Consider the following 230,686-nt stretch of genomic DNA (forward strand, 5'->3'; position numbering starts at 1 on the left):
ATGATAGATGCCTCCTTGATTTGCTGCAAGATGTTCCACGGTGAACAAGATTAAAGTGCTAGTTTCAACAAAAAGCACCTCTGCTGTCAGAGGCGCTGTCATGCTGAGTCAAGCGTTTACTGTTTTTCGACAGGAAGCCGCAGCGTAAAGGTTGTCCCCTCGCCAAGCTTGCTGTACGCGGTAATTTGCCCTTGATGCGACTCGACGATATTTTTAACGATCGCCAGTCCCAATCCCGTTCCCCCGGATTCCCCACGGACACGAGCTTTATCTGCCTTGTAGAAACGTTCGAAAATATAAGGAAGATCCTCCGGTGCAATGCCGACTCCTTCATCCCGGACTTCAATCCCCAGGTAACGCCGGCCTTCCAGAATCACCGTGCTGGTGACAATGGTAATGTGCTTGCCTGCGGGTGTATGGCGGAATGCATTATCCAGCAGATTTGTCAGGACCTGCTCCAGCTTATCTTCGTCAGCAGCCTTAAGGAGCGGTATATCGCCAGACTTGGTCAGCTCCAAATGAATCTCCCGTTCCTTGGCCCGTACGGAAAACTTTCGGTATATGCGTTCCAGCAGCTCATCCATATCCACCTGCGACTTGGCCATATCCGTATGTCCTGCCTCCATGCGGGCAAGATCCAGCAAATCCTTAACCAGCCGTCCCATACGCAGCGATTCATCATGGATAACCTGCACCAGCTCGCTGCTCTCCTCCGGCGAGGAGGCCATTCCATCCAGCAGCGCCTCGCTGTAGCCCTGCATCATCGAGAGTGGTGTGCGGATTTCATGCGATACGTTGGCCACAAAGTCCGTGCGCATTTTCTCCAGGCGCACCTCTTCAGTCACATCACGCAGAACCGCTACAGCGCCGCGGATATTCCCTTCCGAATAAAGCGGAGCCATATGAACCGACCAGACTCCCTGGCGGACATGCACATTAGAACGCTCGTCGCTTCCCTGTCTCAGCGTGCTGAAGAACAGCGGCCGTAGCGGCGGCGGCACATCGCCTGAAGCAACCGCATCAGGATCAAGCTCAGAATCGCTTTCCTGCTCGTGGTCTAAATCCTTCCAGGCTTGAAGCAGTTTTTGGCCGTGCGGGTTGGTCAATATAATCCGGCCTTCGATGTCAAACGTGATGACGGCATCGCTCATGCTGCGCAGAACACTCGACAGATGACCCTTCTCGTGGTTCAAACTGCGGATATTCTCCTCCAGCTCTTCAGCCATATGGTTGAATGAAGTGGCCAATTGACCAATTTCGTCGCTCGTCACAAGTGTCAGCCTTGTCCCGTATTCACCCTTGCGGATATTGTTGGCCGCTTCAATGACCTGCTGCATCGGCTGGGTAATCTTAGTAAATAAAAACAAGGCAAAAAATGTGGTCAACGAGAACCCGATCATACAGGCATACATGAACAAACGTTTAATCGCCCCGGAATTGGCGAAGTTGCTGTCGATATAAGGCAGCAGAGACAGCCCCACCGTAATGAGCACGACAGCAACCAGACAGATGATCGTGATCCACAGCTTGCCGACAAGACTTCTCCAGAAATTCACTTATTTAGGTACCTCGAGCTTGTAGCCTACGCCCCATACTGTGGTGATCATCGCTGCTGATTCCGGTGAAACTTTATTCAGTTTCTCGCGAAGCCGTTTGACATGGGTATCCACTGTACGTAAATCTCCGAAAAACTCGTAATTCCACACATCCTTAAGCAGCTCTTCGCGCGAGAATACCTTGTCCGGCGAGATAGCCAAATAATGCAGCAGCTCGTATTCCTTCGGGGTCAGGCTTACTTCCTGGCCGCCTGCAGTTACACGGTGTGCATCATGCTCAATAATAAGATGCGGGAAAACGATATTGTTGCTGGAATTGCTCTCTTTGGATAAAAAGGCCGTTGCCGAAGAACGGCGCATAATGGCCTTGACCCGATAGATCACTTCCCGCGGGCTGAACGGTTTAACCACATAGTCGTCTGCACCCATTTCAAAGCCCTGGACCCGGTTGATTTCCTCGCCCTTGGCGGTCAGCATCAGAACAGGAGTAGATTTGACCCCTCGGAGTCTCGTCAGCACTTCAATCCCATCGATGCCCGGCAGCATGACATCCAGCAAAATAAGGCCATAATCATTGGCCGTTGCTTTGCGCAGAGCAATTTCGCCGTCTTCCGCTTCGTCGATTTCGTAGCCTTCTTTTTCAAGGTACATCTTTAGCAGGCGGCGAATGCGCTCTTCATCATCCACCACCAGAATTCTATTCAAATGCTCTGCCATTTCACAACAACCCCTTCATCAAATACAGTAGAACGTTATCTTAAAACCAAGTGCTGCGATAGTAAACAAAGTTGCTCAGTCCGTCCCCGCATAAGAATGAAGCCCGGCGATGACCAGATTAACGCCCACCAAGGTGAACATTACGACCAGAAAGCCGAGTACGGCAAGCCACGCGGATTTGCGCCCTTGCCATCCGCGGGCCAGCCGCAAATGGAGATAGGCGCTGTAGAACAGCCAGGTGACGAGAGCCCACACTTCTTTGGGATCCCAGCCCCAGAATCTGCCCCAGGCTACTTGAGCCCAGATCATGGCAAATATCAGTGCACCCAGTGTAAAGATCGGGAATCCAATGGCTATAGCCCTGTACGTAATTTCGTCGAGGTCATTCTCATCGATTCCGTCCAGTACCGGGTGTATGGCCTTGCCTAACGGCTTGCGGGCAATGAGGCGCAGGAGTCCATAGATAAGCGTGCCGGAGATCAGCGACCAGATAACCGTGTTGAATTTCCGTCCCGCATTGACACCATTCATCCATGAAGGCGCTTCGAAGAGAGGCTCCTTCATGCCGAGAAACGACTGGAATTGCTCAATTTCGCTATGATACGGCGCCACAATCGGCGGCATTTTATAGCTCACTCTTTCTATTGTACTATCTTCCTGCCCGGGGCTGTCAATCGTAACGTTAGAACGAACGAAAACAGTTTCGTATCCGGCGCCGCGAAAAGCAAAGACGCTCCCAAGAAACCCTATTATAACAATGATCGAAAAGAGAGTAAATTCGACCAGCCGCTGCTGCTTGCGGTCGCTCCGCTCCGCGCTGTCGAAATTCACTGTGCGCAGCAGATACATCAGACCGGCTGCGAAGCCGACTGCGAAGAAAGATTCGCCCAAGGCGGCCAGGGTAACATGAATGTTCAGGTAGATGGATTTCAAAGAAGGTATCAGCGGCTGAACCTCCTGCGGAAATACTGCCGCATAAGCCATAACGATGATGGAAATCGGTACCGCAAAGACGCCGAGAATGATCTTGCGGTAGATGGCGAAGATTACTGTGAAGGCAACCATCACCATCATGGATAAAAAGGTCATGAACTCATACATATTGCTGACCGGAATATGACCCGATCCCATCCAGCGGGTGATGAAATAAGCCATGTGGCAAATGAGGCCCAAAGAGGAAACTATAAACGCGATTCTGCCCCAGCGCGCGGTATGCTCTTCCGGTTTTCTGCCAGACCACCTGCGCCCCATAATAGCGATTGTGAACAACATAAACGCACCGCTGTATAAGAAAAATGCGATGATAAAGACATCACTGCTGAAATCGAGCAAGCTCATGCCATGCCTCCTCCGTTGTCCAATGATTTTTCATCGACTGTCATGTCTATCTTCTTCAGAATAGAAACGATCTCACGGCGGAAGCCGAACCAATTCTTGTTCGTATGGCCACCCAGTACAAGTTCTCCGTTCTCCAGCGTCAGCCAGATGCGTCTATGCTGCCAGTAGAAGCCGAGCACGAGCCCAAGCATTACGATCCCGGCACCAATCCAGACAAAGGGCATTGCACGGTCCACACGCACATTGAGGAAGGAGGTGGACTCTGCAAAATCAACATCGCTCATGCTCTTCACTTCAAGCTCCAGAAACCGGCTGCCGCCTCCCAGCTTATCGTTGATCGTCTGCTGCTGGAACTGATCCTTGTCAATCGCCTTCGGAAAATAGAAATATTGCTGCCCTTCCCCCGGCAGGTCCGGCCCCGTAATCAGAAAAAGGAATGCAGGCGCATTCGGATAAGGTGACTTGGATACCGGCTGCCCCTCCTCGTTCAGACCGAAATCCATATATTTCTCTTTCAGCTCCAGGGTGTAGGGACCGACCTGAAAGATGCGCTGAGAGTTCTTCATCTCCAGCTTGAACTTGCCGAATGCCTCACCCGTAGCTGAATTCACCAGCTCAGGCTGTACTGAGCGCAGTACAGGGGTCAGATCATAATCAAACTGATACGCTTTCAAACCTTTGTAGCTGAGCGGTGAATTCACACGAATATCATGGGAGATCACCTCCGCGAGCTGCGGCTCCTTCGAAGGATCGGCACAATCGGCGGTGCATTCATAAAGCTTGGCCTTTGTCTCATACAGCTTCGGCAGCACTTTCCTGCCGCGGAATTCCTCAGGCATCTCTGCTTCCGAGTAAAATTCCACTGTAAACTTCTCATTGAGTAAATAATAAGTGGTATCCGGAATCCTAGTCATTTCCCCTTGCGGAAAAGCGAGATGCTGATCCATATTCAGTCCCGGAAGTCCTCTCGCCAGTACGGCGAGCAAAAAAATAATCAGGCCGATATGTATGACATAGGGTCCCCAGCGGCTGAAACGGTGCTTCTCAGCCAGCAGAGCGCCCCCCTCTGTCCTTACACGGTAGCCTTTTTTCTTAAGCGGCTCTACAATTCCGGCCACCCAAGTCTCCGGATCTTCCTGTACACCAGTGACCAGAACAGCCTTTTGGCGGGTCAGAAACTGCCGGTGCTTGCGGATCTTCTGTCGGGTGAGCGCCTTGTACAGCGGAAGTACGCGGTCCAGGCTGCAGATCACCAGTGAAGCTCCGATCATTACCAGCAGGGTTACAAACCACCAGGATTCATAGGTGTGCGAAAGTCCAAGTCTATAATAGATATTCCCGGCTGTTCCGTACGTTTCTTTGTAATACGTTGAGGCATCAATGTTCAGAAAAGTACTCTCCTGCGGGAAAATCGTACCCAGCATGGAGCCCAGCAGCGTCAGCACAATCAGGTAAATCGCTATTTTGACAGAGGAAAAAAAGTTCCACACGCGGTCGATCACTCCGGGATTCACACGCTGTGAACGGCGGGCAACTCCATCGTAGCGCATTTCAAGATTCTCTCCCGAGGAACTTTCCTTCTCCTCCAGCGGTTTGCCGCAGGCTTCGCACAGAACGGTACCTACCGGATTCTGATGCCCGCATTCGCATTTGGTATTGCTGATCAGCGGCGTCCGATTCTTCATTCGTTCACCAGCTTTCCGATCTGGGACTCCAGTGAGTTCAGATCCAGCTGGCCTATATGAATGCTGTCCACTTTGCCCTTCTTATCAATAAAGAAGGTGGTGGGCAATGGGGATACGCCATAGCTGCGGACGGCATCCCGTCCGGTGTCCATGACAATCGGGAAATCAATTTCGACAAGCTTAACAAAATTCTCCACTGTCATCTGATCCTCGCCGACGTTAACCCCCACGACCACTACACCTTGATCTTTCCATTTCTCCCACTGCGCCTGCAGAGCAGGCATTTCCTTCACACAAGGGCCGCACCATGAGCCCCAAAAATTAAGCACAACCGATTTGCCCTTGTACTCTTCGAGCGTATGGGTCAAACCGTCTAGTCCCAACAGTTCAAAGGACGGCGCCCTTCCGCCCTCCCGGGGTTTTCCGTCTCCTCCGAATACGGAGGAACCGATTGCATAACCTCCAAGCAAAAGTATCAAAAACAGAATTACGATTTGAATCGGCTTTCTCGCTTTGCCCACACGCGAAGCCCCCTTCTGTGACGCAACTCATACTTTGTTTGTTAGGTGTGAACATCCTATGAACATTATACCGAATATTGTCACAGTTTTAGGAGGGGGAAATGTGAACTTTATGTGTCCTTGCGTGTCGTATTTGCTTTAAGCGCTCCAGCCTTGGCCATTTGCTGCAAATGATTGATTTCATCTTTGGTCAGGTGGCGGTAAGAGCCGCGTTTGAGATTTTGCAGCAAAATATCTCCGAAGGAAATTCGCTTCAGACGGATTACAGGATGGGAAATCGCTTCAAACATCCGCCGGACCTGACGGTTGCGCCCTTCATGAATCGTAATGCTGATTACAGTTTCTTTGTTGACTTCATCCACATCTTTGTATTCGACTTCCGCCGGAGCGGTCATACCGTCCTCCAGCTTAATGCCTGCCTTCAGCTTGTCCAGTGCAGTGCCATGCGGCACACCCTTGACCGTGGCCAAATACGTCTTCGGTACATGGTGCTTCGGATGCGTGAGCAAGTTGGCAAACTCACCGTCATTCGTCAGCAGCAGTAATCCTTCCGTATCATAGTCCAAGCGGCCTACAGGGTATACGCGCTCGTTAATGCCCTTCAGGTAATCCGTAACCACCTTGCGGCCCTTGGGATCAGATGCGCTTGTAATGACACCCTTGGGCTTGTTAAACATAATGTAAATCTTGTTCTCTCCCCGGATCAAACGCCCGGAAACTTTAATAATATCTTGTTCGGGGTCCACCTTCGTGCCAAGCGTAGTTACGAGTTCCCCGTTGACTTCCACTTTACCGGCCAAAATCATTTCTTCACACTTGCGTCTGGACGCAACACCTGCTTGCGCCAATATTTTCTGTAATCTTTCCATTTTCGACTACTCACCTCAGGTTAATGATAACCATCAGAGGCATAAATCACAAGTTCATTCCATGGAAAAAATGCTCCGGGACAAGAATTGCTGTGTGGTTCCACCAGCAAAGGGGAAATGTGGTAACGGGCAGCCAGCTCCAGAATCAATTTACCTGCCGTAAACAACTGCTCTTTGCGCCCCGCAAGTGGAGGGACATTGTCTTCCGCTCCGAAATCCCCTTCCAGACAAACGTGGATATAATCCGGATCTGTCAGCAGCGGGGCGGCATAAATCCCGCCGTCTGCCCCGACCCAAAAGTCAAAGCCCTTGCCGTTAATAGACGGACAGCGGGAATGATGCAGAATAAAACCTTTATATTCCATCCCATGTCGGCCTCCCTCCGTATTGCTGCAATAGCATATGAAGGGGAGGCGAGCAGGGTGAGGAATTGGTGCTAATTTTCGCGCCGCATAGAAACCGTCCCCTCATAGCGAACAGCACATGCGAACATAACATGATTTGCATGTAAGGAATTAGTCATGTAAATCGATTGTTACGAAGGCTTGGGCACCTTAGGCTTAAAGAGACTGCAATTACACTATATCTAGCAATGGAGGAATACGTATGTTGTTTAAAGGATCATGGAAAACTCGAACGCTCACAGTTGCATCTGTACTTGGGCTGCTGCTTGGAGGGTCCCTAGTGTCTGCCGCACAGCCGGCTCCGAATCCGCTGCCATACGCGCATGAGATTAAATCGCTGACAAGCGAGGATTACAGTGATCTTTCTTTCCTGAAGCCGCTGCTGAAGGACAAAACGGTCGTTAGCCTTGGCGAGAACTTTCACCGGGTAGGAGAATACGCCAGCATGAAGACGAGGCTGGTAAAATATTTGCATGAGGAATTGGGATTTGAGGTCATCGCTTTTGAATCAGGTCTGGCTGAAGCTTCCGTCGTCAACGATGTTGCTGATGAATTAACCGCCGCAGAGATGATGGACAATTCAATATTTGACGTCTGGAAATCCGCAGAAACCCTGGAGCTGTTCAACTACATCAAACAATCGCGCCAGACGGACAAGCCTTTACAGCTGGCCGGATATGATATGCAGTATACCTCCCCATTGTTTGCAGTAGCTACGCGCAGTTTCATTTCTAAGGTGAATAAGGACTATGGCAAAGCCTTTATGGACTTTGATAATGAAGCCATTAAAACCTATTATGGGCTGATCGAACAATACGCTCTGGAGAACAAGAGCAATCCAATTTACCAGCAGCAAATAGCAAAAGTCATTCAAAAGTATGTTCCTAAATATAAAGAATTCATCAGGTACATCCAGGAACGCCGGCAACAGTTCGACGCTATTTATCCCAGTGCCCCCCACACAGCAGATACAATTCTGAAAGGACTGGAAGACAGGGTGCATTTTTTAACGCAAGGGCAGGTAGCCAATGTGCGGGAAGTTTACGAGGCACGGGACAGAATAATGGCTGAGCATGTGGAATGGCTGATGAAGGTCAGATACCCCGGAAAAAAGATCATACTGTGGGCCCACAACGACCATTTGGCTAAAAACACTTCGGACATGCGCATCTTCGAGCAAGGAAAATGGCAGAATAGCTTTACCAGCATGGGCGAGCTGCTGCATCAGAAGCTGAAGGATAAGATGTATGTGGTCGGCTTTTATATGAATAAGGGCAAAGCAGCAAACCTTACAACATTGAAGGAATTCTCTATCGGGCCGATGCCAAAGGGAACCTTAGAAGGAAGAATCATGCAAAGCGGATACTCCAGTACCTTCGTTGACCTCAGCAAGCACAGCAAAGCAAACACAAGCAACAAATGGATATTTCAGCCTCAATATGCTGCTGAGGACGGGCTCACCAGGGTGGTCATTGCTCCGATGGTGATGAAATTCGTTCCGAAGGAGCAGTTCGACGGCCTGATTCTCATTGATAAAGTATCCCCGCCAACACGTGACTATTAAGCAGACTCCGGCGGCACCCGGTTGCCCGCTACCCAAACACCAGCAGGCATACGGCGATGGCAGCGATAAAACCAATGACGTCTGAGAACAAACCGACTTTAAGGGCATAGCGGCCGTTGCGGACACCCACAGCACCGAAGTAGACGGTCAGAACATACAGTGTCGTATCTGTACTGCCCTGGATCGTGGAAGCGATCATCCCGATCAAGGAGTCCGGGCCATGGACACGGATCAGGTCAGTGGTGTAAGCGAGGGAGCCTGTCCCTGTCAGCGGACGCAGCAGGCCGAGCGGCAGCACTTCCGGCGGCACACCCAAGCCTTTGAGGGCCGGGGCGATGAAACCCATGAAGAAATCCAGCGCACCGGAGGCGCGGAACACGCTGATGGCGACAAGCATGCCGACGAGATGCGGGATAATGGCAATCGCCGTGCCGAAGCCGTCTTTGGCCCCTTCCACAAAGGACTCATAGACTGGAATCTTGCGCGAATAGGCGTATAGCGGAATAAAGGTGATCAGGACCGGAATCGCCCAGGCCGAGATAAGGCTGATTAGCTGGAACACGGAAGCTCACCCTTTCATTGAAGAATGCGGAAGCGCTGTGCTTCCTCCGGCTGAATCGCCGGACTTTACCGCCGGCGGTTTCGGCGGCCTGCGCATAAGAGTAAGCCTGCGGAACAGCCTGTCGGCGGCGATGGCTGCAATCGTCGCGACTGCAGTCGCCGCCAGGGTTGTACCGACGATGCCGGCAGGATCGGCTGAGCCGTAGTTGAGCCGGATCGCTATCAGCGTAGCCGGGATCAGCGTAATACTTGCCGTATTTAGCGCCAGCAGGGTGCACATCGCCGGGGTGGCGGTCTCCTTGTCCGGATTCAGCGTTTGCAGCTCTTGCATCGCCTTGATGCCCATAGGCGTTGCGGCATTGCCAAGGCCGAGCAGATTGGCGCTCATATTGGAAAGGATATAGCCGATCGCAGGATGGCCTTTCGGAACATCGGGAAATAGAAAGGAGACTACGGGTCCGAGTACCTTGGCGATTTTACTGAGCAATCCGGCATCCTCGGCCACCCGCATAATTCCGAGCCAGAAAACCAGCACGCTGATTAGGCCGAAGCTTACCGTAACCCCGCTTTTGGCGCCGTCAAACACGGCTGCTGTAAACTCGTCCATCCGCCCGTTCACAGCGGCAAATACGAAGCCGATCAGGATCATTCCGAGCCAGATTCCATTAATCATGTGTATCCCTCCTCCCCCATCCCGGTTCTATCTACATGTTAGGAACGACATATGTTCAGCTGTCCCCCCGCTGAAAAAGTGCCCGGAGCGCGCTGCCAAGCGCCTGCAGCCAGTTCCCCGCCGGATAAGCAGGGGCTAGGGCCGCGCTGTACTTCTTGGTATAAGCCGACTGTTCCGGAGGGAGCTGCTCCGGCTCATAAACGGGTATCCGGCCGATTTCCCGGCCGCCCAGCTGCAGGACTAGCACGCCTTTTAAGCCAAAATCGCTGCTGCGCGCCTGCTTCGGCGCAGCTGCTTCCCGTTTCAGCTCAAGCTTGGTAAACAGCCTCGCCTCTTCTCCCTGTCCAAGCGGGTAGGCAAAGGCTTTGCTGGTCACGTAGCTGTATCCGCTGATCCCTTCACCGCGTTCGATTAATGTTTTGAGGGGATAATGATTGAAACCGAAATTCAGCAGGGATGCATGGTCATTCCAGTCGTTTCCGTCATTGATTGTGACCGCAACCAGCTGCTGTCCGTTTCTTGTGGCAGAGCTGACAAGGCAGCGCAGCGCTTTTTTGGTGTAGCCTGTCTTTACGCCGTCTGCCCCTTCATAGAGCCGCAGCATTTTATTTTTATTGCTCCATTTGTAGTCCCATTTCTCATAAGGATTGTCCGCCGTCTTCTCCTGCGTCTTCACGATTTCCTTGAATACAGGATTGTGGAGCGCATAGGCGGTCAACACCGCCAGATCATTGGCACTGGAATAATGGCCTTCGGCATCCAGGCCATGCGGATTGGCAAAATGACTGTGGGTTAAACCGAGCTCCTCCGCCTTCTGATTCATCAGATAGACAAAACCCTGCTCAGAACCGCCGACATGTTCGGCTATTGCTGTTGCTGCATCATTTCCCGAACGCAGCATCATCCCGTACAGCATATCCTCCAATTTCATTTCTTCCCCTTGCTTCAAAAACAGTGAAGATCCTTCCTTCGCAAAAGCGGTTTTGCTTACTTTGACCTTGGAGGTCAAATCCCCATTTTCTATTGCCACTATGGCGGTCATAATTTTGGTCAGACTGGCGATCAGCATAGGTTCATCTCCCCTGCTGCTGTAGAGAAGCCTTCCGGATTCCACGTCAATCAGCGCCGCCGCCCTGGCATGAGTGGAGATAGAACTATTTTCGGCCCGGAGTACAGGCAGTGGAAGCAAGCCAACTAGCAGCAGGCACAATATCAGGATCAAAGACGATTTAAAAGTTAATCTCTTCATGTTCATCCTCCGGCTTCTTTCTTCTCAGTTCTTAAGACAGGTTATGGCTCGGATCATACTTGTTGTACAAGTGTATGCAGCAAGGCTGACAGGTATGTCCTTCTCTTAAGTCCTCTCTATGTATGAGGAGCGGACACCGACTAGGTAAATTTCAAAAAAAAAGGGATACCGCCCGGTTAAGGCGATATCCCTGATTTCTCCGCTAGTGTGTCGATGAATCACTGGCTGCAGGATCTGTTTTAACTGCTGGCTTTGCAACAGGGACACCCACTACTTCCGCCCCGACAGGAGCACCATTTCCATTTTGGAACATATTCTGGATTTTGTCGATCAGCCCTGGAGTTGCATCAATGATTTTCTCGAACAGATGGGTTTGATTATCAAGCGGTACAATATGCACACCTTCCCTGCCCACTACGAGAAAAGCGATCGGGCGAATGGATACGCCACCCCCGCTACCGCCTCCGAATGGAAGCATTTTAACGTTGGATCCGCTGCCGTTCACACCGGGTGCATCATCCTCCACCCGGAAGTCGCTGCCCCCTGCGGCAAAACCAAATGCCACTTTGCTGATCGGCAGAATGACGCTGCCATCCGGTGTCTCCACAGGATCTCCGACAATTGTATTAACATCCACCATGCCTTTGATATTTTCCATCGCTGTCTGCATCAGACCTTGAATCGGATGGTCACTCATATTATTATCCTCCTTTAACTTCTAGGGAAATACTCTTTCTTCCACAGCGTATATCATTCCCATATCACTACATTTGTATGTAAGTCATTTCTTTCTTCCGGACAGTTGGAGCTTCCCTTAATGTTTGTGGCTCAATAGCTGTTTCCACCGGGCCAGTCCCCCCTCCACTTTGGTGATTCGGCGCAGCAGCAGAATTCCCGCGTAAAGGGTGTAGGCCAAGGACAGTTTCCCCGCACAAACTGCCTCTGTGGAGAAGCACAGCTCATCGCGGAACACCGGTGCCACAAACAGACGCGGAGCGTGCTGCAGCCGGACGAATTGCGAAACCCAGCCAATAAGACTCCATTTCATTCCCCATAGTGCCCCCGCTGCTGTTGCTGTATAGGCTGCATCGCCAAGCGAGAAATCTGTCGACCAGTCGAGCTTTGATATTTTGACATGGGCCATCAGCCCTTTCAGCCATGTATTCAGCCCCCGTGTTGCCCGCAGCGCTGCCTTAATATTATCGATCCAGCCTGACACTGCCTCCTTGTCAATTTGCTCCTCTTTATCGGAATCCTTCTTCACGGGTGCGATCCCGCTTTCTTCCAGCTTCACCCTCACTCCCCGCTCCACACCCTCATATACGAGTGCTGGCAGCTCATAATGTAACTTAATTAACCCAAATACAGCCTTAATATCAAATTCCACCCGGTCATCCTTGCCAAGTCTACACAATCGGAAGTGAAAATGAATGGAAGAAGACAGGACCAACACAATGACAACCAGCAGAAGAGCCAAAGGTATTACAAGCCATAACGTCACGGATTACCCTCCAAGCATCCTTATAATAGGAACCTTTGGTTTAGTATGGCATACTTGGCTGGAAAAAATTCGGATGGACGCAAAAAAACCGTTACTCTCCTAGGAGACAACGGCATTTCAACATAAATTTACAGCTCGCAGTTAATCCGTATGAGGATACTTTACTCCTCCATACCCTGCGGCTGCTCAACATCATCGAACGTCATTTGGCTATCCAGCTTGCTGAAAAGGAGCTGTGTCTCCTCTTCCAGCCCGTCGGAGTTATCGAAGTTAGACGGCTCCGGCAGCTCCTTCAGGCTGGCCAGTCCAAAGCTGTCAAGGAACGATTTCGTCGTTCCGTAAAGGATTGGACGGCCTACAGCCTCGGCACGCCCGACCTCATGAATGAGATCCTTATTGTTCAGCGTATGAATCGCCCGTTCAGACTTTACTCCGCGGATCTCCTCAATCTCCACCCGGGTAATCGGCTGGCGGTAGGCCACAATGGCCAACGTCTCCAGCGCCGCCTGGGATAAAGAAGATCTTGAAGGCGAATAGGCCAGCCGTTCAAAATATGCTGCATGCTCAGGCAGTGTAGCCAGCCGGTAATTCCCGGCGATCTGCACGACCTGCAGGCCGCGGCCCTGGTTGATGTAGTCGTCTTTCAGCTCCTCCAGCGCACTTGTCGCCAGATCCGGACGCTGCTCGGTGATCTCGGCAATTTGACGCGCCGACAACCCTTCGTCGCCAGACAGAAACAGCAATCCTTCAATAATCGATTTCAGCGTTTTGTAATCCACTGAATTCCTCTCCTCCTCTCCACTCCATCACAATATCCTCAAACAATTTCTCCTGATAACAGTAAATGGCCTTCATCTTCATCAGCTCCAGGATCGCCAGAAAGGTAGTCACGATCTCATGTCTGGCCATCTCATCATGCAGCAGCGCCGAGAAGCGCAACCTGCCGCCCACCCCTTTGCGCTGCAGCGCCTCTGAGACATCACGAATCCGGTCCTTGACTGAAATTTCATCTCGGGTAATCCGCTGATAAGAGGATCTTCGAGCCGCCTTGCTCAGCGCCTTGCGGAATGCAGCGATGAGGTCAGACGTATGTAGCCCTTTCAGTGTGTTATCAATCTGCGTCGGCACGAAAGGACCCAGATCCTCCGGCTCCTTCGTAAAGATCAGACTGCGTTCGCTCTCCATATCCAGCAGCTGCACAGCAATGTTCTTGAATTTACGGTATTCAATCAGCCGCTGAACCAGTTCTGCACGCGGATCATAGCCATCATCCTCGTAATAGTCGAAATCCTCGATCTCAATAACCGGCGGCTTCGGCAGCAGCAGCTTGCTCTTGATGGACAACAGGGTTGCAGCCATAACGAGAAATTCGCTGGTGATATCCAGTTCAAGCTCCTGCATCGTTTGCAGGTAATCCATGTACTGTTCGGTGATCACGCTGACCGGAATGTCCTGGATGTCGATTTCCGCTTTGTCAATTAGATGCAAGAGCAGATCGAGCGGACCTTCGAACGTCTCCAGCTTGTACAATACAGTCACGCGGTTTCCTCCCGCCAAAAAAAAGTAAAGTGCAGCGCCGCTATAGGGACGCTACACAAGTAGAAAGGGTTTTTATAGTCCATGCTTTCTTCTTATACTTATAAATAAGCACGATTATAGCCAATTCGTCAAGAGGCTGTCTTACTTAAAGAGCTTGTTAAGGTTTGCCATTTCGATTGCCGACGTCGCAGCATCCCAGCCTTTGTTGCCTGCTTTGGTTCCGGAACGCTCGATGGCCTGCTCAATATTCTCGGTCGTGACAACACCGAAAATAGTAGGAACACCCGTCTTGAGATTAATGGCTGCCACCCCTTTAGCCACTTCATTGCAAACATAATCATAATGCGTAGTGGAACCGCGGATGACGGTGCCCAGCGCGATGACGGCATCATATTTGCCGCTTTCGGCCATCTTTTGGCAAATCAGCGGAATTTCGAAAACGCCCGGAACCCATGCCACATCCACCTCATCATCGGCAACACCGTGGCGTTTGAACGCATCCAGTGCGCCGGACAGCAGCTTGCTTGTAATGAATTCATTGAAACGTCCTACGACTACCCCGTATTTTAAACCCTCGGATACTAAATGTCCTTCAAAATAATTCGGCATTGTGCTCATCAACCCTTCAAGTTAGTTTTATGGTTAAATTTTGGAATCCTCATTTTGTTCAATATTGTCAAACGTCAGCAAATGTCCCAGCTTAGCCTGCTTCGTATGAAGATAATTCGTGTTGTCCTTGTTCTCCGGCATTTGAATCGGCACACGCTCCACAACCTCAAGGCCGTAGCCTTCCAGTCCCTTGATCTTACGCGGGTTGTTGGTCAGCAGTTTGATCTGGCGTACGCCAAGATCCTTAAGAATCTGTGCCCCGATACCGTAGTCTCGCAGGTCTGCCGGGAAGCCGAGCTTCAGGTTGGCATCCACTGTATCCAAGCCTTCCTCCTGCAGCTTGTAGGCACGCAGTTTATTAATGAGGCCGATGCCTCTGCCTTCCTGGCGCATGTAGAGCAGTACTCCTCTGCCAGCACCTTCGATCTGGCGCAGCGCTGCTTCAAATTGCGGCCCGCAGTCGCAGCGGTGCGAGTGGAACACGTCACCGGTCAGACATTCGGAATGCACACGGACCAGCACCGGCTCCTCGCCGGAAATGTCGCCTTTGACCAGCGCGACATGCTCTTTGTCATCCACTTCGTTCGTGTAGGCAATCGTCTGGAAAAGACCGAAATCCGTAGGCAGATTCACTGAAACTTCACGGGTGACCAAATGCTCCTTCTCGTTGCGGTAATGGATCAGGTCCTTGATGCTGATCAGCTTCAGATCATGTTTCTTGGCCATCTCGATCAGATCCGGCAGCCGGGCCATCTCTCCGTCTTCTTTGACCACTTCACAGATGACGCTTGCCGGATATGCGCCGCACATGCGGGCTAGGTCAACAGCAGCCTCAGTGTGGCCGGAACGGCGCAGTACGCCGCCTTTTTTGGCAATCAGCGGGAACATATGCCCCGGTCTGCGGAAATCGGACGGTTTGGCGTCGGGGTCCATAATCGCTTTGATGGTCATGGATCTTTCACCTGCGGAAATACCGGTTGTGGTATCTTTATGGTCGATGGACACGGTAAAAGCAGTGCCATGATTGTCAGTATTCTGGCTGACCATCGGCTGCAGATCCAGCTCCTCCGCACGTTCCGCCGTAATCGGCAGGCAGACCAGCCCCCGGCCTTCCTTAATCATGAAATTGATTACTTCCGGTGTAGCACGTTCGGCAAGAGCAATGAAGTCTCCTTCATTCTCGCGGTCCTCATCATCGACTACGATGATCACTTTGCCGCGCATCAAATCATAAATAGCGTCTTCAATCGGGTCCAGGACGCTGTCTTGCTTGGGTTCTTGGCTCATGTTTCTGTCCTCCTGATCACTTTACGTGCCCTCACAGGCTATCCGTAAGCCTAGTCTTATTTATACAAACCCGTTGGCCGCCAGGAAATCGCGGCTGATCCGGGAGCTGTTCTCATCTTCCTCATGTCCTGCGCCCGCACTGTAATGCAGGAGATGATCCACATACTTGCCAAGCACGTCACATTCAATGTTGATACTGTCGCCTGAGCGTTTGTGCGTAAGTACAGTTTCTCCAAGCGTGTGCGGAATAATCGACACGGTAAACGCTGCAGCCGTCGTATTTACGACCGTCAGGCTGATGCCGTCTATCGTGATGGAGCCTTTAGGAATAATGTATTTGAACAGCGCTTTGCGGTCCGGTGCAATTTCGAACACAACCGCATTCTGGTCACGCTTCACGCTCCGGATTTCACCGGTACCGTCGACATGCCCCTGAACGATATGCCCGCCGAAACGCCCTCCGGCGGCCATCGCCCGTTCCAGATTCATTTTGCCGCCGGTCCGCAGCTCCTTCAGGTTGCTGTTGCGGTAGGTCTGGGGCATCACATCGACGGTAAAATAATGGTCGCCTAAAGACGTTGCGGTCAGGCAGACCCCGTTGACGGATACACTGTCGCCAATCTTCAGGTCATCCATAATGAGGGAGGCACCGATATTCAGCACCATCATCTCGCCTCCGCTGGAGACACTGCGCAGCACACCGATCTCCTCAATTAAGCCGGTGAACATAGAACCCCTCCTACAAGTTTGGTTAGGATCACTGCAAGCATATGCTTAAGCTTTGTTAGCAACTGCTATTACTTAGCGGATTGGAGTGCCGCTGATACACACATTATCCCCGAGCACTTCCACTTCCAATCCCTCAAGCGTGATGGCGTCCTTCATCAGCCCGACACCCGGGAATTCGAAAGTTCCGGCCGCTCCGGCCCCGCCGCCAACGATCTTGGGAGCGAAGAACAGCACCACGCGGTCAACCAGTCCGCTCTCCAGCATGGAGCCGTTTAGGGTGCCTCCACCTTCCAGCAGTATGGAGCCGATCTCCATCTCGCCCAGCTTAGTCATGGCACCTTGCAGATCCACGCGCGGCCCTGCGCCGCAGACGATGACTTGAACCCCTGCCGCCACAAGCGCCTCACGCTTGACCGGATCGGCAGCTTCTGTAGTCACGACAACTATAGGTGCCTGCCCGTCGGTAACAACGGCGGAGTCCAGCGGGATACGCAGCGAAGAATCGATCACGATCCGGACCGGGTTGAGTCCGGGTACCACCATTCTTGTGGTCAGCGAAGGATTATCGGCAATAACCGTATTGACGCCGACCATAATTCCCTGATGACGGTGACGCAGGGTATGTACTATCTCCCGTGCCTGCCCGTTAGATATCCACTTGCTGTCCCCGGTCCGGGTAGAGATTTTGCCATCAAGTGTACTGGCGCTCTTCAGCGTGACAAAAGGCTGCTTCGTCAGAATGTACTTGATGAACTTCTCGTTCAGCCGCAGAGCACGGCTTCGCAGCAGCCCCACTTCAACTTCGATCCCTTGTTCGCGCAGCATGGCTATGCCCCGGCCTGCTACCTGCGGATTGGGATCTTCACACGCCACCACTACACGAGCTACACCTTCATCAATCAGCCTTTGGCTGCAGGGCGGCGTCTTGCCGTAATGGCTGCACGGCTCAAGGGTCACATACGCAGTACTTCCCTGCGCCTTGCCGGCCGCCATATTCAGCGCATGCACCTCCGCATGCCCTGTTCCGCGCTGCAAATGAGTGCCGAGGCCGATCACCGCGCCGTCCTTCACTACAACACAGCCCACCACCGGGTTGACGCCTGTCTGTCCCTGTGCTCTTTCCGCCATATCCAGCGCCAGGGCCATATAAAACTGGTCGTTCATTGTATCCATGCCTTGCCTCCAATCCCATCGCCTTGTATTCATGCTTCCAGTCCAAAACAGAAAAACCCGTCTCAATCTCCAGGTGGAGTTCAAGACGGGTTATACGAGAGTTTACCGGCAGTCCAATAAAATGGTGCGTAAATAAACGCCACAAACATGGCATTGTGAAAGTTCGCACATAATATTCGAAAACACTGCAGTACGCCTGCCTATACAAAGCACAGAACGTCAATCTCTCCTTCTTCCATCCAGACTATACTGTCGGTCCCGGAATTGCACCGGGTCCACCGTCCGTATGCAACATACGAAGCGGGTAGCGGACTAAGCGCTGATACTGGCATTTCGGCCATATACAGCGGCATCACCGCCGGTAGGGAATTACACCCTGCCCTGAAGGATTGATATATTCAATTAAATTAATTTTTGCCTACAACAAAATTATCACTTAGCGGCAGGAAAAGCAAGTGCATTTAATATATTTACTTTATTTATGTAACTTACTTCTAGATTTCACTCTGTTTTTCCGCCCGCAGCAAATCGCGGATCTCTGTCAGCAGGGTAATTTCCGGATCTGGTGCCGGGGTCTCGACCACTTCGACTTTTACGACTTCCTTGCGTTTAAATTTGCCTACCAGCTTAATCACCAAAAAGATGGAGAAAGAAATAATAAAGAAATCTACCACTGCCTGCAGGAACAAGCCGTAGTTCACAGTTGCCTCCCGGAAAGTGAAGCTAAGCTTCTTCAAAGGGTCAATCCCTCCGCTAAGCATCCCCACCAGTGGCATAATAATGTCGGCGACCAGGGAGGTAACGATTTTACCGAAAGCTGCCCCGATGACGACAGCAACGGCTAGATCAAGCACATTTCCTTTCATGGCAAAACTTTTGAATTCCTTCCACATTGCCGATTCCCTCCAAAACTTCGAATTTAAACTATTATAGCATTTCCCCTGCGGATGACAATAAATCTCCGGCCTTGTTCTCACGGTCAGGAGAATTTTCTTAAGAAAATCATTAGATTTAGTGCCGGTAAGTCTTTAGAACTGAGTCTTAAAGTGATTGTTATACCAAATCTGTTGTAAACGAGGGGTCAAAATGTTATTTAATTCGTACATCTTTATGTTCGGCTTCCTGCCTATTGTGCTGGCCGGCTACTTTGCACTAAACCGCATCCGCCTGTTTAAGTACGCCAAGTTGTGGTTGGCGCTGTCCTCTCTGGTCTTCTATGGCTGGTGGAATATCCGCTACATCCCGCTAATCCTCTTATCCATTCTGTTCAACTACACGCTTGGCCGGTATTTACACTGCGGAAAATTCCGCCCCCCCACACTGCTTATCTTTGGCTTAAGCGCCAATCTCCTGCTGCTGGGTTACTACAAATATGCCGATTTTTTCATCACAAACTGGAATGGGCTGACGGGTTGGAATGCGGCTCCCCTTCACCTGCTGCTGCCGCTCGGGATCAGCTTTTTCACCTTTACCCAAATTGCCTATCTCGTCGACGCCTACCGGCATCAGGCACGTGAATACGGTCTCGTCAATTACATACTATTCGTTACCTTCTTCCCCCATCTGATTGCCGGTCCGATCCTTCACCACAAGGAGATGATGCCTCAGTTCGACAGACTGCGGGGCAAGCTCTGGAACTGGAACAATGTACTGAAGGGTACCCTGCTGTTCAGCATCGGCCTCGGAAAAAAAGTGATCATCGCGGATACCCTGGCCGGCTTTGCCAATAGCGGCTTTGCCTCCGCTGCTCACTTTGTGGACTCCTGGGTGGCTGTGCTGTCCTATACCCTCCAGCTTTACTTTGATTTCAGCGGGTACACGGATATGGCGATCGGCATTGCTCTGCTCTTCAATATTGTGCTGCCGCAAAATTTCAATGCTCCATATCGCGCCCTGAGTATCCGTGACTTCTGGAGACGCTGGCATATGACGCTCAGCCGCTTCCTTAGGGATTATATCTATATTCCGCTTGGAGGCAACCGCAAGGGCTTCTGGATCTCCATCCGCAATGTGATCATTACCTTTCTGCTTGGCGGTTTATGGCATGGGGCAGGCTGGATGTTCGTACTCTGGGGGCTGCTGCACGGAGTGGGGCAAGCGGTAGAGAAGCTGTGGGCACGCCGGGGTACGCCATTGCCCAAGGGTATCGCATGGGTACTCACCTTTGCTTTTATTAATGTAACCTGGGTATTTTTCCGCGCGGAGAATCTTACGATAGCCCTTAGATTATTAAAAGGAATGAGCGGAATAAGTGGTTTGGGAATTTCTGCAGTCAGCGGCTTAATGCGGTGGGCTATCGTCCTAATTGTTATCCTGCTTGGCGTGATCCTGCTGCGGCGCAAGACAGAAATTCAGGTACGAAGCTGGAAGACGGTTATGGCCATGGCTCTGATCTTCGTCATTTCGTTGTTCTTCTTCAACCGTATCACTCCGTTCCTGTATTTTAACTTCTAATCCAGTAAACGATTCCGTTAAACTCACTCACTCTATTTGCTTAGGAGGTTCGAATGATGCCATTACCCCATATTCAAATCACCAAAACCCCGGCACAGCCACGCGGCTTACATGCCCGATCCAAAAAAATGATGACCTTATTCCTGCTGTTTCTGTTCTCGTTCGCAGCTCTCGCCGCTCTTCTTACCCTATTCCTGGATCCGCTGCAGTTCTATCATAAATCCTCATGGTATACCCCTGTTTTCTCACAGGAGGAACGTTACCAGAATCCCGGGCTGGCCAAAAACTATGCTTACGACAATATCATTATCGGGACTTCCATGACCGAGAACTTTCTGCCTTCCCAGGTAGACAAAAGCTTAGGCGGAACCACAATGAAGCTGTCGATGGAGGGATCGACTGTGGATGAGCACTATAAAATCGCCAAGCTTGCTCTGGAAACCGGCAAAGTGAAGCAGGTCCTCTGGGGGCTGGATTATTTTTCACTGAAGCTGGAAACCACAAAGGCGGCAAAAGAATTTCCCGATTATCTGTACGACGGCAAGCTATGGACCGATTACAAGTATTGGTTCAATTCCTCGGTGTATACGCAGTTTTTCTGGCGCAGCCTCAAAAGCACGCTCACCGGTGAGCCCAGAAAAACTCTGGAATATCTGAACAATTGGAACCGTGTAGTTAAGTTCGGCCAACAATATGTAACCAAAGCCTACCTGAAAGCCAGTGACAACGAGTTATACTTCGGGCTTAACGAGGAAAGCACCGATCAGCTGAAGGCACATTTCAATACCTATATTCTGCCGCTGCTGAAGGAATATCCTGATGTGCAGTTCCACTTCTATTATCCGCCCTACAGCGTGATGCGGCAGGTTGCCTGGTATTCTGATAATCCCATCCGCTTTGGCAATCAACTGGTGATGCGTAAATGGATGTACGAGCAATTCCGGCAGTTCGATAATGTGTCGCTATATGATTTTCAGGCGGAATCGAAGTGGACGTTCAACCTTGATCTGTACAAAGATCTTAGCCATCACAGCGAAGAAGTTAACAGCCGGATTGCAGAGGCCATCGGAGAGAAAAATCCGGATTATCTTGTAACGGATGATAACATCGATGTGTTCAACAACAGGCTGCAGTCCCAGGCAGAAAGTGCCGTTACCGACCTCAGCGGGAACCTTTATCATAGCAGCGTTCAGTTCGGTGGAGTGCAGCTGGGATATACCACCCGGCTGATCCAGGGGGACAAGGAGCTGTGGCTGACTGCCAAAGACCTTGGACCTGCCCTGGGGGCTAAAGTGGAATGGGATGGAGCCAGCAAAACAGTAAAGCTAACGTCCGGCGGGCACAGTATTGCAATGACTGTCGGCAGCAGTGAAGCGCTTGTGGACGGAAATAGCACAGTCCTGGAAGCCGCTCCGCTGCTCGTCGGAGGCAAAGCCTTGATCCCGCTCGCCTTCACCGCCGAACAATTAGGCTGGGAGGTCACCACCGATAAGAAGGGGACCTGGATCCGCTACAGCCTTACTCCATAACTACAGTGGATTGTGTAATTCCAATAAACAAAGAGCACACGGCAGTTGATCGCCGTGTGCTCTTTGTTAGTGCTGCTATGGCAGGAAAGATGAATATCCAGCTGCCTCTGGTGCTATTCCTGCTTTCTGCGTCTGAATACCCGGCTCAGAATGAACCCTGTAAGAATCAATCCTACTCCTGCCAAATAGATTGGCAATGGACTATTCTCACCCGTCTGTGGCAGCTGGCCGCCCGAGCCGGTCACTGTCCCCGCCGGAATTTCATCATCCTCAACTTCCACTTCGCCAAGCGGGATGTCATCATCTATCGTTGTCACTTGCCCCGGAGTCGGTGAAGGTGTAGCTGACGGAGCAGGTGTAGCCTGTGCCGTCGCCCCCGGTCCCGCAGGAATCTGTGGTTCTTCGATAATCACAACAGGAGTTGGACTGCCGCCAGGTGCTACTGTCGGTATTGGTGTTGGTGATGGTGTTGCTACAGTCGTCGGTACTGGTGTTGGACTGCCGCCAGGCGCTACTGTAGGTACTGGTGTTGGTTCTGTCGTTGGACCCGTTGTTGGTTCCGTTGTCGGGCCTATTGTTGGTACTGTTGTTGGCACTGTTGTTGGTACTGTTGTTGGTGTCGACGTTGGTACCGGCACCTCCTCTGTATTGTATACAGTCAGCCCCACGCTCACCGACGAACCAATTGTGACCGGATACTCTTTGGAATCCAGCACATATCCTTTCGGAGCCGCCGTCTCAATCAATACATAGCTTCCGAGCCAAATATTGTTGAATGCCGCTTTGCCTGAAGTGTTGGTAGTCAGGGTATTGATCAGCACGCGTTCTGTTCCGTTCAGCCGGTAAAGCTCAAAAGTCGCCCCTTCCAGCGCCTTCTCCTTGTTTACGGCATCGAGCTTGGTGACGACCAAAGCTCCTCTGACACCACTTCCTGTGCCCGAGCCGCTGGATACTCCCACAATGACCTCTTTGGATGTATCCTTCTCGACCACTACAACATTGTTGCCGTTGAACTTCACGGTATTAAGCAGCTTATCGCCTGTATTCGCTACGATCAGCGACTTGTATTCCAGCATATAAGCTGTCTTGATATCCTTCAAGAAGCTGAGTTCAAAGCTCTGCTTTCCACTGGCATTCTGATTAATGTTAAGTGAATAATCAACATCCTTCACCAGTTCAGGTCCGCCTTTGGTCACTTCACCGTTCAATGATACAACGGTTGGATACAAATGGAAGGAATCCTGCAGCAGTATTTGATTAGAGCTGGGTTCGTCAATGATTTTTGCATTCTTCATGAACGACTGTGTCCTGTTGATCGCGATGCTCCAATCTACTTTATCGCCGCTTTGCAGGCCGTCTTTGTAGATATATTCACCACCGTGCGGGATTTTCAGGGAAGCAGTCAAGTCTTTCGATACCTGCTTGGTTCCATCCAGAAGTTTAGCCGTATTGGCCACGGTAGCGTCGATAAGCTGTCCTTCAAGAGATGTTTTAAATTCGATAATGTATGGCTCGCTGATGTTGCCGGCAAATTCTACTTTCAGCTCATTGCTGCCGCTGACAGCATAGGTATACGCCGATGCACTAAGCTCGGAACCTTTTGTATAGTCACCTTTTGTGTCGAGGCTCATGTTGTAAACCTTAAGCGAACCTGGAACTAACGTTTGGCCTGCAGTCAGCACATCGGTTACCACAGGATCGGCAATCGCTTTGCCATTGTAGTTCGCACCCACAGTCCAGGTAATTTCTTTGGCGGTTGCATTGTAAACGCCGGATTTGAACCCGTTGTTCTTCACCTCAGAACGTGGAATGAACTTTCCAAATGCTGCAGTTGACTGATTCTGTTCAGCACTGTCCATCCAATCAATCTGTGCTTTATTAATAAAATCATTAGTGCTTCCAGTCAGCCAGTCATTGCTGAACAAGGTGGTGTAATTGATGGTATGAAACCCGGATATCGGTGAATGAAACTTCACTGTGAATCCGGCGTTCGGCTGTACTGGTGAATCATAGATTAACGTGTACTTGGAAGGGCTCACGACCAGCCAGTTTTCATCCCTTACAAGCAGCGAACCGGGAACCAATTTCTGACCGCCATCCGGAAAGCTGTCTTTCACAACGACATGGCTCATCGGGTAATTATCGCCGTTAAGCGTAATTTTCCAATCTGTCGTTTTATTCTTGTAATCTACACCCGATAACGTCTTATAGATAACGGCTGGCCGGACAAGCTGTTTTGCATCATAAGTATACGTGCTGTCCGTAACTGAATTGATCACCGTCGTTTCTTTGATCACACGGTCTTTGGCCTTGATTTTATATTCAATACGGTGCGGTGCGGATACGTCGTTTGTGAACTGCAGCTTAAAGCCCTTTTTACCGGCAGCAGTAATAGGAGAAACAGTAAAGTCCACATTCTCATTCAGGGCTGGGCCTTTTGTCGCTACAGCCGCAGAATCCAGGGTTACCGGATAAACCTTAACCGAACCGGATACAAGCTCATGCGAAGCATCGAATAAATCCGATAAGACAGTATTGGCCTGCGGGATATTTTTGCCATTGTAGTTATATTCTATTGCCCAGGAAATCACCTGATTTCCCCATTCATAGCCGGTTGAGAATTTTTTAAGTGTTCCACCGCGCTCAACAGTTACCGTTGCCGAGGAGCTGACCGGATCGCGCCCATCCCCAGTAAACGTCGCTGTATTGGTGAAAATTCTTTTATTCTCCACAGCTATAGGTGTGGTGTATGCAATGCGGTAGGCACTGCCGATTACAGGATCGGTGAAGTGAACGATAAGCTTGCCGTCCAGTATTTCCGCAGAATATTTGCTGCTGTCAAGCAGTGCCCCTTGTGACACTGTGCCGTCAAGCTGGACCGCCAGCCCGTAAACTGCAAGCGTGGCCGTGCTGTCCAAGGACAACCCTGCCGGAATAGGGTCGGTTACTGTAGCGTTTGCTACCTTTTCCAGCTTCTTGTTCACATCAACTGTCCACTGAATGCTGGTCGCATTGTAGCCGCTGGAGCTGCCGTGCTTGTCGATGGTCGAGCCGATCTCAGGCTTGAAGTTCACGATAACCTTCTGCGTCCCGCCATTTATAGGGAATAGGATTTCCTCTATCCCAGTGCCGGGAATTTTCTGTTTATCAAACTTCGTATTGACCCGGAGTGTTCCCTGCACATTGTCATGACTCTCAATATAGCTGTTAAAGGTCATCACTACCTGATGCGTGGACTTTCTGACCGTGAAGCTGCCTACTTCCCCGTCATCCGAGACCAATGCGCCGCTGATGTCGTTAAACAGCTGGAATTGCTCAGGAAGCAGGAACGTAAAGGTGTCACCTGCTGCGTACCCATGTCCGTTCGGAAGCGCCCAGGTGTAATCCAGACTGACCGTGGAATTGACATCATACACATTGTCCGTAACGGTCTGGCCGTCAGGTCCATATACAGCCATAGAGACGCTGGTAATAATATTCCTTTCAGTCTCAATCCCAGCTGCCGTAGCCTGCGAGGTGAATCCAATACCATAGGCATACTGCACAAAAAGCATAATGATCATAATGGACAAACTAAATTTCTTCTTCAACATTCCCTGGAAGCCCCCGTTTCTGATTTGATATTGGGATAATTATCCCTCTTGCAGCATATTCCTTCTCTGTCTATTCATGCTTGATTTTCGGAACAGCCTCTAAAACCCGGTACAAAAAAATGGCAGCCGACCTACACCATGACACTCAAAAGCCTCAAGCCAGTTATGTATTCCGGTTTTCCTGCATCCATCTTATGTGACATCGCAGAAATCTCTTCCTTTTCTGTGCGGCTTGAGCATTATATACTTATATCACCTAAGTATAGATCTCTAGAATCAGAAAATGTTAAAATTCCGAATATTTATTTTTGTTAAAATAACCCGCGGGTCCCAAGGAGAGAATTCTGTGAACTTCGGCTCATTTTTTACACGGCAGCATGAGACTGATTTCAGTATGTTTTCACCGTCACACTGGGTTGCACTGGCTGTTGTGACCTTAGCTTGCCTGCTGCTGTTCTGGTCGCGTTTTGCGCTCCGTACCCGTCCATCACTCCGCCGGTTTGTGAAACTGCTGCTAGTATTTATCCTGCTTTTTTCTGAAGCCGGACTGCATGTATGGTACTTTTCGCAGGGGATCTGGAAGAAGGAGTCCTCGCTGCCGCTGGAGTTATGCGGGATTACATTGCTCTTGTCCGTCATTATGCTGCTTACCCGCAGCCGGAGGCTCTATTCCTTTCTCTACTTTGCCGGCATTGGCGGAGCTTTTATCGCCCTGCTGACGCCTAATCTGGTGTATCCTTATCCCCATTTCCGCTTTCTGCTGTTTTTCACGGCCCATGGCGCGATTATCCTGGCCTCTCTCTACATGACCTGGGTCGAAGGGTATAGGCCAACCTGGCGCTCGCTTTTCTTCACCATGCTCTGCCTGAATGTGGTCGCTGCCTGTGTCTATGCCGCAAATTCATTGCTGGGATCGAACTATATGTTCCTGGCGCATAAACCCGGCACCTTTTCCATACTGGATTATTTCGGCCCTTACCCTTACTACCTGCTGGTGGAAGAAGGGTTTGCCTTTATTCTTTTTCTGCTGATGTATCTGATCTTTTTCAAACTGCCGCAGCGTTCCGCTCTCCGGGACCGCCGCAGAAGCCGGACCCTTTGAAGCGGTGCACCAAGTGGAAACGGATACCATCCTCATAAGGACGGTATCCGTTTCCGCGAGAAATAGAAGGATAATTCATCGCGTGAAGCTTATAAATTGTTATATTTGCACAAAAGCACCCGGCTGGGATCCCAGCCGGGTGCTTTATGAATAGCCGTAAAGGGCGTATGACGCGCCTTAGTTCATTTGAATTAAGCTTCGATAATTTCCACCGAAGTCATTTTGTCGCGGCCCTGGAAAGAGTCAACATAGTCCATACCTTCGACGACTTTACCGAATACAGTGTGTACTCCGTCGAGGTGAGGCTGCGGTGCATAGCAGATGTAGAACTGGCTTCCGCCAGTGTTCTTGCCGGCATGCGCCATAGCCAGCGTTCCGCGCTCATGCTTGTTCGGGTTGATTTCGCAGTTGATCGTATAGCCTGGACCACCGGAGCCTGAACCGTTAGGACAGCCGCCTTGAGCTACGAAACCAGGGATAACGCGGTGGAAGACCAGTCCGTTGTAGAAACCGTCTTTTGCCAGCTTCTCAAAGTTGGCTACGGTGTTTGGAGCATCCTGATCGAACAAGTCGATCAGCACTACGCCGCCGTTTTCAAGTGTAATTTTCGCTTGCTTTGCCATATGTAAATGACCCCTTTCGAAATAACAGATGTAGAACACTTTTCTTAGTTTACTATGAAACCACGCACAAAGCAAAGCAAGCGGGAGTCACTCCCGCTTGCTCCAATTATTTCAGACACTAAGCCTTGCGGTGATGAGGTCCTACTTCGCAACAGCCTGCTTGGCGATGCGCTCCGGCACAATATCATTGGCGGTAATGTCCTGATGACTCTCGCGGCGTACCACTAGATCGCTCTGTCCGTTCTGTACAAAAACGACGGCCGGACGGCGAATCCGGTTATAGTTGCTGGCCATGGAATAGTTATACGCACCGGTGCAGGCTACGGCAAGCAGATCACCGCTCTCTACCTTCGGAAGCTCCACGTCCCAGATCAGCATATCGCCGCTCTCGCAGCATTTGCCCGCGATCGAGACTGTTTCTTCATTGGATTCCGTGGCACGGTTGGCAAGCAACGCCTCGTATTTGGATTCATACAGTGCAGGACGCGGGTTATCGGTCATCCCGCCGTCAACGGCGACATATTTGCGGACCCCCGGAATTTCCTTGTTGGTTCCTACCGTGTACAACGTCGTACCTGCATCCCCAACAATGCTGCGGCCCGGCTCTACCCAGATTTGCGGCAGTTTGCCGCCAATTCCTGCGAAATGCGTCTTCACCGCATCTGTAATTGCCGCTACATATTCGGATACCAACAGTGGTGTATCACCTTCCACATAACGGATGCCGAAGCCGCCGCCGAGATTGACGACAGGGAAATCAATGGCAAGCTCTTCCTTCACCTTGCGGGTGAAATCAGCGATCCGCTCCACCGCAAGCTGGAAACCTTCCGTTTCAAAAATTTGCGAGCCGATATGTGAATGCACACCCAACAGCTGCAAATTGGCCTTATCTGAAGCCTGGCTTACCGCTTCTTGAGCGGAACCATTGCCGATGTCAAAACCAAACTTCGAATCGGTCTGGCCTGTAGAAGCATACGCATGGTGGGCATGAGCTTCTACTCCTGGCGTAACGCGAAGCAGGATGTTCACCTTCACTTCCTTGCGTGAGGCAATGCTCTGCAGCAGAGTGAGTTCAACCAGATTATCCACTACGAAGCAGCCGATCCCGGCATCAATCGCCATCTCAATTTCATCAGGCGTTTTGTTGTTGCCGTGGAAGTGGATACGCTCTGCAGGAAAACCCGCTTGCAGCGCTGTGTACAGCTCCCCGTCCGACACCACATCAAGTGACAACCCTTCTTCATCCACCAACCGGCACATCGCCATCACGGAGAAGGCTTTGCTGGCATAGGCCACCTGAAACTCAAGACCGGAGGCCGTAAACGCATCCATGTACTCGCGGCAGCGGCGCCGGACCAGTTGCTCGTCCATTATATATAGCGGGGTTCCATATTCCGCTTTCAATTCCGTCACATCACATCCGCCGATCTCCAAATGTCCGGCATCATTAATTCGGCTCGTCCCGTGTAAAAACATTACTCAGTCCTCCAATTTCTGTGGAATGTCTTGTTCCACCCTGTCTATTGTATGTTATTATGCCCTACAGAGTTCCTGAAAGATAGCTATTGAGCAGAAACTCCGCTTTTTAAGGGGCTGTTTAGTGTATTCAGTATAGCAGACAGAGGGAACACCATAGAATGGACTAATTTGCAGTTGATTTGTATTTTCCTACGATTGTTTCTCGTTCTCCTGGACAGTCGGCATTCGTGTATTATCCCTTGTTTTGTTGAAGGATGGCCTTGTTTTGGAGCTGAGCACAGGCTGGCGCAGGATGATCTCACCCATTGCTTTTGCATTAAATGGTATAAACGGCCACAAATAAGATGAATTGTAGGACCGGTGCAGGGTCAGCAGTACGATGATCAGTGTGGTTCCGATCATAAAGCCCTGTACTTGGAACGCAGCAACGGCGACCAGTAGCACAAGCCTGACAATCCGGTTGGCCAGTCCAAGCTCATAACTCGGCGTTGCGAACATCCCGATGGAGGCTACCGCCATATACAGCACCACTTCATTCACGAACAGTCCGGTCTGTACGGCGATGTCTCCCACCAGAATAGCGGCAATCAGACCCATGGCTGAGCCAAGGGGTGTCGGTGTATGCACCGCCGCCATTCTCAGCAGGTCGACCCCAAGCTCGACAATCAGGAACTGGGCCAGGAGCGGGATTTTAGCTGTCTTCTGCGGTCCGATAAAGTCCAACATCTTCGGCAAAAGCTCAGGATGAATGACCATCAGCATCCACAGCGGCAGCAGAAACATAGAAGCAAAGATCCCGATGAACCGGACCCAGCGCAGGTAAGTCCCCATAAAGGGAGTCTGGCGGTTCTCCTCGGCATGCTGGCAGAGATCAAAAAACGTGGTCGGCAGGACGATGACACTTGGTGATGTATCTACAAAGATGACCACCCGGCCTTCCAGCAGATGAGAAGCTACGATATCCGGGCGCTCTGAATAGCGGACCAACGGATAAGGATTCCAGCCTCTGCCGACGATTGCCTCCTCCAACTGCTTGTCTGCCAGTGGAATTCCGTCGATATCCACACTTTTAATTTTGTCGGTGACAGCCTTCACCTGGGTTTTGTCGACGATGTCGTCAATATACGCTACACAGACATCCGTCCGCGTCCGGCGGCCGACCTGGTGCATCTCGTATTTCAGCCCGGGGTCGCGGATTCGTCTGCGTACCAGTGCGACGTTGCTAAGCAGCGTCTCCGTGAACCCGTCCCGTGACCCGCGAACCACCCGTTCAATAGAGGGCTCATCAGGATTCCGTGAAGGATACGAGCGTGTATCCATAATAATAACCTGGGTCTCGCCTTCAATGAAGAACACACTCATTCCCGACAAAACCTTATTTATACTTTCGCTCAGCAGCTCACCTTTTTCTACCTGCACGTGGGGGATGTATTCAGTCATGAAGCTGGCCAGCACATCAGTAGAGACATTTTCCGGTGTCAGATAGGTAAGCCGCTTCAGAATCTCGTCAATAATCGTATCCTTGGCAAATCCGCTGATGCACAGGAGCGCCGCTCTCCGGCCGCCAAAGGACATCTCCCTGAACACGATATCAAAAGATGAACCCAGTCCCATGACCTCAGTCAGTGTATTTTTGGTATGCTCCAGGTTCGGTGAAACCTTGTCATTACCCTGCCAGTATTTAACCGATTCCTCTAGCGAATCAGAGCGCTCGTTGTCCCGTTTTAATTGCAGCGGGTCTATTTTTCCCTGGGGTGGAGCATCCTCCTGCTTAGCTTGTTTCTTGTCTTTTTTGGACTTCTGCGGCTGCTGGGTCTGCGCTTGTGACTGCTTCCCGCTCCCGGCCTCAGCCGTAGTTCCGGCTCCAGCCTGACTCCCCATTCCTGATTCATCGTCTGACTCAGCATCTTCCTCAGTATCCGGCTCTTCACTAAACAGTCTGGCGAAAAAACCCTTCTTGCCGCTCTCCGGCTCCTCTGCACCCAGCTCATCTGATGCTTCCATATCCTGCGGCTGGCTGCCGGTCTCATCCCCGGGATCAGCTGTGCCGGGGGACACTGCACTGTCATCCTCCGGTTTTTCCGATTCCGCTTCAGCTGCTCTATTATCGGCTTCGGGTGTAGAGGCTGAGCCTGCTGCTGCATTGCCGGTATCGGAGGCACAGGCCTGGCCGCTTCCAGCCTGTGCCTCCGCCCCTTGTCCTGCAGCTCCCTTTGCACTTTCCGCTGCGCTGCTTGCTTCCGTATCTGAACTTCCCTCTGCCAAAGGCACGGCTGCTTGTTGCGGGTCGTTCCCCTCCTGATCCGGTGTTCCTGCTCCATCCGAGGCTTGCAGATCATGGTCGCCATACCCGGTTGCTCCGGCGTCCACACCAATGTCCACACTGTTGTTTGTTCCCTTATCGGCACCTGCGCCCGGCGCAGCGGAATCTCCGTTGCTCTGGTTCCCCGTGCCAAGCTCAGTTGAAGCTTCAACGTCCTGATTGCCGGCATCGGTGCCGGATGTAACTTCTGCCTCTGTATCTTTACTGAATAATGTGTTGTAAAACTCCCGCACACCGCTTCCAGAGTTCTCTGTGTCTTGCGGTTGTGCCTCACCAGTAACCGCGTTGCTGCCTTCAGCCGTCTCACCATTATCCTTACTGTCTACCGCACCACCTCCAGCATTCGCATCCGTCCCCCCTGCCGGTTCCGCACCGACAGCTTCCGCTCCGCCAGTTTCCACGCGGCTATCCGCCTCTGCGCCGGCCTTCGTGTCATTTACCTGCTTGCTGTGAGCTTGTGCGGCTGCCGCTGCACTAACAATCGCTGCACTAATGGTACCTCTTCCGTCTGCGGCGATATTACCGGCTGTGCCTGACTGTGGTGCCTCTTGTTCCCCGGCATTCCCCGTATGAGCTTCCCCAAGATTATCCGCTGACTGGATTGCATAGCTCTCAGCTCCGTCTGCCGGAGCCGATCCAGTTGTCCCGCCACCAACATTGCCAGCCTGCGGCGCAGCCGGGCCAGCTGTCTGATTTTTTGCTTTTTTATCATCTACCTGATCACCGCTATGAATATACCTTACCACTCCATAACCCCCTTCTACTGTTGATATACAAAGAAGTCGAACAAAGAGCCTGCAACCTTGCCGCATACCATGGCCATCAGCAGCCCAAACAGATAATGCGTCATTTGCAGACGTTTTGCCAAGATCGGCAGCACATTCAAGACCTCTGTCAAAGCAGCGGCCAGCATGCCGACAAATATCCCGTCAAACAGCCCAACTCCCAGTTCGACCACAGGACCTGAGCTAATCCGCCAGTTCCAGAAATCACTCATAGTGCCAAGCAGAGAACCCCCGATCATCGCCCCTTCATACCAATGAACTTTGTCGTAGGAGGAAGTCAGCTGAGCCAGCCGGGGCACCATATCAAGCACGATAAACAGAGCGATCACCCCTCCGCCTACGGCAATCCCCCCGGCGATTCCGAGCAGTAAATTCAGTCCAAGTGTAATCGGCGCGGTCATGCTCCATCCTCTTTAGGTCCTGATGGATCGTTTCCGCTGAGGTCCATTTTGCTATACTCCTCGTGGACTACATAATGGTCGATATTTTTCTGATAGAGGAACATTTCCACTTCGAGCGGAGTGGGCTCCTCATTCCATTTCTTCTTAAAGAGGTGGTTGAAAAAAATCACCATGCCAAACCCGATGCCCAGCGAATAGGCAATCTGGAACACATAAGGATGGTCATCCCGCCGTCCGGTCAGCATCTCCACGATGCGGACATGCACTTCCTGCATGCTGACATCGGCATGAAAATTCATAATCGTCAGCGCTGATCCGAAGAAAAGCAGCAGCCACACCAGCACAAACAGTGCAACCGAAGGTTTGCGTGCTTCGACCGGCCCTTCGATCTGCACTATCGTCCGCCCCTCGCCAATCGGTTGGATGTCAGCACCCGGTATCAATTCGTGAATATGCGGGATAACCGTCAACAGGTCGATCAGAATGAGGTTCCCGTCACTTTGTGCCGGCTTCAGCAGCAGAATTGAATACAGCGGCTCCCTCCACTCCGGCTCGGTGATTAAATAAGCGATATCCCGCAGCGTGACCCCTTTCCCTTTGGGCACCATTACCCGATTCTTAAGCTGTATGTAAATGGCGGGAGCCGAATAAGTGTTCATCCGTACACCTCCTATTGTTGTCATGAAAAGCAGGATGAGACGTAAGAATAACGGTAGTATGGGAGAAAAGGCTTATTTTTACTCCAGACCAGCAGAATTCAAGTTGAGGTATCTACACTTTAGGGCACAGAAACACATTATATTGATCTGTTCCTGCGGATTAGTATCCCAAAAGTGCATCAGTTCCGATTGTATACCGGTATCGGAAAAGCAACGTATCAACTACCAAATCCTTTACATTGTTGACTGGATAGCGAGCTGGACAGACGCACAAAAAGCAGACCGGGCGATTCCCCTTGTCTGCCTTATCCTTTGTTTATTGGAGCTGTGTTCATTTCTCCCGCTCGATCTAGAATAGCAGCGAGCTCCAGAAACGAGATGTCATTCCGGTGCTATATACATTTTCCATTTGCCTACTCCTTCACTGATCCAAGTGTCATCCCTTTGACAAAATACTTTTGCAGGAAAGGATAAACAAGCAGGATCGGTGCTGCCCCGATGAAGATTTGCGCCGCTCGGACCGTAGTTTGCGAGATCAGCTCCATCTCCTTCGGATTCATGCTCATTGAGCTCATATCCCGCTGAATAATTACGGTCTGCAGGAAGGTCGCCAGCGGAAACTTGCTCGAATTGTTCATGTAGAGCAATCCATCAAACCAGGAATTCCAGTGGAATACCATGCTGAACAAAGCAATTGTAGCTATGGAAGGCAGTGAGATTGGCAAGTAGATGCTGAATAGGGTGCGGAAATGATTCGCCCCGTCCATCAGCGCTGCTTCCTCCAGCTCCTTGGGAACGCCGCGGAAGAAATTGAGCATTAGAATAATCAGGAAGGTATTGACTGCTCCCGGCAACACCAGCACCCAGAAGGAATTCATCAGGCCGAGCTTTTGGACCACAATATAAAAGGGGATCATGCCACCGTTAAATACCATCGTGAACACGAACAGCCAGGAATAAATGCTGCGGCCCTTGAAGACCGAATTTTCTTTGGACAGCGGATAGGCTGCAAGGAACGTAATGAGCAGCGTAAGCCCTGTACCGATCACCGTACGCTGCACAGAAATCCAAATGGAATGCAGGAATACCGGATTGTTGATCGTTTTTTTGTAGGCTTCCAGGGAAAACTGCTTCGGCCATAAGCCAACAAGATTGGCGTCTGCTGCCGATTTAGCACTGAAGGATACGGCCAGGACATGAACAAGCGGCACAATACACATAATGGCAAGAAAGATTAATAAACAGGTATTGAATATGTTAAAGATGCGGTACCCTTTTGTTTTGTAATACATAAGTTTCCCTCTTTCCCGGTTTGAATAGGTTTAGAAAATGCGATACCCCGCCCATTTTTTGGCCAGCTGATACGAGAGCAGGATAAGAACCATACTGATGGCCGACTTGAACAATCCAATCGCCGTGCCGAAGCCCATCTCGCCATTCTGAATCGCCGTACGGTATACAAAGGTGTCGATAATATCGCCCTTCTGATAAACCAGAGGGTTGTACAAGTTGAAGATCTGGTCAAAGCCTGCGTTCAGCACATTCCCCAAGGCCAGCGTTCCTACCACCACTACCATTGGAACCAATGAAGGCATAGTGATGAAGCGTGTCTGCTTCCAGCGGTTCGCTCCGTCGATTTCAGCCGCTTCGTAGAGCGAAGGGTTGATCCCCGCAAGCGCCGCCAGGAAGACAATTGTGTTGTACCCGAATTCCTTCCAGACATCGGTCAGAATGACCGTGAAGCGGAACCAGTTGTTATCGCCCAGGAAAAAGATGGGTTTGATGCCGAGACTGCCGAGAATCTGGTTGACGAAGCCGTCTGTTGCCAGCAGATCCAGCAGGATTCCGCCGAGAATGACCCAAGAAAGGAAATGCGGCAGATAGACCAGTGTCTGGATCGTGCGCTGTACGGCGATCTTGCGGACCTCATTCAGCAGGATTGCAAATATAAATGGAACGAGCAGGTTGAAGATCATTTTCAGCACGGCAATAATGAGTGTGTTCCAAATGACCTGCATACTGTCTTCGCGTTCGAACAAATAGCGGAAATTATCGAGGCCCACCCACTCCGATCCGGAGATATGCAGCCACGGCTTGTAATCCTGAAAGGCCATGACGATCCCGCCCATTGGCAGAAAGCTGAATAGAATCAGCAGTATCAGTGCAGGTACCAGCATGACGTGGAATTGCCAGTTTTTTCTTAGTGTTCTCATCCTTGATCCCCCATATAGTCAAGTTCTTCTGTATTCATAATTAAATTATAGCAACGGAGAAATGGACCAAGTAGAGAGCAAAAGCAATATAAATGGTACAAAAGCAATGTCTTTACCACAGGCGGCACAGGAGCCAATCAGCCTTCGCTGATGCGTGACGAAAGCCACATCCTGATATACCGGGAGCGGAAGCTTTCAGCAATGAAAAACAAACAGGACCGTCTCCTCCGGCGGAATCTTCCGCCGGGGAAACAGCCCTGCCCATCACACCAAACTTCAGCTTAAGAGCTTCAGCCGGTTATTTTACACTGTCATACCACTCGTTGACTTCTGCAGTAATTTTGTCGCCGCCGCCTGATTTCCAGTTCGCCACAAAGCTATCGAAGGAATCCAGCGGCTGTTTGCCGTAGATGATTTCATTGAAGGCCTGGTTTTCGATCTTGTTCAAATAGTCCATCTTCGATTTCATTGTTTCTGTAGTCGGTCCGGTGAACATATTTTTGAAGGATTTGTCCTCTTGCGTCAGCAATACTTTAGCTGCTGCCGGAGTATCCTTCCCGTAGTTGACCGATACATCCTTTTCCAGACGGGTTGTCGGCTCAGCACCGCCCGCCAGATTCTGCAGCGCCTTCATCTGGGCATTGGGAATCCGCGCTCCGTCACGCACCAGCAGGTAGCGTACACTGTTCACATAACCCCCGTTGATCTGTTCATTCGGGATCATCTTGCCGCTTGCATCCAGTTCATAGTCATAACCTGCGAACAAACCGTTGTCCAGCTTACTGCCCGGCTTAGGGTTAGCGTAATTGTCGTACAGATAGTTCTGATAAGTAAATATGGCTTCCGGATTCTTCATCTTCGTGCTGATCAGGGTTACCCCGTTGGTGAATTGTGTGCCGTGGCGCATCACCGTTCCATCCGGACCTGCCGGAAGTGCGATTGGCGTCCAAACGGCTTGCGGCGCATTCTTAATGGTATCCAAGAGCGGCCAGCCGCTCATCCAGTAAGGTCCTGGGATCATACCGGCGGTTCCCGCAACAGCAGGCTCGGAAGTCTTGTTCTCATCCCAAAGCGCAGCCTCCTGCGGAATGTAGCCTTTGTCATGCCAGTCTTTCAGCTTCGCCAGCCCTTGCTTCATGCCTTCATTTACAGAGCCGTATTCCAGCTTGCCGTCTGCTCCCATGTTCCACTGCTGCGGAAGGGTTCCATAGGCACCGAAGATCCATGAAGGATCACCCATCCAGGTGTTCATGGAAGTCTTGAAGCCGATGCTGAGCGGTGTCACTTTATCCGGTGCCAAGCCGTCCGGATTCTGATTCTTGAAGGCATCCATCACCTTCTCCATCTCATCAATGGTTGTTGGTGCTTTCAGTTTCAGTTTATCCAGCCAGTCTTGGCGGATCCACAGAATGTAATCATGGTTGTACGCGTAATCAAGTACCGGGATACCCATTTTTTTGCCGTCACGGCTGTATTGGTTCCAGACGTTAGGGTCCTGCGCCATCGCTTCCTTCCAAGTGTCAGAAGCGTATTTGTCGAACAGCGGGCCCACTTCGGCATACATGCCGGAATCAATCAAATCCTGGGCAACGGTAGCATCTCCTGTACCGATAGTCACCACATCCGGCATTTCCTGGCCGGAGGACATTGCGAGACGCAGCTTCGTACCGAAAGCGCCGTTCGTATCTGTGATCGACCACAGTGACTTGATATTGATGCCAAATTGTTCCTTGGCCCACTTCGTGGCTACGTTATTTTCGATAGATTCGCCGTTCTTGAATTTTAGCTCAGGGTCCACGCCCCATACGGTTGTGATAGTCACTTCGGGATCATATTTATCCTTGTAGGCGTTTACAGTTTCTTCCGATGCATTCGCGGCTTTGCCGGAAGCCTTGTTGTCCTTCGCTGTGTTATTGTTGCCCGAGCAGCCTGCGATACTGCCAGCCAGCAGCACGCTCATTCCCAGGAGCGGCAGCCATTTTTGTCTCTTCGCGCTCATTGTCTTCCCCCTTGGATTCAATAAGTATTGGTGATGTCTTCATTATAGGGAAAGGCAGTTTGGAGGAATACGTCATTTAAACAAGGTTTCTGCACCTTTGCCAACCTCTATCCGTCCCGGAATTCATTTGGCGTCATATTATAGTGCTTTTTGAACATTTTGCTGAAATATTGCGGATTCTGGTAGCCCAGCTCTGTGGTGATTTCGTAGATCTTCTTGTTCGTGTGCTTGAGCAGGTATAGTGCACGCTCCATCCGCATGCGGATGATATAATCGCCGAGCCCCTCGCCTGTTTCCGCCTTATAGATCTTGGACAAATATACCGGATGCAGGAACACATGGTCCGCGATCGTCTTCACCGACAGATCATGGCCGGAATGGCTGCCTACCAGTTCATGCACCTGTTTGATAATATAGCTTTTGGTATATTGGTCGCTTTCCGACAGCTCCTTTTGCAGCTTCGCCAGCATATCAAGCGCCCACTCCCGCAGCTTGTCAAAAGAAACAATGATGCTCTGGGTCAGCAGCGGATCAAACGCGTACTGGTCGATCTGTGAGATAAATTGCCCGCCCTTATGGGCAATGTACATAAACGCGTTGGTGATGGACAGAAACACCTCATACAGATGCTCCCTGGAGAAGCGGGCCGTCTCCATGTCGCTGAACACATCTGTAATCTTCTCACGGGCAGTCTCCCACTGCTTCGATTCGAGCAGATGAATCAGAGTTGGCGGACGGTACAAGCTCTCCAGAGACTTGATCGCCACCCGCTGCTGCAGTTGGTTCTCTTCCAGAAACAGCACCGGGCCGGATTCATTATGCGCCGCTAAATACATCGAACTGAGTGCGCTACGGTACGCGGCGGGCATTCCTTCGGGGAAGGTGAACCATTCCGTGACCACCAGAGAGATGTCCCCCTTCAGATAATTGCTGACCCCCGCGCGGAACCGGGCAATCGCAGCCTTAAGCAATTTCTGGCGAAGCTCCTCATAGCGGTCCGACATCTCGATGTCCCGGCGCGTAGCCGCATTAAGCTCAGCGAGCAAAATCAGGCAATCATGCGGCGCTTTGCCGAACCAGACATGGAACTGCTCATGGAACAGCTCCTCGGCGATATTGCCGATCGCATATTCCATCAGTGAGACAGAATGATGATCCATTGCCGTATAATGTTTGCCGAGCTGAATCACCAGCATAACTGCCGATGTCTCTGGATCAAAGGAGATTTCAACCTCCTGCAGCTTCGAAGCCAGCGTCCGCTCGGACATCACTCGTCCCAGCAGCAGATCATGCATCAGATTGGCCCGCAGTACGCTGTAGCTGGCTTTGCGGTTATAGAGCAGCTGATGATATTTATCATGCGCCTCCCATTCATCCCGCAGGGACTCGATGGCCCCGGAGACACTCTTGATAAACTCCTCGTCGCTGACAGGCTTCAGGATATAGTCGAAGGCCTGCAGCTGAATTGCTTTTTTGGCATATTGAAAATGGGAGTAGCCCGTCAGCAGGATGCAGCGGAGATTAGACCAGCGTTCGCTTGCCGTCTCAATCAGTTCAAGCCCTGTCATGCCCGGCATCGAAATATCCGTGACCATAATATCAATCGCCTGCTGTTCCAGTATATCGAGTGCTTCAGCCGACGAAGCTGCCTGATGTACCTGATACACACCGATTTCTTCCCACGGAATGGTGCGGGCCAGACTTTCTGTTACGTATGCTTCGTCGTCTACCAGTAAGATTTCAATCATTGTTGTTCCTCCCGGACCAGTTCTCTGTATTATCTTCGGGCAGCTGCCACAGCAAAGTGACCCTTAGCCCCCCCAGCGGAGAAGCAGCGAAGGTTAAGCCCGCTTCCTCCCCGAACCTGAGGCGCATCCGCTGGTGGACATTCCACAGCCCGCAGCCCATCTCCTCATCCATTGCCCGGCCAAGCTTAGACTCAAGCTCCCTAATCGCCTCAGGTCTCATGCCCTGTCCATCATCCTCGACGGTGAGCGTCATCGTTCTGCCGCTGCAGGAGCCGGTTATCCGCAGCATTCCGGCGGCAGCCAGCGGCTGAATGCCGTGCAGCACCGCATTCTCGACGAGCGGCTGCAGCACAAGCGGAGGAAGGTCCAGCCTGCGCATTTGCGGTGGAATGTTCACAGTGTACTGCAGGCGGCTCATTCTCATATTTTGAATCTCCAGATAATGGGTCACAAATTCCACCTCCTCGGAGAGTGCCACAAGATCCCGTTCCTGCCGGGTGGTGTACCTGTAATAGCGGGAGAGGTTATGCGACATTCCAACCACTGCCTCATGGTTGCCGAGCTTCGCCATGCTTGTGATGAACGAAAAGCAATTATAGAAGAAATGCGGATTAATCTGTGATTGAAGCTGCTTCAGCCTGGCTTCCCGCACATGTATTTTTTCCATCAGCACATTCTCAATCAATTCCTGGATCTGTTCCACCATGCTGTTGAAACGTCCGGAGAGAAAACTGAACTCATTTTTGCCCCTGATGCCTACCCGGACCGAGTAATCCCCTTGCTTCAACCGCTGGAAGCCTCCCACCAATTGCCGCACCGGCACCTGAACCTGCACATAGAGGAAATAGGCAACCACGCAGCTCATCAGCAGCAAAGCACTGACGGATACGTAGAACAGGCGGTTCGAAGTATGGATCGGCTGCAGGATTTCCGTGAGCGGCATATAGTCGATTAAGTACCAGCCCATTTTGTCGGAATAAACGATGTTTACGCTATAGGACTCGCCATCAATCTCCAGCGTCCGGTTCTCACTTCCCTGAAGCGTCTCCTCTTCCAGCTTGTTCACCAGTTGGGCGGCAAGCGGACGGTCGGCACTGCGGTTAAAGATCTCGCCCGCGCCCTGCTTATAGTAGAAGGGGTCTCTTCTGCCGCCGCTTTTGAATTTATCCAGCATATCCTCAATATTCCGGCTGTCGAACACTACCTTCATAATAGTGGTTGCCCGCTCCGGGGAGAACTGCGACATATAAGGGGTAAAAGAAAACCATGAGAACTGAAACCGTTCTTCGCCCTGCTCGGTAATCCTCTCTACCTGCCAGCCTGATTTCACTTCCCGCTTGAGATCCTCGTCCTTGTAGGGCTGGGCATCGTTTTCGGTAACGATCCGGTGAATTGAGGGGGAGTACAGATATAATTTGCTTTTCCAGTTGGACGAGCTCTCCTGAATGCTGATTTTGGTCTGAATGCGCTTCACCAGATTGATTGCCTCGAGGTCGAGATCGCGTCCGGCCAGATAAGTATCCTTAAGATTGAGGATGTCGGGATCATGAATCAGCAGAATCGGCCAAGAGGACAACAGTTCCATATTCGTCTCCACCTGGTTCTGAAAAAAACTAAGCTGATTGTTGTTCGAGGTATTCAGCTCGCTGCGCAGCACATCGGTAGTTGTCTTATTGGAATAAAAATAAAGAATCGTGATTGGAATCAGCATGATGATCATGATGCTCACCATCTTCGTAAATAAGTTATATCTGTACATCTCTCTACACACCCCGCGAATTGACATAGCTCTAATTGTACAAAGATTCCCTGAGGACGCAAAGGGAATCGCTGGAACCCGCAACAAACGGTTTTAGATTACCGGCAGCTCCCCGCAAATGGAGAACTGAAATATCCTTCCAGCCCGATTTCAGCTTGGTCTCCACTTAAGTGTAAACGCTTCACATATAGCCATATAGTTCACTTACGCAACATTTCAGCAGTTTTTGCAGCCAATATGGATGTTTCACAAACTTGGAAGAACGAAATTCTCCGGATGGGCTGAAACAAGTGGAAACGGATACCGTCCTCAAAAGGACGGTATCCGTTTCAGCGAGAAATAGAAAGATAATTTATAGTGTGAAGCATATAAATTCTTATATTTTAAAAAAAAGGATGTCTCCCACAGCCGTATGGCTGCAGGGAACATCCTCCGCTTCTACTCAAAGCCCCGGGGGTTCTCCCCTCAGGCCTACTTTATATTACTCAGAAAGCCGCCTCCCTCTAATCGAGTGCTTCCTGACGGCTCTGTTGATTAGAGATAAGAAATAGTGCGGTCCAAATCAGCGCGAAGCCGATAATTTGCGGCAAGGTTACCAGCAGACCGAAGAAAATCCAGTTGATCAGAATTCCCGTCATCGGGAAGCTGAGCTCTGCCAAGGTGGCAACGGAAGCTTTGGTGGTGTTAAGACCTTTGTAATACAGCAGCATACTGAGCAGTCCGGGCAGCAGTGCCTGCAGCAGCAGATTGATCGCAATCGCCATTGAAGCGCCCAGTCCGCCGTGTACCTGCCAGGGAGCACCCTCCATAGCAGTGACGACGAACAAGAGAGGCAATGCGAGAATGAACCGCAGTGAAGTCACCGTTTCATACTTCATTGAACCCAGCAAATAGCGGCCCATTACTGTAGATCCGCCCCACAAGGCAGCGGCACCGAGCGCCAGCAGACTGCCGACACTGATGAAGCTGTTCACATGTCCGAAGGGTGCGGTCCAGCCAAAGGTCAGCAGATAAGTCCCTGCCAGCGCAATCACTATAAGCGGTCCGAAATTTCGGGGCAGGCGTTCTTTAAGGATGACAGCCGCCAGTCCGATGGCAAAGATCGGCTGCAGCTTCTGCAGCAGAAGCACCGCATTGAGGTCTCCGCTGGACAAGGCTTTGGTGAAGAGAATCGTAGCCACGGCGGAGCCGCCCCATGATACAACCATTAACGCTCCGGCCTGACGCAGACGAATTCCTTTCAGTTCAGCGCGATGCCGCCAAAGTACCGGCGCGGCAGCCAGAAAGAGCACAACATGCTCCAGGAGAACGATCTGTGAAGAGGTCATTGATTTGAGCAGGATGATGCGGAACAGCGGATCGACGCCCCATAACGCCGCTCCCAGCACAACCAGCCAGAACCCGCCGCGCAGCGGCGCCTGGCGCATCTCTGAAGTTGAAGCAGTTACATTACTCATTCTTCCATTCTCCTTGTCGATACAAACCCTCGATAAGAGACCAAAAACCCCCGCGCTGCCTTCTGAGGGGCAAACATCGGGGGTCATTATCAATAAAGACCATCAGGAATAAACCTGTCGTCTTTATCTTATGATCCTCTCCCATCCGGACTTTACCGTCGGCTCTGGAATGTCACCAGATCAGTCCTTTCCGCTGCTGTCAGCGAGAAGGAGTCGCGGGCTGAGTTCGCTTTGAACATCACCGCCGGTCAGGAATTTCACCTTACCCCGAGAATCTTGTATTCCGTTATTTTTTTCACAATCTTAGGATACTCCCGTTTATGAATTCCGTCCAGTATTTCATGAAAAAATTATATTATTTCCATTCACCACCGCATTTCGCGCCCTCTAAATGATATTTTTTTGTAATTCCTGCTGAATTCATTAAGTTATAATAGAATTATGTGAATTATCCATATTCTTCATCCAATGAAAGAGAGGCCCTTATGAAAAGACCACTTGGAACAAACTTGCCGTTATCATTTATCGCTGTAGCCGCTATTGCATTTGCCGAAACTATCGCCTTTTTCGCTATCTCCTTGTTTGGAGGGATGCAATTTTATGCCCCGCTTTCCGCCGTTGTCGCTTTTGCCCTTGCAGTTTATGCGGTGCTGGCGATCTTTGACTTGTTCAATCTGCGTATCCGGCGGATCGTGCTCGCCTCTTTCGCCGGGGTATGTCTACTGGCGGCAGGCGTTTATGAAATCAACCAGGCTTATGTGAACAGCCTCGCTGAAGTGAATGACCGGGAGATTTCTCTGGAGAAATATAAACCTTTCCAGCCGGAATCCAAGATAGCCATACTGGACCAAACCTCCACTTATAAGATCACAGACGAGCTTCCGCGGCTAGACGGTGCAACCGCACTCTACCCGCTATATTCCGCTTTTGTTCAAGCCGTCTACCCGAAGGACGACTATAGCGTATATGATTTTGAGAGCAGTACGGTAGTCTGCACTTCGACCTCCACTGCTTATGACCGTCTGATCGAAGGAGATACGGATATTATTTTTGCAGCAGCCCCCTCTCTCTCCCAACAGAAATCAGCCAAAGCAGCCGGCAAAGAGCTAGTTCTTACGCCTATTGGCCGCGAGGCCTTTGTCTTCTTCGTTCATAAGCGGAACAAGGTGGACGGATTGACCACACAGCAAATCAAGGATATCTATTCCGGCAAGCTGACGAATTGGAAACAAGTAGGCGGCAAACGGGACTCGATCCGGGCGTTCCAGCGGGAAGAAAACAGCGGCAGCCAAACCATGCTTGAGAAAATCATGGAGGGTACCCCGCTCATGACAGCTCCGCAAAAAGATGTTATGGATGTGATGAGCGGCATTATCAGCCAGACCGCCAGCTACCGGAATTATAAAAATGCTCTTGGCTTCAGCTTCCTGTTCTACGCCTCGGAGATGAACAGTAATAACGAGATCAAGCTGCTCGCCGTCGACGGGGTTGAGCCCAGCAGGGAGAGCATTCGCAGCGGAGCCTATCCTTTTGCCTCCGAATTTTATGCCGTAACCGCCGGAAGCACCAATCCGCATATCCAGCCTTTTCTGGATTGGGTAGTTTCTCCCGAGGGTCAGGAACTGGTGGCAAAGACCGGCTATACCCCGGTAAAATAAGCTTCGGACTACTCCCTACCCCAAACGCAGATACATAAAAAGGCAGCAGGTTCCCGCATACCCGGGTCCCTGCTGCTTCTCTATAATGCCGATCTTCTTTGTACACAAGCATATCTGACTGCTGCTACTCTGACAACGTCCCGGTAGATGAGCCTTAAGGCGAGTTCTCTTGTGCTGACAGCAGCCGTGTCCGCTTCTTTCGGTCCGGATCAGCCACGATGCGGATATCCTGCTCAAAGATCAGGGTAGCGCGGTCTTCCAGTGTATACTGCGGCCAAGACAGGTCTGGCACCGACGGATCGCCACGGTGGGCAAAGGCTGTCCAGGCGTAGAGCATCGCATCCGACAATCGCTCCATGGCAGGAGTAACCTCTACTCCATAATGCGCCATATGCGATAAATTATTAAATACATAGCAGATTTCCGCACTGTGCACAGCCTTCTCGAGCAGCGGATGGCCGGGTATGGTCCAGTCGAACCGGTACATCCATACCGGGGCATAGCGATGCTGCCGCTCAGCGATAGAAATGGAGCTGTCCCAGAAATAGAGGTCCGTCAGAAAATCAGCCTGTCCCTCCACGGTCTTGGGATAATGGAGCGCGAGTTCAGCCAGATTCTCTACTCCCATCATCATTTCCAGAGCTTGAAGTGACTGGTCAAAGTTCTCTGCCGAACCACTTCCCCGGAAGAACAGGTTGCCCTCATGAAGATTCGTCCCGATCACAAGCGGTATACCGCTTGCTGCACCCTCTGCAATAGCCTGCGCCGGATCTGCCGGCAAAGTATCCGGCTCAATAACGGGCTGGAACAGCATACTCATCGCATTGCCGGACAGCTTGTAAACCATCGCCCCTGCTGCCTTCAATATTTGCTCTGCCGGGAGTGTGTCCAGCAGTGTGGTATCGCCGCCTGGACGAATCCCGAGCTCGGCCAGAAAAGCTGCGCCAATCTCTTCACCTTGCTGCGCCTTCAGGGTCTGTGCAGCCCCGCTCTGCATAATAGCTCCGGCAAACAAGCCTTGTGCCGCAGGCATCGCCAGCAGCGCGGCAATACTCATGCTGCCCGCAGACTCGCCGAAGAGGGTAACCCGTTTCGGGTCGCCGCCAAACGCGGCAATATTGCCCTGCACCCATTGCAGTGCGGCAATTTGGTCCAGCAGACCGGCATTGGAGGCCAAGCCGCCGCCAAACGGCGACAAATGCATGAAACCGAACGGTCCCAGCCGATAATTGACTGTAACCACAATGACCTTTCCTTTACTGGCCATATGGGTACCTTCGAACATCGGCTGGCTGCCGGCTCCGGTTACAAAAGTGCCCCCATGAATCCATACCATGACCGGCAGAGCTTCACCTTCAGCCGCTGGCGACCAGATGTTCAGGTACAGGCAATCTTCGGAATATTCAGGAGTTGTACCTCCGAATCGGGTACTGCCGGTACTGACAGGCTGATGGCTGACCGGGCCGAATTCGCTGGCCTCTCTAATAGAATTCCATGGCTCCGGCGGCTGTGGCGCGCGAAATCGCAGCTCACCTACAGGCGGGGCGGCAAAAGGAATTCCGCGCCAGATGTTCACACCGTCACTTTGTGTTCCTTGCAGCTTCCCATATAATGTATCTGCCACGGGTCCTGTCATAAAACAATCATCCTCTCGCTTTATTCCTTTTTTTCTTCGATCACTTGATATAATCCGGAGCGGAAACGGAACCACTGGAAGACATGGGTAACGACCACCTTCAGCACGGCATAACCCGGAACAGCCAGGATAATGCCAAGCACGCCGAACATTTTACCGGCAAAAATAATGACGAAAATTATAGTAATCGGATGTATCTTCAGCGACTTGCCCATGATCTGCGGTGAAATAAATTTACCTTCAATCAGCTGGACCGCAGTCCAGACGAAGATCATTTTCAACAGCATGAAAGGAGAAGTTACCATCGCAACGATTAAGGCTGGAGTAATGGCAATGGCCGGACCCAAATAGGGAACTACCGCCGTACAGGCTGCAACGATCGCCAGCACCAGGGAATACTCCAGCCCGATAATCAAATACCCGATATAGAGCAGCGCACCGATGCAGCAGCTTACGATAATTTGTCCGCGGATATAGGAAGCCACCTGGCTGTTCATTTCGGACATTACTTCCCGAGTCTGCGGCTGCAAGCCTGTAGGGATGAACCTCATCAGGTAATCAGGCAGCTTTTTGCCGTCACGGAGCAGGTAGAACAGGATAAATGGCGTGGTTACCACAGCCAGAACAATTTCGGTCAATGCCCCAACGAAGCTGCCAACGCCATTCACTGCGTTATTCAGAAAGGAGGTAGCCCATGTTGTCACCTTGCTGGTGATATTAGTGAAGTCCATGCCAATATTCTCCTGAATGCGCTCGAACTGCTCACTGCCGGTCAGATTAACGAATTCCTGCTGAATCTGCTCACTGTATTTAGGGAAATTATCAATCAGTCCAAGCAGCTGGGTGCGGATTATCGGAATGACTGTCAGCAGAATTAGTGTAATAATCCCGGCGATCACCAGATACAGAATCACAATCCCATAGGCACGCTTCACTTTACTTCTTCTCTCCAACCGGTCAACCAGCGGATTCAGCAAATAGTAGGCGATTCCGGAGAGCAGCAGCGGAGCCGCCACTGTGTGCAGCAGGACCGATATCGGCTTGAAGATAAACGGAACCTTGGAGAACACTAGAATCGTAACCCCGATAAGTAAAATAATCAGTAAAGAAACCACAAATTTGTTATTTAAAAAAAACTTTTTAAACCTCTCAGGCCATACCTGCACCCTCTCCATTACTGCTTTCCCCCTAATACAAAGACTTATCTGTAAGTGTGATAAATTGCACTTGCTATTAGCATAGTCAACGCAGGGGTTGCAAGTCAAATTTTCAGCACTTGCCCCCCTCTATGGAATTCCGCACCTTTTACGCTGCGTTTTTGAAAGCTCCAGATCCAGATGTCATCCTCAAATCAAAGGTTTATGTAAACTTACCAGCAGCTTTTCCACTAGGCACAATGCATTCAGGGAGACCGATTCCACATGGGTTTCAAAGCTTTCAACACTTTCTTCGTCCGCATATGTCAATCAGCACCTGCGTCGCAATGCAGGCGTTGACTTTACCCACCCCGCAGATTACCAGAACCACTTGAGCCTCTCCGTAGAATCCGGAATAGAATTTCAGGGATGCTTTTTCATAAACCGAATCTATATAACATTTCTTTATCAGATGTTCAATTTCTTCATCCGATGGTCCTATTACACGAGAGATCACAAAAACAACCTCCCGTCAGCGTAAATAACAGCCATTGTTAATATCAAACGTTGCACCGGTATAAGCCCTTGACTTTCTGCTCAACAAAAAAACAACACTTTCGGCAATCTCTTCTGCCAGCAGCGGCTCCTTAGTCAATTGATGCTCCAGATATTCCGTCTGTCTCCAATCGGGAATATGGCTCATCATCGGTGTATTCGTCATTGTCGGCGCAACCGCGTTTACGCGGATATAGGGGGCGAAGTTCATCGCGCAGCTCTTCGTCAAACCCAGAATAGCCGCTTTCGACAAGCCGTAAACGGCATCCGAGCTTCCCTCCTGTCCGGATACGGACGACATGTTGACGATTGCGCCTTGGCGACGGCTTCCTAGCAGCAGCCTGCCGAACATCTGAGAGAAATAGACATAACCTTTCACGTTGATATCCAGCACCCGATCTATTTCATCAGGGGCATACTCAAGGATACTTTTGCCCAAATAGATGCCTGCATTGTTGACCAAACCATTGATATCCGCATGCTGCTGCTCTATATAGGCAAAGAATTGTTTCACCTCGCGGTGATGACTGGCATCCAGCCGATAGGCGGACAACTTGCCGGAAGCCATTTCCGATTCCAACTGCTCCAGCGCCGGGCCGTTGATATCGCAGGCTATGACGCCCGCACCCTCCCGCAGACCAAGCCGGACAATTTCCCTGCCAATCCCGGAAGCGGCTCCGGTTACTATAATTTTCATGGCATTCAGCATATGATCTGTCTCCTTGTTCCACAGCGGCTTTACAGCTGCTTCAGTCGAATTTAATATCTGCAATTTGCCCTGCTTCCACAAATCCTACAGCTTGGTAGACCTTGTTGGAATCCGGGTTTTTGTCGTCTGCGTACAGCACCGGAGTTAAGCCTTCGGCGAGCAAAATTTGGCATAGTTCAGCCACGGCTGCGCTGGCATACCCTTGTTTACGGTGAGTGCGCGGCGTATAGACATTATTAATCCGGACATGTCTCGCCGAGCGGTGTGCGATGGCCGCCATTGATACGGGCACACCTTCCACAACCCACAAATACAGGTTGCCGGCACGAACCGCTTCATCCGCATAGGAAAGAAAATTCTCCTGCTGCTCAGAAGTCCCAAAGGCATCCTCTACGAATCGGGCTGTAAACTCCGCGATCACCGGAATATGGGCCTCACCGGCCTGCAACAGCGACCCACTGACATGACCGGGTTTCCGCACCTCCGGGCAATGGTAAGCTTTTAGCATCATATAGGTATGATGAAGTTTCCCTTTGGCCGCGCAAAAAGCTTCCGCGAATGCCTTAGCCGTCTCCGGCTCTGCGCTGATTCCAGGGATTCCGCTATCCTTCACCCGTTCCGCCAGCTGCCGCACCAAATCATCTCGCTGCTGTACTTCAAGCTCCTTCGAAACCCATAACCAGGCATTGTGACCTGTCGATTGGGTGAAGATCAGTTGATCATCAATGCTTTTGAGCTTGATCGCATCCGCGTACTCCGTAATGCGGTGAATCAGATTATGTAGAACCTCCTCTTGCTTAAACCCACTGCTATACAGCACTCTATCATCCGGCTCAAAATTCTCAAACATCTCTCAACCCCCTAATTTTTCCTTTATTTCAATCATAATGCGCCTGCCGGAAAAAATAAACAGCCCTTCACCAGAATATCCGGTTCGGGCTGTTGGTCAAACCGCCAGGTTTCGCCAATTGGCGTACTTGTTGGGCATTGGGAAAGTAACGGGAATAATACCCTTTACTTTCATCAGAATCCCGATTACCGGGAGGGTAGCGGGAATTCCTAACGGTAATTAAGTCGAATTCCCCTGCTACGTAATATATTGAAATTTTAGCGGGCTGATTTCCCGGCAACAGCTCTATTTCACTAAATAAGCCTAATACAGCGGTAACTATTCCCGTTACTGTGGTACCTGCTGGCCAACCCTCACCCTCTGGGTGCCCTCTCCGCCAGCCAGCCTGAATGTTGTACCGACGGGAGATTCTACTTATCCAGCGGTATGGTGATGCTCTGGCCGGTATGAGTAGCAACCCGGATTTCATGCCCTGTCAGCTCCACACCGAGAAGCTGCAACGGGTCACCTGCTGGTTCGGCAGCCATAGCCTCGTCTCCTTCACCGCTGTCTCCCGGCTCGCCATACACGGCCGAAATCAGCCAGTGGGTCCCGGGAGCAAGCTTAGCCTGCAGCGTCGGTATGACTGTCCGCGGCCGCAGCACATTGGTATTGGTATGAGGACGGATCAGCACTGCTTCGCTGTAGCCGGCCAAGCCGAGAATGCCGCTGGTGCCATGGCTGCTGATCGCTGTCATACCTGCTCCTTCAGCAGGAAGTATCTCATGCAGTCCAGGCTCCAGCGCCAAGGCAAAACCGCCTTCTGCGGCATCCAGTGTTCTTTCTGTTTCTACCCGGTGAATCCGGATATGCCAGGGAAGACCAGCCACAACCCAGGTCTGCACCTCCACATTGGACCACGGCTTCCATCTGGAGAAGAGCAGATTGTCTTCAATCCGCGTCTCTTCATTTTGTCTTCTCACCCGGTACAGATTATCGCCCGCCTCGCTGAGCGCCAGCATGGAATCAAATGCGCCCTGGGAGATTCCCCATTCCGAACGGGGAACGCTGAACCCAAAAGCAGTGGAATAAGCGAACTTCTCATATTTGGCCGAAGTATGGGTATGCTCATTGGTGCCTTTATGCCCGCTGTTGAAGGCGACGACATGATCGCTTTCTGCCCGGCGGCAAATAACAAGATGAGCAGGCTGCTGCACGGCTAGTGCTTCAAGCTCCGGAAGCGGCAGCTCCTCCGCCTGCCAGAAGGGATGGTAATCCGGCAGGGCCAGCGGCAGGAAGAATTTCAAGGACCAATACGGCGACCCCGGCGAGTTATAGTTCTCGGCCATCACCAGGTTGGGATAGGTATAACCGATGTTCAATACGCCGTCCGCGTTCAGAATATCCTGCTGGAACCACCAGCGTAAGTTGCGCAGAACGATCCCTTTGACAACACCATAAGGCACAGCTTCAACTCCTGCATAAGCAAGGGCCCCCCAGAAGGCCGATTGGGCGAACCGGTAGGTCAAGCTGCGGCCATACGGAAGCGCGGAGCCGTCCGCAGCAAACCAATAGATGAATTCAGCAGCGAACTTTCCGGCCCGTTCCCTGAACACGCTTGCCCGCTCAGGATCTTCCTCACCCATCAGTTCGGCATAGAGCAGCCCGTAGAAATGGATGGCGAACGGAACATAATAATCACTATGACCGCCGATCCCGTCGCTGTACCAGCCATCGGTCAAGTAGAAATCATCCATGCGCCGCAGATTCTGCTCCAGTTGATCGGCATCATACGGTAGGCCAGCCTTGCGGAAGCCTAGATTAACCAGCACATTAAAGAAGAGCCAATTGCAGTCATAACAAGGATGTGAGTTCATCTGGTTCAGCCAATTGAACAAATTCCTCTGCTCCCGTTCGCTCAGCGGCCCCCAGATCCGGTCCGGGATCAGCGCCAACCCGTAGCCAAATGCTGCCATCTCCACAAGGCGCTGGTCATAATCACCGACCTCACCCCAGTATTCCTTATGCTCCGGGTCGGTCCCGTTGCGGATGCCGTCCAGCAGCATCTCCCACATGTCATCTTCGCCGCCACCGGCCAGAAACGGCACAAATCCCCATAATACCCGGGAGAAGCCCTCCATTTCGGCAATATCGGGCCCGTAATGAACTCCGGTTACCCCCAGCTTCAGACGGGCACGTCCCTCACTATAGTAAGGCTTAAGCGGATAGGCCAGCTGACGGAAAGCATTTTGCATATCTTCTTTTGTGACCAGCGGATTAGCCCCAATTGGTCCCCATTGGCTACTCATCGACATCACTCCTAATTGCTTCTCGAATTTTTATAGAGTCAGGCTCCAACTATACACGTTCAGAATCGATGCGCTCACTGATGCAACTTTTGCTGTGCTGTTGGTGTTTTCCGATCATCTTCTGCGGTCCCATCGCACCGCCAATGCAATATATAGCAACCTCATCCGTGCTCATGCTCGCTGCTTTAACTTCAGCAAACCATCCGCAAACACTAGTGCAATTTCTAGCAACCTCATCGGGTCTGACCAATGTTTCTACTAGCACTCCATCCGCGCTCGCTGGTGCTACTTCCAGCAAACCCGCCACGCTCGCTAATGTACCTAAGCAACCTATTTCCACTCCCTAACCACACTCACCACCAGTAACCTACATCCCAGCAATATCCCCCTTACTCACCAGCATATCTTCTGGCATCGTCATCGGCACTCACCAGTGCATCTTCCAACAATCTCGTCAGCACTCTCACCAACGCATCTTCTTGGAAAGCTGCTCCTTCCACCAGCGTCTGCTGCTCTGCGGACTCCAGTGACGTTATTTTGCAATAATGGCCTCTTCGCACGAACGACAGGACAGATGACGCTATCCCTAGTAAAAGTCGATGATTTAGTTGATCTACGAGCAAATAAGTGCGCTGGAGTCCGGCAAGCAGGCCAAGCAAGCGAAATCCGGAAAATAAGAACTCTGGAGTCCGCAGCTTCTCTGCGTATCCACTGCCTGCTCCCAAAAAACGTGTTGCCCACGAATTCCCCCCCTATTCCCACAGCATGACGGTGGGCGCTTACTCCCAATAGAACGGGCCATTCCCCTTCAGCCGTGCCAGTCCTTCGACATAGAAGAAGTCTCCGTAAATAAGGGGAACATCAATGTTTGTTCCGGCCGGATAATTGCTCGTACCATGGAGGATCAATCCCTCCTCGGCGTCGTTGTCCCAGGTGCCGTAATTGCGGTAGAGCGATTCCAGCATCCGGATCGCAGGCTCCCGGTAGACCGGTGCCTCGGTCTCTCCGACTTTGTCGGCAAGCAGCAGCAAACCGCTTGCCGCACAAGCGCCGGCTGACGAATCGCGGAAGCCGCGCGCTTCTCCGGGTGCGCGGAAATCCCAGTGCGGGACGTGGTCCTCCGGCAAACGGGCCAGGAAGAAATGGGCCACCTTCTGGGCGGTATGGAGATATTCAGCCTTGCCGGTATGATGGTAGGCCAGCGTCAGTCCATAGATCGCCCAGGCTGTGCCGCGGGACCAGGCCGACCCGGCGGCATAACCCTGGCCGCCGATGCCTTCGAGGAATTCGCCGGTTACGGGATCGAAACGGACAATATGATACACGGAGCCGTCCGGGCGGATGAAGTGCTTCACGACCGTGTCCATATGTGCTTCGGCAATATGGCGGTAACGCGGATCTCCGCTGGTCTCCGCTGCCCAGAAAAGCAGCGGCATGTTCATCGCACAGTCTATGATCGCGTATCCGCGGTTATCTTCGCCTTCATACCAGGGATTCCAGGCCCGGATGTAGCTGCCTTTCAGATTAAAACGGGCCGCGAGGAAATTCGCTGCCTTCAACGCTCTAACCTTGGAATCCTCGCTGGCTAGCAGCTTGTAGGAAGCCACGCTGGTCAAAGTCCACATAAAGCCCAGATCATGGTCAAGTCGGACATAATCATTCAGAACCTGGTCCAGCTGTTCCTCACAGTCCTCTGCCAGCGCGCGCAAAGACTCGTCCTTGCTGTCGTTATACAGAAGCCACAGCTGTCCCGGCCAGAAGCCGGCTGTCCACCAGTACGGCTGGGCCAGTTCATATTGGCCGCCTTGACTGGCATGGGGAAAGCCCACGCCGATTCTCCGGCTGTTCTTCCGTGTCTTCTCCAGTGCCTTGCTCCACGCTTCCTCTACCCAGCCCAGCTTTGTTTCCGCTGTCATCTCTAGCCACCGCCATTCATTGTTTTGGATGATACATGTTGAACTCTAGATTTCCATATTAGATCGGGTTGTAACTGCGGGGGATGTTTGAACTTCCGGCCGCTGTTGTCCCCAGATTTCTTCTATTGAACCGCTCATCACGGTTGAAAGTCATATTTAGTCCAGGAATCTGAATTCAAAATGATATCTTTCATGCTTACCCGGCTTCCCGGCATAAAAATCCAGACCATACCAAGTCTTCACCTTACCGAAATGGTCGTTATAGCTATGCACGGAAATTTCGGGCTTCAGCTTCGCAATGTCATAGCTGATACGCAACCCACGCTGCCCCTGCCCAGCTGCTCGTCCATTCGCCTGACCATGTTCCTGTCCATCTGCTCCTCTATTTGCCTTTCCATGAGCTTGTCCATCATCTGCCTGTCCCTGTCCCTGTTCATACCCATCTCCATCTCCCTGCCTCTCAAGCAGCACCGTATCTTCCTCCAGAACAGGCGGAATAAAGGTAATAAACCGTTCAACCAGCGCCGCTGGAGCTTCCGCAAACCGGAATTCATCAGTCATCGCAAGTACAGGAGGATTAACGCCTGTCTCCCATTTGAAGCGGCGTGTTAAGCCCTCCAAGCTGCCAACACGGTATGCACGGGTCAAATCAAGCTCCAGCACATCACTGCCGTCCCCGGCCTTCGCTTCCTGAACTTCAGCATAAGCCTCCGCTCCCGCAACCTGGTACTGCCCGTCTATAATTGGCACGCTATGGCCTTGAGAACCGTTGCAATCATAGGAGTACCGCTCTGTTCCGAAGTAACCTGAAGTGTATTCCCCGCTGCCCAGCTCGGAAATATATACCGTTCCTTCTCCCTGCAGGATAAATCCCCCGAGGTCATTGTGGTTATGAGGTTCGTCATTGTTGCCGCCCTTGGCAGCAAACCCGAAACCGCCATCCGTACCCGAATGACGGGACAACAGCCACTGCGCATCCGGAAGATAATAGCTGGCGCTGCCCCAATCTCTTTGTCCTTCCTCCGGCTTACGCCAGATCAGATTACGCAGCGCAGGAGCCCACCGGCTGCAGTGATCCTCAGTGTAAGCGGCTCTAAGCGACAGCGGAGGTACCTCCACTTCAGGATACGCGGAAGCCAGATAATGGCTGAGTCCTAGAAATACATGGCCTAACTCCAGTGAATCGGAGAAGTTCGCCACAAGCTGCCCGCCGAGAAAACATTTCTGCTGGAAGGCCGCGATGCTGCCTACCTTCTCACGCCGGAACCAATCCAGCTGCCCCCGGCTTTTTTGGCGAAGCAGATCAGCATAGTAGACGAAATAGCCAAATCCGTAATTCCAGTACCCCAACCCTTCAAGACAAGCGCCGTCTTCACCAAAGCCCTGCAAGTAATATTCCATGCTGCCCTGCACTTTGTACAGGATCTCGGTAAGCGTTTCCTTATCTTCCATCAGCAAAAGTGCCGCCGAGCCTATAGAGCCGGAACAAACCGCCGACCAATTATGGGTGGAAGTCTCCCAATGATAGGGTCCGCAGGTTAAGTACGGTACGAACAGCCGCTTATCTATCTCTGCCTTGATCCGGGCCCGCAGCAGGGCAGGCAGCCGTTCGCCAAGAAGACAATTGATTTCGCTGAGTGCAAAGCCTGTCTCTGCCGAGAACAAATCAATCGTCTCTGTGATGCCGGTATCTCCCAGATGAGCGGGGAGACACCAGGTATATTCGTTGCAGATGCTCCACACAATCTCACACACCGCCGTTAAATGCTTCTCCCGCCCGGGTTCCAGCAGCGCCAGCAGAACAGCCGTATTCAGTATTCGCCTGCGCTCGAAATAGACCCGCTCATATTCCAGCCTTGAACCCGTGCGGGCAAAGCTGGAGAACAGCTCATACGTAAGCTCAGGAATAGGAACATCATTCAGCCGTTCGCCTTCCCGGCGGATCTCCGCAAGCTCATCACAGTATAGCAGTGATTCCAGCACATAACTCCAGAATGTCTTCTGATCACCTTCAGGATAATACAACCGGACATCCGACGGTTCCATCGCTGCAATAATGGGATGCAGTTCAATCCTTTGCATATTACGCCGCCTTTCCTGGCACACCTGAATATCAGCCCCGGTATTCCACGGGTGTAACTCCGGCATGCGACTTGAATGTCTTAATAAAATAGCTCTGGTTGTCATACCCAAGCTGCTCACAGATCTCACCGACCGTAGAGTTCGTTCCGTCCAGCAGTTCCTTGGCCCGTTCCATCTTCAGCTTGGTTACATATTCGATAAAAGTAGTGCCGGTTTCCTTCTTAAACAGCCTGCTGAAATAGCTGGAATTCAGGTGCAAGTGATCCGCCACCTCATCCAGGCTGATTCTGGAGCCCAGACGCAGAGAGACATACTGGCAGGCTTCCATCACCTCAGCCCGTTTGCTTGCCCCGGCGCCCGCACCTTTGGCGCGGGCGATGGATTTCAGGTGATTATCGAGCCATTCCCGCAGGGCAGGCAGTGAATCAATATCCACAATCTCCTTATGCAGCGTATCCGCCGAATAAGCAGGCCGGACCGACTGCAGGGAATACAGCTTCAGCTTCAGATCGAGCAGCAGCTTCAGCGTCCAATCCTTAACCACTTCCGGTGCATACTTCTCCTGCCGGATCTGCGCTATCCATTTATCCGTTATCGTGCACGACAAATCAACGGACCTGCCCAGCAGCACCTCTCTCAGCTCCATACTGGCCTGGTCATAATGAGCGAACAGATTGTTGGTGTGGCTGCTGACCGGAGACTGCGGGGACTTCCGCTTCGCAATCTCCCCCTGCTCCAGATAGAAACGTTGTTCTTCCCCCGCCAGCAGTTGGCCAAGCTGTTGCTTCAGCCCCTCCGGCGAACCGGTCCCTTCTCCTGTAATGAAGGACATTTGAATCTTCAGCACCCTGAACAAGGTAGACTGGATCATCTTCAGCCCGGCGGCGGCTTCGGCATAAATATTGCCCTGAAGACCGGGCTTATAGGAGAATAACAAGAATGAAGACTTCACATTGTAACCGACATACAGCCCGCTCGGCTTCATTCCGTCCAGCACCTCATTCATCACATTGCATACAGCAAAATGCAGGGTCTGATCCGAGGAGAAGCGGTATTTCACATGCCGGTAGTCCTCAAGATAGGCGATCACCGGCAGGCAGCATTCTCCATTCTGGAACAATCCATATTCGGCAGCTTCATCCATCCATTTCTCCGGTGAAAGCAGCGGCTGGTGGATAAAATTCTTGATGCTCCGCTCCTTGCGCAGCTCCCGGGTCTCCCCGAACAAATGCTTGATCCGGGAATTCTCCCAGCCTGTCTTGGTTTCCTCATCCAGCGATTCCTTGAATCTGCGCAGGAGCTGCACCAGATCCTCCGGGTCCAGCGCATCCTTCAGCAAATAATCCTGCACATTCAGCCTCATCGCCTGCTGTGCGTACTGAAATTCGTTATGGCAGGAAAGAATGGCAATCCGCACCTCCGGCTTCAGCTCCTTCACGAGTGAAGACAGCTCCAATCCGTTCATCCGCGGCATCCCGATATCCGTAATCAGAATATCCGGCATCTCCAGCCGGGCATGCTCCCAGGCGTTCCAGCCATTCTCATGCGTCCCCATCAGACACAGGCCAAGCTCCTCCCAGCGGATACTTTCGGATAAAAGCTCAATTACAGGATAATCATCATCCACCAGCATGACTTTATACATCCCGGATCACCTCCCTGTGCGGAATAAACATCCTGATTGCTGTACCTTCCCCTGCTATGCTGCTGACTTCAATAGCAAATTCTCCGCCAAAAAGAATTCTCATCCGCTCGACCACATTATGCAGTCCCATGCCGGAAAAAGAGTCCTTAAGCTCTGCCTTCCCGGGAAGGCTCTCCGCTTCCAAGCTTATCTTGCGGGTAAGGCTGGATAATTCGCTGCTGTCCATCCCCCGCCCGTTGTCCTCAATCGTAAGCACGATGACCTTCTCTTCCACGACTGCCCGGATGCTGATCGTTCCCGGCTTTTGGCTGAGACCGTGAATGAGCGCGTTCTCGACAAGCGGCTGAAGAAAGAAACGTGGCACTTTAAGGAGAAAAGCTTCCGGATCAATATCCAGCTGAAGTGCGGCCTCTTCCTTCTGGCGCAGATTCATCAAACTGACATAATGGGAGACCAGATCGATCTCCTCATGCAGGAAAATCTCATCCTCCTCACGGCTGATCGTCATCCGCAGCAGCATGGACAGCGAACCGATCATTTTGGCGCTGTCCGGGTCTCCCCGCTTCATGACCTTCATCCGGATCGAGTTGAGCACATTAAAGAGAAAATGCGGGTTGATCTGGGCCTGGAGCATTTTAAGCTCCGCTTTTCTTTTGCGCGCCTGGGTATCGGACACTTCGGCTATCATTTCCTTGACCCGGTCCAGCATCTGATCGAACAGCAGGCCCAAACGCCCGATCTCGTCATTGCCCCGGACCCCCGAACGCACCAGCAGATTGCCCCGCTGCACTGCCGTTGTCACTTTGCCGAGTCGCACCAGCGGCTTCGTAAAGGCACGGACCAGCGTAATCAGCAGCAGCAGAAACACAAAAAAGGAAATGAGCTGTATGGTAAATACCCGGTTGAATATGGAGCTGATATCGACGATGCTCTGTGAATATGGCTGCATCAGCACAAGCCTCCAGCCGTTGAATGGAATCTGCTGCTGGGCGACCAGATACCGCTCTCCTGCTATGGATACCACAGTGGAATCCTTGAGATGATCCACAGCAGCGGTATATGGAAACGGCTTGCCGATACTTTCGGGATCGCCACCGGAGACGATCATGCCGGCACTGTCCAGCAGCGTCACCTTCTGGCCGGCGGAAAGATTGCCAAAAATCGAATGGAGCTGATCCTCCATAATCGTGACAATGGCATAGCCGTAAATCTCTGTGCTGTCCAGCCGCAGCGTACGGGCAACGGTCAACTGATACGGATGATCAAATTTGTCATAGGAGAAGTCGGTAGACTCGACACCTATCCAATAGGATTCCAGCCCTTTCAGTTCCATTAGCTTCTGGAACCAGGGCTTTTTCTTAAGATCCAGCGGATTGTAATCGCTAACAGAATAGTTCATATAGTAAGCATTGTTGGTCAGCAGAATCGTAACATAGCAGTTCTGGCCTACAACCGTAAGGGTATCAAGCTGCTCCAGCACCCGGTTACTGTCCATAAAGCGTTCATACTCATTGCCGCTGGCATTGCCCGAGGCCACCAGCTTGAAATAGGCTCTCAGCCCGGGATTGGTCTGCACGTAATTGGCAATGGTCACCATTCCCTTCAAGCTGTTCATTACTGAACCGCTCACCAGCTGCAGAGAATCCTCCGCATTTGAAACCGCTTGCCGTTTTACGGCCTCTTGGGTCAAGGAATTATAAATGATTAGTGTCAGAGCGGCTGGAACGAGAATACAAGCCACAGCTGCCAGGATCAGCTTATGGCGGATGGATTTAGGGGCAAGTTCCCTCAGTCTGCTAATCATATCGGATGTCCCCCTGAAACAAGTAGAAACGGTGCGCCTCCCCTTGAAGGAAGGCATCCGTTTCTGCAAGAAGTATAAGGTTAAAACATTATATCAATTATTTTTTGTTGGCAGCAATAATTTTGTCGACCCGCTCCTTGGCGTTTTTCACCGTTGTATCCACATCCTGATCGCCGAGGATCATTTTCTCGTATTCCTCATTGATCGCCTTGTAGACCTCAGCCTGGTAGGTGGCGGGTGGAATAATCGCCGAAGCTTTAGAAGCTACGAGAGTATCTACCAGTGACTTTTTGTCCACATTCTCCGGATTTTTGGTGCCGGTGAGAATCGTATCAATGATGCCTTCCACCTGATCGCTGGTCACCTTGCTCCAGGCCGGGATGTTTTTACCTTGGACAAGCTGTCCTTCCGTTGTGTACCAGCGTACAAATTTGTAAGCCGCTTCTTTATTCTTAGATTTGGCTGCCACAGCCACATAGTCTGTAGTAACCGGAGTCAGACCGTTTTCATCGCCTGCAGTGTTCTTAGGGAACGGGGCAACCGCCACATTAAAGTTCAAAGGCACCTTTTCCGTACCGCCAATTTCCGTGTTCATCCAGCTGCCGATCAGAATCATGCTGGCGGATTGGTTGAAGAATTGTGTCCGGTAGGCCAGCTTCTGGGAGATCATATCGGAATAGGGCACCGAGGATTTATCCTCTTTCTCCATCCGCAGTCTCAGCTCAAGCGTCGCCTTGAAGTTTGGATCGTCCAGATTGGACGTGCCATCGGCTTTGAGAAACTCGGAGTTCTGCGCTTGATTCTCCAGCTTCAGCTTCAGGAATTCCATCCAGCCGCCGGCTTGAGGGCCATGGAAGTAGGTTCCGTAGCGTTTCTCCGCACCTTCACCTTTAGTCAGCTTCTTGGCGTAGTCAGCAAAATCATCCCAGGTCCATTCGGCCGGCACCGCAAGACCCGCTTCGTCCAATTGGTCCTTGTTCAGCAGCACATACCATGGATTGAATTTACCCGGAAGCGCGAAGACCTTGCCGTCCAGATGGGTATCCACCTTGTAATCCTCTTCCACCTTATAGTTATCCTTGGCAATGTACTCATCCAGCGGTTCCGCCATGCCAAGCGCGACACGCTGCGCATAACCCGCCGCATCGCTGAACATCAGAATATCCATCTGGGCTGAGGACGCTGCCTCCAGATCCAGCTTTTTGAAGGCCTCCTGTGTATCTCCCTTCTCGCTGAGCTGTACCAGCTCAATCTTCACGCCCGGAGTTGCCGCTTCATAAGCCTCCAGCGTATGCTTCCAATTATAGGCTTCTTCAGTACCGTAGGTGTAGAGCCGCAGATTAGTGGTCTCGGTACTGCCGGAGGCCCCGCCGTTTGTGCCTGCAGTCGCTCCACCGTCCGCAGCATTGTTATTGTTATTACCGCCGCAGCCCGACAGCAGGCCTAACATCAGAACCCCCGTAATTGCTCCTGCCCATACTTTTGTTCTCATTTCTATAACCCTCCTCAAAGTTTTCTTCAGCTTTCACTTACTTGAAACTGACAACTGAATTATAGAATACGCTTTCATTTGACACATGAAACAATATTTACTTTTATTGAATTATTTTTACTTCTATTAAATATAGGAGAGTTCCCGCTTGCAGCTTACCCTTTAACACCGCCAAGAGCAATTCCTTCGATAACACTTTTTTGGCCAAGGATAAAGATAATAATGAGCGGAAGAATTGCCGACACTGCGGCCGCCATGATCAGGGAATAGAACTCTCCGCTCATGGAAGTGAATTTTTGAATAGCTATCGGAAGGGTCAGCAGCTTGTCGCTTCGGATAAAGATCAGCGGATTCTGATAATCATTCCAGGTCCAGATGAACCGGAGTATAGCATAAGTGGCCACAGCAGGCTTCACCAGCGGAAGTGCAATCGACCAGAAGATTCTGGGGTGGCCCGCACCGTCTATTTTAGCTGATTCAATGAACTCCTGGTGCAGTCCCATAAAGAACTGCCGCAGCATAAAGGTGCCAAGCACACTGAAACTGCCGAGCAGAATCAGTCCAAAATGGCTGTCAAACAGCCCGATATTACGGTACAGGATAAACTGCGGAATCAGGATCGCCTGTCCTGGAATCATATACGTCACGAGTACGATCATAAACAGGAAATTACTGGAGCGGAATTTGATCTTCGAAAAGCCGTAGGCGGCCATTGCCGAGACCAGACAGGACAACGCCGTCGTGATCAGCGCTACTTTAATCGAGTTCCAGTAATATAGAGTGAACGGGTAATCCCCGAACCAGACTTCCTTGTAATTCTCAATGGCATTCCACTTCTTGGGGAGCCACTGGATCGGGTAAGCAAACACTTCCGACTCTACTTTGAACGACGTTACCAGCATCCATATAAAAGGCAGCAGGAACAAAACACTTCCCGCAAACATTACAACCGTAATAATTACTTTGCGCCAGTCCAAGCCTGTGCGTATTTCCATAGTTTCTCTTCCCTCCCATGCCGCCCTAGTAATTAACCCATTTTTTCTCTGCCAGCCACTGGCCGAAAGTAATCAGCATCACGAAGATGAACAAGACCACAGCGATGGCCGACGCATAACCAACCTTCAGATTTACAAAAGCTGTATCGTATAAGTACCAGACCATCATTGTCGTTGAGCCGATAGGGCCGCCCTGCGTCAGGACAGCGATAATATCAAACACTTTAAAAGTGGCAATAATACCGGTTACAAGAAGAAAAAAGGTCGTTGGTGACAGCAGCGGGAAGGTGATCCGTCTGAATTTTGTCCAGGCGCCTGCTCCATCAATGTCAGCCGCCTCATACAGATCCTTCGGAATGGACTGCAGTCCGGCGATGTAAATAATCATATTGAAGCCGATGGAGATCCAGACAGAGATCATCATGATCGAGATCAACGCGAAATGCGGGTCGGCAATCCATTTCGGCGGGTCGGCAATTCCGATAGCCTTGAGCATTTCATTAATAGGTCCATAGGAGGGCTGGAACAGCACCTGCCATACGATGGCTACCGCTACGGTCATGGACACATAAGGAACGAAATAGGCGATTTTGAAATATCCCTTCATATACACATAACGGTCAATCAGAATCGCCAGCACCATCGACACCAGCAAATACACCGGCACCGTCAGCAGAAACAGAAAATTGTTGCGCACCGAACGGATGAACATCTCGTCCTGCAGCAGATTGGTGAAATTCTGCAGGCCTACCCATCGGATGCCGTCAAAGCCCTGAACAAAGTTCCAATCGGCAAATCCGAGGAATAACGTGGCGATGATCGGAATCAGCACCAGTATCGTCACCCCGACCAGCATCGGGCTTACGAACAGCAGTCCGGAAAGCGTCTCACCCTTTTGCAGCGACCAGGCTCTACGGCTGCGCACAGGCGGTTGTTGCGGTAAAGTTTCCAGGTTTTGTCCCATGTCTAACACCTCAATAGTTTCGTTATTGGTTGTGCGCTATTTATAAATTTAGTATAAAAAAAATACCGCCAGCGCTTTGACGGTATTTTGATCATATTGGATGTAATTTTTACTTCTTCTTTTTGCCCTTCGCATCTTTCTCGGTTGCTGCAATGAGCTCTCCATCGTAAGTATAAAGCACGTTGTCTTCCAGACGTTCGCCTTCCAGAACTTTGCGCACCAGCGCTTTGGCCGATTTGGGGGTAATCTCCTTATACCACACTCCTTTCGGATAGGAAATCACTACGCAGGCATCCGAGCATCTTCCGTTGCAGCGGGTAACCGTCGTATGAATCAGCCGTTCCGCGCCCTGCTTCTCGATCTCATCCTCAATTGCATCAGCCACCTCTTCACCCTTATGCTTTCTGCAGCTGCTCCCATTGCAGATCAGCAGATGGCTTACTGTTCCTTGCAAATTCCAGGTCGTCATGGAATGTCCCACCTCTTTCTGAACAATAATACCTTTACATGAATTCTTCTAAACTCTACCGATTGCCCGGACAATCGTCAATAGGGTGAAAGACTGCTATAATACAAATGAGAATGATTATCAAACATCAAAGGAGTGATTCTATCCATGCCTCTCCGGCAACCTGGCGAATCCCGCCCTCATCCCCATCCTTTCTACTACCCGGTACGCGTTGAAAATCTAGCCGGATTAGCCGCAAGCATTGCTCCCGGATCCTCCGGACACTTGTCTGTTATTGTAACCGGAGGCAGCGGAACTATCGATATTCAAGACGAACGCCTTAGCCTATCCGGCGGCAGTATGCTGTGCTGCAGTACACAATCCGGTGTTTCTCTAAGCCCGCAGCATCAGTTGCAGGGCGTATGGATTGAATACTCTACATTTCCGCTGCAGAGCAATGATACAAATCCCCTAAACGACAGGCACCCGTTGGGAAATTGCTCGACCAAGATTTGCACAATCGCAGCCCGCCTGCTGAGAGTCTGGGAGGGGAGCGAAATTCAGTCCCCTTTCACCGTACAGCAGGTATTCACCGAATTGCTGACCGAGCTTTATGGCGAAATCAGAGAGAATAGCCAATCCCCGGCGCATTGGCTTGACCGCGTGCTGGAATATATAGAAGCACATTATTCCGAGGATATCACAAGAAGTCAGATGGCCGAACAGGCAGGGGTTAGCCCGGAACACTTCTCGCGGGTCTTCCGCAAAGCTACCGGACAAACCTTCAATGAATATGTAACCCTGCAGCGCATCCGCAGAGCCCAGAAGCGTATGCTGACCGGTGCTCCGAATTTGTCTCAGCTCGCGCTGGAGGTCGGCTATGTTGAAGGGACCTACTTAAGCCGGAAATTCAAGCAGGTCGTTGGCATTTCTCCTGCAGCCTACCACCGTAAGAATAAAAGAATTGTGGCCCTCAATTTCAACCATACCGCAAGCCTGCGGGCTCTGGAGATTATGCCACAGCTTGGAGTGTATTCCGGGTGGATGGAACGTCATGAGGCGGTTCCTTCTGCGCTTAAGCTTCAGCTCGAAGGCAGCAGCGCGGCCATGCTCTATAACAGGGTTGCCGCTGTGCGCCCGGATGTCATCATCAGCTATGACCTTCCCGGAGAGAGTAAGCAGCTGCTGCCGGTAGCTCCAGTGATAGAGCTGCCTTACATGCAAATGGACTGGCGCGAGCAGTTTCGGATGATCGCCGGGATTGCAGACCGGCAGCCTCAGGCCGAAGCCTGGTTGAGACGTTATGATCAGCTGTGTTACGAAGCTAACCTGCAATTGGACCGGCTGCTTGGCACACGGGGCACAGCCGTCATTTGGGAGTTCGGCACGAGCAGCGCATACTGCTTCAGCAGCAGCTATGGCCATGGCTGCCAGATTTTATATGGCGATCTCGGCTTTCAGCCGCCCGGCGTCTTGATGGAGCACGGGCTGATGAACCGTGGCTATCTGGAAATACCGGCTGAGCATATAGCCGATTATCCGGCAGATCATATCTTTTTCACCAGCAGCGCTTCAACCGCTGAGGGTCAGCGGCGCTTCGAGACCCTGCTGCGCTCCGCCCGCTGGCAGGAGCTTGACGCAGCCCGCAGCGGGCATGTCTATCTACTCGATCAGCCGGACATGTTCTATGGGTTTGACCCCCTCTCTTCATTGGCTCAGCTAAAGACGCTCATGAGAACAATAAGATCACAAATTTCCATAGGACAAGATCACATTAAGCCATAGTGTTCACCCGCTGAAATCTGTAAAGTGTAATTGAGAATGATAATCGTTCTACATAAGGAGGCATATAAGTTGATTAACCGGCAACATAACAGCAACACCCGGAAGCGCTGGCTCGTCTACCCGCTGCTCTTGACCCTGACTCTTCTGGTCACAGCCTGTGGCAGCAACCAGAGCACTGGCTCTGCAACTAATTCAGGAAGTGCTGCCAAAGCTTTGGCACCTTCACAGCAGCCTGCAGAAACAACCGCACCGGCATCGTTCAAAACAGTGACAACTGGAAACGGTGATATTGAAATCCCCGTTCAGCCGAAGCGGATCGTTGCCGAGGAATATCTGGGCAGCCTGATAGCACTGGACACCATTCCCGTCGGCGCTCCTGGCCTGACGCTGCAAAATATGTATTTCAAGGAATCCCTTACAGGTGTAGCGGATACCGGAACCTACGGAAAGATGTCGCCCGAGAAAATCATCGCGCTGGATCCGGACCTGATTATCTCCGGCAATGCCGACAGCTATGAAGCTTTAAGCCAAATCGCGCCAACGGTCATTGTTCCTTACGGGGATCTAAAGGATGCTCATCAGGAACTGACCTATTTCGGTGAGCTGCTGGGCAAGGAACAGGAAGCAAAGGATTGGCTGGCCGAATACGACAAACGGATCGCCGCTGCTAAAGCTAAGGTAGATGCAGCCATTCCTGCAGATGCAACCTTCAGTATCCTGGAGCATTCGGATAAAAGCACCTGGGTCTACGGGGACAATTTTGGACGGGGCGGACAGCCGGTCTACCAGGCGTTGGGCCGTAAGCCTCCTACCGAGGTCGCCGCCGAGATCATGGAGAAGCAGTGGGCGGAATTATCAGCTGAGGTGCTAAACAAGTATGCAGGGGATTATCTCATCGTGACCGATAACAGCTACACCGTCCAGGACTTTAAAGATGATCCTGTTTGGGGCAGCCTCCCTGCAGTCAAAAACGATCATCTCTATGTATGGAAAGAGGAACGTTCGTGGTATTATGACCCCATTGCCGTATTGTCCCAGACTGAGGAATTGGCGGAATGGCTGACGAAAGGACAATAAGCACAAGCCGGAGATTAGCCTTGATTGGCTGGTCTGCCGGTTTTTTTATGGTCATCTTCTGCAGCGCGGAGTATACAAGAGGCACTCTGATTAACCCATCCAGAAATGGAGATAATACCTCTAGTCTACAGTTCCCGAAAGAGGATTACTTTTCAAACACTTGCCGCCAAGGAGGACAACCGGATGAAGGTTCTGTGTATCTATTTTCTGCTCGCTTTTTTAACATTTTCACTGTTGGTAGTTGTCGATCTGCTGTCAGGCACCAGCCTCGCGATGTCGGTGCATTCCTTCTATACCGTATTTATAACCACTCCCCTGCAGGAAGCGTTCATCATGGTTGTATTTGCTGCTCTGCCTATTGTTGCCGCAATTTCCCGCTTTATCAAACGGAACAGAGCTCCACAGAAATAATAATTTACCGGTACAGTCCGAATCTGCGCCGCAGCCTGTGTACAAGAAACAGCAGAATCGGGATGACAGCACACAGAAGAGGCAGGATATTCTTTAGAAAAACACTGCCTTCTTTCATATGAACAGGGTAATTCTCCGCACTGACAAACGAAGTGAACAATACCACAACCCCTACCGGGATGACCAGCCTGCGCGTATCCTTAACCTTGAATAAATCAGCCGCAATCATGACAGCTGCATAGCAATAAATCGACATTTTGAAAAACACCCCAATAATCAGGGTCAGGATGACAAACGCATCCAAGCGCTGAATAAAATTGGCCACATTGACAAGCGTAATGGTCGTAAACATCGGAAAGGTTGTGCGGCTGTAAATGTCTGTTCCAAGCACCGACATCTCAACAGCATGCGTGAAGCTGAGCAGAAATCCGCTTAAAAGAATAGCGGCGATTCCAGTCTTCCTGACCTTCCGCGTTTTGTTCAAATGGGGAAGTATCGTCGTGAAGCAGACAAGTTCGCCAAAAGGGAAAATCCATATGCTCGGGTAAGCGGAGCGCAATGCTTCCATCCATTCCCCGGCATGAATTGGAAACAGATTCTTGAACTTAGTCAGCCCCGCCGCAATAACTACAAAGTTGCAGAGCAAACCCATAAGGATGGTGATAAAAAAGTAGATCTCTGACGTTCTTGCGAACACCTCGATCCCCTTGTACAGGATATACATCACGGCGATTACCATAATCGCATTAATGATAAACACAGGCGTCCTGTCGTATGAAGCCGAGATGAGGAGGTCTCCTGCTTCCCGCAAATTCCGGGAGCCGTTATAGAGCAAAATGGGAAGAAACAGCAGACTCAACGGCCAGCCGATCCATTTGCCGAGAATTTGTTGTGTATAACCGCTGATAATCATATTGGGAAATTGAAGATACAAATCGACGTAAATCCAATATAGGAGAATCCCCCCGGGCAGAGCTATCAGGATCGACAGCCAGACGGCATGTCCGCTTTCCAGCCCAATGGGTACCACAATCGCCGTCCCCAGTTCAAACAGTACTATCATGGAAAATAATTGAATCGGCCCGATAACTTCTTTTCTCATGAATCTGCTCACCCATTCATTCTTTTTCTGGAGCCATGTAAGGCTTCAACCTCATCCCGGTGCTGCGGATATATGCTTCAACCTGAATATCCAATTCTCCTTGCGCAAAGGCGGTGCTCCATTCCTTCCCTACCTTGTCCCAGATTGCCGGATTAGTACGCTTCAGTTCATTGCCAAAACCAAAGATATCGGTTTGTGACGCTTGCGCGGTTCGTATAGCCAGCTCAACTTCCTCCTTGGTTTTCTCCTCCAGTTCGGCTTCCAGCTTCACAATTTCTTCCTTGAGGCCCAAATCCACATAGCTTCCCGTTTCATTTATAATACCTTCCTCACGAATACGCAGATGAAAGACCGGTACACCGTTCCTGACTTCAATCCTGACAGTGGTCTTCGAGTAGAACACATTGACGGCAATATCCTCATCTTTATCCCCAGAGGCAACGTCAATATTAGTTTCTCTGACTTTATTAAGCACCCATTGAGTGCCTCTCGCCGCAGGCCCGTCCATCCAATAAATCAGCTTATCGTCCTTAAAGACACCCAGTCCGCTCATTATTGTTCCTGCCTTCGTTTCTGATTGTTCGAGGCTGGATTTCTTCATTCCATCGGCTGGATCCCCGATAAGGCGCAGGCCGTTAATCGTCAAATCCCCTTCTCCCGTGATCCCGTTAATGATCTCAAAAACATTCATATTCCGGTTCTCTCCGTATACTCTGGAGGTATTTTGCATCTTTTTGACCACCCCCATGGAGGGCAGACTCTCCAGCGTCGTCAAAATCTTGAGCACAGATGCGGCATCTGAATTTCTGGAAATCAGCACAGGCGAGTTCAGGCGAAGTTCATGTGATCGTTCAAAAATATCGAACAAGCCTTCAATTCCGCTTCTGGCCAGCGATTCACCCACAACAACGAGCTGAGAATGGGCAAAAAACAGCTGACGCGTCGCCCGCTTGGAGGCTTTACGCAATGCCCCGAATACCGTTCGGTCGCTTGCAGAAATCACAGTAACCGCAGGCATTCCGTTCCCGGACCCCATACTTGTAGATGAAGCCGACGGATTAACCACCTGAAAGGTAACCCGGAACTCCCCATTGTTTGCCGTTAGATCAATTCCGATACCGCTCACAATGGCAAGGTCATTTAGTTCTCTGCTGTTCCAGCATCCTGTGAGGATCAGAGATAGGATCAGCCAAACCGACAGCAGAACCGGCATTTTAGTTCTCATTGTTATTTCCCTGCCGGTTCTGACCGCTCTGGCCGGCTTCAGTACTACTACGGTTGATCAAACGTTTGCGGGTCTTCATGAAATGCAAAGGTGTCCGTAATATGACGTCCTTCTGATCACCCGGTGCAAACGGAGCGATTGGGGAGAGATAAGGAACACCAAGGGAACGCAAGGAGCACATATGGGCAACCAGTATCAGGCTGACAATAGCTATGCCGTAAAGACCTATAAAAGCAGCAATAAACATGATAACAAAACGGAGTACGCGTATGGACAACGCCATATTAAAGGAAGGCGTGGCGAAGCTCGAGATCCCCGTTAATGAAACCACAATAACCATGGCGGGAGACACAATCCCGGCCTGAACAGCCGCCTGTCCCAGAACCAGCCCCCCAATAATCGAGACGGTTTGACCAATGGGAGAAGGCATCCGAATCCCGGCTTCACGGATGATCTCAAAGGTAATCTCCATCATCAGCGCCTCAACGAATGTAGGAAAAGGTACACCTTCCCGCTGTGAGGCCAGATTAATCAACAAGGGTGTAGGGATCATCTCCTGATGGAAATTTAGTGCTGCAACAAAAACGGCTGGACCAAATAAGGAAATCACCAGGCAGAGTAATCTTAGTAAACGGATTAATGTCGATATATCATACCGCTGATAGTAATCCTCAACTGTATGAAAAAACATAAGGAAGGTTGTAGGTGCGATCAGCACAAAAGGGGTCCCGTCCACAAACAAAGCTATTCTGCCTTCCAGCAGATTTCCGGCCACACTGTCCGGCCGTTCCGTATTGTATAACGTCGGAAAAGGAGAGAACCTGTTCTCTTCAATCATCTGCTCAATGTATCCCGATTCCAGAATAGAATCCACATGGATTTCCTGGAGCTTCTTCCTGAACTCCTGCAGTGTCTCTTCCGGGGCAAGTCCGTGAATATACATCATGGTGACATCAGTTTTGGTTACAGCCCCAAGGGTCATTGTCTCGATCCATAGATCAGGGCTTTTGATTCTCCTGCGCACAAGGGCGATATTCGTGCCAAGCGATTCCGTAAAGCTCTCCTTGGAGCCGCGAATGGCTACCTGGGTTGCGGCTTCCGTGACAGCTCTGCTTTCACCGCCGCTTGTACTTAGGCTGATGGCATCCTTCAGACCATGGAACAGCAATACCGTGTCTCCCGACATGAGGGCTTCTAGAAGACTATTGAGATCCTGAATGAGTTTTTCTTTACCGATAGTGAGCGCCTTTTCTTGCACATAGACGAATAAGTCTAAGATTGTCAGCTCAGCAGACTTCTCTTCGCTTTGAATTCCAAACGAAAAGGCATGGGTAATGAACTCTTCTACCCGTTCCTTGTCGATGATGCCGTTGATATATACTGCAGACATCTGGTTGGCATTATCTATTGTTTTGTACTCGCGTATAATGAGATCCGGGCTGTTTCCAAGTCTGGATCTAATCACTTTAACGTTATCGTCTAGGCTTAAGGAGAGCGGGGGGCTTGAAGTGCTGCCTTCATGCGCCCCGGCGGGCTTGGGTCCTGTGTTACGTTTAGCCATCTTCGGCACCTCCTGCCTTTTACTATTCGCCTGTCACTCTCCTTTTATGCAGGTTATGGAATGTGTGAGATGGCATGAGGCTTTCCAGCCGATGTCCTTCATTTCTGAATTTATCCATGCGGAAACTGAAAAGGCTGCCCCGCCGTAGATTCTTCTACTTTGGGACAGCCATATTTATCAATCATTATGCTGTATGCTAGTGTTCATCGCTTACGCCAAGCGCCTTGTTCTTTTCTTTGAAACGGTCATTATGCGAGGAGACATAGGCTGCTTTGGGTGCATCGGGATCCATATACAGCTTGGCACTGTTCAAGGCCAGAACGGCATCGGTAAAGGTGCCGGCAATCAGGCGGACCTTGCTGCTGTAATCCACAAAATCGCCTGCGGCGAAGATTCCTGGCAGATTCGTCTCCAGCCGTCCGCTGACATTGGCGCACCAGTCTCCCATATCGAGGCCCCATTCCTTGAGTGGCCCAAAATCGCTTTTTAAACCATGGTTCACAATTACCGCGTCCACCGCAAACTGCTCTGTTTCCCCGGATTCAATATGGCTGATCGTCACCTGATCGATCGTCTCTCCATTTCTGCTGTGCAGCTGGCTTACCGCAAAAGGCACTCGTACTTCTACGGAGGAAGCCTTCATCCGTGCGATGTTCTTCTCATGTCCGCCGAACTGCTCTCTGCGGTGCACAATGGTTACGCTGGCTGCGATACCTTCAAGTTCATTGGCCCAGTCTACTGCGGAGTCGCCACCGCCGGAGATCAGCACCGCTTTGCCGCGGAATGGCTCCAGCTCTTGCACCGTATAATGCAGATTCGTAACCTCGTAGCGGTCCGCGCCTTCAATTTCCAGCTTCGCCATCTGCAGAATACCATAGCCGATCGCCAGAATGATCGTACGCGTCCAGTGCTGTTCGCCTGTATCTGAAGTTAGAATATAGGTTCCGTCCTCCTGCCGCTCCTGAGCAATAATCTGCTGCCCCAGAATAATCGTCGGATCGAAGGTCCGGGCCTGCTCTTCCAGCTGTTTAATCAATTGGCCGCAGAGAATTGGGGTGACTCCACCCACATCCCAGATCATTTTCTCGGGATAGATGAGCATTCTCCCGCCAAGCTCTTCCTTGGCTTCAATCAGCTTTGTCTTCAAATCTCTCATGCCGCTATAAAATGCTGTATACATACCTGCGGGTCCCCCGCCAATGATCGTTACATCGTATAATTCCAGTTGATTACTCATTTATTTCCCTCCGTAAGTGTTTTTGGCTTGAGTATTTTTGGTCTCTATCAAGACTTCGTCCGGGTCAGCAAATAGAGAAAATAAGGTGCGCCTATTACAGCAACCACGATACCTGTTGGGATCTCCGAGGGCTGCAATATCCAGCGGCCGATCGTATCGGCAGTGATAACCAGCAGGGAACCAAGCAGCGCGGAAGCCGGAAGCATCAGCTGATGCTTCGGACCCACCAGACGTCTGGCTAAATGCGGGCCGACCAGGCCGACAAAACCGATCCCGCCGCTGACAGCGACACTAGAAGCTGCAAGTCCGACTGCGGCTGCGAGCAGCTTGAACTGCTCTCTGGTAACAGCGGCTCCAAGGCCGGTGGCTGTCTGCTCACCCAGATTAAGCACATTCATTACCCGGGCTTTGTAGATCACATAGGGCAGCAGAATCACAATCCAGGGGAGCAAGGAAAGCACAAATTTCCAGCTGGTGCCCCAGATGCTGCCAGCCAGCCAGGTAGCGACAAATTGATACTTATCAGGATCAAGCCGCAGCGTCAGCACAATCATTGCTGCGCTGATTCCGGCTGCAACTGCTACGCCGGTCAGAAGCAGGCGGATCGGAGATATCCCCTGATACCGCTTATAAGCAAGTACATAAATCAAAACCGCAGTCAGTCCCGCTCCGACAAAAGCAACGAGCGGCAGCAGGTATACCGGTGCAGCAGCCGTGGACGGATAAAAAGAAACCATCAGCATAACCATCAGACCGGCTCCGGCGTTGATGCCGAGAATGCCGGGATCAGCCAGGTCATTGCGGAAGACGCCTTGCATGACCGCTCCGGAAACGGCAAGTCCCGCTCCGATCAGAACGGAGATAACGATGCGCGGCAGACGGAAATCGAACAGGATCAGCTCCTGCTTGTCCGTACCTTTGCCGAGCAAAGTGTTCAGCAGTTCCATAGGAGTAAGTCGTATGTATCCTGTATTCACGCTGATAATAAACACGAGTACGATTAATGCGGATATCACAGCCAGAATGGTCAATCCGCGTCTGCGTCTGGCAGATTCATAGGATAAAGCTGTTGTTCTCTGCATAACTACAGCTCCCTTCTTTCTTTACGGGCCAAATACAGAAAGAAAGGCACACCGATTAGCGAAATGATAGCACCCAGGGGCACTTCTTGCGGCGGATTGATCATTCTGGCGGTCAGATCGGCAAATACAGCCAGCAGACTGCCCAGAATGGCGGAACAAGGGATAATCCACCTATAATCCACCCCTACAAGATAACGCGTCAGATGGGGAATGATCAGTCCAATAAAGCCCACTGCTCCAACTACTGCTACCGAGGAACCGGCAAGAATCAGCACGATTAATGCACCAGCCAATTTGACCAGACCCGTCCGTTGGCCGAGGCCTCTGGCGATATCCTCACCCAGGCTGAGCATAGAGATGGAGCGGGATAAGATGAGGGCTCCAATAATCGCCCCGCCGATCCAGGGAAACATGATCTTGAGCTGAATCCACTTCGTACCGGCTACGCCTCCTGCATACCAGAAAGCCAGATCTTGTCCAATCTGAAAATATAAAGCTACGCCTTCGCTGAGCGCAGAGAGCAGCGCACTGAAGGCCGCTCCGGCAAGTACCAGGCGGGCAGGAGTAAGGCCGCCCTTAGCCATGGACCCGATACCATACACAATTGCCGCCCCGGCTCCGGCTCCCACAAATGCATATAAAATCAGATACATGAACGGTAAATTCGGAAAGAATGCAAAGCAGAGTGCAAGCGCAAACCCCGCTCCAGAGTTTATGCCCATCAGCCCGGAATCCGCGAGCGGGTTGCGGGTCATCCCCTGCATAATCGCTCCTGCCACCGCAAAGCTGGCACCTACCATGGCCGCGCCGAGCACGCGCGGCAGCCGCAGCTCGCGGATAATTTGATGATCCGTAATATCCGGATTGAAGTGAAACACAGCGGTCCACACTACAGAAAAGTTAATGTCTTTGGCTCCGAACGAGACCGAAAGCGCAATGCCTAGTGCTAATGCAATCAGACCGCCGACCAATATCAGCGTTGCTGCCCATGGGCGTGAACGGAACTTCACCGGATCTCTCCCCTGGATTAGCCCTTTGCTGGCCGTTGCCTGTTGATTCATTAAAGTCACCCGTTTTCTATGAAATTGATTCTCATTATCATTGTAATATTGTAAATGAAAATGGCGTTGTTTGGCAATGGACAAATGAAAGCACAGCGCCCAAAAACCTCTAATTTCCGTTAAAATGACAAATTTTCACCCTAAATAATACAAAACCCCCGTTATCTCTCCTGATCATAGGACGGATAACGGAGATTTCCTGTACCTTGGGACTAGTCATTTTGCAGCGTGCCGCCAAATATTTTGCGGATGTATCCCTGCATTTTGCCGATATGAGGCACAAAAGTGCTTTTGTCATACACATAATTAGCCTGGGTCACAAGCTGTGAATAGATCAGGAATACAATGGCCGCCAGCTCCCTGTCGATCTGCCTTTCGTGCTCAATCAACACATAAACCTCTTCCAGAACGGCATACAGCCGCATAAATCCGGCCTCATTAATGATTTTTCTGCGCAAAGGTACAATGATTTCGGTTGCAAGGGCGTCTAACTGCATAATGATTGCACTCATCTTCCCGTCCATACACCAATCCCTCCTGCTGCAGTTGAATGGACACAGCTCTTATACAATCCTATGATTCATAGACTCTTTGCATGCCTCAGCGAATATCGGTGTCCGCTGCACTAAGGAGCTTACAATTCAGACCGGACCAAACCGCCGGATGAGCTGTCCCAGCGCCATGGAACGGCGTGACCCTCCAGATGCAGCCCGCCGTACCATTCGTCTAGGCCTTGAACCTCTACCCTGTCTGCTAACCCGTCAAGGATCTGCTCACCAAGCTCAGTGATGGCGACCCGGCGGCTCCAAAATTCCGGAATCTGCCGGAAATCCGTATTTGCCTCTGCTCCCTCTATAGTCAGCAGAGGCTGCCTGTTATACGCCAGAGTGTGCAGATAACGGCCAAAATCAAGATCACCCATGCCGAGCCGGTGCAGCTTGTCGGAAACCAGAGGGAACAGTTCCATCGGTGTAAGCGCGCCATGGCGGACAGCCTGAAGCGTAGTCTCTTCTACGATGCCCAGGCCGTTATGAACCGAAGGAAGCCTTGAGAGATGGGCTTTGAAAGCTTCATAGGCAAAAGGCAGCGCAGATGCCGAAAGTTCCCCCCTTCTCTCCTCCAGCAGATCAGCCATCGTTCCAGGATCGGGAGACGCATAGGCTTGCCAAAGGTCGCTGCCCAGTTCCAATTCTTTGCGTCCAATGCCCTGCCAGGTTCCAGACAATGTGCCAAGCTGCGCCGGAGTCAGCTGGCCAAGACCGTGAAACAGCTCAATCCCCGGAAATTCACCAATGCAGAGCAGGCTCAGCTTCGTACTGCCGAGCTTCTGTCCCTTGAACCAGTGCAGCAGATAAGCAAGCATGCTCTGATCGAACAGATCATGCTCAAACCACAGTACTACTTCATCATAACGTTTGAATTCGCCAAGCTTCGCCTCTTGTGCCTCACACCCTGCTATATACTCTGTAGAAGGAATGCCTAATGTCTTCTCCAGAACCCCGGCCCGCTGTATCCGTTCATCGGTGGCTGCCGGATTGACGAATATCGGACCCGCGGAATAGATTTCCCGCCAGACCAGCACCTCGCCCTGGACAATTCCCTGCTTCAGCATTTCACCCACACTGTCTCCGTTCACAATATGCAGCATATTTCTGCCTCCTTCATACAGATAGTTGAACATGGAGGCGAGATCGGCAACGGGAAGAGCTCCCTTCAGCTTACGCCGCCCATCATACAGCCGCTTCTTCAGCGCCGAAACCGGAATCCCCAGATAATCAGAGATCTCCTGAAGGGAATAACCATAATAATAAAACAGCTGCATGGGCACCCGCAGCTTCGCAGACAACGCCGCAACCGTTTTCTGCAGCAGCTGCTCCCCTTCTCTGCGCTCGGCAATTTCCGCAACGCCCGGTGACTTTTCCGAGATGTGCAGGGCGTCATCAAGAGGCAGCAATAGATGTCGTTTACCTCTCAGACTCCGCTGGCACTGCCTTACGACAATCGTCTTGAACCATCCCGGAAACGCAGCCGGCTCCTGCAGCTTTCCTAGATTCAAATAAGCTTCAATATACGCTTCCTGCACAACATCTTCAGCAAGATGTACATCTTTCAGCATGTCGTAAGCTACAGCATAAGCCATACCGCGAAAATGCCGCATTAACTGCGCGAACGCCTCCGAATTCTCTTGTTTTGCCTCTTCAACCCATTGCCGCATCACTTTCGATCCTCTTTTCACATGTTCTTAACTCTAGGTGCCTTCTTTGGGAAGAAAGGTTACAATTTTCTAAATCATATTATACGCTAACCTACCATCCATGATTAGCAGGTTTACAGTTCAAGGCAAAAAGCTTCCTCTTGTGGGAAGCTTTTTGTGCTGAAGCGATACGCTTGTCAAACTTGCTTAGATTTAGCACTTTTGAACTCTACTGCCTTTTCTGTGCCTTCCAGTGTTTGAATAGCCTGTGTGAGCTGATGAAGCGAAGCATCCAGTTTATCCAGCTTCTCCCCTACCGTTTCCAGTACATAACGAATCAGAATAAAGCAGAGTGTGACCGGAAAGCCCACATTAGTAATCAAGCTGACAACATCTGCAATTTCCATAAATCTCCCCTCCCTTCCTAAACCGACGTTTTAATTGAAGGGAAACTTCGGGCTTTGTTTTACAACCGATTCCATTAAATTGGAAAACGTGTATAATATATAGGAACACATGTTCCTTTTTTGGTTGTTATTTCCCTCTTAAAAGTTCCCTATATACATAAACGTTAAATAGTAGAAAGGGGAGTGTTGGTGTGCAGCAGAGTGAATATAACCGCTATAAAACCGAAATATACCGAATTGGCTGGAGGCTGCAATATCGGGCAAAGAAGATCAAGCGACAAGAGAACAGCTACGATGACAAGCTTGCCGTCCCTTCATTCACAGAATCTTCAGATAACAAAATCGCTGCGGAACAGCTAATCAGCATGCTGTCCCCATACGAGCGATCTATTTTACAAAAAATCTATTTGGAAGGCTTGACGGAAGCTGAAGTCGCTCGCCAACTCAATATCAGTCAACAGGGGGTGCACAAATGGAAAAGGAAGCTGATTCAGCGCCTATCCCAGATCGCGAATTTTTAAATTTGCTGAACGAGGTCAGAAACAAAGACCCCGAAGCCACACTTCAACTGATTGAGCTGTACAAGCCGGTCATTCTCCGGCTAAGTCAATTTATACATTTGCCGGCGGAAGATGTGACTTCCGAAATTATCGTAGAGTTCCTGGAATTAATCCATAGCGAAAAGCAAGTTTAATACACTTGGAATACGTTTACTAGATTATTCAACTGCACCATGTTCCTCACGAGCAGATTGCTGCAAAGGAAGGCTGTATTACGATTCATTTGGATCCTTTCAGACATAAAGTTGCGCTCTCCGTCATGTTACGGGGAACGCAGCTTTATTTTTGTTCTGTGTTGTCCTAACTCACCTGCCGAAACCATGGATAGTTATTAAAGACTCTAAACATAATATAGAGGATTCTAATAAGGAGGGAATATAAAAATGTCAGAAAAAAGGTTATCGATTGCAGCCTTAGGTGGTGTTCATGAAATTGGTAAGAACATGTATTTCCTGCAATACGCAGATGACATTCTTGTCATCGATTGCGGCTCTAAATTCCCGGACGAAAGTCTGCTTGGCATTGACCTTATCATTCCAGATGTATCTTATTTATTAAATAATGTCGACAAGTTAAGAGCACTGATTGTGACTCATGGGCATGAGGACCACATTGGAGGGATTCCCTACCTGCTCAAACAATTAGATATCCCCATCTATGCGTCCCGTCTGACACTGGGATTAATTGAGAACAAGCTTAAGGAACATCGTCTGCTCCGCCAGACCAGCCTGCATTGCATTGATGCCGAGTCGAGCCTCACCTTCGGTTCCATTACGACAACCTTTTTTAGTACCAATCACAGCATTCCTGATTGTCTCGGTGTCGTCTTTGATACTCCTGAAGGAACGGTTGTCCATACGGGCGACTTCAAGTTCGATATGACGCCTGTCAATAAACAATATCCGGACATACATAAAATGGCCGAAATCGGTAAAAACGGTGTTAAAATTCTGCTCTCCGAGAGTACGAATGCCGAACGCCCTGGATTCACGCCGTCTGAAAAGCTTGTAGGCGCCCATATGGAGGAAGCTTTTCAAAAAGCAGACCGCAGAATATTTGTCTCCACTTTCGCCTCCAATGTGCACCGCCTGCAGCAAATTGTTGATGCCTCTATCCTTACCGGACGTAAGCTTGCTTTGCTTGGCCGAAGCATGGTGAACGTAGTCTCCGTATCCCAGGAGCTGGGTTATTTGAGCATCCCGGAAGGGATGCTGGTGGAACCTGCAGAAGCTGCGAAGCTTCCTCCAGAGCAGATAGCGGTCCTCTGCACAGGCAGTCAAGGTGAGCCCATGGCAGCATTGTCCCGTTTGGCTAACTCCAGCCATAGGCTGATGGAAATCGGAGCCGGGGATACCGTTCTTCTCGCTGCCAATCCGATCCCGGGCAATGAGCGCAATGTATCCAGGATTGTTGATAATCTATACATGCTTGGCGCACGGGTCATCTACGGATCGAAGAGCGAGCTTCATGTATCCGGACATGGCAGCCAGGAGGAATTGAAGCTGATGCTTACCCTAATGAAGCCTGAATACTTTATTCCGATTCATGGAGAATACCGCATGCTTCATCATCATAGCCTCTTGGCAGAAGCAGTCGGAGTTAAGGAGGACAACATATTTATCTTGAAAAACGGCGAGGTCGTTGAATCGCTGGAAGGGGTTGTCCGTCAATCGGGACGGGTTACCGCCGGTCAAATATTTGTGGATGGCCTGGGAATCGGCGACATCGGCAATGTGGTCTTGCGGGACCGCCGCCAATTGTCTGCCGATGGTGTGTTAATCACTGTCATTACCCTTAGCCAAACGGATGGCCGGATGCTGAGCGCCCCTGACACGATATCCCGCGGCTTTATTTATGTACGGAATTCAGACAAGCTAATGGAAGAAATCAATCAGTTTATTGCAGCAACTCTGGAGAAAATGAGCAAAGGGGATCTGGGCCAATGGAATATTATGAAGCAGACGCTCAAAGATGCCTTGAGCAAATATCTGTACGACAAAACAAAACGCCGTCCGATGATTCTTCCGATCATTATTGAAGTGTAATTGTGATTCCATCGGCCATGTGAAATCTGCAATAGTTCGGTGTATTAATGGGTATGCTACATTTGATCAAATTTAAAAGTAAAGGAGCTTGTTTATGACTGGAATTTTAGGCGGGAACCCCAAAGAAGAGCCGATGCATTATGGAGAGATCTTTAGCGTGTGGCAAGCCTCAATGGCAGCGAAAGGGGCACTCTCCTGTTACCGGGCCTATACGTATCATGCCGGTGATAATGATCTCAAAAAAGTATTAGCCGCATTAATTAATCAAGCCGAGCTGGAAATCAGCGAGTGCGATACGCTGCTGTCTGATAACGGTATTGCTTCAGCACCGGTAATGCCAAGTAGACCCGAAGCCAAGCTTGAGGATATTCCTGTAGGTGCCCGATTCACAGATCCGGAGATTGCTGCCAAGATTGCTGCTGATAACGCAGCCGGGTTGGTTGCCTGCAGTCAGGTTATGGGACAATCTATCAGAGAAGATATCGGTGCCTTATTCGCCAAATATCACCTAACCAAAGCAGCTATAGGCGTTAAAATTCTGCATCTGAACAAGAAAAAGGGCTGGTTGATTCCTCCGCCTCTTCAAGTAAAAAGACCAGAAACTGTTAAGGCTTAACTCACTCACAATAAAGTCCTCTCCTGAATAGGCTAACACATACTATTTGGGAGGGATTAGATTGTATACTTACGAACCGCAAAGACAGCACCAACATCTGGCCTGGCATGAAACTCTCGAACTACATGAGCTGACGGCATACCAGAGCAACCAGCTGATTCATTTCAAGATGGTTATTGGTGATGTGAAGGATTCCCAGCTTCACGCCTTGTATTCCGAGGCTATCCAAAGTGTGGAACAGAATTTGCAGGAACTGCTTCAGTATTTCCCGCTCGCTCCGCAAGGAACCAGAAACAGCGGCAAGGGAATCGACCTCACTGCTTTCTATGCCGGTCAGCTGTTGGGTTTCGCTAAGACAGCGGTACGCAGTTATGCGATTGGAATTACTGAAACGGCTACACCGAAGCTCAGGGAAACCCTGCAGAAGCAATTGAATGCAGCGATCCTACTACATGGGAAGGTGTTCTACTTTATGCTGGAACGCGGCCTTTATCCTGCATATGATCTTCCCAAGCTCCTCTCAAACGATGTAGCCACGGCAAACAATGCATTATCTCTGTAGTGAGTCAGAATGTTCGAAGGCCCGCAATCCTGTTGCGGGCCTTCGTTTTGTTGTCCTACAAACGGCTTTCTGCGAATATGCTTAACGTAAAGGGGGAGGTCAGCATTAATATATTTATAGGATATGTTTTTCTCGGATTATCGCTTTCGGCTCCTATCGGTCCCATTAATGCCGCGCAGCTGGACAAGGGTATTCGCGGAGGCTTCTGGCATGCCTGGGTGGTAGGCCTCGGGGCGATCAGCGCAGATATTATTTATATGCTGCTGGTCTATTTTGGAATTATACATTTGCTCGAAGCTCCGTTTGTTAAAGCCTTCCTATGGTTATTTGGTTTCTTTGTACTGGTCTATTCAGGTGTGGAGAGCATCAAAAATGCAGGTGTCATCTCAGCACCCGACATGAGAGGAAGGGAAGCTTCGCTGTACAGATCCTATTTGTCAGGTTTTCTAATGTCACTGTTCAATCCTTTATCTATTTTATTCTGGCTGGGCATTTACGGATCGGTCCTGGCCAAGGCGGCAAATGAATATCCCATGCAGCAGTTATTAGTGTATAGCGGGGCTATCGTAATCGGGATTCTCATTTGGGATGTTTCGATGGCTGCAGCCTCCAGTATCTTTCGAAGGCTGTTGACCGTGCAGGTCTTAAAGGGAATTTCCGTTGTGTCCGGCCTGTCGCTGGTTGGCTTTGGTTTGTATTTTGGGGTACAGGCTATCCAGCTGCTATTTTTCCACTAAAGCTTGCTCTTCCGCAGCCTGATGCCTTTGATCCGAAACTCAGGCCCACCCGGCAATGTTTCGTGTTCATTCATTCCCTTGTCTTCTGGAGGCTTGTGTCCAGCGGAAACAGCTGCATGTTTTTTCTTTACCCGCTGGACGATCCAATCACTGAGCGCGATCAGCGACAGAATCAGGAGACTGATGTAGAAGCCTGGACGGCTGAGTGCATGAAAAAGAGTGCCTGTAACCGCTATCCCGATAAGCAACAGCCCGGTCCATCGCTTAATTCCGCTTATTTTACTTGGTTTCAGCAGCCTGCCTGATGAGAGCAAAATAAAGGACCAGTTATACAGGATCATCAACCCTGCAGCGGTAGTGATATATTCATATACTTTCCCCGGCAGCAACAGTGACATCATAATGGCTCCAACTAGACCCGCAGAAATCAGACACAACGCAAAGAATGGATACTTATCCTTCCACTTTTTAGAGAACAAGCGGGGGGCGTCCCCTTCCTGCGCTAGGGTAATCATCATTGAAGTTATGGCGTAAAGCGATGCGGTCATCGTGGAGAAGCCGGCAATGATCAGCACTCCATTAAACAAATGAGGGACAAAAGCCAGATTGTCACTGCTGAGAGCAAGCACAAACGGGCTTTCTTTTGAATTAAAAGCCTTAAAGGGTACCATTGTTACAGCAAGCCCGATAGACAGGACATATACAGCAGCCAGCGCCAGCAGCATGACCTTTCCAGCTTTAGGTGCATCATCAGGCTTCTGGAGTCTGTAGGACATAATGCCAATTACCTCTATGCCGCCATAGGCATAAAAAGCAAAAATAAAGGCAGACCACAACCCTAAGCCCCCTGCCGGAAACAACGCAGAATAGCTAAGCGGAAGTTTGGGAGCATATTTGCCTCCGCCGATCCAGCCAGCCAGAAGAGCTGCTGCAATCACCAGGAACATTAGAATAGCCGCCACCTTGATGATAGCCAGCACATTTTCAACCCGATCAAACCCCTTATTACCAAAAAATACGATTAACAGGCTTACAGCACCAAACCCGGCTGCAAAGACCCACATCGGCACGGCAGGGAACCAGAAGCGTGAAAAAATGGACAATGCTGTTAGCTGGCTCCCCATAATCAATAGCTCCGAGAACCAGTACATCCAGCCACTGCCGAACCCTGCCCAGCTTCCGAATGCCTTTTTGGCATAGGACCGAAAGGAACCCTGCTCCGGGTGCTGTGCCGTCATTCGCGCCAGGGCATCAAATACGACATAGGTTCCAACAGCTGCCAGAATATAAGCAAGCAGCACCGCAGGGCCCCCGGTGGAGATCGCCAGACCAGAGCCAAGATAGTAACCGGTGCCTATAGTCCCTGCGACTCCCAATAAGCTTAATTGCCACCATTTCAGTTTTTTTTCCTCTTTGGTCTTGCTGGAAGTTTGGTTCATGTATTACGTCCTCATCACTTTTGGAATTTGAGATTTCTTTTCCTTCTAGAGTTCCCTGCGCAGTTTAATTTCATGAAAATTTGTTTTGTCTCTGCTTATTTTTTCCGCCATCACCTTTGCTTGGAGTAACTGCAAACAATGACAGTAGTCCGCCAACTGCCCCTACCGCTGCCATAGTACCGAATAAGACCCAATGCCCTCTATTCATCAGCAAGGATACTACTGGCGGCCCTGCCGCAACTCCGATGAACCTCATACTGCTGTATAAGGAAGTAATGGTGCCGCGCTTCTCCTTCTCAATCCCTTCCGTGATCAGCGCATCCATACAAGGCAATGCCATACCAATCCCTATTCCGCTTAAACTAAGAAAACCCACCATAAAATAAATATTCCGGCTAAATCCTGTAGTAAGCATTGCAGCCGTGAGCAAAACCATGCCGCTAAAGCCCAGCCATTTCATTAGCGTCTTGTTTTGTCCGATAATTTTCCCCGTCCCATAAGAAGCCAGACACAGCAGTGCAAGTGGTATCGCCAATACAAATCCCTTTGAAGCACCATATAAGTTATATTCGGATTCCAAGGTCTCAGACAAATAGAACAATACTCCGAAGGTTGCAAACATACATATTCCGCCGATGGCAAATATCGCATAGAGCCAGCGGCCCTTCTCATGGAGTATATCTTTGATTGCCGACAAAAACTGACTCAGCTTCATTTTTTCAGACCGCTCCTCTGCCTCTGGCTTTTTCACCAGGAGCACAACCAGCACAAATGAAACCAGACAAAGAATAGGAATGGCTATAAAGGGAGCATACCAAAGTAAAGTTCCCAGATAAGCTCCAAGGATCGGGCTTAACACCTTTCCGAAGGTGTTGGAGGTCTCAATCACTCCCAGGCCTTTGCTAACCTCTTTCTCATCCTTGAACAGATCCCCCACAAAAGGAAGCACAATTGGGAATGCGCCTGCTGCACCAATCCCCTGCAATAGGCGCCCCCCCAGTATGACCCAGTAAGCACTTATTCCAGCCATGAACCATGCAGCGGCTACGCAAACTGATCCCCCCAAGGCAGCTATAATGAGGCTGGGTAAAATAACGATTTTTCTTCCGTAGCGGTCTGATAAATAGCCGGCAACCGGAATCATCAGTATGGCTATAAGGCCATAAACCGTGATGATCATGCTCACTTGAAATGCGTTGATATTAAGCTCCTTTGATATTTGCGGCAGAATAGGCAACAGCATGGAATTTCCGAGTGTCATAATTAGCGGAATGGAAGCTAGTGCAACCAGTGCCGCTTTTTTTCCTTTCATGCACGAACCACCTTTTTATATTCACATATCGCTTATTGTGGTTTAAACGGACATAATTATACGTTTGATTTCATCGGAAACAGTTGTTCCGGGTTACTTCCTTTCAGCCAGGTGCATAAACAAGCAGGCTGAAGAGGAAACTAGACGGGAAAATATCAAATCAGATATAAGGAGGACCTTCAATTTGTATTTCTATAAAGAAGGGTTGATTAATGGCATCATCGTCGATAAGCCCGATCCCGCTGCCGCTAAAGTACTTCAGGAAATATTGGGCGGCCATTACGGAGAGATGCGTACAATGATGCAGTATTTCTTTCAAAGCAGCAATTTTCGCGGGAAAGAACTACAGTTTCGCGATTTGCTCCGCGGGGTATTTCTGGAGGAAATTGCTCATGTGGATCTGGTCCAGCATACTATTAACCAGTTGCTAAACGGGTCGGGTGAAGAGCAGGCTGGAAATGGGGGGAAAGATGGGGCTCCTTTGGACGAAGCTGTGAAATATGCAAATCCCCATCATTTTATTGTGGGCGCACAAGCCTCCTTGCCTGTGGATGCCCTGGGCAATCCTTGGCTAGGAAACTACGTCTACAGCCATGGAAATCTGATTAGTGATCTTCTGAATAATGTCGTGCTGGAATCGACGGGGGTGCTGCAGAAGACCCGAATTTATGAGATGAGCTCAAACAAAACGTTCCGCGAAACACTGGCCTTCCTGATCGTACGCGATAATGCCCATCAAAACGCGTTCGCTAAGGCGCTTGAGACTCTTGGCGTCAATTGGGGAAACATATTCCCTGTTCCGAACTATGACATCAATAAGTACCCGGAATGCCGTAAATTCGTAGACATGGGTTACCATAACATTCAATTTAACTTTAGCTTGGATCCGTCAAGAATGGCGGAAATATTCCAAGGTACTTCTCCTAGCCGCAACAAAGGGAACCTTGAAGTAGTTGCTCCTCCAGAGGGTTTCCCTGTGCCGGTTATGCCTGAAATGCCTAACGAACATAGCCCTGGGATACAGGATATGCATATGTAATCCCACTCTCCACTTATTAACCATAAAGTACAGTACAATCAAGGGGCTGGTCCACAAAAAAGCCGCCTCTCCCGAGGCGGCCCCTTCTTCTTGCTCATACACCCTGGATTTCACCCGTCACATTCACTGCCCATACTTATCCTTGGTTCACTGCGCAATCTGCTCGCGGATGTTCGCTAGGATTTTCTTCTCCAGCCTCGACACCTGGACCTGCGAAATGCCAAGCCGGCTGGCGACTTCGGATTGCGTCTGGTCGCGGTAGTAGCGCAGATAGACGATCAGGCGCTCGCGTTCGGTCAAGGCCCCAATGGCCTCATTCAGCGCAAGCTTGTCGAACCAGCGCTCCTGCGTTTCGTCAGCGATCTGGTCGATCAGGGTGATCGGGTCGCCGTCGTTCTCGAAGACAGTCTCGTGGATCGAGGTCGGCGGCTTGTTGGCCTCCTGGGCGAAGACGATTTCTTCAGGCGTCACGCCCAGCGCCTCCGCGACCTCGCCGATGGTCGGCAGGCGGTCCAATGTCTTGGACATTTCATCCTTCATCTTGCGTACCTTGTTCGCCATCTCCTTCAGCGAACGGCTGACCTTCAGGGTGCCGTCGTCGCGCAGGAAACGCTGGATCTCGCCGATGATCATCGGCACCGCGTAGGTGGAGAACTTGACCTCATAGCTGAGGTCGAATTTATCTACGGACTTCAGCAGTCCGATACAGCCGATCTGGAACAAATCATCAGGCTCATACCCGCGGTTCATAAACCGCTGCACCACCGACCAGACGAGGCGGATATTGCAGCTTACTAGCGTGTCGCGGGCCAGATTATCTCCAGCCTGACTGAGCGCGATAAGACGTTTGACCTCCGCATCGTCCAAATAGGTCGGCGGAGCTTTTTTTGACTCTGCATCCATGGCTCCAACCCCTAATTGTATAAAGCTTTTTTCGAGACGATGGTTTTCTTCATTGAGATGGAAGTACCGCGCCCCGGTTCACTTGTAACTTCGAACTCGTCCATGAAATTCTCCATAATCGTAAAACCCATACCCGACCGCTCCAGCTCCGGCTTGGAGGTGTACAGCGGCTGCTGCGCCAGCTCCAAATCCTCAATCCCGCGTCCCTGATCCTCTATGGTCAGACGCACGGTTTCGTTCTCAATCGATGCGGAGATGCTGACAATCCCTTCCGGGTCACTGTCATATCCGTGAATAATGCAGTTGGTCACTGCCTCCGAAACGACCGTCTTCAGATCATTCAGCTCTTCCATTGTGGGATCGAGCCGGGAGACAAAGGCTGCCACTACTACACGCGCGAACGATTCGTTCTCCGACAGGGCAGCAAACTGCACACTCATGAAGTTACCAGCTTCACTCTTTGTCATAACGCAACCTCCAAATCCGAGAGTGCAGCGCTCTCGTCGTCATATAGGGACATGATTTTGAACAGGCCCGACATTTCCAGCAGCCGCTTCACAGGTGCGGTGGCATCGCAGACTGCCATTTTGCCGCCTTTGCTGCGAATCAGCTTGTACCTCCCGAGAATGACTCCTAAGCCCGAGCTGTCCATAAACTGCAGGTCCTTCAGGCTGAGGATCATATGCTCGACCTGGCCGCGCATAATCGCTTCATCCATTTCCATACGTACATAATCGGCTGCGTGATGGTCCAGCTCTCCAAACAAACGGACAATCAGCACACCCCGGTGATGCTCCATCTCCACATGAGAATTCATTGCCTGCCACTCTCCTCTTCGTTGCTTTCAAAACCGCCCTGAAACTAAATGTTTTCCCCTTCAAGGACAAGGTTTTCTACATGGCAATTGAGGATTCCTGCCCCACGACAAAACTAGAAGAAAACCCCTATGAATCTACAGGAGACTCATGAGCAATCTACAAAATACCAGAAATTAATCAATCGTGAACAGCGAACCCGTCGTCCGCTTGAACAGCTTCCACCAGCCTGCCTTCGCCACATCTTCCCCTGCCTTGAGCTCATATTCCTTAATTACATTCGTCCCTTGATAAACTACCAGTTTGCCTATGATCTGATCAGCAGCTACAGGAGCTTTGAGGTTTGCCGGCAGTACCAGCTCATGGCGGATGCCTTCCTGTGTGACGCCTTTCTTCAGCAGGACACTGTAGGTTTCCTCCGCGGTCAGCGGCAGCTCCGTTTTCACACCCTTCTCAATCTTTAGGGTGCCGATAGCGTCGCCTTTTTTGTGAATAGTGTGCATTTTATATTGGGAAAAGAGATAATCGAACATCCCCGACACTTCTCTGTTGCGCGTCTTAGTGTTCGGTTCGCCCAGCACGACCGCAACAGCACGCAGTCCGTCTCTGGCCGCAGTCGCAGACAGGCAGAACTTGGCTTCGGAGGTATAACCCGTTTTCAGTCCGTCGGCTCCTGTATAGAAACGGACCAGCTTGTTCGTATTCACCAGCCAGAACGGCTTGGCCGAATCCTTTCGCAGATAATCCTGGTAGGAGCCGGTATATTTGATGATCCGCTCATGCTTCAGCAGCTCCCGGCTGATTACGGCAATGTCATGCGCCGAAGAATAATGATTCTGCGCCGGCAGACCGTTGCAGTTGGCGAAATGGGTGTCCTTCAGTCCCAGCGCTTCAGCTTTGCTGTTCATCAGATCCACAAATGCAGTCTCGGAACCGGCGATTTTCTCCGCCATTGCCACCGAAGCATCGTTGCCTGAGGCCATTGCGATGCCCTTCAGCATCTCGTCCACTGTCATTTCTTCACCGGGCTCCAGAAAAATCTGCGAGCCGCCCATGGATGCCGCGTATTCACTGGTCCGTACCTTATCGGTCAATTGCAGTTTCCCTTCGTCAAGCGCCTCGACGGTGAGCAGCATTGTCATAATTTTCGTAATGCTTGCCGGAGGCAGCTTATCATGGCTGTTCTTCTCATAGATTACCGTGCCGGTGTCCGCATCCATCAGGATGGCGGAACGCGCACCCGGCGCAAGGTCAACGGCGGCAGTACTGCCGGTACCTTTGGCTTTTTCCTCCGCATACGCCCCTGAGGACGCTCCCAGAACCGATACAGCAATACACAGCACTAACATAACATAACGTATTCTTCTCACAATGGTTCCCCTCCTGAACATTAACCTTCAATTCATAGGTACTGTGTTCCAGTTTGGGCAGAAAGGGTGAAAATTATTCCATTTACCAGCAAAATGCTCTATAAAATAAAGGCCACCCGCATCCGGATGGCCTCATTATCTTGCTCTATGCAGTTAATACAAGTGGCAGGAAACCTGATGCCCTGATTCCAGCTCGCGCAGCACCGGTTCTTCAGTCCGGCATCTGTCCATTGCATGGGGACAGCGGGGATGGAAGGCACAGCCGCTTGGCGGAGTTTCCGGGTTCGGAACATCTCCGCTCAGGACAATGCGCTGCTGCTTCAGGGCCGGATTTGGCACCGGTACTGCGGACATCAGCGCTTGTGTATACGGATGGAGCGGCTTCGCGAATAACACCTTTGTAGGCGCAAGCTCAACGATCCGCCCCAGGTACATGACGGCCACACGGTCGCTGATAAATTTCACGACCGACAGGTCATGGGAGATGAACATATAGGTCAGTCCATATTGCTCCTGCAGATCCTGCATCAGATTCAGCACCTGGGCCTGGATCGATACATCCAATGCAGATACCGGCTCGTCGCAGACGATGAACTTGGGGTTCAGTGCCAGCGCCCGGGCGATTCCGATCCGCTGCCGCTGGCCTCCGGAGAATTCATGCGGAAAACGGTGCGCCTGATAAGGGGAGAGTCCGACAACCTCCATCAAGTGTTCGACCCGGCTCTTCAGTTCATTTCCTGCCGCCTGTTCATGTGTGCGCATGGGCTCCTCCAGGATACGCTGCACGGTCCAGCGCGGATCCAGCGAAGCATACGGGTCCTGGAACACCATCTGCATATCGGTGCGGAAGCGGCGCAGCTGCTCGGTACCCAGGCTGCGCACATCCGTGCCGTTGAAGAGGATCTCGCCCTCACTTGGTTCGATCAGGCGCAGGATGGCCCGCCCTGTAGTAGACTTGCCGCAGCCGGACTCTCCCACTACGGCTAGGGTCTCTCCTTGTTCTACCGATAACGTAATGCCGTCAACGGCTTTCACGGCACCTACTTGCTTGGAGAAGAACCCTTTGCGGATCGGATAATGTTTCTTAAGATTGCGGACTTCCAGAATTGTACTCATGATATTTCCTCCTGCTGCAGCAGACATCGGCAAGTGTGTCCCGGCTGAATCTCAAGCAGCTCCGGGCGTTCTTCATAGCAGCGCTGAACCACCATCGGGCAACGGGGAGCGAACCGGCAGCCTGACGGCAGGCTGGCCGGGTTCGGCACCTGACCCGGAATTGAGCTCAGACGGTCATTGTCTCCCGCGAGCTGAGGCAGCGATGCCAGCAGCCCTTGGGTATACGGATGCAGCGGATTATTATAGAGCGTCGCCACATCTGTTTCTTCCACAATCTGTCCTGCATACATAATGACCACTCTGTCGCACATCTCTGCAACCACCCCAAGATCATGGGTTATCATCAGAATGGACATGCCCTCGTTTTTCTGTAAATCGCGCATAAGGTCGAGAATCTGGGCCTGGATCGTGACGTCCAGTGCCGTTGTCGGCTCGTCTGCAATCAGCAGCTGAGGGTTACAGACCATCGCCATGGCGATCATCACGCGCTGGCGCATACCGCCGGAGAGCTGATGGGCATACTGCTCGGCAATCTTCTCTGGACGGGGAATGCCGACCTTTCGCAGCATCTCAACCGCACGCTCATTCGCTTCCTTCTTCCCCAGCTTGAGGTGAAAGCGGGCAGATTCGGAAATCTGCCGCCCGATCTTGAATACCGGATTGAGCGAGGTCATCGGCTCCTGAAAAATCATCGCAATCCGGTTGCCCCGGATATTGCGCACTTCCTTCGCCGGCATTTCCAGCATATTCTTGCCTTCAAAACGGATTTGCCCGGCGGCGATCCGGCTGATCCGCTTGGGCAGGAGCTGCATGATCGACAGCGAGGTTATGCTTTTGCCGCAGCCGGATTCACCGACAATGCCCAGCGTCTCACCTTTGCGCACTGACAGACTGATGCCGTCCACCGCGCGGACAGTGCCCGCAGCGCTTACGAATTCGGTGCATAATCCCGATACTTCCAGCAGTTCTGTCATCTTTTCCCCTCCGTTACGTTTATCTTTGCGTGTCTTCCTCCACACCCAGGTATTTAAGCGCAGTCAAGGCATAAACCTTGGCGCATTGAATGATCTGCCAGACTGGTGCTTTTTCATTGAAATTATGAATGGTGGACAGCTCGGCAGGTCCGTATTGCAGCACCGGAATGTTATGTGTCCGGAAATGGCGCGCATCGCTGGATGCCCATTGAAGCACACCGTAAGCCTCTTCTCCGCTCACTTCGCAAATGCTCTCAACGAGATCGCTGACGACCGGCTCCTCCGGGGAGGTCCAGTTCGCATTTCCATGAAAGCCGAAGCCCTTGACCTCGGACTCAATGCCTGCCTCAAGCAGCAGGGAACGGGCACGGTCAAGCACATCGCGGTAATCAACGCCGAAAGGCACCCGCGAATCCACCTGAATGGTGCAGCGGTCGGCAACTACGTTGACCTTCGTACCGCCCTGAATGGTTCCGATATTCACGGTAACATGGTCGAACACCTGGTAGGCGACCGTACCGTACTCTTCGCGCTTCTTCACATAATCCTGGGAGATACGAATAATTTCTTTGACCTCCTCCGGAATATCCGGCTTGATATCCCATAGGCGCTGCAAGGCCTCAATACCTTTGGCCGCTTTGACGATTGCACTTTCACCAACCACTGGGGAGAGACTGCCATGTCCCGGCGTGCCTTCCACTGTGAATTCAAACCAGCAGCTGCCCTTCTGGCCGATCGTCGGATTCAGCGGGCCGGAGGGCTCAGCAATAACTGCTGCTGTCCCGGAAATCAGCCCGCGCTCCAGCACCCAGGGCACGCCCAGGTGGCCGCCCGTTTCTTCATCCGGCACGATAAGCAGGGACAGATCGCCTTTGAGCGGCACGCCCAGCTTCGACAGCAGGGCCACGGCATAGATCAGTCCGGCAAGACCCGCCTTCATATCGGATGCGCCTCTGCCAAGCATGTATCCGTCGACAATATCCCCGCAGAAGGGATCAAAATCCCAGCGGGACAGATCACCAGCCGGAACCACATCGGTATGTCCGCAGAAAATCAACTTTTTATCGGAAGGCTGTTCAGCTGCTGTTGTCAATGTGGATACGAGATTCAGCATCTTTTCAGTGGCCGGGTAAATGGTCGTGTTCACTCCCGCCTGCTTCAGATAATCGATAATAAAGGCGCTGATCTCACGCGAATCGCCCGGGGGATTCTCCGAAGGATAACGGATCAACTGTGAGCACAGCTCCAGCAGCTGATCCTGCCCTTCGTCGATTGCATTCAGCACTTCGCTTGTCCAGTCTGTCATTGGTAGTGGCCTCCCTATAGCTCCCATGAATTTGTGAAAAAAGAGGGACCGCAGCCTCATGGCCCGTCCGCTCTTTGTAAGTCGAATTTTATTCCTTCACCGACAATGGATAGAATCGGATGACCTCATCCGGGTAGAACGCATAGCCGCTGATCTTGTTGCTCATGCCAACGATGCGGTTGTATTCGTAAAGGTACGCCCATGGCGCTTCTGTTGTAATAATTTCCTGTGCCTGCTGGTACAGCTCATTGCGTTTGGCTTGATCCGTCTCCGTATTGGCTTGTTCCCACAGCTTGTCTACTTCGGCATTCTGATAGTTGTTGTAGTTGGAGGAACCTTTGCCATACATCAGGAAACCAAGATGATAGCCGGGATCATTGACAAAAGAAGTCCATTTAGAAATATAAGCGGTCAGGTTCTTTGTTTTCTGCTGTTCCAGGAACTGGGCGCGTGCCAGCTTGTTGATGTTCATAGTGACGCCGATTTTGGCAAGCTCAGCCTGAATCAGTACGGCATCATCTTCCCAGTCGTCAAAACCGGAGCCCAGGGTGAAGTCAAATTTAAACCCGTTCTCATAACCGGCTTCCTTCAGCAATTCCTTCGCTTTATCCAGGTTATGCTCGTAGACGTAGCCTGCATCGGTGAAGCCCGGAGTATTGCTGGCCACGGCGCTCTTCATCTGATTCGCCTGGCCGTACATGACGCCGCTCAGCAGTTCATCATAAGGAATGGCATAATTAATCGCCTGGCGGACCTTCTCGTTGTCAAAAGGCTTCACTTTACTGTTCATCGCAAAGTAGAGAATCCGGTTGCTCGCGTTGGAGGCAACGGTCAGGGCGGTGTTGCTCTTCAGGGAGGATACATCCTTAGGCGGAATCTCAATCGCCATGTCTACATCACCTTTATCCAGCAGCAGCACCCGGTTGGAGGCTTCCTTGGTGAACTTCAGGGTCACCTTGCCAAGTTTCGCAGCACCCTGCCAGTAGTCTTCGTTAGGTGTGAACACTGCTTCCGTAGCCGGGTCCCATTTCTCCAGCTTGAACGGGCCGGAGCCGGCGGCATGGGTCTTGAGATAATCGGCACCTTGTGCTTCTACCGTCTTCTGATCGACGATCGAGAAGGTGTACATGGCCAGTATTTGCAGGAAATTATGATTGGCATTAGTCAGGGTGATTTCAACTGTAGCATCATCTACGGCGGTTACGGTTTTGATCGCAGCCATCCCATAGAGAAAACTGCCGGAACTGGACTTGGCAACACGGTCAAAGGAATACACAACCGATGCTGCATCCACGGGATTGCCGCTCTGGAATTTCACTCCGGGCGTCAGCTTGAAGGTATAGACAGTATTGTCGCTTGAGGCTTCCCAGCTCTCGGCAAGCATGGGCTGAATATCTTCAGTGTTGGCGATATTTGCGCCATTTTCGGTCTTAACTCCGTAGGTAACCAGCTGATCGTATGCGGCAAGTACCAGTGTATCGGAGGTCAGGTCATTCGCTTCCGCCGGGTCCAGTGTGGTGCCGCCCTCGGAATAAGCTACGGTCAGGAATGGTTTGGCAGCAGCCGTCTCTTCTGTGGTTCCCGATACCGCTGGTGAGGCAGCCGGTGTTTGCGGATTGGCGCTGGTTGCACAACCAGCCAGCATAATTGAAAAAGCGATGAATGTGGACAGCAGCTTGACTCTTTTCATCAGTAATTCCTCCCTTTTCTATATCCTGCCTGCTAACAACATATTGCTGCTTGTGATCATGCTCCGTGAGGGGCTGGATCTGCTTCCGAGGGTCTCACCTGTCTGCAGCAGCCCTCCCGGCAGACACTAATCTATATTTATCGGGCAACCTGCGGATGTGCAGCGGGACTTCCCTGCCTGCACTCCGCTCTATTTGCCCGACCGCAACCGTGGATCAAGAACATCCCGTAATCCGTCGCCGAGCAGATTAAAGCCCAGAATCGAAGTGGCGATGGACAATCCAGGAAAAGTGACCAACCACCATTGACCGGAAATGATGTATTCCCTGCCCTCTGAGATCATCGCCCCCCACTCGGCAATCGGAGGTTTGACTCCAAGGCCGAGAAAGCTGAGACTTGATGCCGTCAGGATGGCGAAGCCCATTCCGAGGGTAGCCTGTACCATCAGCGGGGCCAGTGCATTGGGCAAAATGTGGCGGTATAGGATCACTGAATTTTTCACACCGATTGCCCGGCTGGCTTCAACATACTCCTTCTCGCGGAGGGAGACGGTCTGGCCGAACATCAGCCGCGCGAACTCCGGAATACCAACGATTCCTACAGCGATCATTGCACTGGTTAAGCCTGCCCCGATGGAAGCGGCAATTGCCATGGACAACACCAGTGAAGGGAAGGATAACAGGACATCCATCAAGCGCATTATGACCGTTCCGGTCTTTCCGCCGTAGTAAGCAGCAATTCCGCCCAGCGGTACGCCGATAAGAAAAGAAATCGCCACGGCGATCAGACCGGTCCAGATACTGATCCTTGCTCCGTACAGCACCCGGCTGAGAATATCCCGGCCGAAGTTGTCCGTTCCGAACCAGTGGCTTCCTGAAGGGGCCTGCAGTTTATTCGCCATATCTGTAATGTAAGGATCATGCGGAGCAATCCAGGGTGCAATGATGGCAATCACCGTCCAGATCAGAATAAAGATGAGGCCGATGGCAGCCAGACGGTTATGCAGAAGCAGCGTCAGTAATGTTTTGGGTTTCGGCGCAGCTGCGGGTTTGGCAGGGTTGCCCTGTGCTGAATGTGCTGCAGTGCTCAACAGAAATCTCCTCCTCTCCAAAAAGCTGTTTATTCATAGCGGATACGCGGATCAATCAGACCGTATATCAGATCTACTGCCAGGTTAATGCCGCAATAGAGAATCGCACTCACTAGGGTAAACGCCTGAATCGGCGCATAATCCGCGGCCAGTATGGAATCTGTGACATACCCGCCGATGCCCGGCCAGGAGAAGATCGTCTCAGTGATGACCGCACCGCCCATCAGATAGCCAAACTGCAGTCCTAGCACAGTAAGTGTAGGAATGAGGGCATTCACAAGTGCATGCTTATAAATTACGGCTGACTCCCGCAGACCTTTGGCCCGGGCGGTGCGCACGAAGTCCTGATCGACTACCTCCAGCATGCTCGAACGGGTCATGCGGGCTACAATGGCCATTGTGCCTGTGCTCAGGCAGATTGCCGGAAGCAGCAGGTGGGCCAGGCTGCTTTTCAAAGCGGCGGTATCACCCGAGAGAAGACTGTCCAGCACGTACAAACCCGTAATGTGGACCGGCGGATTCAGATCACCGCTGATTCGCCCCATCGGTGCCGGAGCCCAGCCAAGGATCGAATAAAAAATATAAATGAACATCAGACCGAGCCAGAAGATCGGCACGCAAGCGCCTATCAGCGAGAATACACGCGAAATATGGTCGAGGATGGATTCCTTGCGGGTCGCAGCAACAATTCCTACGGGAATCGCCACCAGAATCGCGATCAGTATGCTGGTCAAGGTCAGCTCAACGGTGGCCGGAAACCGTGAGGACAAATCACTGGCTACCGAATGCCCCGTATGATAGGCATAGCCGATATTCCCTTGAAACAGCTGCCCGATGTAGCTAAAGAACTGAACGTAAAGCGGCTTGTCCAGCCCCATGTCCTGGCGGATCTTGTTCACAATTTCCTCCGGGGCCTGTTCACCGGCCAGCATAATTGCGGGATCACCCGGCAGTACCCTGGACAGAATGAATGTGATGACGATGATACCAAGCAAGGCCGGAATCATCTGCGTAAGTCTTTTTAATGTGTAAGCAAACAATGAATCAACCCCCTTACGGCTTCTGTTGCAATCCAGGCGGTGAGCCCTTTCTTTGGCAGAACCTGCGGTTCCATGTCAGGTACTGTGCTGTTTCTTTATTCTCTTTAGTAGTTGAGCTAATTCTACATACAATTTCATGTCCACTCTACGTCCCGTTTAGCTAAAAAAAAGCACAACCGTTTGTCGGTTGTGCACTATTACCGCCTCTAAATGTCACTTTACCTAACATTAACTTCCGTAAAAATTCCAGCACGCCCTATTTTTCCTGCAGGTAATAGTAAATCAGGCACAAATGGCAGACAAATTGCTCACGCGGATCATTTAGATCGAACCCTGTAATATCACGGATCCGCTCCAGCCGGTACTTCACTGAATTGCGGTGTATGTAGAGACTGCTGGCCGTGTCAATCAGACTCCCCCGGTGCTCCAGATAATGATAAAATGTCAACAGCATGTTGCTGTCATGCTCCTGGTCATATCGCAGCAGCTTGCCCAGCTTGCGCTCGAACAACACCTCGAAGCCCTGCCCGCTTAACCCCTCCAGCAGATGGTAGACCTCCATCTCCTCGTATTGGGTGACTGCACCAGCCCCCTGGCCCAGACGTTTGGAGACCGACAGCGCTTTGCGCGCTTCATTATAGCTGGTGTGGATATTCCACAAATCCTCCGGGGTACCGATACCGGTCCGGTAGGCGCTAAGACCTTCGCTTTTGTCATGCAGCCAGCTTTCCAGCGTTGCCGCCCATGGTTCCTCCCCGCCTGCAGCTCCCGTAAATTTACGGCCTTCCGGTGTCGGCAAGAACAACACAGCCCGGCTTGAGCGGTATTCCACATGGGGAGTCACTCCGCGCTTGCGCGCTTCACGGTCCAGCAGCCGGTTCACGGTCTCCTCACTAGGAGCGGTCTCACCTTCAATGACGGCAACCTCCCATTTATGTTCAGGATTCATACCAAGCTGACGTGCCCGCCGCTCCACTTCATGCCTTGAAGGCAGCGGAGGCGTCAGCAGCTCGTCGATGAAATTGCCGCGCAAGCGAAACTCGGTATCCTCGGCTACCTTTCTCCGCATCAGCTCAAGGGCAAACACCAGCCTGGCCTGCTCGATCCCCACTTCCTCCATATCATCCAGCTTCTCCTTGTCTACCAGCAGCCTGGCCACCGTCCGCTTGTCCACATTAATGTTCCAGTTCAGCGGCGAAGTCTTCTGTGACCAGTCAAAATTGGAGGGTGAGGAAACTATAATACTGCGCTGCGTATCCACCAGTGCGACAGGCGCTTTTAGAAAGTCGGCCACATTATCGCTCACCGCCTGAATTCCGCTGTTCTCCAGCACCATCGTTGTGAGTGTGCGGTAGACCTCTTCTGCCCGGCGCAGCAGCATAGCCTGACGGCCCAGCAGCAGCTCCATCACCGGCTGGGTAATGTTCGTATAAGGGATTTCAGGCGGAATCTCGACGATCGGCAGCCCGCAGGCATTGCTCGCTTCAATCGCCGCTTGAGGAATTTCCTTCAGGAACCGGGCTGGTTTTATCGCCAGCGCAGCTGCCCCCAGCTTGTCCAGTGTGTATACCAGCTCAGTCAGCAGTGAAGGGTCATGACGGATCGAATAGGCCGTAGTGAGCAGCATGACGCCTTCACTAATCCAACCCTTCAGGTCGGGAACCTCCATAATATCTACAAAGCGGACAATCCGGTCCAGCCCCTGTCCACCGCTGACTACGGTGGCTGTGCCGAGTATCGGCAGCTGCAGCAGCTCTCTCAACGTAATTCCTCGTGTGCTCAATATTCCTTCCTCCCTCCGCTGTCTACAGTATTTCAAGTTTTCCTGAGATATGCCATAGTCTGGCGTTCCCGATAGTTTATCAGAATTCGCCTGCGAACCACAGGGCAAATATTTCAAATTGCAGATAACAACTACATCCTGCAGTAAAACTTTCTGGAGAAAATCGCTGAAGTAGAGACATCCCGCAAACTACATTGTAGCGGTGATTTACCCGGACACCAGCGCTGTTAGTTCGATCCCCCCAATTTCGGCAATCTGCGGACATCACAGTGGCTATTGCAATTGTATGAAATTGCCGGCAATTTGCCGTTTCTCCAAGGAATTACGCGACCGTGGTCCGCATGTAATGTGGAAACCAGATGCACTTTTACCTCTCATTCCGCCATGCAGCACGTTTACAGCGAAATCAGATGCACTTTTACCTCTCATACTGCCATGCAGCACACTTACGGCGAAATCAGATGTACTTTTACCTCTCATACTGTCATGCAGCACGTTTACGGCAATATCAAATGTACTTTTACTTCTCATACTGTCATGCAGCACATTTGCGGCGAAACCAGATGCACTTTTACCTCTCATACTGCCATGCAGCACACTTACGGCGAAATCAGATGTACTTTTACTTCTCATACTGTCATGCAGCACGTTTACGGCAATATCAGATGCACTTTTACTTCTCATACTGTCATGCAGCACGTTTGCGGCGAAATCAGATGTACTTTTACATCTTATTCCACCATCTGTTCCACCACATTACGCGATCGAGACTCCGCTCCTGTGTTTCATCAAGCCTTCGAGTGATCCACAAAAAAACGTCCTCGCCGGACCGATAGTCCGGAAGAACGTTTCACTTGAGTGTGGATAGCTGTCTGCCCAGCAAATCAGCCGTAGACAAAGGCTTAGCGGCTGACAAGCCCGGGCAGAGAAGCAGCCGAAGCCGCTGCGGCACCCAGTGAGAGAATCGGGTCGAGCGCACGGATTCCAAGCTTCTCTTCCAGTTCAGCAGCCAAACCGATCGTTGCAAATCCGGTACAGGCCAGCACAATCGCTTCTGCTCCGCGCTCAACGAGCCTTGCCGCTCCGGCTAGGGCTCCGGCACGTCCCGCAGGCGTGTTCAGATCAAGCGTCGTTGTTACACCGTCGGGGCGATCCATTCCGAGATAGGCGTCCCCGAGGATGCTTCGAATGAAGAGGGGCACCTCAGTCAGGATCGTCAGAACGCCAACTCGGCTGCTGAAGGCCAGCGCCATATGCGCTGCGCAGGACCCGGCACCGAGTACAGGAATCCGTACTGCAGCCCTCGCTTCCAGCAGCGCCGGATCCGCCGCGCAGCTGATGCCGATCACCGTACATCCGCTTGCTTCAAGCTCCCGTGCAAGTTCAATGATTTTCGGTACGGATTCCGCTTCCGTCAGGGCATCGTAGACGCCTTGAGGCTGATCCTGAATGCAGCGGCTTATGACCGGCAGACCATAGCGGCGTTCTATCAGCTCACCGTGCAGATGTATGGAGCCCTCTTCTTGAAGTGTTATTACACGTATGATTCCCAGCATCCGTATCCCTCCCATTCAGGTTGCTTGTAACGACCGCTTAGGTACTTGCAAGACTAGAGCAATTCCCCGGCGCGCATAATGATTTTGTTATCAATATACACATCCGGCTTCATCACTACGGCATCTATATGTACACCTGCCGCAACAATGCCGCCAAAGGTGTTATTGCTGCCAAAGGCTACATGAATGGTCCCGTAGACCTTCTCATCCTCAAGCACCACACCAGTAATTCTCGCCTTATTATTCGTGCCAATGCCGAACTCACCCAGGAGCCGGCCATCGCCTGCTCCCAGCATCCCCAGCAGCTTGTCTCCGCCTTCTCCTTCAGCTGCTGTAAGCCGGCCCTGCTCCACCGTCAGCACCATTGGACTGGCCAAGGCGCCAATACCGGCTATGGACCCGTCTACTTTAATCCGTCCTGCGGCAGTGCCTTCAAGCGGTGCTATATAAGCTTCGCCCGAAGGCAAATTCCCGGATTCCCCAGGATTCAGGTATAGCCCGGTACTCAGAACTCCGTCCCGCCCTTCTATGGAAAAGGAGAGGCTTAGCCCGTCCTTCTCCACACGCACCTCACGACCTGCGGACAGAAGCAGGGCAACTTGTTCCGTCAACGACTTCACCTGTCCATAGTCTGCCGTAATGGCTCCATGGCTGAACATGTCGTCCGTCATACCCGGCATGGTCGCTACCCGGGTTCCCGCTGTAGCAGCCTGCTTGCGGGCCGCTGTATGTGTCATGGAGTGTTTCGTAATACACACCGCCACATCCGCTTTGGCCATCGCCTCCGCAATCGGAGCAGGCGGTTCTTCACCGGACTTGCTCCGTTCCTGCATGATCAGCAGCACCGACTCGGCTCCAAGTCTTTTGCCGGCCTTGTAGACGGATTCGGCAAGCTCCCGCTTGTCATCGTCCGCCACTACGGCCAGCAGTTCACCGCTGCTGAGTCCCAGGCAATCCTTCAGGACATTCATACTGATTATTATCCGCTCTTCACTCATATTCGTTCCTCCTGATTACACCATTTCCGCCATCAGTTTCCCTATGAGGGCATTTGACAGTACGGCTGGCACTCCTGCTGAGGCCGCCCATATTCTATGCTGCTCCACATAACCCATGCAGTCAAGCACAATCACATCCGCCTGGTCTTTCAGCCGGCTCGCTGCGGCGCGGAATTCCGCTTCAGTACCGGTATATGGGGAGACAGCAGCAAAAGGAAGGGTTGTCCCCGGCCCCGCAAATTTCTCAACCATATTCTCTTCCTGCTCAGGCAACGGGCCGATCAGCCCCAACCGGCGCTTGCCAATCATTGCCTGCACTACCGGTGGTATAATCCGGTCCGGCTCAAGCAAATGGGCACGATTCGTGTGCAGCTCAGGAAACACACCGGTGCAGAGCAGCAGAATCAGGCGGATTCCAGCAGCCTCCATGGCATCAATTTTTCCCTGCAGCACCGTCTTTATCCTTTCGCGGGAGATAATCGCCGCAGTACCATCCGCCATCCGGGTCGTCAGAACATATTCTCCTTCTTGCGGACTGTAGTATTCGCGAACCTGCGCCGGGGTGAATCCATCCAGTACCCCCGACTGCAGCAGCTCCGCACGGCCCTCCAAATATTTCTCTATAATCGGCGCCACATCGGATCTGGGGGACTGTCCAATCGTGATCAATCCAATTTTTTTCAATTTGCTTCCTCCTAGATATTCATGGAGTTTCACTTCAGTACAATCGCTATAAACCCGGGTTTAACGGGAGGTTACAGCCGGTTTGCCCAGTGTCTGCAATACACTCATCGTGCCGTACAATTCTGTAATGCGGTCAAATTCCGCTTCGTTATAGAACGAGCATGATCCCCCGGTCACTTCTTTGGCGGTTTCAATTGCAAAACGTACTGCGGAAGCAATATCAACCTCGTGGCTCGCCCCGGTGCCGCAGCCGGGAACCATGGACTGAGCAGTTATCGCCAGACCTACAACCGGAGCATTCGTTGCAACGGCAGGCTGAAGAATCGAGTTAATATGATAGAGACCGTTCCCGTAAGGCGTAATATCCTGGGTCGTCACCGGAAAAGTAACCGGAAACTGGCCAGTCGTCATTTCCAGAATACGCAGCAGGTCCTCGCTCACCCGCAGGATGTAGCCTTCCTTGACCGTTGGCGAAATTGCAATGCCTTTGTGGTTGACCACCCGGTTGCCTTTAGTGGTATCAATGGACAGAACCGCTTCCATTTCCGGCAGCACCTCATGTTCATTCATCTGCAGAATATCGACCGGGGAATCCATGAAATCCACCGGTTCATGCGGCAGCGTCGGAGCATCCGGGCAAATATGGGTCGTTACCAGCACATCTCCTTTGAGCACATCCCCTTGGGTCTGCATATGGGCCAATTTAAGTGCTGAAGCAATAGCAGCAACTGCGCCGTCCGCATCGGAGACAATCCCGATCCGGCTGGGACGGGCGCCGATTCCGCCAAGTCTGCCCACAATTCCGAAGGTCGGCGCCGTGCCGCCCGCCAGCTTTCCGTTGCTGCCCGGGATTGAGATTTTGACGAATTCCGTGCTGCCCTTTTCACCCTCAACCTTATGGACGTCTACCTTCACTGCCGGATAAGCTGCAAACAGCTGCCTGACCTGTTCACCGTTAGCATAAGCGCTGTCCAGTGTGTTCAATACCGTTATCGTTTGATGAAGTGCCATTATAATTCCTCCTCGGATGTGCTGACTCGCGGATTTGATAATCTGTAGAAACGCTAACGGCATTTCATGAAAAAGCAGCCAACCGCCGCCAGTCTGTACAAAACTTTTATTGTAAGGTTAGAGTTTATAGTATCTTAAATTCCAAAACGTCCACAATGTACCGCCCTGCCAAAACTGATGTGCTTTTCTTGTCCTTTGCAGATAAACCTTACGCAGCACGTACAGTCTTCAGTCGTTATTCCAATTCTCGCCTCATAAATAAGGATCAAATAAAGGAAACTTGTATCTTTCAGGCGAATTTCTTAGCTAAGCTACTAACAATGAACTGAATCGGAGGAGCCACCATGAAGCTTGAATATCTGCAGCATAAGCTCGGCGCTGAAGCTGAGACCGAAAGATTCTCTGGAGCAGTTTTGGTCAACAAACAGAGCCACACCCTGGCCGCTTCTTACGGCAGTGCCAACATTTCAGAGGAGCGGCTAAATCTTCCGGACACCCGCTTTGGCATCGCCTCCGGCTGCAAGCTGTTTACGGCGATTGCTGTCTGCCAGTTGGTGGAACAGGGGAAGCTTGCTTTCAGCAGCAAGGTGCTGGATGTGCTGAATGGAAAAGAGTTTGCCCGGTTCAGCCATGACATGACCGTTCATCACCTGCTGACGCATAGCTCGGGTATTGCGGATTACTTTGATGAAGAAATCATGGATGATTACGCGGCGTTGTGGCTGAACCAGCCCATGTACCTGCTGCGCAAGCTCCAGGATTTCGTGCCGATGTTCTCGCAGCATCCGATGAAATTCACACCGGGAGAAAGATTTCACTACAACAATGCCGGATACATCATGCTTGGCCTGCTGGTTGAGAAGATTAGCGGGATGCCCTTTACGGATTACGTGGAGCAGCATATTTTTTCGCCTTGCGGAATGAAGCATTCCGGGTATTTCGCACTAGATGCGCTTCCAGCCAATACCGCCGTGGGATATATCGAAGAAGCGGATGGAAACTGGGTCACCAACATCTATTCCATTCCCGTAAAAGGAGGCGCTGACGGCGGCGCTTTCGTCACCGCGCCGGATATGCAGCGGCTATGGCAGGGACTGCTTGATCATACGCTGCTAAATCCGGAGCTGACGGCCCTGCTGCTTACTCCGCATATTCATGATGACAATGAGGAGTACTACGGTTACGGAGTATGGATCACCAAGCGAAACGGCGAAGCACTGAAATACCATCTGATGGGGTATGATCCCGGGGTGTCCTTCCACTCCGCCTTCTATCCTGCAAGCGGAGCAACCGTTGTTGTCCTGTGTAACAAAAGCCGGGGAGCCTACCCTATCCTGAAGGTGGTAGAGGAATGGCTGCTGCAGTAATTCTTCATGGCCAGGCGCAAGTTTGATGATATTTAACGTCAAACTCCCGGAGGGTCTAGATTACATCAAATTGCAAAAAGCCGTACAGAACATTTGACTGTTCTGTACGGCTTTTCGTTTACATGATGCTGATTTATCACAGAAGTATCAAGAACCCATCACATTCCTGCACTGAATCCTAGTACCGGGTTACGCCATCTTTGGTCACAAGCGCAAACACCAGCGGCTGAGGCGGAACGGGCTGAGCGGAAATGCGGTAAGCTTCCAGCACTTTGGCTTCCGCTTCCTGCACTTTGTTCTCGCTGGCATCGTTCACATGCAATACAACAAGCGTATCACCTGCGGCTACGGCATCGCCGACTTTCAGCGACAGCTGGATGCCGACGGCGAGATCAATGACCGATTCCTTGGTCTCGCGGCCTGCGCCAAGCAGCATGGCAGCTACACCAATCTCTTCGGCTTGGATGCTCGCCACATAACCAGCGGTTGCTGCTTTCACTTCGATAAATCTTCGTGCTGCCGGCAATGTGTCCGGCGCTTCGACCTGCGACACCTTTCCGCCCTGCGCAGATACGATTTGCTTGAACTTGTCCAGAGCACTGCCATCCTCAATATGAGACATCAGGATGGAGCGGGCTTCGGCTTCGTTCTTCGCCTTGCCGCCAAGCACCAGCATTTGGCTGCCCAGAATAAGACAGACCTCCTGCAGATCCTTCGGCCCGTGGCCCTTCAAGGTTTCGATGCCTTCCTTGATTTCCAGGGCGTTGCCGATGCCGTAGCCAAGCGGCTGGTCCATGTCGCTGATGACCGCAACCGTGTTGCGGCCCAGATGGGTCCCGATATCCACCATGGCTTGCGCCAAGGCAATAGAATCGTCAAGTGTCTTCATGAACGCGCCGCTGCCGGTCTTCACATCAAGTACGATGGCATCGGCACCCGCGGCGATTTTTTTGCTCATGACGGAGCTGGCGATCAGCGGAATGGATTCCACTGTCGCTGTCACATCACGCAGTGCGTAGAGCTTCTTGTCCGCAGGTGTAATGTTGCCCGACTGGCCGATTACAGCAGCGCCGATCTCCCCTACCTGGGCGAAAAATTGTTCCCGGCCCATCTCGATAGAAAAGCCGCTGATCGACTCAAGCTTGTCGAGGGTGCCCCCGGTATGTCCCAGCCCGCGGCCGGACATTTTGGCCACCGGAACTCCGGCAGCGGCAACAAGGGGTGCCAGCACCACAGTCGTTTTATCGCCCACGCCGCCGGTGGAATGCTTGTCCACCTTGATGCCGGCAATTGGACTGAGATCGACCTGATCACCGGACATGGCCATTTCCAGCGTCAGATCGCCGGTTTCCCGTGCATTCATCCCGCGGAAATACACCGCCATTGCCCAAGCCGAGATTTGGTAGTCGGGAATTTCACCCTTGCTGTAGCCTTGGATCAGAAAAGCTATTTCTTCACGGCTAAGCTCCCCGCCGTCTCTTTTTTTCTGAATAAGATCAACCGCTCGCATTACACCTGTACCTCACGCACAAAGGCGCGCACAAGGCCGATAAACTTCGGTTTAGTCAGATTGGCAACCTTAACCACCTGCTCATGCGTCAGCGGCTCCAGCTCATCCCCGATCGCCATATCGGTGATACAGGTAATGCCGAGTACACGCAGCTTGCTGTGGCTGGCGACGATCACTTCAGGCACAGTAGACATCCCGACAGCATCGCCGCCGAGGTACGCCAGCATTTTTAGCTCCGCCGGTGTCTCATAAGTCGGACCGCTGATGCCGGCATATACGCCTTCCTGCAGTACAAGCGCTTCACCATCTACACCTTTAACTTCAGCTGCAAGCTTTTTGGCCAAAGCCATGTACTCAGGGTCATAAGCACGGGACATATCCGGGAAACGCACACCCAGCTCCGGATCATTAGGTCCGATCAGCGGGTTATCGCCAGTCATATTGAGGTGGTCGGTAATCAGCATCAGATCGCCTGCTTTGAACGCCCGGTTCATTCCGCCGCCCGCATTCGTGATCACCAGCGTACCCACGCCAAGCTTTGCCATTACATAGACCGGAAGCACAACTTTGCGCATCTCGTAGCCTTCGTAGAAGTGGAAGCGGCCCTGCATGATAATAACATCCTTGCCTTCCAGCTTCCCGATGACGAACCGGCCAGCATGGCCTTCTACCGTAGAACGCGGAAAATGAGGAATTTCTTCATAAGGCAGATACACTGCCTCTTCGATTTGGTCCCCCAGATCGCCAAGACCTGAGCCCAGAATCAGCCCGATGGACGGTGAATACGCTCCGAATTTGGATTTTACGTATTCCGCTGCTTCTTTCACCTGATTGCCGTAAGAAATATTGGTTTGTGTCATGAATTGAACCTCCCGGGTATGAATTGTTGTGGATGAATAATACTGGCATAATTCCGATGCCATTGAGTCTGATCTATAAAGCCTACATCTTCGGAATAAAGGCCAGTACCAGCTTCAAAAAGCGCTCACGCACACGTTCAGCCGTCTCCATAACCTCCGCATGGTTCAGCGGCTGGTCAAGAATGCCGGCAGCCATGTTGGTGATGCAGGAAATGCCAAGCACCTCGATACCGGCATGGCGGGCCACAATCGTCTCCGAGACGGTGGACATGCCTACAGCATCCGCACCTTGACGGCGCAGCATGACAATTTCAGCCGGAGTTTCATAGCAAGGGCCGAGCAATCCGGCATAAACGCCTTCCTTGAATTCAAAATCCTGCTCTGCCGCAGCTTCCTTCGCCGCTGCAATCAGGCGGGGGCTGTATGCAGTCGACATATCCGGGAACCGGACGCCAAGAGCATTGTCATTCGGGCCGGTCAGCGGATTGCGCCCGGTCAGGTTCAGATGATCGGTAATCAGCATCAGATCGCCGGGTGTAAAGTCCGTGTTCACGCCACCTGCGGCGTTGGTAACGAGCAGGCTGGTTACGCCAAGCTCTTTCATTACGCGCACCGGAAAAGCCGTCGTCTCCGGGCCGTAGCCTTCATACATGTGGAAACGGCCCTTCATCATTACAACTCGTCGTCCTTCGATCATTCCGATCAGCAGTTCGCCTTCATGTCCTTCTACTGTAGATACAGGAAAATGGGGGATCTCGTTGTAGGGAATTACAACCTCATCCGTAATGAGGTCTGCCAGAACGCCCAGACCTGAGCCGAGAATCAGCCCGATTTCCGGGGCGACTGTACATTTATCCTTGATATAAACCGCTGCTTCCTGAATGTGCTTTTGGCTAACTGCTTCCATGATTTATTGCCTCCTTGAGGGGTATTGATGCTTCATAGGATTTCGTATTATTTCAGTTCTGCCAAAAAGCTTGTCCCGTATTGCGGCGCTTTAGCCCCAAAGTTGTCAGCAATTGTCGCTGCCACATCTGAGAACGTCTGGCGGATGCCCAGGTTGCCCGGAGTCTTGAATCTTGGACTATAAATCAAGAGTGGCACATACTCGCGTGTGTGATCAGTTCCGCTATGGATCGGATCATTGCCGTGGTCTGCTGAGATAATGAGCAGGTCATCTTCGCCGAGTGTAGATAGCAGTTCCGGAAGCGCCTGATCGAATACCTCAAGAGCATGTCCGTACCCCTCCGGATCGCGGCGGTGGCCATACAGGGAATCGAAATCTACCAGATTCGTGAACAGGAAGCCGTCAAACGGCTTGCGCAGCTCCCGGATCGTAATCTCGATGCCATGCTCATTGCTTTTTGTCGGATAAGTGGCTGTTACGCCTTCACCTGTGAAGATATCGTTGATCTTGCCCACAGCGATAACGTCTTTACCGATATCCTCCAGCGCGTTCATTACCGTCGGCTCCGGCGGTTTGACCGCATAGTCATGGCGGTTGGGAGTACGCACAAAGTTCCCCGGTTCGCCGACATAGGGGCGGGCGATTACGCGGCCTACCGAGAACTCAGGAGCCATCGTCAGCTCGCGGGCGATTTTGCAGGCGCTGTACAGCTCTTCCAGCGGGATAATATCTTCATGAGCAGCAAGCTGGAATACGCTGTCGGCGGAAGTGTACACAATCCAGGCCCCGGTCTTCATTTGCTCTTCGCCATATTCGACCAGAATCTCTGTACCGGAAGCCGGCTTATTGCCGATCACCTTGCGTCCGGTTGCCGCTTCGAACTTCTCAATCAGCTCTGCCGGGAATCCGTCAAAATAGGTGTTGAACGGAACTTCAATCTTCAGTCCCATCAGCTCCCAATGGCCGGTCATTGTATCCTTGCCTACCGATACCTCCTGCATTTTGCCGTAATATCCGGCAGGTGCTGCTACAGGCTCCAGCGGCGGCAGCGGTGCAATATTGGCGAGACCCAGCTTTTGCAGATTAGGCAGCTTAAGACCCGGCACCCGCTCCAAAATATGTCCCAGCGTATGGGACCCTTTATCACCGAAACTTTCCGCATCCGGCGCTTCGCCGATACCAACACTATCAAGAACGATAAATCCAATTCGTTTAAATGAGGACATGTCCGTCTTCACTCCTTCGTAGTATGCATATTCTTTAGGTTACAGCAAAGCAAGAAGAAACGGCTCTACCTTCTTCCGAAGGGACAGCCCTTCCGAAGCCAGCGGCCCATTGCCCCGCTTTTTAGGTACCCGTTTCTGCCGAAAGTAACTCCCGGGGTTCACACGCTCCGGTCTATCCTTTCAGTATATTTCCATCATAACGATCTTACTCACAAAAAGCATCTTTTTACCCTTTCCCCGGGGATTACCCGCGATTCAGGTCTTATACCCATTCCGCAGCAGCAGTTACCTCGCCCGGGGATGGTGGCTTTCGTAGACTTCCTTCATATTTTTGCGGGCAATCCCGCTGTAGATCTGCGTTGTGGAAATATCCGCATGACCAAGCATCTGCTGCACGGAACGCAGATCCGCACCGCCTTCCAGCAAATGAGCAGCGAATGAATGTCTAAAGGTATGCGGAGTGATATCCTGCTCAATCTGAGCTTCACGCGCATACTTTTTAATGATTTTCCAGAAGCCCTGACGGGTCAGCCGTCCGCCCAGACTGTTCAGAAACAGGGCAGGCTCCTCCTGATTTCCCCGCAGCAGCTTGTCCCGCATCCCGGATGTATACCCCGCCACGCACTCCGCTGCAATAGCGCCGATCGGCACTACCCGTTCCTTCCCGGAAGCCCCGCTGCAGCGGGCAAACTTCAGGTCCGTATGCACGTCCTCTACATTCAGGGTAATCAGTTCTGTAACCCGGATGCCGGTGGCGTACAGCAGCTCTAGCATCGCCTTGTCGCGCATCCCCTGGGGGGTAGCATCATCAGGGGCCGCCAGCAGCCGTTCGATTTCTTCGATACTTAAGATCATCGGCGGTTTTTTGCTCGGTTTGATCATTTCCATATCCAGCGTTGGGTCCTGCATGATCAGCCGTTCTTTCAGCAGATAGTGAAAAAACGCCCGCAGCGACACCGTATTCCGGTTCACTGTTGCGGTTGCCCGCCCTGCGGTGCGGAGCTCAGCGAGATACTGCATAATATGCGATCTTCTAATCTCCTCCGGTGTAACGGCACCACGGCCTTCGGCAAACTCCAGAAACTGCGACACATCTCGTCCATAGGACTCGAGCGTGCTGGAAGATAAACCTTTCTCTACGGTTAAATATTGCATAAAAGGCTGCAAGTGTGACTTCATTTCATTCACGCTCCTGTCTGCTCAGGCTGCTCTTCGCGGCTATGCAGCATTTAGGCATGGAGTTCAGCATCTGGCTGCACAGCGGCAAGCCAGATGCATGAACTCACCTAAGGTTCATTCGACAGTGTTCCGGCTTCTTCCTGCTTCGGGCCGGGCAATCACTCGCCATACCAGTAATATAGCCGCAGACGTTCCCCTGCATTCAGACTGTCCACACTGACAGGGGCATCCTTAAAGGCCCGGACTGCCGTGCCTTCCGGGATTTCATAATGATCTATCGGACTGATCCATCCGCTTAGCCAGCTCAGGGCGTAATACAAGAAACAGCTCAATGCAACAAGCAGGGTCAAAAAATACAGCCGGCGCACCGTTCCAGGCACAGAAATAATCATTAGGATTCCTCCTAAAAGTTTTGTGAGCTTATACTTCCCAGGGTTGCTGCGTACAAAACTCACTTCGGAAGCATAAACTTATGTTTTGTGAGCTTATACTTCCGGGAATTGCTGCGGACAGAACTCGCTTCGGAAGCATAACTCGTCCTTCACTTTATGCGCCGGCGGGCGGTGATATGTATGTCGGCCTGATGAAATCATTTAAAAAGCCCCCTCCGGCAGTACACCGGGGAGAGCTTGTGCGGTAATTTATCATCTATAAGCCTATTCGGGCGTATTGCCATCCGTAGTATTCTTGTCCTTGCAGCGGTGGCAAATCCCGTGAAAATCAAGTCTATGATCGAGCACCGTGAAATTATAATCGTTCTCCAGCCGCTCTTCCAGCGGTCCGAGCCAATCCTCACGGATTTCATCCATTGTGCCGCATTGCACACAGATTAAATGATGATGATGATGTTTCGCCGTATCTGTCCGCAGGTCATAACGGGCAACTCCGTCTCCGAAATTAATCTTCTCCACGACATGAAGCTCGCTGAGCAGTTCCAGGGTCCGGTATACAGTGGCGAGACCGATCTCGGGAGCCTTTTCTTTTACAAGCATAAACACATCTTCTGCACTTAAATGATCGTCTTCGTTCTCCAGCAGCACTCTTAAGGTTGCTTCCCGTTGGGGTGTAAGCTTATATCCTTGGGATTGTAGCTGTTGCTTTATCTTGTCTATCCGGGCTTCCATAGTATCCCTCCCCCTTGGAAAATTACCGCACCGGGCATAAAACCACTTCTTCCATTATAGGGGGAGTCGCTTTGAGAAGTCAAACGCTTTTAGAGTGTGTTCAATAGTGGTATTCCGTGATGACAATACAGCTCCGACAACGGTTCTATGGACTAGTTAACAGCAGTGGTGTGGATTACTTCAATTTCAGCTCCGTTTTCTTCTCGTATGAAAAGAGTCAGCTCACCTTTGGAATAATCAAGACCCTGGTAGGTATTGAAAAGATTAATCGGAGTATATGAAGCCGCCGCAACCTTTTGGCCAGAGACGTCGTAAATTTCAATCTTTTTCTTCTCCGGGAGATAGATTAGGATATGGTTACCTATACGTTCAGACTTCCATCCCATTTCCCGATCCGTAAACGTTTCAGAGATGCCTGCTGTCTTTTTTCCTGTCGAGAGATTATACATGCCGGATAGTGAATAAGGCTGCCCAACATTCACTCCCAGCGGATTGCCCACGTTGAAGGAACTGTTAATAACAAGCTCATTGCCGGCAAATGAAGAATCGCTGCGTGTGTTCCAATCAGAAGCTATAGTGTATGTTTTCTTATTCGGGATATTAATCACACGAAAAAAATCCTGACTCTGCATTAGACTGGATCCTGTAAATTTGACCACCGCATAAGGCCCACTCAATTTAATATCTTTAAGTGTGATATCTTCGTACTTGCTGCTTGACATTCCGCCTAAATTCATTTTAAAAACAGGATTATTCCAAGGGGCTTGATACACAGCGGGAACGTTGTTACTGTACACAGAAAGTCTTTCTTTATTGCTCCCTTCTGGTGCGTACCAGTTGATCAACTCCCCATTGCTTGTTATTGATTTAGTGATTGGAGCGCTGTTAAATGCCGTAGTGGAGAGTGTCGTTCCGGCCTTACTCAGGACGATCTTTTGCAGCTTATTGTTTTTGTCTTTGGCGATCACAATGATTTTCTCCGGAGAACTCACCACATTTACATCGTATAATTTGGAATAGCGTTTGGTCCAAGCTACCTTGCCTGAGGACAGGTTAAAAACAGATATCGAGTTATCGATCTTACTACAAATAACTTTATTTTGGTCCGACAATGCAAATAGTTGCGAATCACTGGTAAGAATGCCGTCTGAAAAACTCTGTTGAACGGGTTCTGCGAAAACATTCGTAGACACCATAAACAAAAAAATCATCAGAATCCCTATTTTTTTCACCTGCTGTATCCTCCTTCCTCGGCTGCTCACCCAACACCATTTTAATTCCTATATTTGCAAATATCTACTATTCATAACTTTTTGCAATCAAAGGAATAAAAAAATGCTGCCCAGTGAAAACCCCACCCGGCAGCATTCTTTAATTCACCCTATAGATACGAGCATGGGTGTCACCCATCTCATCATCACCGGCGTCACCCAGGCCTCAAAACCGGAAATGCCCAAGACAAGTACGGCCATTCCTAGCGATAATAAGGTGTACATCGCAAAAGGCCTTGTCACCGGCGTACGCCGCTTCCCCAGCACCCTGCTGCGGATCATCAGCAGCGAGAAGGCAATAGCCGCTGCGCTGCATACGAGCAGAACCGGGATCAGCACAAGATTGTGCGGAGCAACCGAGACGAGGGCAAACAGCATGCCGTGCCAGGAATACTGGCTGACGAGACAGCCGACGGTAAAGCCGATCAGCACGCCTTTGAGAAAATCCAGGATCAGAATACCGGGAAGCCCAATGACCGACAAGCCAAGAATCCAAATGAGTCCCACCCACTTCAGATTGAGCGCGGCGATACTCCAGTAAGAGTCGGGCGCAGCCGGCAGGCCCTGCTGATCAACGGTGACGAAGAAATTCCCCATGTAATCTCCCAGCTCCTGCTGCTGGTCCAACGTTAACGCACTGACAATCAGAGCCCCGAAAACGACACCAACGAGAAATAATACGGCAACAAAAATATAAAGAGGCGTCTGTTCCTTCATCATCAGCCTTAAACTGCGCATCGGGACGTTCTCCTTTCCGGTCACATATTACACCATATGAGGAGACATCCCGCTCTATGACTTGTCCTTTGGACAGGTCGCTGTTATGCACAGCAATTCTACTTTTTGTTCACCATTACTTTACCGTACGTCCCTCCGCCTCCTGCCGATAGTGCAAGTTCCCCCGTGCGGGCAAGAACAATCTGCGCAGCCAGCTCCGTTCCCGCTACTGCAGCAATCTCCGCCTCGCCGGCGCCATGCAGAATATTCATCTCCGTGCCAAAAGCCGCCAGCAGCGCGTTCATCTTGGCCGGGCCAAGTCCCGGAATAAACTCAAGCGGCACCTGATAGTGATACGGCGGACGATGGTCCGGTACGAGGGGCTGCCCGCGGTCGGCGATGGACAGAATCCGGTCAAACACCCCCTGCACCAGCTTGGGACTGCCGCAATAAGGACAACGTTCCGAAGTGGCATACGCTTCATCAATGATGCTGCCGCATCCGGCGCAATAGGTGCGGTGATACTTGCCCAGGCGCGGGTTCAGTCCAAAATTAGCGCTGACCCTGCGGCCTGCCTTACGCTCCAGTGCCAGCTTCAGTTCGCTGAAGGACGGCCTAGCCAGCTCGATGACATTGTATTCACGGCCGATTTTGCCGAGGGAGTGGGCGTCAGAGTTGGTCAGGAAGGTATAGCTGTCCAGCTCAGAAATGTATCCTGCCATCTCCGAATCCGCGCTAAGGCCAAGCTCAACTGCTGCGATACGCTCCAGGTCAAACAGCTCGGCCATACGCTCTGCGGCACAGCCGTAAAGACCTTTATGCGGTGTGAAAATATGCGCCGGAATTAGAATGCCCCCGCGTCCGTAAATCTCATCCTGCAGTTCCCTGGATGGGGCATACAGCCGCTGGGAACTGAGATTTACGTTGCGCATATGCTTGCTCATCCAGCTGCTGAAATCCGCCATCGTCTCCAGGTCCGGCATAAAGGCTAACACATGGCATTCCTTCCGGCCAGATTCGCAGATTTCAATCTCTGACCCCAGCAGGATCGTGGTGCCCCTGTAAGCAATACCTCCACCGTCTGCCACTGTCATCTCTCCGGATTCCAGCGACTGGCGGATATCGCGTTGCACGCCGGGGGAGTGGCTGTCAATAATCCCGATTAGCCCGATCCCCTTGCGCTCTGCGGCCTCCTTGGCGATTCCGGCAAAGGTGAGATTCTTGCTGCCACTGATTTTGACAGCTTGTCCTTCCGTAGTGCGGCCGATATGAACATGCAGGTCACAGTAGAAGCTGTGCAGCTTGTTTTCCCCTTCTAGTGCCATTGGCCCGTCAGCGTATAGAGATGCCATGCATACACCGCCATCATCGTTTTGGCGTCGGCGATGCGGCCGTCCGCAATGTACTGGTAAGCTTCCTCCAGTGTAAGCTCGGAGACCTCCAGAAATTCGTCCTCATCGAGTGCCATATCTCCCGCCTGGGCGTTGTCTGTCACATACAAATGAATAATTTCATCCGCGAATCCGGGCGAGGTATAAAAGGATTTCAGCAGCTTAAGGTCGCCGCTGTGGAAGCCCGTCTCCTCCTGAAGCTCCCGGCCGGCAGCGGCCAAGGGATCTTCGCCTTTATCCAGCTTTCCTGCGGGGATCTCCACCTCGGTGCGGTGCATCGGCTGGCGGTATTGCTCCACTACAAGCATCTTGCCCTGATTCAGAGCAAGCACAGCTACAGCTCCGGGATGCTTTACGACCTCGCGGGTTGCGGTATTGCCATCCGGCAGCTTAACCGTATCCACCTGCAGGGTAATAATTTTGCCTTCAAAAATCGGCTGTGTAGACAATGTCTCTTCATCCAGTGCGGGATTGCGGTGAGTTTCATCTTTTTTCATAGTTTATGGTCTCCTTTAGCTCAGTTCTGCATAGGGTGTATTATAGCAAACTTAAGGGGAAAGAAGGAATGTAGACATGAATGACATCCTTATCCGTACAAGCTCAAAAGCAGTCACAATGGTAGGTACTCCGGAGCAGATTAAAGCAGTAATCGCCGGGTGGACCCTGCAGTACGGACGTGATATGCCCCTGTCCTACATCCTGCGGCTGCAAGCCGAATCACGGCTGAGTCCGCCTAAAGCGGGGTAACCCGCTCGCAGAATTTTTCCCTTTCCATCCCAGAATGTATCCGGACCGGAAAGACGTTATTATACCTGGTAAATCCTTTTTCCCGATCTTTCGGACCGGAAAGACGTTATTACCTTGGCAAGGGGGAAAATCGGCTTCAAAACAGAACAATAGTGTCTCTGGAGTCCATTCCCTTGTAAAAAACAGGCAATTATTTAAAATAAAGTCCATGGAGTCCGGCAGCTTCTAGTCCACATTCTAAGCCACCGAGAGTCCCCATGCGCTTGAAGGAACGTTCCCAATTTTTCAGGAAAAACATAAGGAGCTGTTCCCGGGCATCGCCCGGAAACAGCTCCTTCACTGCATATACCCAGCCTCAGCTGCTGCACATGATATTTTAAGCTTTTACACTTTCCTTAACAATGGCTACAACCAGCTCAGCCGCTTTGACGATGTCCTCGGCTTTGATCCGTTCCTTAGTGGTATGGATGTGCTCGTAACCGATGGCCAGATTTACCGTTGGTACCTTTAGACCATTGAACACATTGGCGTCGCTGCCGCCGCCGGACGGGAACAGGCGTGTCTTCAGACCGAGTGAGGTTATGGCGCGGTCCGCAAGCATCACAACCGGATCATGCTCATTAAAGCTGAAGGCCGGATAAATAATCTCACTGCGGAATTCACATTCTGCACCATGCTCACGCACTGTGGTCTCCAATGCTTCGCGCATGGAAGCCACCTGCCGGTCTACCTTCTCCTGCACAATACTGCGTGCTTCGGCATCCAGCTGCACATGGTCGCAAACCACATTTGTTGGTCCGCCGCCTGCGAACTTGCCGATATTGGCCGTAGTCTCATTGTCGATGCGTCCCAGTTTCATCGCCGAGATGGCTTTGCTTGCCACCTGAATGGCGCTGATGCCATCTTCCGGATTCACGCCGGCATGGGCGGATTTGCCGAAGATCTGCATTGTTACTTTAGCCTGGGAAGGCGCAGCAACCGCAATCGCTCCAACCTCGCCGTTGGAATCCAGCGCAAAGCCCATGTCAGCATCCAGCAGTTTGGGGTCCATGGCCCGGGCACCAAGCAGCCCGGATTCTTCACCGGCTGTAATGACAAACTGGATCTGACCGTGAGCAACACCCTGTTCCTGAATGACACGGATCGCTTCGAACAAAGCAGCTAACCCCGCTTTGTCATCCGCCCCGAGAATTGTGCTGCCGTCGCTCGTAATCCAGCCGTCTTCTCCAAGAGTAGGCTTGATATTCTGTCCGGGAACCACTGTATCCATATGGCAGGTGAACAGCAGCTTGGGAGCCGCAGCTCCATTATCGGCAGGCCAGGTAACGAACAGATTGCCTGCCCCATGTCCGGTGCGCTCCTGGGAATCGTCCTCGATAGCAGTAAGACCCAAGGCGCTGAATTTTTCTTTTAGCACATCGGCAATTTGCCGTTCGTTTCTTGTTTCACTGTCAATACGGACAAGCTCCATAAATTCCTGAATCAATCGGTCTTGTGATATCATTGGACTTCCCTCTCTTTCACGATTGCGTTACAATAGTGGTACTGTCTTAAATATCTGTACGCTCTTAACTTAAACTAATTCTAAAGGAGTCACTCATGCAACGTCAAAAATGGTTCCGTATCTTCATTTATGTCATGCTGATCGCCATGGTCGGCTCTACCTTGCTGATGGTTATCGAGCCTTTCCTGGCCGGTTAACAGCAAAAAGTAGAACGTTAATAATAGCGTCCGGGCTACCCGGGCGCTATTTGACATCCCGGGTTACCGTCAAATCGGCCTGAGCATGCGGATTCGCCGGGTTGATCACCTTATACGGAAAGTGCTGCAGGAAATAAGGAATCAGCTCCTCTGATACCTGCTCAGGATCCATGGGCCGGCCGGTGCATTCCTCCAGCGAAGTTACCCCATATTCCGCAATGCCGCAGGGGATAATCCCCTGAAACCCGCGCCCGCCAATCCCCGCAGAGATGTTGAAGGCAAAGCCGTGGCTGGTAATAAAGCCTCTGCGTGATTTGCTTCTGTTAAACTTGACACCAATCGCACAAATCTTCTGGTCGCCAACCCAAACGCCGGTATACCCGGGCTTGCGGTCACCCTCTATTCCGCAGGAAGCCAAATAATCAATAATGACAGCCTCCAACCGGCGGAGATACCCGTGCAGATCGACCCTTCCGTCCTCCCCAAGCTTCAGCAGCGGGTAGCCGACAAGCTGGCCCGGCCCATGATATGTAATGTCTCCCCCGCGGTCGATTTCAAACAGCGCAATCCCTTGCTCCTTGAGCTGTTCACCGCTGAGGAGAAGATGCTCCGGGTGATTCTGAGAACCGATGGTATAAGTGGGCGGATGCTGCAAAAGGATCAGCTGTTCCAGGCCTGTTCCGGCATCAATGGCCTGCACATGTTCCTTCTGCAGCTCCCAGGCCGCACCATATTCCATCAGGGGGTGATATGAAACTTCCAGCTTGCCAGGTTGCGGGTTATTCATAACGTCAGGTCCCCTTTGAATTAGAGTCGCCAGTCACTGAAAGTTGCAAAATATTAATACAGCTTGCTATCCGGCGTGTAGCCTTCCAGGTTATCCTTCACGCGCTGCAGGAAGCGGCCGCAAATGACGCCATCCAGAATCCGGTGATCCAGAGACAGACAAATGTTGGCCATGGAGCGCACAGCGATCATATCGTTGATGACCACAGGCTTCTTCACAATGGATTCAAAGGTCAATATTGCCGCCTGCGGGTAGTTGATAATCGGGTAGGACAGAATAGAGCCGAAAGAACCGGTGTTGTTGACGGTAAAGGTCCCCCCCTGCATATCTTCCAGGCGCAGCTTGCCGTCGCGGGTCTTTTGCGCTAATTCGTCGATCTCCCGGGCAAGTCCGGCGATGTTCTTCTGATCGGCCTTCTTAATTACCGGTGTCATAACGGAATCTTCAGTGCCAACAGCAAGTGTAATATTGATATCGCGTTTGACAATGATTTTATCAACCGCCCAGACGGAGTTCATAATCGGATAATCCTTAATCGCACTGACTACAGACTTCATCATAAAAGCGAGGTAAGTCAGGTTGATGCCTTCCTTGCGCTTGAACTCATCTTTAAGCTTATTCCGCAGCACGACGAGATTCGTCACATCCACTTCAATCATTGTCCACGCATGGGGAATCTCAGAGACACTCTGGCGCATTCTTGTGGCGATCGTGTTGCGGATCGGGGTGACGTCGATCAAAAATTCTGAACTGCTGCCCCGGCCGCCTTCCACCTCAATTGTCGGAATACGCGGAGATTCGCTCAGGTGCAGTCCGGACTGGCGAACGTGCTCCCGCGTTTCCTGCACTTCGGTCTGAACAGCCTGCAGCACAGGTTGCTGAGCGGCTTCGTGCGCCTGCCGTCCGGCTGCCGAAGCTGCTCCATTGGAGGCATGGACGGCTGCGGCCCCGCCGCTTTCCAGGAACGTCAGCACATCCTTCCGGGTGATACGGCCGCCCATACCGGTTCCCGGCACAGCGGCAAGATTAATACCGTGCTCGGCGGCGAGTGTCTGCACTGCCGGTGAGTAGCGGGAGCGCATGGGAGCGTCAGCTGGACCCCCGGCAGCTGGTAACGGCGGTTTGGCTGCTGCATGCGCCTGCGGAGCGGAATTAACCTGGCCAGCTCCGGCGGATGGAGCTGCCGGAACCGCTGGAGCTGCGGGAGCAGCCACAGCTACAGCGATACGGGCGATAACTTCGCCAACGTTGACGGTCTGGCCCTCTTCCGCGAGCAGCTCCACCAGCGTTCCTTCCACGGTGGAGGGCAGCTCTGCATTGACTTTATCTGTAATCAAATCGCAGATGGGCTCATATTGATCCACTTGATCGCCCGGCTGCTTCAGCCATTTGCCGATCGTCGCCGATACCAGCGACTCAGCCAGCTGCGGCAGAATCACGTCGATCAGCTTTGTATTGTCAGACATATTGTCACTCCTTAAAGTTTTGTAAGCAATACTTCTTGCAGCAACTTCGTACAAAACTCGCTTCGGAAGCATACGCTTAAGTTTTGTAAGCGATACTTCCTGTAGCACTCTTCGTACAAAACTCACTTCGGGAGCATGTACCCGCAGAATCAGAATGTTTAGTATTGAGCCAGCCGGAGCATCTCCGCTTTCACTTTATCTTTGCTCAGCATGAAGAATTTCTCCATCGGCGGGCTGATCGGCATCGCGGGCACATCAGGGCCGCAGAGCCGGAAGATCGGCGCGTCGAGCTCGAACAGACAATGTTCGGCAATAATGGCCGCCACCTCGCCGCCGATTCCGCCGGTCTTGTTGTCCTCATGGACAATCAGCACCTTGCCGGTCTGACGGGCAGCGGCAATAATGGCTTCACGGTCCAGCGGCTGCAGCGTGCGAAGATCCAGTATGTGTGCAGTTATGCCTTCCTCGCGCTCCAGCTCCTCCGCCGCCTGCATCGCAAAATGCAGCGGCAGGCTGTACCCGATCACCGTAATATCGCTGCCTGCGCGCAGCAGGTTCGCTTCTCCGATCGGCACGGTATAATCGTCTTCCGGCACATCTTCCTTAATCAGCTTGTAGCATTTCTTGTTCTCGAAGAATATGACCGGATCCGGGTCACGGACCGCTGCCTTCAGCAGACCTTTGGCGTCATACGCTGAATAAGGCGCCACAATCTTCAGTCCCGGTGTGCCGAAGAAAATTGATTCGGGGCACTGGGAATGATACAGCCCGCCAAATATACCGCCGCCGATAGGCGCGCGGATAACAACCGGGCAGTTCCAGTCGTTATTGGAGCGGTAACGGATTTTGGCCGCTTCGCTAATAATCTGATTGGTTGCCGGGAGCATGAAATCTGAATATTGCATTTCGGCAATGGGCTTCATGCCGTACATTGCCGCTCCAATGGCCACTCCGGCAATCGCCGACTCTGCCAGCGGGGTATCCATCACGCGTTCTTCCCCGAACTGCTCCTGCAGCCCTTTGGTAGTGGTGAACACACCACCCTTAACGCCAACATCCTCACCCAGCACGAACACGGATTCATCGCGTTCCATTTCTTCCTTCATCGCCAGCCGGATCGCATCGATATATTCCATCATTGCCATGAATTATGCTCCTCCTTTGAGGTCTGATTCACTGTATACATGCAGCAGCGTATCTTCCGGTTTCGGGAACGGTGCATTGTCAGCATATTCAATAGCCTCTTTCAGTTCAAGATTGTACTGCGCAGCCAGATCGCGTTCCTGTTCGTCACTCCACAGGCCCAGCTCTATCAGATAGTTGCGGAAGGCGGCGACGCCGTCCTTTTTCCAGTTCTCGTCAACCTCTTCTTTGGTCCGGTAAGCCAGATCGTTGTCCGAGGTGGAATGCGGTGACAGGCGGTACATCATCGCTTCGATTAGCGTTGGTCCTTCTCCTCTAAGAGCTCTCTCCCGCGCTTCCTTAACGACACGGTACACTTCAAGCGGATCATTGCCGTCTACCTGGATGCCCGGGAAGCCGTAGCCTAGCGCACGGTCACTGACTTTGCCGGCGAGCTGCTTATGGGCAGGGATGGAGATGGCGTACTGGTTGTTCTGGCAAAAAATAATGACCGGCAGCTTGTTCACACCGGCGAAATTGCACGCTTCATGAAAGTCACCCTGGTTGCTGGAGCCCTCTCCGAACGTAACAAAAGAAACAAACTTTTTCTTCTGCATCTTGGCCGCAAGCGCGAAACCTACCGCATGCGGAACTTGTGTAGTCACCGGACTTGAGCCGGTTACGATGCGCAGACGTTTGCTTCCAAAGTGGCCCGGCATCTGCCGTCCACCGCTGTTGGGATCCTCTGCCTTGGCGAACACGGAGAGCATCAGCTCGCGCATGGTCATGCCCACGGTAAGCACAAAGGCATAATCGCGGTAATACGGAAGGAAATAATCATTCTGCCGGTCCAGTGCAAAGGCCGCCGCCACTTGCGCCGCCTCCTGGCCGATGCCGGAAACATGGAAGTTAATCTTCCCGGCGCGCTGCAGCAGCAGACTGCGCTCATCGTACTTCCGTCCCATCTGCATATATTTGTACATATCTATGACCTGGCCGTCGCTGAGTCCAAGCTCCTGATGTCTGTTGACTGCTCCTACAGTACCTTGAGATTCCATATGAGAGGTACCTCCTAAAAGTTTTGTGAGCCTAATCCCACTAAATTGGTTTCGTACAAACTTGCATTAGATGTTTAAAATTATAACAACCTGTGCCTGATCTTATAACCTGGTACTAATACATGGCTTGAGTTCATTATAATCCCTTTCTGTACAAAAAGAAAAGAGAGGAAAAGCCGGAATAGAGCTATTTCGGCGTATAACGCTTCACCAGCTCTATCCGGCATTCTCTTTGGGGACCTTTCTCGTATACTAAAAACCGATTGATTTGCCATCTACCGCCAGCATGGCTTCTCCAATAATCTCAGAAAGCGTCGGATGGGCGTGGATGGCTTCGCCGATCTCCCAAGGGGTGGCGTCCAGCAGCTGCGCCAGCGCCGCTTCGCCGATGAGATCGGTCACATGCGGTCCGATCATTTGAACACCGAGAATATCCCCGCTGCTTCGGTCGGCAACGACTTTGACAAAACCGTCCTTCATCCCGTAGACGATAGCTTTGCCGATAGCCGAGAACGGAAATTTCCCGGTCACGACATCATGGCCAAGATTCTTGGCCTCTTTCTCCGTATATCCGACACTGGCCACTTCCGGCCGTGTGTAGACACAGCGGGGTACCTGATGGATATGATAGGGATGGAGCTTCTCACCTGCCAGGTGGTTCACCGCGCGAATACCTTCATGGCTGGCAGCATGGGCCAGCTGCAGACCGCCGATGCAATCGCCGATACCGTAGATATGCGGCTCATTCGTCTGCATGTTGGCGTTAACCTCGATCACACCTTTATCGAAGCGGATATCGGTATTTTCCAATCCAATATTTTCGATATTGGCTACTCTGCCGACAGATACCAGCAGCTTCTCTGCGGACAAGCTCTGACTCTGTTCTCCCTTGCGGGCTTCAATCGTTACGCCGTCCTCCGTTACCACACAAGTCTCAGCATCCACGGTTGTCCCCGTCAGAACTTTGACCCCGCGTTTTTTGAGCAGACGCAGCAGCTCCCGGGCAATTTCCTCGTCCTCCAGCGGCAGCAGCTGGCCTGCGGCCTCGACCACAGTCACCTGTACACCGAAATCAACGAGCATTGAAGCCCACTCCACTCCGATTACTCCGCCGCCCACAATAATGATCGAAGACGGCAGTTCTTCAAGCGTCAGCGCTTCTTCACTGCTCAGAATAACCTTGCCATCCGGTTTAAGTCCCGGCAGCACGCGGGGGCGTGAGCCTGTAGCGACAATAAGATTGGATGAGACTACAGTCTCCATCTCGCCATTCTCCAGTTCCACCGCCACAGCACCGCTGCGCGGAGAGAAAATCGAAGGCCCGATGACCCGGCCTTTCCCTTTGAGGACCTGGATTTTATTCTTGCGCATCAAATATTGCACACCCTCATGAAGCTGTTCCACCACAGCTTCCTTGCGGCGCTGCACCTTCGGGAATACCAGCTGCACGCCTGTTGTTTCGATGCCATAACTTTCGCTTTCATTTATCTCAGCATACACTTCTGCGCTGCGCAGCAGCGACTTGCTTGGAATACAGCCGCGGTGCAGGCAGGTGCCGCCCAGTTTGTCCATTTCGATGACGACAACCGACTTTCCCAGCTGGGCCGCGCGGATCGCCGCCACATAACCTCCGGTTCCACCGCCCAGTATTGCCACGTCACAGGATATTGTCATGATATGTATCCTCCAGTCATTACTCATAAGTTCTGCATAACCTATTACATTGTACTCTCTTTTATGCCCATTACAAACTTATAATCGTCATGTATTCATGGACTTTTTCCTGGTGAAGCGTTATCATATGGGGGAATCCAAAGGGCTGCGAAGGAGATGGAACCCTCATGAAACTGCTGATTTCACGCTTCATTGCCATCCTTATTCTGGTTATTCCCGGCCTGCTGGCCATGACGGGCTTCCTTATGATGAAAGATGATATTTTCAACTATATCTCCATGCATGGTGACGATGCCGTGACACCGGATTTTGCCTGGCTGCATTTTGGCGGGGGGCTGTTGCTCTTCTTGGCCGGGATGAGCTTTCTCGGAGGCTGGATTCTGACGCGTGACCGTAAAAAGAACTATGTCGGCCCCCGGTTCAGAGAGAAGCAAAAAATCCAGCAGCCGCCTGCTGCGAAAAGTAATCCTTAACTGTAATTAACTTAAATCACTTGACCAGGCATTTCCGAAGTCATTCGGAGATGCCTTTTTCTTTTTTGATTCTATGAATCCTTTGGGAAATAAGGTATATTTTCCCTGTAACTTATTTCAATCAGGGAGTGGTATGTCTTGCTGCATCAACAACAGGCCCCAGTACTGGACAGCAATGCGATTATCGTATCCGGCGCAGGCAAAACATTAAATCAGACCAAGATCATCCGCAACGTTTCTTTCGCTGTGCCTCAAAATAGCATTTTCGCCATCATCGGCCCGAACGGAGCGGGCAAAACAACGCTGCTGCGTCTCATCACGGGTCTCTTGACTCTGGATGAAGGAACGATTACTTATTCCAGCGATCCGCGGCAAATCTCAGTATTGCTGGAGAACGATTACTTATTTGAGACCAAAACCGGGCGTGAAAACATCCGTGATTTCTGCATCTATTTGGACGTAAGTCCCGCATTAGTTTCTACGATGATCGAACGATACGCTGCTCTTCTGCAGCTCGAAACCGCACTTGATAATAAAGTGGCTACCTACTCCAAAGGCATGAAACGAAAGCTGTCGCTGCTGATTACGCTGCTGAAGGATTCCCCCATCCTGCTGCTGGACGAGCCCACCTCCGGTGTCGATCCCGAATCAAGACTGGTCATGCGCAGTGTTCTGCGCGGTTTGAAGGATGAAGGCAAAACACTTATCCTTACCTCTCACGATCTGGCGGAGGTTCAAAAAACCAGCGATTGGATCACCATTCTGATCGGCGGTTCCAATGTAGAAACCATTCATAATCAAGAATTCTGCGGTGATTTGGAGCAACGGTTCTTCACTATACTTAAGGAGGCTAGATAATGAGGCTGCATCCGGTGAACAAATTGAATATTAAAGATGTCCTGAGAACCCCCTCCTATGTTGCCATGCTCCTAATCATGATAATCTTGCCGTTTAACTCCCTGCTGCAAATTCTGAGAACCAACACCGGCCCAATGTCCTTTATTCCGGTATATATTTACCTTGTCCTGAACCTCTCGATCTATCTCTTTCTTAATATGATTGCCCTCAGTCTAATAGTTATTTCCGAAAAAACCTCGGGGCGCTGCGAATATTACCTTGCCAATAAGGTCGATATCCGCCAGCTAACTTCTTTATACAGCCGCTCCGCCTTTGTGCTAAGCATTGCTCCTATCCTGCTTTTTAATGCTCTCGTGTTTGCCTATGCCCTGGTTTCCCGGGAAGCCTTGCTGCTCCATCTGTTCCAGAATGTTGCTTTTGTGATGTTTGCTGCGGCTTATCTCTTGTTTACCTATGCGGCCACCGGAACATTGACGCTGTTCTCCATGCTCTCCAAGTCCCCCGAGCGGGTGAGGACTTTCCTTTCGGTCAGTGCCGTTCTGTTTGTGTTTGCCGCCTCACTGCCTGGCACATTCCTCCGCAAGCTCGGGATTACACCGGATGGTAACGCCATCCTCTGGATTACCGGCTGCATGCTGCTTCTCCTCGCTGCACTCTGCACCGCTGTGCGCTCCTCTCTAAACGGGAAGCTGAGCAATGAAAGCATTATATTATCCTACAAACAGTAGCTCCATTTTTCGGAAAAGTCCAAAAAGCAGCAAACCCGCCCCAGTCCCACTGCTTGTCTGGATGACGTATCCTGCTGCTTCCCGTTAGCCGTTCTAATTCTGGACTGTGCCCTTATATCGCTGCCTCATCCTTAGTACCCCGAACCAGTTCGCTGTACAGTCCGCCTTGCTGCAGCAGTTCGTCATGTGTGCCCTGCTGCAGCAAACGTCCGCCCTGCAATACCAGGATACGGTCCGCCGCACGGATGGTGCCCAGTCTGTGGGCGATCACGAAGCTGGTCCGGCCTTTCATCAGCGCCTGCAGCCCTTCCTGAATCTTGATTTCAGTCACCGTATCAATGCTGCTGGTCGCTTCATCCAGCACCAGCATGGAAGGATTGGCGAGAATCGCTCTTGCGATCGCCAGCAGCTGCTTCTGCCCCTGGCTGATCCCGCTGCCGTCCACGGAGAGCATCCGCTCATAGCCGCCGCGCATCCGCATGATGAAGGAATGGGCATTCGCCAGCTTCGCCGCCTGCTCCACTTCCTCGTCCGTAGCGTCCAGCCTGCCGTAGCGGATATTGTCGCGGATTGTGCCTTTGAACAAGAAGGAATCCTGCAGCACAAAAGCCATCTGGCTGCGCAGACTTTCCCTGCGGATGGACGAAAGCTCCATGCCGTCCAGCGTAATGCTTCCTTTGCCCGGATCATAGAACCGCGACAAGAGGCCTATCAGTGTTGTCTTGCCGGCCCCTGTAGGTCCGACGAGGGCGATCATCTCGCCCGGCTTCGCCTCAAAGCTGATATTCTGCAATATATCGGCGCCGCCGTCATAAGAGAAAGAGACGTCCTTGAACGTTACCGCCCCCTCTACCTGTTCCAGCGATACCGCCGCGCCTTCATCCTTGGCTTCAGTCTCTTCGTCCATAACCTCAAACACCCGCTCCGCCCCGGCAATCGCCGACAGCAGTGTGTTCCACTGGTTCGCCAGATCATTAAGCGGCCGCGTAAATTGACGTGTATACTCCACAAAGGCGATGATTACACCGACAGTGACCAGGCCGCGGACCGCCAGCAGGCCGCCCACACCGGCAACAATGGCAAAGCTCAGATTGTTCAGGCCATTCATCAGCTTGGGAATGAAGCCGGAAATGGACTGCGCCCAATACCCGGACAGCATAATCCGCGTATTGCGTTCACGGAAACCGGAAATGACCCGCTCCTCCTGCGAGAACGCCTTGATAATCCGTTGTCCTGACAATGTTTCTTCTATATAGCCGTTGAGCTCGCCCATGCTGCGCTGCCGCTCCTTGAACAGCGGACCGGTACGCCGCGTTATCCAGCGCATCCCCAGCGTCATCAGCGGCACTACAATGAACGTCAGCAGCGTTAGCAGCGGACTGAGCCATAGCATGACACCTACGGTACCCAGCAGCGTAAGAACACTGGAGAAAATCTGGATCGCCGAGCTGTTTAGCGTGGAGCTGATATTCTCGATGTCATTGGTCAGGCGGCTCATAATTTCCCCCTGCTGTCTGCGGTTGAAGAAGGAAATCGGCAGACGGTGCAGATGGGCAAACAAATCGGTGCGTATCCGGTAGATTGTCTCCTGGGCAATTTCGATCATCCAAATATTTTGCAGCCAGGAAGTTAATGAATTGAGCACATATACAAGTGCAAGGGTAATGAGGAAGGTCCCCCAGGTTCTGCCCCCCGATCCCTCTAGGTAATGATCGACCGCCCGGCTGATCAGATAAGGTCCAAGCAGCGCCAGACCGGAGCTGAACAGCACCATCAAAAGCACGAGGAACAGCTTGGCTTTGCGCTCGGCAAGATAACTCCAGATCCGTTTCAGCGTAGCCGGCCAATTTTTCGCTTTCGCTTGGGGCTTGCGGCTCGAGGCCGCCCCGAAGCTTCTACCCTCTCCAAGCCCCAGATCCAGCTTCGGATGCTTGAAAGGTTCAATTAATGCTTTGAACATGATGCACCGCCTCCTTACCCTGGGATTCATATATTCTCCGGTAGAGCGAAGAGCCGGTCATAAGCTCTCCATGGGTACCTTTGGCGATTAAACGGCCTTCATCCAGCAGCAGGATCAGGTCTGCCGATACCGTGGAGCTGATCTTCTGGGTAATAAGAAAGGTTGTGCAGGACATATGCTTCAGTTCCTCCAGCAAAAGACTTTCCGTTACTGCATCTAGCGCACTGGTGCTGTCATCCAGAATGAGTATCGCAGGCTTTCGCACAAGCGCCCGGGCGATAGTCAGCCGCTGCTTTTGCCCGCCGGACAGATTGACCCCCCGCTGCCCCAGCATGGTGTCATAGCCTTGAGGAAGACCTGTCACCGTTTCGTGGATTTGCGCCGCAGCTGCTGCCCGCTCGATCTCTTCCCGGGTTGCGTGCTCATTCCCCCAGGCAATATTGTCACGTACCGAGCCGGTGAAAAGCAGTACCTCTTGTGGCACATAACCAATCGCTCCCCTCAGCTTGGCAATGTCCAGCTCCGAGCTGTCCACACCGTCAATTGCGATCACCCCATGGTTCTGCTCATATAACCGGGGAATCAGTCCGACCAACGAGGACTTCCCGGAGCCCGTTGCCCCCATAATCGCCACCCGTTCTCCAGATTTCACCTTGAAGGAGATCTCTTCCAGCACTGCGATCTCGCTCCCCGGATAACTGAAGCTGACATTTTCAAATTCAACCTCACCCTGTATAGCAAAAGATCCGGTATAGTCACTGCGTCCAGAAACGCCACGCTTACGCTCATAGGCCTGTATGCCTTGCTCCGCCGTTACGTCCTGAACTGCATCTGCCGACATCACTTCCGCCACCCGCTGCGAAGAAGCTATTGCACGCGAGAACGTCGCCATGATCGAAGACAAGGCTGACATAGCACCTATCGTCCGCAAAGAGTAGTTAATGACCGCCACGGTCTGTCCCAGGGTTGCTTCCCCTGCAGAAATCTCAATCCTTCCAAACCATAAAACCGCCATAATCCCCGCGTTGACGATCAGCATAATCAGCGGAGCTGTTGTTTCCGTCAATCGCAGTGCAGCTACAGTTGACTTCATCAGCTCTCCGCTGAATGAAGCAAACCGGCCAATCTCATGGCCCATACGTACAAACACACGAATTAAGCGGATGCCGGTCAGATTCTCCTGAATAACGCCGTTTACTCCATCAAGCCGGACCTGGACGCTGCGAAACAAACCTGATGACCTGCGTATCACCCACGCCAGGAACAGAATCAGCACCGGCAATGTCACCGTCAGCAGCAGCCCCAGCTTCACATGCACGACCAAAGCCATAATCACACTACCCAAGACAACTAGCGGCACCCGGGTCATAAACCGCAGCCCCATAAATATTGTATCCTGCAGCTGGGTCACATCTCCCGTAAGGCGTGTAATCAGTGACGAGGTCGGAAAACGGCTGAACACTTCATAGGTGAAGGACTGCACCTTCCCGTACAGCTTATCCCTGAGATCAAAGGCAAACCCCTGACTGGCATGAGACGCAAAAAAAGAGCTGAGCACACCCGCCGCAAACGCTATAACCGCGCTTACTGCAAGTACACCGCCCCACAGCCAGACTACTGAATTATCCTTCTCCCTGATCCCATTATCGATAATTTTGGAGATCAGCAAAGGCTGCGACAGTTCCACCGAAAGCTCGATAAGCATCATTACCAGGGCGGCGATTGCCGCCACCCGGTATCTTTTGAGATAAGAAAAAATTAAGTTCATCGACGTTACCCCATTTGATTATTCGTAGAGCGCATCCCGCAGGCGGGTGGACATTGCCGAACCCTGCCCCGTCTTGAGTATCACCCGCCGCAGCGCCTTGTTGCTCCGGTTCATTTCTGCTAATTCATCAAGCATTTCCGTCAATAAACTTTGCGTTTCCGGGGACAGTTCCCCACTCTCCTGAAGTGCTGCCATTTTCTCCTTATAATGCTCCATTTTCTCCGTCAACTGCCAAACTTCCTTTCTGTCAAGGCTTCTCCTGTGGAAGTCCATAATTGCGTATATTATAACATATCACCAGGGAAGCACACTTTAAAGCGGTTGCTGAATTTAAAAACACGATGGCAATGATTTCACTGGCAAGTTCAGCCACGAGTATGATACTCTAATAAAGTCGCATTTTTCGGTATACTATTACACAGGTTGAAGAACGAAAGGATAGATGGACGTGGCACAGTTGTTTTTCAAGTATGGAGCAATGAACAGCGGCAAATCCATTGAGATTCTCAAGGTAGCCCATAATTACGAGGAGCAGGGCAAGTCGGTGCTCATCTTCACTCCATCCCTGGACGATCGGGACGAGGTCGGGTATATTTCCTCCCGCATCGGACTGCGCAAGCAGGCCATAGCTATCGACGAGAACACAGATATATACAGCATAGTCAGCAGCAATCTGCCGAAGCCTCACTGCGTGCTGATCGACGAATGCCAGTTTCTGACCAAGGACTGCATTCTCCAGCTTGTGCGTATTGTGGATGAGCTGAACATACCGGTAATGGCTTTTGGACTAAAAAATGATTTTCAGAACAACTTATTCGAAGGCAGTAAATATATGCTGATCTACGCGGATAAAATTGAAGAGATGAAGACGATCTGCTGGTTCTGTGAACGGAAAGCCACAATGGCGCTGCGCGTAGAGAACGGCAAACCCGTTTACAGCGGCAAGCAAATCCAGATCGGCGGCAACGAAGCTTATTATCCGGTCTGCCGCAAATGCCACAAGAATCCGCCCTTGTAAATATAAAAGCATTCCAGCCTCTTTACAAAGAGCCGGAATGCTTTTTTGGTTAGTCCGATGACGATATCTCCTTCAACGCCCTATGTTCGTCTTCCCTGCTCACAAACAGTTCATGCTGCACTGGCAGGTTCCCACCATAAATTGCACGGTTGGTTGCAGCCCGCATGCCTCCATTAATCTTGGAACGGTGACGGATGCCCGCTGCGGCAAGACGGCTCTTCACCTTGAAATACTGGGCCTGATCAAATGTATTGAAGAGCAGTGTCCTCTCCCGCGGAACAAAGAAATGTAAGATGCCCGTTAAAAAGCTCAGTTGCGTCCTCCTCCTGTTCCAACCCCTCACTGCCATCAACTGCAGCCGCAACTAATTCAAGTAACGCTCGTTCAGCACATTCAAATGATGAAGTTCATGTCCGATAATGAGGCAGGCCTGTGCTCTAACCGACATTGCTGTCGAACGAAACATTCCTCTCCGGGTCCAGGCATCTTCCGGCAGACTGTCCAGCAGAGCCAGGGTAGACTGGCGGACCGTCTTGTATTGGCTGACCAGTTCCTGCAGAGTGAAACGTTCAAAATCACCTGCTGCCACATAATCATTTTCCTCGTACCCGGGCAGTGGCGCTTGTTCTCCTCTGGCAAAACAAAGCAAGCGGTAAGACATAATCCGGTCATTGTCGGTCAGGTGGCCAATCATCTGCTTAACACTCCACTTCTCCGGTGCATAACGGTAGTTCCCCTGCTCTTCACTTAAGGCTCCCAGCAAATCAAAAAAGCTTCTGGATTGCTCCCTCAGAATGGCCGCCAACTCTCCATCAGCTGGTACTAGAGCGATATATCGCTCCTGAACCTCAAGATACTCATTTTTTTCCGGACGCTGATTCATCAATTATCGCCTCACTTCCAACAATATTAAGAAAAATTTGGTGAAAAGAACAAAATCTTATTGTTGTATTTTAGTTCATTAGGTATAATATTTGCAAGATTAAAGGTTGCGTTAATCTGACCTTCGGGAGTGTCGGTATGCTGGATTCTGTACTATTTATCGTGTTTTCGGTACTCGAAAGTACCGCATTATTTTATCTGGCATTTAAGATATTCAAGATTGATCTTTATCCGAAAGAGATAGTCTTTGCCGGTTTGATTATGGCTTTCTTTTCATATTGCTTACGCTTTAATTATTCGATGTCGAAAACAGATGTATTCTTACAGTATACTTTGGTATTTCTCTTCATCTGGCTTCTGTTTCGCATTCATATATTTTATGCTGTTATTATGACAGGTATGACCTATCAAGCGTATATGTTAATCCAGTCGCTACTGTACTTGTTCATGAATCTCACCGGTCTGGTTAAAATGAATTTCCCTTCACTTTCCACGGGCTCCTACCTGTTGCAGTTATTAACTGTTACAGCTTCTCTTATTATTGCTTACTACATTGGCAAAAAAAGAAAAGGGTTTGATTTTGTACCGGACAAGCCAGAAGGAAGAATTGATATTGGCAAACGCGATAAAATATTATTCGCCCTAAGTATACCCTCTGTTCTTTTAGTAATATTAATGCTGTACCTTGTTGAATATTTACCGAACTTGTTCTTTCTTATCCCTCTTCTTTATGGGATGCTTTTATTTGGGTATCTGTATTATTCAAGTCAAAAGAATCGTGGTGATGAGTTTTGAATAGCTTGGCTCTTAAGATTTCAACTGCTATTAAAAAGGCGAATCCCGAAGAAACAGGTTCTATCGAGGTCATGCAATACTCCCTGAATATTATACTGAACACACTTCTAATGCTGGTAAGCTCGGCAGTGATTGGATGGTTCATAAATAATCTAGCTGCAACCTTATTATTTTTTGTAAGCTTCTCCTTCCTGCGGGTCTGTTCGGGAGGCTTTCATTTAAGGACGGCAACTGCCTGCAACATAGTAACAACTCTATTATGCGTCCTTATACCCTTTTTTCTCCACTTTTCAGGAAGTAAACTGTTGTTAATCAATGCAACCAGTTTAATAATAATGATCTTCTTTGCTCCTAATCCGGACAAAAATGCCCAAATACCTCTCCATTGGTATCCGGGGCTGAAGGCCGCCTCAATAGCAATTGTCTCTTTAAATTTTTTCATTGGATCGTCTGTCTTTGGACTGGCCTTTCTCGTCCAGTCTTTAACAGTAATACCTTGGAGAAGGAGGTACTAACTATGAAAGCACTTGTGGCTAAACGCGCTTCAGCTGCACTTGAAGCATCCGCCCGTTTTTTCGTCTCCGTTATGAAAATTAGTTTACACAGCCCTGAAGCACCAAAAGAATTGCGGAAGTAATTAAACAAGGATGGGGAAAACATGCGTGTCTTACAAAACGACGGCTCCTCCCTGGACATCCAGGAAGAAGAGATATTGTATTTTTCCAGCTACAAAAATGCAATATTCGTCCATACGAAAGAAGGCGAGTTTGTTCTCCCCACTACTCTTTCCGATCTATTGGTTGCTTACAAGGGTAAAGGATTTGAGCGTCTTGACCGCAGCAATGTCGTGAGTCTCAGCAATGTGGACAGTTATGATGCGGAGCGGAAGATCGTTCTTTTTAATCAAGGAGAACAATTCGCCACGGTATCTGAGTCCAATGAAGCCCGCCTCAAAAAACACTTGGCAGGACGCAAAAAAGATTCCTCGCAATAAGAGAACAAAGGCAGCATCAACAAGCAACGATCCCGGTGCACATTAGCACTGGGATCGTTGCCTTTATTCAACATCCTTCGACCCAATCCTTCATTTTCCCATATCATTCATTTTTTGTAAAGGGGAATTCACGCTGTGAATACCAGGAGACGGATTTCTTTCCAAATGGTACCATTTAGATAGATTACTATAATTTAAGTCATTCTAAATAACCGATGGAGGAATCTAATGGATTATTACTTTCATCCTTCTCCGCGCCCCTCATCCCTTGAAATGTTATCTGACGAACAGTTATTGAACATCTATGAATTGGCGGTGGAGGCGAAGGCTTCGCCTGATTTTATTGAAATTATTAAAAATGTACTGAACGGGAGAAAATTAATGGGCTCAGAGCACCTGGATGCTTGATGCTGTTATAATCTCAGCATATTCTTACATAGTTTTACTCACGGGCCATCTATTCACCATGCAGTCATGATGAATAGATGGTTTGATTCTACCCGCCTGCCCATAAACAGCAAAGAAGCCATCCCCACTTCAATGTGCAGGGTGGCTTCTTTTATTGGGATGATTAATGAATAGATAAAGGAGAGTACTTCAGGACTACTCGATGAATTCTGTCTTGAAGACGTTGTCGAGCTTTCCGCCCAGTCTTTTTTTGAGAGGCACCTTGATATCCCGGCCCAGTTCTTTGAAGAAGGTTTCGATATCACACTTCACATTCTGTGCCATGGCGATTACGGTTCCGTCCCCCACGATATTCTGGTTCACTTCGAGAGGCACGTCCACTTCGATATCATATTTCTTGGACAATGTTTTGATGTATCTCGCGAAGATCTCCAGCAGCTCTTCGTTGTTGAAATTTTCGATTGCTGCTTTTCCCTTGCTGGTAAATTTCATGTTAACTCTCATTTGAGATATCCCCTTTTCTGTGTAACCATTTTTGTTGTTGGTTTATGGATCAAGATGAATAGATGGCTGCAAGAAAGGGCAACATTATTCATTTTTGAAAACAATAGAACAGACGCACGCTCATTTAAACGCGCCCTTAACCTGCTGCACCTTAAATTGGGTAAACTCCTTAAGTGCCTGGATAACCTCGTCCTGCTCCTCATCCTTCAGCTCATAGATGCATTCCCGCAGCCACTCGCCGAAAATATAGGCCTGCCGGCCTTTTCGGGGCTGCTTGCGGAGTGAATCCAGATTGCCTTCAAATTTGTCGTTGAGCACATCGGTAAGGTTATATTTCTCAATTTTTTCTATTACCATTCCTGCCCCATATTCCGTTTCATAAACGATGACCTCATCGGAATCAAACGAAACGTACGAAGTCTCTTTCCCTTCCTTGGACCGAAACTCCTTCAGCTTGTTAAATGCCGTCTCATATATATAATCCTGGGACTGATTAAGGACAGGCAGCTTGTAGCCCTGCTTAAGCGTCTTGATGTATTCAATATCCGGCATATAATCAGCCAGATGATACATGCGGTTCTTAAGATCCGCTCCAAGCGCTTCAATGATCTTATCCAGGTTATCTTTGAGAGGAATACTTTCCCCGCGTTCAATCTTGCTGAGCTGAGAGTAACTGATGCCGCTCTTCTCTTCCAGTCCTCTTAAGGTCAACCCGCGTGCTTTTCTGAAGTGCCGGATAAAATCCCCCAGCTCATCAGGATAGTTATCGAAATCGTTCATGGGAGTCACCTCTACCTATATCATAACACAAGATAACACTTTGTGTTTCAATATAACAATTAATCCCTAAAATACTTGCTGCTTATTTAAGCATTATTCTTATTTTAGCGTCATGCTTTACCGATAAAACATTTGTATGGTAAATAATTCTTTGATTTGGAGGAAATACCCATGAAATCCATCCCCTCAATCTCAAGTAACGTTAACACTAATACCGCAAACCAAACCATTGCTTCTCCCCGTGGCAAGGAAATCCAAAGCTTATTAAGCCAAAAAAGCAAATTAAATGAAGAAATCAGCGCGGTTAAGGCCGATAAAGATTTGGACACGAAGATGAAGGCCGAACGGGTTCAGTCCCTGAGGACCTCAATCCAAAACATTGATGCCCAAATTGCCGAGCTCAAAGCCCAAGAAATGCAAGAAAAAGCTGAACGCAACCGGCCCGAGCAGCAGGACAGCAAACCAATGTCAACAGACAGCTCTGCAGCAGTGCTGGACGTTGTTTTAAAGCACAGCACGACTTATGACCGCCTAGGCAAGCTGGTGGGCCTGAGCAAGAAGCTGGAAGGCTCTATAGACCCGTTAAAGAGCGAATCCAAGATGGAGCACGACAGACTGGCTAACAACCCTACCAAAGATATTGGCAGATACGAAATGCTGGAGAATGCAGAATATACCGTCCTGCAGACCAAACGGGAACGGATACTGGATATCCGCTCTACCATACATAATGTCGATCAAAAAATTGGCGAGTTGGTTTCCGAGCTCAAAGAGGATAACTCCCGCTTGTCACAAGCAAATAAAGCCGTACCGGAAATTTCCCGACTTGAGGAAGATACGAATAGTGTTAAGAAGGATACCAAAGACAGCACTTCGAAAGATAAATCGCTCTCGGGAGACCAAAAAACTGGGGATGATGCTGGAGCTTCCGGGGTGGTAAAATCAATTGACGTACGGGTGTGAAGGCTTTCGAGGAGATTAACAAAAACCGCTATTCACTCGATTAGTTAATCAAATGAATAGCGGTTCAGCTAAACTGAGATTTGTTTCATTGAAGATTTCAACTAAAATTCTGATCAAAACATATATTAGTTTCACATTTAATTTTGTACCATTTACCACCATAACCCTCGTTTTCTTGTACAACCAGTCTATTTCCGCATCGTAGGCAATTCTTTGTTACGCTGCTATCTAACTTATACTCTTTAACGTATTCTTCGGCATGCTCTACCCCTTTGATTTCTTGTCTAAGTGCTTGGTCACTGATATCGAATTCTTTCATGTCTCCTCTACTAGCATGTATAGACCGGCCAAACGCACCAAACCCTCCAACCAATTCGTGATGATGAGTACTAATCCGTCCTCCACCTCTTTCAAACAACTTGATGATTGGCTCATATGTATCATGAAATTTAACAGCAACCGGGTTGCCGGCATCAATCAGAATGCACCATTGAATATAGTTGATGCAAATTATTTTTAGAACCGTTAAATTTATCGGCTCAAGATTAGGACAAATTTCATACAGATTATCAAAATCGAGAATCCCCATTTCATTATTAATGATTTTGGCCATGCCCGCAAAAATACTAACGCCTTCAATAGACATAAATTGTAATAAAACGCCAACTCTACGATAGTATTCAGCGATAAGTGTAGCGTCTGCCGTATATTCACCTTTAGACCTCACTTCTTCATACCTTTTATTAGAGATATCTATATAATACTTAGCATCAATATTGTTAATTCGATTTACGGCTCTTGTATAATGACTCTTCATAATAGCTCCCTTACTTTGAACAGTTATTATCTAAACGTTCGTTCATAATCTTCGAAACGGATCTTTCTAATTTGTTTACGGTCAGTTGTTCTAACAATGATTCCTTCTGATTTGCCTGTTGCTTCGATCCCCACTTGCGTATTTTCGAACCTTGTTAAGTAAGAATATGTATTCTCAAGAGAAGTTGGAAATTGCGAACCCTTGATGGTTTCCAGAAGGGGTGCGGACTGCAAATCCATGCGCTCTACAAATCTCTTCTTCTCAATTTCATCATAAAACGGCTGATTACCATGATCTCGCCACTCCGCAATTTTCTCCTGCGATAATTCTAGTAATCTAATTAATTCATCCTTATCCAAGGAGAACACGTCAAATACACGATACCCTTGAGTTCTTCTGTCAGAATAGTTCTTAGATGCTTTAGTTTTTCCTCCATAAGATTCCTGATAAATTACGGTTAATGCCCAGTCCCCCTGTGAAAAGATATCTGCTGTTACTTTCTCTGCTAACGGTTTAAGGAATTCTGCAATGTTCCCGTAAGGATTACCGATTCTGTCTCCTTTTGCATATAACAATTCTTCTCTGGAACCAATTAGATAATCAACTTCGTTATAATCATTTTTAAATAGAATGATTCTTGAATTTTCACCATCTACTTTTTCGTAAACAAAAACATCGTCTGATTCTGAGAAGCCTTTGGACTCCGTTAATACATCATTTAAGCGGCCCCGTTCACCTAATTGATGATAGGTAAGAATGCTTGGGTACTTTGTTAAAGAATTAATTTTCTTCAAATTCAATATATAACTTCCTCTCTCAATGAAAATATTATTCAAGCATGATCGCGAAATGATTGAAGTTGGTTGTAAACAGTGTTACTCTATCAACGGTAAACTCAAATCTTCAATACCTCTATTAATATTCACTATTTTAGTTATAAAGAAAGGTAATACTATGATAAAAGTTGATAACTTATCCTTTTCATTTCCGCAAAAAGAACTCTATAAAAATATTTCATTTACGTTAGAAGAGGCACAACATTGCGCTTTTATAGGAACAAGTGGCAGTGGAAAAAGTACACTGATAGATATACTGATGGACCCAGAAAGATATATTTTCGATGGCATGTTAGAGATGGAACAGGCTTGCACAATTGGGTATGTAAGTCAGTTCTCGCAACTGGACAAATCTAAAGAAACAACAGTTTTTGAATATGTAGGAGAAGAATTTATTAAGATACAAAATGAAATAAAATCTATTTGCACTGAAATGGAAACATCATCGGATATTGATTCGTTACTAGAAAAGTATCAATTAGCTTTAGACGCATTTGATTCAATTGGCGGGGATGATTTTGAAAGCAATATTAAAAAGAAACTAAATCTAGCAAACCTCATGAAGCTAAAAGATCTTAGGGTATCCGACCTGAGTGGCGGCGAATTCAAACTTATTCAAGTGATGAAGGAAATGCTTAGTAGTCCAGACTTAATGATTATGGACGAACCAGATGTATTTTTAGACTTTGAAAACCTAAATGCGCTTAAAAATCTTATTAATTCCCACAAAGGAATGCTGCTAGTTGTTACGCACAACCGATATCTATTGAATCATTGTTTCAACAAAATTATACACCTTGAAAACATGGAGATCCAAGAGTTTAATGGGCGATATATTGATTATAACTTCTCATTACTTCAAACTAAAATTGAGTTACAGGAGCTCACGGTCGCTGAGCATGAAGAAATTGAGAGAAACGAGAACATCATCAATAATCTTAGAGTTATCGCAACCTATAATTCAGAAGCATCTAGAGGGAGAGCTTTAAAAGCTAGAGTTAGGTTTCAAGAGAGATTGGAAGCGCGTAGAATTAAAGCGCCATTCGTAGATATTAAGCAACCGAATATCAGTTTAGGTATTGATAATGAAATTGAAGACACCGTTGTTGTAAATGTCAATAATTATAGTGTTTCCTTTGATGAATTGCTTTTAGAAAATGTTAACTTTGAGATAAAATCAACTGATAAAGTAGCCCTTATCGGTTCAAACGGAACTGGGAAGACGACTTTACTCCGAGAAATCTTTAAAAATAATCATGATTCAATTGAAATAAACGCGGATGTTAAAATGGCTTATTTATCTCAGCTTCAAAGCGAAATACTAAAGGATTCTAATACAATACTGGAAGAATTCATCGATGACGGGTTTAAAACTTATGATGAGATAAGATCGTATATTTCAAACTATGGCTTTGAAGGAGAAATCGTTAATCAAAAGATAGAATCTTTATCTGGTGGAGAAAAAAATATGCTTCAATTGGCTAAAGTTTCTGCCAGTAAAGCAAACGTATTGCTTCTTGATGAACCGACAAGCCATTTAGACACCTATACACAAATAGCACTGGAGAAAGCCATTGAAGACTATAAAGGTGCGATTCTCATGATTTCTCATGATTTCTATTCTGTGGTAAATGGTATGGATTATGTTTTAATCCTTGCCGATAAGACGATTAGAAAAATGAGTATGCGAAAATTCAGAAAGATGATTTATGCTAGTCATTTTGATAGAGACTATTTAGAAACTGAACAAAAGAAAAAATCAATTGAAATGAAAATAGAATTGGCTTTAAAAGATACTGATTTTGAACTTGCAAAAGTATTGGTTGATGAGCTGGAAGAGCTGATTAAGTTGCTTTAAACTACAACCTTCTGGAATGAAATATTTACAAGAAGAAAGACACTGATGAATAGGATCTCAGTGTCTTTTTACTGCATTCATTTCTGAATAGCTCTTGCGCTAGAAAATCATAAACCTCCCTTACTGCTCACGCTCACTGCTCCTAACCCCTTCAAGAAACCTTATGCTCAATCCGCAGCTTGTCAGCTACCATGGCAATAAATTCTGAGTTAGTCGGCTTGGATTTGGAGATATTAATGGTATAGCCGAACAGGTGGGAGATGCTGTCGATGTTGCCGCGGGTCCAAGCCACTTCAATGGCATGACGGATCGCGCGCTCTACGCGTGAAGGTGTGGTCTTGAATTTCTCAGCGATGGCCGGATATAGTGTCTTGGTGATAGCACCGAGGATTTCGATATTGTTGTACACCATCGTAATGGCTTCCCGTAAATATTGGTAACCCTTAATATGGGCTGGAACGCCGATTTCATGAATGATTGAGGTAATGTTGGCATCCAGATTTTTGCCTTTGGAGAGTGGCACAACATTGTTGTTATTTCTGGAGCCGGAATAATTGGACATGCTGGAGGAGGAGCTCATACTGCCTTGGGTACCGACAAGCTGACGCACACGATTCGCCAGAACCTCCATATCAAACGGCTTAAGAATATAATAGGACGCGCCAAGCTGCACAGCTCTTTGAGTGATGTTCTCCTGCCCAAAAGCAGTCAGCATAATGATCTTCGGTTGCGGATTCAAATCCATATCACGCAGGCGTTCCAGGACGCCAAGTCCATCTAAATGCGGCATGATGATATCAAGAATAAGCACATCCGGAACTTTACGTGCCCCGCTAAGCATTTGAAGCACTTCTTCACCATTATAGGCTATGCCTGTAACGGTCATGTCTTCCTGTTCCGTAATGTATTCAGCAAGCAAGTTCGTAAATTCCCTGTTATCATCGGCCAACAACACTTCAATATTCTGCACTGGCTGCTTCCTCCTTATTTATATCTGCTATTCGAAAATAACATTTATTGTCTCCCTTACATTTTCGACATGCTAATCAAATATCCTTCTGTCGAAAATTATTTTTCTTTATTTTTTTTCGGCGTTGGATTATAATTAAATATTTTGTTTCATATTTCGATCTTTCTCGCTTGGCTTCGACAAAAAAATCTTAAGGCTAAACCGCCTTAAGATTGTAGGGAGCAATATTGCTCTGCTGAGCCACACCAGAGTCCTTCAGCATCCATTCGATGAAGCAGCCATACCCTGACTTCGGGTCATTGACGAATACATGGGTCACTGCGCCGATTAAACGTCCATTCTGCACAATCGGACTGCCGCTCATGCCTTGAACGATTCCTCCGGTTTTGTCGATCAGACGGGGATCTGTAATGCGCAGCACCAGACCTTTGGTTGCCGGGGACTGCTGCTGGGCAACATGGATGATCTCCACATTGAACCGCTCGACCTGCTGTCCGTCAACAACCGTAAGAATTTGCGCGGGCCCTTCCTTGACTTCACTGCTCATGGCAATCGGTATCGGCTGCTTATACAGGCTGTGCTCCGGATTGCGGGTCATTTTGCCAAAGATCCCGAAGTCCGTATTGCTTTGAACATTGCCAAGCACTTGGCTCTCCTTTAGAAATACAGCACGTTTCTCGCCGGGATCGCCGTCCTGGCTCTTGGAGATTGAGGTCACACTGGACTGGACGATGTGACCGCTGCCGACGACAATCGGTGTTCCGGTATTCATGTCCGTAATGACATGGCCCAGAGCGCCATATACGCCCTGCTCAGGAGCATAGAACGTTAAGGTGCCGACACCGGCTGCTGAATCGCGGATGTACAGCCCCAATCTCCATACCTTGTCATTACGGTCATAAGCAGGCTTCAGCTTCGCTGTTTGTTCTTTCCCGTCACGTTTGTACACGATGGTCAGCGGCTCATTTGCCATTCCTGCACGCTCCACAAGCTTGGCTACCTTAGATACCTCGTCCAGTTTGTTCCCGTCAATCGAGATCATCAGATCACCCGGCATAAGGCCGCTGTTCTCTCCAGGTGAAAGCTTGGACTGCTCGGATACTTCAATAAGATGATGGCCCACAACCAGAACACCTGCTGACTTCACTTTGACGCCAATCGTCTGGCCTCCAGGGATGACTTTCAGCTCCCTGTCAATTCCTTGTACCGGCGTGTCAGGCGGAATATCCAGGGGTGATGCATAGGCCTGGAGAGATCCCGTCATTCCTGACATGCTGAGAAAGAAGGCAAATAAAAGGCCGGGCATTAACTTCCTGAGGTTCGGCTTCAATGGCTGTCACGCTCCCTTTTGCTTCTTTCGCTTGACGAAAAAGGTGGTCGCCAATTGCGTACCTATAAGATAACCTTGCCCCCAGGCTTTTATTACTGTCAATCATTGTCCCGCTTAGCCTAAAGCTGCTTTGCTGGCCTCGGCCAGACCAAGCATCTCCTGTGCGTGATGCAATGTTTTTTCGGTAATTTCCACACCGCCCAGCATCCGGGCCAGCTCCATCACCCGGCCTTCCGCTGAGAGGGACTCCACTTCGGTCATCGTGCGTCCGTCCTCGACTTTTTTGCGAATTAAATACTGATGATCGGCCATGCAGGCCACCTGTGGTAAATGCGTAATTGAAAAGACCTGGCAAGAAGATGACAACCTGAACAGCTTATCCGCTATGGACTGGGCAGCCCGGCCGCTGACACCGGTATCCACTTCATCAAAGATAAGAACCGGAATCGCATCGGTCCGCGCAAATATGCTCTTCATCGCCAGCATAATCCGCGACAGCTCACCGCCGGAGGCAATCTTGCCCAGCGGTCTCAGCGGTTCTCCCGGGTTCGGGGAGATCATAAATTCGGCGCTGTCGATTCCCTGTCGGGTCAGACGGTAACGCCGCCCCTGATGTTCGATACCCCGGGGGTCCTCCAGAGGTTCCAGCTTGACCTGCAGCGAAGTCCGTTCCATCTGCAGATCCTTCAGTTCACCTTCAACCTGGGTAGACAGATCCACCGCACATTGGCTGCGCGCGACGCTGAGCTTCCCGGCTGCCTCCATTAGAACGTTTAGCAATCCATCGCGCTTCACGGTCAGCTTCTCTATATATTCGTCTTTATTCTCCAGAAGGTCGGTTTCCCGTTCAATCTGCTCATAATAAGCCAGAATCTGCTCTACACTTTCCCCGTATTTGCGGCGCAGGCCGGTAATCTGATCCAGACGGTTTTCAATTTCCTCCAGCCTGACCGGATTGAACTCGATTTCCTCACGGTAGTCACGCAGCTGGAACGCCGCATCCTCAAGCTGATAATAAGAAGACTGCAGCTGATCAAGCACAGCCCGGAGACCCTTTTCATCATAACGCACCGCGTCCTCCAGCTTCGAGATCACGTTACCAATTGATTCCAATCCCTGCCTGTCATACAGCAGCTCGTATGCGCCGGATACGGAATCCATCATTTTCTCGCTGTGGGATAGTTTGACCCTTTCTTCAGCAAGTAATTCATCTTCTCCGGGTTTTAATCCTGCAGAAGAAATTTCCTCTAATTGAAAGCGGTACAAATCGAGCATTTGGTAAGCCTTCTGGCTTGATTCCTGCAGCTCCCGCAGTTCTTTCTCTACTTTGGCAAAAGCGGAATATTTCTCTTGATAATCAGCCTTAAGAGGGCCGATCACGGCATCTCCGTATGTATCCAGCAATCCCAGGTGACGATCTGCCTTCAGCAGGTTCTGGTGCTCATGCTGCCCGTGAATATTGACCAGCTGTTCGCCGATCTCACGCAGCATGCTGAGATTCACCATTTGCCCGTTGACCCGCGAGGTGCTTTTGCCAAGGGAGGTGATTTCACGGCGGATAACCAGATGCTCCTCCCGGTCGGCTCCAATGCCAAGACGATCTAGGGTTTCCCATACCGGATGGCTGGCGGGTAAGCTGAATAATGCTTCCATTTCTGCCTTCTCACAGCCGTAGCGGATCGAATCCGCTGATCCGCGTCCGCCTGCAATAAGTCCAAGCGCATCTATAATAATCGATTTACCTGCCCCGGTTTCCCCTGTAAGCACATGAAAACCGGGATAAAAATGCACATCCACTGCTTCAACAACGGCAAGATTGCGGATCGACAAGGTTTCTAACACGAATACAACACCTCCGAAAAGATGATCACTGAGTTTTTTAAATTAAGAGATGTAACCCATAATTTGCGAAATAACATCTTTGCTGTCCTCCGGCTGACGGCAAATAATCAGAATAGTGTCGTCACCGGAAATGGTGCCCATAATTTGCGGCCAATCAATATTGTCGATCAGAGCTGCTACTGAATTGGCAGTACCCGGAAGACATTTCATCACCACAAGGTTGGCGGAGAAATCAATATGAACAAAGTTGTCCACCAGCACGCGCTTCAGCTTCTGAATCGGGTTGTAGCGCTGGTCGGTCGGAAGAGAATATTTGTATCTGCCGTCATCCATCGGAACCTTGATTAGCAGCAGTTCCTTGATGTCACGCGATACCGTAGCCTGAGTGACCTGGAAACCGGCGTCGCGCAATGCTTCCACCAGATCATCCTGCGTTTCAATATCCCTCTGTGTAATAATTTCACGTATCTTGATATGCCTATGTCCCTTCATTATTGCCTCCCGTATTTAAAAAGTGAACATTAATTCGATTCCCCATCATCTTTACCAAGTTTGATGAGATGTATGGCCGAAGCAGACGTGTTAACATACAGAACACCACTGCATTCGGGATAAATCAGCAGATAAGGCAGCAGGGTATCCCGCAGGCCGCTGCCGGTAAACTCCAGCCCTTTGCGCGGGCGGGATAAAATCACCAGGTAAAAATTGTCCTCTTCTTTACTGGCAACGTAGTCAATGAAAAGCCTGCTGTACATTGGAGACCCGTCCACCTGAAAGGATAGCGGAATCTTCAGTTTGCCACCAATCACCTCATATCCAGCCGCCTCCAGCAGATCTATGGCAGGATGGGGCAGAATGTCTTTATTGAGGGGCAGCCGGTCCTTGATGAACGAACGCGGAGAGCTCTGCAGCCATATAAATATCCGGTAAATCAGGAAGATCGATACCGCCACTCCAATGAGTATCATAACCACTTTATCAGAGCTCACCAAAGCAATCACCTCGGTGATTTATTCGCTTGAGGATCGCTGAAATCCTGCTTGCCGTACTGAGCACTTGGTTATTTGTTGCTGAACTAGCAAAAGAAACTCATCGTTTCTTCGATGAGTTTCCAGTGGTATTGGCAGTAAATGTCGCCGCCGCTTCCTTAATTACGGCATCAGCAAGCTCTGCAAACGAAGTCCCCGGGTCCGCCACCGATGCTGTTTCCACAGCTTCCGGCAGCAGCTTCCAATGGGCCAGAAATTCGATATTTCCTTCTCCGCCAGTAATCGGTGAGAATGTCAGCCCTTCCAGCCGGTAGCCCAGCTCTGAAGCCATAGTCAGCACATTCACCAGCACCTCTTTATGAACGGCAGGATCACGCACCACTCCTGATTTGCCTACCTTTTCACGGCCAGCCTCGAACTGCGGCTTGATGAGTGCGGCGATGTCCGCAGGGCGGTTAACCAGCGCTTTGAGCGGCGGGAGAATAATTTTGAGCGAGATAAAAGAGACATCTATGCTTGCAAAATCTGGCACCGGTCCGATCAGATCAGGCGGCGTCATGTAGCGGAAGTTGGTCCGTTCCATCACGCTGACCCGCTCATCATTGCGCAGACCCCAATCCAGCTGGTTATAACCGACGTCAATCGCATAGACATGGCTTGCACCATTCTGCAGCGCGCAATCGGTGAACCCTCCGGTAGAAGCGCCAATATCCAGCATTATTCTCCCGGTCAGTTCGATACCAAACTGGCGGAGCGCCTTCTCCAGCTTCAGTCCCCCGCGGCTGACATAAGGATGGACAGCACCCTTGACCTTCAGGGTTGCACCGCGCGATACCTTCATGCCCGCCTTCTCGATCCGTTCTTCATCCGCAAGCACCAGGCCGGCCATAATGGCAGCCTTGGCCTTCTCGCGGCTTTCATAAAAGCCTTGTTCAACTAACAGTACATCTATACGTTCTTTAGGGTGTTCCATGTTCATCTCCCGATCATTGGGCTCCCAAGTTCAGCTTCCTTCATTCAGGAAGTAGAAGTCGTCTTGTAAGTATATTTGCTTGAAGCCTTCATTGCCTTTATACGTCCGCACAGCGCTTCCACGGTAAGTCCCGTCTCCTGGCGCTGCTCTTTAATCGAGCCATGTTCAATAAACAGATCCGGCACACCCATTAAGTGAACGCGGGCATCATAAATTTCATGTTCGGCATAAAATTCAAGCACAGCACTGCCCAGAGAACCGGCCTGGCTGGCTTCCTCCAGCACTACCATGCTGGTTGCGGCATGGGCAAGCTCAAGCAGCATGGAGTTGTCGAGCGGCTTCAGGAACCGCGCATTCACAACACCTACCTGAATGCCTTCACGCTTCAGAATCTCCGCCGCTTCCTCTGCTACCTGGACCATCGGTCCGCAGGCAAGCACCGCATAATCGTCACCCGGGCGCAGACGCTCCCAAGAGCCGATAGGCAGGCTGCGCAGCTCGGCGTCCAGTTGAACTCCGGTTCCGTCAATCCGCGGATAACGGTAGGCAATCGGACCGTCGTTGTACTCCAGCGCCGTCTTCATCATATGGCGCAGCTCATTCTCATCCTTCGGCATCATCATGACCAGATTCGGAATATGGCGCATAAAGGCGATGTCATACACCCCTTGATGCGTCTCGCCGTCAGCGCCGACGAAACCGGCACGGTCAATCGCGAACATTACGTTGGCGTTATGCCGGCAGATATCGTGAACGATTTGATCGTACGCCCGCTGCATAAAGGTCGAATACACGGCAAATACCGGCTTCATGCCTTCCATTGCAAGTGCCGCACAGAGTGTTGCCGCATGCTGCTCGGCGATCCCGACATCAATCATCCGATCTGGAAATTCCTTGGCAAACGGGAATAAACCCGAACCTCCAGGCATCGCCGGGGTAACGGCAATGAGGCGCTTGTCCTCATGACCTAGTTCAATCAGCGTCTGCCCGAAGACTTCAGTGTACATCGGATTGCCCACAGCCTTAAGGGACTGTCCAGACTCAATCTTGTAAGGAGAAATGGCATGCGACTTATAGTAATCGGTTTCAGCCGGTTTATAACCTTTGCCCTTAGTGGTCAGCACATGCACCAGCACAGGTCCGGACACATTATCCGCCTGATGGAAGGTATCAACCAGCTTCTCCAGATCATGCCCGTCTACCGGCCCAAGATAGGTAAAGCCCAGTTCTTCAAACAGCACTCCGGGAACCATCATATATTTAAGACTGTCCTTGATCTTCTCAACGGTCTTGGCCAGCTTGCCGCCGATCGCCGGAATCTTCTTGAGGGATCTTTCAACTTCATCTTTGGCCCGGAGGTAATGGCGGTCGGAACGGATTTTGCTCAAATAATTGTGCATCGCCCCGACGTTGGGAGCAATGGACATTTCGTTGTCGTTCAGTATGACCATCAGCTTGCGTTTCTCATGACCGATATGGTTCAAGGCTTCAAAAGCCATCCCGCCGGTGAGCGCGCCATCGCCGATCACAGCAATTACCTTGTTGTCTTCGCCCTTCAAATCACGGGCCATAGCCATACCCATCGCAGCTGACAAAGAGGTGCTGCTGTGCCCGGCTTCCCATACGTCATGCTCGCTTTCAGAACGCTTTACAAAGCCGCATAGCCCATCACGCTTGCGCAGCGTGTCAAACCGGTCCTGGCGGCCGGTCAGTATCTTATGCACATAAGCCTGATGCCCTACGTCGTATATCATTTTGTCCCGGGGACTGTCATAGCAATAGTGCAAAGCCAGTGTAAGCTCCACTACCCCCAGGTTGGATCCGAGGTGCCCGCCGGTTACAGTAAGCTTCTCGATCAGAAACCGGCGGATTTCCTCCGCAAGGGTAGCCAGCTCCTCGGTTGACAAGGATTTAAGTTGCTCCGGATCATTTATTTGTGGAAGCAGCACGAGTATTCCCCGCTTTCCTAGATGTTGTAAAATATATAAAACCCATTATAACACAAACGAAACGGCTGTCGTAACACAGCCGCTCCCTAAATTTTTCTAATGATCGCGAGCCATTAAATACCCCGCGATTTCAAGCAGCCGTGTATTGTCGGCAAATCCGCCCTCAAGCACCGCGCTCCGGGCAGCGTCTGTTAGGCGTTTCACCTCTTCGCGCGAGGATTCCAGCCCGATGAAATACGGGTAGGTCACCTTTTGCTGCTTGATGTCGCTGCCTGTCTTTTTGCCGAGTTTGCCTTCGTCGCCGACCAGATCCAGAATATCATCCTGCACCTGAAAAGCCAGCCCGATATGGGTGCCGAACTCACGGAGCGCCTCCAGCTGCTTCTTATCGGCTCCGGCGATCCGTCCGCCCGCCAGCAGCGAGAAAACGATAAGATCGCCAGTCTTATGAAGATGAATGTACTGCAGCTGTTTCAGATCGGTCAGCCCCTGCTCACCCTCCATATCGGCAACCTGGCCGCCGACCATGCCGCGCGGACCGGCCATTTCGGCCAGGTCCTCCACGATGGACAGCACCTGCTCCGCAGGAATGCCATGGCGGCGGGAAGCCTGTACCACGCTGTAGAACGCATGCGTCAAAAGCGCATCGCCGGCCAAAATTGCCGTCGCTTCACCGAATACTTTGTGATTCGTCAATTTGCCGCGCCGGTAATCATCATTATCCATGGCCGGCAAATCGTCGTGAATCAGCGAATACGTATGCACCATCTCAATGGCCGCTGCTACCGGCAGAGCCGCCTCGCGGCTGCCTCCCAGCGCTTCACAGGCAGCGATGACGAGCAGCGGGCGGAGGCGCTTGCCTCCGGCCTGCAGCGAATAGTCCATCGCTTCCTTCAAGTGGACGGGGACTGTCCAGGCTGCCGGAAGCGTCCGCTCCATCTCAGCCGCAACCCGTTCGCAGACTTCGGCAATGTAATCCTTCAGCGGCGGTTGCTGCGCCTTGCCGGCAGCGCTTGTCTCCAAGTCATGCTCAAAGCGGCTCATCGGCATCCCCTTCCAGGCGGGCACCGAACGGTTTTTTGCGCAGCTCCCCATCCTCCAGGGTAATCATCTCAATCTTACGTTCCACTTGTTCCAGCTTGCTGCCGCACAGCTGCGAGAGCTTCATGCCCTGCTGAAACAAATCTATAGCTTTCTCCAGGGGAACGTCGCCGTGCTCAAGCTCACGTACGATTTCCTCCAGCCGCTCCATGGCTCCTTCAAAATCCAGTTCCGCTTCCTTCGTCATCGTCTTTGCCATCCTCCTTCATTCCCCATACCTGGCAGCTTAGCTGTCCGTCACTGAGCTTTATATTCACTACATCGCCAAGCTCAACTTCCTTAAGCGATTTGATTAAATGCTGTTCCTGTTCATCGTAGACGAGGCTGTAGCCCCGCGACATGACCTTGAGCGGGCTGAGCGCATCCAGATGGCGCAGCTCCGACACATACCGTGAGCGCTTGTCCTGCAGGCGCGCCTGCATGGCCCCCGCCAGCTGGCGGGTCATGCTCTCCGCCTGCTGGCGGGCAGCGCTGACACTGCCCAGCGGATGGAACCGCTGCAGGCTGTGGTGCAGCACCGCCTGGCGCTCACGCGCACGGCGGTTCCGGGTCTCCGCTGCGCGTGTGAGCGCCGTGCGGAGCATATCCAGCCGCTGCGCGTGCTGGGCCAGCTGGCGGCGCGGGCCGACCAGCGCCAGCGAGCGCTGCAGCGAAGCCAGGCGCTCGCCGCCGCGTTGGGAGCGGCGCAGCAGGCCCTGGCGCAGCCGCTGCTCAGCCGTGCGCAGCTGCGCGGCCAGTTCGGCCGCACTCGGCACGGCCAGCTCTGCGGCGGCCGTAGGCGTCGCCGCCCGCAGGTCGGCGGCGAAATCGGCGATCGTAAAGTCGGTCTCGTGGCCGACGGCCGAGATGACCGGAATGCTTGACGCCGCGATGGCCCGGGCGACAGCTTCTTCGTTGAAGGCCCATAGCTCCTCCAGTGAGCCGCCGCCCCGGCCGACGATCAGCACATCGGCCTCGCCCATGTCATTTAAGGTTTCAATGGCCTTCACAATGGAAGGGCCTGCACCTTTGCCCTGGACAAGCACGGGATAGAGCACAATCGCCACCTGCGGAAAACGCCGCTGCAGCGTAATCACAATATCCCTAACCGCCGCGCCTGTAGGAGAAGTCACAACCCCGATACAGCGCGGGAACCGCGGCAGCGGCCGTTTGCGTGCGGCCGCGAACAGCCCCTCCTGCTCCAGCTTGCGCTTAAGCTGCTCGTAAGCCATGTACAGACTGCCGATCCCGTCAGGCTGCATATGCGTAGCATAGAACTGATACTGCCCGTCCCGTTCATATACGGTTACATTGCCTCTGGCAATAACCTTGGTGCCTTCCTTCGGGACAAAGGGCAGGCGCTGGTTATGCGAAGCGAACATTATCGCCTTGATCCGGCTGCTCTCATCCTTCAGCGTGAAATACATATGCCCGCTGCCGTGATGGGTGAAATTCGAGATTTCACCGCGAATCCACACATCGGACAGCAGGTTGTCGGAATCGAGCTTCATGCGGATGTAACGGTTAAGATCCTTTATCGAGTAGACTTGCCGTTCTGCCGCCATGAGCCCTGACCTATTCCAGGCCGCGGCGGCGTTTGGCCGCTATCAGCGTGTTGCTCATCAGCATGGTGATCGTCATTGGCCCCACTCCACCCGGTACTGGTGTAATGTATCCGGCAACTTCCTTGGCACTCTCATAATCGACATCACCGGCAAGCTTGCCGTTATCCAAACGGTTCATCCCGACGTCAATCACAACAGCTCCCGGCTTAACATAAGATCCGTCAATGAAGTTAGCCCGGCCGATGGCTACCACCAAAATGTCTGCCTGGCGGCTAAGCTCAACAATGTTCGCGGTGCGCGAATGGCACATTGTTACCGTTGCATTCTCACGCTGCAGCAGCAGTGAGACCGGTTTGCCGACGATATTGCTGCGCCCGATGACTACAGCATGTTTGCCCGACAATTCAGTGCCGGTACGTTTAATCAGTTCGATGACTCCGGCAGGCGTACAAGGAAGCAGGCTGTCATCGCCGATGACCAGATTGCCGACATTGATAGGATGGAAGCCGTCAACATCTTTCTCCACAGATATAGCGTCAATGACTGCCTTCTCTTCAATATGCTTCGGAAGCGGCAGCTGAACCAGAATACCGTCAATATCATCACGGCTGTTCAGCTCTGCCACCAGCTTCAGAAGCTCTTCCTGGGAAGTGGAGGCATCCAGCCTGTGAACTTCCGAATGGAAGCCAAGCTGGGTGCTGGATTTCTCTTTATTGCGGACATACACCTGAGAAGCCGCATCTTCACCGACAAGAACGACAGCAAGACCGGGCTTCACGCCGCGTTCGGCCAGTCCGGTAACTTCCCGGGCAATGTCGATACGAATTTCGTCGGATACCTGTTTACCGCTGATGATTGCTGCTGTCATGTAAGTCTCTCCCCTTTTGTCTGATTAAGATATAAATAGAATACTTTAAAGGTCTGCTTTGAGCGTATCAATCTCCTGAATCATCTTGCCGAGAACACCATTGACGAACTTGCCGGAATCGTCCGTACCGAAGTGCTTGGCCAGATCAATCGCCTCATTGACGGCAACCTTAGCCGGCACATCATTGCCAAACACCATTTCGAACGTGGCCAGGCGCAGAATCTGACGGTCCACCCGCGACAGCCGGCTCATCTGCCAGCCTTTAAGATAATGCTCAAGCATATCGTCGATCGCAACCTTATGCTCCCATACGCCATTTACGTGCTCAACGACATACGCCTTCAATTCAATTTCATCTGTAATGACACGTTCAGTCTCATTCTCTTCCGAAGCTTCCTCAATCAGCATCTCCACGGCTTCCGCACTGTCTACGTCATTCATTTCCATCTGGTACAGGCTTTGGACAATAATCTCTCTCGCTAAACGTCTTTTCATGTGTTTCCTCCTACAATCTAATCTTGCATTTTATATTACACTGCCGTGTTTCCACACCAGCCTGTCGCGTTGCATTTCATACAATTATTTTAAGCTAAATCAAGCAAATTCTATCCCTAAACAAGCTTTGCGGACCAATACTGCAATTTTAAATGTACAAAATGCAATTAAACAAGCGCAAAACTTCATTTTACGTTAGTTAAATAAACCTGTAGCCTAATCTCAACTGCTAGCCAGAGGGAATTGAGATACTGCTGCGGGCAATCCTGCAACGTTCCAGCCGATTACCGCCCTGCTCCAGAAAAAAAACCGCACAGCCCTTCTTCCGGCAAAACAGGCAACTCTAACGAACGGGTTCCAGCTCCGGGAGAAAGACTATAGCGGTTCACTTGAAGGGACGCCAGCGTCCGGACAGCCGCGCTACGAGCTCCTGCCACTGAAACAGGGGACCCTGCGCGGTATCCTTTCTTTTGCCGAACGTATATCCGATGAACACTACCAGTGCAAAGAACAGCATATCCCAAAAACCGCTAATCAAATAAATCAATCCGAGAACGATGCCGAAGGTGACTCCGGCGATTCTCCCCCCGTGACTTTCCCATACTTCTCTCCAGAACATAGGGAAACTCACCTCTATTCCACTCGACTTTTGAAGCTTGGAGACTGAGTAAGGTTGGCAATATATACAGAAACGTCAGCAACCGGAATTCCGGTTGTTTCCTGCACGAAATCATGCACCTGGCGCTGCACTTCCGTTGTAAGCAGCGGAAGCGAATGCTCGCCGTCCACCACTGCACGGATCATAATTTCGAGACCGGCCTGGGAAACGCGAATGCGCGATTTCAAATCCCTGATCCCTTTTACTTTAGCGGCAGCCTTGAGGCTCAGATTCTCAATGGTCTCTATAGAGATCTGAATATCCCCGTACTCCGTGCGCTGATCCACCGAAGGCAGCGAGGCCCGGTCCCGGCGCAAAGAGATGTAGAAGAATCGGATGCTGAGCAAGAACAGGATAACAGCCACGGCTATTACAGTTATATACGCTGCAGGGTCATCCGGAATCTCCAGCGTATCCGGAATAGCGCCGCTTAAGAGGAGGATGGCAATTACAGATAATATTCCGATACTTAAGCTGTACAGAAACAGCAGAAGTCTGTCCAAAATTTTTGCCACGAGTCACTTAACCTCCTTAAATTAGAGTAAACCCTCGACGGTGCTGTCGGGGGTTTATGGAAGAACGTTGGCCCTTATTTCACGCGGAGAACCGCGTCTGTATCTTCACTCTTGTCTGGAGTGTTATTGTTTCTGAATTGCACATCATGAATATGCACATTTACTTCCACAACAGTCAGACCTGTCATTGTCTCGATGGAACGTTTCACGTTGCGCTGAATTTCTCCAGCCACTTCCGGGAGACGGTTGCCGTACTCAATAATGACGGATACATCTACAGCCGCCTCACGTTGGCCAACCTCTACCTTAACGCCCTTGGACAGGTTCTTGCGTCCGAGAAGCTCCACGATTCCTCCGGCAAAGCCGCCGCTCATGCCAGCCACACCTTTAACTTCTACGGTTGCCAAACCTGCGATAACCTCGATCACTTCAGGAGCGATCTGAATCTCACCGATCTCCGTACGTTCGAATTCCGTCGGCAATGTACTCATTTTGGACTTCACACCTTTCAATCAAAAAGTTGTTCACAATTTCAAGCGCCAAGCACGTCTCTTATTAAACATACTATATCATTTGCCGAACTTTATGACAAACAATGAGAAGCCGTCCTAAATTTCATACTCCTCGAGGAATTTGATATCGAAATTGCCGTCCAGAAACACCGGGTGCTCCAGCAGTTTCTGATGGAAAGGAATTGTAGTATGTATGCCTTCCACAGCAAATTCAGCAAGCGCACGTTTCATCTTCGCAATCGCTTCCTGGCGCGTAGGCGCCCACACAATCAATTTGGCAATCATCGAGTCATAGAAAGGTGAGATTGTATATCCCGGATAAGCTGCGCTGTCTACACGTACACCCAGTCCGCCCGGAGGCAGATAAAAGCCAATCTTTCCCGGTGAAGGCATGAAGTTACGCTCCGGATCCTCTGCATTAATACGGCATTCAATCGACCAGCCGTTAATCACGATATCTTCCTGTGTAAAGGACAGCGGGTTCCCTTCAGCCACAGAGATCATTTCCTTAATCAGGTCAACGCCCGTAACCATCTCCGTTACCGGGTGTTCAACCTGAATCCGTGTATTCATCTCCATGAAATAAAACTGTCCGTCCGGACCCAGCAGAAACTCCAGCGTACCCGCTCCAGAGTAATTGACCGCCAGTGCGGCCCGCACCGCTGCTTGGCCCATAGCTTCGCGGATCTCCGGCGTAAGTACGGAGCATGGAGCTTCCTCCACCAGTTTCTGGCGGCGGCGCTGTACGGAGCAATCCCGTTCGCCTAGATGGACAACATTGCCGTGGTTATCAGCAATGATCTGAATCTCCACATGCTTCATGCCAGTCAGGAATTTCTCCAGGTATACGCCTGCATTGCCGAAAGCCTTCTGTGCTTCCTGCTGCGCGGCGGTAATCTGCTTCACGAGTGATTCCTCATCCTCGGCAATGCGGATGCCCTTGCCTCCGCCGCCTGCGGTAGCCTTAACGATAATCGGATAGCCGATATCGCGGCCCAGCATAATAGCCTCCTCCACATCGCCCACCAGCCCGTCAGAGCCGGGAATGATCGGCACGCCAGCCAGCTTCATCGTTTCCTTGGCTACAGCCTTGTCGCCCATACGCGTAATCGCGTCGGGGGACGGTCCGATGAAGGTAATATTGCAGGATCCGCAGATTTCTGCGAAATCGGCATTCTCAGCCAAAAAACCGTAGCCGGGATGAATGGCATCGCATTCAGTAAGCGTGGCCACACTCATAATATTTGTAAAATTCAGATAACTATCCTTCGACAGCATCGGGCCGATGCAGTAAGCTTCGTCCGCCAGCCGGACATGCAGTGAATCCCGGTCAGGCTCCGAATAGACTGCCACGGTGGAAATGCCCAGTTCACGGCAGGCCCTAATAATGCGGACCGCGATTTCGCCGCGGTTGGCAATCAACACTTTTTGAATGTTCATGCGTTTCCTCCCAAAGTTTAACGAAGCTTGCAAGCTCCTCAAGTTCTGCGTGCTTTATTCCGGTTTCACCAGAAACAGCGGCTGGCCGTATTCCACAAGCTGGCCATTCTCGGCAAGGACGGAAACGATCTCTCCGCGCACTTCAGCCTCCAGCTCATTCATCAGCTTCATCGCTTCAATAATGCAAACCGTTGATTTCTCGCTGACCCGGTCGCCGACATTAACAAAAGACGGGGTTTCCGGTGAAGCAGCACTATAGAAAGTCCCTACCATCGGTGAGACAATTTTATGTAATGCGCCTTCAGCGGGTGAAGATGGCGGCTGCTGTGCAGCAGGGATCTCATAAACGGCCGTAGGTGCAACTTGCTGCGGACTTTGCGGCTGCGGTGCCGGCGTAAAGGGATAGCCATAAGGAGTCGCCTGTATTGCTGTTCCATCAGCTTCAGGGCGATCCGGTTTTCGAATAGCCAGCTTCATTCCTTCGCTTTCAATCTCCAGCTCGTGTACGGAGGAGGTTTGGTCCAACAATTTAATCAATTCCTTAATTTCGCTTAACTTGAACATTTAATAGTTCACTCCTTCAGCTTTCTCTCGAAGCCACTCTTCTGATACGGTCAAGATAACTTTATGTATTATATCACAAACGATAGAAATGGAAAGAGCCCGGGGCGCACCCGGGCTCTTTCGGCATTTTCTTTAGTTTTCGACAGGCTGATTATTGCTCGCTGACATATTGGACTCTGATCTTGTCCTGGGAAACGCTTAGTTCCTTCATCACAAGATCCACGATTCCAACTGCTTGCTTCACATCCAGCTTCTCGCTCAGCACCACCACGGTGTAAGCATCTCCGGATTCTTCTTTGACAATGGCTTCACCATATTTTTTCTGCAGTTGCTCTTCAATTCCGGTGATTTTGGTTTCTTTTTCTTCAAGCTTGTTCAGCTGTTCATGGGCAACTGCATTTTCGGCAGGGGTTTTGTCCATGTCATTGATCAGGGCCAGCAAATCGTTGTAATTCTTCAGATTCTGCTGCTCGCGTTCATAGAGGTAGTTGTTGAACAGGCTGCTTGCAGAAACACTCTGGGAGGCTACCTCATCCAGAATTTCATCGTCGCCCTTGGCTGGAGTTTTCTCTGTGGAAGCTGCTGTAGTATCTTTATCGGCTGCTGCGGAGGTATCTGCAGCTGCAGTTTTTGAATCGCTTGATTTGTCGTCCTTTGCGGCCGCTGTCTTATCGGCGTCTTCACCTTTGGCATTCGCCGGCAGGGTGCTGTCATCTTTTACTGCGGCATCATCGTTGTCACCTTTCGCGGCGACAGTGCTGTCATTGGTGCTGTCATCAGCAGCGACGGCAGTGTTGTCGTCCGCAGTACCCGTTGTTCCGGCATCAGCAGTAACTGCGTCCTTTGTGTCCACTTCATTAATGACCAAGCCGTTATCCAGTACTGTTGAATTCGCGCCAGTTTCCTTGAGGTTATCCACTTGAATACTTCCCGCTGTTTCCTGGGGGACCGAGGCCCCGGAGTCCTCTGTGAATAAATAGTATGCGGATAGCACAACCATTAAGCTGAGCATGGATACCAACCAAATCGTTTGTCTTTTGCCCTTCATTTTTTATTCCTCCTCAAAGTTTGTACATGTAATCAATCACTGCTCCTGCTTGCGCGGCACTACGGATATGCGGTAGCTAGGCACGTTCAGACCCTTCTCGACAGCCTCTTCAATCAATCCCCGGACGACTTTGTTCTCCGCTCCCTTGGCAACGACGAGAACGCCGCGCACCTGGGGTTTTATCCGCTTGGTTATAATCGGGGTTTCGTCGCCCGATTGGCTGTAGGTGACGATCTCGCCATCCCTTGTGTATTGGGTAGTGTGCCGTTTGCCTCCGTTGGCATCGGTCTCTTCGCTCTGCTGCTGGGAATCGTTCATATCCCGGACCACGACAATTTCTTCAGTAGAATCCACAGTGACCATAATATCGACCGTGCCTACACCAACGATTTTCTCCAGAATTTCTTTCGTGCGGTTCTCCATTGCCAGCTCAATGCCATCAAATGAATTGGGAGTGCCCAATTCCCCTTGCTGCAGCGTTGCCTGCGAACTCTCGCTTACCGGCGGTTCTCTTCCAGTGTTCTCGCTGTCCAGCTTTTTCACGTTCACGAAGGAGTTGAACAGCATGATTGCCGCACCCAGCAGTCCCAAAATAATCAGCCAACGGAAGGTATGACTCCTTTTCGGACTGCCGGACCCGCCCCCTGCCCATTGCTCCAGTTTCTTCAGCCAATTGCCCACTTCTTATCCCTCCTCCGGTTGCCGGCGTATGCCGTATTGGTAGAGCTATATCTATAATTTCTCGGCGCCGTTTTTACCGCCTTGAATATGAATTGCACCGCGTTCTAAATTCCAGTTCTGCTCCAGCAGCTTGATGATCAATTCCTCATCGGTAGTTGCACTGGAGCTGTCTTCAACCGATGTCCCGGCTTCTGTTCCAACCTCAGCCGCCTCTCCCTCTTCACCGCCCAGGCTAACCTGCACAGGTTCCACAGGCTGGATGATGATCGGCTCTGCTGTGTCTGCGCCATTGTCTAATTCCGCACCTGTACCCCCAGCCTCCAGTCCGGCCGCTGCCGGCAGGGAGACGGTCACCGAAGAGATTAACGGAACCTCTTCACCGCCGCCCTCCCCCGGAGCCTTGCCCATCCCCAGTGTTACGGTGACTTTCGCCCCGCCTACCCCTGTGCTGCCGGCAATCTGGTCTCTCATCTGCCCAGCCACCTCTTCGGCGGCCAGCTTCAGACTTTGTTCCTTCGCTCCTGCAGCCAGCATCCGCCCGTCCGCCAGGATTTTCTCCAGCGAGTCTGCTCCGTCACCTGCACCGGACAAAAGACCGCCGTGTTTCTCCTGCTGCACCATCGCCACACTCAGCTCTGCTGCAGCATCTCCTTTCAGAAAAGAGACAATCGGGCTCAGCATAGTAAGCAGGACCAGCAGACTGAGCACCAGCCTGGCATAACGCTCCATCGACTTGCTCGGAAGCAGCATTTCCACGAAGGCGGCCATCAGCACCACCAGAATGAGCTCCCGCAGCCATCCGCCCAACCAGGTCATTGTCTACCTCCTACAAGTTTTGTTAGGACTGCATCGCAGTACTCGCTTCGATAATACTTACTTTGGAGAAAAAACCGCTTTGAAGCTGTTCCCTGTTCACCTCATCATGACGGTGACATTGCCGGCTGTCAGCATGATCGTGACGGCCAGGAAGAACATCAGTGATACGGCGGCCAGCGCCGCGAATACATAAATCATGCTTTTGCCGATCGTCTGCAGGCAGGTTACAATCGGTGTCTCGCCCAGCGGCTGCATGACTGCTGCGGCCACATTGTAGATCAGCGCGAGAACCAGGATTTTGATCGCCGGAAAAGCACAAAGGAAGAGGATGATAATGACGCCCGACAACCCGATGGCATTCTTCACCAGCAGTGAGGCCGAGATCACCGTATCGGTGGCGTCCGCGAACATTTTGCCGATTACCGGCACGAAATTCCCCGTAATATATTTGGCGGCACGGATGGTCACTCCGTCCGTAACCGAGCTGGTAATCCCCCTGACAGATATGACGCCCAGGAACACGGTCAGCAGTACGCCGAGCATTCCCGCTCCGATGTTGCGCAGCAGATTGGCCAGCTGGGTCAGCTTGTATTTCTCGGACATTGCGCTCACCAGATGCAGCACCGCCGAGAAGAACAGCAGCGGGAACACGACGGTGTGGATGAGCGTGCCCACCGCATGGATCATAAAAACAATCAGCGGATGGGTAACCGACACCGTAACGATGTTGCCCATCGAAGCCAAAAGTGCGAAGAGCAGCGGGATCATCGCCATCATGAAATCGATCATCCGGTCGATGGCATCCTTGGCATAACCGATTGCGATATTGAAGCTGTTGACGGCGATGACCAGCACAACCATGTAACAGAGCATATAGGCGATTTTACTGACTGATTTCCGTTCAAAAGCGGTCTGCAGCGTCTCCAGAATCATGCTGAGCACACTGACCATAACGATCGTCACCAGTAGCTTGCCGTTGTATAGCACCTCGTGCCACATGTAGGAGGTCAGTCCGGTCAGCACGCTTTTGAAGCTGAGTCCCTTCTCCCCCGGCAGCAGCATATCCATCAGCGAAGGAGTCTTCCCGTCCGGAAAAAATCCTCCGTAATCCTTCATCAGCTGGTCCCAGTACGACTCCACCTTGTCTGTCGGCAGACTTTGCATTTGCCCCTTCACCCACTGATCCACTGGAGAGGAAGTTCCTCCCTGGGTGGGTGGAGACGTTGGTGAGGCAGTTGGAGCAGTGGTTGGCGCAGCGGCTGTAGCCTTGGCGGTATCCGCACACCACAGAAACAGCAGGCAGAACAGGAGCAGCAGCAGCATTTTTAGTTTTGGCGGACGAAAAATACTGCGTTGACGCATATCCTTTCCTCCCGCCTTTCTCTGGCTTCTTTTTACTACGTGTCACGGATCAGGCGGGCAGGAGCTTCATCACCGTTTCGATAATAATGCTGATGATCGGTACGGCAAGCACCATGATCAGCACCTTGCCGGTCAGCTCGATTTTGGAGGCGATGGATTCCTGTCCGGCATCACGCACAATCTGTGCTCCGAACTCCGCGATATAGGAAATTCCGATGATTTTGAATACGGTTTTGAGATAGATCATTTCCATCCCGGAGGACTCCGCCACCCGCTCGAGCGTGCCCAGAATCGTGCCGATCTTGCCGATCAGGAACAGGAAAATCAGAATGCCTGCCGCAGTCGTCAGCAGAAAGGCGAACATGGGCTTTTGTTCCTTCAGAACAAGGATCAGAACCGTTGACAGGAGCCCTATTCCTACCACTTGAATGATTTCCATAAGGCTGCCTATTGAAAAAGAAAAATCGTTTTAATTTCCTGGAGCAGTCCGTCCAGCATGCGGATCACCATAAACAGCACAATGATGAAACCGACTATCGTCACCCAATGGGCGATGTCCTCTTTACCCATCTGTTTGAGCACCGTGTGAATCATGGCGATGATGATGCCGATGCCGGCAATCTGAAAGATCGCGTTGACTTCAATATTCATTCCTGGCACCTCGCTAAAAGATCAAAATGACGATCAATGCTCCAAGCAGCAGACCCAGGCTTTTGCTCATTTTTTCATATTTGCCCTGATCTTCTCTGGCCACTGTCTCCTCCTGCTTCAATTGCTGCAAAGCCAGCGCGATATGCGTGCTTTGATTCGACCTGTCGCTGGTGCCGAGCGTGCAGCTCAGCTGCCGGAGGATCTCCTGCTCCGTTCCCTTCAGGGAGGCGGTTTTGAAGTGGGCATCCATCGCCCGCTGGATAGCTTCCTCGGCGCTGCGGTCATGTGGCGGGCTCATCTCTTCAGCCGCTCTCATAAAAAACGCCCTCAGCGGATCCTTGGACTGCAGCCCAATCCGGCACAGCGCTTCCGGGAGCGGGGTGAAGCCGTACAGAATCTCGGTCTCCAGCCGCTGCAGCGCTGCGATAAGGCCTCTGATGTGCCGGGGCCTGTCAGCATACTGCGCAGCCCGCTTGAACCCGGCCAGCGTACCGGCCAGCACGATCAGCACGGCTCCGAACAGCTTAAGCATGGCGGTCACCGCCCAGCCGCTCTTCAGGCGAGACCAGCAGCAGCCCGCGTTTCTGCCCGTCCAGGATGCGGAACGACAGCCCGGCGTCCGTCCGGTGCAGGATGACATAACGCTCGAACATATGATGTTCCAGCAGTCCGCCAAGGCCGGGCCGCCGGGCCAGCTCGGACACTTCCTTGCCATGGGCCGAAGCCACTACCGAGATACCGGCGTGCAGCGCTTCGGTGACGGCTTCGGCATCCTCAGGACGGCCGATTTCATCGGCGACCAGCACATCGGGCGACAGGGAGCGGATCATCATCATCATGCCTTCCGCCTTAGGACAGCCGTCGAGGATGTCCGTACGCGGACCCACGTCAAAGGCCGGGATGCCGCGGCGGCTGCCGGCGATTTCCGAACGTTCGTCGACGATGCCGACTTTCAGTCCCGGCCGGTTGCCCTCCCGCCCTCTTGGGCTCCCCGTCGAGATCTGCCTGGCGAGATCGCGCAGCAGTGTAGTCTTGCCATGCTGCGGCGGCGAGAGGATCAGCGTGTGCATGACCCGCTGCCTCCCCCTTTCCAGCAGGTAGGGCAGAATTCCGTCGGCAATGCCGGGCAGCTCACGGGCAATCCGGACATTGAAGCCGGTGATGTCCCGCAAGTGCTCCACACCGCCGCCGCTTAAGACGGTCCGGCCGGAAAGTCCAATGCGATGTCCGCCGGGGATGGTGATAAAGCCCTTGCGCAGTTCTTCTTCCATCGTATAGAGCGAATGATTGCTGATCAGGTCAAGCAGCCGGTGAGTGTCCTCTCGGCTTGGCTTGTACGCTTCTTCGGGTCTTTGGGTCAGACTGCCGTCGCCGGTGAGGAAATGATATTTGCCGGAATAGTTGATCTCCAGCGGACGCCCTTCGCGGACCCGGATTTCCTCCACCTTGTCCAGCAAATGAACAGGAAGTCCTCTCAGCAGCGCCCTTACTTTTTCGGGAAACAATAAAAGCCAGTCGTTAGCCATACAGAGTACCCCCAAGTTGTCCTCTACTTTAATAGCTTTATTCCATATTTATGCTTGTACCTGTGCTTTATGACTATCATCTATCATTTTTTCAGAATCCCGATTAAGAGAAAGGCTACCCCGCAGCCAATCCAGCCCAGCTTGCCCCAGGACAGCTCCTGCGTCATCCCTGTGAGGCCAACCGCGGTCGTTAAGACCAGTATCGTAGGTCCGACCAGAGCCAGCCCGGAATTGACCGCCAGTGCCTTGTCCACCTGATTCAGCCGCAGCATGATCAGCGCAGCCGTTATTTCCACACTGCCTGAGAGCAGCCGAAGCGCCGCCATCCAGCTCACATACTTGTCCAATCTGTTCAACTCCTTTTTTACATTTGGAAATTGAATTGCAACCTGCCAGACTTTACCCGCGGGAAAACTGCTGTTATCCATGGATATGCTGGACTTGCCTACTTTAGACAATAAGAAATGGGCGGTTTTCAATTGGAAGATGTGAAAGAAATCATAGTGAATCCCTCTATAAAAAAATATCATCAGTATGATAAAATAATTTTTGCAGTACTAAAAAAGAGGAGCTGGAAAATATAAGGGCTGCCTGTGGGATAAACTACAACCGGACTTATCGCTTCAAGCTTCTTGTTACACTTTCATAGTTGGATAAAGACATCGGAAAAAGAGGGGATTTATGTTATGCAAGTTCGTAATTTCGTAGTGCCGCTTGTTTCAAACACAGTAGCCAAACAGGTGAGGGATGTGGCCATCATTATTTTCTCGGCCTTTCTGGTGGCGAGCGGACTCCGGCTGTTCCTTATTCCTCATCAGCTGCTCAGTGGCGGGGTAGCAGGGACGGCATCCATCCTTGGTTATTTAACGAATCCGAAGTACATTTCACTGTTCTATTTTGGTATCAATCTTCCAATCCTGATCTGGGGCTTCATTGTCGTAGGGAAGAAGTATATCTGCTTAAGCATGCTTTCGGTACTGGCCACTACCTGGTTTCTGACCGTCATCCCCCTGGTGAAACTGACCAAGGACCCGATCCTTGCCAGTATCTTCGGAGGGGTAATTATTGCGGGCGGGGTAGGCTTCTCGCTTCGTGCAGGGGGTTCTTCCGGGGGTTTTGATATACTTGGTTCTATTATTACGCGCAAACACGATATTCCAATGGGGACCGTTCTCTTTGTAATGGATGGTCTGGTCATCCTTAGCCTCGGCTTCTTCAAAAGCTGGGATTCTGCCCTTTACGCTATGCTTTGTATTTTCGTCAAGAGCCGTGTAGTCGATATGATCCACAGCCGCCACATTAAGCTGACCTGCTTCATCGTCACGAAAGAGCGGGAAAAAATGCTGACCCGCCTCAAGCTCCTGCCTCACGGCGTTACTGTCGTCAATGCGGAAGGCGGCTACAGCCATGAAGGCAATACAATGCTGATGACTGTAACGACCCGATATGAGCTTGCCGAACTGAGAAAAACGATTCTGGAAACCGATCCAAAGTCCTTCGTCAACGTCCTGGAGACCGTAGAGATTGTCGGCCGGTTCCGGCGTCTCGGATAACAGCAGCGGAAAGCTGCCCATAACAAAAAGTCCTATTCTCCACTTTTATAGCGGGAATAGGACTTTTTTTGTTATTTAGCGGCGGTCCTGCGGACCGCCGACGAAGGCTTGCTCCTCTGTATCCAGATTGTAGGCGGTATGAAGCGCCTGAATGATCTGCTGCAGATTGCCGGATTCAATCACGCAAGATACCTTGATCTCGGAGGTGCTGACCATCTTAATGCTTACGCCCTTTTGGGAAATGACCTCAAACATTTGCGCGGCCACACCCGGATGGCTGACCATGCCTGCGCCTACGATCGATACTTTGACGAGATTATCCTCTGAAGTGACTTCACGGTAGGGCAGTGCGCTGTGCAGCCCCTCGATCACTTCCTTGGCCCGTGATAGCTCGCTAAGCGCCACCGTAAAGGAGAAATCCGCTTTCTCATTCTGCACGCCGCTCTGTACGATAATATCTACGTCAACGCCTTCTTCGGCCAGCTTGCCGAACACTTGGGCCAATACGCCGGGAAAATCAGGCACTCCCAGAATACTGATCCGGGCCACGTTCTTGTCATAGGCAATTCCACTAACTACTACTCCCTGCTCCATGCTCGCTTCCTCCTTCACCACAGTACCTTCATTATGATTAAAGCTCGATCTGACGACCAGCTTCACTTGATATCGTTTGGCATATTCCACGGCGCGCGGATGTAGTACTGCCGCTCCCAGGTTGGCCAGCTCCAGCATCTCATCATAAGAGATTTCCTTCAGCTTGCGCGCTCTCTTCACGATACGCGGATCTGTGGAGTAGATGCCATCCACATCCGTGTAAATTTCGCATACATCCGCTTTGATGGCGGCTGCCAGTGCTACGGCTGTCGTATCCGAACCTCCGCGGCCCAGCGTGGTAATTTCGCCGCTCTGGGTCATCCCCTGGAATCCGGCTACAATGACGATCTGCTCGCGCTCCAGTGACTCCAGTACGCGCTGTGGATCAATTTCATTGATCCGTGCCCGGCCGTGAGTCTCATCGGTGACGAAGCCGGCCTGCCAGCCTGTATACGATACGGCACTGCGTCCGATTCCGTGCAATGCGATGGAAAGAAGCGCAACAGAGATTTGTTCCCCCGTCGTCATCAGCATATCCATTTCACGTGCGGGCGGCTGAGCGTTCAGCTGCTTCGCCTGATCAATTAGATCATCCGTGGTGTCCCCCATGGCGGATACAACCACAACACAGCGGTGCCCTTCATCCTGCTTGTCTGCGATGCGTTTGGCGACACGCTGCATGCGTTCAATATCGCCGACGGAGCTGCCTCCGAATTTCATGACATAAAGTGACAAAGTCCCATTCACTCCCTATTTCGCTCTATGTAGTAGCTTATATTTGATTTCCCGCTTTAAACCAGTATAATACGAAAACCATATCATGCGTTAATGGTTTCACAAAAAAAGCGTCCAATTTCCGTTTCTTTCCGTGATTTACCAGCTGCCTTTACCCGGATAGCCAAAAGCCTCCCCCGCAGGATGCAAGGGAGGCCGGTTGGTATAAATGTAAGTTAAGGCAGGGCAAATCTTACGCGCGGGAGATGTATTTACCTTCGCGGGTATCAATCAGAAGAACATCGTTTTCATTAATGAAAAGAGGAACCTGAACGTTCAATCCGGTTTCTACCTTAGCAAATTTAGTAGCGCCCTGAGCCGTGTTGCCCTTGATGCCCGGCTCTGTTTCTACAACCTTCAGCTCAACGCTGGTAGGCAGGTTGATTCCGAGAATTTCGCCCTGGTAGCTGACGATGTTCACCGTCATGTTTTCTTTAAGGAAATTAAGCTCCCATTCCAATTGCTTAGCAGACAATTCGAATTGATCATAAGTTTCGTTATCCATAAATACATGGTCTGCACCGCTGGCATACAGATATTGCACACCACGGTTCTCGATGATCGCACGGCCAATAGTTTCACCTGCACGGAATGTACGTTCTACTGTGTTGCCGTTGCGCAAATTCTTCAGTTTGGAGCGGACAAATGCCGCACCTTTACCTGGTTTAACGTGCTGGAAATCAAGTACAGTAAAGATGTCGCCTTCTACCTCTACGGTCAAGCCTGTTTTGAAATCGTTAACTGAAATCACAAAAAATCCCTCCTGGAATCAATAATTTACCTGTTCAAGCGATCCTTACAATACCGTATAATCTTTGGACGAATGTGTGAGAAGCGAAATACCGCTGTCTGTAATCACGATGTCGTCCTCAATGCGCACACCGCCGAGGCCTTCCAAATAAATGCCCGGCTCCACGGTTACTACCATACCCGGCTGCATAATTTCATCAGCAAGCTTGGACAACCGCGGCCATTCATGGACTTCCATGCCAAGGCCATGGCCTGTGCTGTGGCCGAAATATTCCCCATAACCATAACGGGTGATAATGTCACGCGCCAAAGCGTCGCACTCCCGTCCGGTCATACCCGGCTTGATGTTAGCCAGCGTGTGCAGCTGCGCTTCAAGTACAATATCATAGATTTCTTTCAGCTTGGGATCCGGAGTTCCCAGCGCAATGGTGCGGGTTACGTCCGAGCAGTAGCCGTCCAGCAGCGCACCGAAATCGAAGGTTACGAATTCGTTGTTCTGGATGACCTTGCTGCTTGCCACACCATGAGGCATTGCCGAACGTTCACCGGAAGCCACAATGGTGTCAAACGATGAAGAAGTAGCCCCATGGGTACGCATGTAGAATTCCATTTCCAGATCTACATCACGCTCGGTCATGCCGGGCTTGATCACATTCAGAATATGGCTGAATGTTGCATCTGCCAGATCCGCTGCCCGCTGCATGACGGCCAGCTCCTCCTTGTCCTTGAACATGCGCAGGTTCTCAACTGCTTTGGAGACTGGAACCAGTGCCGCCGGCTGCAGAGCCGCAGCATATGCGGTGTAAGCACTGAAGGTTACATCATCCTGTTCAAAGCCGACACGGACATTACCGCCCTGCGGCAGCAGCTCGCGTACAGTGTCAATGAATTTCGCACCATGCTGAACCACTTTAAGTCCGTTCACCTGCTCTGCAGCCTGTGTCATGTACCTAAAGTCGGTCAGCAGATAACTGTCATCACCGGTCACCAGTACATAACCGGAAGAGCCGGTAAATCCGCTCAAATAACGGCGGTTGATGCCGCTGGTTATTAACATCGCATCCAATCCTTGTTCCTGCAAAACCGTACGCAGCTTGGAGACGCGCTCGTTGCCCATTTTCATTCTCCTCTCGAAATAGCCACATTGTATTTTAACATAGGGTCATGCCCTTGAGAAGTTTTTTCGGGCCATTAAGCCAGGCTTGTCTGCTGCTCACGTTTCCGCTCATCCGTATACTCGATCGCCGCAGTATAGCCGATGAACAAACCCCAGAGTAAAAAGATACAAAATTCACTGATTACAGAGTTCCACGGAAGCCTGAACGGAGGCTGCATGAGAAATTGCCACGACCCGGCAAGAAAGATTGCGGACCAGCACAGAACACCGTAAATCATCCCCGGCCAGGGGCCCTTCAGCTTGCGGAAGATCAGCACATAAAAGAGTGATGCTGCTACCGAGAACACGATAAAAGACAGGTATCCGGCCAAATGTCCGGCTGCTGTCATCAGAAATTCATGTTTAAAGAAAGGCTCGGCCAAAAAACCCGGAAGAACCTTGGTAAAATGAAAGGCATACATCAGCCAGCGGATCCCTCCCCAGATTATTCCGGCAAAAAAGCCCAGTTCAACGGCAAAATAAAAAGGGTTCGTATGTTGCGATTTTTGCTTTCCTGCATTATTCATCTTACTGCCTCACTTTCAATATATGGATTGCTTTTCGGCCCCTCCGCTCTCTAAATGCTAGTATGCACAGGAAAAGGCAATCCAACTAGCAATGTGGGCATAAATTAGTTACAATGTATTATATAAATCATATTAATACATGGGAAGGTGAATTGGTTGTCCCAAGAAACTCCAAGTTACGGCGGCCAAGCCGTTATTGAAGGCGTCATGTTCGGCGGCAAGCATATCAACGTAACAGCCGTAAGAAGGAAAAATCAGGAAATCACATTTTTGGAGGTGCCGAGAAGCGATAAGAGCTGGGTCGTTAAACTGCGCAAGATTCCGCTGCTTCGCGGCATTGTCAGTATTATAGATTCCAGCGCCAAAGGCTCCAAACATCTGAATTACTCAGCGGAATCGTATGCCGAGGATGAAACAGAGCCGGAAGAGCTTGCCAAGCAGCAGAAAGAAAAAGAAAAGAAGAAGGATGAGGGCTGGAGCCTCGGCATGATTTTTGGCGTGGCGGTTATGGGTATTCTCTCCTTTCTCTTCGGCAAGGTAATATTTACGCTGGTGCCGGTATTCGTTGAAGATTTTTTATTCGGCAATGCATTTGATAACTATGTTCTGCACAACCTCGTAGAAGGTGCGATCAAGCTGGTTCTTCTGCTCGTTTATTTATGGGCAATCTCGCAGACCCCGGTGGTCAAGCGGTTGTTCCAGTATCACGGAGCCGAGCATAAGGTCATCAGTGCCTTTGAAGCCGGTGAGGAATTGACTGTTCAGAATGTACAGAAGTACAGCCGCCTGCATTACCGTTGTGGAAGCAGCTTTATGATGCTGACCATTGTGCTGGGTGTAATCATTTACTCCGTTGTCCCTTGGGATAACCTTACCCAGCGCGTACTGCAGCGGATTATTCTCCTTCCTGTCGTCATTGGCGTATCGTTTGAAGTGCTGAAGGGCACCAACGCTGTACGGGACATTCCGGGTCTCAAGTATTTAGGTTATCCTGGGCTGTGGCTGCAGCTGCTCACCACTAAGGAACCAAAGGATGATATGGTGGAAGTCTCCATCGCCTCGTTCAACCGGATGCGGGAGCTTGATGCCGCAATTGAAGCAGGGGAATATACAGAAGTGAGAGTGTCAGGCGGCATATTGGATCCTGCGAAAGGATGAGTGGCCTATGAGGCATGCTATAATTTTTTGGATTTCGGTATCGCTTGCGGTACTGGGTCTCGTTACAGGAATGTTGAGTGATGTTTTCGGAACGTTGTCGGTATTCCTTTTTCCTTTGGTATTACTCGGTCTGCTCTATTACGGGTACAAGATGACACCGGCTGGAAAAACACGGACTCCCGGCAGACCGCGCACAAAAGTAAAGCCTTCACAGAAAACCATGTCTAAAGTGGCCGGGGTACGCAAAGCCCAAACCGCACCCGGTAAACGCAAAAGCTATCCGTTCCAGGTTATCGAGGGCAGTAAGGGTAAAAGCGACGATCAGCTTCCAAAGTATCATTAACAGGTTCTTGCTGCTCAAGCAAAAACTGTAAGCACAAGTGGAAACGGCTTTGCCGTCCTCAAAAGGACGGTATCCGTTTCAGCGAGAAATAGAAGGATAATTTATAGCGTGAAACATATAAATTCTTATCTTTTCAAAAAGGCATCTCCACGTTGCATAACTGACGTGTGGGATGCCTTTTTTAATATAGTTGCTGGGGTGGGAAGATGGGGGCTCGGGGAGAGAGGGTTCCCTATTGAGACTCACTGGGTGAGCTTGTGAACGGGCGGCCTCCAGTTTTTGAAGAACTCCTCCCCCGCCTTATATCCCGCCGCGTACAGATCATCACCCTGCACCGGGGAAATATGAAAACTGGTTGTAGAAATCCCCAGTGTCGGAATTTTGACCGTCCGCACAAGTTTCTCTGTTTCGATATAACGTTCATCATGGGCCGACAGCATGGTCCCTACCAGTGCCTGCAGCATACTAAAGGGACCGGTGATCCGGTGAGGCTGGGGATCCGTCCTCCCGATCAGCTGATAGCCGACTGTAGGGATGTTGTGCCCCGGACTTATAAAACCTGCTTGTTTCTCATCGAACAGCCATAACGGAAAATTGCTGAGCAGTCCTCCGTCGACGAAATAAACGAATTGTTCAGTGAATGACTTCCCCCGGGCAGCCTGCCCGCTTAAACGCAGCATAACCGGGTCGAAAAAATAAGGAATGCTGCAGCTCATGCGGACTGCCTTGGCGACTTCAAACCCGCCTGGGGTTATGCCGTATTCCTCCAGTCCGTCCGGAAGGACAACAATTCGTCCGTTCGAGATATCTGAAGTAATGATGGACAGCTTCCCGCGCGGTAAATCGCTGAAGGTGACAATGCCTTTCTCCCGCAAAATGCCGCGGATCCAGGATTCCAGCGCCTCTCCCGAGTACAGGCCTTTTTTAATCATCACCCGCAGTGCAGGACCTATGTAAGCTGTATTGTACAACGCTCCCCGTTTCAAAAAAGAAGAAAAAGAAGTTCCTTTTATAATCCGGCTCATGGCTTCACCGTTATAACCTGCAGCCAGCATCGAGGCGATAATGGAACCCGAGGAGGTTCCGGCTACTTTACGGAAGGTGCGGCCCGCATGTTCCGTCGCCTCTACCGCTCCTGCGAGCGATATTCCCTTTACCCCACCGCCTTCAAACACAGCATTAATCTCCATACAGAGTTTACCCCCGTTCCATAGATCCTATTGCTTATCTATGAGCACGGGGGAAGTTTCATGACTTCTTATGATTGCAATTGCCGGTAATTCATCAGGATTTGAAATAGAACGTCAATAAGCTGGAGAGTCCGAACGGATCACGCACAACTATATCATTCGCACGGAACATAATGCTTCCGGCAACCTCATCGTACTGTTCGTTATATTTGAGCTGGTTGATGATTTGCTCTCCGCTCTGCCATTCGGCCTTCTGATCACTTGCTCCAACCTTATAAGCTGCCTGGCCAATGTACAGCTTCACTCCGGTACCCTTAACTTCATTTACCCACCAGTCTACCAGCTTGTCATAGCGGGCTGCGGAGAAGGATAAACTCCAGTAAATCTGCGGTGCAATATAATCGATCCAGCCATTTTTGATCCATGTCCGGGTATCTGCATACATGTTATCATAGGCCGATACGCCTGCCGTTGTGTCGGATCCGGTACTGTCAGCCTTCTTGTTGCGCCATACGCCAAACGGGCTTACACCGTAAGAAACATCAGATTTCGCGCTGTGAATCTCCCGGCCTAGCTGGCGAATAAATTCATTGATGTTGTCCCGCCGCCAATCCCCTTTACTAGAGATAGCCTTGGCGTTATATGTATTGAACGCCGCGTCATCGGCGAAAGAGCCGGAGGGATAAAAGTAGTCATCCAAATGTACACCATCAATGTCGTAGCCTTTGACAACCTCCATCACCGTGTCGATAATATGCTGGCGCGCCTCGGGAATCCCCGGATTAATGTACAGCTTGTTCTCTGCATTTACAATCCATTCCGGATGGGCCTTGGCTACATGATTGCTGGCAAGGCTTGAAGTGCTGGCATCCGTGGTTGCACGGAACGGGTTGAACCAGGCATGAAACTCCATGCCGCGTTCATGTGTACTGCTAACCATGTACTCCAGCGGATCATAACCGGGATTTTTCCCCTGCGTTCCCGTTAACACCTTGGACCAGGGAACAAGCACCGAAGGATACAGGCTGTCCCCTGACGGTCTGACCTGGACAAATACGGCGTTATAGCCAGTGGCCTGCAGCTTGTCCAGCATCGTGCTGAACTCTTTCTTCTGTTTGTCGGCATTGTTCGCCGAAGAAGTCGACGGCCAATCCAGATTAAATACGGTGGAGATCCAGGCACCTTTCATCGCCTTGCCTGTTTTTGCTCCCGGAATGGACGGGATTTCAGGAACGGTTGGCTTCGGCACCGTTGGCGTTGGCACGGTAGGTGTTGGCACCTCAGGCGTTGCCGGTGTAGTTGGAACCGAAGGGGTCCCAGGACTGATAATTTCGGTATTCGAGTACAGGGCGATATTATTTGCTGCCTTATTCCAGGCCACCTGTAGCCCAAGCTGTTCGCCTACAAAACGAAGCGGCACCATCACCCGGCCCTGCCGGCTCTGAACCGATGTTTCAAGGCTGATAGAAGCTCCGTCCACGAGGGCCGTTGTGCTGCCGCTGGTCAGCTTCAGCACGGTGTTCCCTTTGCTGATCGTGGCCGTCTTGCTGCTCTGGTTCCAATCCACTATCGCGCCAAGTCCCCTGCTGACTACAGCCACAGGCACTAGCGTTACATTGGAAGCGGTAATGTACGGCGGCACATCACTGCTCAATGTTTCCCCATCCAGCTCAATCGTAATCGGCACCGCTGCCGCACGGACACCGGGTAACCCTACAGACAGGCACAAGACAAAAACCAGCAATCCTACAATCCATTTACGGTAATTCATAATTCCTCCCAGGTTTACATTCTGAAATGTGTATAAACAAAAAGAAACGGCCCTCTCGTCCTTAAATAAGGGAGACGGCCGTTTGCTTTGGAAACGGGGTCATAGAAAAAAAGAACGTTACCCGTTTTGACGTAAAAAAACTGGAAAAGTTGCGCAAAGCAAGAAAAATCTGCTTCGTTTAAGAATCGCTGACCAGCTCATGGTGAATATCGTATAAGGTCTGGAGACGTGCTTCATCGCGCCGGAAATATTCCACCAGCGTTTCAATCCGCGTGATAGAATCCCAGCTCAAATGATGTTCGATGCCTTCCACATCCTTATAAATATGCTCCTGCTGTACTCCGATCAGGCCAAGAAACTCCTCCAGCAGCTGATGACGGTCAACGAGACGTTTTCCTACTTTTTTACCTTTGCTCGTTAGGACAAGCCCACGATATTTCTCATAGATGAGATAGTCGTCCTTATCCAGTTTTTGGATCATCTTGGTTACAGAGGAGGGGTGTACTTCCAGTCCCTCGGCAATATCCGAAACCCGCGCATATCCTTTCTCGTCGATGAGCTTGTATATGCGCTCCAAATAATCCTCCATGCTGGGTGTTGGCATTCAAGTTTACCTCTTTTCTATAATGAGCGTGGCGCGGGGGCCAACCTTGCTCTAACAATGATACATGTTTCTGCCGCTCTTTGGCAAGTCCTCCGGCCCCTTGTTGCCCTGCATAGCGATGTTTACCATGATTTTATTCCGCCCTTAACCGGCACAATAACGATATCCTCATCCCTAAGGAGCGTGAACCCATGACTGTAGTAACGCCCGAACGTCCCTCGGCCAAAAGACAGAAAAAGCCGACCGGTCTTTTCATTCCAGAGCTGGTTTTTTTCGAGCCGGATTCGCTTAATTATCCCAAAGGAGTACAGATTATGGAATGGGTCAAAGCCCAGAACATCCCCTACCGCATGACGACCTCGCATAACCGTATTACGAACCTGCCCGGCGAAACCGAGGTTGAGCAATACAAAATCGCCAAAAGAACACTGGTGGTCGGCCTGCGCAAAACGTTAACCTTTGACCAGTCCAAGCCGTCTGCGGATTATGCGATTCCGATTGCCACCGGCTGTATGGGACATTGCCATTATTGTTATTTGCAAACCACGCTGGGGGCCAAGCCCTATATCCGTGTCTATGTGAATACCGGGGACGTCATCGAAGCCGCTAAAAAATATCTCCAAGAGCGCGCTCCGGAAATCACTACCTTTGAAGCCGCCTGTACTTCCGATCCGCTCGGGTTGGAGCATATTACCGGCTCCCTGACGGAGCTGATCAACTTCATGGCCGCAGAGCCGCTCGGGCGGCTGCGTTTTGTAACCAAATACCAGCATGTTGAGCCGCTGCTTCAACTGAAGCATAACGGCCATACACGAATCCGTTTCAGTGTGAATGCCGACTATGTCATCAAGAACTTCGAGCCGGCTACTTCGCGGTTTGAGGAGCGGATTGAGGCTGCGGGAAAAGTAGCCCGGGCCGGATATCCGCTGGGCTTTATCATCGCACCGATTATCTGGCATGACGGCTGGGAAGAAGGCTATGCGGAACTGCTGGAGAAACTGGCCAAAACCCTTCCGACAGATGTGGGCAAAGGATTGACTTTTGAGATGATTCAGCACCGTTTCACCAAAACGGCCAAAACCGTGATCGAGAAACGTTACCCCAAATCAAAGCTGGAGATGGATATCGAAAAGCGCAAAAAGAAATGGGGCCGCTGGGGCCAAAATAAATATGTGTACCCCGATGAACAACAAACCGCCCTGCGGGAGTTCATCACAGAGCGGATTTTTGAACATTTCCCGGAAGCGGGAATTGATTATTTTACCTAAGCTAGAAGATCAGCCAGTCCGGCGTGACTCCCTGCAGCCAGATCGTTATCCGGAACATTTGATCTGTAAACAGCAAAACCCCCATTAAGACCATTAGTGCGCCACCGATCTTCATCAGCACATTGGAATATTTCAGGATTTTTCTCGCCCCGCCCAGGAAGAAGGCCAGTGCGAAAAACGGCAAGGCGAAGCCGATACTGTATGCGGTAATCATCGTAAACCAAGTTCCCGGATCACTGGCAGACAGCGCGATGATTGCCGTCAGAATCGGCCCGATGCAAGGTGACCAGCCCGCGGAAAAGCCGATGCCAAAAATAAAGGAGCCGGCGTAACCCGCCGGTTTCCATTTCAAATCAAGCTTGCGTTCCCGCAGCAGAAACTGTGGCTGAAAAATCCCCAGCAGGAACAGTCCCATCACAATGATTAGGATAGCCGACAATTGGCGGATCAGATCACGCTGCCCGTTGAAAAATTGCCCGAACAGCCCGGCCCCAAAGCCGAGCGTATAAAAGACTACTGAAAACCCCAGGATAAAAGCCAGCGTATGCGACAGGGTGCGGAAACGTACCTCTTTGCTGTTACTGCCACTCTTTAGCTGCTGCACGGACAACCCGGTAATATAAGATAAGTACGAAGGATAAAGCGGCAGACAGCAAGGTGATATAAACGACGCCACACCAGCGGCAAAAGCAATTCCTGCATTCAGGTTCGACAAAGCGGCAGCTCTCCTTCCGGGTTCAGGGTCACTTTGCTAGTTACATTCTTAAGAGGGTAATCCTTTTTTGCCGATCAGTGTAAGGGTCAGCAGGGCAATAAGCAGTAGAACGATTGTTGCCCCAGGCGCCAGATTCCAGACCCCCGCAACTACCAGACCTCCCACAACAGCAATCTCGGCAATGATAACCGACAGTACAACCGAAGACTTAAAGCTGCGTGACAGCAGCAGACTAATCGCCACCGGAATCGTCAGCAGCGCAGACACGAGCAGCGAACCGACAATCTTAATGGCCGTACTGATCACAAGCGCCGTAAGCACCGTAATGAGCATGTTGAGCAGCTTCACGGGCAGGCCGCTGACACTCGCCGCATCCTCCTCAAAGCTGAGCAGAAAAAACTCCTTGAAAAACAGCGTCACGACTACAACTACGGCAATCGTCACGATACCCACTACAATCAGATCGGTATTATTGAGCGTATAGATACTCCCGAACAGATAGCTCATCACATCCGCATTATACCCTTTGCCTAAGGTGAAAAAGAGTGAAGCCAGCGCTACCCCACCTGACATAATAATTGCGATGGACAGCTCAGCGTAGCTCTTGTACGCCTTGCGCAGCTTTTCGATGGCAAAGGAGGCCACCACCGCAAAAATCAGACCTGCCCCCAGCGGATAAAACCCGGTCAGGAAGCCCAGCGCCACACCTGCGATGGTCACATGGGCCAACGTGTCTCCGATCATCGACAATCGTCTGAGCACAAGAAAAACGCCTATAAGCGGCGCGGTAATGCCGATCATCAGCCCGCCCGCAAGCGCCCGCTGAAAAAAGTCACTGAATAGAATTTCCAAGATATATTCTCCTCTGAATTTCGATAGATCTATTTTTAGAAGCTTCAAACCAAATTTCAAACAATTACGACCCCTCCCAAACCCTCCCTTCCAAGGGAGGGCCCCAAGGGCTCTGCCCTCTGGACACCCGCTTAAGTGCAGCTGGCGTGGGAGAAGTGTATTGCGGTATCTGGTGATTGCGGAGGAATGAACGCTTTTCCTCCCTTACGGGACACGCTTTACCGGTGCGGGATCTGGGTACGGAATAAAGGCTAAGGTCAAAAGCCTGGTCATCATTGTACAATGGATGACCAACGGTAAACCTGCTTGTTTCAGCGGAGAAGAGCAACCTACTGCAGATGATACAATAGATTGCTCACTTTTGGCGCTGATATGGAATTCTGTTGCATTTAGTTGCTGGTTGAGTTGCTGATGCAACAGACTGATGGTTAACGGTACGGTATCCGGCATATTGTATTTACTGCAGCTATTTAGTATGTCAGCGACTGGTATGAAGTATTAAGTGTATTTGTGTGCAGCCCCGGATCAGGTAAGTGTATGCTGCAGGTTCTCCACGGCGCAATCCTGAACGTCATGAGAGTGGCGGCAGTAGAAATTGATTTTGCCGTTTTTCTGAACCGGCTCCTGCCCCAGATAATTTTTGATCATGTCGATGTCATGCGACACCATCAGGAAAGTCATATGATGATGGGCATGCATATGCAGAATGAGGTCGAAAAACCCGGCTTGCGTTTCGGCATCAATCCCCACGGTAGGTTCGTCCAAAATGAGCAAATCCGGATGATTGATCAGCGCACGGGCCAGGAATACACGCTGCTGTTGACCGCCGGACAGCTGACCAACTCTTTTCTCAGCAATATCCTGAATCCGCATTACCTCAAGGGCGTCCTCACACTGGCGCTGCTGCGCTTTGGACACTCTGCGGATCAGATTCTTATTGTTGTACAAGCCGGACAGCACGACTTCACGGACCGTTGCCGGGAACAAGGGGTTGAAAGCATTTTTTTGCGGGACATAGCCGATGCGCTCCCAATCCTTAAACTTGCGGACAGACTGGCCAAATAATTTAATATCTCCGCTGGTTGCGGGCAGGAGCCCGACGATCATCTTCAGCAAGGTTGTTTTGCCGGCGCCGTTGGAACCGATAATTCCCAGGAAGTCCCGTTCCTTCACGGTGTAATTCAGATTGGAAATCACCTTCTGCTCTCCGTAAGAGAAGGAAAGATCCTGTATCTCGATCATATGCTGATGGCAGTCCAAGGATACCGATTGCATTGTGAAGTACCGCCTTTCACTTATACTTTCCTTACTATTGTAAAGCCAGAATTAGATTTTGCAAATTTTTCTCCATTAATGTGAAATAGTTGTCTCCATTCTTGTCCTGTTCGGTGGTAAGTCCCTCAACCGGATTTAGCACCATCGTCTCCACACCGGCTTCACCAGCCAAGGTTTTGGCCAGCTTGTCAGAAACCAGTTCCTCGAAGAAGATATAACGGATGCCTTCCTCTTTTACCAAAGCCGCCAGATCCAGCAAATCCTGCCCGCGTGGTTCCGCATCCGGGGACAAGCCCATGATGGCATGTTGTTTCAAACCATAATCACGCGCGAGATAAGCAAACGCCTGGTGGGACACGACGATTTCTTTATTCGGCAGCTTGGCAAGCTCTGTCGTAAACTTGCTATCCAGCGCCTGCAAGCGCTCTGTAAGTTTGTTATAACGTTCCTCATAACCAGATTTATGCTCAGGATCGACGGACTGGAGGCTCTCTTTAATGTTCTCAGCCATCACAAGCGCGGATTTTGGACTTACCCAGGTATGGGGATCCGTATGCAGGCTGTCGGTGCCTGTTTCTTCGGAATGCTCTTCATCCGCATGTCCCTCACCTTCATGCGCATGTTCCTCGCCTCCATGATCATGCCCGTCTTCTTCATCCGTCATAATATAATTGACGCCTTTGCTGACTTCAACAGCCTTGGCTTTACTGTCGCTGTTGAGGCTTTTAAGGAAGTTCGGCACCCAGCCTTCAAGTCCGGCACCATTGTACAGAAACAGCTGGGCTTTGGAAGTATTGATGATATCCTGGCTGCGCGGGGTCCAATCATGAGGCTCCACACCGACCGGAAGCAGATTAATGACATTGGCATCTTCCCCGCCAATTTCTTTGGCAAATTCATATATAGGATAAAAAGTAGTGACTACATTCACTTTACCCTCAACGATACTCCCGCTGCTCTTGGGACCGCAGGCCGCAAGCGTTAGGATTACCAGCAGAGCAAGCACCAGCAGCAGCCCTCTGTGTGGTTTTGTTAAAGACATAATTGCTATCGACTCCTTAAATCGTAAATTTTACTATGAGAATTATAATAGTAATGGTTACGATAAGTCAACTCTCATGTTCTCCCGGACGTTCTGCTGCCAGAGTCAAATACAGCTTCAAAGCTTCATGTATCCCATGTATCCATCACAAAAAGGAACGCCCGCAGCCATTGCTGGCGTGCATGCGTTCCCTTGCAGACGTTCGGCGGGTCAGTTGAATTTGCCCATTTAGACCCGTTATTTGTTCTGGTTGCCTGCTTACTTCACAATTGCGCCGTTCGGCATGCTGTCCGGTACGGTTGCGATCGTCAGCTTGTCGCCTTTGGAAGCGGCCAGGATCATGCCTTGCGACAGCTCGCCGCGCAGCTTCACCGGCTTCAGGTTGACGATGCAGATTACCTTTTGTCCCACCAGCTCTTCTGGAGTGTAGAACTTGGCAATCCCGGACACCACCTGACGCTGCTCATAACCGAGATCAAGCTGCAGCTTCAACAGCTTGTCTGCCTTCTTCACCGGCTCAGCGGCGATGACCTGGGCCACGCGCAGCTCGGCTTTGGCAAAATCGTCGATGCCGATTTCTTCCTTATGCTCTTCCTCCGGCTCAGCTGCTGCGCCGCTTTCAGCGCCTGCAGGTGCAGGCTCCGCTTCTGCTGCCGCCGGTTTGCCGGCACCCATCGCCTCGGCGATGTAGGCAACCTCTACAGCAACATCGAGGCGCGGGAAGATTGGATCGCCTTTGGCCAGCTTCGTTCCGGCTGGAATGAGGCCGAAGGTTTTGCCGCTGTCCCAGGCTGTCAGCTCACCCGGCTGAATGCCGAGCTGCTCCCAGATTTTCGCCGGTGCGCTGGTCAGGAACGGCTGCAGTAGAATCGAAGCGGTGCGTAGGCCCTCCACAAGATGTCTCATGACGGAAGCCAGCTCGCCGGTTCTGCTCTCATCCTTCGCGAGCACCCAAGGCTGGGTCTCATCAATGTATTTATTCGTACGGCTGATGAATGCCCCGATCGCGGTAAGGGCCACGGAGAATTCCATTTTTTCCATCGCTTCTTCAACTTTGGCATAGGTGCTGCCCGCAGCCGCTTCAAGCTCGCCGTCGAACGCCGTTACCTTGCCTTCGTAAGCCGGAAGTTCACCGCCAAAATATTTCTCAACCATCGCCCCGGTCCGGTTCAGCAGATTGCCAAGGTCATTGGCCAGATCATAGTTGATCCGGTCTACAAAGCTTTCAGGCGTAAAGGTGCCATCCGAGCCAAATGCCACTTCACGCAGCAGATAGTAACGCAGCGCGTCCAATCCGTAGCGGTCGATCAGCGTAACCGGATCCACGACATTACCCTTGGATTTAGACATTTTGCCGTCTTTCATCAGCAGCCAGCCGTGTGCGAACACTTTCTTCGGAAGCGGCTCGCCCAGCGCCATCAGGATGATCGGCCAGTAGATCGTATGGAAACGCACAATTTCCTTACCGACAATATGCACATTCGCAGGCCAGAACTTGTCATACAAGCTGCGGTCCTCGGAACCATAGCCAAGGGCTGTGATATAGTTCGTCAATGCATCAATCCATACATACACGACATGCTTCTCGTCGCCCTTGACCTTAACGCCCCAATCAAAGGTCGTACGGGAGACCGCGAGGTCCTCCAGCCCGGGTTTGATGAAATTGTTGATCATTTCGTTCTTGCGTGATTCCGGCAGGATAAACTCCGGGTTCTCTTCATAATACTTCAGCAGACGGTCAGCATACTTGCTCATGCGGAAGAAATAGCTTGCTTCCTTGACCAATTCGACAGGGTGGCCGCTGTCCGGGCTTTTACCGCCGGTGATGGCACCGTTCGCGTCCCGCTCGATATCCACCAGCTGAGTTTCGGTGTAAAAGGTTTCATCTGGAATACTGTACCAGCCTTCATACTCACCTTTGTAGATGTCGCCCTGCTTCAGCAGGCGGTCAAAGATATCCTGTACCACTTTCTTGTGCCGTTCCTCCGTCGTGCGGATGAAGTCATCGTTGGAAATATCCAGCTTGCGCCACAGATCCTTAATGCCGACGACAATATCGTCAACGAACTGCTGTGGGGTCTTGCCAGCTTCAGCAGCCTTTCGTTCAATCTTCTGCCCATGCTCATCCGTACCGGTAAGATAACGGACCTCATAGCCACGCAGGCGCTTGTAGCGGGCCATAGCATCTCCAGCTACCGTAGAGTAAGCATGCCCGATATGCAGCTTGTCACTCGGATAATAAATCGGTGTAGTCAGGTAAAAAGTTTTCTTATCGCTCATTTCATGTCATCCTTTCGTCTTGGCAAACACAATAAACACAAAAAACTCCCGCCCCTTTATGGGGCGAGAGTATACTCACGCGATACCACCCAAAGTTCCCTGGTTCTTCACAGAACACAGGCTTCGCCAGTTCCCTTGCGGAACTGTCCATTAACGCTGGAACACGCTGTTATCTTACTTAAGCCGCGACAATCGGCTCCAGCTCGAACACAGTTCCTCCCGGACCATATTCAATCCGCGTACCATACCGGCTCCCAGCTGTTCTTCCCGGCTCTCTGTAATGGTCGTCCCGATCTACTCATCCGTTCCTCGGAAATTAATGTTATTATCCAAAATATACCCAAAATGCAGGCGTCATGTCAAGTCGTGGGAGCTGCTTCGTCCCCGGCAGAGTGTTCTTTGCGCGGCGGTACCGGGTCCAGTCCCCCGGGATGGAAGGGATGGCATTTGCCAATTCGCTTCGCGGCAAGCCACGAACCCTTGAGCGGGCCATGGATTTCGATTGCTTCCAGCGCGTAGGCTGAGCAAGTCGGATAAAAGCGGCAGGTCGCCGGTTTAAGCGGCGAAATAAATTTGCGGTACACGCGGATTGGGGCCTGGATCGTTCTGCGTATAATAGGCATAATCAGTGCCCTTCTTTGCCGTGCGCTGCAAGTCCCGTCTCTTCTTCACGGTTCTGTTCACAATCCTTGCAGTAACCGAACACCTCAAATTTATGCTTGACCACCCGGAACTGTTCCGGAGTATCCGTTAAATTCATCGGGCAGAATTGAATCGGGTAAGTCTTCATGCATTGAAGGCAAATCATATGGTGATGGTGGTGATCCTGATTGCAGCTGCCTTTGAACTTGACGCCATCCTCAAAGACCACCTGCTCCAGCACACCCAGCTCCTCCATGACACGCAGGTTGCGGTAAACTGTATCAAAGCTGAGCCCGCTGTACTTGCGGCCCATATGCTCATAAACATCCTTCGCCGACAAATATCCCGTATTCTCGCCGAATAACCTGGCAAGCGTTTTGCGCTGATCGGTGATTCGCAGTCCCTGCCCCGACATGGCTTCCAGTATTTGTTCTGTCGACAGCATTCGCTCATCTCCCATAACAAAGGTCATTTGTATTGCACTCTCTTTATAATGCCCCAAAACAAATGCCCCGTCAATGAAACGTGCCACCCAAGACTTGCTTGCTGGAAGACTTCAGATCCAATGACCCTATATTTGACACAAAAAAAGCTACCCTTCCTTGATGGAAGCGGCAGCCTTTTTTTGTGGATTGGAATGTCCGTTGCCGGACATTCCAGTATTACTTAAGTACTTCCCTGTTTATTTCTTCGGAGGAAGTGGTGTGAACAGGAAGTTGACCGACAGGTTACTGCCGGAAGCCGGAGTAAACAGGATCTCTACTGGACCTTCATAATCACCGGTCCGGTACACAACGCTGTTCAAATCGGAACTACCCAGACTTTTCTCGTTTGGCACCTGTACGACTTGATTGCCGTTAACAAGAACGGTGCCCATATAGTTTCCTCCACGCGGGTTAAAGGTAATCAGCGTATTGGCCGCTACCCGCTCCAGCCTGATTTTGTACAGTACACCGAAGTTCCCCAGATTGGTTTCCTGGAGGCCTGTCAGGGCATCGAGGCCGAGCAAGTTCGGATCATTGTTATTATCGCCGATCACGAGTCTGGCTGGAGAGGTTCCCACCAAATCCGAAACGTTAATGAGACGAGTAGAATCCGGATAGGTACCACGATTATGCACTCCGTCACGCGGCAAGATAGGCGTCAAAGGCAGTGAAGAAATCGGCTCTTTATTCGCATCAATCATCATTACGGAATAGGTAACTGCTAAATCACTATACATATCAGCTTGCATCGAGACGTTATCATTTGGCTTCATGGCTATAGTGTTCAGTTCCGTAAGAATCGATACGCTTTGTCCTGGCTGGATTACCGTTTGCTTGTACGAGCTCCCGTTCAGCATCGACTCCCAGTACCGTGTTACAGATTTCTGTCCGGTAAGCTCTGCAAATGAGCTAGGGCCACCAAATCCAGAATATTGGGTTGTAATTGTCGCAGGATACATATTGTCATTTGTGGCAATCACATATACCTTGGTGTTGATCGACAAATTATTCTTATGGTGAATCAGGAAACGTGTTGCACCTGTAGCCGTTTCACGGTACAGAACACCCTCGCTGAACACAGTTTCCGGGCTGTTGCTGCGGATCAGGGTAAACGGCTCGGAAGACGTGGCGTAATTTAGATTCGGCCAAGTAGGGACCGGGGTGCCGTCAAATTTGAATGCTGTACCAGGTACCGCGAACAGGCGGTTAAAATCCTCTTCATTATACAGCTGTTCTTCCGTAATAATAATTGTTTTCTCAAACGTATTGACGGCTCCATGGGAATCCGTAGCAGTCAGGCTGATGACTTTTGGACCGGGTGTAAAGAACGCCTGGGCTTTATTGGTCCATGTTACTGTAATCGTGTCGCCGTCTGGATCACTGCTGTTATCCGTATAAGTGATCGGTTCACCCATTTTGTACTGTTCCTTGTCGGTGACGAAATTTGCCACCGGCGCTTCATTCGGCTTCAGAACATTGATGGTCGCAGTGTACGGATCACTCGTGCGTCCATTGGCATCCACAACGGAATAAGTAACGGTATAAATACCGGGTTCATCATAATAGTCCCGCTTGTCTCCACTCCATATATCACTAACGATAGGTGTATTATTCGGTGAACTGCTGGAGGTCACAAAGTTGACCATGGTTTGACCGGCATAAATTTCAGTAGGTTGAACGGTAAAAGAAGCCTTAGGCTTTGTGGAAAGCGTAAGAATTACACGTTTCCCAGCAGTATCCAATACATAATTTAATTTCAGTGCCGATGTAATCGAGGTCAAAGGAATCATAAACGTTCCTTTGTACTGGTAGGTTGCACCCTTCATTGTAGACTTCTTGCCATTGACTGTATAGGTTTTGCTGTTCAGCTTAAAGCGCATTACATCGCTGCCTTTTGTAACTACGGTTTCCTTGGCCTTGGAATCATAAGTAACCTGCAGTCCTACACGTTCCACCATCGCCCGGATAGAGACGTAGGACACGCCGTTCTTGACTGCCATCGGCTGATTGGCCAAATATAACACACCGTTTACGTACATTTTGTTGCTGTTCAACATCAGCACAAGCTGGTCATCGCCTGTAGCTGATAGCATTTGCGGATCCATACCGTTCGTCTGCATGTACGTTTGACCGGTAACCGTTGCAGGCGGCAACGGTGTTGCCGTAGGCTCTGCAGACGGAGTCGGTGATGCTGTACCGTCCAACAATCCGCCTGACGACGGGTCAGTAGATAGGGGTACAGATGATGCAGACGGTGTTGGTGTCGCCTCTGCGGTACTCACGTTACTCGGTGAAGTGGTGCTGACGGGTGCGGCAAAAGCCGGTACTGCTGCGGCAACCTGTGCAATGGCCAAAACAGCAGCTAATGATAATTTCTTAAAATTCATGATATGACTCCTTCTACTCCCAGTTGTAGTATATAAGGCCTGCAGTTCTCTCTCTGTAATCCTTATATTCCCCGCAAAACGCATGATGCCCCCAAAGGGACAAGCAGGCAAAATTTTGCCACATGCTTTTTACAAAACATAGTATTAGACGCAGTAAGCCCTTAAAAGTTTCATTAAATGTAAAGAAAGATCAAAATCCATTTTTAACCTGTGAGAAATTACAAACAAAAAAGACGATTTGCCTTCACGTTCAAGGTTAATCGCCTTTTATAGTTATTTACAATGCCGGTTTCCTCTTACATTACTTGCGCCAGGCCTTACACTCGCCCTGACAGCAACACAATTACACTTCCCTGGATTGATCACGGTACTCCTTGGGGGACATCCCTGTCTGCTTCTGAAACACTTTAGTAAAATAACGCCGCTCCTGATAACCTACTCCGGAGCTAATCGCCGTGATGCTCTTGTCGCTGCTCGCCAGCATGAACTTGGCGGCTTCAATCCGCTGCTGAGTCACATATTCCACAAAGGTCATCGCAAAGCGGTTCTTGAACAACAGGCAGAAGTAGCTGCCGCTGATACCTATCTTGTTCGCGACTTCCTCTATGCCCAGATCATAATGCAGCCGCTCCGAAATATATTGTACTGCCAGATTCATCAACTGATCCGGTGTTTTTTTGACAGAATCGTCGGCTGCAGGCACTTCCTGAAACAGCGGAATGCTGTTGTACAGCTTATCCTTGTACTGCCTGCTGCGGATTTGCGTACCGATCTCCCGCACCTTGTTGCCAAGCTCCTCATAATGAATCGGCTTGCAGATATATTCCTTTACACCAAGGCGTATGGCTTCCCGGGCGTAATTAAATTCCTGGTAACCACTAAGCAGCAGTACCTCGCTCTCCAGTCCCATCTCCCGCAGCTTGCCGATGAACGTCAAGCCGTCCATCACCGGCATGCGGATATCGCATAGCACAAGGTCAGGCGCGTTCTCCTCGGCAATTCGTAAGGCTTCCATGCCGCTGCGGGCCATGCCGGCAACTTCCATCCCCATCTCCTGCCATGGCAGCACCTTGTTGAGATTGTTCAGTATAGGGGCTTCATCGTCAACCAATAATACTTTTAGCATAATGATCTTCTCCCTGCCCGTATTTAGGTATGACACAATGAATGATTGTTCCTTCACCGGGACTGGCACAGATGAATATCCCGTATCGGTCGCCGTATTCAATCCGGATACGGTCGGCCACACTGCGCACCCCAAGACCACGCCGCTCCGGATGAATGCCATGCTCCTGGTTCTGTCCCGCCTGCTCCGCAGATTCATGGATCATATACTGGAACATCGAGAGCTGGGCCGGAGTCATCCCGATTCCGTTATCCTCAATCTGCAGGATCAAGTTGCCGCGGTCTTCCCAGCCCTTTACAGTCACCTTGCCCTTGTATCCGATCCCCTCAAACCCGTGCTGGATACTGTTCTCCACCAGCGGCTGCAGTGTCAGCTTGAGGATACCGCAGCCCATAAGCCCTTCGGGGATGTCTATTTCATAATCAAATACATCCTCGAAGCGGAATTTCTGGATATCGAGATAATTGCGCAGGTGGGTGACTTCTTCTTCCAGTGTGATTTCATCCCTGTCCTGAATGCTGATCCGCAGAATGCTGGCTAGCCGGTAGACCATCTCGCTAACCTTGCGGCCTTCATTCTGTACAGCAAGCACATTGATCGACTCCAGCGTGTTGAACAGGAAATGCGGCTTGATCTGTGCCTGCAGAACCCGCATCTCAGCCTGATTCTTCCGCCTTTGCTCCAGATGAATCCGATTAAACAAGCCGTTGATTTTATCCATCAAATCGTTAAAGCCCTTCGCAAGCAATGTCATCTCGTCATTGCCCTTTTCCTCAACCCTTGAAGTAAGATCGCCATCCTCCACCCGCCGCATAAAGCGGACAATAACAGCAATCCCGCCCGTTATCCGGTTCATAAAGAACAAATTAAAGATGACGGCAGCCAGGAAGCAGAGAAAGATAACCCCGACAAACCAGCGGGCGAACACTGTAACCTCCCGTGACAATGAACCCCACGAGGTGATAGAAACGAGGCTCCATGGATATTCTTTCAAATGATAGACGGACAGAATACTTTTCTCCCCGTCGAACTGGGTTTTGAAGCTTTGAAAACCTTCCTTGAAGGTAATATTTTTCGCCGTAAACGACTGGAAATCCTGTCCGTCCAGCTTGCGGTCCGGATCCAGCAGAATCATTCCGTCATCGTTCACCAGCATGAAAGAGACCTTCTGGTTACTGTCCCCAATCTTCAAATTCCGGAATATGGATTCGAACTCCCAGTTCTTAATCTGCACGACCAGAATGCCGATGTCCTCAAAGAAGCTAAGCTCCTTCACTAGCCGGATCTGTGTGAACACTGCTTCTGTTCCTGTCAGTTCCGGATATTCATGCGGTGCCAGCCATTTCGGCACACCATTGAGCTTCATGACCTCCTGATAGAGAGCACTTCCTTTGAATTTATCGTAAGGGAGTGTGCGGAAATTTTCCTTGTTGAATACCGATACGATCTCCGAGCTGCCTTTACCGTTAAAATTGTACAGAAAGGCATAGCTGATCGAAGGGTGATTATACAGCAGACTACGGAAATTTCGCTGGCTGGCATTCAGGCTCAGCTGCTCAGCATCAGTCAGATCCTGTTTCGAAGGATCATCCGCGCTGAGCGCCATATGAAACACCGAGGTAGCAATTCCGTTGTCTGTCACGTTGTTCATGTCCTTAAAGACGCTGGAGATGCTGTAGCTGATCGCTTTAAGTGAATACTCGGACTGCTGGCTGTATTTCTTCTCAATTGAATTATAAGTAACGAAGAACATAATCATGCCAAGAATAAACAAGGGGATGATAATCAGGCCCAAAAATGCCGTAAATAATTTATAGCGCAAATTCATCGGCAGTGCTCCTGACTGTGAATAAGGTTATCCTTTTACGCTGCCTGCTGTTACGCCTTCAATAATTTTCTCCTGCAAAATGGCGTAAATAATAATGACCGGCAGCACACTGTAGACAATGCCTGCAGACATTTGCGCATAATTCATCTGATACTGATCGCGGAATTGGACCATTCCCACCGGAAGTGTGCGCAGCTCGTCATTCGAAAGAAAATAGTTAGCCAGCAAAAATTCATTCCAATTTCCCAGGAAATTAACAATGAATACTGTAACCATGGCGGGAACCGTCAGAGGTACAATAATTCTAGCAAAGATACCGGGAGCCTTCAAGCCATCCATAACTGCCGCTTCTTCAATTTCACTGGGCAACGAACGCATAAATGCGGCCAAAATAATAATCGTAAACGGTATTGCATTGGCAATATAAGGGATGATCAATGCCCAATGTGTATTCAGAATGTGCAGTTTGCGCACAATCGTATAAATCGGCAGCATCAGCGCATTGTTAGGAATAAGCATTCCAACCAGTACAAGCGAGAACAGGATACCGTTCCATTTGCCCTGCCGCATCCGTGTGACTGCAAAGGCAAACATCGACGCCAGCAAAATAGAAACAACGGAAGCCAACACTGAAATGTACAAGCTGTTAAAGAAGTAAGTGCTGATCTTGGCATTGACCCAGGCCTCCACATAGTTGGAGAAGGCAAATTCCTTCGGAATGCCAAATGGATTCAGGGCGATCGCGTTGTTGTCTTTCTTTACTGAAGAGAACAGGACGAACAGGAAAGGAAAAAGAATAACAAGCAGATATGACAACAGCACAACATGCGGCAGACTCTTTTTTAGGCGTGGCATCAGTATTCAATCCTTTCATTGCGCCGGGCAAACAGCAGATGATACAGCGCCGTAACCACAAGCGTGAATGCAAAGATCAGAACTGCGATGGCATTGCCGTAGCCGTATTTAAAATTGGTGATCGCGTATTTTATCATATAAGTTGCCATGACCTCAGTCGATCCAGCCGGGCCGCCTTTCGTCATCACGATGACGATATCCGCAGCCTTCATTGCACCAGCGATGGAGAGCATAATAACTACGGAAATGATCGGCACAATCAGCGGCAGTGTGATGCGTGTGGCACGCTGAAAGCCGGTAGCGCCGTCAATGGCCGCAGCTTCATCCAGTTCACTAGGAATGGATAGAATAGCCGCCAGCACCATAACAATGTAGAATCCGGTCCACTGCCAGGCATTCGTGATCAGAATGGACAGCATGGCAAACCGCTCATCCGACAGCCAGTACACCGGCTCAATGCCAACGAGACCAATCAGCTTATTAAAGAGACCAATATTGGGCTCATAAATAAATCCCCACAGAATGCCGATTACCGCAGTAGACATTATAGAAGGCATAAATACGGCTGTCTTGTAGAGTCCTTTCAGTTTCTTAACGTTGGCAATCAAAAGTGAAAAGAATACGATCAGGGGAACCTGCACGCACACGGAGAACAGGATAAACCAGCCGTTATTCTTCACCGAAACCCAGAAGCGTTCATCTCCAAGCGCTTTTTTGAAGTTAGTGAGGCCGGTGAATTTAACCGTATCCGATACTCCGTTCCAACTGGTGAAGCTGTAATAAAGTGAGCTGAAGATCGGATATATAAAGAACATGAAGAACAATACAAGTGCAGGAATAACAAACAGGATAAAGACCAATGGATTTCTGAGTGATTTATTCATGACTACCTCCGATTGCTTATACTATCTGGGAGCGATTAGGGCAGATTTTAAAAATGCACCCTGGAGCAAGCACCAGGGTACATAGAATTTACCGTTCCTATTCCACTGCTGCGTTAGCTTCTTCTTGAACTTTTTGCAGCGCCTCGCCCATTTTTTCAGGTGTTGTCTGTCCGCCGATCAGCTTCTGAATTTGAATGTTGCTGATCTCGGTGGTGACATCCGCTTGAACCAGAGAGTCAAAGGCAGGGAATGAAGACTGGGAATTATTCAGTACCGCTACGATTTCACTCATCAGATCATCGGTAATATTCTCGTTCAGGATTTTCTGATCAATCTTCATGGCCGGCAGCACTCCGTCCTCTACCAGACCGCGAAGCTGCATTTCTTCATTGTACATATTCTTGATAAAAGATTTCACTGCAGCCAGCTGACGCTCGTCATCTGCCGCTGAAGCCGAGAACCCGTAACCGTTGTTCACATCGCGCATCAGTGCCGTTTGGTCGCCTACCCCGCCGTCAACCGCCGGGATATTGAAGAATCCAACCTTGCCGATCAGACCTTCACCGGATTGTCCTGCTTTGAATACAGAGGATTTCCAAGTCCCATCATAGAGCAGAATGGCTTCGCCACTAGTGAACTGGGTGGTATACTCAGCATATTCGAAACCAAGCTCGCCTTTTTTGAAGTAGCCTTTATCTACCCATTCCTTGTATTTCGCAAAACCTTTCACTACATTAGCATCGCTCCATTTGGCTTCACCAGTCGCGAATTTAGCCGTTACATCCGGTCCGGCATAACGTGACCAGAGGTGGTTGGCCAGCATCAGTGGCACCCAGCCAGCCTTGGATGCGCCAGCCAGTGGTACTTTGCCATCAGCCTTAATATCGGCCAGTTGCTGCTCAAGCTCTGCAAAGGTCTTCGGAGCTTCCCAGCCCTTGCTGCCATAATATTCTTTATTATAGAAGAAACCTTCACCGGAACCGCCGATTGGCAATCCGTAAATTTTCCCTTCATAAGTGAATGGATCAAGATTCGAGAATTTATCTTTAATGCCCAATTCTTCGAGAATCGGGGTCAGGTCAAGCAATTTTCCTTCTTTGGCGTATATTTTGGAGTCAGGGCTCCCAAAGAGATCGAACACTGCCGGAGGATTGCCGGCGGCCATTTCACCGCGCAGCTTCTCTTTGCGGTTCACATCAGAATCTACACCATCCAGTTTGAATGTCAGGCCCGGCACTTCACTCTGAACCTTGCCTACCACATCCTCCAGAATAGCAAGACGTTTCTGCTTATCGGCACCAACCTGTGTATGACGGATCGTCATTTCGAAAGGCTCAGCGCTGGCAGGCTCATCAGTGGCAGCAGCATTGGTTGCAGCAGCTGAATTGCTTGGTGCTGCAGTTTCTCCATTGTTGCTTGACTTATTATTGTTGCCTCCACAACCAGCCAGCAAAGCAGAAGAGACAAAAACCAGGGACAACAGCATAGTCATACTTTTTCTCATTACGGGTGACCCTCCCTATTTATTAATTTCCCTTACAACTCTTATTATAAAAAACAGTGTGTGTAATCGTAAGGTTAAGATTCATCTACTATAGGGATAAAATACTCTAATGTAAGCGAATACACCTCTAATCATTCACATACCACGTTATTTATAGTTACATATGTTGAAAAATAATTCCATAGAAAATAGACCTTGCGTCATTAAACCTCTACACAAAATCATTCTCCCTGCAAAATATTCCCTTAATCTGCTGGAACATAACATGCCTTCTGTAAAATTGAAAAGCAAAAAAGCCGTTTCCGCAGTACATAAGCTACTGCAAGATACGGCTTCGGCTTCCTATAATAGGTATCATCACTTTACAAGTGCTGTCTCGTTGCGTCCTTCTTCAATCAGCCGGTAAGCGCGCTGCACTTCTTCATCGGTCGGTGAGGGTACCCCTTCTAGCTCATAGGGACGGCCAAGTTCTTGCCATTTATAAATCCCCATTTGGTGATAAGGCAGGATTTCAAACTTCTCTACCCCATTAAGCGTTCCAATGAATCGGCCGAGATTTAGCAAATCCTCTTCCTTATTATGAATGCCAGGAACGTACACGTGGCGGATCCACATTTTACGGTTATGATCTGACAACCAGCGGGCCAGCTTCAATGTACGATCATTCGACTTACCGGTCAGCTTAATATGCGCTTCATCATCGATATGCTTGAGATCAAGCAGCACAAGATCAGTAACATCGAGCAAATCGCTGATCTTCGAACCATCATTATAGCCATTTGTATCCAGTGTGGTGTGCAGATTCCAGCGCTGTTTCACTTCAGTGAACAGTTGTTTGACAAAATGCGCCTGCAGCGTTGGTTCGCCGCCAGATACGGTAAGCCCGCCACCTGAAGACTTATAATAATTCAGATAAGGTTCGATTTCCGCCAGCACTTCCTCGATGCTCATTTCTCTGCCTTCATTAAGACCCCAGGTATCCGGGTTATGACAATACTGGCATTTCAATAAGCAGCCCTGCATAAATAGAACAAAACGGATACCAGGCCCGTCTACGGTCCCGAACGTTTCTAAGGAATGTATATGTCCATTAGCCATATGATGACTTCCTTTCGAAAAGAACTTAAAATTTTAATTAATTTTTAGCAAGATTTTACCGCCCCCTGAATCAAGGGCGGTATCACCTCACTCCTATTACATCTTATACAAGAACTGTATTACACAGTTAATTTAATTACATTGTACCGTGGAATGTACGGTTGATAACATCCAACTGTTGTTCACGGGTCAGCTTGATGAAGTTAACAGCATAGCCGGATACACGAATGGTCAATTGAGGATAGTTCTCCGGATGATCCATAGCATCGATCAGTTGTTCACGGTTAAACACGTTAACGTTCAAATGCTGAGCGTTGTTGTGGAAGTATCCGTCCATCATGAATACCAGGTTGGACTTACGGGACTCTTCGTCTTTACCCAGCGCCTTAGGAACGATGGAGAACGTGTTGGAAATACCGTCTTGTGCCTCGGAATACGGCAGTTTGGCAACAGAGTTCAAGGAAGCCAGTGCGCCTTTCTTGTCGCGTCCGTGCATTGGGTTAGCACCTGGAGCGAACGGTTCACCTTTCTTACGTCCGTCAGGAGTAGTACCAGTCTTCTTACCGTAAACTACGTTCGATGTAATGGTTAATACCGATTGAGTCGGCATAGCATCACGGTAAGTTTTGTGTTTGCGGATCATCGACATGAAGGTTTCAACCAGTTCAACCGCGATGTTGTCAACAGCATCGTCGTTGTTGCCGTAGCAAGGGAATTCACCTTCGGTTTCAAAGTCGATGGCAATGCCTTGTTCGTTGCGGATCGGTTTAACCTTTGCAAATTTAATTGCGCTCAGGGAGTCAGCAGCAACGGACAGGCCGGCGATACCGCAAGCCATCGTACGCAGAATGTCACGGTCATGCAGCGCCATTTCGATGCGTTCGTAGGAATATTTGTCATGCATGTAGTGAATGATGTTCAGGGTGTTGACATAAGTCTTAGCCAGCCACTCCATCATCGGTTTGAAGCGTTTCATTACTTCGTTGTAATCCAGATATTCGGAAGTGATCGCAGGGAATTCAGGTCCAACTTGTACGCCTGATTTCTCGTCTACTCCACCATTGATCGCGTACAGCAAAGCTTTTGCCAGGTTGGCGCGGGCGCCGAAGAACTGCATTTGTTTACCAATGCGCATTGGGGATACGCAGCAAGCAATTGCGTAATCTTCACCCCAATATGGACGCATTACATCGTCATTCTCATATTGGATAGCGCTGGTTTCGATGGAAACCTTGGCACAATACTTCTTGAAGCCTTCAGGCAGTCTTTCGGACCACAGAACCGTCAAGTTAGGCTCTGGAGCAGGTCCCAGGTTGTACAGGGTATGCAAGAAGCGGAAGCTGTTCTTAGTTACGCGTGTTGTTCCGTCTTCAGCCATACCACCGATGGATTCCGTTACCCAAGTAGGGTCACCGGAGAACAGTTCATTATAGTCAGGCGTACGCAGGAATTTCACAATACGCAGTTTCATTACGAAATGGTCAACGATTTCTTGTGCTTGTTCTTCAGTAAGTGTACCTTCTTCAAAATCGCGCTGTGCATAGATGTCGAGGAAGGAGGATACACGTCCCAGGGACATTGCAGCACCGTTTTGTTCTTTTACTGCTGCCAGATAACCGAAGTATACCCATTGAGTAGCTTCTTTGAAGTTGTTCGCCGGTTTGGAAATATCAAGACCGTGAGCGGCAGCCATTTCTTTCAGCTCACCCAGAGCGCGGATTTGTTCCGACAGCTCTTCGCGCAACCGGATTACTTCTTCAGTCATGGAATCAACTTCAAGCTCCGTTAATTGTTGTTTCTTGTCTTTGATCAGGAAGTCAATACCGTACAGGGCAATGCGGCGGTAGTCACCGATAATACGTCCGCGGCCGTAAGCATCAGGAAGACCTGTAATAACGCCGGATTTACGCACCGCTCTCATGTCAGGTGTATATGCATCAAATACGCCTTGGTTATGCGTTTTGCGGATATTCGTAAACATTTCGACAATGTTGTTCGGAAGCTCGAAGCCATATGCTTTGGTGGCATCGATCATCATCTTAATACCGCCGAACGGTTGAATAGAACGTTTGAAAGGAGCGTCAGTCTGTACGCCTACAATTTGTTCCTTGTCCTTGTCGATGTAGCCTGGCTTGTGGGAAGTGATGGTGGAGACAGTATCCAGGGAAACGTCCCATACGCCGCCTCTTTCTCTTTCTTCCTTGCTCAGCTGGGAGATAATCTTCCACAGTTCAGTAGTGTTGCTGGTAGGACCCACAAGGAAATCTTCGTTTCCTTCATAAGGCTTGATGTTTTTGGAAATAAATTCGTTAACGTCGACTTTTCTGGCCCATTTACCTTTTGTAAAACTTCTCCAACTCGACTTCACTTCTTGTACATCTTTTTCAATCACCGACATGCTAAATCCCTCCATTTATATTTATTATATTTGTAGAGATCGCGGGCTTGAAGGTTAATCCCGTGTCTCGTGATCCCAAAGATATGGTTGTAATTAAATTCACAATCGCGTCTTCATAACTGGGACCGTTCTTTATATAAACATTTTAGTTTATTTTCTGAAAAAGGACTGTGACAAATATCACCTTTCCGGTGATATTTGTCACTGCCATCCCCTTCCATATTAACCTATAACCTTATCCTTTGCTAAGCAATCACCAATTAGTTGTCGAATTTTCCGTAGAATGCGTTGCGGTATACATCAGCAAGTTCAGTAACCAGCGGCAGTTTAGGGTTGGCAGTAGTACATTGATCTTCAAATGCACGGTCAGCCAGATAGTCTACGCGGGATTCGAAATCCTTAGGATCAAAGCCGAGTTGTTGGAACGACTCTTCAATGCCCAATTTTTTGTTCATGTCGCGGATTGCATTGATCAGGCTGGTTACGCCTTCTTCGGTAGTGCGTGCAGGCAATCCCAGAATACGGGCGATTTCAGCATAACGTTCGTCAGCTACAAAGTGTGAATATTTAGGGAACGAAGCAAACTTCGTTGGTTTCTTGGCATTGTAACGGATAACGTGCGGCATCAGGATGGCATTGGTACGTCCATGAGCCGTGTGGTATTGACCGCCCCATTTGTGCGCCAAGCTGTGGTTGATGCCCAGGAATGCATTGGCAAATGCCATACCAGCCAGCGTCGATGCGTTGTGCATTTTTTCGCGGGCAAGTTTGTCGCCTTCAAGTGCGGATTTCTCCAGGTATTGGAATACCAGCTGGATAGCTTTGATAGCCAGACCATCGGAGTAGTCACTTGCCATAACGGAAACATAGGCTTCAATCGCATGTGTCAATACGTCCATACCTGTATCGGCAACAGCAGTCTTAGGCAAGCTATATACAAACTCAGGGTCGATGATCGCTACGTCCGGAGTCAGCTCGTAGTCTGCAAGCGGATATTTAGTATTATTTGCAGTAGTTTTGTCAGTAATAACCGCGAAAGAGGTTACTTCCGAACCTGTACCCGATGTTGTTGGAATAGCTACAAATTTCGCTTTGTTGCCTAGCTTAGGGAATTTGTATACCCGTTTGCGGATATCCATGAACTTTTGTTTCAGACCGTTAAAGTCAGCATCCGGGTGTTCATAGAACAGCCACATTCCTTTTGCAGCATCCATTGGGGAACCGCCGCCAAGTGCGATGATGCAGTCCGGCTGGAATCTGTTCATCATAGCTGTACCTTTTTCCACGGTAGTTGTCGATGGATCCGGTTCAACTTCCGAGAACACTTCGATCGCTACAGGAGTCTGGCGTTGACGCAGGTAGTGCTCTACTCTTTCTACATAACCCAGTTTAACCATCATAGGGTCAGTGATAATTGCTACGCGGGTAATATCAGGCATTTTGGCCAGGTATTGAGTGGATCCCTTTTCGAAATAAATCTTATCAGGCACCTTAAACCATTGCATATTCACGGTACGACGGTTCACCCTTTTCACATTGATCAGATTGATGGCAGTTACGTTTTGCGATACCGAGTTGCGTCCATAAGATCCGCAGCCCAGAGTCAACGAAGCGATATTTGTATTGTAAATGTCGCCGATGGCGCCATGTGTTGAAGGCGAGTTAACAAGAATACGTCCAGTTTGCAGACGGTTCGAGAACTTCATGATAACTTCTTCATTGTTGGAATGGATCGCCGAGCTGTGTCCCATACCGCCGAATTCGACGACTTGAGCTGCGCGTTCAATCCCTTGGTCAGCGTTCTTAACCTTGTAGCAAGCCAGAACCGGGCTAAGTTTCTCAGCGGACAGCGGGTACTTGGTGCCTACGCCTTCGAGTTCAGCTACCAGAATCTTCGTTCCGGCAGGAACCTGGATACCGCACATTTCAGCGATCTTCACAGCGGATTGACCTACGATTGCCGGGTTAACCGCACATTTTTCTACATTCATTGCGCCGTTAGTCAGCTTAGCAGCTTCTTCTTTATTTACAAAGTAGCAGCCATTTGCGATCATTTTCTTTTTCACTTGGTCAAAAATCGCTTCTTCAATAATAACAGCCTGCTCGGAAGCACAAATCATACCATTGTCGAAAGTCTTAGAAAGAATAAGGTCGGTAACCGCTTGGTCGATATCAGCACTTTTCTCAATGAAGGCAGGTACGTTACCAGGGCCTACGCCGAGAGCCGGTTTACCGCAGCTGTATGCCGCTTTAACCATTGCAGATCCGCCTGTTGCCAGGATAAGAGCGACGTCCGGATTGTTCATCAATGCGTTTGTTTTGTCCATTGTCGGAAGCTCAATCCATTGGATACAGTTCTCAGGAGCGCCTGCTTTCACAGCTGCATCATGAAGAATTTTTGCTGCTGCGGCACTACATTCTTGCGCTGATGGATGGAAACCGAATATAATAGGATTACGTGTCTTAGCGGCAATCAGTGCTTTAAACATCGTTGTGGATGTTGGGTTGGTTACCGGTGTGATACCCATTACGATTCCGACCGGCTCGGCAATTTTTTGGAAGCTGTCATATTTATTATCTTCAACGACGCCTACTGTTTTGTCGTATTTAATTCCGTGCCAGATATATTCAGTTGAGAAGATGTTCTTCGTAATTTTGTCTTCGTATACACCGCGTCCTGTTTCTTCTACAGCCAATTTTGCCAGGTACATATGCTTGTCGAGCCCAGCCAATGCCATTGCATGAACGATTGTGTTAACTTGCTCTTGATCCAGGGCCATGTATGCTTCTTGAGCTTTCTTTGCTTTATCCACCAAAATCTGAATATACTCTTCAGCGGTGGTTTGTTTCACTTGGGCGGCGACTTCGTTTTTAACTGCCATCTCCCTCGTCCTCCTGTCAATTTTTAGTTGTTTTTCTCTACACGTTTATCTTATCACATCCTCTCCAACATTTAAAGTGAAATCTTTCACAAAGTATAAAGTTTTTTTTGATTTGTTTTCAAAGCGCTTTCATTTAATCATATTCAGGTATTATTTCCATTTTATATGGTAAAATTCGTTTATATTTGTCCAATCTGCGAACAGCAAAATAAGGACTCTAACCGTATGAACCCGTTATAGGGCTTCATAAAGCATTTTTTTGCTATTTATTGCTAATTACATCTATATTTCTTTATCTCATTCCTCCCGCCTTATCCTTGATTTCCTCCTCCCTCACCTAACCTTTGGAGAACTATTTACAGCAAAAAGACAGGGGAACAACGTCCCCTGCCTCTTCCGCTTTTTACATTTCATTTATAAAAATTCCCATTTTATAAACTTCCTACTCTACTTTAATAGTATCAAAGAATTTCTCCTGCACAGTTTTGGCAGCAGCATCAAGCTGTGCTTTGGAGTCGGTTCCTTTTTTGGAGAACAGCTCCTGAATCACATTGGACAGGGTTGCATAATAATCTTGAGTATTGTACTGTGCTTCCGGTTTGCCGTCCAAGAGGGCCATAATATCCGGGTTATATTGGTACACGATATCGGAATACTTGTCATATACCGCCTTTGTCTTCTTGCCGAACTCGGAATCTGCAGCATAGTAGTCCAGAAGCGGCGGGATGAAGTATTTGCCGTCCGCTTTACGCTGCTGCAGAATAGCGTCGAGCGCATCAAGTCCTTTATCTGAGAAATAATCAAAGGTAATGTAACGGAACGCCATCTCCTGCTCGTCTTTTGTAGCGTTAGGATTGATGACCAGATAGTCTCCGCCAAGTACTCCGGTATGCTTGCCGCCTTTTTCAAAAGCAGGCATCGGATAGGTCAGCACATCTGCAGGCTTCAATCCCCCTTGGTTCAGCGCTTGCTCAATAACTCCGTCGGAACCCGCCATTACCATGGCCGTACGTCCTTGTTGGAATGCACCTACAGCATCACCCCAGCCAAGTGCCCAATCCTGAGGAATGGCTTCTGCTTCCCATCTCAGCTTCTTGTAGAAGTCCAGCGCTTTCACACCTGCATCGGAGTTGAAGGTTGCAACAACCTTGCCGCCTTCAACTTTTTGAATTTCTCCGCCCGCTTCGAACAGGAAGTTGGTCCAGTTCCAGCCTGCTTCATTGCCTTTGCCCATAGGTGCAATACCGGAAATTCCTTTTTTGGCATCTGCTGCACCTTTGGCTGTATTTAGCATATCATCCCAGGTCCAATCCATTGCAGGCACCGCTACACCTTTGTCATCCAGCATTTTTTTATTGATCATTGTCGTGGTAACATAACCCTTCTGTGTTACCCCATAGACTTTACCGTCAATAATGAACTGGTTCTGCAGCACCGGATTGATCTGATCCTTGTATTCATATTTGTTCCAAAGATCGGTAATATCGGCAACCCAGCCTTTTTCAATCAGGAATTTGGCTTCTGTAGCATAAGTGTTGAAGAAGGTCGGCGCTTCATTCGCAGCCATCTTCACACCGATTTCACTTACGTTGTACTGCCAGTCGTCTTTAACGATCTCGACGTTCGGATACTCTGCCTGGAAGCGTTTGATCCGGTCATCTTCCTGTGCCCTCATTTCTGTCAAGTCCGGCGTAGGATAGTGAATTTTGATCGTTACTTTTCTCTGAGTGATATCATCCACGGGCGCATCCGTTGGAGCAGCAGTTTTATCCGCTGTATCAGTAGTAGCTGCCGGTGAAGCTTCCCCTCCCTTATTCCCCTGTGCATTTCCGTTGTTGTTATTGTTGCCGCCGCAGGCGGATAACAACGAGCCGGTCACAAGAAGACAGGCTAAAACGCTGGAATATTTACGCATTGAAACTCCCCTTTTCAATTCATACTTAGCTAACAAAATCATCATAAAAGAGAAATCGCTTACAAACGAGGTGTATTTATATTCTTTATGTGTGCATGTTTACGATCTCTGCATAGAAGAAGTCATATTCTGATTCAGCCCTTAACCGCTGACAGCGCGACCCCGCGCATAATGAATCTCTGAAAAATCAGGAAGACCAAAATTGGCGGCAGCGAGACTAGAAAAAGAATAGCGAACTTGATATTAGTATTGAGCGCCTTGACGTTGATCACATATTTATAGATCGATGTCGCAAGTGTATATTTGTCCTCACTATGCATGACGAGCGATGGCCAGAACCAGTCATTCCAGGCTGTCGAGAAGATATAGATCGCCAGTGTGGCGAAGATTGGAATGGACAATGGTACGGCGATTGAGAAGAAGCTTCGCGGTTCCGAGGCACCATCAATCCGCGCAGCTTCAAAAATCTCAGGATGGAGCCCGTCAAAAAAGTTCTTCAGGAGCAGGAAATAAAACGTATTCGCCCCGGCAGGAAGCCAGAAAGCTGCATACTGGTTCAGGAGTCCGAGTTCCTTAAGATTGACAAAGTTCGGGATCATATAGCTGGTCGCCGGAATAAACAGCGTCATCAGGAAGAAGAAATAGAAAACTCTCTTGAACGGCACATTCATCCGCGAGATACTGAAAGAAGCAAGACCGAGCACAACCAGGGTCATAATCATATTCCCGACAAAAATATAAATCGTGTTCCTGAGGAATTTCAGCAGGTCAATGTAATCCAGCGCATCTTTCAGGTTGGCGAAATGCCATTCCTGGGGGAAAAAATGCGGCGGGAACGAGTTGACCTCCTGATTGGATTTCAGGCCGTTGAACATCGTCATCAGGATGGGATACAGCATGGTAAAGATCATAATTAGAATGAAAAACACCATAATTCTGTAGACGATTTTGTTGCTTGTTTTCTTCAAATCATGTTCGGAAAGAATCCCTCTCTCTGCGCTCTTCATCTTAATTGTCCTCCTTATTCAGCTTGAACTGTAAAATGCCCAAACCGCCGAGGACAACAAACATCAGCATGCCCAGTGCAGTCGCGGTTCCATAATCCAGTCTGGTAAATGCATACTTCACAATTAGCAGAGCATAGGTCAGCGTCGTCTTATTGGGTCCGCCGTCAAGCAATGCCAGCTGTGATTGGTATCCCTGGGAAGTCGCGATGACCTGCAGGATCAGCATCAGGATAATCAGATTGCGCAGTGAAGGAAGTGTGATATGGCGGATACGGGCCCAGACACCGGCACCGTCAATTTCCGCAGCTTCATACCAGTCGCGTGGAATACTGAGCACGGCTGCCAGATAAATCAGCATCCCGGAGCCGAACTGCTGCCAGGTTTCCATGAACACCAGTGAGATCATCGACCACCTGCTGTCCGTCAGAAACGGGATCTGATCTGCACCCATCGTGCCCAGCAAGGCATTGATCGGGCCCACGGGATCATACAGCCATCTCCACAGCCCATATAGCACTACGGCCGGCATAACATAAGGCAGATAAGCCGCAACGCGTACAAAACCGCCGAATTTTCTAAGTTCCGAGATAGCAATAGCAAAAGCAATCGGTACCCAAAAGCCTATAACCAGACAGAGTCCCATATAGTAGACTGTATTTTTGACGGCAATCAGAACATCAGGGTCCGTGAGGGCTCTCGCATAATTGTCCATGCCGGCAAAGGTATTGCCTTTAACAAAATCTACAGTATAGAAGCTGTACAAAAATCCCTTAAAAATAGGTACCCACATAAACATGATAAAGATGATGATTGCTGGCAGGAGGAACATATAGCCCCAAAAGTTTTTTTTCCAGCGGTTTTGTTTGTACGGTTTGTTCTCGAGCTTCGCCGGCAGCCCCTCGTGTAACGCAGCGGTCTGGTTCATCTAGCTCCCTCATTCCTTTCGTCTTCAGCACTTTGACAAAGTGCTTCCTACCTTAATTGTAGGAAAGGCGGGGGAGGCTGAACATGTCTATATCTACCGAAGTAGTAAGCGTTCTTACTTCTTCAATTCACTAGGGCTGATTCCATAATATTTTTTGAAAATCTTGCTGAAATGCTCCGGTGATTCGTAGCCGACCCGCTCGGCAATCTCATAACGGCGCAGGTCCGTATGCAGAATCATCTCCCGGCTGTCCTCCATCCGCAGCTTAATAACATATTCCCACAGGTTATGGCCCGTATTTTTTTTGAACAGATAGCTTAAATAATTGGGGCTGACATGATTTTTTTTGGCTACCTCGTGAATGGTCAAGCCCTTCTGGGCGTAATTCCCGTCGATATATTCCTTGGCCTTCTGCACGATCAGATTGCTGCGTGTATGCAGTTCCTCTGCAGAGGGGTCAGCGGTATAATTGTTCCAATTGAAATCTCCGTAGTAGAACACATAATGATCGTTATGTTCCTTGTTCCACAGAATAGCCTTGGAAGCCTGACGGTTCAGCACCTCCATGAACGACAATCCCTTGAGAATCTGACTGATCCCGATCACCACGTTCAGATGCAGATATTTATGGATATTAAAATGCAGACTGCGGCCGAGCATATCCAGCCTGCCCACCTGGCCTGCCGCCGATTCCTCGTAGCTTTTCTCATCCCACTGGATGATAACGGTAATTTCTTCCCCGGGAGAATAAAAAGCGATGGAGTTCCACTCCTGATCCAGCAGCTCTTTGGCGATGTTAAGCACACCGTAACGCAGCAAGCCGCTATCGCGGGCATTGTACTTCTTGCCCAGTCCTACTCCCGGAAGCTTGAGCTTGATGACCGAGAAATAAGGCCCCTTCATCTGCAGTTCATCCAGATTGCGCATCCCTTCCTCATTGCCTAACACAATGCCCGGATCAGCGAGCAGCGCATTCAATAGCTGGCTGTATGCCGGAAGCGGCTCCTCAAGCCGGAAGCTGTCGCCGATACCGCTCATTAAAGTCGCCAGCTCCGGTGATGGCTTATCCATCTTGAGCAGCACATTGCGTACCGAGTCGAGAAACTGCTCACTGTTCAGCGGTTTAATCAAATAATCCTTAGCTCCCAGCCTTACGGCCATTTGGGCATATTGAAAGGTTTCATGGGCAGAAATGACGATGGTCTGCACCCAGGGTTTCGCCAGCTTCGCATGCTGCATCAGTTCAATGCCGCTCATCGCTCCCATCTGGATATCGGTAACAAGCAGATCAATCTCTTCCATGCGGACGCAATCCAAAGCCTCAAAACCGCTGCCCGCGGTATAGATATGACCGATATCCAGCCCAGAGGAAGCAAGCAGGCTGCTAAGTCCTTTGCAAATGAGCGGTTCATCGTCCACAACCAAAATATTGAACATATGCAGATTCCCCTTTCTATTCCTGATTCTCCGACTTCGGAAGCTTGACGGTTACTACCGTCCCGCCCTCCCGGCGCGGCGCATAACTGATTCCATAATCAGGACCAAAATGCAAATGCACGCGTTGATTAATATTGCGGATGCCATAGCCGCTGGCAGGGTTCGGACTCTCATCGTTCAGCACCTGTATAATCGCCTCATAGTCGACCTGCTTATATCCGTTGTCTTCAATTGTGATTTGGATGAAGTCATCCTGCGCGCTTGCGCAGATGATAATCTCTCCGTCCTCATCCATGTTTTTGACACCGTGTATGATGGCATTCTCAATCAAAGGCTGCAAAGTGATCTTGGGAATCAGATTTCTTTTGGTGTCCGGCTCAATTCTCCAGATAACAGCAAAAACATAATCATAGCGGTGCTGCTGCAGTTTGATATAGGCACTGGCATGCTCCAGTTCTTCTTCCAGCGTAATCAGTTCCCTGCCCCGGCTCAGGCTGATCTTCATCAGCTTGGATAACTCCTTGATCATTTCCGCCGATTCCACGTTACCTTCCAGCGAGCTTTTCCAGTAGATGCTCTCCAGCGTGTTATACAACAAATGCGGATTGATCTGCTGATAAAGCAGCTGCAGCTGGGATTCTTTCTGTTTCAGCTCCATTTGGTATTTATACATAATCAAGCCGTTTAACCTGCGGGCCATATCATAGGTCGAGGAGATCAGGACGCTGACTTCGTCGTTGGTTCCTCTTCTGGGGGTTTCGGGCACACGGTTCCCCGGTTCAAATTTCCGGACGAAAAAGGCCAGCTTCTGCAGCGGTGTCATTAGGGAACGCCAAAAATAGGTGATGATGATAATCCCGAATAGCGCATAGGCGACCGTTATGTATTGAATGACCTGCTTCATTTCATTCTGCTGCTGCAGCAGCGCTTTTACCGGAACCTTATAAACCAGCTTCTGCCCCAGCATATGATTGTTGTTCACAACATAAATGAAATCATCTGTAATCACATCCCGCGTCCCTTCGGGATTTCCGCTCTCTGCCCCCTCCGGCAGCTTAATCACTTCACCGGTGGAATTTGCAGTGGACGCCAGCACACGGTTGCTCATATCCGTTAAGTAAATTTCTCCGTCAGGCAGAGAGATGGATTTCAATGATTCGCCGATCTTGGATTCCATCTTGGTCACCACCAGCACGCCTATCGTCCCTGATCCCCTATAAATGTTGTTGACCGCTCTGACGTAGGTAAGTGTCTTCATATTTTCCGCCTGCGGACTGAGTCTTTCCGTAAACATGAGATATCCCCGGCCCTTCTCATGCACCACCTGATCGAACCAATACGGCTCCTCCCCTGTGGAGAAAAAATAAACGCCTGCTTTCTTCACCTGCGGGAAGTTGGGTGCGAAAAAGTAATAGTTATCCGGATCGTACACATAGAGAGAGTAGAAGATTCCGTCGCCGTGTTCGGCTCCCTGTGAATAACTCCCCAGGAGTTTTTCAATTGTTTCATAACGTTCGACCCGCTCCAATACCGTATCATCCCCTTGCATATTCAGCTGCTGCAGGATCGGGTTCTGGATGACCGTCGTAGTGATTTTGTTAACTGTATCAATGTCCCTGTTAATGATTGCAAAATTCTGTTTATTCAGCTCTACATAAGCATTGGTGACATGCCGCTTCAGAATCTCCTCCGCCTTGTAATTTCCGTAGCTGTTCAGGATCAGTATAGGTGAGACCATAATCAGAAACAGCAGGATCAGCTGCTGCTTAACATTCAGCCTGACGAGCGGCTTCATAAGTGCAGACAACATCTGGATACACCTCCAGTTTCAATAATATATCAAGTGAATAAGCGCTTACATATGTTTATTTTAAAGTTTATTATGGGTATTTGTATGCAATTTCTCCGGTGGGCAGACAAAAAAAGGAACTGTCACAGGACAGTTCCCTTGCATTGCCTTATAGCTAAATATTAGCGCTGTTTGGTATAGCCGTTCAGTTGCAGCCAGGAAGCGCATGCCTCTGTCCAAGTGCGGGTATGAGGTTCTTCATCCGCCAGGCCGAGCCCATGTCTCCCGTGCGCGTATACATGGAGATCGAACGGAATATGATGACGTTCTAATTCGGCGGCGAACAGCAGGCTGTTCGCTACAGGTACTGAACCGTCATCTGAGGTGTGCCAGAGGAAGGTCGGCGGAGTGTCCGCTGTTACTTGCAGTTCACTGCTGAGCAGCTTGACCAGCTCCTCCTCCGGAGTCTCACCCAGCAGATTGGCTCTGGAGCCTTGATGAGCTGCCGCGGCGTACATGGTGATCACCGGGTAACACAGAATCATAAAGTCCGGGCGGCTGGACTGACGGTCCAGCGGTTCGGCCGCCCCGGCATTTTCCCGGTCAAACGAAACTCCAGTGGTCGAAGCGAGATGCCCGCCGGCAGAGAAGCCCAGGATTCCAAGTTTACCGGGATCAATTCCGTATTCGCCAGCACGGAAACGGATTGTGCGCAGCGCTCTTTGGGCGTCTTGCAGCGCGCTTGGATATTGATACGGCGCCACACGATAGCGCAGTACAAAGGCTGAGATTCCAAGTGTATTCAGCCACTCGGCTATCGGCTCCCCTTCATGATATGCCCGCATGCCGTAGCCGCCACCCGGGCATATCAATACTGCAGCATTGTGCTTTCCTTCTACCAGATACGGCGTAATCGCCGGACGGTCCTCATCGGTACTTCCCAGAGCTCCCGGAGCTCCCTCCGGCCATAACAACAACGTTTCCATCTGCATCCCTCATACTTTCCTTCTATAATAGAATAATGAGACGGAGGATAATTTATCCTCTTCTATCATTAGTCTATCAAGGCCTTACAGTTCATGCAATCCGGTGACCACCAGATCAGCTTCCTTCAACACCTCCGCTTTACCGATACCGACAACCAGCATCCCTGCCGCTTTGCCTGCTGCAACGCCAGCCTCTGCATCCTCGAACACCACACACTCGCCGGGCTGCAAACCAAGCGCCTTGCAGGCGGTTTGAAATACTTCCGGGTCCGGCTTGGCAAGGGTTACCTTGTTGCCGTCAACAACCGCATCAAACAATCCGGCAATGTTCAGCTTATCCAGAATGAACACGGCATTTTTGCTGGCTGAACCGAGGGCAATGGCTACACCACGCGCTCTCAGGCTGTTCAAGTATTCCTTAACGCCGGGCAGCAGTGCAGATTCAGTCAGACCGGAGATGTACTCTACATACAGGCGGTTTTTCTTGTCTGCCATGGCAAGCTTCTCCGCTTCACTGAATTCCATACCGCCGATTTCCAGCAGAATATCCAGCGATCTCGACCGGCTTACCCCCTTAAGCCGTTCATTGTGTTCTTCTGTAAACACGAAGCCAAGCTCCTCGCAAGTGAACGCCAGGCCAAGAAATGATATTTGGCCGTATCCACAATCACACCGTCGAGATCAAAGATTGCGCCCTTCATCCACATGTCCCCTGTGCTCAGAGGATACGCCGGACGCTCACTTCAAGAGTATCTTTCCGGAGAATCTTGGCCAATGTCTGCCTGTAATGGAGTTATGTGCATTTTTACGGAGTTGAAGGAATCCTGCAGTTTAGGATATGATCAATAAAGCTGAGCAGCCCTGAAAAGCATATTAAATCTCACACATTTGAAGTGAAAATTATCACAATGTTAAAAATTCGACACTTTTTGGCGAAAATTTTTACCCATAATGAGGGATTTCAAGGTATAATTAATTTAAAATTTACTGAAAAACTGAGGGAATAAAGGGGATGTCGATTATGATCAAGGAACATTATAATGTTATCGAAGCCCACGGGAATACAAACTGTTTCTCCGAACAGAACTTCAACAGACTTCTTGTCACAATGAAAGAACGCATGGTCCCTGAAGGATCTCACTTGTTTTGGGAAGGCGACTACTCGGATAAATTGTTTTATATCAAACGTGGACGTGTTAAACTGACCAAATCTACTGACGAGGGTAAGGAACTTATCCTTTATATGTATCAGGCTGGTGATATGGTAGGTCAAGCAGACCCTTTCTTCAGCACGAAGCACAGCTTCACCGCAGAAGTGATTGAGGAGAGCGAGGTTGGTGTGATTGAGCAGAAGGATCTGGAGATTCTGATCTGCCAGCACTGTGATTTCGCCATCGACTTTATGAAATGGATGGGCATTCACCACCGTCTCACCCAGACGAAATTCCGTGATTTGATGATGTACGGCAAGCCTGGCGCACTTTGTTCGACGCTGATCCGCCTCGGCAACACTTACGGCGAGAAGAACGGCGACAATATTCTGATCAACAAAAAAATTACGCATACGGATCTGTCCAACATGATTGGTGCTACCCGTGAGAGTGTCAACCGGATGCTAAGCGACCTTCGCAAGAAAGACGCTGTGGAATACGAAAACGGCATGATCGTAATTAAAGATCTTGGCATGCTGCAGGAAATCTGCCACTGTGAATTATGTCCGAACGAAATCTGCCGTATTTAATTTCCTTGTAATAATACCCTCTATTCTCCTCAATGAAACATATAGGACCCAAATTTTCTTCACAATAAAGATAGAGTGGTCTAAGACGCCTTGCGGGCGTCTTTTTTTCTGTTTGTATTGCCTTGAGGCAAAGCTACATTTGTGAAGCTGTACTACATGGAGCCTCTTTTCATCTCCCATTCCCCATAATATCCAGCCTCTGGAGACAAGCTGCCTCCGTTTAGCCAACCCGCTGCAAGTACGGCAACCGGTGAAGCCGAATCCAGCGTAATGGCTGCCAGATCCACCCACTCCATCCCCAGTGAATCCTGCTCCGCGAATACTCCGATAGTAGCAGCATGTTGAGGTTCCATGATATCCACAGTGTACAGCGCTGCGATGTGATGCATATGTGTAAAGTCATTCTCCTGATACCGCACAAAGAAATCAAAGGTGCCCAGACTGTCTCTCACCTTGACGGACAACCCGGTTTCCTCCATAAATTCTCTGAACAAGCCATCAGCCAGCGATTCATTATCCTCCAGCCTTCCCCCGGGAAGATCATATCTTCCGGTATAAGCCCCTCTTCCTTTATGTATAACCAGCAGCCTGCCCTCACGCATACAAATTCCATAAACCCCAAAATGATTGAAGCTCTTCATCGCAGATCTCTCCCTGTAAAATATAACAATATGACTTAATGTAAAGTTTCCGTTCAGGTACAGTTTAACAAAAAAACTGTCCTGCGGGCTATGACCCACAAGACAGTTATAGTTGCTTGCTATTCAAAATTTATCCTTACCTTAACGTTTGCCTCTGGCAGCGCGCACCGGTGAGATCAGCCAATAGGCCATACCCACAAACACACCGCCACCGATAATATTGCCCAGGGTGACAGGAATCATGTTATGCAGCCAGCCGGCAATGCTGATGGTCTCCGGATGGTTCGGCAGCAGTACGGCTACGCTTAGCAGAGTCATGTTAGCCACACTGTGCTCATATCCGCTGGCGATAAAGGCGAACAGACACCACCAGATCAGCACCAGCTTCGCCGCTTCACTTTTCGCACGCGAGGACATCCACAAGGCCAGACAGACCAGCCAGTTACAGAGGATACCGCGGAAGAAGAGCTCCGAGAAGGGCAGTGTCATTTTTTTGGCGGCAGCGGTAAAGATCAGATGCTCAGCAGGAGCTGCCTTGAACAGCCCCGTTCCTTGAATCAGCAGCGCCAGAATGACCGCACCGGCAACATTGCCGACAAATACAATAATCCAGTTCTTTACCGTATCCCAGACACTGGTTCTTCCGGCAAGTGTACTTACGGTAAAAAACATATTGTTCCCGGTAAACAGCTCAGACCCGGCAAATACGACCAGTGTCAGTGCAATCCCGAAGGAGGTACCCATCACAAGCGGCTGAAAAGGAGATTTGGCCGCCGCTAGCGGTGCGCCGAGTGAGAAAATAAGAATGATTCCGATCCCAACGTAAGCCCCGGCCAATAATGCAGCCAGAAAATACCTCGGCAGACTCTCGTTCATTTTGTCGCGTTTGCCTACTGCTGTTTCTACGATGTTCTCGACACTTTGCGTAAACATCTCTCCACCCCGCCATTTCTCATCTTAATTTAGCTTTGAAAAACTGCCTGTTGCAGGCTGACTTTCACAATATCTCCGTCCAGAGAAACGGGAAAGGTTGCTACTGTACCGTGGTCCGGTGCCTGAACCTCGCCGCTGCGAAGGTCAATCTTCCAGTCATACAGCGGATCGTATAAATAATGTCCCGATACGATTCCCTCAGCGAGAGGCCCACCCTTGGGATGAGGGCTGCTGTTCTCTACGGCATAGAAAGCTCCGTCCGAGGTGCGGAATATGGCCAGCTCCAGATTCCCGGCTGTTACAACACGTCCAATTTGCGGCAGGAAACTCTGTACCGGTCCTACGGCGTATTCTTGTTTTGCGCTATCCATTGTTCTCTCTCCTTTTGGGTTAATATTAGACTCTTGCCTTCTCAAACAGCGCGGTGCGCGTGCTGTCGTCATTCAGCATTTTTTTCCAAGGATCAGTTACCTGAGCCAGGGCAAAATCAATCCGTGCAGCCAGCTCCTTGCGGTTGTCCTCATTGTTCAGAATCACGTTCTGGATATTTTCCAGTCCCATGCGTTCGACCCATTCCGAGGTTCTTTCCAGGTAATTTCCGGTTTCACGGTAATACTGAATCACGGCGGAGCAGATTTCGATCAGCTCATCATCGGTTTTCACCTTGCAGAAGGCATCGGCTATCCGCGGTTTGATCCCGCCGTTGCCGCCAATGAACACTTCCCAGCCGCCGTCGTTGCCGACGATGCCGATATCCTTCGTGCAGGATTCCGCACAGTTGCGCGGGCAGCCGTTAACTGCTATTTTGAATTTGGCCGGCAAATCAAGGCGCTCATATTTACGTTCAATAAAAGCTCCCATACCCATGGAATCCTGTGTCCCGAAGCGGCAGAACTGCGAACCTACACAAGTTTTTACCGTACGAAGCGATTTCGCATAGCCATAACCGGAAGGCATATCCAGCTCTTCCCATACTTTAGGCACATCCTCTTTTTGGATACCGACCAAATCCAGACGCTGACCACCGGTCACTTTTACAACCTTCACGTTATATTTCAAGGAAACATCGGCAATTCGTCTCAGGTCTTCCGGTGTAGTTACCCCGCCGTACATCCGAGGAATAACGGTAAAGGTGCCGTCTTTCTGGATGTTCGCACTCATCCGTTCGTTGACGAACCGCGATTCCTTCTCATCCTCATGGGTATCCGGGTAGATCATGCCAAGATAATAGTTCACAGCCGGACGACATTTGGAGCAGCCTTCCGCTTGTTTCCAGCCCAGCACATTCATAACCTCTTTGGTCGTTTTCAAGCCTTTAGCGGTAATCTCTGCTACAATCTCATCGCGGCTCAAGGTGGTGCATCCGCAAATCCCCTGCTTCGCACTTTCCTGGAAGCTGTCACCGAGAACAAACTGCAGAATCTGCTCGACAACCGGCTTGCAGCCACCGCAGGAGCGGGTAGCTCCGGTGCAGGCTTTAATTTCGTCTACCGTGGTAAAACCATTCTCCGTAACGGCATCAACGATCGCCTTCTTGGTCACGCCGTTGCAGCCGCAGACAATCTCCTCATCAGCCATCGCTTCGACTGACATGCCTTTTTTTGCACTGCCTCCGCCGCAGCAGCCCGTGCCCATTACTTCGCCATAAATTTCGTCGGTCATTTCGGTGCCCTGCTTGACCAGCTTCTGCAGACTGGCGGACTCAGTCACATCGCCGAACAGGACTGCTCCGACAATAATATTGTTTCTGAGCAGAATTTTCTTATAGGTTCTCTTCCATTCATCTTTTGCCGAAATGACGGTATGTTCCGCTGTTTCAGTGAAATCACCGGCAGAGAAGACATCCACTCCGGAGATCTTCAGCTTGGTGGCTACGACAGAACCTTCATACGGCTGGGTGGAGGCGCCGCACAAATGCTTTGCCAGCACCATCCCCTGCTCGAACAGCGGAGCTACCAGCCCGTAGCAGGTGCCGCGGTGCTCTGTACATTCTCCTACAGAATAGACATCCGCCATCGAGGTCTGGAGATAATCGTTCACGACAATTCCGCGGTTAACTGTGATGCCGCTGTCTTTGGCCAGTTGGACGTTCGGTTTGATTCCGACAGCCATCACTACAAAATCTGATTGCAGCTCGGTTCCATCACTGAAACGCAGGCCGTTTACCCGTTCCTCCCCGGTCAGCTCAACCGTCTGTTTGCCCATGGCAAACTTCACACCCTGGCGCTCAAGCTCGGCTTGAAGCATGGAGGAAGCAGTATGGTCAAGCTGACGCTCCATCAAATCCTCCAGCAGATGTACGACGGTAACATCCATGCCGAGGTTCACAAGTCCTTTGGCTGCTTCAAGACCAAGCAGTCCGCCGCCGATCACCGCAGCTGTGCGGTATTGCTGTGCCGCAGCCAGCATGGCGTCGCAATCCGCAATGTCACGGAAGCCTACAACTCCATCCTTTGTGCTGCCCGGTACAGGCAGAATGAATGAATTTGAGCCTGTTGCAATAATAACTTTATCGTAAGGAACCGACATTCCATTATCTGTAATGATCTGACGGGAGGCTTCATCAATCCGGACAACAGTGGTCCCAGTATGCAGAGTAATATTGTTATCCTCATACCACTGGCGGTCGTTCAGAATGATATCCTCAATGCTCTTGCTTCCTTCTAGGACATAGGACAGCATGATCCGGTTGTAGTTGGGATGAGGCTCGCTTCCAAAGATCGTAATATCATAAGCGCCGCCAAGCTTAAGGATCTGTTCGATAGTGCCTACGCCAGCCATACCATTCCCTATCAAAACTAACTTTTCTCTCTCCACGGTCACTGTTAAGACCCTCCTCAATGCTTCTGGATTTCTTCATATACATCTCTGATAACAAAATTATACGTTTTAAATTTGAAGAGCATTTGTGATTCAAATCACAATAAATGTGAATGTTTTCACATATTTTTATGCCAGCTTATGTTAGGTTTATTGGTCAAAGAAAAATAGCCAGCTTCCCTTATGCTTCCTCTTGCATTAAGGAAAACTGGCTATGATATTTATCCTCTTACCGGAGAACCAGTGAAATCTCGAGTAAATCTTGAGGTCTCAGCTTCATATCAATTCCGCTGTCAAGCAGCGTCTTGTCGTTCACCTTCAGCTTCCAGTCTTCACTGGTGAGCGGAGTGTACCCCATGACCGTGAGTACCGTCTTGTTGTCTTCTGCCAACTGAACAATTCCGCTGCTCTTCAGCAGACCCCGGACAGACAGGTCCTCGCTATAAGATAAAATATGTGAATGTGTCAGTTCAGGCTGCTCACTCCCGCCGTTCACCGTAAGAATAATGGGCAGAAGCGGGGCATCTCCGGCTGCCGGCTTCGCAGTAATAACAATCGCCTGCTCCCGCGAGACTGGACTATTCCAATCGGTTATGATTTTGCCGCCAAGCTGAATCTGCCAGATCATGTCCGGGGCAAGAAAAATTTTATTGACTGCCAGTATGCTAAATCCGTCTTCGGCAAAAGTAACGACACCGCTACTCTTCAGCAGCTCTATAAGCGTTATTCCTGGCTTGTATGCTTCGACGAGCTGTCTCCCCGAGTTCCCTGCCAGCTCATTATCACCGGCCATTAGTGAAAAAGCCGGGCCTGCAGCCCCGGCTGCGGCATTGTTTCCGTTCGTATCTGAACCAAATGACGAGCATCCGCCTACCGTCGCAATGATAATTAAACCTACCCATAAACGCCACAGAAATTTCGTGGACATTCCCGGCACCGCCCTCTTCCGCCCGATCATAACCTCAATCATTTTTCTCAGGTCTTTAGTCATTATGTATACTATCTTTTAAGAATAACGCAAACTAGCTTTGTTCTCAAACGATAAATTCAGGTTTTTAATCTGGCAGCGAGACGGTACAGAATAAAAAAAAGTCCCCGCAGGGACTTTGAGAGAACAACATGCTCTATTTTACTGATAACGCAGGAACAAGATGTTATTCTCCAGATGCACATGCTCGAAGGTCATTCCCTCTAGCTCCTCCAGGCGGGCATAGGTCAGGCGGTAGGTTGTGCAGGCATGCTCTGGCGGAGTGAAGTCGTTTGTAACTCTGCGGAGCTCCCGCAAAATCTCACCCGCTCCATCATGTTCTTCTTCCAGTGTATGCAGCAGCCCGCGCAGCTCGGCCAATCCTTCTTCGCTCGGATTCTCGGAGTAGGCCAGCATCTTAGGGAATTCGGATTCTTCCTCCTTCGCTGTATGCTGGAGCAAATCTTCCCGCAGGAGGTTGAACAACCGGTAAACTTCAGCCAGATGCGGAGAATCCTCGCCATGGACGCGGAATACCTTGGTTACATTCTGACTGATCAGGGGCAGCTCTTCGCGCAAGTAGTGGTGATGCTTGCCCACAATATACTCAACCAGCTCAGCGGAGGATGCCTCATTCCAGGCAGTGTCCACATCAAGCACCGGATGCTCTTTCAGCAGCTTATGCAGATCTGCAAGCAGTGTCTCCGAATCAAGCCCTTTCTCAGCTGCCACTTCGGCCAGCGGCTTTGCGCCCCCGCAGCAGAAATCGATCCGCTGTCCCTTGAAATAATCTGCCGCCTTCGGGAATTGCAGTACAATATCTCTGACCATGTCCGCTCCGGTAAATTGGATAGGCGCTGCCGCAGAATCGCTTCCCGCATTGTCCCGTGTTCCTGTAATTGTATTATTGAATTGATTGGCCGTCATGATGGCCCCTCCCTTACGTTATTGGTTTCTGTTACCCTTCCACCTTAACGCCCAGAGAAGCTCAAGCTAGTGATTGAACGCACTGAATATATAAAATTTTATTGAACGTCAAATGTAATATTCGATAACTTTGAAAATTCCGAAAGCTTTTCCACTTTTTCATTATAAACACAAAACGCTTTGCTTAGAATTTTTAGATTTTTAACAAACTTATCATAATATCCAATTTCATTCATCAATCCCCTCATCCCTTCCGATAGATTTGTTAATTTTATATATTCTGCCTGCATATCAGGATCGTCTTTTAATCGGTAAGTATAATCAGAAATTTTCTCTCGTTCATTTACAAATCCCTCCTCTGTTATGGTAAGCCATTTCTCGATATAGTCATGAATATATTTTTCATACTTTTCAATATCTTTAATGGTCAGCTTTTCGTACATGTCTACTATTTCTTGGGGATATTTTATCGCTTCGACTTCATCTAAGAATTTAATTATGGAAATCCATGCTTCCTCTTTTTCCGGCGTATCTATAGGTTCATTTAAGAAAGAACTGTATTGCATGATCAACATCTTCCCAAAGTTCCCTGGAAAAATACGCTCAATCTGCTTTTTCATAAAGCCCTCTCTGCTTCGCTCATCCAGCTCAAGAGTTTTACTCAGAACCGATAGCTGTTTTGTTAATTGCAGAAGTCCAATCTCATCAGAATCAAAACTGCTCAGGCTGGATCGAAGCACATTTTTTCTTTTTTCAAGTCTTCTGATCTCACTGTCAAGTCTTGCCAAGTGTTGCTCTAAACAATCTTTTAACCTTTGAGGGTTCGATATCATTGTTTTGATATCTTTCAGGGGTACATCAAATTGTCTCAAAACAGATATTTGCACCAATACATCGGCATCACTTAGCGAATACTCCCGATAATTGTTTTCAGCATTAACATGAGGGCTTACTAACCCTTCTTCCTCGTAATAGTTTATTGCTTTTTTGGTAAGGCCCGTAATATCCATAATCGCACTTATTTTCATCAATAACACCTCCTTGTAATAAAATAAGCTAATACCCAAGGGAACAGTCAATAGCTTATTTCCCATAGCCATAGTTCAGATTGTCCGTGCTTATTATTGATTGCGATTTCAAGCCCAACTCAAAACAGCGCGCACCGATTGTACCGGCACGCGCTGTTGTCATAGACATTCCCACTGGTTTATTTTATATTCTTACAAATATCAATTTTCGCTATCGGACCGTCGCCTGCATATACGTCCGTTTGCCCTCAGCGTCCTTCAGATAAGGTCCCAGCCCGGCAAAGCGTGAATGGTCTACATACACCCCTGTCATCCATCGGCCCTCAGTCAGGCCGCCATTCCACTGCAGTACAAGATCGGGAGCTGCGATCCATTCCTGATACACTCTTATGTTCTTTTCTTTATATTCTTTGCTGGGTTTGCCAATCTCGGCCAGCCTTAGATTATTCATATAGGTCGGTACGAAATACGTGGAAATTGTATCGAGATCATCGCCATCCAGAAAGGCTTCTTCGCCTAAGTACGGCTGAAACAGCACCGTATTCTCATACAGCGACCATATCACAGCCTGCAGCACCATGCTTTGCCTGATGCCATTATGGAAGGTGAACCTGCGCTGCTGGCTGGAGCTGAGATTGTCCGGGACTGCCGATGGTTCCAGGCAATGCCGTTCACAGCCGATACATTTCCAGCCGGTCGGGCTCTGAATCCATTTCTGAAACACGCTTCCGCTATCGTTGTCTCCCTTGTATAAGGAGGATATGATTTCGTAGGGCACTCCAATCCACGCATCCCATAACGAGCCGGGAAGATGCCCGTGCAGCATAAACAACGTCTTGTCGTAAATGAGCTGAACTTTAATTGAGGCGGTCTCCAGCTCGGCAACATCATCTTTTCCATATGTTATTTCCCGGGAAAACAAGGTGGTTTTCATCTTCCTCGCCTCCTAAAAGTTTTGTTAGCGTTACTTCTATCGAGTCCACTACGACAAAACTTACTTCGAAAGCATACACTTAGTTTTGTTAGCGTTACTTCTATCGAGTCCACTACGACAAAACTTACTTCGAAAGCATATTCATATACTTGGTAACGCTCGCACACGTCCGGCAACAGTTTTTTCTATTATATTATATCCTGCGGTTGATTGTGCAAGTTTTATTTGAATAAATTTGAATAAATTTGAAAAAGCCCCTTTTCCATGAAGCGGAAAAGAGGCGATCAATAGGACGCTGAAGCGCGGGCTACTCGACCCAGCTCTCTGCCCAGGACTGAATTTGCTGCATAACCGGCTCAAGTGCGCGGCCCTTAGTGGTTAATTCGTACTCGATGCGCACCGGAGTTTCCGGATACACATGCCTTACCAGAATACCCTCACATTCCAGATCCTTCATTCGTTCGGACAGCATCTTATCGCTCATTGATGGAATCAGGCCGGAAATATCCTTAAAACGCTTCGGTCCACTCATCAATGTCTGGATAATTAGCCCATTCCAACGTTTGCCTAAGAAAGAGAAGGCCGTTTCGAATCTTGGGCACATCGTCAGCTGATGTTCTTCCATTGTTCTCACCTCTCACTTGTGAAACTTACAATTAGTTAGTATATATAATTTTACCACATTTATAGCGTAATGAACATCGTTTACCAAAAAAAAGTTCACTAGCCTACCTTATTATATCCCTGATGTCAATCCACGGTGCCTTGCGGCGGCTTTCGCTGTGCAATCGCCCCGGTTACCACGTAAGCCAGATCATCGTTGCTATAGAGGGACAACACTCCAAGAACCGTATCATCGGAGATAAAGCCTGCTTCCTCCTCGGGTACAGTCAGCGCCAGTGCCCTGCTGAGCGCGGCATTGCCCTCCTGATGCGGGTAAGCCTGCAGATACAGCGCATGCGGGTCTAATTTGTTGTTCACACACCATTGGGCAAACACGAGAATCATCATTTCCTCATCCCGTTTGTAGCTTTCGATAATCTGCTCTTCCATTGATTTGCTGTACTCGTCCATAGTGTGCTCCTTTCTGCTTCTGTCATTCGGCAAGCTTCGCTGCCAGCACATGGCTGGGCAGAACGGCAGAAGCTGAGATGCCGCATTGCTCCGGGGTATGAATATTGTTCAAAAAATGACTGACCACGCCGCTGAAGCCTCTCCGCTCCAGAATTGTATCCCAGCTTCCGAAGCTTTGGTTGCGTGGCAGAGAACCCTTCTCGAATAACGTAACCTTCTCCATGTCCACCACTTCTACTGATCTGCCGTTTCCGTGCAGCTCCAGCTTCTCAAGGTCAGCTCCGGCATCCCTGACCATACTGTACATTCCGCTCTCCCCGCTGGTCCAGGACAGCATTCCGGAGGATTGAAGCAGCCTGCCTTCCCGATCGGACTTAAGACTGCTGTGAAGCAGCTCATAATCCCCGCCGCAGAGCCAGAGCAGCAGGTCCAGCATATGAATCAGATCATCATATACAGTTTCACGGCTGCTTCCGGATTGCAGCTTCGTGCGGTGTTTGAGCGCCTGACAATGGCTGATACCGCCGGCCTTGGCTAGCCAGGCCTTGGCTGCCATATACATCGGGGCATACCGGCGGTTGAAGCCTACAGCCAGAAGCAGTCCTTTGTCTTCGGCCAGCTCCGCCATCCGCCGGGATTGTTCCAGCTCATAAGACAGCGGCTTATCTACATACACCGACAATCCGTGCTCCAGACACTGGGTCACAATCTCATAATGAGTAGGCGTGGGACTGTGCACGAAGACCGCATCAAGATCCCAGGACAGCAGCTCATTTAGATCGGTGGTGCCTTTGGGCAAGCGGTACATACCAACCGCTCCCTGAACCGTAGCCGGAGAATGGCTTAGCACTCCAACAACCTCGGCCTGCTCATGACGGGAGAGCAGCGGCAAATAGACTTTACGGGCAATATCCCCAATGCCGACCATCGCCACTCTTTTACGTGCAGTGTAATTCATCGCAGCATCTCCCTCTTCTGTCATTCTTAGATGTATTATACAGTGACAAGCTCATACGACAAATGATCTTTGCTTCATTAATTACTTTTTTTTCAGTATGATGAGATGAATGAACGGAAGAAAGGGAATAGTAGAATGAGAAAATGGCTGACGGCTTTGCTGTATGTTTCGGGTGTAATCCTTGCGTTTATCTATAGAAATGAAATCTTGGACTGGCTGCGGGAGGATCACAATCTCCTTCTGTCAATCGGCGCAGCCACATTGCTGGCCTTTATTCCTGTCATACCCTATAAAGCTGTCATCGCTTTATTCGGATATGCCTACGGAAGTGTAGCCGGCGCAGCCATCTGCTGGTTAGCGACCACTATAGCTGCCGCGGTCGTGTACGGCATCGTAAAATATATATTTCAAGACAGGGCGGGTACATATTTAGCCTCCATACCACTGCTTGAGAAATTCTCTACCGCCGTGAAGCGGCGCCCCTTTGCTTCCATTGTGCTTGCCCGTCTGACTCCAGTAATTCCGCAAATGGCGGTGAACATCTACGCGGGTGTATCCGGACTGCACTTCTGGAGTTATCTCGCCGCTACCGGCCTAGGCAAAATCCCCGGCATATCGCTGTACGCCTTTCTTGGAGGACAACTGTTCCTCCAACCGAAAAGCGCTGTTATAGCTATTCTGGTCTATGTCGCCGTAATCGCACTGGCCGTATGGTCCCTCCGGCCCCGCCGTTCCTTGGGATAAAGAGTAAACTGAGCACACATGCAGCAGGGAGAGTACCGGCAGCTATGAGGATGTTGCTTATGAGCATTCCGCCACACGAATGGCATCCGCTGGCAGAGTGATCTAATTTGCTTTATAATTAAATTGAATTGTGATCTATTTAATTGCATTCTATGAATGGAGGGATATTTATGAGTGATGTTCAGTCTAACCATATAGGCACCAAAACAGAAAAAGCGACCTTTGCGGGAGGCTGTTTCTGGTGCATGGTATCTCCTTTTGAGGAGCTGCCGGGTATTGTCGAGATCCTCTCCGGTTATACGGGCGGGCATACGGTCAATCCGACCTATGAAGAAGTGTGCTCAGAAACGACCGGCCATGTTGAAGCGGTACAGATTACCTTTAACCCGGATATTTTCCCATACAGCAAGCTGCTGGAGCTGTTCTGGCAACAGATAGACCCTACCGATGCAGGAGGACAATTCTATGACCGCGGAACCTCTTACGGCACGGCAATATTTACCCATTCGGAGGAGCAGCGCCAGCAGGCAGAAGCTTCCAAGGCTGCGCTACAGGCCAGCGGACGTTTCTCGGGGCCAATTGTAACTCCAATCCTGCCGGCTAAACCGTTTTACCCTGCCGAAGAGTACCACCAGGGTTATCATCACAAGAATCCCGGACACTACAAGCGTTACCGCAAGGGCTCCGGCCGGGATGCTTTTATCGAGAATCACTGGACACATCAGGAGGATAAGAACAGCCTGAAGGAACGTTTGACACCGCTGCAATACGAAGTGACGCAGAACAACGCTACGGAATCGCCTTTCCGCAACGAATTCTGGGATCATCATGGAGACGGTATATACGTAGATATCGTATCCGGTGAGCCGCTCTTCAGTTCCCATGATAAATTCGATTCCGATTGCGGGTGGCCCAGCTTTACCCGGCCGATCCGCGACTATTCGGTCAAGGAGAATACCGATCTCAGCCACTTGATGATCCGCACGGAAGTACGCAGCAAAACTGCCGATTCCCATCTTGGTCATGTGTTCAACGACGGTCCCGGTGAAAATGGCCTGCGGTACTGCATCAATTCGGCTGCGCTGCGCTTTGTGCCGAAAGAAGATTTGGAGAAGGAAGGCTATGGAGAGTACCGTGTGCTCTTCCAGCATGCCTGATTCATAAAGAACAGGAATTCTAAACATCTAACGAATACAAAAAAAGAAACTCTGATTACAGAGTTTCTTTTTTTGTATTCGCTTATGCAGGGTCAAGCTTCGTAATAAGTGGTGCAAAATTAATCACTGAGAATTTATTCGCACTGGTTGGATCACCACTGCCTACAGCAACCTTTTGTGTGGTTGAGAGGCTGCTCGTCCAAGGGGTGTAATTGGCCCCGGCTGTGTCCGTACGCAGCTGGGTTTGGGAGAAGCTGGCCTGGCTGTACGAGCTTGCGCCTTGATCCTCCACACCGTGTATCATTTTCACTTTGTTATACGTCCCCAGCGCCTTCGACGCATCGCCGACATCCTTGTGGTCGGTCCAAGGGAGCGCCGCACCATTCAGATACAAGGTGGCTTGACGCGTGGAATGATCATAAGTGAGCTTAAGGTCAACCGTCTGGCCTTTGGCAAGACTCGATACAACTTGGGAATTATAGTACGTGCTGGTTCCTCCGTAGGAAGCTCCAAGAAACACTTTAAACCCGAGGTAAGAGTAGGAAATCCCCGCTTCAATAGAGGCCTCTCCGATGCCCAAGTACCAGTCGACATAGCCATTCACCGGATTAATGGTTGTCGGCAGAATAAGCTTTGTTGATACCCCTGTGTAGCTGGCTGCATTGGTAATTGTTCTAACTGCTCCGTGTCTGTTCATTCTTATCCATCTCCCTATACCTATTAGTGAGTAGAAGCTGGCGCGCCATCTTTGCTTCTCATCTATTAGGGAAATTTCACAAGGGAATTACAACCAAGCTCCGAAAAAACTTATCATCCCCTACAGGGAGCTCCTTCTTTATCCTTTATTCTCAGGTTCACCGCCATCTTCCTCGGGGGCAGTTTTATTCTCCGGCGCAGGCTCTGCGCTGCTGCGGTTCAGATTCTCCCTGTTGCTCCGCTCCATATGCGTCTTCTCATGCTGCTTGGATTTTCTCCGGAACCAGAGGACAATCACTGTAACCACACCGGCTACAAGAAGCACCGGAAGTGCCGCTGCTAGGAAAACAACCAGCCACTGCAACATAATAGACATAGCGCTCAGGCTGCTCTTGAGTGCATCCGATGCCCGCTCTAACAGCGGACCCTGCTCTTTCTTCTGCGTAACAGCAAGGCTTTCGTCCGTCTGATAGAGGCGGAGCTCCACGGTGGAGAAGGAGACATTTTGATCAATATAACGCATTCTGCCTTTAATCTGCTCGATTTCCTCCTGAATCGCTCCAAGCTGGTTAGCGAAAGCGACCAGATCGGACGATTTGGTTGCTTTTTTCATAAACTCGATATACTGGTTCTCCATCAGCTGCTTAGCCTTAAGACGTGATTCCAAATCAACGTATTCTTCTGAGACGTCCTGCCCGGTGATGCTTTGCTGAATTTTTTCATTCTTGATCTTCTCCAGATTATCCAGAAAAGAGGCGAATCCGGAAGCCGGCACCTTCAGAATAAAGGTCCCGCCCTTCTCGTATTCAGACATATTCTCCGAAAATTCAATAATATAGCCGCCGGCCAAAGTAATCATGTTCCGTACATCACTTTGCGCTGAGGCATAGTCCTTTACCTCCATATTGAGGTTTGCCCGGTAGATCAGCTTCTTGTTCAGTCCGGCTGCAACATCGCTCCCGGTAAATCCGGAAGGTTGTTCAGCACCCTGTTCTGTACCTAGATTCTTGGCTGTCCCCGTCTTGTTCGCATCGGTTTTCTGATCCTGCCCGCCTGCTGTTACTGTAGCAGACTCCGCCGAAGAATCCTTCGATTGAACCGAAGCAGCCGCAGGTGCTGAATCTGCCGCCCCTCCCTCAGAGAAGGTGTTTGTACTGAGTTGATCAGCTGCCGAGTTGTTGTCGTCGCCTGAACCGCAGCCCGCCAGCACAACTGCTAGAACCAATAAAAATAAAAAGTAATGCAGACCCCATTTTCGCATTCTCATTCCTCCAAAAGTGTAGTGGAATTTCAGCTTCTTCTATATAAACTACTCCGGCGAAAGGCCCTTTGATCTCTGAGTCTCTTCCGCGTTATTTATTTTGACGTCCCAAAAGCTGGAAGGTTGCAGGAGATTGGAGAATTCCGGACCTTTTTTGATGTTTATTCCCAAAAATAACAACGTTTACAGCGCAAACAGGATCATTCGAATACTGAATGATCCTGTTTGCGAAATCAGGCTTAATTTGCTACAATAATCGTGTCTGAAAAGACACAAAACACCAAAAACCCTCTATTCGCAAGGAATAAGGGCAGGGTTCTGTTCGGACAAGCTCCACCTTGCTGAACAGGACAAATCACAACGTTCTAATTATGTTGCCAATCCACTATAAGGGGAGGTGAACCCTCATGGCAAAAGACGTATTGTGCGCAGTGAACTCTTGCACCTATTGGGCAGAAGAGAACAAATGCAACGCTGAGTCCATTTTTGTAGCTTATCACAGCTCCAAAGAGCCTACACAGTCTGAAGAAACAGACTGCAAAACTTTCGAAAGTAAATAAGGTTAGACTTAGAAGGGACCCTCCACGGTTCCTTCTTTTCTGTTACCCATTCTATCAAGAATGAGAATTATTATCAAGTGTTTATGCTAAAAAAGATCGCCACAAAAAACCAATCCAGGGTGGTATACCCCGGATTGGTTTTTACAGTATATATAACGACCCTAGCTGGACTTCCTGGGGATATTCAGCCCCTACAGAACACTGGGAAAATGGGCGCCCGGTATAATGGACGAATCAGCGGCTGACCGCCCCGCTCTTCTCTCTGACAATCACGGCAGCCTGCACCATGTTGCGCAGCGCCGCTCCGGTTTCTTCCCAGCCCCGTGTCTTCAGGCCGCAGTCCGGATTAATCCAGAACTGTCCGGCATCAAGCACACGTAACGCCCGCTCAATGGCCTGTGCCATTTCCTCTACCTTCGGTACACGCGGACTATGAATATCATACACACCAAGACCAATTCCCTTGTCATACTCCTGCTCTTCAAAGCTGACGATCAGCTCCCCATGGCTGCGCGAGGTCTCGATGGAGATGACATCAGCATCCATCGCCGAAATAGATCCGATCATGTCATTGAACTCACTGTAGCACATATGCGTATGGATCTGCGTTGTCGCCTTCACGTGGTTGGTAGCGATACGGAAAGATCTTACCGCCCAGTTCAAATAATGCTCATGATCTTCAGCCTTTAACGGCAGGCCTTCACGGATCGCCGGTTCATCCACCTGAATCATCTCGATTCCCGCTTCCTCAAGCGCCTGCACCTCATACCGCAGGGCAAGGGCGATTTGGTTGGCTACCTCTTCACGGCTAAGATCATCACGGACAAACGACCAGTTCAGAATAGTCACCGGACCGGTCAGCATCCCTTTTACCGGAAGACTGGTGAGCGACTGGGCATACAGACTTTCCTTCACGGTCATAGGACCGGTAAACGCAACATCGGCATAAATGACCGGCGGCTTCACACAACGCGAACCGTAGGATTGGACCCAGCCCCCTTTAGTAAAGAGGTACCCTGCCAGCTTCTCGCCGAAGAATTCAACCATATCCGTCCGCTCAAATTCACCGTGCACGAGCACATCCAGCCCGAGCTCCTCTTGAAAAGTAATCGCATCTGCAATTTGCTGGCGGATAAATCCGTCATAGCGCTCCTGGTTCCAGACGCCCTTGCGCCATTTGAGCCGGGCCTGGCGCACTTCAGGCGTCTGCGGGAAGCTGCCGATCGTCGTTGTCGGCAGCAGCGGGAGCTGCCACTTCTGCTGCTGCACCTTTACGCGTTCCGCGAAGGGCAAGCTGCGGCTGTCCGGCAGCTTATCCAGGCTGCGCACCTGCTCAGCCACATCCTGCCGCCCGCGTTCCGGCAGGGCGCGGAACACATTCAGCGCCTCGCGGCTCTCGGCGAGCGCTGCGGCATAGACCTGCCCATCCTCTCCCGCCGCTGCTGCAATCAGACTCAGCTCCGCCAGCTTCTCGTCGGCGAAGGCCAGCGCCTGCCGTACCGCAGGCTTTAACTTATCCTCGCCTTGAACGGTTACCGGCACATGCAGCAGACTGGAGGATGGCTGGAGGATAAGCCGTTCGTCCGGCACATGGGACTTCAGCGCGCGGACCAGCTCAAGCTTGGCATCCAGATCGGAGCGCCAAATATTGCGCCCGTCGATAATGCCCGCTCCCAGCCATTTGTCCTCCGGCCAGCCCAGGCGCCGGATCGACGCCAGATTGACCCCGCCGTCATGGACGAAGTCCAATCCGATGCCCTGCACAGGCAACTCCAGCAGTGCTTCCAGCGGCTCTGCAGCTTCAAAGTAAGTCTGCAGCAAGACATGAAGTCCGGGCACTGCTGCAGCGATCTCTCTGTAGATCGTTCCCAGCAGTTCAACTTCTTCCGCGGTTAAGCCGGTTACGATAGCCGGTTCGTCGATCTGTACCCAAGCCACGCCTTCCTGCTGCAGCTCCTGCAGCAGCTGCACATACACCGGCAGGAAACGGGCAGCAACCTCTACAATTTGATCTGCAGCGAATCCCTTGGAGAGCTTCAGGAAGGTATAGAGTCCGACTATAACCGGCTTGCCTTCAATACCCGCCTGCTCTTTGGCGAAACGGTAGGCAGCGAGCGGTTTGTTCTCAATCAGGCGGGGAGTCTGCCCGCCGATTTCCGGCACGATATAATGGTAATTCGTATTGAACCATTTAGTCATCTCGCAGGCAGGGGCAGCCGAATTGCCGCGCGCCATGGCGAAGTACAGATCGAGCGGAATGTCTCCGCCGTCGTAGGCATAACGCGGAGGAACAATGCCAAACATAGCAGCGGTATCCAGCACATGGTCATAAAAGGTAAAATCATTGACAGGAATCAGTGCGATCCCGGCCTGCTGCTGTGTCTTGAGGTGCTGAAGCTGAATACCGGCCATTTCCGCGCGCAAGGTTTCTTCACTGATTTTGCCGCTCCAGTAAGCCTCCAGCGTCTTTTTCCACTCCCGGTTCTTTCCGATTCTCGGATAACCGAGGCTGCTCGTCTTGATGTTGTTTGTCATTACAGTCACTCCCTTGTTTATAATAATTGCCTTAGGCTTTTAGGTAATGATTTCAGTCGGTATCAATAATAAAGAGCGTCTTCCCCTAACCAGGCCGCAGGGAAAGACGCCCATGGGCTGCCAATGGGTAACGTCTTAACACCTCCCTATCTTCCGTAGGTACTGCAGTGCTGTTGAGACAGGCAGGTCTCCTGGCTAGCGGCGTCGGCATCCATCAGCAAGTCTTCCCGGCGAAGTAGAGATGGCCAGTGACATGGGCTGCTATGAACTCTTCCGTTACAGTGGCGGGACCGCATCGGCTTGACCGAATTTCCCTATTAAGCCTCCGGGCCTTTCTGATGCTCCGGCTGGCGCCTGTCTCCGATATTTGCAAATTGTATTCATCCCGTAATCTGATGCCATCATACTGAATCCGATACCTTATCCGCAACAGATTTACGGGTATTCCCGTTATACACATTCCCTATAGCTGGCGCCGTGCAGGCTCATTTTGCTGCGATTCTGCCACACATTCCCTCACAGCCTCTCTTCAAGAAGCAGCTTCAGCAGAACGTTTGGTATACAGCATAAAGAACCGGCTGCACCGTCCTTGACAAGGAGGCACACCCGGTTTCTTTTCGATAAATGATAGCAATCAACGGGCTGTTTCAGCCTGTCTTTTAGAACCAGACGAGGTAGACTACCCCGGCAAGAACGAGACGGTAAATCGCAAACGGCATGAGCTTGATCCGGTTGATCAGCTTCAGGAAAAACTTCATAGAGAGCAGCGCGAACAGGAATGCACTAATGAACCCGGCAATAAAAAACGGCAGGGCATCCATCGTGAAATACTGCCAGTTCTTGACCAGTGAAATCAGACTCGCACCCGCCATAATCGGCACTGCCATAATAAAGGTGAAATCGGCAGCCGCACGGTGGCTCATACCCAACAGCACTCCACCTGAGATGGTCGATCCGGAGCGTGAAAAGCCGGGCCAGAGCGACAAGCATTGGATCAAACCTACCGATAGCGCCTGTCTATATGTAATTTGGTCAACACTCTCTGTCTTGATTTTTTTGGGGGCGAACCGGTCGGCAAAAATCATGAATATTGCCCCAATGACTAGTCCGATCAGGACCGTCGATGTCGAGAATAAATGCTCGTCGATGTAATCCTCGAACAGAAATCCGAGAATTCCTGCCGGAATAAGTCCCACAATGACCTGCGCCAGCTTCAGCCGGCCTTCCGTCTCCACCGGAGGTTGTCCTTCCGGCACCGCCGTCAGCTCCTTGCGGCTGAACCGCTTGAGACCCAGCAGGTCGATAAACCGGTTGCGGAAAATGATAACTACCGCCAGGATCGAACCCAGCTGGATGACTACTTTGAACGTGTTCGCCGCATATTTTCCGAGAAATTCCTGGGATTTCAGCCACATATCATCCACGATTACCATATGACCGGTCGAGGATACCGGAGCAAATTCAGTTAATCCTTCTACAATGCCCAGAATGATGGCTTTAATAATTGTTAACAGCTCCATATTGATCCCCTCCTTTTTGTTGACCTCCCCTATGAGAGGCTTTAAATAGTTCTGCGAAACCTGTGAATTTAATTAATCTGTGGTATCTACCGGTTTTCTACCGGACTGGCGTTTGCGGAAATAGAGCACACCACCCACAACAACTCCCACAGCAATCAATACGTAGACGACACTTGAGTAAGCTTCCATGTACACGCCAATATCCTCCCAGGATTCTCCCAGCGCAGCACCCAGCAGAATAAGCAGCACATTCCAGCCCAGCGTCCCGATCGTCGTAAACAGCATGAATAACCCGAATTTCATCCCCGACATTCCTGCAGGAATGGAGATCAGACTCCGTACCAGCGGAATCATGCGGCAGAACAATACCGTCCAGTAGCCGTATTTGTCGAACCAGGCATCCGCTTTGCGGATATCCTTTCCGCTGATCCGGAGTAGTCCGCCCCAGCGGTCCACAATCCGTTCTAGTCTGTTCACGTCCAGCATCCGGCCGATCCAGTACAGCACAAGTGCTCCCAGCAGCGAGCCGGCCGTTGAGGCGATCAGCACGCCGGGGATGGTCATCCCGGAAGTGGTTGTCATGAAACCGCCGAACGGAAGGATTACCTCCGAGGGGATAGGCGGAAAAATATTTTCCAGGGCCAGCATCAGAAAAATGCCCAGATAGCCGAACTGTTCCATAAAATCGGTAATCCATGTTTTCATTTCGTGCTCCTCCGCGTTCAGATGAGATTTTTTTTGAGATTGCGCAAATAACGGCTGCGGATAAGGAAGAAGTATAACCCCTGCGCAGCCAGGTAGCCGATAAGCACCGCTCCCGTTTCGGCAGCGATGGACAGATAGAACAGCCGCTGCAGCGCAATAAAGGCGAACAAGCTGTGCAGGATGGCCAGCCCCACCGGAACAAAGAACATCAGTGACAATTGCAGGGTCACAGTCCGGTCCAGTTCCTGGTCGGTCAGGCCCATTCTGGACAAGGTGGAATACTGCAGCCGGTCATGGTCAAGATCCATGTACAACCGGAAGTACAAGAAGCTGCCTGCGGCGATAAAAAAAACGGTGCCGACTAAAAGCGAAGCGAACAGCATCGTACTGTATAACGTCCGCTGAATTTCGAACAGCGTGCCGCTGACCACAACGGCATAAGGGGATTTGCTCTCGTAGGACACTTTGCCTTTGTCCGCAAGTCTTGAAGCAATGCCAACCGTCTGTTGGAATGGGTCCACATAGAACCCGGTATACAAATCTCTTTGCACGGGATTAATGGTGGCGAACAAGCTGTCACTAACGACTACTCCGCTGAAATCACCGCCATCCCTCCCATCCAGCTCCGGCAGCAGATATTCAGCAATCGGCACATGCTCCGTATATCCGATCTCCTGAATATCTACTCCCTGCTTCAGCTTATAAAGGGCATGAACCCGTTCAGAGGTCAGGCTGCGGTCACGCTGGGAACCGATCATGACCAGACCTTCATTCCCCTGGAGCGGCTGCTCACGGGAGGTAAATCCGGCTTGTTGGAGCGCCTGTTTGTAATCTTTGTAAGCCATCAGCGGCAGACGCTCTGTACGGTCAGGACCGGTCTGAGACTGTACTTCCGCATATTTGATTTGGATCTCCAGCGAGCGATAGGGAAGATTCAACCGCTCCAGTTCCGCTTTTATCCCGTTTAAATCCTCTTCCGCAGCGGCCCCGGCCTCATTGCCCTTGGCCACATAACCGACCGCTGCCGGATAGTCCAGCTTCAGCTCTTTGGAGAGTGTATGAATAGAAGCAAATACCCCGACAGAGGTGAAGGATACCGCCGAAACAATCGTCACCATAAAAAACATCCGCCCGTTGTCTTTCCAGCGGTAGGTTAAGCCCGAGAGTGTAATAATGTTTGTCTTATGCCAATAAAACCGCCGGACTTTCCTCATTATCCTAACCACATATAGACTAAGCTGTGTATAGAATAAGTAAGTGCCGGCGACCGTAATCGCCACCACCGGAAACATCACTCTCTCCACCGATGCTGCGGTCGTGGTAGCGGCCAGAATATAGCCTCCAAGCAGCAGCAGGGCCGAAGCGAACGCCAGTAAGGCAGACACCCGCGGCTCCTTGTCTCCTTTGCGACCGCCCTGAAACAAACCTCTCGCCGACTCATTCCCGATAAAGGCAAAGGTACTTAACGAGATCAGCATGAACAGCAGAGCAAAGCTGCAAATCGTCAGTACCGGTGCGTGCCAGGAAAGATAAAATTCCAGCGGGCCAATGCCCAGGAACCCCGCTCCAATCATCAGGAACAGCTTGCCCAGCAGCAGACCGAGCAAAGTGCCGGTGAGGATGGCGGAGCTGCCGATCATCATATTCTCCAAAAAAACCATCAGGTTCAGCTGCCGCTTCGTCATGCCGTGCATCAGCAGGATGCCGAATTCCAGCTTGCGGGACTGCAGAAAAGATCCTACGGACACCAGCACAAACAGGGAACAAAATACAAAAATAATTCCCTCAGCCACCATCATGGTGTCAGCCGCCGTATCCAGGATCATATCGCCCGAAATCACCGGATGAAATATAAACAGTGCACAGAGAAAAAAGATCATTACGGAAAATGCGCTGCTGACAAAATAAGCAGCGTATTTACGCTTATTCCGCGTTACATTTCTATAAGCGAACTGCCGAAAGGTCATGGCTTGCTCCTCCCAGCAGCGACAGCATGTCGATGATATTCTGGAAGAAAGCCTGCCTGCTGCTGCCCCGGTACATCTCGCTGTAGAACCGTCCGTCCTTGATAAAGATGACCCGGTGGCAAAAGCTCGCCGCCACTGCGTCATGGGTGACCATCAGCACCGTGGACCCTTCCGCTTCATTGACTTCTGCCAGCAGGCTCATCACTTCGGCCGCTGTTTTGGAGTCCAGGCTACCCGTTGGCTCATCGGCCAGAATCAGCGCCGGCCGGTGAATCATTGCCCGGGCAATCGCCACCCGCTGCATCTGCCCGCCGGAGATTTCATACGTCCGTTTATGAAGAAGCGGACCGATGGCCAGCCGCTCAGCCACCTCTTGCAGCCTGTGTTCCATTTCCGGAAGCGGCACCCCGGTGAGCGTCAGCGGCAGCACGATATTTTCTTCTACGGTAAGCGTATCAAGCAGATTGAAATGCTGAAAGACGAAACCCAGCTCCTTCCGCCGGAAGAGCGCTTTGTCCTTGCGCCCGAGCGCATTCGGATTTCCGCCGTTGATCATCACCTCACCTGAGGTAGGCTCGTCGATCGTGGCGATCACGTTGAGCAGTGTTGTTTTTCCGCTGCCTGAAGGTCCCATAATACCTACAAACTCACCCTTCTCCACGGCAAAACGAATATGGTTCAGCGCATGAATTGATACCTTGCCCTCATATATTTTGGATAAATTATGGACGTCTAATATGGGCAAGTGCTTCCGCTCCTTCGTTACCTGATCGTTTTGGATTGATTTCATTATACAAACTGTAAACTACAGCTGCTATTTCTGAAACTTACAGTCACCTTACATTATTGTAAGCAGAATAGCGTTGACAGAATTCCGGTACGCTGCGCAGCCGATTCCTCTGTATCTATCAAACCACGGGCGTATGATGCTATAATAGTTGAATATTTAATTTCATGAGTCGGTATATAGCCGGGAGAGGAATTGTGATATGTGATGAAGGATACTCTTGCCAATGAACTGATAACCAGCTGGTTGTCATTGACCCATATACAAATGAATGTAGCAAATGAGTTAGAAACCAAACTTCAGGAGAACTACAAATTGTCTCTAAAAGAATTCTATCTGCTGCTGTTTCTCTCCGAAGCCCCGGAGAAGAAGCTGAAGCTGCAGCAATTGGAGTCGATGGTCGGGTTAAGCCAGAGCGCCGTCTCCAGACTGGTCAGCCGTTTTGAAGCCAAAGGCTGCGACGCGCTCCAAAGAAAGACCTGTGATGCTGACCGCAGAAGCATCTATACCTCGCTTACTGCCATAGGGCAAGACAAGCTGGACCGGGCCCGGGTGACTGTTAACGAGGTTTTGGCCCAATCGTTCCCTGACACCAGAGTGCAGGAGCTGCTGGAGCAGTTGCTGCGTCTGAAACAGCAATGATGGCGCAATCCTGGCTTCCTGAATGACCCGCTGCCCCATCCCAGAGGCGGCGGTTTTTTTTGCGTGAAAAGAACCCATTCCGCCCGCGGCGCATACAACGTACAAAAAGAACTGTGAGGTGCTCTCATGCTCTTTTCGCTTATGCAGCTGATCGGCGGTGTCATTCTTTCCCTCGGCTGGCTCCCGCAAATCATCCAAATTCTCAAGACAAAATCGGTTGCGGACTTAAACCTGAAATCCTACTTATTGATGCTGCTGGGGATTGGTTTAATGGAGGCTTATGCTGTCAGCTTGGTGTTGACGGGCGTGGGACTTGCTTTTTTTATCACAAACACCATGTCTTTAACCGTAGTATCGGCTGTCGTTATTCTAATCCTGCGGTTTCAGCCACGGCTCAGAAAATAATCCGCACTGCCGTACCCTTGCCCACCTCAGAGGAAATTTCCACCTCATGCCCCAGCTTGCTGCAGATCTGCTTCACCAAATAGAGGCCCATCCCGGTGGATTCCTGAAAGCTGCGGCCGTTCACACCGGTAAAATAAGCATCGAAGACTCGCGGTAAATCCCCCGGCGGGATGCCGACTCCTTCGTCACGGACTTCGAGCACCGCCCTGCCCTTCTCCTGAAGATAACCGCGAAAATGAACTACACGCCCCTCCTCTACCGTATAGCGCAAGGCATTGGTTATCAGCTGTGTCAGTACAAAGGTCAGCCATTTCTCGTCAGAGGTGATGGTTATGCCGCTGTCCATCGCTATCGCCGGAAACACCCGTTTGCGGATGAACAGCCGTTTTTGTTCTGAAGTCACACCGCGCACGACGTCCGCCAGCTCCAGCTGCTCTACATAGAAATCATGCTCGAACGTATCCAGTCTTGCGGTATAGAGCACCGTATCCAGCCCTTTTTTCAGCCGGTCCAGCTCATCGCCAATGGCCGTAAACGGGGGACCGTCTCTATCCTGAATAATCAAGTGGATCACCGAGAGCGGAGTCTTCATAGCGTGCACCCACTGGTTGATGAAATGAATATGCTCCTCCAGCTTGTGGCGGTAGCTGTGCAAATCATTCTGGTAGAGCCGGAACTGCTGTGCCAGGAGCTTGCGCAGGCTTTCCGCGAGCGGAGAGCCCTGCGCGGGCCCTCCCGATTCATCCAGCGATGAAGGCAGGCTCTCCAGCCGCTCATAGAATGACCGGTTGGAGAAATAACGGTACGCCAGATAGGCCAGCAGCAAAAAGGTGCTGAGCAGCCCGGCGTACAGACTGACATTCACACCGCTTCCTCCGTCCAGCCGGTACACCAGAGTAATGATCATCAGCTGGGCAAGGTAGATCACGATTAACGGCGTCTGTTCCCGCAAAAATAGCTTCACGTCACTTCCCCCCAGTTGTCGCTTAACCGGTATCCTTGCCCGCGTACGGTCTGCAGCCCGTCTTGAATACCCATCGCTGCCAGCTTTTTGCGCACACGGGTGACATAGACATTCAGCGTATTATCATCAACAAACGCCTGGTCATCCCAGATTTTCTCCAGCAGCCGGTCGCGGGTGACGATGGTGCCTGTTTTTTTCATCAGCTCGTCGAGAATTTTCGCTTCCGTATGGCTGAGGTCGACTTTGGCATTGCCGCGCGACAGCACCAGACGTTCCACATCCAGTGTCAGCCCTGACACCGCCAGACTGCGCTCGTTCGCTCCCACAGCATAGGAGCCGTAGGCACGGCGCAGATGGCTTTTGATTTTGGCCATGGCTATTTCATAATCAAACGGCTTCGTAATGTAATCATCCGCTCCGTTCTCCAGCGCCATCACCTGATCCATTTTGCCGTCGCGTGCAGAGATGAAGAGAATCGGACAGGTCGAGATTCCGCGGATCTGGCGGCACCAGTAATAACCGTCAAACTTAGGCAGATTAACATCCAGCAGTACGAGATGCGGTGCATATTGCTCAAACTCGGTCCGTACCGCTTCAAAATCGTTCACCGCCTGTGTTTCATAGCCGAACCTATGTAAATATTCCTGGAGCAGCGCCACCAGCCCCCGGTCATCCTCAATGATAAATATTTTGAACATATCAGGCCTCCGGTTTACGCCCTAGTGAAGCTAAGGGGTTTGCCCAATAATATATACAGTCACTGCAGGCTAGTCAAATATAGGTTATAATTTTCAGTCAAAGGAGCTGATGAGTGGCATGATAGATTATGGTCAGGATCTTTTCAAAGGATCGGCAGGTTATTACGCGAAGTATCGCCCGCTCTATCCTTCCGGGCTCGTGAGATTCCTTGTGAACCGCTTTGGGCTGGACGGGGAAGGCGAACTGCTGGATTTGGGCTGTGGAACCGGGCAGCTTGCCTTACGTTTTGCCGATTGGGTTCAGCGCGTGACCGGACTCGATTACGAACAGGAAATGATCCATGAGGCGGTGCGGATCAGCAAGGAAATGAGAGCGCTTAATACGGAATGGGTTGCGGGAAAAGCGGAAGAATATTTGGCTCTGTCCACCATTCCCGTCTACCGTCTAGTCACTATAGCCAAAGCTTTTCACTGGATGGACAGGGACCTGGTGCTCGGACTGCTCTACAACCGGGTTGCTCCGGGAGGCGGAGTCGCTATTGTGGATCAATACAAGCCCGATCAAGCGCCCCTGCCTTGGCAGAAAGAAGTTGACCGGATCGTACGCAAATGGTATGGCGAGGAGCGGAAGGCTGGCAATACAACCTATTCTCATCCGGTCAAAAGTCACACGGATATCGTAGCCGGATCCAGCTTCCGCCTTGAAACTCACCGGCTGCCAATGTATGAATATCAGTGGACTATAGAAGCCATACTGGGGAATCTGTATTCCACCTCCTTTGGCTCGAAGCGGTTTCTCGGCGACCAGGCACCTCTATTCGAGAGAGAGCTGAAAGAGAGATTATTGCTTCTGGACCCCAAAGGAGTCTTTACTGAAGGAATACATACTAATATTATTCTGGCCGTAAAATAACACAAAGGACTCAGCTAAACAAACAGCCGCCTTCCCGGTAATCCGGTGAAGACGGCTGTTTCTCTAATCACGCTGTACCCGCAAGGTAAAAAAGCGGCAATTCTGATTCTTGTCTCTGGCGATCCTATCTGCCATCCAGCAGATTGCCAAGGCCGCCTAGGATGCTTCCTTCTTCCTTGCGGCCGGTGTTGCCGGCAGCCGATAGAATGCGGTCCGCCATCCGGCTGAACGGCAGCGACTGTACCCATACCTTGCCCGGCCCGCGCAAGGTAGCAAAGAACAATCCTTCCCCGCCAAACAACGCGGTCTTCACACCTTTGACAAATTCGATATCATAATCTACAGACGAAGTCATGGCCACAAGACAGCCGGTGTCGATCTTGATTGTCTCTCCAGGCTGCAGCGTCCGTTCCAGCACATAGCCCCCGGAATGCACGAAGGAGAGGCCGTCGCCCTCCAGCTTTTGCATAATAAATCCCTCACCGCCGAAGAAGCCTGCGCCCAGCTTGCGCTGGAATTCAATGCCCACCGACACGCCTTTGGCAGCGCAGAGAAAGGAGTCCTTCTGACAGATGATTTTGCCGTGGTATTGCTGGAGATCAAGCGGGATGATTTTGCCCGGATACGGGGCGGCAAAGGTGACACTCTTCCGGCCATAGGCCCCGCTGTGCGTGAAGATCGTCATAAACAAGCTTTCTCCGGTCAGCAGGCGTTTACCTGCACCCATCAGCTTGCCTACCAGACCATTTGTCCGTCCAGATCCTGATCCGTCGCCAAAGATCGTCTCCATCGTTATCTCCGGGTCCATCATCATGAAGCTTCCCGCTTCTGCGATCACACTCTCCCCCGGATCAAGCTGCACCTCCACACACTGTATTTCCTCGCCCATAATGACATAATCAATTTCGTGAGCACTCATCCTTGTTATCCCCCTAAAGTTTCGTTTTTGAATGAGATATATACGCGCTCCCTCCTGCAGCGGTTTCAGCATTATGTTAAATATTGCAGGGCATGGACAGCAGACGGTCGCGCGTCTCCATATAAGCATGGTCCCAGCCCATTTTTGCGTAAAACCTCATGGCGTCCAGCCCTTTAAAATAGTGGGCACCTGTTAAGCGCTCCTCAAAATGGGCAACCGGTGTCCCCAGCTCTTCATAATGCCTGAGGAAAACCTGTGACATATCCACACCAGGTATCATTGCATGCATTGAGGCCACATCAATCATGAAATCCCCATAAATGCTGTTGCTGTCGATAATTCCGGTAATCCGGCGGCCGTCTGTGAGTATGTTCCACTCATGGCAATCATTATGGACAAAATGGCGGTGTGGCGCATTATATTTGCTGTATGCAAGCAACCGGGAGTAGCACTCGTCAAACACATCCTTTTCCAGACAGCTGCTGGTGAACAGCTCATACCAATTCTCCCAGAAGCCTTCCTGCTGCTCCTGCCCGTAAAAAGAGCGGATGAACCCCTCCCAGCTGGCATAGATGCTATTGCCTTCCTTGTTCAAGAAACCATACCCTGAAGAGCTGCTGTCCAGCTTCACCCCGTTCATCCCGGTAATGACTTGAACCAGCTCGGGAAGCAGTGCTGCCCTCTGCTCTGCTTGCAAGTCTGCCAGATTATGCCCTGCCACGCGCTCCGAGATACAATAACTGTAAGCCTTATGTAGCCCCAGCCCCAATACTCTCGGAAAAGGTACTCCCTGTGAGGCGAGCAGATTTGCAACATAGGACTCGGTTTGGAAGTCATCCTCCATTGCACTGAACCTAATAACATACTCGCGTTCCTCAGCCTTGAATGAAAAGACAGTGCTGAGATTCCCGCCTTCCATTGCCCTGATATTCTCGGCCTCCATTCCCCGGTCATTTCTGACAATCCTTCCGATTTCCTTTGCAGTGACGTTTGGTTTAACTCCGTTCATTACTCATCATCTCCCTTTAAATTGGTAAAATAAAGCCCGGTCTGCCTCCTCCAGGGCACAGCAAAAAGCCGTGAATGTTCATCCACGGCTGTACGCAAACGTTGACCGGCAATAGAGAGACCTCTATCGGGTAATGGATACGGCAGCTTGAGACTAGACTATAGTTCAACATAAGAAACATGGGCTGAGCCATGCGGACTAATCCCTCATTACTCCGGGAATACCTGTGCCTGGTCAGTTCATGCGTTATTCAGTTAATGGATTAACCGATTTCTTTTGTCAGGAATATAATCATCATCAAAGCACTGATCCCACCGTTCTTTTATTTGTTTCCATTATATAACACAATGCCCCGGCATCAACTTTTTTAATTGTTTTTTACCGGAAGGTGGTTCACTTCGCCATACAAACAAGAGGCCAGCCGGGTAAGTTCCCGTTGGCCTCTCATAATGATCCCCATGACATGGGGCTAACTTTGCCCTATTCACATTACCGTACCATCCTGCGGTTTCACGCGTGCAGGCTGGATCTTCGGCGCCTTGCTCAGCTTCGGTCTGCCCAAGGACGTGGTAAAGGTGATCACATAACCGGCTACAACCACGGCCATCACCGTATACAAGGTTTCCTTGAGAGGCATATAGAAGAGTGACAACGCCAAAACAATAACATCCATCAGGATGAATACCGTACCTACTTTAATTCCTTTCCATTCACTGATCAGCAGGGACAAAATATCGTCTCCACCGCTCGCCCCGCCGCCGCGCAGGACCATTCCCGCTCCTAGACCTGTCAGTACACCGGACAACAACGCCGCAAGCGGCAAGTTATCCTGCAAGTCGATGACCCATCCGGAATAGCGTTCCATCAGTCCATAGAATGCCGTGAAGGCCCCTACCGAGATGAAGGTGTTCACCACGAACGATTTCCCTTTGAATATCAATGCGATCAAGAGTACTGGAATGTCTAAGATTAGCGTAGATAGTGATGGTGAAATTCCTAATACGTATTTGCCGAGCAGTGCCAGGCCTACAAACCCGCCCTCGGTCAAATGATTCTGATAATTGATGTGATAATAAGTAAATGCAAGTAAAAATGTTCCGGATAAAATAATAATGAGCCGTAGCGGCAACCTCATGCCACTGTCTTGTTTCTTCATACAGGTCTCCCCTTATCGTAAATGGCGGCTTAGACGTCCCGCCAGCCTCTACGAGGGGTAAAACCAGAAGAGTTCTTCCTTCGCATACAATACTCCCTTCCCACGCAGAGGCGGCTTCGTCAATTAACAACGGTTCGCGCACATTCTACAGGGAAGCTAAGTATAAGACAGATCATAACGTTTCCAAATCGTCCTTTGGGGAATCGTCCTTCGGGGACACATGGTATCCTGATCCTTTCTTTAGTTTGATATGTTCTGTTTAGATTATACCACGCAAAGGAGTCACTCTAAACAGTTTTCCAATAAAAAGCATGAATTAGCCCTGATTTCGCAGCAGACGGTTCACCGTCTCCCGCCGGACGCCGATCAATTGCCCAA

The 230,686-nt window shown here is 50.4% G+C and carries 217 protein-coding genes, 1 pseudogene and 3 riboswitches (2 of these 221 running past the window's edge); of the genes and pseudogenes, 39 read left to right on the top strand and 179 right to left on the bottom strand.

Annotated features, from left to right (window positions below; genetic code table 11):
• The 8 genes from glpK to AC3WT9_RS11360 all read right to left on the bottom strand — a co-directional run.
• Positions 1-2, bottom strand: a 2-nt sliver of a protein-coding gene (gene glpK, locus AC3WT9_RS11325; RefSeq protein ID WP_341379148.1) for a glycerol kinase GlpK. It extends 1,492 nt beyond the left edge of the window; a 2-nt sliver of its 1,494-nt coding sequence is all that appears in the window; its start codon straddles the left edge of the window (only 2 of its three bases are visible, at positions 1-2); the stop codon falls past the left edge of the window.
• A gap of 114 nt (positions 3-116) precedes the next feature.
• Positions 117-1,556, bottom strand: a complete 1,440-nt coding sequence (locus AC3WT9_RS11330; protein ID WP_341094580.1) for an ATP-binding protein — start codon at positions 1,554-1,556, stop codon at positions 117-119.
• Positions 1,557-2,273, bottom strand: coding sequence for a response regulator transcription factor (locus AC3WT9_RS11335; protein WP_020427515.1), 717 nt, complete (start codon positions 2,271-2,273; stop codon positions 1,557-1,559).
• A 75-nt stretch (positions 2,274-2,348) separates the two neighbouring features.
• Positions 2,349-3,611: a cytochrome c biogenesis protein CcsA gene (gene ccsA / locus AC3WT9_RS11340; RefSeq protein ID WP_341094582.1), complete on the bottom strand. Its 1,263-nt coding sequence runs from the start codon at positions 3,609-3,611 to the stop codon at positions 2,349-2,351.
• Positions 3,608-5,296, bottom strand: a complete 1,689-nt coding sequence (gene resB / locus AC3WT9_RS11345) for a cytochrome c biogenesis protein ResB (protein WP_341379150.1) — start codon at positions 5,294-5,296, stop codon at positions 3,608-3,610. The genes ccsA and resB overlap by 4 nt, the downstream gene beginning before the upstream one ends.
• Positions 5,293-5,817, bottom strand: coding sequence for a thiol-disulfide oxidoreductase ResA (resA, locus tag AC3WT9_RS11350; protein WP_038594589.1), 525 nt, complete (start codon positions 5,815-5,817; stop codon positions 5,293-5,295). The genes resB and resA overlap by 4 nt, the downstream gene beginning before the upstream one ends.
• Positions 5,818-5,927: 110 nt before the next feature.
• Positions 5,928-6,686 carry a pseudouridine synthase gene (locus AC3WT9_RS11355; protein ID WP_038594591.1) on the bottom strand — a complete coding sequence of 253 codons (759 nt, stop codon included), beginning with the start codon at positions 6,684-6,686 and terminating at the stop codon, positions 5,928-5,930.
• Positions 6,687-6,706: 20 nt separating this feature from the next.
• On the bottom strand, positions 6,707-7,051 hold the full coding sequence (locus tag AC3WT9_RS11360; protein ID WP_341094586.1) for a peptidoglycan recognition protein family protein: 345 nt from the start codon (positions 7,049-7,051) through the stop codon (positions 6,707-6,709).
• Between the two features lie 241 nt (positions 7,052-7,292).
• Here AC3WT9_RS11360 and AC3WT9_RS11365 point away from each other — a divergent pair, with 241 nt between their 5' ends.
• Positions 7,293-8,654, top strand: a complete 1,362-nt coding sequence (locus tag AC3WT9_RS11365; RefSeq protein ID WP_341094588.1) for an erythromycin esterase family protein — start codon at positions 7,293-7,295, stop codon at positions 8,652-8,654.
• Between the two features lie 28 nt (positions 8,655-8,682).
• Here the strand turns inward: AC3WT9_RS11365 and AC3WT9_RS11370 are convergent, their stop codons facing one another.
• The 12 genes from AC3WT9_RS11370 to mscL form a co-directional block, all read right to left on the bottom strand.
• The gene (locus AC3WT9_RS11370) at positions 8,683-9,216 is read right to left on the bottom strand and encodes a spore maturation protein (protein WP_340897403.1); all 534 of its coding nucleotides are present in this window, start codon (positions 9,214-9,216) and stop codon (positions 8,683-8,685) included.
• 6 nt (positions 9,217-9,222) lie between these two features.
• A complete protein-coding gene (locus tag AC3WT9_RS11375; protein ID WP_341094589.1) occupies positions 9,223-9,888 on the bottom strand; it encodes a nucleoside recognition domain-containing protein in 666 nt (221 codons plus the stop codon).
• 55 nt (positions 9,889-9,943) lie between these two features.
• Positions 9,944-11,143 carry a D-alanyl-D-alanine carboxypeptidase family protein gene (locus tag AC3WT9_RS11380; RefSeq protein ID WP_341094590.1) on the bottom strand — a complete coding sequence of 400 codons (1,200 nt, stop codon included), beginning with the start codon at positions 11,141-11,143 and terminating at the stop codon, positions 9,944-9,946.
• A 196-nt stretch (positions 11,144-11,339) separates the two neighbouring features.
• Positions 11,340-11,834: a GerW family sporulation protein gene (ytfJ, locus tag AC3WT9_RS11385; RefSeq protein WP_492407593.1), complete on the bottom strand. Its 495-nt coding sequence runs from the start codon at positions 11,832-11,834 to the stop codon at positions 11,340-11,342.
• Between the two features lie 117 nt (positions 11,835-11,951).
• On the bottom strand, positions 11,952-12,638 hold the full coding sequence (locus tag AC3WT9_RS11390) for a DUF2953 domain-containing protein (RefSeq protein ID WP_341094593.1): 687 nt from the start codon (positions 12,636-12,638) through the stop codon (positions 11,952-11,954).
• A 161-nt stretch (positions 12,639-12,799) separates the two neighbouring features.
• Entirely contained in the window at positions 12,800-13,417 is a 618-nt protein-coding gene (scpB, locus tag AC3WT9_RS11395; protein WP_076108985.1) for an SMC-Scp complex subunit ScpB, read from the bottom strand.
• The gene (locus AC3WT9_RS11400) at positions 13,386-14,177 is read right to left on the bottom strand and encodes a segregation and condensation protein A (protein ID WP_038594609.1); all 792 of its coding nucleotides are present in this window, start codon (positions 14,175-14,177) and stop codon (positions 13,386-13,388) included. The genes scpB and AC3WT9_RS11400 overlap by 32 nt, the downstream gene beginning before the upstream one ends.
• A gap of 141 nt (positions 14,178-14,318) precedes the next feature.
• Positions 14,319-14,786, bottom strand: a complete 468-nt coding sequence (ribH, locus tag AC3WT9_RS11405; protein ID WP_054941407.1) for a 6,7-dimethyl-8-ribityllumazine synthase — start codon at positions 14,784-14,786, stop codon at positions 14,319-14,321.
• A gap of 33 nt (positions 14,787-14,819) precedes the next feature.
• Positions 14,820-16,073 (bottom strand): bifunctional 3,4-dihydroxy-2-butanone-4-phosphate synthase/GTP cyclohydrolase II, encoded by a 1,254-nt coding sequence (locus tag AC3WT9_RS11410; RefSeq protein ID WP_341379153.1) that lies wholly within the window; start codon positions 16,071-16,073, stop codon positions 14,820-14,822.
• A gap of 60 nt (positions 16,074-16,133) precedes the next feature.
• Positions 16,134-16,802 carry a riboflavin synthase gene (locus tag AC3WT9_RS11415; RefSeq protein WP_341094598.1) on the bottom strand — a complete coding sequence of 223 codons (669 nt, stop codon included), beginning with the start codon at positions 16,800-16,802 and terminating at the stop codon, positions 16,134-16,136.
• A 72-nt stretch (positions 16,803-16,874) separates the two neighbouring features.
• Positions 16,875-17,975, bottom strand: a complete 1,101-nt coding sequence (gene ribD / locus AC3WT9_RS11420; RefSeq protein ID WP_341094601.1) for a bifunctional diaminohydroxyphosphoribosylaminopyrimidine deaminase/5-amino-6-(5-phosphoribosylamino)uracil reductase RibD — start codon at positions 17,973-17,975, stop codon at positions 16,875-16,877.
• A gap of 223 nt (positions 17,976-18,198) precedes the next feature.
• A riboswitch (FMN riboswitch) is annotated at positions 18,199-18,368 on the bottom strand.
• A 101-nt stretch (positions 18,369-18,469) separates the two neighbouring features.
• Positions 18,470-18,868 carry a large conductance mechanosensitive channel protein MscL gene (gene mscL, locus AC3WT9_RS11425; protein WP_341094602.1) on the bottom strand — a complete coding sequence of 133 codons (399 nt, stop codon included), beginning with the start codon at positions 18,866-18,868 and terminating at the stop codon, positions 18,470-18,472.
• A 193-nt stretch (positions 18,869-19,061) separates the two neighbouring features.
• Between mscL and AC3WT9_RS11430 the strand changes: the two genes are divergently transcribed.
• Together AC3WT9_RS11430 and AC3WT9_RS11435 are read left to right on the top strand one after the other, a co-directional pair.
• On the top strand, positions 19,062-20,429 hold the full coding sequence (locus AC3WT9_RS11430; RefSeq protein WP_341379156.1) for an MBOAT family O-acyltransferase: 1,368 nt from the start codon (positions 19,062-19,064) through the stop codon (positions 20,427-20,429).
• 53 nt (positions 20,430-20,482) lie between these two features.
• Positions 20,483-21,958 carry a copper amine oxidase N-terminal domain-containing protein gene (locus AC3WT9_RS11435; RefSeq protein WP_341379157.1) on the top strand — a complete coding sequence of 492 codons (1,476 nt, stop codon included), beginning with the start codon at positions 20,483-20,485 and terminating at the stop codon, positions 21,956-21,958.
• Between the two features lie 113 nt (positions 21,959-22,071).
• Here AC3WT9_RS11435 and AC3WT9_RS11440 read toward each other — a convergent pair whose 3' ends face one another.
• Positions 22,072-25,551 carry a collagen binding domain-containing protein gene (locus tag AC3WT9_RS11440; protein ID WP_492407594.1) on the bottom strand — a complete coding sequence of 1,160 codons (3,480 nt, stop codon included), beginning with the start codon at positions 25,549-25,551 and terminating at the stop codon, positions 22,072-22,074.
• Positions 25,552-25,897: 346 nt separating this feature from the next.
• Here AC3WT9_RS11440 and AC3WT9_RS11445 point away from each other — a divergent pair, with 346 nt between their 5' ends.
• Positions 25,898-26,653, top strand: coding sequence for a YwaF family protein (locus tag AC3WT9_RS11445; protein WP_341379160.1), 756 nt, complete (start codon positions 25,898-25,900; stop codon positions 26,651-26,653).
• A 191-nt stretch (positions 26,654-26,844) separates the two neighbouring features.
• Here the strand turns inward: AC3WT9_RS11445 and AC3WT9_RS11450 are convergent, their stop codons facing one another.
• The 11 genes from AC3WT9_RS11450 to AC3WT9_RS11500 form a co-directional block, all read right to left on the bottom strand.
• Entirely contained in the window at positions 26,845-27,276 is a 432-nt protein-coding gene (locus AC3WT9_RS11450; protein WP_341379161.1) for a peptidylprolyl isomerase, read from the bottom strand.
• Between the two features lie 141 nt (positions 27,277-27,417).
• Positions 27,418-28,752, bottom strand: a complete 1,335-nt coding sequence (gene lysA, locus AC3WT9_RS11455) for a diaminopimelate decarboxylase (RefSeq protein ID WP_341094614.1) — start codon at positions 28,750-28,752, stop codon at positions 27,418-27,420.
• Between the two features lie 192 nt (positions 28,753-28,944).
• Positions 28,945-30,636, bottom strand: a complete 1,692-nt coding sequence (locus AC3WT9_RS11460) for a spore germination protein (RefSeq protein ID WP_341097726.1) — start codon at positions 30,634-30,636, stop codon at positions 28,945-28,947.
• Between the two features lie 1,202 nt (positions 30,637-31,838).
• Positions 31,839-32,264, bottom strand: coding sequence for a stage V sporulation protein AB (locus tag AC3WT9_RS11465; protein WP_038594622.1), 426 nt, complete (start codon positions 32,262-32,264; stop codon positions 31,839-31,841).
• Positions 32,261-32,923, bottom strand: a complete 663-nt coding sequence (locus AC3WT9_RS11470; protein ID WP_341379162.1) for a stage V sporulation protein AA — start codon at positions 32,921-32,923, stop codon at positions 32,261-32,263. The genes AC3WT9_RS11465 and AC3WT9_RS11470 overlap by 4 nt, the downstream gene beginning before the upstream one ends.
• A gap of 413 nt (positions 32,924-33,336) precedes the next feature.
• Positions 33,337-34,215, bottom strand: coding sequence for a carbohydrate ABC transporter permease (locus AC3WT9_RS11475; protein WP_341094617.1), 879 nt, complete (start codon positions 34,213-34,215; stop codon positions 33,337-33,339).
• A gap of 30 nt (positions 34,216-34,245) precedes the next feature.
• Positions 34,246-35,136, bottom strand: a complete 891-nt coding sequence (locus tag AC3WT9_RS11480; protein ID WP_341379163.1) for an ABC transporter permease — start codon at positions 35,134-35,136, stop codon at positions 34,246-34,248.
• A 298-nt stretch (positions 35,137-35,434) separates the two neighbouring features.
• Complete coding sequence (locus AC3WT9_RS11485) at positions 35,435-37,135, bottom strand: type 2 periplasmic-binding domain-containing protein (RefSeq protein ID WP_341094619.1); 1,701 nt, start codon at positions 37,133-37,135, stop codon at positions 35,435-35,437.
• A 107-nt stretch (positions 37,136-37,242) separates the two neighbouring features.
• Positions 37,243-38,883: a response regulator gene (locus tag AC3WT9_RS11490; RefSeq protein WP_492407595.1), complete on the bottom strand. Its 1,641-nt coding sequence runs from the start codon at positions 38,881-38,883 to the stop codon at positions 37,243-37,245.
• Positions 38,876-40,642, bottom strand: a complete 1,767-nt coding sequence (locus AC3WT9_RS11495) for a sensor histidine kinase (protein WP_341379166.1) — start codon at positions 40,640-40,642, stop codon at positions 38,876-38,878. Before AC3WT9_RS11495 ends, AC3WT9_RS11490 begins: the two co-directional genes overlap by 8 nt.
• 503 nt (positions 40,643-41,145) lie before the next feature.
• Complete coding sequence (locus tag AC3WT9_RS11500; protein WP_341379168.1) at positions 41,146-42,099, bottom strand: DMT family transporter; 954 nt, start codon at positions 42,097-42,099, stop codon at positions 41,146-41,148.
• Between the two features lie 129 nt (positions 42,100-42,228).
• A riboswitch (FMN riboswitch) is annotated at positions 42,229-42,378 on the bottom strand.
• A gap of 206 nt (positions 42,379-42,584) precedes the next feature.
• Between AC3WT9_RS11500 and AC3WT9_RS11505 the strand changes: the two genes are divergently transcribed.
• Complete coding sequence (locus tag AC3WT9_RS11505; protein WP_341094625.1) at positions 42,585-43,757, top strand: PstS family phosphate ABC transporter substrate-binding protein; 1,173 nt, start codon at positions 42,585-42,587, stop codon at positions 43,755-43,757.
• A 154-nt stretch (positions 43,758-43,911) separates the two neighbouring features.
• Here AC3WT9_RS11505 and AC3WT9_RS11510 read toward each other — a convergent pair whose 3' ends face one another.
• From AC3WT9_RS11510 to AC3WT9_RS11580, 15 genes are all read right to left on the bottom strand, one after another.
• Positions 43,912-45,393, bottom strand: coding sequence for a carboxylesterase/lipase family protein (locus tag AC3WT9_RS11510; protein WP_341379169.1), 1,482 nt, complete (start codon positions 45,391-45,393; stop codon positions 43,912-43,914).
• 20 nt (positions 45,394-45,413) lie between these two features.
• Entirely contained in the window at positions 45,414-46,568 is a 1,155-nt protein-coding gene (locus tag AC3WT9_RS11515) for an AI-2E family transporter (protein WP_340897385.1), read from the bottom strand.
• 262 nt (positions 46,569-46,830) lie between these two features.
• A complete protein-coding gene (locus tag AC3WT9_RS11520) occupies positions 46,831-47,046 on the bottom strand; it encodes a phosphorylase family protein (RefSeq protein WP_341094627.1) in 216 nt (71 codons plus the stop codon).
• Positions 47,047-47,061: 15 nt separating this feature from the next.
• Positions 47,062-47,793, bottom strand: coding sequence for an SDR family NAD(P)-dependent oxidoreductase (locus tag AC3WT9_RS11525; protein WP_341094628.1), 732 nt, complete (start codon positions 47,791-47,793; stop codon positions 47,062-47,064).
• 40 nt (positions 47,794-47,833) lie between these two features.
• Positions 47,834-48,643: a GNAT family N-acetyltransferase gene (locus AC3WT9_RS11530; RefSeq protein WP_341094629.1), complete on the bottom strand. Its 810-nt coding sequence runs from the start codon at positions 48,641-48,643 to the stop codon at positions 47,834-47,836.
• 410 nt (positions 48,644-49,053) lie between these two features.
• Positions 49,054-50,931 carry a DUF2264 domain-containing protein gene (locus tag AC3WT9_RS11535; protein ID WP_341094630.1) on the bottom strand — a complete coding sequence of 626 codons (1,878 nt, stop codon included), beginning with the start codon at positions 50,929-50,931 and terminating at the stop codon, positions 49,054-49,056.
• Positions 50,932-51,320: 389 nt separating this feature from the next.
• Positions 51,321-51,656: a hypothetical protein gene (locus AC3WT9_RS11540; protein WP_341379170.1), complete on the bottom strand. Its 336-nt coding sequence runs from the start codon at positions 51,654-51,656 to the stop codon at positions 51,321-51,323.
• 54 nt (positions 51,657-51,710) lie between these two features.
• Entirely contained in the window at positions 51,711-52,847 is a 1,137-nt protein-coding gene (locus AC3WT9_RS11545; protein WP_341379171.1) for a glycoside hydrolase family 88 protein, read from the bottom strand.
• Between the two features lie 156 nt (positions 52,848-53,003).
• Positions 53,004-54,929 (bottom strand): hypothetical protein, encoded by a 1,926-nt coding sequence (locus AC3WT9_RS11550; protein WP_341379173.1) that lies wholly within the window; start codon positions 54,927-54,929, stop codon positions 53,004-53,006.
• A gap of 31 nt (positions 54,930-54,960) precedes the next feature.
• The gene (locus AC3WT9_RS11555; protein WP_341379174.1) at positions 54,961-56,574 is read right to left on the bottom strand and encodes a response regulator transcription factor; all 1,614 of its coding nucleotides are present in this window, start codon (positions 56,572-56,574) and stop codon (positions 54,961-54,963) included.
• A complete protein-coding gene (locus tag AC3WT9_RS11560) occupies positions 56,567-58,378 on the bottom strand; it encodes a sensor histidine kinase (RefSeq protein ID WP_341094637.1) in 1,812 nt (603 codons plus the stop codon). Before AC3WT9_RS11560 ends, AC3WT9_RS11555 begins: the two co-directional genes overlap by 8 nt.
• 97 nt (positions 58,379-58,475) lie before the next feature.
• A complete protein-coding gene (locus AC3WT9_RS11565; protein ID WP_341094638.1) occupies positions 58,476-59,870 on the bottom strand; it encodes an extracellular solute-binding protein in 1,395 nt (464 codons plus the stop codon).
• Between the two features lie 155 nt (positions 59,871-60,025).
• Complete coding sequence (locus tag AC3WT9_RS11570) at positions 60,026-60,865, bottom strand: carbohydrate ABC transporter permease (protein WP_038594650.1); 840 nt, start codon at positions 60,863-60,865, stop codon at positions 60,026-60,028.
• Positions 60,866-60,890: 25 nt separating this feature from the next.
• Positions 60,891-61,829 (bottom strand): carbohydrate ABC transporter permease, encoded by a 939-nt coding sequence (locus AC3WT9_RS11575; RefSeq protein ID WP_341094640.1) that lies wholly within the window; start codon positions 61,827-61,829, stop codon positions 60,891-60,893.
• 109 nt (positions 61,830-61,938) lie between these two features.
• Complete coding sequence (locus AC3WT9_RS11580) at positions 61,939-62,298, bottom strand: (2Fe-2S) ferredoxin domain-containing protein (RefSeq protein ID WP_341094643.1); 360 nt, start codon at positions 62,296-62,298, stop codon at positions 61,939-61,941.
• A gap of 147 nt (positions 62,299-62,445) precedes the next feature.
• On the opposite strand from AC3WT9_RS11580, the gene AC3WT9_RS11585 reads away from it, so the two are divergent.
• From AC3WT9_RS11585 to AC3WT9_RS11595, 3 genes are all read left to right on the top strand, one after another.
• Complete coding sequence (locus AC3WT9_RS11585; RefSeq protein ID WP_341379175.1) at positions 62,446-64,062, top strand: ABC transporter substrate-binding protein; 1,617 nt, start codon at positions 62,446-62,448, stop codon at positions 64,060-64,062.
• Between the two features lie 69 nt (positions 64,063-64,131).
• A complete protein-coding gene (locus AC3WT9_RS11590) occupies positions 64,132-65,139 on the top strand; it encodes an ABC transporter substrate-binding protein (RefSeq protein ID WP_341094647.1) in 1,008 nt (335 codons plus the stop codon).
• A gap of 183 nt (positions 65,140-65,322) precedes the next feature.
• Positions 65,323-65,550 (top strand): YczF family membrane protein, encoded by a 228-nt coding sequence (locus AC3WT9_RS11595; RefSeq protein WP_341094648.1) that lies wholly within the window; start codon positions 65,323-65,325, stop codon positions 65,548-65,550.
• Between the two features lie 4 nt (positions 65,551-65,554).
• Here the strand turns inward: AC3WT9_RS11595 and AC3WT9_RS11600 are convergent, their stop codons facing one another.
• The 9 genes from AC3WT9_RS11600 to AC3WT9_RS11640 form a co-directional block, all read right to left on the bottom strand.
• Positions 65,555-66,652, bottom strand: a complete 1,098-nt coding sequence (locus AC3WT9_RS11600; protein WP_341094650.1) for a GerAB/ArcD/ProY family transporter — start codon at positions 66,650-66,652, stop codon at positions 65,555-65,557.
• A 16-nt stretch (positions 66,653-66,668) separates the two neighbouring features.
• On the bottom strand, positions 66,669-67,877 hold the full coding sequence (locus AC3WT9_RS11605) for a Ger(x)C family spore germination protein (RefSeq protein ID WP_341094652.1): 1,209 nt from the start codon (positions 67,875-67,877) through the stop codon (positions 66,669-66,671).
• Positions 67,867-69,438, bottom strand: coding sequence for a spore germination protein (locus tag AC3WT9_RS11610; RefSeq protein ID WP_341094654.1), 1,572 nt, complete (start codon positions 69,436-69,438; stop codon positions 67,867-67,869). Before AC3WT9_RS11610 ends, AC3WT9_RS11605 begins: the two co-directional genes overlap by 11 nt.
• A gap of 196 nt (positions 69,439-69,634) precedes the next feature.
• Positions 69,635-70,675: an NAD(P)/FAD-dependent oxidoreductase gene (locus AC3WT9_RS11615; RefSeq protein ID WP_341094656.1), complete on the bottom strand. Its 1,041-nt coding sequence runs from the start codon at positions 70,673-70,675 to the stop codon at positions 69,635-69,637.
• A 47-nt stretch (positions 70,676-70,722) separates the two neighbouring features.
• Positions 70,723-71,757 (bottom strand): FecCD family ABC transporter permease, encoded by a 1,035-nt coding sequence (locus AC3WT9_RS11620; protein WP_341094657.1) that lies wholly within the window; start codon positions 71,755-71,757, stop codon positions 70,723-70,725.
• A gap of 2 nt (positions 71,758-71,759) precedes the next feature.
• Positions 71,760-72,818, bottom strand: coding sequence for a FecCD family ABC transporter permease (locus tag AC3WT9_RS11625; protein ID WP_341094659.1), 1,059 nt, complete (start codon positions 72,816-72,818; stop codon positions 71,760-71,762).
• Positions 72,819-73,030: 212 nt separating this feature from the next.
• Positions 73,031-73,342, bottom strand: coding sequence for a hypothetical protein (locus AC3WT9_RS11630; RefSeq protein ID WP_341094660.1), 312 nt, complete (start codon positions 73,340-73,342; stop codon positions 73,031-73,033).
• Between the two features lie 110 nt (positions 73,343-73,452).
• Positions 73,453-75,033: a sigma-70 family RNA polymerase sigma factor gene (locus tag AC3WT9_RS11635; RefSeq protein ID WP_492407701.1), complete on the bottom strand. Its 1,581-nt coding sequence runs from the start codon at positions 75,031-75,033 to the stop codon at positions 73,453-73,455.
• Positions 75,034-75,209: 176 nt separating this feature from the next.
• Positions 75,210-75,419 (bottom strand): hypothetical protein, encoded by a 210-nt coding sequence (locus AC3WT9_RS11640; RefSeq protein ID WP_341094662.1) that lies wholly within the window; start codon positions 75,417-75,419, stop codon positions 75,210-75,212.
• A 191-nt stretch (positions 75,420-75,610) separates the two neighbouring features.
• Between AC3WT9_RS11640 and AC3WT9_RS11645 the strand changes: the two genes are divergently transcribed.
• From AC3WT9_RS11645 to AC3WT9_RS11670, 6 genes are all read left to right on the top strand, one after another.
• Positions 75,611-75,940, top strand: a complete 330-nt coding sequence (locus tag AC3WT9_RS11645) for an RNA polymerase sigma factor (RefSeq protein WP_038594678.1) — start codon at positions 75,611-75,613, stop codon at positions 75,938-75,940.
• Positions 75,892-76,113, top strand: a complete 222-nt coding sequence (locus AC3WT9_RS11650; protein WP_076108951.1) for a hypothetical protein — start codon at positions 75,892-75,894, stop codon at positions 76,111-76,113. The genes AC3WT9_RS11645 and AC3WT9_RS11650 overlap by 49 nt, the downstream gene beginning before the upstream one ends.
• 243 nt (positions 76,114-76,356) lie before the next feature.
• Positions 76,357-78,024 (top strand): ribonuclease J, encoded by a 1,668-nt coding sequence (locus tag AC3WT9_RS11655; RefSeq protein WP_445745040.1) that lies wholly within the window; start codon positions 76,357-76,359, stop codon positions 78,022-78,024.
• A 94-nt stretch (positions 78,025-78,118) separates the two neighbouring features.
• Complete coding sequence (locus AC3WT9_RS11660) at positions 78,119-78,640, top strand: DUF3231 family protein (RefSeq protein WP_342480229.1); 522 nt, start codon at positions 78,119-78,121, stop codon at positions 78,638-78,640.
• Positions 78,641-78,701: 61 nt separating this feature from the next.
• Positions 78,702-79,202 carry a spore coat protein gene (locus tag AC3WT9_RS11665; RefSeq protein ID WP_341094669.1) on the top strand — a complete coding sequence of 167 codons (501 nt, stop codon included), beginning with the start codon at positions 78,702-78,704 and terminating at the stop codon, positions 79,200-79,202.
• A 77-nt stretch (positions 79,203-79,279) separates the two neighbouring features.
• Positions 79,280-79,939: a LysE family transporter gene (locus AC3WT9_RS11670; RefSeq protein ID WP_445744982.1), complete on the top strand. Its 660-nt coding sequence runs from the start codon at positions 79,280-79,282 to the stop codon at positions 79,937-79,939.
• Here AC3WT9_RS11670 and AC3WT9_RS11675 read toward each other — a convergent pair.
• Positions 79,936-81,378: an amino acid permease gene (locus tag AC3WT9_RS11675; protein ID WP_341094671.1), complete on the bottom strand. Its 1,443-nt coding sequence runs from the start codon at positions 81,376-81,378 to the stop codon at positions 79,936-79,938. The two genes, AC3WT9_RS11670 and AC3WT9_RS11675, sit on opposite strands and share 4 nt — an antisense overlap.
• Before the next feature lie 70 nt (positions 81,379-81,448).
• A complete protein-coding gene (gene bcbE, locus AC3WT9_RS11680) occupies positions 81,449-82,690 on the bottom strand; it encodes a bacillibactin exporter BcbE (protein WP_341094673.1) in 1,242 nt (413 codons plus the stop codon).
• 184 nt (positions 82,691-82,874) lie between these two features.
• Between bcbE and AC3WT9_RS11685 the strand changes: the two genes are divergently transcribed.
• Complete coding sequence (locus tag AC3WT9_RS11685; protein ID WP_341094675.1) at positions 82,875-83,729, top strand: manganese catalase family protein; 855 nt, start codon at positions 82,875-82,877, stop codon at positions 83,727-83,729.
• A gap of 147 nt (positions 83,730-83,876) precedes the next feature.
• Here the strand turns inward: AC3WT9_RS11685 and sigF are convergent, their stop codons facing one another.
• The 16 genes from sigF to AC3WT9_RS11765 all read right to left on the bottom strand — a co-directional run bounded on the left by sigF (position 83,877) and on the right by AC3WT9_RS11765 (position 100,064).
• Positions 83,877-84,632 (bottom strand): RNA polymerase sporulation sigma factor SigF, encoded by a 756-nt coding sequence (gene sigF / locus AC3WT9_RS11690; protein WP_038594702.1) that lies wholly within the window; start codon positions 84,630-84,632, stop codon positions 83,877-83,879.
• Positions 84,633-84,643: 11 nt separating this feature from the next.
• Positions 84,644-85,099: an anti-sigma F factor gene (gene spoIIAB, locus AC3WT9_RS11695; protein WP_341094677.1), complete on the bottom strand. Its 456-nt coding sequence runs from the start codon at positions 85,097-85,099 to the stop codon at positions 84,644-84,646.
• Positions 85,096-85,449 (bottom strand): anti-sigma F factor antagonist, encoded by a 354-nt coding sequence (gene spoIIAA, locus AC3WT9_RS11700; RefSeq protein ID WP_038594706.1) that lies wholly within the window; start codon positions 85,447-85,449, stop codon positions 85,096-85,098. The genes spoIIAB and spoIIAA overlap by 4 nt, the downstream gene beginning before the upstream one ends.
• Before the next feature lie 174 nt (positions 85,450-85,623).
• Entirely contained in the window at positions 85,624-86,838 is a 1,215-nt protein-coding gene (locus AC3WT9_RS11705; RefSeq protein WP_445935342.1) for a D-alanyl-D-alanine carboxypeptidase family protein, read from the bottom strand.
• 132 nt (positions 86,839-86,970) lie between these two features.
• Positions 86,971-87,933, bottom strand: a complete 963-nt coding sequence (locus AC3WT9_RS11710; protein WP_341094679.1) for an ABC transporter ATP-binding protein — start codon at positions 87,931-87,933, stop codon at positions 86,971-86,973.
• Positions 87,930-88,907 (bottom strand): ABC transporter ATP-binding protein, encoded by a 978-nt coding sequence (locus tag AC3WT9_RS11715; RefSeq protein ID WP_341094681.1) that lies wholly within the window; start codon positions 88,905-88,907, stop codon positions 87,930-87,932. Before AC3WT9_RS11715 ends, AC3WT9_RS11710 begins: the two co-directional genes overlap by 4 nt.
• Positions 88,908-88,926: 19 nt before the next feature.
• The gene (locus AC3WT9_RS11720) at positions 88,927-90,213 is read right to left on the bottom strand and encodes a M20 family metallopeptidase (RefSeq protein ID WP_492407596.1); all 1,287 of its coding nucleotides are present in this window, start codon (positions 90,211-90,213) and stop codon (positions 88,927-88,929) included.
• A gap of 88 nt (positions 90,214-90,301) precedes the next feature.
• Positions 90,302-91,903 (bottom strand): ABC transporter substrate-binding protein, encoded by a 1,602-nt coding sequence (locus tag AC3WT9_RS11725; RefSeq protein ID WP_341379179.1) that lies wholly within the window; start codon positions 91,901-91,903, stop codon positions 90,302-90,304.
• A gap of 189 nt (positions 91,904-92,092) precedes the next feature.
• On the bottom strand, positions 92,093-92,992 hold the full coding sequence (locus AC3WT9_RS11730; RefSeq protein WP_076108936.1) for an ABC transporter permease: 900 nt from the start codon (positions 92,990-92,992) through the stop codon (positions 92,093-92,095).
• 29 nt (positions 92,993-93,021) lie between these two features.
• A complete protein-coding gene (locus tag AC3WT9_RS11735; protein WP_341094689.1) occupies positions 93,022-94,032 on the bottom strand; it encodes an ABC transporter permease in 1,011 nt (336 codons plus the stop codon).
• A 256-nt stretch (positions 94,033-94,288) separates the two neighbouring features.
• Positions 94,289-95,815 (bottom strand): PucR family transcriptional regulator, encoded by a 1,527-nt coding sequence (locus AC3WT9_RS11740; RefSeq protein ID WP_341379182.1) that lies wholly within the window; start codon positions 95,813-95,815, stop codon positions 94,289-94,291.
• 273 nt (positions 95,816-96,088) lie between these two features.
• Positions 96,089-96,499: a hypothetical protein gene (locus tag AC3WT9_RS11745; RefSeq protein ID WP_341094693.1), complete on the bottom strand. Its 411-nt coding sequence runs from the start codon at positions 96,497-96,499 to the stop codon at positions 96,089-96,091.
• Between the two features lie 218 nt (positions 96,500-96,717).
• Positions 96,718-97,371 carry an aspartate/glutamate racemase family protein gene (locus tag AC3WT9_RS11750; RefSeq protein ID WP_341379183.1) on the bottom strand — a complete coding sequence of 218 codons (654 nt, stop codon included), beginning with the start codon at positions 97,369-97,371 and terminating at the stop codon, positions 96,718-96,720.
• A gap of 53 nt (positions 97,372-97,424) precedes the next feature.
• On the bottom strand, positions 97,425-98,369 hold the full coding sequence (locus tag AC3WT9_RS11755) for an aminopeptidase (protein WP_341379184.1): 945 nt from the start codon (positions 98,367-98,369) through the stop codon (positions 97,425-97,427).
• A 15-nt stretch (positions 98,370-98,384) separates the two neighbouring features.
• Positions 98,385-99,053, bottom strand: coding sequence for an AroM family protein (locus tag AC3WT9_RS11760; RefSeq protein WP_341094699.1), 669 nt, complete (start codon positions 99,051-99,053; stop codon positions 98,385-98,387).
• A 60-nt stretch (positions 99,054-99,113) separates the two neighbouring features.
• Positions 99,114-100,064, bottom strand: a complete 951-nt coding sequence (locus tag AC3WT9_RS11765; RefSeq protein WP_340897330.1) for a DUF1177 domain-containing protein — start codon at positions 100,062-100,064, stop codon at positions 99,114-99,116.
• 344 nt (positions 100,065-100,408) lie between these two features.
• Between AC3WT9_RS11765 and AC3WT9_RS11770 the strand changes: the two genes are divergently transcribed.
• Positions 100,409-101,431 carry a serine hydrolase domain-containing protein gene (locus tag AC3WT9_RS11770; RefSeq protein WP_341379185.1) on the top strand — a complete coding sequence of 341 codons (1,023 nt, stop codon included), beginning with the start codon at positions 100,409-100,411 and terminating at the stop codon, positions 101,429-101,431.
• 178 nt (positions 101,432-101,609) lie between these two features.
• Here the strand turns inward: AC3WT9_RS11770 and AC3WT9_RS11775 are convergent, their stop codons facing one another.
• The 11 genes from AC3WT9_RS11775 to AC3WT9_RS11825 form a co-directional block, all read right to left on the bottom strand.
• Entirely contained in the window at positions 101,610-102,941 is a 1,332-nt protein-coding gene (locus AC3WT9_RS11775; protein WP_341379186.1) for a pyrimidine-nucleoside phosphorylase, read from the bottom strand.
• Entirely contained in the window at positions 102,941-103,801 is an 861-nt protein-coding gene (locus tag AC3WT9_RS11780; protein ID WP_341379187.1) for a purine-nucleoside phosphorylase, read from the bottom strand. The genes AC3WT9_RS11775 and AC3WT9_RS11780 overlap by 1 nt, the downstream gene beginning before the upstream one ends.
• An 82-nt stretch (positions 103,802-103,883) precedes the next feature.
• On the bottom strand, positions 103,884-104,708 hold the full coding sequence (locus tag AC3WT9_RS11785; RefSeq protein WP_076108927.1) for a purine-nucleoside phosphorylase: 825 nt from the start codon (positions 104,706-104,708) through the stop codon (positions 103,884-103,886).
• A gap of 47 nt (positions 104,709-104,755) precedes the next feature.
• On the bottom strand, positions 104,756-105,934 hold the full coding sequence (gene deoB / locus AC3WT9_RS11790) for a phosphopentomutase (protein ID WP_038600282.1): 1,179 nt from the start codon (positions 105,932-105,934) through the stop codon (positions 104,756-104,758).
• Between the two features lie 285 nt (positions 105,935-106,219).
• Positions 106,220-107,113, bottom strand: coding sequence for a site-specific tyrosine recombinase XerD (gene xerD / locus AC3WT9_RS11795; protein WP_341379188.1), 894 nt, complete (start codon positions 107,111-107,113; stop codon positions 106,220-106,222).
• Positions 107,114-107,271: 158 nt separating this feature from the next.
• Positions 107,272-107,505 (bottom strand): DUF4227 family protein, encoded by a 234-nt coding sequence (locus AC3WT9_RS11800; RefSeq protein ID WP_038594738.1) that lies wholly within the window; start codon positions 107,503-107,505, stop codon positions 107,272-107,274.
• Positions 107,506-107,769: 264 nt separating this feature from the next.
• The gene (fur, locus tag AC3WT9_RS11805; protein WP_038594739.1) at positions 107,770-108,237 is read right to left on the bottom strand and encodes a ferric iron uptake transcriptional regulator; all 468 of its coding nucleotides are present in this window, start codon (positions 108,235-108,237) and stop codon (positions 107,770-107,772) included.
• Positions 108,238-108,389: 152 nt separating this feature from the next.
• Positions 108,390-109,469, bottom strand: a complete 1,080-nt coding sequence (locus AC3WT9_RS11810) for a hypothetical protein (protein WP_492407598.1) — start codon at positions 109,467-109,469, stop codon at positions 108,390-108,392.
• 144 nt (positions 109,470-109,613) lie between these two features.
• Positions 109,614-110,246 carry a stage II sporulation protein M gene (gene spoIIM / locus AC3WT9_RS11815; protein WP_341094712.1) on the bottom strand — a complete coding sequence of 211 codons (633 nt, stop codon included), beginning with the start codon at positions 110,244-110,246 and terminating at the stop codon, positions 109,614-109,616.
• Between the two features lie 98 nt (positions 110,247-110,344).
• The gene (locus AC3WT9_RS11820; protein WP_492407702.1) at positions 110,345-111,550 is read right to left on the bottom strand and encodes an endonuclease Q family protein; all 1,206 of its coding nucleotides are present in this window, start codon (positions 111,548-111,550) and stop codon (positions 110,345-110,347) included.
• Complete coding sequence (locus AC3WT9_RS11825) at positions 111,541-112,113, bottom strand: NUDIX hydrolase (protein WP_341094715.1); 573 nt, start codon at positions 112,111-112,113, stop codon at positions 111,541-111,543. Before AC3WT9_RS11825 ends, AC3WT9_RS11820 begins: the two co-directional genes overlap by 10 nt.
• A 76-nt stretch (positions 112,114-112,189) precedes the next feature.
• Here AC3WT9_RS11825 and AC3WT9_RS11830 point away from each other — a divergent pair, with 76 nt between their 5' ends.
• A complete protein-coding gene (locus AC3WT9_RS11830) occupies positions 112,190-112,363 on the top strand; it encodes a hypothetical protein (protein WP_341094717.1) in 174 nt (57 codons plus the stop codon).
• 376 nt (positions 112,364-112,739) lie between these two features.
• On the opposite strand, the gene AC3WT9_RS11835 is transcribed toward AC3WT9_RS11830, so the two are convergent.
• Positions 112,740-113,867 (bottom strand): M20/M25/M40 family metallo-hydrolase, encoded by a 1,128-nt coding sequence (locus AC3WT9_RS11835; protein WP_341094719.1) that lies wholly within the window; start codon positions 113,865-113,867, stop codon positions 112,740-112,742.
• A 95-nt stretch (positions 113,868-113,962) separates the two neighbouring features.
• On the opposite strand from AC3WT9_RS11835, the gene prli42 reads away from it, so the two are divergent.
• Positions 113,963-114,064, top strand: a complete 102-nt coding sequence (prli42, locus tag AC3WT9_RS11840) for a stressosome-associated protein Prli42 (protein ID WP_144024217.1) — start codon at positions 113,963-113,965, stop codon at positions 114,062-114,064.
• A 46-nt stretch (positions 114,065-114,110) separates the two neighbouring features.
• Here prli42 and lipB read toward each other — a convergent pair whose 3' ends face one another.
• The 5 genes from lipB to lpdA form a co-directional block, all read right to left on the bottom strand.
• Positions 114,111-114,851, bottom strand: a complete 741-nt coding sequence (gene lipB / locus AC3WT9_RS11845) for a lipoyl(octanoyl) transferase LipB (RefSeq protein ID WP_341094720.1) — start codon at positions 114,849-114,851, stop codon at positions 114,111-114,113.
• 53 nt (positions 114,852-114,904) lie between these two features.
• Positions 114,905-116,317 carry a dihydrolipoamide acetyltransferase family protein gene (locus AC3WT9_RS11850; RefSeq protein ID WP_492407599.1) on the bottom strand — a complete coding sequence of 471 codons (1,413 nt, stop codon included), beginning with the start codon at positions 116,315-116,317 and terminating at the stop codon, positions 114,905-114,907.
• A 158-nt stretch (positions 116,318-116,475) separates the two neighbouring features.
• Positions 116,476-117,462 carry an alpha-ketoacid dehydrogenase subunit beta gene (locus AC3WT9_RS11855; RefSeq protein ID WP_038594755.1) on the bottom strand — a complete coding sequence of 329 codons (987 nt, stop codon included), beginning with the start codon at positions 117,460-117,462 and terminating at the stop codon, positions 116,476-116,478.
• A gap of 3 nt (positions 117,463-117,465) precedes the next feature.
• Positions 117,466-118,497, bottom strand: a complete 1,032-nt coding sequence (locus AC3WT9_RS11860; protein WP_341094724.1) for a thiamine pyrophosphate-dependent dehydrogenase E1 component subunit alpha — start codon at positions 118,495-118,497, stop codon at positions 117,466-117,468.
• Between the two features lie 252 nt (positions 118,498-118,749).
• Positions 118,750-120,171 (bottom strand): dihydrolipoyl dehydrogenase, encoded by a 1,422-nt coding sequence (gene lpdA / locus AC3WT9_RS11865; RefSeq protein ID WP_341379196.1) that lies wholly within the window; start codon positions 120,169-120,171, stop codon positions 118,750-118,752.
• 167 nt (positions 120,172-120,338) lie between these two features.
• Here lpdA and AC3WT9_RS11870 point away from each other — a divergent pair, with 167 nt between their 5' ends.
• The 3 genes from AC3WT9_RS11870 to AC3WT9_RS11880 all read left to right on the top strand — a co-directional run bounded on the left by AC3WT9_RS11870 (position 120,339) and on the right by AC3WT9_RS11880 (position 122,230).
• Positions 120,339-120,644 (top strand): DUF2627 domain-containing protein, encoded by a 306-nt coding sequence (locus AC3WT9_RS11870; protein WP_076108915.1) that lies wholly within the window; start codon positions 120,339-120,341, stop codon positions 120,642-120,644.
• A gap of 138 nt (positions 120,645-120,782) precedes the next feature.
• A complete protein-coding gene (locus AC3WT9_RS11875) occupies positions 120,783-121,502 on the top strand; it encodes an ABC transporter ATP-binding protein (protein ID WP_492407600.1) in 720 nt (239 codons plus the stop codon).
• Positions 121,502-122,230: a hypothetical protein gene (locus AC3WT9_RS11880; protein ID WP_492407601.1), complete on the top strand. Its 729-nt coding sequence runs from the start codon at positions 121,502-121,504 to the stop codon at positions 122,228-122,230. Before AC3WT9_RS11875 ends, AC3WT9_RS11880 begins: the two co-directional genes overlap by 1 nt.
• A gap of 112 nt (positions 122,231-122,342) precedes the next feature.
• Here the strand turns inward: AC3WT9_RS11880 and AC3WT9_RS11885 are convergent, their stop codons facing one another.
• Genes AC3WT9_RS11885 through AC3WT9_RS11895 form a run of 3 tightly spaced genes read right to left on the bottom strand, consistent with a single transcriptional unit; the run spans position 122,343 to position 126,186 of the window.
• Positions 122,343-124,190: an ABC transporter ATP-binding protein gene (locus tag AC3WT9_RS11885; RefSeq protein ID WP_341094731.1), complete on the bottom strand. Its 1,848-nt coding sequence runs from the start codon at positions 124,188-124,190 to the stop codon at positions 122,343-122,345.
• On the bottom strand, positions 124,171-125,958 hold the full coding sequence (locus AC3WT9_RS11890; RefSeq protein ID WP_341094733.1) for an ABC transporter ATP-binding protein: 1,788 nt from the start codon (positions 125,956-125,958) through the stop codon (positions 124,171-124,173). Before AC3WT9_RS11890 ends, AC3WT9_RS11885 begins: the two co-directional genes overlap by 20 nt.
• A gap of 18 nt (positions 125,959-125,976) precedes the next feature.
• Positions 125,977-126,186 (bottom strand): hypothetical protein, encoded by a 210-nt coding sequence (locus AC3WT9_RS11895; RefSeq protein WP_341094735.1) that lies wholly within the window; start codon positions 126,184-126,186, stop codon positions 125,977-125,979.
• Positions 126,187-126,406: 220 nt separating this feature from the next.
• Between AC3WT9_RS11895 and AC3WT9_RS11900 the strand changes: the two genes are divergently transcribed.
• Positions 126,407-126,976: a thymidine kinase gene (locus tag AC3WT9_RS11900; RefSeq protein ID WP_074085406.1), complete on the top strand. Its 570-nt coding sequence runs from the start codon at positions 126,407-126,409 to the stop codon at positions 126,974-126,976.
• Between the two features lie 364 nt (positions 126,977-127,340).
• On the opposite strand, the gene AC3WT9_RS11905 is transcribed toward AC3WT9_RS11900, so the two are convergent.
• Positions 127,341-127,859 (bottom strand): DinB family protein, encoded by a 519-nt coding sequence (locus AC3WT9_RS11905; protein ID WP_341379198.1) that lies wholly within the window; start codon positions 127,857-127,859, stop codon positions 127,341-127,343.
• Positions 127,860-127,996: 137 nt separating this feature from the next.
• Here AC3WT9_RS11905 and AC3WT9_RS11910 point away from each other — a divergent pair, with 137 nt between their 5' ends.
• From AC3WT9_RS11910 to AC3WT9_RS11925, 4 genes are all read left to right on the top strand, one after another.
• Positions 127,997-128,653, top strand: a complete 657-nt coding sequence (locus tag AC3WT9_RS11910; protein ID WP_341094744.1) for a hypothetical protein — start codon at positions 127,997-127,999, stop codon at positions 128,651-128,653.
• A 71-nt stretch (positions 128,654-128,724) separates the two neighbouring features.
• Complete coding sequence (locus AC3WT9_RS11915; protein ID WP_445745041.1) at positions 128,725-129,168, top strand: accessory gene regulator B family protein; 444 nt, start codon at positions 128,725-128,727, stop codon at positions 129,166-129,168.
• A 143-nt stretch (positions 129,169-129,311) separates the two neighbouring features.
• A complete protein-coding gene (locus AC3WT9_RS11920; RefSeq protein WP_341094748.1) occupies positions 129,312-129,647 on the top strand; it encodes a LytTR family DNA-binding domain-containing protein in 336 nt (111 codons plus the stop codon).
• 228 nt (positions 129,648-129,875) lie between these two features.
• Positions 129,876-130,055, top strand: coding sequence for a sporulation histidine kinase inhibitor Sda (locus AC3WT9_RS11925; RefSeq protein WP_341094749.1), 180 nt, complete (start codon positions 129,876-129,878; stop codon positions 130,053-130,055).
• A gap of 195 nt (positions 130,056-130,250) precedes the next feature.
• Here the strand turns inward: AC3WT9_RS11925 and AC3WT9_RS11930 are convergent, their stop codons facing one another.
• Together AC3WT9_RS11930 and AC3WT9_RS11935 are read right to left on the bottom strand one after the other, a co-directional pair.
• Positions 130,251-130,559 carry a hypothetical protein gene (locus AC3WT9_RS11930; protein WP_341094751.1) on the bottom strand — a complete coding sequence of 103 codons (309 nt, stop codon included), beginning with the start codon at positions 130,557-130,559 and terminating at the stop codon, positions 130,251-130,253.
• Between the two features lie 120 nt (positions 130,560-130,679).
• Positions 130,680-131,339, bottom strand: a complete 660-nt coding sequence (locus AC3WT9_RS11935; protein WP_038594913.1) for a helix-turn-helix domain-containing protein — start codon at positions 131,337-131,339, stop codon at positions 130,680-130,682.
• Positions 131,340-131,510: 171 nt separating this feature from the next.
• Here AC3WT9_RS11935 and AC3WT9_RS11940 point away from each other — a divergent pair, with 171 nt between their 5' ends.
• Positions 131,511-132,302, top strand: a complete 792-nt coding sequence (locus AC3WT9_RS11940) for a FlxA-like family protein (protein ID WP_492407602.1) — start codon at positions 131,511-131,513, stop codon at positions 132,300-132,302.
• A 97-nt stretch (positions 132,303-132,399) separates the two neighbouring features.
• On the opposite strand, the gene AC3WT9_RS11945 is transcribed toward AC3WT9_RS11940, so the two are convergent.
• Both AC3WT9_RS11945 and AC3WT9_RS11950 read right to left on the bottom strand, forming a co-directional pair.
• Positions 132,400-133,119, bottom strand: a complete 720-nt coding sequence (locus tag AC3WT9_RS11945; RefSeq protein WP_492407603.1) for a hypothetical protein — start codon at positions 133,117-133,119, stop codon at positions 132,400-132,402.
• Between the two features lie 26 nt (positions 133,120-133,145).
• Positions 133,146-133,919, bottom strand: coding sequence for an RNA ligase family protein (locus AC3WT9_RS11950; protein ID WP_341094757.1), 774 nt, complete (start codon positions 133,917-133,919; stop codon positions 133,146-133,148).
• 154 nt (positions 133,920-134,073) lie between these two features.
• Here AC3WT9_RS11950 and AC3WT9_RS11955 point away from each other — a divergent pair, with 154 nt between their 5' ends.
• Positions 134,074-135,813 (top strand): ATP-binding cassette domain-containing protein, encoded by a 1,740-nt coding sequence (locus AC3WT9_RS11955; protein ID WP_492407703.1) that lies wholly within the window; start codon positions 134,074-134,076, stop codon positions 135,811-135,813.
• Between the two features lie 151 nt (positions 135,814-135,964).
• On the opposite strand, the gene spo0A is transcribed toward AC3WT9_RS11955, so the two are convergent.
• The 26 genes from spo0A to AC3WT9_RS12085 all read right to left on the bottom strand — a co-directional run bounded on the left by spo0A (position 135,965) and on the right by AC3WT9_RS12085 (position 157,994).
• Complete coding sequence (spo0A, locus tag AC3WT9_RS11960) at positions 135,965-136,783, bottom strand: sporulation transcription factor Spo0A (protein ID WP_076108893.1); 819 nt, start codon at positions 136,781-136,783, stop codon at positions 135,965-135,967.
• A 196-nt stretch (positions 136,784-136,979) separates the two neighbouring features.
• Complete coding sequence (gene spoIVB / locus AC3WT9_RS11965; protein WP_341094761.1) at positions 136,980-138,056, bottom strand: SpoIVB peptidase; 1,077 nt, start codon at positions 138,054-138,056, stop codon at positions 136,980-136,982.
• Between the two features lie 171 nt (positions 138,057-138,227).
• Positions 138,228-139,955 (bottom strand): DNA repair protein RecN, encoded by a 1,728-nt coding sequence (gene recN / locus AC3WT9_RS11970; protein WP_492407604.1) that lies wholly within the window; start codon positions 139,953-139,955, stop codon positions 138,228-138,230.
• Positions 139,956-139,997: 42 nt separating this feature from the next.
• Complete coding sequence (ahrC, locus tag AC3WT9_RS11975; protein ID WP_341379201.1) at positions 139,998-140,447, bottom strand: transcriptional regulator AhrC/ArgR; 450 nt, start codon at positions 140,445-140,447, stop codon at positions 139,998-140,000.
• Between the two features lie 29 nt (positions 140,448-140,476).
• Positions 140,477-140,944 carry a hypothetical protein gene (locus AC3WT9_RS11980; RefSeq protein WP_341094767.1) on the bottom strand — a complete coding sequence of 156 codons (468 nt, stop codon included), beginning with the start codon at positions 140,942-140,944 and terminating at the stop codon, positions 140,477-140,479.
• Positions 140,945-141,044: 100 nt separating this feature from the next.
• Positions 141,045-141,917, bottom strand: a complete 873-nt coding sequence (locus tag AC3WT9_RS11985; protein WP_492407605.1) for a TlyA family RNA methyltransferase — start codon at positions 141,915-141,917, stop codon at positions 141,045-141,047.
• A gap of 44 nt (positions 141,918-141,961) precedes the next feature.
• A complete protein-coding gene (dxs, locus tag AC3WT9_RS11990; protein WP_341094771.1) occupies positions 141,962-143,866 on the bottom strand; it encodes a 1-deoxy-D-xylulose-5-phosphate synthase in 1,905 nt (634 codons plus the stop codon).
• 96 nt (positions 143,867-143,962) lie between these two features.
• The gene (locus AC3WT9_RS11995) at positions 143,963-144,910 is read right to left on the bottom strand and encodes a polyprenyl synthetase family protein (RefSeq protein ID WP_341094774.1); all 948 of its coding nucleotides are present in this window, start codon (positions 144,908-144,910) and stop codon (positions 143,963-143,965) included.
• Entirely contained in the window at positions 144,897-145,154 is a 258-nt protein-coding gene (gene xseB, locus AC3WT9_RS12000) for an exodeoxyribonuclease VII small subunit (protein ID WP_038594924.1), read from the bottom strand. The genes AC3WT9_RS11995 and xseB overlap by 14 nt, the downstream gene beginning before the upstream one ends.
• The gene (xseA, locus tag AC3WT9_RS12005) at positions 145,126-146,511 is read right to left on the bottom strand and encodes an exodeoxyribonuclease VII large subunit (RefSeq protein ID WP_038594925.1); all 1,386 of its coding nucleotides are present in this window, start codon (positions 146,509-146,511) and stop codon (positions 145,126-145,128) included. The genes xseB and xseA overlap by 29 nt, the downstream gene beginning before the upstream one ends.
• A gap of 10 nt (positions 146,512-146,521) precedes the next feature.
• Positions 146,522-147,379: a bifunctional methylenetetrahydrofolate dehydrogenase/methenyltetrahydrofolate cyclohydrolase FolD gene (gene folD / locus AC3WT9_RS12010; RefSeq protein ID WP_492407606.1), complete on the bottom strand. Its 858-nt coding sequence runs from the start codon at positions 147,377-147,379 to the stop codon at positions 146,522-146,524.
• A gap of 45 nt (positions 147,380-147,424) precedes the next feature.
• A complete protein-coding gene (gene nusB, locus AC3WT9_RS12015) occupies positions 147,425-147,874 on the bottom strand; it encodes a transcription antitermination factor NusB (protein WP_340897300.1) in 450 nt (149 codons plus the stop codon).
• Between the two features lie 385 nt (positions 147,875-148,259).
• On the bottom strand, positions 148,260-148,493 hold the full coding sequence (locus AC3WT9_RS12020) for a DUF2273 domain-containing protein (RefSeq protein WP_038594928.1): 234 nt from the start codon (positions 148,491-148,493) through the stop codon (positions 148,260-148,262).
• Positions 148,494-148,507: 14 nt separating this feature from the next.
• Positions 148,508-149,047: an alkaline shock response membrane anchor protein AmaP gene (gene amaP / locus AC3WT9_RS12025; RefSeq protein ID WP_341094777.1), complete on the bottom strand. Its 540-nt coding sequence runs from the start codon at positions 149,045-149,047 to the stop codon at positions 148,508-148,510.
• A 74-nt stretch (positions 149,048-149,121) separates the two neighbouring features.
• On the bottom strand, positions 149,122-149,538 hold the full coding sequence (locus AC3WT9_RS12030) for an Asp23/Gls24 family envelope stress response protein (protein ID WP_341094779.1): 417 nt from the start codon (positions 149,536-149,538) through the stop codon (positions 149,122-149,124).
• 117 nt (positions 149,539-149,655) lie between these two features.
• The gene (gene accC / locus AC3WT9_RS12035) at positions 149,656-150,999 is read right to left on the bottom strand and encodes an acetyl-CoA carboxylase biotin carboxylase subunit (protein ID WP_038594931.1); all 1,344 of its coding nucleotides are present in this window, start codon (positions 150,997-150,999) and stop codon (positions 149,656-149,658) included.
• Positions 151,000-151,053: 54 nt separating this feature from the next.
• Complete coding sequence (gene accB, locus AC3WT9_RS12040) at positions 151,054-151,563, bottom strand: acetyl-CoA carboxylase biotin carboxyl carrier protein (protein WP_341094780.1); 510 nt, start codon at positions 151,561-151,563, stop codon at positions 151,054-151,056.
• Between the two features lie 151 nt (positions 151,564-151,714).
• Complete coding sequence (locus AC3WT9_RS12045; protein WP_341379204.1) at positions 151,715-152,611, bottom strand: SpoIIIAH-like family protein; 897 nt, start codon at positions 152,609-152,611, stop codon at positions 151,715-151,717.
• A gap of 36 nt (positions 152,612-152,647) precedes the next feature.
• Positions 152,648-153,292, bottom strand: coding sequence for a stage III sporulation protein AG (spoIIIAG, locus tag AC3WT9_RS12050; RefSeq protein ID WP_492407607.1), 645 nt, complete (start codon positions 153,290-153,292; stop codon positions 152,648-152,650).
• A gap of 51 nt (positions 153,293-153,343) precedes the next feature.
• The gene (gene spoIIIAF, locus AC3WT9_RS12055; protein ID WP_492407608.1) at positions 153,344-154,108 is read right to left on the bottom strand and encodes a stage III sporulation protein AF; all 765 of its coding nucleotides are present in this window, start codon (positions 154,106-154,108) and stop codon (positions 153,344-153,346) included.
• Positions 154,109-154,204: 96 nt separating this feature from the next.
• Positions 154,205-155,470, bottom strand: a complete 1,266-nt coding sequence (spoIIIAE, locus tag AC3WT9_RS12060; RefSeq protein WP_341094785.1) for a stage III sporulation protein AE — start codon at positions 155,468-155,470, stop codon at positions 154,205-154,207.
• Between the two features lie 49 nt (positions 155,471-155,519).
• Complete coding sequence (gene spoIIIAD / locus AC3WT9_RS12065; RefSeq protein WP_038594936.1) at positions 155,520-155,909, bottom strand: stage III sporulation protein AD; 390 nt, start codon at positions 155,907-155,909, stop codon at positions 155,520-155,522.
• A gap of 8 nt (positions 155,910-155,917) precedes the next feature.
• Complete coding sequence (gene spoIIIAC, locus AC3WT9_RS12070) at positions 155,918-156,121, bottom strand: stage III sporulation protein AC (RefSeq protein ID WP_020426549.1); 204 nt, start codon at positions 156,119-156,121, stop codon at positions 155,918-155,920.
• A 13-nt stretch (positions 156,122-156,134) separates the two neighbouring features.
• On the bottom strand, positions 156,135-156,653 hold the full coding sequence (spoIIIAB, locus tag AC3WT9_RS12075) for a stage III sporulation protein SpoIIIAB (RefSeq protein WP_492407609.1): 519 nt from the start codon (positions 156,651-156,653) through the stop codon (positions 156,135-156,137).
• Positions 156,646-157,647 carry a stage III sporulation protein AA gene (gene spoIIIAA, locus AC3WT9_RS12080; protein WP_341097731.1) on the bottom strand — a complete coding sequence of 334 codons (1,002 nt, stop codon included), beginning with the start codon at positions 157,645-157,647 and terminating at the stop codon, positions 156,646-156,648. Before spoIIIAA ends, spoIIIAB begins: the two co-directional genes overlap by 8 nt.
• Positions 157,648-157,730: 83 nt before the next feature.
• Positions 157,731-157,994 carry a YqhV family protein gene (locus AC3WT9_RS12085; RefSeq protein WP_492407610.1) on the bottom strand — a complete coding sequence of 88 codons (264 nt, stop codon included), beginning with the start codon at positions 157,992-157,994 and terminating at the stop codon, positions 157,731-157,733.
• Positions 157,995-158,333: 339 nt separating this feature from the next.
• On the opposite strand from AC3WT9_RS12085, the gene AC3WT9_RS12090 reads away from it, so the two are divergent.
• On the top strand, positions 158,334-159,200 hold the full coding sequence (locus AC3WT9_RS12090; RefSeq protein WP_341094788.1) for a YitT family protein: 867 nt from the start codon (positions 158,334-158,336) through the stop codon (positions 159,198-159,200).
• A 75-nt stretch (positions 159,201-159,275) separates the two neighbouring features.
• Here the strand turns inward: AC3WT9_RS12090 and AC3WT9_RS12095 are convergent, their stop codons facing one another.
• From AC3WT9_RS12095 to AC3WT9_RS12110, 4 genes are all read right to left on the bottom strand, one after another.
• A complete protein-coding gene (locus AC3WT9_RS12095; protein WP_341094789.1) occupies positions 159,276-160,529 on the bottom strand; it encodes an aspartate kinase in 1,254 nt (417 codons plus the stop codon).
• A 232-nt stretch (positions 160,530-160,761) separates the two neighbouring features.
• Positions 160,762-161,319, bottom strand: a complete 558-nt coding sequence (efp, locus tag AC3WT9_RS12100) for an elongation factor P (RefSeq protein ID WP_076108880.1) — start codon at positions 161,317-161,319, stop codon at positions 160,762-160,764.
• A gap of 45 nt (positions 161,320-161,364) precedes the next feature.
• A complete protein-coding gene (locus AC3WT9_RS12105; RefSeq protein WP_341094791.1) occupies positions 161,365-162,435 on the bottom strand; it encodes a M24 family metallopeptidase in 1,071 nt (356 codons plus the stop codon).
• A gap of 74 nt (positions 162,436-162,509) precedes the next feature.
• Positions 162,510-163,001, bottom strand: coding sequence for a YqhR family membrane protein (locus tag AC3WT9_RS12110; RefSeq protein ID WP_341094793.1), 492 nt, complete (start codon positions 162,999-163,001; stop codon positions 162,510-162,512).
• Between the two features lie 207 nt (positions 163,002-163,208).
• On the opposite strand from AC3WT9_RS12110, the gene AC3WT9_RS12115 reads away from it, so the two are divergent.
• Positions 163,209-164,159 carry a DUF1385 domain-containing protein gene (locus AC3WT9_RS12115; RefSeq protein ID WP_445745042.1) on the top strand — a complete coding sequence of 317 codons (951 nt, stop codon included), beginning with the start codon at positions 163,209-163,211 and terminating at the stop codon, positions 164,157-164,159.
• Positions 164,160-164,166: 7 nt separating this feature from the next.
• Positions 164,167-164,502: a hypothetical protein gene (locus AC3WT9_RS12120; RefSeq protein WP_341094797.1), complete on the top strand. Its 336-nt coding sequence runs from the start codon at positions 164,167-164,169 to the stop codon at positions 164,500-164,502.
• A gap of 242 nt (positions 164,503-164,744) precedes the next feature.
• Here AC3WT9_RS12120 and AC3WT9_RS12125 read toward each other — a convergent pair whose 3' ends face one another.
• The 3 genes from AC3WT9_RS12125 to mntR all read right to left on the bottom strand — a co-directional run bounded on the left by AC3WT9_RS12125 (position 164,745) and on the right by mntR (position 168,067).
• Positions 164,745-165,692: a patatin-like phospholipase family protein gene (locus AC3WT9_RS12125; RefSeq protein ID WP_341094799.1), complete on the bottom strand. Its 948-nt coding sequence runs from the start codon at positions 165,690-165,692 to the stop codon at positions 164,745-164,747.
• A 94-nt stretch (positions 165,693-165,786) separates the two neighbouring features.
• The gene (locus tag AC3WT9_RS12130; RefSeq protein ID WP_341094801.1) at positions 165,787-167,463 is read right to left on the bottom strand and encodes a family 10 glycosylhydrolase; all 1,677 of its coding nucleotides are present in this window, start codon (positions 167,461-167,463) and stop codon (positions 165,787-165,789) included.
• Positions 167,464-167,641: 178 nt separating this feature from the next.
• Positions 167,642-168,067, bottom strand: a complete 426-nt coding sequence (mntR, locus tag AC3WT9_RS12135) for a transcriptional regulator MntR (RefSeq protein WP_038594947.1) — start codon at positions 168,065-168,067, stop codon at positions 167,642-167,644.
• 191 nt (positions 168,068-168,258) lie between these two features.
• Between mntR and splB the strand changes: the two genes are divergently transcribed.
• Positions 168,259-169,335: a spore photoproduct lyase gene (splB, locus tag AC3WT9_RS12140; protein ID WP_341379206.1), complete on the top strand. Its 1,077-nt coding sequence runs from the start codon at positions 168,259-168,261 to the stop codon at positions 169,333-169,335.
• Between the two features lies 1 nt (position 169,336).
• Here the strand turns inward: splB and AC3WT9_RS12145 are convergent, their stop codons facing one another.
• The 23 genes and pseudogenes from AC3WT9_RS12145 to pgmB form a co-directional block, all read right to left on the bottom strand.
• The gene (locus AC3WT9_RS12145) at positions 169,337-170,050 is read right to left on the bottom strand and encodes a cytochrome c biogenesis CcdA family protein (protein WP_038594949.1); all 714 of its coding nucleotides are present in this window, start codon (positions 170,048-170,050) and stop codon (positions 169,337-169,339) included.
• Between the two features lie 48 nt (positions 170,051-170,098).
• Positions 170,099-170,902, bottom strand: coding sequence for a metal ABC transporter permease (locus AC3WT9_RS12150; protein WP_341094803.1), 804 nt, complete (start codon positions 170,900-170,902; stop codon positions 170,099-170,101).
• Positions 170,903-171,427: 525 nt separating this feature from the next.
• The gene (locus AC3WT9_RS12155) at positions 171,428-172,177 is read right to left on the bottom strand and encodes a metal ABC transporter ATP-binding protein (RefSeq protein ID WP_341094804.1); all 750 of its coding nucleotides are present in this window, start codon (positions 172,175-172,177) and stop codon (positions 171,428-171,430) included.
• Between the two features lie 34 nt (positions 172,178-172,211).
• Complete coding sequence (locus AC3WT9_RS12160; protein WP_341379208.1) at positions 172,212-173,219, bottom strand: metal ABC transporter solute-binding protein, Zn/Mn family; 1,008 nt, start codon at positions 173,217-173,219, stop codon at positions 172,212-172,214.
• Between the two features lie 258 nt (positions 173,220-173,477).
• A complete protein-coding gene (metG, locus tag AC3WT9_RS12165) occupies positions 173,478-175,499 on the bottom strand; it encodes a methionine--tRNA ligase (RefSeq protein WP_341379209.1) in 2,022 nt (673 codons plus the stop codon).
• Positions 175,500-175,858: 359 nt separating this feature from the next.
• On the bottom strand, positions 175,859-176,122 hold the full coding sequence (yidD, locus tag AC3WT9_RS12170; RefSeq protein WP_341379210.1) for a membrane protein insertion efficiency factor YidD: 264 nt from the start codon (positions 176,120-176,122) through the stop codon (positions 175,859-175,861).
• A 2-nt stretch (positions 176,123-176,124) separates the two neighbouring features.
• Positions 176,125-176,586: a Fur family transcriptional regulator gene (locus tag AC3WT9_RS12175; protein ID WP_341380394.1), complete on the bottom strand. Its 462-nt coding sequence runs from the start codon at positions 176,584-176,586 to the stop codon at positions 176,125-176,127.
• Between the two features lie 237 nt (positions 176,587-176,823).
• A complete protein-coding gene (locus AC3WT9_RS12180) occupies positions 176,824-179,013 on the bottom strand; it encodes a copper amine oxidase N-terminal domain-containing protein (protein ID WP_341094812.1) in 2,190 nt (729 codons plus the stop codon).
• 343 nt (positions 179,014-179,356) lie between these two features.
• The gene (locus AC3WT9_RS12185; RefSeq protein ID WP_341379211.1) at positions 179,357-180,139 is read right to left on the bottom strand and encodes a response regulator transcription factor; all 783 of its coding nucleotides are present in this window, start codon (positions 180,137-180,139) and stop codon (positions 179,357-179,359) included.
• Positions 180,117-181,967 carry a cache domain-containing sensor histidine kinase gene (locus tag AC3WT9_RS12190; protein WP_341094814.1) on the bottom strand — a complete coding sequence of 617 codons (1,851 nt, stop codon included), beginning with the start codon at positions 181,965-181,967 and terminating at the stop codon, positions 180,117-180,119. The genes AC3WT9_RS12185 and AC3WT9_RS12190 overlap by 23 nt, the downstream gene beginning before the upstream one ends.
• A gap of 27 nt (positions 181,968-181,994) precedes the next feature.
• The gene (locus AC3WT9_RS12195; RefSeq protein ID WP_038594962.1) at positions 181,995-182,822 is read right to left on the bottom strand and encodes a carbohydrate ABC transporter permease; all 828 of its coding nucleotides are present in this window, start codon (positions 182,820-182,822) and stop codon (positions 181,995-181,997) included.
• A complete protein-coding gene (locus tag AC3WT9_RS12200) occupies positions 182,822-183,706 on the bottom strand; it encodes a carbohydrate ABC transporter permease (RefSeq protein WP_038594963.1) in 885 nt (294 codons plus the stop codon). Before AC3WT9_RS12200 ends, AC3WT9_RS12195 begins: the two co-directional genes overlap by 1 nt.
• A gap of 97 nt (positions 183,707-183,803) precedes the next feature.
• Complete coding sequence (locus tag AC3WT9_RS12205; protein ID WP_341094817.1) at positions 183,804-185,210, bottom strand: extracellular solute-binding protein; 1,407 nt, start codon at positions 185,208-185,210, stop codon at positions 183,804-183,806.
• 357 nt (positions 185,211-185,567) lie between these two features.
• Entirely contained in the window at positions 185,568-186,308 is a 741-nt protein-coding gene (gene pflA, locus AC3WT9_RS12210; RefSeq protein WP_341094819.1) for a pyruvate formate-lyase-activating protein, read from the bottom strand.
• Between the two features lie 136 nt (positions 186,309-186,444).
• On the bottom strand, positions 186,445-188,706 hold the full coding sequence (gene pflB / locus AC3WT9_RS12215; protein ID WP_341094820.1) for a formate C-acetyltransferase: 2,262 nt from the start codon (positions 188,704-188,706) through the stop codon (positions 186,445-186,447).
• Between the two features lie 260 nt (positions 188,707-188,966).
• Positions 188,967-191,588: a bifunctional acetaldehyde-CoA/alcohol dehydrogenase gene (gene adhE / locus AC3WT9_RS12220; protein WP_341094821.1), complete on the bottom strand. Its 2,622-nt coding sequence runs from the start codon at positions 191,586-191,588 to the stop codon at positions 188,967-188,969.
• A 442-nt stretch (positions 191,589-192,030) separates the two neighbouring features.
• Positions 192,031-193,503, bottom strand: a complete 1,473-nt coding sequence (locus AC3WT9_RS12225) for an ABC transporter substrate-binding protein (protein WP_341094822.1) — start codon at positions 193,501-193,503, stop codon at positions 192,031-192,033.
• Positions 193,504-193,637: 134 nt separating this feature from the next.
• Positions 193,638-194,510 (bottom strand): carbohydrate ABC transporter permease, encoded by an 873-nt coding sequence (locus AC3WT9_RS12230; protein WP_341094823.1) that lies wholly within the window; start codon positions 194,508-194,510, stop codon positions 193,638-193,640.
• A 1-nt stretch (position 194,511) separates the two neighbouring features.
• Positions 194,512-195,435, bottom strand: coding sequence for a carbohydrate ABC transporter permease (locus AC3WT9_RS12235; RefSeq protein ID WP_341094824.1), 924 nt, complete (start codon positions 195,433-195,435; stop codon positions 194,512-194,514).
• A 114-nt stretch (positions 195,436-195,549) separates the two neighbouring features.
• Entirely contained in the window at positions 195,550-196,872 is a 1,323-nt protein-coding gene (locus AC3WT9_RS12240) for a response regulator (protein WP_341094826.1), read from the bottom strand.
• A gap of 16 nt (positions 196,873-196,888) precedes the next feature.
• Positions 196,889-198,682, bottom strand: coding sequence for a cache domain-containing sensor histidine kinase (locus tag AC3WT9_RS12245; protein WP_341094828.1), 1,794 nt, complete (start codon positions 198,680-198,682; stop codon positions 196,889-196,891).
• Between the two features lie 161 nt (positions 198,683-198,843).
• The gene (locus tag AC3WT9_RS12250) at positions 198,844-199,647 is read right to left on the bottom strand and encodes an alpha/beta hydrolase (protein WP_341094829.1); all 804 of its coding nucleotides are present in this window, start codon (positions 199,645-199,647) and stop codon (positions 198,844-198,846) included.
• 84 nt (positions 199,648-199,731) lie between these two features.
• Positions 199,732-200,354: pseudogene (gene pgmB, locus AC3WT9_RS12255) on the bottom strand (beta-phosphoglucomutase).
• Positions 200,355-200,668: 314 nt separating this feature from the next.
• On the opposite strand from pgmB, the gene AC3WT9_RS12260 reads away from it, so the two are divergent.
• On the top strand, positions 200,669-201,388 hold the full coding sequence (locus tag AC3WT9_RS12260; RefSeq protein WP_379140765.1) for a Crp/Fnr family transcriptional regulator: 720 nt from the start codon (positions 200,669-200,671) through the stop codon (positions 201,386-201,388).
• Between the two features lie 152 nt (positions 201,389-201,540).
• Here AC3WT9_RS12260 and AC3WT9_RS12265 read toward each other — a convergent pair whose 3' ends face one another.
• The 11 genes from AC3WT9_RS12265 to AC3WT9_RS12315 form a co-directional block, all read right to left on the bottom strand.
• Positions 201,541-202,029 (bottom strand): NUDIX hydrolase, encoded by a 489-nt coding sequence (locus AC3WT9_RS12265; protein WP_341094831.1) that lies wholly within the window; start codon positions 202,027-202,029, stop codon positions 201,541-201,543.
• Positions 202,030-202,170: 141 nt separating this feature from the next.
• Positions 202,171-202,962 (bottom strand): formate/nitrite transporter family protein, encoded by a 792-nt coding sequence (locus tag AC3WT9_RS12270; protein ID WP_038594981.1) that lies wholly within the window; start codon positions 202,960-202,962, stop codon positions 202,171-202,173.
• Positions 202,963-202,991: 29 nt separating this feature from the next.
• On the bottom strand, positions 202,992-203,333 hold the full coding sequence (gene nirD, locus AC3WT9_RS12275; protein ID WP_038594983.1) for a nitrite reductase small subunit NirD: 342 nt from the start codon (positions 203,331-203,333) through the stop codon (positions 202,992-202,994).
• A gap of 25 nt (positions 203,334-203,358) precedes the next feature.
• The gene (gene nirB / locus AC3WT9_RS12280; RefSeq protein ID WP_341094835.1) at positions 203,359-205,785 is read right to left on the bottom strand and encodes a nitrite reductase large subunit NirB; all 2,427 of its coding nucleotides are present in this window, start codon (positions 205,783-205,785) and stop codon (positions 203,359-203,361) included.
• Positions 205,786-206,011: 226 nt separating this feature from the next.
• Entirely contained in the window at positions 206,012-206,773 is a 762-nt protein-coding gene (locus AC3WT9_RS12285) for a hypothetical protein (protein ID WP_341094836.1), read from the bottom strand.
• A 138-nt stretch (positions 206,774-206,911) separates the two neighbouring features.
• Positions 206,912-207,580 carry an iron-sulfur cluster repair di-iron protein gene (gene ric, locus AC3WT9_RS12290; RefSeq protein ID WP_341097734.1) on the bottom strand — a complete coding sequence of 223 codons (669 nt, stop codon included), beginning with the start codon at positions 207,578-207,580 and terminating at the stop codon, positions 206,912-206,914.
• Between the two features lie 194 nt (positions 207,581-207,774).
• A complete protein-coding gene (locus AC3WT9_RS12295; RefSeq protein ID WP_341094838.1) occupies positions 207,775-208,704 on the bottom strand; it encodes a MerR family transcriptional regulator in 930 nt (309 codons plus the stop codon).
• Between the two features lie 211 nt (positions 208,705-208,915).
• On the bottom strand, positions 208,916-209,638 hold the full coding sequence (locus AC3WT9_RS12300) for a hypothetical protein (protein WP_341118945.1): 723 nt from the start codon (positions 209,636-209,638) through the stop codon (positions 208,916-208,918).
• Positions 209,639-209,945: 307 nt separating this feature from the next.
• Positions 209,946-210,263, bottom strand: coding sequence for a winged helix-turn-helix transcriptional regulator (locus AC3WT9_RS12305; RefSeq protein ID WP_038594991.1), 318 nt, complete (start codon positions 210,261-210,263; stop codon positions 209,946-209,948).
• A 125-nt stretch (positions 210,264-210,388) separates the two neighbouring features.
• On the bottom strand, positions 210,389-210,712 hold the full coding sequence (gene yxiS, locus AC3WT9_RS12310; protein WP_341094842.1) for a protein YxiS: 324 nt from the start codon (positions 210,710-210,712) through the stop codon (positions 210,389-210,391).
• A 22-nt stretch (positions 210,713-210,734) separates the two neighbouring features.
• The gene (locus AC3WT9_RS12315) at positions 210,735-211,670 is read right to left on the bottom strand and encodes a Gfo/Idh/MocA family protein (RefSeq protein ID WP_341380395.1); all 936 of its coding nucleotides are present in this window, start codon (positions 211,668-211,670) and stop codon (positions 210,735-210,737) included.
• A gap of 135 nt (positions 211,671-211,805) precedes the next feature.
• Between AC3WT9_RS12315 and AC3WT9_RS12320 the strand changes: the two genes are divergently transcribed.
• Both AC3WT9_RS12320 and msrA read left to right on the top strand, forming a co-directional pair.
• On the top strand, positions 211,806-212,414 hold the full coding sequence (locus tag AC3WT9_RS12320) for a TVP38/TMEM64 family protein (protein ID WP_341379222.1): 609 nt from the start codon (positions 211,806-211,808) through the stop codon (positions 212,412-212,414).
• A 170-nt stretch (positions 212,415-212,584) separates the two neighbouring features.
• A complete protein-coding gene (gene msrA / locus AC3WT9_RS12325) occupies positions 212,585-213,571 on the top strand; it encodes a peptide-methionine (S)-S-oxide reductase MsrA (protein ID WP_341094846.1) in 987 nt (328 codons plus the stop codon).
• A gap of 82 nt (positions 213,572-213,653) precedes the next feature.
• Here the strand turns inward: msrA and AC3WT9_RS12330 are convergent, their stop codons facing one another.
• On the bottom strand, positions 213,654-214,268 hold the full coding sequence (locus tag AC3WT9_RS12330; protein WP_341094847.1) for a hypothetical protein: 615 nt from the start codon (positions 214,266-214,268) through the stop codon (positions 213,654-213,656).
• A 138-nt stretch (positions 214,269-214,406) separates the two neighbouring features.
• Positions 214,407-215,528, bottom strand: coding sequence for a DUF4349 domain-containing protein (locus AC3WT9_RS12335; protein ID WP_341094848.1), 1,122 nt, complete (start codon positions 215,526-215,528; stop codon positions 214,407-214,409).
• A gap of 407 nt (positions 215,529-215,935) precedes the next feature.
• On the opposite strand from AC3WT9_RS12335, the gene AC3WT9_RS12340 reads away from it, so the two are divergent.
• On the top strand, positions 215,936-216,088 hold the full coding sequence (locus AC3WT9_RS12340; protein WP_076108838.1) for a DUF1540 domain-containing protein: 153 nt from the start codon (positions 215,936-215,938) through the stop codon (positions 216,086-216,088).
• Positions 216,089-216,322: 234 nt separating this feature from the next.
• Here AC3WT9_RS12340 and metE read toward each other — a convergent pair whose 3' ends face one another.
• The 5 genes from metE to AC3WT9_RS12365 all read right to left on the bottom strand — a co-directional run bounded on the left by metE (position 216,323) and on the right by AC3WT9_RS12365 (position 223,560).
• A complete protein-coding gene (gene metE / locus AC3WT9_RS12345) occupies positions 216,323-218,623 on the bottom strand; it encodes a 5-methyltetrahydropteroyltriglutamate--homocysteine S-methyltransferase (protein ID WP_341379225.1) in 2,301 nt (766 codons plus the stop codon).
• 164 nt (positions 218,624-218,787) lie between these two features.
• A riboswitch (cobalamin riboswitch) is annotated at positions 218,788-218,996 on the bottom strand.
• Positions 218,997-219,282: 286 nt separating this feature from the next.
• Positions 219,283-220,143, bottom strand: a complete 861-nt coding sequence (locus AC3WT9_RS12350) for an undecaprenyl-diphosphate phosphatase (RefSeq protein WP_341094852.1) — start codon at positions 220,141-220,143, stop codon at positions 219,283-219,285.
• A gap of 72 nt (positions 220,144-220,215) precedes the next feature.
• Positions 220,216-220,848 carry a DedA family protein gene (locus AC3WT9_RS12355; RefSeq protein ID WP_076108835.1) on the bottom strand — a complete coding sequence of 211 codons (633 nt, stop codon included), beginning with the start codon at positions 220,846-220,848 and terminating at the stop codon, positions 220,216-220,218.
• 17 nt (positions 220,849-220,865) lie between these two features.
• Positions 220,866-222,815, bottom strand: coding sequence for an ABC transporter permease (locus AC3WT9_RS12360; protein ID WP_492407611.1), 1,950 nt, complete (start codon positions 222,813-222,815; stop codon positions 220,866-220,868).
• A complete protein-coding gene (locus AC3WT9_RS12365) occupies positions 222,790-223,560 on the bottom strand; it encodes an ABC transporter ATP-binding protein (protein WP_342481972.1) in 771 nt (256 codons plus the stop codon). The genes AC3WT9_RS12360 and AC3WT9_RS12365 overlap by 26 nt, the downstream gene beginning before the upstream one ends.
• Positions 223,561-223,809: 249 nt before the next feature.
• Here AC3WT9_RS12365 and AC3WT9_RS12370 point away from each other — a divergent pair, with 249 nt between their 5' ends.
• Positions 223,810-224,244 carry a MarR family winged helix-turn-helix transcriptional regulator gene (locus tag AC3WT9_RS12370; protein ID WP_341094854.1) on the top strand — a complete coding sequence of 145 codons (435 nt, stop codon included), beginning with the start codon at positions 223,810-223,812 and terminating at the stop codon, positions 224,242-224,244.
• A 126-nt stretch (positions 224,245-224,370) separates the two neighbouring features.
• Positions 224,371-224,649, top strand: coding sequence for a PQ-loop domain-containing transporter (locus tag AC3WT9_RS12375; protein WP_492407612.1), 279 nt, complete (start codon positions 224,371-224,373; stop codon positions 224,647-224,649).
• Here AC3WT9_RS12375 and AC3WT9_RS12380 read toward each other — a convergent pair.
• Both AC3WT9_RS12380 and AC3WT9_RS12385 read right to left on the bottom strand, forming a co-directional pair.
• Positions 224,639-225,613 (bottom strand): sensor histidine kinase, encoded by a 975-nt coding sequence (locus AC3WT9_RS12380; RefSeq protein ID WP_492407613.1) that lies wholly within the window; start codon positions 225,611-225,613, stop codon positions 224,639-224,641. The two genes, AC3WT9_RS12375 and AC3WT9_RS12380, sit on opposite strands and share 11 nt — an antisense overlap.
• Positions 225,610-226,311 carry a response regulator transcription factor gene (locus AC3WT9_RS12385; protein ID WP_076108831.1) on the bottom strand — a complete coding sequence of 234 codons (702 nt, stop codon included), beginning with the start codon at positions 226,309-226,311 and terminating at the stop codon, positions 225,610-225,612. Before AC3WT9_RS12385 ends, AC3WT9_RS12380 begins: the two co-directional genes overlap by 4 nt.
• A 118-nt stretch (positions 226,312-226,429) precedes the next feature.
• Between AC3WT9_RS12385 and AC3WT9_RS12390 the strand changes: the two genes are divergently transcribed.
• The gene (locus AC3WT9_RS12390; RefSeq protein WP_341094857.1) at positions 226,430-227,224 is read left to right on the top strand and encodes a class I SAM-dependent methyltransferase; all 795 of its coding nucleotides are present in this window, start codon (positions 226,430-226,432) and stop codon (positions 227,222-227,224) included.
• 124 nt (positions 227,225-227,348) lie between these two features.
• On the opposite strand, the gene AC3WT9_RS12395 is transcribed toward AC3WT9_RS12390, so the two are convergent.
• The 4 genes from AC3WT9_RS12395 to AC3WT9_RS12410 form a co-directional block, all read right to left on the bottom strand.
• Complete coding sequence (locus tag AC3WT9_RS12395; protein WP_076108828.1) at positions 227,349-228,143, bottom strand: TIGR00266 family protein; 795 nt, start codon at positions 228,141-228,143, stop codon at positions 227,349-227,351.
• A 76-nt stretch (positions 228,144-228,219) separates the two neighbouring features.
• Positions 228,220-229,152, bottom strand: coding sequence for a phosphotransferase family protein (locus AC3WT9_RS12400; RefSeq protein WP_341379229.1), 933 nt, complete (start codon positions 229,150-229,152; stop codon positions 228,220-228,222).
• A 484-nt stretch (positions 229,153-229,636) separates the two neighbouring features.
• Positions 229,637-230,308 (bottom strand): YitT family protein, encoded by a 672-nt coding sequence (locus AC3WT9_RS12405; RefSeq protein ID WP_341094860.1) that lies wholly within the window; start codon positions 230,306-230,308, stop codon positions 229,637-229,639.
• A 316-nt stretch (positions 230,309-230,624) separates the two neighbouring features.
• On the bottom strand, positions 230,625-230,686 hold the 3' portion of the coding sequence (locus AC3WT9_RS12410) for a Crp/Fnr family transcriptional regulator (protein ID WP_341094862.1). It continues 439 nt past the right edge of the window; 62 of the gene's 501 nt are visible here — the last part of the coding sequence; its start codon lies beyond the right edge, outside the window; it ends in the stop codon at positions 230,625-230,627.

The organism is Paenibacillus sp. EB106-06-01-XG199 (assembly GCF_058791575.1).

Bases quoted from the DNA above. Each gene is read 5' to 3' on its own strand.
- AC3WT9_RS12120 (WP_341094797.1), top strand. From the start codon at position 164,167: ATGAGGCATGCTATAATTTTTTGGATTTCGGTATCGCTTGCGGTACTG.
- AC3WT9_RS11565 (WP_341094638.1), bottom strand. From the start codon at position 59,870: ATGAGAACAAAAGTATGGGCAGGAGCAATTACGGGGGTTCTGATGTTA.
- splB (WP_341379206.1), top strand. From the start codon at position 168,259: ATGACTGTAGTAACGCCCGAACGTCCCTCGGCCAAAAGACAGAAAAAG.
- fur (WP_038594739.1), bottom strand. From the start codon at position 108,237: ATGGAAGCCCGGATAGACAAGATAAAGCAACAGCTACAATCCCAAGGA.
- AC3WT9_RS12205 (WP_341094817.1), bottom strand. From the start codon at position 185,210: ATGAGAAAAAGTATGACTATGCTGTTGTCCCTGGTTTTTGTCTCTTCT.
- AC3WT9_RS11710 (WP_341094679.1), bottom strand. From the start codon at position 87,933: ATGAGTACAATTCTGGAAGTCCGCAATCTTAAGAAACATTATCCGATC.
- AC3WT9_RS11860 (WP_341094724.1), bottom strand. From the start codon at position 118,497: ATGGAATCTCAAGGTACTGTAGGAGCAGTCAACAGACATCAGGAGCTT.
- AC3WT9_RS11555 (WP_341379174.1), bottom strand. From the start codon at position 56,574: ATGTATAAAGTCATGCTGGTGGATGATGATTATCCTGTAATTGAGCTT.
- AC3WT9_RS11835 (WP_341094719.1), bottom strand. From the start codon at position 113,867: ATGATATCACAAGACCGATTGATTCAGGAATTTATGGAGCTTGTCCGT.
- AC3WT9_RS12045 (WP_341379204.1), bottom strand. From the start codon at position 152,611: ATGAAGGGCAAAAGACAAACGATTTGGTTGGTATCCATGCTCAGCTTA.
- AC3WT9_RS12285 (WP_341094836.1), bottom strand. From the start codon at position 206,773: ATGACTAAAGACCTGAGAAAAATGATTGAGGTTATGATCGGGCGGAAG.
- AC3WT9_RS12385 (WP_076108831.1), bottom strand. From the start codon at position 226,311: ATGTTCAAAATATTTATCATTGAGGATGACCGGGGGCTGGTGGCGCTG.
- AC3WT9_RS11635 (WP_492407701.1), bottom strand. From the start codon at position 75,033: ATGCGGCAATGGGTTGAAGAGGCAAAACAAGAGAATTCGGAGGCGTTC.
- AC3WT9_RS11910 (WP_341094744.1), top strand. From the start codon at position 127,997: ATGCTGGATTCTGTACTATTTATCGTGTTTTCGGTACTCGAAAGTACC.
- AC3WT9_RS11480 (WP_341379163.1), bottom strand. From the start codon at position 35,136: ATGAGAACACTAAGAAAAAACTGGCAATTCCACGTCATGCTGGTACCT.
- AC3WT9_RS11850 (WP_492407599.1), bottom strand. From the start codon at position 116,317: ATGTCTGACAATACAAAGCTGATCGACGTGATTCTGCCGCAGCTGGCT.
- AC3WT9_RS12400 (WP_341379229.1), bottom strand. From the start codon at position 229,152: ATGAACGGAGTTAAACCAAACGTCACTGCAAAGGAAATCGGAAGGATT.
- AC3WT9_RS12305 (WP_038594991.1), bottom strand. From the start codon at position 210,263: ATGGAAGAACATCAGCTGACGATGTGCCCAAGATTCGAAACGGCCTTC.
- AC3WT9_RS11470 (WP_341379162.1), bottom strand. From the start codon at position 32,923: ATGAACACTTATTCGGCTCCCGCCATTTACATACAGCTTAAGAATCGG.
- AC3WT9_RS12340 (WP_076108838.1), top strand. From the start codon at position 215,936: ATGGCAAAAGACGTATTGTGCGCAGTGAACTCTTGCACCTATTGGGCA.
- yidD (WP_341379210.1), bottom strand. From the start codon at position 176,122: ATGCCTATTATACGCAGAACGATCCAGGCCCCAATCCGCGTGTACCGC.
- AC3WT9_RS11855 (WP_038594755.1), bottom strand. From the start codon at position 117,462: ATGGCAATGATGGAATATATCGATGCGATCCGGCTGGCGATGAAGGAA.
- AC3WT9_RS11535 (WP_341094630.1), bottom strand. From the start codon at position 50,931: ATGAGTAGCCAATGGGGACCAATTGGGGCTAATCCGCTGGTCACAAAA.
- AC3WT9_RS11880 (WP_492407601.1), top strand. From the start codon at position 121,502: ATGAGGCTGCATCCGGTGAACAAATTGAATATTAAAGATGTCCTGAGA.
- AC3WT9_RS11625 (WP_341094659.1), bottom strand. From the start codon at position 72,818: ATGAATCAACAGGCAACGGCCAGCAAAGGGCTAATCCAGGGGAGAGAT.
- AC3WT9_RS12180 (WP_341094812.1), bottom strand. From the start codon at position 179,013: ATGAATTTTAAGAAATTATCATTAGCTGCTGTTTTGGCCATTGCACAG.
- AC3WT9_RS12245 (WP_341094828.1), bottom strand. From the start codon at position 198,682: ATGTTGTCTGCACTTATGAAGCCGCTCGTCAGGCTGAATGTTAAGCAG.
- AC3WT9_RS11925 (WP_341094749.1), top strand. From the start codon at position 129,876: ATGGATTATTACTTTCATCCTTCTCCGCGCCCCTCATCCCTTGAAATG.
- spoIIIAD (WP_038594936.1), bottom strand. From the start codon at position 155,909: ATGGAAATCATTCAAGTGGTAGGAATAGGGCTCCTGTCAACGGTTCTG.
- spoIIAB (WP_341094677.1), bottom strand. From the start codon at position 85,099: ATGACAAAGAGTGAAGCTGGTAACTTCATGAGTGTGCAGTTTGCTGCC.
- AC3WT9_RS12130 (WP_341094801.1), bottom strand. From the start codon at position 167,463: ATGAATTACCGTAAATGGATTGTAGGATTGCTGGTTTTTGTCTTGTGC.
- AC3WT9_RS11505 (WP_341094625.1), top strand. From the start codon at position 42,585: ATGAAAAGACCACTTGGAACAAACTTGCCGTTATCATTTATCGCTGTA.
- AC3WT9_RS12160 (WP_341379208.1), bottom strand. From the start codon at position 173,219: ATGTCTTTAACAAAACCACACAGAGGGCTGCTGCTGGTGCTTGCTCTG.
- AC3WT9_RS11755 (WP_341379184.1), bottom strand. From the start codon at position 98,369: ATGAGTGAAGAGCGGATAATAATCAGTATGAATGTCCTGAAGGATTGC.
- AC3WT9_RS12250 (WP_341094829.1), bottom strand. From the start codon at position 199,647: ATGGAAACGTTGTTGTTATGGCCGGAGGGAGCTCCGGGAGCTCTGGGA.
- AC3WT9_RS11725 (WP_341379179.1), bottom strand. From the start codon at position 91,903: ATGAAAAGAGTCAAGCTGCTGTCCACATTCATCGCTTTTTCAATTATG.
- AC3WT9_RS12105 (WP_341094791.1), bottom strand. From the start codon at position 162,435: ATGGGCAACGAGCGCGTCTCCAAGCTGCGTACGGTTTTGCAGGAACAA.
- AC3WT9_RS12090 (WP_341094788.1), top strand. From the start codon at position 158,334: ATGCAAGTTCGTAATTTCGTAGTGCCGCTTGTTTCAAACACAGTAGCC.
- AC3WT9_RS11450 (WP_341379161.1), bottom strand. From the start codon at position 27,276: ATGGCAAAGCAAGCGAAAATTACACTTGAAAACGGCGGCGTAGTGCTG.
- lpdA (WP_341379196.1), bottom strand. From the start codon at position 120,171: ATGACAATATCCTGTGACGTGGCAATACTGGGCGGTGGAACCGGAGGT.
- AC3WT9_RS11765 (WP_340897330.1), bottom strand. From the start codon at position 100,064: ATGGCACTTCATCAAACGATAACGGTATTGAACACACTGGACAGCGCT.
- AC3WT9_RS12395 (WP_076108828.1), bottom strand. From the start codon at position 228,143: ATGAGTGCTCACGAAATTGATTATGTCATTATGGGCGAGGAAATACAG.
- pflA (WP_341094819.1), bottom strand. From the start codon at position 186,308: ATGGCTAATGGACATATACATTCCTTAGAAACGTTCGGGACCGTAGAC.
- AC3WT9_RS11780 (WP_341379187.1), bottom strand. From the start codon at position 103,801: ATGACACAAACCAATATTTCTTACGGCAATCAGGTGAAAGAAGCAGCG.
- AC3WT9_RS11440 (WP_492407594.1), bottom strand. From the start codon at position 25,551: ATGTTGAAGAAGAAATTTAGTTTGTCCATTATGATCATTATGCTTTTT.
- AC3WT9_RS11615 (WP_341094656.1), bottom strand. From the start codon at position 70,675: ATGAGTAATCAACTGGAATTATACGATGTAACGATCATTGGCGGGGGA.
- yxiS (WP_341094842.1), bottom strand. From the start codon at position 210,712: ATGGACGAGTACAGCAAATCAATGGAAGAGCAGATTATCGAAAGCTAC.
- AC3WT9_RS11640 (WP_341094662.1), bottom strand. From the start codon at position 75,419: ATGGAAATTGCAGATGTTGTCAGCTTGATTACTAATGTGGGCTTTCCG.
- AC3WT9_RS12390 (WP_341094857.1), top strand. From the start codon at position 226,430: ATGATAGATTATGGTCAGGATCTTTTCAAAGGATCGGCAGGTTATTAC.
- AC3WT9_RS12265 (WP_341094831.1), bottom strand. From the start codon at position 202,029: ATGAAGAGCTTCAATCATTTTGGGGTTTATGGAATTTGTATGCGTGAG.
- AC3WT9_RS11375 (WP_341094589.1), bottom strand. From the start codon at position 9,888: ATGATTAATGGAATCTGGCTCGGAATGATCCTGATCGGCTTCGTATTT.
- AC3WT9_RS11820 (WP_492407702.1), bottom strand. From the start codon at position 111,550: ATGGCACTAGAAGGGGAAAACAAGCTGCACAGCTTCTACTGTGACCTG.
- AC3WT9_RS11830 (WP_341094717.1), top strand. From the start codon at position 112,190: ATGAATGACATCCTTATCCGTACAAGCTCAAAAGCAGTCACAATGGTA.
- AC3WT9_RS12230 (WP_341094823.1), bottom strand. From the start codon at position 194,510: ATGAAGAGCGCAGAGAGAGGGATTCTTTCCGAACATGATTTGAAGAAA.
- AC3WT9_RS11930 (WP_341094751.1), bottom strand. From the start codon at position 130,559: ATGAGAGTTAACATGAAATTTACCAGCAAGGGAAAAGCAGCAATCGAA.
- msrA (WP_341094846.1), top strand. From the start codon at position 212,585: ATGAGTGATGTTCAGTCTAACCATATAGGCACCAAAACAGAAAAAGCG.
- AC3WT9_RS11475 (WP_341094617.1), bottom strand. From the start codon at position 34,215: ATGTATTACAAAACAAAAGGGTACCGCATCTTTAACATATTCAATACC.
- AC3WT9_RS11430 (WP_341379156.1), top strand. From the start codon at position 19,062: ATGTTATTTAATTCGTACATCTTTATGTTCGGCTTCCTGCCTATTGTG.
- spoIIIAB (WP_492407609.1), bottom strand. From the start codon at position 156,653: ATGCTTAAGCTGTTCGGAGCCGTGCTGATCGTGCTGGCCGGTACGCTG.
- AC3WT9_RS12200 (WP_038594963.1), bottom strand. From the start codon at position 183,706: ATGAATAAATCACTCAGAAATCCATTGGTCTTTATCCTGTTTGTTATT.
- AC3WT9_RS11675 (WP_341094671.1), bottom strand. From the start codon at position 81,378: ATGAACCAAACTTCCAGCAAGACCAAAGAGGAAAAAAAACTGAAATGG.
- lipB (WP_341094720.1), bottom strand. From the start codon at position 114,851: ATGAATAACCCGCAACCTGGCAAGCTGGAAGTTTCATATCACCCCCTG.
- AC3WT9_RS11825 (WP_341094715.1), bottom strand. From the start codon at position 112,113: ATGAAAAAAGATGAAACTCACCGCAATCCCGCACTGGATGAAGAGACA.
- AC3WT9_RS11510 (WP_341379169.1), bottom strand. From the start codon at position 45,393: ATGACAGGACCCGTGGCAGATACATTATATGGGAAGCTGCAAGGAACA.
- metG (WP_341379209.1), bottom strand. From the start codon at position 175,499: ATGAGCGATAAGAAAACTTTTTACCTGACTACACCGATTTATTATCCG.
- adhE (WP_341094821.1), bottom strand. From the start codon at position 191,588: ATGGCAGTTAAAAACGAAGTCGCCGCCCAAGTGAAACAAACCACCGCT.
- AC3WT9_RS11545 (WP_341379171.1), bottom strand. From the start codon at position 52,847: ATGACAGCGGAAACAAAGCTGGGCTGGGTAGAGGAAGCGTGGAGCAAG.
- xseB (WP_038594924.1), bottom strand. From the start codon at position 145,154: ATGACGAAGGAAGCGGAACTGGATTTTGAAGGAGCCATGGAGCGGCTG.
- AC3WT9_RS12260 (WP_379140765.1), top strand. From the start codon at position 200,669: ATGATCAAGGAACATTATAATGTTATCGAAGCCCACGGGAATACAAAC.
- AC3WT9_RS11360 (WP_341094586.1), bottom strand. From the start codon at position 7,051: ATGGAATATAAAGGTTTTATTCTGCATCATTCCCGCTGTCCGTCTATT.
- AC3WT9_RS11530 (WP_341094629.1), bottom strand. From the start codon at position 48,643: ATGTTTGAGAATTTTGAGCCGGATGATAGAGTGCTGTATAGCAGTGGG.
- AC3WT9_RS11750 (WP_341379183.1), bottom strand. From the start codon at position 97,371: ATGCTGGGAATCATACGTGTAATAACACTTCAAGAAGAGGGCTCCATA.
- AC3WT9_RS12110 (WP_341094793.1), bottom strand. From the start codon at position 163,001: ATGAATAATGCAGGAAAGCAAAAATCGCAACATACGAACCCTTTTTAT.
- AC3WT9_RS11870 (WP_076108915.1), top strand. From the start codon at position 120,339: ATGAAACTGCTGATTTCACGCTTCATTGCCATCCTTATTCTGGTTATT.
- AC3WT9_RS11610 (WP_341094654.1), bottom strand. From the start codon at position 69,438: ATGGCTAAACGTAACACAGGACCCAAGCCCGCCGGGGCGCATGAAGGC.
- xseA (WP_038594925.1), bottom strand. From the start codon at position 146,511: ATGGCGGCAGAACGGCAAGTCTACTCGATAAAGGATCTTAACCGTTAC.
- AC3WT9_RS12125 (WP_341094799.1), bottom strand. From the start codon at position 165,692: ATGGAGATTAATGCTGTGTTTGAAGGCGGTGGGGTAAAGGGAATATCG.
- AC3WT9_RS12155 (WP_341094804.1), bottom strand. From the start codon at position 172,177: ATGCAATCGGTATCCTTGGACTGCCATCAGCATATGATCGAGATACAG.
- accC (WP_038594931.1), bottom strand. From the start codon at position 150,999: ATGAACATTCAAAAAGTGTTGATTGCCAACCGCGGCGAAATCGCGGTC.
- AC3WT9_RS11660 (WP_342480229.1), top strand. From the start codon at position 78,119: ATGACTGGAATTTTAGGCGGGAACCCCAAAGAAGAGCCGATGCATTAT.
- spoIVB (WP_341094761.1), bottom strand. From the start codon at position 138,056: ATGTCAGGAATGACGGGATCTCTCCAGGCCTATGCATCACCCCTGGAT.
- AC3WT9_RS11915 (WP_445745041.1), top strand. From the start codon at position 128,725: ATGCAATACTCCCTGAATATTATACTGAACACACTTCTAATGCTGGTA.
- AC3WT9_RS12185 (WP_341379211.1), bottom strand. From the start codon at position 180,139: ATGCTAAAAGTATTATTGGTTGACGATGAAGCCCCTATACTGAACAAT.
- AC3WT9_RS11515 (WP_340897385.1), bottom strand. From the start codon at position 46,568: ATGGAGAGGGTGCAGGTATGGCCTGAGAGGTTTAAAAAGTTTTTTTTA.
- ric (WP_341097734.1), bottom strand. From the start codon at position 207,580: ATGGTCAGAGATATTGTACTGCAATTCCCGAAGGCGGCAGATTATTTC.
- AC3WT9_RS11595 (WP_341094648.1), top strand. From the start codon at position 65,323: ATGAAGGTTCTGTGTATCTATTTTCTGCTCGCTTTTTTAACATTTTCA.
- ahrC (WP_341379201.1), bottom strand. From the start codon at position 140,447: ATGAAGGGACATAGGCATATCAAGATACGTGAAATTATTACACAGAGG.
- AC3WT9_RS12315 (WP_341380395.1), bottom strand. From the start codon at position 211,670: ATGAATTACACTGCACGTAAAAGAGTGGCGATGGTCGGCATTGGGGAT.
- AC3WT9_RS11940 (WP_492407602.1), top strand. From the start codon at position 131,511: ATGAAATCCATCCCCTCAATCTCAAGTAACGTTAACACTAATACCGCA.
- prli42 (WP_144024217.1), top strand. From the start codon at position 113,963: ATGCAACGTCAAAAATGGTTCCGTATCTTCATTTATGTCATGCTGATC.
- AC3WT9_RS11500 (WP_341379168.1), bottom strand. From the start codon at position 42,099: ATGAGTAATGTAACTGCTTCAACTTCAGAGATGCGCCAGGCGCCGCTG.
- AC3WT9_RS11560 (WP_341094637.1), bottom strand. From the start codon at position 58,378: ATGATTAGCAGACTGAGGGAACTTGCCCCTAAATCCATCCGCCATAAG.
- lysA (WP_341094614.1), bottom strand. From the start codon at position 28,752: ATGTTTTTACACGGGACGAGCCGAATTAATGATGCCGGACATTTGGAG.
- AC3WT9_RS11935 (WP_038594913.1), bottom strand. From the start codon at position 131,339: ATGAACGATTTCGATAACTATCCTGATGAGCTGGGGGATTTTATCCGG.
- AC3WT9_RS11920 (WP_341094748.1), top strand. From the start codon at position 129,312: ATGCGTGTCTTACAAAACGACGGCTCCTCCCTGGACATCCAGGAAGAA.
- AC3WT9_RS12375 (WP_492407612.1), top strand. From the start codon at position 224,371: ATGCTCTTTTCGCTTATGCAGCTGATCGGCGGTGTCATTCTTTCCCTC.
- bcbE (WP_341094673.1), bottom strand. From the start codon at position 82,690: ATGAAAGGAAAAAAAGCGGCACTGGTTGCACTAGCTTCCATTCCGCTA.
- AC3WT9_RS11985 (WP_492407605.1), bottom strand. From the start codon at position 141,917: ATGGAACACCCTAAAGAACGTATAGATGTACTGTTAGTTGAACAAGGC.
- spoIIIAA (WP_341097731.1), bottom strand. From the start codon at position 157,647: ATGGCTAACGACTGGCTTTTATTGTTTCCCGAAAAAGTAAGGGCGCTG.
- AC3WT9_RS12320 (WP_341379222.1), top strand. From the start codon at position 211,806: ATGAGAAAATGGCTGACGGCTTTGCTGTATGTTTCGGGTGTAATCCTT.
- AC3WT9_RS12405 (WP_341094860.1), bottom strand. From the start codon at position 230,308: ATGAAGAAACAAGACAGTGGCATGAGGTTGCCGCTACGGCTCATTATT.
- AC3WT9_RS11575 (WP_341094640.1), bottom strand. From the start codon at position 61,829: ATGGGACAAAACCTGGAAACTTTACCGCAACAACCGCCTGTGCGCAGC.
- AC3WT9_RS12030 (WP_341094779.1), bottom strand. From the start codon at position 149,538: ATGAGTACATTGCCGACGGAATTCGAACGTACGGAGATCGGTGAGATT.
- AC3WT9_RS11490 (WP_492407595.1), bottom strand. From the start codon at position 38,883: ATGATTGAAATCTTACTGGTAGACGACGAAGCATACGTAACAGAAAGT.
- spoIIIAE (WP_341094785.1), bottom strand. From the start codon at position 155,470: ATGCGTCAACGCAGTATTTTTCGTCCGCCAAAACTAAAAATGCTGCTG.
- metE (WP_341379225.1), bottom strand. From the start codon at position 218,623: ATGACAAACAACATCAAGACGAGCAGCCTCGGTTATCCGAGAATCGGA.
- AC3WT9_RS11905 (WP_341379198.1), bottom strand. From the start codon at position 127,859: ATGAATCAGCGTCCGGAAAAAAATGAGTATCTTGAGGTTCAGGAGCGA.
- spoIIIAC (WP_020426549.1), bottom strand. From the start codon at position 156,121: ATGAATATTGAAGTCAACGCGATCTTTCAGATTGCCGGCATCGGCATC.
- AC3WT9_RS11745 (WP_341094693.1), bottom strand. From the start codon at position 96,499: ATGAGAAGTAAAAGTGCATCTGATATTGCCGTAAACGTGCTGCATGAC.
- AC3WT9_RS11435 (WP_341379157.1), top strand. From the start codon at position 20,483: ATGATGCCATTACCCCATATTCAAATCACCAAAACCCCGGCACAGCCA.
- AC3WT9_RS11785 (WP_076108927.1), bottom strand. From the start codon at position 104,708: ATGGAAGCAGTTAGCCAAAAGCACATTCAGGAAGCAGCGGTTTATATC.
- AC3WT9_RS12175 (WP_341380394.1), bottom strand. From the start codon at position 176,586: ATGCTGTCGACAGAACAAATACTGGAAGCCATGTCGGGGCAGGGACTG.
- AC3WT9_RS12190 (WP_341094814.1), bottom strand. From the start codon at position 181,967: ATGAATTTGCGCTATAAATTATTTACGGCATTTTTGGGCCTGATTATC.
- AC3WT9_RS11890 (WP_341094733.1), bottom strand. From the start codon at position 125,958: ATGAACTTAATTTTTTCTTATCTCAAAAGATACCGGGTGGCGGCAATC.
- AC3WT9_RS11495 (WP_341379166.1), bottom strand. From the start codon at position 40,642: ATGTACAGATATAACTTATTTACGAAGATGGTGAGCATCATGATCATC.
- AC3WT9_RS11465 (WP_038594622.1), bottom strand. From the start codon at position 32,264: ATGACCGCGCCGATTACACTTGGACTGAATTTACTGCTCGGAATCGCC.
- AC3WT9_RS11415 (WP_341094598.1), bottom strand. From the start codon at position 16,802: ATGTTCACCGGCTTAATTGAGGAGATCGGTGTGCTGCGCAGTGTCTCC.
- AC3WT9_RS11410 (WP_341379153.1), bottom strand. From the start codon at position 16,073: ATGAGCCAAGAACCCAAGCAAGACAGCGTCCTGGACCCGATTGAAGAC.
- AC3WT9_RS11485 (WP_341094619.1), bottom strand. From the start codon at position 37,135: ATGAGCGCGAAGAGACAAAAATGGCTGCCGCTCCTGGGAATGAGCGTG.
- AC3WT9_RS11630 (WP_341094660.1), bottom strand. From the start codon at position 73,342: ATGGACGGGAAGATGAGTGCAATCATTATGCAGTTAGACGCCCTTGCA.
- AC3WT9_RS11955 (WP_492407703.1), top strand. From the start codon at position 134,074: ATGATAAAAGTTGATAACTTATCCTTTTCATTTCCGCAAAAAGAACTC.
- AC3WT9_RS12295 (WP_341094838.1), bottom strand. From the start codon at position 208,704: ATGAAAATAAGTGCGATTATGGATATTACGGGCCTTACCAAAAAAGCA.
- AC3WT9_RS11600 (WP_341094650.1), bottom strand. From the start codon at position 66,652: ATGAGAAAAGAAGTTATCGGGCCGATTCAATTATTTTCCATGATAGTA.
- AC3WT9_RS12370 (WP_341094854.1), top strand. From the start codon at position 223,810: ATGAAGGATACTCTTGCCAATGAACTGATAACCAGCTGGTTGTCATTG.
- AC3WT9_RS11775 (WP_341379186.1), bottom strand. From the start codon at position 102,941: ATGCGAGCGGTTGATCTTATTCAGAAAAAAAGAGACGGCGGGGAGCTT.
- nusB (WP_340897300.1), bottom strand. From the start codon at position 147,874: ATGAAAAGACGTTTAGCGAGAGAGATTATTGTCCAAAGCCTGTACCAG.
- AC3WT9_RS12350 (WP_341094852.1), bottom strand. From the start codon at position 220,143: ATGGAGCTGTTAACAATTATTAAAGCCATCATTCTGGGCATTGTAGAA.
- AC3WT9_RS12360 (WP_492407611.1), bottom strand. From the start codon at position 222,815: ATGACCTTTCGGCAGTTCGCTTATAGAAATGTAACGCGGAATAAGCGT.
- AC3WT9_RS11605 (WP_341094652.1), bottom strand. From the start codon at position 67,877: ATGAGAACTAAAATGCCGGTTCTGCTGTCGGTTTGGCTGATCCTATCT.
- AC3WT9_RS11570 (WP_038594650.1), bottom strand. From the start codon at position 60,865: ATGGAAATACGCACAGGCTTGGACTGGCGCAAAGTAATTATTACGGTT.
- AC3WT9_RS12020 (WP_038594928.1), bottom strand. From the start codon at position 148,493: ATGTTCTGGAGAGAAGTATGGGAAAGTCACGGGGGGAGAATCGCCGGA.
- ribH (WP_054941407.1), bottom strand. From the start codon at position 14,786: ATGCCGAATTATTTTGAAGGACATTTAGTATCCGAGGGTTTAAAATAC.
- AC3WT9_RS11335 (WP_020427515.1), bottom strand. From the start codon at position 2,273: ATGGCAGAGCATTTGAATAGAATTCTGGTGGTGGATGATGAAGAGCGC.
- AC3WT9_RS12270 (WP_038594981.1), bottom strand. From the start codon at position 202,962: ATGTTTACGCAAAGTGTCGAGAACATCGTAGAAACAGCAGTAGGCAAA.
- AC3WT9_RS12330 (WP_341094847.1), bottom strand. From the start codon at position 214,268: ATGAACAGACACGGAGCAGTTAGAACAATTACCAATGCAGCCAGCTAC.
- mscL (WP_341094602.1), bottom strand. From the start codon at position 18,868: ATGTGGAAGGAATTCAAAAGTTTTGCCATGAAAGGAAATGTGCTTGAT.
- AC3WT9_RS11365 (WP_341094588.1), top strand. From the start codon at position 7,293: ATGTTGTTTAAAGGATCATGGAAAACTCGAACGCTCACAGTTGCATCT.
- AC3WT9_RS11885 (WP_341094731.1), bottom strand. From the start codon at position 124,190: ATGTTCAAAGCATTAATTGAACCTTTCAAGCATCCGAAGCTGGATCTG.
- spoIIAA (WP_038594706.1), bottom strand. From the start codon at position 85,449: ATGAATTCTCATGTGGAGATGGAGCATCACCGGGGTGTGCTGATTGTC.
- AC3WT9_RS12115 (WP_445745042.1), top strand. From the start codon at position 163,209: ATGTTCGGCGGCAAGCATATCAACGTAACAGCCGTAAGAAGGAAAAAT.
- ribD (WP_341094601.1), bottom strand. From the start codon at position 17,975: ATGGATACAATGAACGACCAGTTTTATATGGCCCTGGCGCTGGATATG.
- AC3WT9_RS11355 (WP_038594591.1), bottom strand. From the start codon at position 6,686: ATGGAAAGATTACAGAAAATATTGGCGCAAGCAGGTGTTGCGTCCAGA.
- AC3WT9_RS12225 (WP_341094822.1), bottom strand. From the start codon at position 193,503: ATGCGTAAATATTCCAGCGTTTTAGCCTGTCTTCTTGTGACCGGCTCG.
- AC3WT9_RS11580 (WP_341094643.1), bottom strand. From the start codon at position 62,298: ATGACGACCTGGAATTTGCAAGGAACAGTAAGCCATCTGCTGATCTGC.
- AC3WT9_RS12235 (WP_341094824.1), bottom strand. From the start codon at position 195,435: ATGAACCAGACCGCTGCGTTACACGAGGGGCTGCCGGCGAAGCTCGAG.
- pflB (WP_341094820.1), bottom strand. From the start codon at position 188,706: ATGTCGGTGATTGAAAAAGATGTACAAGAAGTGAAGTCGAGTTGGAGA.
- spoIIIAF (WP_492407608.1), bottom strand. From the start codon at position 154,108: ATGACCTGGTTGGGCGGATGGCTGCGGGAGCTCATTCTGGTGGTGCTG.
- AC3WT9_RS11525 (WP_341094628.1), bottom strand. From the start codon at position 47,793: ATGCTGAATGCCATGAAAATTATAGTAACCGGAGCCGCTTCCGGGATT.
- xerD (WP_341379188.1), bottom strand. From the start codon at position 107,113: ATGAAGTCACACTTGCAGCCTTTTATGCAATATTTAACCGTAGAGAAA.
- accB (WP_341094780.1), bottom strand. From the start codon at position 151,563: ATGTTCAAGTTAAGCGAAATTAAGGAATTGATTAAATTGTTGGACCAA.
- folD (WP_492407606.1), bottom strand. From the start codon at position 147,379: ATGACAGCAGCAATCATCAGCGGTAAACAGGTATCCGACGAAATTCGT.
- AC3WT9_RS12300 (WP_341118945.1), bottom strand. From the start codon at position 209,638: ATGAAAACCACCTTGTTTTCCCGGGAAATAACATATGGAAAAGATGAT.
- AC3WT9_RS12195 (WP_038594962.1), bottom strand. From the start codon at position 182,822: ATGCCACGCCTAAAAAAGAGTCTGCCGCATGTTGTGCTGTTGTCATAT.
- AC3WT9_RS11650 (WP_076108951.1), top strand. From the start codon at position 75,892: ATGGAAAAGGAAGCTGATTCAGCGCCTATCCCAGATCGCGAATTTTTA.
- AC3WT9_RS11460 (WP_341097726.1), bottom strand. From the start codon at position 30,636: ATGGGGAGTCAGGCTGGAGCCGGAACTACGGCTGAGGCCGGGAGCGGG.
- AC3WT9_RS12335 (WP_341094848.1), bottom strand. From the start codon at position 215,528: ATGCGAAAATGGGGTCTGCATTACTTTTTATTTTTATTGGTTCTAGCA.
- AC3WT9_RS11550 (WP_341379173.1), bottom strand. From the start codon at position 54,929: ATGCAAAGGATTGAACTGCATCCCATTATTGCAGCGATGGAACCGTCG.
- AC3WT9_RS11620 (WP_341094657.1), bottom strand. From the start codon at position 71,757: ATGCAGAGAACAACAGCTTTATCCTATGAATCTGCCAGACGCAGACGC.
- AC3WT9_RS11705 (WP_445935342.1), bottom strand. From the start codon at position 86,838: ATGTTCAGGAGGGGAACCATTGTGAGAAGAATACGTTATGTTATGTTA.
- AC3WT9_RS12355 (WP_076108835.1), bottom strand. From the start codon at position 220,848: ATGAAAACATGGATTACCGATTTTATGGAACAGTTCGGCTATCTGGGC.
- AC3WT9_RS12240 (WP_341094826.1), bottom strand. From the start codon at position 196,872: ATGTTCAATATTTTGGTTGTGGACGATGAACCGCTCATTTGCAAAGGA.
- AC3WT9_RS11800 (WP_038594738.1), bottom strand. From the start codon at position 107,505: ATGATTATTTCTGTGCCTGGAACGGTGCGCCGGCTGTATTTTTTGACC.
- AC3WT9_RS11670 (WP_445744982.1), top strand. From the start codon at position 79,280: ATGCTTAACGTAAAGGGGGAGGTCAGCATTAATATATTTATAGGATAT.
- AC3WT9_RS11380 (WP_341094590.1), bottom strand. From the start codon at position 11,143: ATGAACATGAAGAGATTAACTTTTAAATCGTCTTTGATCCTGATATTG.
- deoB (WP_038600282.1), bottom strand. From the start codon at position 105,934: ATGTCCTCATTTAAACGAATTGGATTTATCGTTCTTGATAGTGTTGGT.
- sigF (WP_038594702.1), bottom strand. From the start codon at position 84,632: ATGGATGCAGAGTCAAAAAAAGCTCCGCCGACCTATTTGGACGATGCG.
- ytfJ (WP_492407593.1), bottom strand. From the start codon at position 11,834: ATGAGTGACCATCCGATTCAAGGTCTGATGCAGACAGCGATGGAAAAT.
- ccsA (WP_341094582.1), bottom strand. From the start codon at position 3,611: ATGAGCTTGCTCGATTTCAGCAGTGATGTCTTTATCATCGCATTTTTC.
- AC3WT9_RS11585 (WP_341379175.1), top strand. From the start codon at position 62,446: ATGCCTCTCCGGCAACCTGGCGAATCCCGCCCTCATCCCCATCCTTTC.
- AC3WT9_RS11995 (WP_341094774.1), bottom strand. From the start codon at position 144,910: ATGAGCCGCTTTGAGCATGACTTGGAGACAAGCGCTGCCGGCAAGGCG.
- AC3WT9_RS11720 (WP_492407596.1), bottom strand. From the start codon at position 90,213: ATGACAGACTGGACAAGCGAAGTGCTGAATGCAATCGACGAAGGGCAG.
- AC3WT9_RS11715 (WP_341094681.1), bottom strand. From the start codon at position 88,907: ATGACAGAACTGCTGGAAGTATCGGGATTATGCACCGAATTCGTAAGC.
- resB (WP_341379150.1), bottom strand. From the start codon at position 5,296: ATGAAGAATCGGACGCCGCTGATCAGCAATACCAAATGCGAATGCGGG.
- AC3WT9_RS11770 (WP_341379185.1), top strand. From the start codon at position 100,409: ATGAAGCTTGAATATCTGCAGCATAAGCTCGGCGCTGAAGCTGAGACC.
- mntR (WP_038594947.1), bottom strand. From the start codon at position 168,067: ATGCCAACACCCAGCATGGAGGATTATTTGGAGCGCATATACAAGCTC.
- AC3WT9_RS11945 (WP_492407603.1), bottom strand. From the start codon at position 133,119: ATGAAGAGTCATTATACAAGAGCCGTAAATCGAATTAACAATATTGAT.
- nirD (WP_038594983.1), bottom strand. From the start codon at position 203,333: ATGGATAGCGCAAAACAAGAATACGCCGTAGGACCGGTACAGAGTTTC.
- spoIIM (WP_341094712.1), bottom strand. From the start codon at position 110,246: ATGCGCAGTTTAAGGCTGATGATGAAGGAACAGACGCCTCTTTATATT.